Annotated in this window: 260 protein-coding genes and 4 tRNA genes (2 of these 264 cut by a window edge); 139 read left to right on the forward strand and 125 right to left on the reverse strand. The window is 30.1% G+C overall.

Annotated elements, in window-relative coordinates; genetic code table 11:
* The 5 genes from HA148_RS03770 to HA148_RS03790 form a co-directional block, all read right to left on the reverse strand.
* A protein-coding gene (locus HA148_RS03770) for a ligase-associated DNA damage response exonuclease (RefSeq protein ID WP_209130351.1) crosses the window boundary here: on the reverse strand, window positions 1-831 show its 5' portion. 156 nt of this gene lie to the left of the window's left edge; only the first 831 of its 987 coding nucleotides appear in the window; the start codon lies at window positions 829-831; the stop codon falls past the left edge of the window.
* Window positions 832-866: 35 nt separating this feature from the next.
* Complete coding sequence (locus HA148_RS03775) at window positions 867-1,280, reverse strand: competence protein ComC (RefSeq protein ID WP_209130353.1); 414 nt, start codon at window positions 1,278-1,280, stop codon at window positions 867-869.
* Between the two features lie 84 nt (window positions 1,281-1,364).
* Entirely contained in the window at window positions 1,365-1,646 is a 282-nt protein-coding gene (locus tag HA148_RS03780; RefSeq protein WP_209130355.1) for a translation initiation factor IF-2 N-terminal domain-containing protein, read from the reverse strand.
* Between the two features lie 97 nt (window positions 1,647-1,743).
* A complete protein-coding gene (locus tag HA148_RS03785) occupies window positions 1,744-3,063 on the reverse strand; it encodes a DUF2130 domain-containing protein (RefSeq protein WP_209130357.1) in 1,320 nt (439 codons plus the stop codon).
* 129 nt (window positions 3,064-3,192) lie between these two features.
* Window positions 3,193-3,561 carry a CopG family transcriptional regulator gene (locus HA148_RS03790; protein WP_209130359.1) on the reverse strand — a complete coding sequence of 123 codons (369 nt, stop codon included), beginning with the start codon at window positions 3,559-3,561 and terminating at the stop codon, window positions 3,193-3,195.
* Window positions 3,562-3,786: 225 nt separating this feature from the next.
* Here HA148_RS03790 and HA148_RS03795 point away from each other — a divergent pair, with 225 nt between their 5' ends.
* Both HA148_RS03795 and HA148_RS03800 read left to right on the forward strand, forming a co-directional pair.
* A complete protein-coding gene (locus HA148_RS03795; RefSeq protein ID WP_209130361.1) occupies window positions 3,787-3,987 on the forward strand; it encodes a hypothetical protein in 201 nt (66 codons plus the stop codon).
* A gap of 377 nt (window positions 3,988-4,364) precedes the next feature.
* Window positions 4,365-4,562, forward strand: a complete 198-nt coding sequence (locus tag HA148_RS03800; protein WP_209130363.1) for a hypothetical protein — start codon at window positions 4,365-4,367, stop codon at window positions 4,560-4,562.
* A 21-nt stretch (window positions 4,563-4,583) separates the two neighbouring features.
* On the opposite strand, the gene HA148_RS03805 is transcribed toward HA148_RS03800, so the two are convergent.
* On the reverse strand, window positions 4,584-4,778 hold the full coding sequence (locus HA148_RS03805; protein WP_209130365.1) for a hypothetical protein: 195 nt from the start codon (window positions 4,776-4,778) through the stop codon (window positions 4,584-4,586).
* 141 nt (window positions 4,779-4,919) lie between these two features.
* On the opposite strand from HA148_RS03805, the gene HA148_RS03810 reads away from it, so the two are divergent.
* Entirely contained in the window at window positions 4,920-5,102 is a 183-nt protein-coding gene (locus HA148_RS03810) for a hypothetical protein (RefSeq protein ID WP_209130367.1), read from the forward strand.
* Window positions 5,103-5,413: 311 nt separating this feature from the next.
* On the opposite strand, the gene HA148_RS03815 is transcribed toward HA148_RS03810, so the two are convergent.
* From HA148_RS03815 to HA148_RS03825, 3 genes are all read right to left on the reverse strand, one after another.
* The gene (locus HA148_RS03815; RefSeq protein ID WP_209130369.1) at window positions 5,414-5,764 is read right to left on the reverse strand and encodes an alpha-2-macroglobulin; all 351 of its coding nucleotides are present in this window, start codon (window positions 5,762-5,764) and stop codon (window positions 5,414-5,416) included.
* A 34-nt stretch (window positions 5,765-5,798) separates the two neighbouring features.
* Window positions 5,799-5,975 (reverse strand): hypothetical protein, encoded by a 177-nt coding sequence (locus tag HA148_RS03820; protein WP_209130371.1) that lies wholly within the window; start codon window positions 5,973-5,975, stop codon window positions 5,799-5,801.
* 75 nt (window positions 5,976-6,050) lie between these two features.
* On the reverse strand, window positions 6,051-6,440 hold the full coding sequence (locus HA148_RS03825) for a hypothetical protein (protein WP_245152009.1): 390 nt from the start codon (window positions 6,438-6,440) through the stop codon (window positions 6,051-6,053).
* Window positions 6,441-6,620: 180 nt separating this feature from the next.
* Here HA148_RS03825 and HA148_RS03830 point away from each other — a divergent pair, with 180 nt between their 5' ends.
* Complete coding sequence (locus HA148_RS03830; RefSeq protein WP_209130373.1) at window positions 6,621-6,890, forward strand: hypothetical protein; 270 nt, start codon at window positions 6,621-6,623, stop codon at window positions 6,888-6,890.
* 7 nt (window positions 6,891-6,897) lie between these two features.
* Here the strand turns inward: HA148_RS03830 and HA148_RS03835 are convergent, their stop codons facing one another.
* Window positions 6,898-7,104, reverse strand: a complete 207-nt coding sequence (locus tag HA148_RS03835; protein WP_209130375.1) for a hypothetical protein — start codon at window positions 7,102-7,104, stop codon at window positions 6,898-6,900.
* A gap of 42 nt (window positions 7,105-7,146) precedes the next feature.
* Entirely contained in the window at window positions 7,147-7,422 is a 276-nt protein-coding gene (locus HA148_RS03840) for a DUF2103 domain-containing protein (RefSeq protein ID WP_209130377.1), read from the reverse strand.
* A gap of 119 nt (window positions 7,423-7,541) precedes the next feature.
* Here HA148_RS03840 and petN point away from each other — a divergent pair, with 119 nt between their 5' ends.
* Window positions 7,542-7,643: a cytochrome b6-f complex subunit PetN gene (petN, locus tag HA148_RS03845; RefSeq protein WP_032513475.1), complete on the forward strand. Its 102-nt coding sequence runs from the start codon at window positions 7,542-7,544 to the stop codon at window positions 7,641-7,643.
* A gap of 145 nt (window positions 7,644-7,788) precedes the next feature.
* Here the strand turns inward: petN and psb29 are convergent, their stop codons facing one another.
* Window positions 7,789-8,439 carry a photosystem II biogenesis protein Psp29 gene (gene psb29, locus HA148_RS03850; protein ID WP_209130379.1) on the reverse strand — a complete coding sequence of 217 codons (651 nt, stop codon included), beginning with the start codon at window positions 8,437-8,439 and terminating at the stop codon, window positions 7,789-7,791.
* Window positions 8,440-8,471: 32 nt separating this feature from the next.
* Here psb29 and clpP point away from each other — a divergent pair, with 32 nt between their 5' ends.
* Entirely contained in the window at window positions 8,472-9,062 is a 591-nt protein-coding gene (gene clpP / locus HA148_RS03855) for an ATP-dependent Clp endopeptidase proteolytic subunit ClpP (RefSeq protein ID WP_263890449.1), read from the forward strand.
* Here clpP and ftsH (HA148_RS03860) read toward each other — a convergent pair.
* Window positions 9,059-10,972, reverse strand: a complete 1,914-nt coding sequence (gene ftsH, locus HA148_RS03860; protein WP_209130381.1) for an ATP-dependent zinc metalloprotease FtsH — start codon at window positions 10,970-10,972, stop codon at window positions 9,059-9,061. The genes clpP and ftsH (HA148_RS03860) overlap by 4 nt on opposite strands.
* A gap of 108 nt (window positions 10,973-11,080) precedes the next feature.
* Between ftsH (HA148_RS03860) and HA148_RS03865 the strand changes: the two genes are divergently transcribed.
* Window positions 11,081-11,290, forward strand: coding sequence for an NAD(P)H dehydrogenase assembly family protein (locus tag HA148_RS03865; RefSeq protein WP_209130383.1), 210 nt, complete (start codon window positions 11,081-11,083; stop codon window positions 11,288-11,290).
* Between the two features lies 1 nt (window position 11,291).
* Here HA148_RS03865 and HA148_RS03870 read toward each other — a convergent pair whose 3' ends face one another.
* Window positions 11,292-12,509 (reverse strand): M16 family metallopeptidase, encoded by a 1,218-nt coding sequence (locus HA148_RS03870; RefSeq protein WP_209130385.1) that lies wholly within the window; start codon window positions 12,507-12,509, stop codon window positions 11,292-11,294.
* A complete protein-coding gene (locus tag HA148_RS03875; protein WP_209130387.1) occupies window positions 12,503-13,771 on the reverse strand; it encodes a M16 family metallopeptidase in 1,269 nt (422 codons plus the stop codon). The genes HA148_RS03870 and HA148_RS03875 overlap by 7 nt, the downstream gene beginning before the upstream one ends.
* Before the next feature lie 41 nt (window positions 13,772-13,812).
* Here HA148_RS03875 and HA148_RS03880 point away from each other — a divergent pair, with 41 nt between their 5' ends.
* The 11 genes from HA148_RS03880 (at window position 13,813) to HA148_RS03930 (ending at window position 24,365) form a co-directional block, all read left to right on the forward strand.
* Window positions 13,813-14,538 carry a phycocyanobilin:ferredoxin oxidoreductase gene (locus HA148_RS03880; RefSeq protein WP_209130389.1) on the forward strand — a complete coding sequence of 242 codons (726 nt, stop codon included), beginning with the start codon at window positions 13,813-13,815 and terminating at the stop codon, window positions 14,536-14,538.
* Entirely contained in the window at window positions 14,538-15,452 is a 915-nt protein-coding gene (locus HA148_RS03885) for an HlyD family efflux transporter periplasmic adaptor subunit (protein ID WP_209130392.1), read from the forward strand. Before HA148_RS03880 ends, HA148_RS03885 begins: the two co-directional genes overlap by 1 nt.
* Window positions 15,452-16,624, forward strand: a complete 1,173-nt coding sequence (devC, locus tag HA148_RS03890) for an ABC transporter permease DevC (protein ID WP_209130394.1) — start codon at window positions 15,452-15,454, stop codon at window positions 16,622-16,624. Before HA148_RS03885 ends, devC begins: the two co-directional genes overlap by 1 nt.
* A 13-nt stretch (window positions 16,625-16,637) precedes the next feature.
* Window positions 16,638-17,366, forward strand: coding sequence for a DevA family ABC transporter ATP-binding protein (locus tag HA148_RS03895; protein ID WP_209130396.1), 729 nt, complete (start codon window positions 16,638-16,640; stop codon window positions 17,364-17,366).
* An 18-nt stretch (window positions 17,367-17,384) separates the two neighbouring features.
* The gene (locus HA148_RS03900) at window positions 17,385-17,534 is read left to right on the forward strand and encodes a hypothetical protein (protein ID WP_011376314.1); all 150 of its coding nucleotides are present in this window, start codon (window positions 17,385-17,387) and stop codon (window positions 17,532-17,534) included.
* A gap of 61 nt (window positions 17,535-17,595) precedes the next feature.
* A complete protein-coding gene (locus HA148_RS03905; RefSeq protein WP_209130398.1) occupies window positions 17,596-18,507 on the forward strand; it encodes a glycosyltransferase family 2 protein in 912 nt (303 codons plus the stop codon).
* Between the two features lie 128 nt (window positions 18,508-18,635).
* The gene (gene rpsB / locus HA148_RS03910; protein ID WP_011818259.1) at window positions 18,636-19,340 is read left to right on the forward strand and encodes a 30S ribosomal protein S2; all 705 of its coding nucleotides are present in this window, start codon (window positions 18,636-18,638) and stop codon (window positions 19,338-19,340) included.
* A gap of 43 nt (window positions 19,341-19,383) precedes the next feature.
* Window positions 19,384-20,040, forward strand: coding sequence for a translation elongation factor Ts (gene tsf, locus HA148_RS03915; protein ID WP_025935815.1), 657 nt, complete (start codon window positions 19,384-19,386; stop codon window positions 20,038-20,040).
* A gap of 31 nt (window positions 20,041-20,071) precedes the next feature.
* Window positions 20,072-21,148 carry an adenylate cyclase gene (locus HA148_RS03920; RefSeq protein WP_245152010.1) on the forward strand — a complete coding sequence of 359 codons (1,077 nt, stop codon included), beginning with the start codon at window positions 20,072-20,074 and terminating at the stop codon, window positions 21,146-21,148.
* 20 nt (window positions 21,149-21,168) lie between these two features.
* Complete coding sequence (gene recG / locus HA148_RS03925; protein WP_209130402.1) at window positions 21,169-23,625, forward strand: ATP-dependent DNA helicase RecG; 2,457 nt, start codon at window positions 21,169-21,171, stop codon at window positions 23,623-23,625.
* 56 nt (window positions 23,626-23,681) lie between these two features.
* Complete coding sequence (locus tag HA148_RS03930) at window positions 23,682-24,365, forward strand: M15 family metallopeptidase (protein ID WP_209130404.1); 684 nt, start codon at window positions 23,682-23,684, stop codon at window positions 24,363-24,365.
* Between the two features lie 3 nt (window positions 24,366-24,368).
* On the opposite strand, the gene HA148_RS03935 is transcribed toward HA148_RS03930, so the two are convergent.
* Window positions 24,369-26,156, reverse strand: coding sequence for an NADPH-dependent assimilatory sulfite reductase hemoprotein subunit (locus HA148_RS03935; RefSeq protein ID WP_209130406.1), 1,788 nt, complete (start codon window positions 26,154-26,156; stop codon window positions 24,369-24,371).
* An 89-nt stretch (window positions 26,157-26,245) separates the two neighbouring features.
* On the opposite strand from HA148_RS03935, the gene glyS reads away from it, so the two are divergent.
* Window positions 26,246-28,408, forward strand: coding sequence for a glycine--tRNA ligase subunit beta (glyS, locus tag HA148_RS03940; protein WP_209130408.1), 2,163 nt, complete (start codon window positions 26,246-26,248; stop codon window positions 28,406-28,408).
* On the opposite strand, the gene chlP is transcribed toward glyS, so the two are convergent.
* Window positions 28,389-29,729: a geranylgeranyl reductase gene (gene chlP, locus HA148_RS03945; protein WP_025972038.1), complete on the reverse strand. Its 1,341-nt coding sequence runs from the start codon at window positions 29,727-29,729 to the stop codon at window positions 28,389-28,391. The genes glyS and chlP overlap by 20 nt on opposite strands.
* A 112-nt stretch (window positions 29,730-29,841) precedes the next feature.
* On the opposite strand from chlP, the gene HA148_RS03950 reads away from it, so the two are divergent.
* From HA148_RS03950 to ccsB, 5 genes are all read left to right on the forward strand, one after another.
* Window positions 29,842-30,555 carry a M15 family metallopeptidase gene (locus HA148_RS03950; protein WP_209130410.1) on the forward strand — a complete coding sequence of 238 codons (714 nt, stop codon included), beginning with the start codon at window positions 29,842-29,844 and terminating at the stop codon, window positions 30,553-30,555.
* Window positions 30,556-30,685: 130 nt separating this feature from the next.
* Window positions 30,686-32,482, forward strand: a complete 1,797-nt coding sequence (gene typA / locus HA148_RS03955; RefSeq protein ID WP_209130412.1) for a translational GTPase TypA — start codon at window positions 30,686-30,688, stop codon at window positions 32,480-32,482.
* Between the two features lie 11 nt (window positions 32,483-32,493).
* On the forward strand, window positions 32,494-32,862 hold the full coding sequence (locus HA148_RS03960; protein WP_209130414.1) for a DUF309 domain-containing protein: 369 nt from the start codon (window positions 32,494-32,496) through the stop codon (window positions 32,860-32,862).
* Between the two features lie 94 nt (window positions 32,863-32,956).
* Complete coding sequence (gene lptB / locus HA148_RS03965; protein ID WP_209130416.1) at window positions 32,957-33,685, forward strand: LPS export ABC transporter ATP-binding protein; 729 nt, start codon at window positions 32,957-32,959, stop codon at window positions 33,683-33,685.
* 109 nt (window positions 33,686-33,794) lie between these two features.
* Window positions 33,795-34,724 carry a c-type cytochrome biogenesis protein CcsB gene (gene ccsB, locus HA148_RS03970; RefSeq protein ID WP_209130418.1) on the forward strand — a complete coding sequence of 310 codons (930 nt, stop codon included), beginning with the start codon at window positions 33,795-33,797 and terminating at the stop codon, window positions 34,722-34,724.
* Window positions 34,725-34,745: 21 nt separating this feature from the next.
* Here the strand turns inward: ccsB and rpe are convergent, their stop codons facing one another.
* Window positions 34,746-35,504 carry a ribulose-phosphate 3-epimerase gene (rpe, locus tag HA148_RS03975; protein WP_209130420.1) on the reverse strand — a complete coding sequence of 253 codons (759 nt, stop codon included), beginning with the start codon at window positions 35,502-35,504 and terminating at the stop codon, window positions 34,746-34,748.
* 188 nt (window positions 35,505-35,692) lie between these two features.
* On the opposite strand from rpe, the gene glpX reads away from it, so the two are divergent.
* The 7 genes from glpX to HA148_RS04010 all read left to right on the forward strand — a co-directional run bounded on the left by glpX (window position 35,693) and on the right by HA148_RS04010 (window position 42,642).
* Entirely contained in the window at window positions 35,693-36,694 is a 1,002-nt protein-coding gene (gene glpX, locus HA148_RS03980) for a class II fructose-bisphosphatase (RefSeq protein ID WP_025890675.1), read from the forward strand.
* A gap of 18 nt (window positions 36,695-36,712) precedes the next feature.
* The gene (locus HA148_RS03985; protein WP_209130422.1) at window positions 36,713-38,023 is read left to right on the forward strand and encodes a glutamyl-tRNA reductase; all 1,311 of its coding nucleotides are present in this window, start codon (window positions 36,713-36,715) and stop codon (window positions 38,021-38,023) included.
* A 129-nt stretch (window positions 38,024-38,152) separates the two neighbouring features.
* Complete coding sequence (locus tag HA148_RS03990) at window positions 38,153-39,448, forward strand: glucose-1-phosphate adenylyltransferase (protein WP_209089572.1); 1,296 nt, start codon at window positions 38,153-38,155, stop codon at window positions 39,446-39,448.
* Window positions 39,449-39,543: 95 nt separating this feature from the next.
* The gene (gndA, locus tag HA148_RS03995) at window positions 39,544-40,962 is read left to right on the forward strand and encodes an NADP-dependent phosphogluconate dehydrogenase (protein ID WP_025888166.1); all 1,419 of its coding nucleotides are present in this window, start codon (window positions 39,544-39,546) and stop codon (window positions 40,960-40,962) included.
* On the forward strand, window positions 40,950-41,687 hold the full coding sequence (pgl, locus tag HA148_RS04000; protein ID WP_209130424.1) for a 6-phosphogluconolactonase: 738 nt from the start codon (window positions 40,950-40,952) through the stop codon (window positions 41,685-41,687). Before gndA ends, pgl begins: the two co-directional genes overlap by 13 nt.
* 30 nt (window positions 41,688-41,717) lie before the next feature.
* Window positions 41,718-42,266, forward strand: coding sequence for a CIA30 family protein (locus tag HA148_RS04005; RefSeq protein ID WP_011818277.1), 549 nt, complete (start codon window positions 41,718-41,720; stop codon window positions 42,264-42,266).
* Window positions 42,256-42,642, forward strand: coding sequence for a hypothetical protein (locus tag HA148_RS04010; RefSeq protein WP_011818278.1), 387 nt, complete (start codon window positions 42,256-42,258; stop codon window positions 42,640-42,642). Before HA148_RS04005 ends, HA148_RS04010 begins: the two co-directional genes overlap by 11 nt.
* A gap of 21 nt (window positions 42,643-42,663) precedes the next feature.
* Here HA148_RS04010 and ilvD read toward each other — a convergent pair whose 3' ends face one another.
* From ilvD to HA148_RS04025, 3 genes are read right to left on the reverse strand one after another with little or no spacing between them, the layout of a single operon-like run.
* A complete protein-coding gene (ilvD, locus tag HA148_RS04015) occupies window positions 42,664-44,337 on the reverse strand; it encodes a dihydroxy-acid dehydratase (protein ID WP_209089576.1) in 1,674 nt (557 codons plus the stop codon).
* A gap of 23 nt (window positions 44,338-44,360) precedes the next feature.
* The gene (locus tag HA148_RS04020; protein ID WP_011376338.1) at window positions 44,361-44,651 is read right to left on the reverse strand and encodes a hypothetical protein; all 291 of its coding nucleotides are present in this window, start codon (window positions 44,649-44,651) and stop codon (window positions 44,361-44,363) included.
* 29 nt (window positions 44,652-44,680) lie between these two features.
* Complete coding sequence (locus HA148_RS04025) at window positions 44,681-45,298, reverse strand: uracil phosphoribosyltransferase (protein ID WP_209089578.1); 618 nt, start codon at window positions 45,296-45,298, stop codon at window positions 44,681-44,683.
* A 63-nt stretch (window positions 45,299-45,361) separates the two neighbouring features.
* On the opposite strand from HA148_RS04025, the gene HA148_RS04030 reads away from it, so the two are divergent.
* The 5 genes from HA148_RS04030 to purQ all read left to right on the forward strand — a co-directional run bounded on the left by HA148_RS04030 (window position 45,362) and on the right by purQ (window position 48,180).
* Complete coding sequence (locus tag HA148_RS04030; protein WP_209130426.1) at window positions 45,362-45,874, forward strand: pentapeptide repeat-containing protein; 513 nt, start codon at window positions 45,362-45,364, stop codon at window positions 45,872-45,874.
* A gap of 9 nt (window positions 45,875-45,883) precedes the next feature.
* Window positions 45,884-46,948: a GTP-binding protein gene (locus tag HA148_RS04035; protein ID WP_209130428.1), complete on the forward strand. Its 1,065-nt coding sequence runs from the start codon at window positions 45,884-45,886 to the stop codon at window positions 46,946-46,948.
* A 46-nt stretch (window positions 46,949-46,994) separates the two neighbouring features.
* Entirely contained in the window at window positions 46,995-47,159 is a 165-nt protein-coding gene (locus HA148_RS04040) for a hypothetical protein (RefSeq protein WP_187149023.1), read from the forward strand.
* 99 nt (window positions 47,160-47,258) lie between these two features.
* A complete protein-coding gene (gene purS / locus HA148_RS04045) occupies window positions 47,259-47,513 on the forward strand; it encodes a phosphoribosylformylglycinamidine synthase subunit PurS (RefSeq protein WP_209130430.1) in 255 nt (84 codons plus the stop codon).
* Window position 47,514: 1 nt separating this feature from the next.
* Window positions 47,515-48,180 carry a phosphoribosylformylglycinamidine synthase subunit PurQ gene (purQ, locus tag HA148_RS04050; RefSeq protein ID WP_209089593.1) on the forward strand — a complete coding sequence of 222 codons (666 nt, stop codon included), beginning with the start codon at window positions 47,515-47,517 and terminating at the stop codon, window positions 48,178-48,180.
* Window positions 48,181-48,230: 50 nt separating this feature from the next.
* Here the strand turns inward: purQ and fba are convergent, their stop codons facing one another.
* The 16 genes from fba to hisA all read right to left on the reverse strand — a co-directional run bounded on the left by fba (window position 48,231) and on the right by hisA (window position 62,915).
* Window positions 48,231-49,304: a class II fructose-bisphosphate aldolase gene (gene fba, locus HA148_RS04055; RefSeq protein WP_011376344.1), complete on the reverse strand. Its 1,074-nt coding sequence runs from the start codon at window positions 49,302-49,304 to the stop codon at window positions 48,231-48,233.
* A 92-nt stretch (window positions 49,305-49,396) separates the two neighbouring features.
* Window positions 49,397-50,494 carry a Gfo/Idh/MocA family protein gene (locus HA148_RS04060; RefSeq protein ID WP_209130432.1) on the reverse strand — a complete coding sequence of 366 codons (1,098 nt, stop codon included), beginning with the start codon at window positions 50,492-50,494 and terminating at the stop codon, window positions 49,397-49,399.
* A gap of 2 nt (window positions 50,495-50,496) precedes the next feature.
* The gene (locus tag HA148_RS04065) at window positions 50,497-50,889 is read right to left on the reverse strand and encodes a hypothetical protein (RefSeq protein WP_209130434.1); all 393 of its coding nucleotides are present in this window, start codon (window positions 50,887-50,889) and stop codon (window positions 50,497-50,499) included.
* Window position 50,890: 1 nt separating this feature from the next.
* Window positions 50,891-51,772: an acetyl-CoA carboxylase, carboxyltransferase subunit beta gene (gene accD, locus HA148_RS04070; RefSeq protein WP_209130437.1), complete on the reverse strand. Its 882-nt coding sequence runs from the start codon at window positions 51,770-51,772 to the stop codon at window positions 50,891-50,893.
* Between the two features lie 139 nt (window positions 51,773-51,911).
* Window positions 51,912-52,808 carry a phosphoribulokinase gene (locus tag HA148_RS04075; protein ID WP_011818291.1) on the reverse strand — a complete coding sequence of 299 codons (897 nt, stop codon included), beginning with the start codon at window positions 52,806-52,808 and terminating at the stop codon, window positions 51,912-51,914.
* A gap of 89 nt (window positions 52,809-52,897) precedes the next feature.
* Window positions 52,898-53,971: a 3-isopropylmalate dehydrogenase gene (gene leuB, locus HA148_RS04080; RefSeq protein WP_209130439.1), complete on the reverse strand. Its 1,074-nt coding sequence runs from the start codon at window positions 53,969-53,971 to the stop codon at window positions 52,898-52,900.
* A gap of 29 nt (window positions 53,972-54,000) precedes the next feature.
* A complete protein-coding gene (gene lpxD / locus HA148_RS04085; protein ID WP_209130441.1) occupies window positions 54,001-55,035 on the reverse strand; it encodes a UDP-3-O-(3-hydroxymyristoyl)glucosamine N-acyltransferase in 1,035 nt (344 codons plus the stop codon).
* Window positions 55,036-55,055: 20 nt separating this feature from the next.
* Window positions 55,056-56,138, reverse strand: coding sequence for a glutamate 5-kinase (proB, locus tag HA148_RS04090; protein WP_209130443.1), 1,083 nt, complete (start codon window positions 56,136-56,138; stop codon window positions 55,056-55,058).
* Entirely contained in the window at window positions 56,135-56,629 is a 495-nt protein-coding gene (locus tag HA148_RS04095) for a YqeG family HAD IIIA-type phosphatase (protein ID WP_209130445.1), read from the reverse strand. The genes proB and HA148_RS04095 overlap by 4 nt, the downstream gene beginning before the upstream one ends.
* A gap of 12 nt (window positions 56,630-56,641) precedes the next feature.
* The gene (locus HA148_RS04100; protein WP_209130447.1) at window positions 56,642-57,172 is read right to left on the reverse strand and encodes a DUF3727 domain-containing protein; all 531 of its coding nucleotides are present in this window, start codon (window positions 57,170-57,172) and stop codon (window positions 56,642-56,644) included.
* 26 nt (window positions 57,173-57,198) lie between these two features.
* On the reverse strand, window positions 57,199-57,660 hold the full coding sequence (gene ruvX, locus HA148_RS04105; RefSeq protein ID WP_209130449.1) for a Holliday junction resolvase RuvX: 462 nt from the start codon (window positions 57,658-57,660) through the stop codon (window positions 57,199-57,201).
* On the reverse strand, window positions 57,657-58,712 hold the full coding sequence (locus HA148_RS04110; protein WP_209130451.1) for a hypothetical protein: 1,056 nt from the start codon (window positions 58,710-58,712) through the stop codon (window positions 57,657-57,659). The genes ruvX and HA148_RS04110 overlap by 4 nt, the downstream gene beginning before the upstream one ends.
* Window positions 58,713-59,879 carry a hypothetical protein gene (locus HA148_RS04115; RefSeq protein WP_209130453.1) on the reverse strand — a complete coding sequence of 389 codons (1,167 nt, stop codon included), beginning with the start codon at window positions 59,877-59,879 and terminating at the stop codon, window positions 58,713-58,715.
* Between the two features lie 9 nt (window positions 59,880-59,888).
* On the reverse strand, window positions 59,889-60,437 hold the full coding sequence (locus tag HA148_RS04120) for a thylakoid membrane photosystem I accumulation factor (RefSeq protein ID WP_209130455.1): 549 nt from the start codon (window positions 60,435-60,437) through the stop codon (window positions 59,889-59,891).
* A 14-nt stretch (window positions 60,438-60,451) separates the two neighbouring features.
* Entirely contained in the window at window positions 60,452-62,068 is a 1,617-nt protein-coding gene (locus HA148_RS04125; protein WP_209130456.1) for a DUF3685 domain-containing protein, read from the reverse strand.
* Between the two features lie 79 nt (window positions 62,069-62,147).
* Window positions 62,148-62,915: a 1-(5-phosphoribosyl)-5-[(5-phosphoribosylamino)methylideneamino]imidazole-4-carboxamide isomerase gene (gene hisA / locus HA148_RS04130; RefSeq protein WP_209130457.1), complete on the reverse strand. Its 768-nt coding sequence runs from the start codon at window positions 62,913-62,915 to the stop codon at window positions 62,148-62,150.
* Window positions 62,916-63,007: 92 nt separating this feature from the next.
* Here hisA and HA148_RS04135 point away from each other — a divergent pair, with 92 nt between their 5' ends.
* Window positions 63,008-63,928, forward strand: coding sequence for an NAD-dependent epimerase/dehydratase family protein (locus HA148_RS04135; protein ID WP_209130458.1), 921 nt, complete (start codon window positions 63,008-63,010; stop codon window positions 63,926-63,928).
* Here the strand turns inward: HA148_RS04135 and pgsA are convergent.
* On the reverse strand, window positions 63,902-64,441 hold the full coding sequence (gene pgsA / locus HA148_RS04140; protein WP_209131059.1) for a CDP-diacylglycerol--glycerol-3-phosphate 3-phosphatidyltransferase: 540 nt from the start codon (window positions 64,439-64,441) through the stop codon (window positions 63,902-63,904). The two genes, HA148_RS04135 and pgsA, sit on opposite strands and share 27 nt — an antisense overlap.
* 184 nt (window positions 64,442-64,625) lie before the next feature.
* Here pgsA and HA148_RS04145 point away from each other — a divergent pair, with 184 nt between their 5' ends.
* Window positions 64,626-65,237 (forward strand): PCC domain-containing protein, encoded by a 612-nt coding sequence (locus tag HA148_RS04145; RefSeq protein WP_209130459.1) that lies wholly within the window; start codon window positions 64,626-64,628, stop codon window positions 65,235-65,237.
* A 9-nt stretch (window positions 65,238-65,246) separates the two neighbouring features.
* Here HA148_RS04145 and HA148_RS04150 read toward each other — a convergent pair whose 3' ends face one another.
* The 3 genes from HA148_RS04150 to nth are packed head-to-tail and all read right to left on the reverse strand — an operon-like array spanning window position 65,247 to window position 66,810.
* The gene (locus HA148_RS04150; RefSeq protein ID WP_002805798.1) at window positions 65,247-65,435 is read right to left on the reverse strand and encodes a hypothetical protein; all 189 of its coding nucleotides are present in this window, start codon (window positions 65,433-65,435) and stop codon (window positions 65,247-65,249) included.
* 26 nt (window positions 65,436-65,461) lie between these two features.
* Window positions 65,462-66,121 (reverse strand): SDR family oxidoreductase, encoded by a 660-nt coding sequence (locus HA148_RS04155; protein WP_209130460.1) that lies wholly within the window; start codon window positions 66,119-66,121, stop codon window positions 65,462-65,464.
* 35 nt (window positions 66,122-66,156) lie between these two features.
* A complete protein-coding gene (gene nth, locus HA148_RS04160; RefSeq protein WP_209130461.1) occupies window positions 66,157-66,810 on the reverse strand; it encodes an endonuclease III in 654 nt (217 codons plus the stop codon).
* Between the two features lie 95 nt (window positions 66,811-66,905).
* Between nth and HA148_RS04165 the strand changes: the two genes are divergently transcribed.
* Both HA148_RS04165 and HA148_RS04170 read left to right on the forward strand, forming a co-directional pair.
* Window positions 66,906-67,964, forward strand: coding sequence for an ABC transporter ATP-binding protein (locus tag HA148_RS04165; RefSeq protein ID WP_209130462.1), 1,059 nt, complete (start codon window positions 66,906-66,908; stop codon window positions 67,962-67,964).
* Window positions 67,965-68,207: 243 nt separating this feature from the next.
* A complete protein-coding gene (locus HA148_RS04170; protein WP_209130463.1) occupies window positions 68,208-68,762 on the forward strand; it encodes a ferritin in 555 nt (184 codons plus the stop codon).
* Here HA148_RS04170 and HA148_RS04175 read toward each other — a convergent pair.
* The 6 genes from HA148_RS04175 to HA148_RS04200 form a co-directional block, all read right to left on the reverse strand.
* A complete protein-coding gene (locus HA148_RS04175) occupies window positions 68,748-69,035 on the reverse strand; it encodes a hypothetical protein (RefSeq protein WP_209130464.1) in 288 nt (95 codons plus the stop codon). The two genes, HA148_RS04170 and HA148_RS04175, sit on opposite strands and share 15 nt — an antisense overlap.
* A 4-nt stretch (window positions 69,036-69,039) precedes the next feature.
* A complete protein-coding gene (locus HA148_RS04180; protein ID WP_209130465.1) occupies window positions 69,040-69,627 on the reverse strand; it encodes a Crp/Fnr family transcriptional regulator in 588 nt (195 codons plus the stop codon).
* Between the two features lie 122 nt (window positions 69,628-69,749).
* The gene (locus HA148_RS04185; protein ID WP_209130466.1) at window positions 69,750-69,944 is read right to left on the reverse strand and encodes a hypothetical protein; all 195 of its coding nucleotides are present in this window, start codon (window positions 69,942-69,944) and stop codon (window positions 69,750-69,752) included.
* A 17-nt stretch (window positions 69,945-69,961) separates the two neighbouring features.
* Entirely contained in the window at window positions 69,962-70,750 is a 789-nt protein-coding gene (locus HA148_RS04190; RefSeq protein ID WP_209130467.1) for an ABC transporter ATP-binding protein, read from the reverse strand.
* A gap of 104 nt (window positions 70,751-70,854) precedes the next feature.
* Window positions 70,855-72,177 (reverse strand): Rieske 2Fe-2S domain-containing protein, encoded by a 1,323-nt coding sequence (locus HA148_RS04195; RefSeq protein WP_209130468.1) that lies wholly within the window; start codon window positions 72,175-72,177, stop codon window positions 70,855-70,857.
* 157 nt (window positions 72,178-72,334) lie between these two features.
* Window positions 72,335-72,529, reverse strand: coding sequence for a hypothetical protein (locus HA148_RS04200; RefSeq protein WP_025931807.1), 195 nt, complete (start codon window positions 72,527-72,529; stop codon window positions 72,335-72,337).
* A gap of 364 nt (window positions 72,530-72,893) precedes the next feature.
* On the opposite strand from HA148_RS04200, the gene HA148_RS04205 reads away from it, so the two are divergent.
* The gene (locus tag HA148_RS04205; protein ID WP_209130469.1) at window positions 72,894-73,235 is read left to right on the forward strand and encodes an RNA-binding protein; all 342 of its coding nucleotides are present in this window, start codon (window positions 72,894-72,896) and stop codon (window positions 73,233-73,235) included.
* A 22-nt stretch (window positions 73,236-73,257) separates the two neighbouring features.
* Here the strand turns inward: HA148_RS04205 and HA148_RS04210 are convergent, their stop codons facing one another.
* The 3 genes from HA148_RS04210 to HA148_RS04220 all read right to left on the reverse strand — a co-directional run bounded on the left by HA148_RS04210 (window position 73,258) and on the right by HA148_RS04220 (window position 74,311).
* Complete coding sequence (locus HA148_RS04210; protein ID WP_245152012.1) at window positions 73,258-73,500, reverse strand: hypothetical protein; 243 nt, start codon at window positions 73,498-73,500, stop codon at window positions 73,258-73,260.
* Window positions 73,501-73,773: 273 nt separating this feature from the next.
* Entirely contained in the window at window positions 73,774-74,070 is a 297-nt protein-coding gene (locus HA148_RS04215) for a hypothetical protein (RefSeq protein ID WP_209130470.1), read from the reverse strand.
* Between the two features lie 91 nt (window positions 74,071-74,161).
* On the reverse strand, window positions 74,162-74,311 hold the full coding sequence (locus tag HA148_RS04220) for a hypothetical protein (protein WP_209131088.1): 150 nt from the start codon (window positions 74,309-74,311) through the stop codon (window positions 74,162-74,164).
* Window positions 74,312-74,381: 70 nt separating this feature from the next.
* Here HA148_RS04220 and HA148_RS04225 point away from each other — a divergent pair, with 70 nt between their 5' ends.
* The 4 genes from HA148_RS04225 (at window position 74,382) to HA148_RS04240 (ending at window position 76,237) form a co-directional block, all read left to right on the forward strand.
* Complete coding sequence (locus HA148_RS04225; protein WP_209130472.1) at window positions 74,382-74,780, forward strand: hypothetical protein; 399 nt, start codon at window positions 74,382-74,384, stop codon at window positions 74,778-74,780.
* A 128-nt stretch (window positions 74,781-74,908) separates the two neighbouring features.
* Window positions 74,909-75,223: a hypothetical protein gene (locus tag HA148_RS04230; RefSeq protein WP_025968001.1), complete on the forward strand. Its 315-nt coding sequence runs from the start codon at window positions 74,909-74,911 to the stop codon at window positions 75,221-75,223.
* Window positions 75,224-75,624: 401 nt separating this feature from the next.
* Window positions 75,625-75,798 (forward strand): hypothetical protein, encoded by a 174-nt coding sequence (locus HA148_RS04235; protein ID WP_209130474.1) that lies wholly within the window; start codon window positions 75,625-75,627, stop codon window positions 75,796-75,798.
* 259 nt (window positions 75,799-76,057) lie between these two features.
* Window positions 76,058-76,237: a hypothetical protein gene (locus tag HA148_RS04240; RefSeq protein ID WP_209130476.1), complete on the forward strand. Its 180-nt coding sequence runs from the start codon at window positions 76,058-76,060 to the stop codon at window positions 76,235-76,237.
* A gap of 32 nt (window positions 76,238-76,269) precedes the next feature.
* On the opposite strand, the gene urtE is transcribed toward HA148_RS04240, so the two are convergent.
* The 8 genes from urtE to ureE form a co-directional block, all read right to left on the reverse strand.
* On the reverse strand, window positions 76,270-76,980 hold the full coding sequence (gene urtE / locus HA148_RS04245; protein WP_209130479.1) for an urea ABC transporter ATP-binding subunit UrtE: 711 nt from the start codon (window positions 76,978-76,980) through the stop codon (window positions 76,270-76,272).
* A 2-nt stretch (window positions 76,981-76,982) separates the two neighbouring features.
* On the reverse strand, window positions 76,983-77,732 hold the full coding sequence (gene urtD, locus HA148_RS04250; RefSeq protein ID WP_209130481.1) for an urea ABC transporter ATP-binding protein UrtD: 750 nt from the start codon (window positions 77,730-77,732) through the stop codon (window positions 76,983-76,985).
* Entirely contained in the window at window positions 77,725-78,855 is a 1,131-nt protein-coding gene (gene urtC, locus HA148_RS04255) for an urea ABC transporter permease subunit UrtC (RefSeq protein WP_209130483.1), read from the reverse strand. Before urtC ends, urtD begins: the two co-directional genes overlap by 8 nt.
* Window positions 78,855-80,009, reverse strand: a complete 1,155-nt coding sequence (gene urtB / locus HA148_RS04260) for an urea ABC transporter permease subunit UrtB (protein WP_209130486.1) — start codon at window positions 80,007-80,009, stop codon at window positions 78,855-78,857. The genes urtC and urtB overlap by 1 nt, the downstream gene beginning before the upstream one ends.
* 82 nt (window positions 80,010-80,091) lie before the next feature.
* The gene (gene urtA / locus HA148_RS04265; RefSeq protein WP_209130488.1) at window positions 80,092-81,369 is read right to left on the reverse strand and encodes an urea ABC transporter substrate-binding protein; all 1,278 of its coding nucleotides are present in this window, start codon (window positions 81,367-81,369) and stop codon (window positions 80,092-80,094) included.
* Window positions 81,370-81,497: 128 nt separating this feature from the next.
* Window positions 81,498-82,109, reverse strand: a complete 612-nt coding sequence (gene ureG / locus HA148_RS04270) for an urease accessory protein UreG (protein ID WP_209130490.1) — start codon at window positions 82,107-82,109, stop codon at window positions 81,498-81,500.
* A 3-nt stretch (window positions 82,110-82,112) separates the two neighbouring features.
* Entirely contained in the window at window positions 82,113-82,799 is a 687-nt protein-coding gene (locus HA148_RS04275; RefSeq protein ID WP_209130492.1) for an urease accessory protein UreF, read from the reverse strand.
* Window positions 82,792-83,241 carry an urease accessory protein UreE gene (gene ureE, locus HA148_RS04280; RefSeq protein ID WP_209130494.1) on the reverse strand — a complete coding sequence of 150 codons (450 nt, stop codon included), beginning with the start codon at window positions 83,239-83,241 and terminating at the stop codon, window positions 82,792-82,794. Before ureE ends, HA148_RS04275 begins: the two co-directional genes overlap by 8 nt.
* Window positions 83,242-83,289: 48 nt before the next feature.
* On the opposite strand from ureE, the gene HA148_RS04285 reads away from it, so the two are divergent.
* The 4 genes from HA148_RS04285 to ureC are packed head-to-tail and all read left to right on the forward strand — an operon-like array spanning window position 83,290 to window position 86,582.
* Entirely contained in the window at window positions 83,290-84,192 is a 903-nt protein-coding gene (locus tag HA148_RS04285; protein WP_209130496.1) for an urease accessory protein UreD, read from the forward strand.
* Window positions 84,193-84,242: 50 nt separating this feature from the next.
* Window positions 84,243-84,545 (forward strand): urease subunit gamma, encoded by a 303-nt coding sequence (locus HA148_RS04290; RefSeq protein ID WP_025924424.1) that lies wholly within the window; start codon window positions 84,243-84,245, stop codon window positions 84,543-84,545.
* Between the two features lie 2 nt (window positions 84,546-84,547).
* A complete protein-coding gene (locus HA148_RS04295) occupies window positions 84,548-84,868 on the forward strand; it encodes an urease subunit beta (RefSeq protein WP_209130499.1) in 321 nt (106 codons plus the stop codon).
* A gap of 4 nt (window positions 84,869-84,872) precedes the next feature.
* Complete coding sequence (ureC, locus tag HA148_RS04300) at window positions 84,873-86,582, forward strand: urease subunit alpha (RefSeq protein ID WP_209130501.1); 1,710 nt, start codon at window positions 84,873-84,875, stop codon at window positions 86,580-86,582.
* On the opposite strand, the gene HA148_RS04305 is transcribed toward ureC, so the two are convergent.
* Window positions 86,579-87,805, reverse strand: a complete 1,227-nt coding sequence (locus tag HA148_RS04305; protein ID WP_209130503.1) for a glycosyl transferase — start codon at window positions 87,803-87,805, stop codon at window positions 86,579-86,581. The two genes, ureC and HA148_RS04305, sit on opposite strands and share 4 nt — an antisense overlap.
* A gap of 50 nt (window positions 87,806-87,855) precedes the next feature.
* Here HA148_RS04305 and HA148_RS04310 point away from each other — a divergent pair, with 50 nt between their 5' ends.
* From HA148_RS04310 to HA148_RS04335, 8 genes are all read left to right on the forward strand, one after another.
* A complete protein-coding gene (locus tag HA148_RS04310; RefSeq protein ID WP_209130505.1) occupies window positions 87,856-89,616 on the forward strand; it encodes a sugar phosphorylase in 1,761 nt (586 codons plus the stop codon).
* Window positions 89,617-89,618: 2 nt separating this feature from the next.
* Window positions 89,619-90,416 (forward strand): mannosyl-3-phosphoglycerate phosphatase-related protein YedP, encoded by a 798-nt coding sequence (yedP, locus tag HA148_RS04315; RefSeq protein ID WP_209130507.1) that lies wholly within the window; start codon window positions 89,619-89,621, stop codon window positions 90,414-90,416.
* Between the two features lie 4 nt (window positions 90,417-90,420).
* The gene (locus HA148_RS04320; RefSeq protein ID WP_209130509.1) at window positions 90,421-91,365 is read left to right on the forward strand and encodes a kinase; all 945 of its coding nucleotides are present in this window, start codon (window positions 90,421-90,423) and stop codon (window positions 91,363-91,365) included.
* A gap of 91 nt (window positions 91,366-91,456) precedes the next feature.
* Entirely contained in the window at window positions 91,457-91,684 is a 228-nt protein-coding gene (locus HA148_RS04325; RefSeq protein ID WP_011862870.1) for a DUF1830 domain-containing protein, read from the forward strand.
* Window positions 91,685-91,773: 89 nt separating this feature from the next.
* Window positions 91,774-91,899 carry a hypothetical protein gene (locus HA148_RS09615; RefSeq protein WP_257471534.1) on the forward strand — a complete coding sequence of 42 codons (126 nt, stop codon included), beginning with the start codon at window positions 91,774-91,776 and terminating at the stop codon, window positions 91,897-91,899.
* 62 nt (window positions 91,900-91,961) lie between these two features.
* Window positions 91,962-92,096: a hypothetical protein gene (locus HA148_RS09620; RefSeq protein ID WP_257471535.1), complete on the forward strand. Its 135-nt coding sequence runs from the start codon at window positions 91,962-91,964 to the stop codon at window positions 92,094-92,096.
* A 344-nt stretch (window positions 92,097-92,440) separates the two neighbouring features.
* A complete protein-coding gene (locus HA148_RS04330; protein ID WP_209130511.1) occupies window positions 92,441-93,241 on the forward strand; it encodes an undecaprenyl-diphosphate phosphatase in 801 nt (266 codons plus the stop codon).
* A 53-nt stretch (window positions 93,242-93,294) separates the two neighbouring features.
* On the forward strand, window positions 93,295-93,447 hold the full coding sequence (locus tag HA148_RS04335; protein ID WP_209130513.1) for a hypothetical protein: 153 nt from the start codon (window positions 93,295-93,297) through the stop codon (window positions 93,445-93,447).
* Here the strand turns inward: HA148_RS04335 and HA148_RS04340 are convergent.
* The 3 genes from HA148_RS04340 to HA148_RS04350 form a co-directional block, all read right to left on the reverse strand.
* Window positions 93,448-93,521: transfer RNA gene (locus HA148_RS04340), tRNA-Pro, on the reverse strand.
* Window positions 93,522-93,548: 27 nt separating this feature from the next.
* Window positions 93,549-94,277: a peptide-methionine (S)-S-oxide reductase MsrA gene (msrA, locus tag HA148_RS04345; protein WP_209130515.1), complete on the reverse strand. Its 729-nt coding sequence runs from the start codon at window positions 94,275-94,277 to the stop codon at window positions 93,549-93,551.
* Window positions 94,278-94,315: 38 nt separating this feature from the next.
* Window positions 94,316-96,061 (reverse strand): ABC transporter ATP-binding protein, encoded by a 1,746-nt coding sequence (locus HA148_RS04350; RefSeq protein ID WP_209130517.1) that lies wholly within the window; start codon window positions 96,059-96,061, stop codon window positions 94,316-94,318.
* A gap of 80 nt (window positions 96,062-96,141) precedes the next feature.
* On the opposite strand from HA148_RS04350, the gene HA148_RS04355 reads away from it, so the two are divergent.
* From HA148_RS04355 to HA148_RS04395, 9 genes are all read left to right on the forward strand, one after another.
* Window positions 96,142-96,438, forward strand: coding sequence for a DUF3288 family protein (locus HA148_RS04355; RefSeq protein WP_209131063.1), 297 nt, complete (start codon window positions 96,142-96,144; stop codon window positions 96,436-96,438).
* Between the two features lie 33 nt (window positions 96,439-96,471).
* The gene (trpD, locus tag HA148_RS04360) at window positions 96,472-97,506 is read left to right on the forward strand and encodes an anthranilate phosphoribosyltransferase (RefSeq protein WP_209130519.1); all 1,035 of its coding nucleotides are present in this window, start codon (window positions 96,472-96,474) and stop codon (window positions 97,504-97,506) included.
* A 14-nt stretch (window positions 97,507-97,520) separates the two neighbouring features.
* Window positions 97,521-98,660, forward strand: a complete 1,140-nt coding sequence (gene carA / locus HA148_RS04365) for a glutamine-hydrolyzing carbamoyl-phosphate synthase small subunit (protein ID WP_209130521.1) — start codon at window positions 97,521-97,523, stop codon at window positions 98,658-98,660.
* A 64-nt stretch (window positions 98,661-98,724) separates the two neighbouring features.
* Window positions 98,725-99,087 carry an STAS domain-containing protein gene (locus HA148_RS04370; protein WP_308789039.1) on the forward strand — a complete coding sequence of 121 codons (363 nt, stop codon included), beginning with the start codon at window positions 98,725-98,727 and terminating at the stop codon, window positions 99,085-99,087.
* Window positions 99,084-99,482 (forward strand): ribonuclease III domain-containing protein, encoded by a 399-nt coding sequence (locus HA148_RS04375; RefSeq protein WP_209130523.1) that lies wholly within the window; start codon window positions 99,084-99,086, stop codon window positions 99,480-99,482. Before HA148_RS04370 ends, HA148_RS04375 begins: the two co-directional genes overlap by 4 nt.
* Before the next feature lie 4 nt (window positions 99,483-99,486).
* The gene (rlmB, locus tag HA148_RS04380; RefSeq protein ID WP_209130525.1) at window positions 99,487-100,491 is read left to right on the forward strand and encodes a 23S rRNA (guanosine(2251)-2'-O)-methyltransferase RlmB; all 1,005 of its coding nucleotides are present in this window, start codon (window positions 99,487-99,489) and stop codon (window positions 100,489-100,491) included.
* Window positions 100,492-100,637: 146 nt separating this feature from the next.
* Window positions 100,638-100,853, forward strand: coding sequence for a DUF1816 domain-containing protein (locus HA148_RS04385; RefSeq protein ID WP_209130527.1), 216 nt, complete (start codon window positions 100,638-100,640; stop codon window positions 100,851-100,853).
* A gap of 37 nt (window positions 100,854-100,890) precedes the next feature.
* Window positions 100,891-102,339, forward strand: a complete 1,449-nt coding sequence (gatA, locus tag HA148_RS04390; protein WP_209130529.1) for an Asp-tRNA(Asn)/Glu-tRNA(Gln) amidotransferase subunit GatA — start codon at window positions 100,891-100,893, stop codon at window positions 102,337-102,339.
* Between the two features lie 84 nt (window positions 102,340-102,423).
* Entirely contained in the window at window positions 102,424-105,921 is a 3,498-nt protein-coding gene (locus tag HA148_RS04395) for a DNA polymerase III subunit alpha (protein ID WP_209130531.1), read from the forward strand.
* A gap of 1 nt (window position 105,922) precedes the next feature.
* On the opposite strand, the gene HA148_RS04400 is transcribed toward HA148_RS04395, so the two are convergent.
* Genes HA148_RS04400 through HA148_RS04420 form a run of 5 tightly spaced genes read right to left on the reverse strand, consistent with a single transcriptional unit; the run spans window position 105,923 to window position 108,635 of the window.
* Window positions 105,923-106,372, reverse strand: coding sequence for a PAM68 family protein (locus HA148_RS04400; protein WP_209130533.1), 450 nt, complete (start codon window positions 106,370-106,372; stop codon window positions 105,923-105,925).
* Window positions 106,373-106,381: 9 nt separating this feature from the next.
* Window positions 106,382-106,651 (reverse strand): 30S ribosomal protein S15, encoded by a 270-nt coding sequence (rpsO, locus tag HA148_RS04405; RefSeq protein ID WP_209130535.1) that lies wholly within the window; start codon window positions 106,649-106,651, stop codon window positions 106,382-106,384.
* A 33-nt stretch (window positions 106,652-106,684) separates the two neighbouring features.
* On the reverse strand, window positions 106,685-107,362 hold the full coding sequence (gene ruvA / locus HA148_RS04410; RefSeq protein ID WP_209130538.1) for a Holliday junction branch migration protein RuvA: 678 nt from the start codon (window positions 107,360-107,362) through the stop codon (window positions 106,685-106,687).
* On the reverse strand, window positions 107,363-107,719 hold the full coding sequence (locus tag HA148_RS04415) for a glycine zipper 2TM domain-containing protein (RefSeq protein WP_209130540.1): 357 nt from the start codon (window positions 107,717-107,719) through the stop codon (window positions 107,363-107,365). It abuts the gene before it with no gap.
* Window positions 107,720-107,744: 25 nt separating this feature from the next.
* Window positions 107,745-108,635 (reverse strand): DMT family transporter, encoded by an 891-nt coding sequence (locus tag HA148_RS04420; protein ID WP_209130542.1) that lies wholly within the window; start codon window positions 108,633-108,635, stop codon window positions 107,745-107,747.
* A gap of 92 nt (window positions 108,636-108,727) precedes the next feature.
* Between HA148_RS04420 and dnaG the strand changes: the two genes are divergently transcribed.
* Window positions 108,728-110,761, forward strand: a complete 2,034-nt coding sequence (gene dnaG / locus HA148_RS04425; protein ID WP_209130544.1) for a DNA primase — start codon at window positions 108,728-108,730, stop codon at window positions 110,759-110,761.
* A gap of 16 nt (window positions 110,762-110,777) precedes the next feature.
* Here the strand turns inward: dnaG and HA148_RS04430 are convergent, their stop codons facing one another.
* The 5 genes from HA148_RS04430 to HA148_RS04450 form a co-directional block, all read right to left on the reverse strand.
* Window positions 110,778-111,245 carry a serine hydroxymethyltransferase gene (locus HA148_RS04430; RefSeq protein WP_209130546.1) on the reverse strand — a complete coding sequence of 156 codons (468 nt, stop codon included), beginning with the start codon at window positions 111,243-111,245 and terminating at the stop codon, window positions 110,778-110,780.
* A gap of 10 nt (window positions 111,246-111,255) precedes the next feature.
* Window positions 111,256-112,542 carry a Y-family DNA polymerase gene (locus HA148_RS04435; protein WP_209130548.1) on the reverse strand — a complete coding sequence of 429 codons (1,287 nt, stop codon included), beginning with the start codon at window positions 112,540-112,542 and terminating at the stop codon, window positions 111,256-111,258.
* Window positions 112,539-112,955, reverse strand: a complete 417-nt coding sequence (locus tag HA148_RS04440; protein WP_209130550.1) for a LexA family protein — start codon at window positions 112,953-112,955, stop codon at window positions 112,539-112,541. Before HA148_RS04440 ends, HA148_RS04435 begins: the two co-directional genes overlap by 4 nt.
* 98 nt (window positions 112,956-113,053) lie before the next feature.
* A complete protein-coding gene (locus tag HA148_RS04445) occupies window positions 113,054-113,470 on the reverse strand; it encodes a 23S rRNA (pseudouridine(1915)-N(3))-methyltransferase RlmH (RefSeq protein WP_209130552.1) in 417 nt (138 codons plus the stop codon).
* 19 nt (window positions 113,471-113,489) lie between these two features.
* A complete protein-coding gene (locus HA148_RS04450; RefSeq protein WP_209130554.1) occupies window positions 113,490-113,822 on the reverse strand; it encodes a hypothetical protein in 333 nt (110 codons plus the stop codon).
* 56 nt (window positions 113,823-113,878) lie between these two features.
* Between HA148_RS04450 and rsmA the strand changes: the two genes are divergently transcribed.
* The 6 genes from rsmA (at window position 113,879) to secF (ending at window position 119,546) form a co-directional block, all read left to right on the forward strand.
* Window positions 113,879-114,703, forward strand: a complete 825-nt coding sequence (gene rsmA / locus HA148_RS04455; protein WP_209130556.1) for a 16S rRNA (adenine(1518)-N(6)/adenine(1519)-N(6))-dimethyltransferase RsmA — start codon at window positions 113,879-113,881, stop codon at window positions 114,701-114,703.
* A gap of 12 nt (window positions 114,704-114,715) precedes the next feature.
* On the forward strand, window positions 114,716-115,651 hold the full coding sequence (gene ispE, locus HA148_RS04460) for a 4-(cytidine 5'-diphospho)-2-C-methyl-D-erythritol kinase (RefSeq protein ID WP_209130558.1): 936 nt from the start codon (window positions 114,716-114,718) through the stop codon (window positions 115,649-115,651).
* Between the two features lie 23 nt (window positions 115,652-115,674).
* Complete coding sequence (locus HA148_RS04465) at window positions 115,675-115,977, forward strand: DUF3082 domain-containing protein (RefSeq protein ID WP_209130560.1); 303 nt, start codon at window positions 115,675-115,677, stop codon at window positions 115,975-115,977.
* A 179-nt stretch (window positions 115,978-116,156) separates the two neighbouring features.
* Window positions 116,157-117,140 carry a pyruvate dehydrogenase complex E1 component subunit beta gene (locus HA148_RS04470; protein ID WP_209130562.1) on the forward strand — a complete coding sequence of 328 codons (984 nt, stop codon included), beginning with the start codon at window positions 116,157-116,159 and terminating at the stop codon, window positions 117,138-117,140.
* A 3-nt stretch (window positions 117,141-117,143) separates the two neighbouring features.
* Complete coding sequence (gene secD / locus HA148_RS04475; protein ID WP_209130564.1) at window positions 117,144-118,610, forward strand: protein translocase subunit SecD; 1,467 nt, start codon at window positions 117,144-117,146, stop codon at window positions 118,608-118,610.
* A gap of 21 nt (window positions 118,611-118,631) precedes the next feature.
* Window positions 118,632-119,546 (forward strand): protein translocase subunit SecF, encoded by a 915-nt coding sequence (gene secF / locus HA148_RS04480; protein ID WP_209130566.1) that lies wholly within the window; start codon window positions 118,632-118,634, stop codon window positions 119,544-119,546.
* Window positions 119,547-119,747: 201 nt separating this feature from the next.
* On the opposite strand, the gene HA148_RS04485 is transcribed toward secF, so the two are convergent.
* The 3 genes from HA148_RS04485 to mnmH are packed head-to-tail and all read right to left on the reverse strand — an operon-like array spanning window position 119,748 to window position 122,258.
* On the reverse strand, window positions 119,748-120,791 hold the full coding sequence (locus HA148_RS04485) for an AI-2E family transporter (protein ID WP_209130568.1): 1,044 nt from the start codon (window positions 120,789-120,791) through the stop codon (window positions 119,748-119,750).
* A gap of 13 nt (window positions 120,792-120,804) precedes the next feature.
* The gene (gene psb28 / locus HA148_RS04490; protein WP_209130570.1) at window positions 120,805-121,158 is read right to left on the reverse strand and encodes a photosystem II reaction center protein Psb28; all 354 of its coding nucleotides are present in this window, start codon (window positions 121,156-121,158) and stop codon (window positions 120,805-120,807) included.
* Between the two features lie 59 nt (window positions 121,159-121,217).
* Window positions 121,218-122,258 (reverse strand): tRNA 2-selenouridine(34) synthase MnmH, encoded by a 1,041-nt coding sequence (gene mnmH, locus HA148_RS04495; RefSeq protein WP_209130573.1) that lies wholly within the window; start codon window positions 122,256-122,258, stop codon window positions 121,218-121,220.
* Between the two features lie 31 nt (window positions 122,259-122,289).
* Between mnmH and HA148_RS04500 the strand changes: the two genes are divergently transcribed.
* Together HA148_RS04500 and HA148_RS04505 are read left to right on the forward strand one after the other, a co-directional pair.
* On the forward strand, window positions 122,290-123,009 hold the full coding sequence (locus HA148_RS04500; protein ID WP_209130575.1) for a GUN4 domain-containing protein: 720 nt from the start codon (window positions 122,290-122,292) through the stop codon (window positions 123,007-123,009).
* A gap of 48 nt (window positions 123,010-123,057) precedes the next feature.
* On the forward strand, window positions 123,058-123,492 hold the full coding sequence (locus HA148_RS04505; protein WP_209130577.1) for an ATP-binding protein: 435 nt from the start codon (window positions 123,058-123,060) through the stop codon (window positions 123,490-123,492).
* Here the strand turns inward: HA148_RS04505 and HA148_RS04510 are convergent.
* The 3 genes from HA148_RS04510 to glnA form a co-directional block, all read right to left on the reverse strand.
* A complete protein-coding gene (locus HA148_RS04510) occupies window positions 123,471-123,734 on the reverse strand; it encodes a DUF6439 family protein (protein WP_209130579.1) in 264 nt (87 codons plus the stop codon). The two genes, HA148_RS04505 and HA148_RS04510, sit on opposite strands and share 22 nt — an antisense overlap.
* A 12-nt stretch (window positions 123,735-123,746) precedes the next feature.
* Window positions 123,747-124,802: a class I SAM-dependent methyltransferase gene (locus HA148_RS04515; protein WP_209130581.1), complete on the reverse strand. Its 1,056-nt coding sequence runs from the start codon at window positions 124,800-124,802 to the stop codon at window positions 123,747-123,749.
* Between the two features lie 102 nt (window positions 124,803-124,904).
* Window positions 124,905-126,326 carry a type I glutamate--ammonia ligase gene (glnA, locus tag HA148_RS04520; RefSeq protein ID WP_025881370.1) on the reverse strand — a complete coding sequence of 474 codons (1,422 nt, stop codon included), beginning with the start codon at window positions 126,324-126,326 and terminating at the stop codon, window positions 124,905-124,907.
* A 214-nt stretch (window positions 126,327-126,540) separates the two neighbouring features.
* On the opposite strand from glnA, the gene HA148_RS04525 reads away from it, so the two are divergent.
* Window positions 126,541-127,725, forward strand: a complete 1,185-nt coding sequence (locus HA148_RS04525) for a pyridoxal-phosphate-dependent aminotransferase family protein (RefSeq protein ID WP_209130583.1) — start codon at window positions 126,541-126,543, stop codon at window positions 127,723-127,725.
* Here the strand turns inward: HA148_RS04525 and HA148_RS04530 are convergent.
* A complete protein-coding gene (locus HA148_RS04530; RefSeq protein WP_209130585.1) occupies window positions 127,700-128,215 on the reverse strand; it encodes a nucleoside deaminase in 516 nt (171 codons plus the stop codon). The genes HA148_RS04525 and HA148_RS04530 overlap by 26 nt on opposite strands.
* A 43-nt stretch (window positions 128,216-128,258) precedes the next feature.
* Here HA148_RS04530 and HA148_RS04535 point away from each other — a divergent pair, with 43 nt between their 5' ends.
* Entirely contained in the window at window positions 128,259-129,644 is a 1,386-nt protein-coding gene (locus tag HA148_RS04535) for a pyridoxal phosphate-dependent decarboxylase family protein (protein WP_209130587.1), read from the forward strand.
* Between the two features lie 9 nt (window positions 129,645-129,653).
* Window positions 129,654-129,785: a hypothetical protein gene (locus HA148_RS09625; protein WP_280634283.1), complete on the forward strand. Its 132-nt coding sequence runs from the start codon at window positions 129,654-129,656 to the stop codon at window positions 129,783-129,785.
* Here HA148_RS09625 and HA148_RS04540 read toward each other — a convergent pair.
* The 5 genes from HA148_RS04540 to pyk are packed head-to-tail and all read right to left on the reverse strand — an operon-like array spanning window position 129,778 to window position 135,337.
* The gene (locus HA148_RS04540) at window positions 129,778-131,277 is read right to left on the reverse strand and encodes a GTP-binding protein (RefSeq protein WP_209130589.1); all 1,500 of its coding nucleotides are present in this window, start codon (window positions 131,275-131,277) and stop codon (window positions 129,778-129,780) included. The two genes, HA148_RS09625 and HA148_RS04540, sit on opposite strands and share 8 nt — an antisense overlap.
* A gap of 1 nt (window position 131,278) precedes the next feature.
* Entirely contained in the window at window positions 131,279-131,737 is a 459-nt protein-coding gene (gene lspA, locus HA148_RS04545) for a signal peptidase II (RefSeq protein ID WP_209130591.1), read from the reverse strand.
* A complete protein-coding gene (locus tag HA148_RS04550) occupies window positions 131,737-132,306 on the reverse strand; it encodes a biotin transporter BioY (RefSeq protein WP_209130593.1) in 570 nt (189 codons plus the stop codon). Before HA148_RS04550 ends, lspA begins: the two co-directional genes overlap by 1 nt.
* Window positions 132,307-132,321: 15 nt before the next feature.
* On the reverse strand, window positions 132,322-133,554 hold the full coding sequence (locus HA148_RS04555) for an ABC transporter permease (RefSeq protein ID WP_209130596.1): 1,233 nt from the start codon (window positions 133,552-133,554) through the stop codon (window positions 132,322-132,324).
* Window positions 133,547-135,337: a pyruvate kinase gene (gene pyk, locus HA148_RS04560; RefSeq protein ID WP_209130598.1), complete on the reverse strand. Its 1,791-nt coding sequence runs from the start codon at window positions 135,335-135,337 to the stop codon at window positions 133,547-133,549. The genes HA148_RS04555 and pyk overlap by 8 nt, the downstream gene beginning before the upstream one ends.
* A gap of 61 nt (window positions 135,338-135,398) precedes the next feature.
* Between pyk and HA148_RS04565 the strand changes: the two genes are divergently transcribed.
* The gene (locus tag HA148_RS04565) at window positions 135,399-135,728 is read left to right on the forward strand and encodes a nucleoside triphosphate pyrophosphohydrolase family protein (RefSeq protein ID WP_209130600.1); all 330 of its coding nucleotides are present in this window, start codon (window positions 135,399-135,401) and stop codon (window positions 135,726-135,728) included.
* A 2-nt stretch (window positions 135,729-135,730) separates the two neighbouring features.
* On the opposite strand, the gene HA148_RS04570 is transcribed toward HA148_RS04565, so the two are convergent.
* The 3 genes from HA148_RS04570 to ilvA form a co-directional block, all read right to left on the reverse strand.
* Complete coding sequence (locus tag HA148_RS04570) at window positions 135,731-136,009, reverse strand: YggT family protein (protein WP_002807500.1); 279 nt, start codon at window positions 136,007-136,009, stop codon at window positions 135,731-135,733.
* A 38-nt stretch (window positions 136,010-136,047) separates the two neighbouring features.
* Window positions 136,048-136,554 carry an SMC-Scp complex subunit ScpB gene (scpB, locus tag HA148_RS04575; protein WP_209131067.1) on the reverse strand — a complete coding sequence of 169 codons (507 nt, stop codon included), beginning with the start codon at window positions 136,552-136,554 and terminating at the stop codon, window positions 136,048-136,050.
* 66 nt (window positions 136,555-136,620) lie between these two features.
* Window positions 136,621-138,162 carry a threonine ammonia-lyase, biosynthetic gene (ilvA, locus tag HA148_RS04580; RefSeq protein ID WP_209130602.1) on the reverse strand — a complete coding sequence of 514 codons (1,542 nt, stop codon included), beginning with the start codon at window positions 138,160-138,162 and terminating at the stop codon, window positions 136,621-136,623.
* A 116-nt stretch (window positions 138,163-138,278) separates the two neighbouring features.
* On the opposite strand from ilvA, the gene dxs reads away from it, so the two are divergent.
* A complete protein-coding gene (gene dxs / locus HA148_RS04585) occupies window positions 138,279-140,168 on the forward strand; it encodes a 1-deoxy-D-xylulose-5-phosphate synthase (protein WP_209130604.1) in 1,890 nt (629 codons plus the stop codon).
* 18 nt (window positions 140,169-140,186) lie between these two features.
* Here the strand turns inward: dxs and psaK are convergent, their stop codons facing one another.
* From psaK to HA148_RS04630, 9 genes are all read right to left on the reverse strand, one after another.
* On the reverse strand, window positions 140,187-140,447 hold the full coding sequence (gene psaK, locus HA148_RS04590) for a photosystem I reaction center subunit PsaK (protein ID WP_011818394.1): 261 nt from the start codon (window positions 140,445-140,447) through the stop codon (window positions 140,187-140,189).
* A gap of 66 nt (window positions 140,448-140,513) precedes the next feature.
* The gene (locus HA148_RS04595; RefSeq protein ID WP_209130606.1) at window positions 140,514-140,849 is read right to left on the reverse strand and encodes a DUF3593 domain-containing protein; all 336 of its coding nucleotides are present in this window, start codon (window positions 140,847-140,849) and stop codon (window positions 140,514-140,516) included.
* Window positions 140,842-141,144, reverse strand: a complete 303-nt coding sequence (locus HA148_RS04600; protein ID WP_209130608.1) for a DUF2499 domain-containing protein — start codon at window positions 141,142-141,144, stop codon at window positions 140,842-140,844. Before HA148_RS04600 ends, HA148_RS04595 begins: the two co-directional genes overlap by 8 nt.
* 3 nt (window positions 141,145-141,147) lie before the next feature.
* The gene (locus HA148_RS04605) at window positions 141,148-141,681 is read right to left on the reverse strand and encodes a peroxiredoxin (RefSeq protein WP_209130610.1); all 534 of its coding nucleotides are present in this window, start codon (window positions 141,679-141,681) and stop codon (window positions 141,148-141,150) included.
* Window positions 141,682-141,686: 5 nt separating this feature from the next.
* Window positions 141,687-141,923, reverse strand: a complete 237-nt coding sequence (rpmB, locus tag HA148_RS04610) for a 50S ribosomal protein L28 (RefSeq protein WP_209130612.1) — start codon at window positions 141,921-141,923, stop codon at window positions 141,687-141,689.
* Window positions 141,924-141,961: 38 nt separating this feature from the next.
* On the reverse strand, window positions 141,962-143,866 hold the full coding sequence (gene htpG / locus HA148_RS04615; protein ID WP_209130615.1) for a molecular chaperone HtpG: 1,905 nt from the start codon (window positions 143,864-143,866) through the stop codon (window positions 141,962-141,964).
* 118 nt (window positions 143,867-143,984) lie between these two features.
* Window positions 143,985-145,136, reverse strand: a complete 1,152-nt coding sequence (locus HA148_RS04620) for an ATP phosphoribosyltransferase regulatory subunit (RefSeq protein ID WP_209130617.1) — start codon at window positions 145,134-145,136, stop codon at window positions 143,985-143,987.
* Window positions 145,137-145,153: 17 nt separating this feature from the next.
* Entirely contained in the window at window positions 145,154-146,002 is an 849-nt protein-coding gene (locus HA148_RS04625; RefSeq protein ID WP_209130620.1) for an inositol monophosphatase family protein, read from the reverse strand.
* Between the two features lie 5 nt (window positions 146,003-146,007).
* Entirely contained in the window at window positions 146,008-146,382 is a 375-nt protein-coding gene (locus tag HA148_RS04630; protein ID WP_209130622.1) for a 2Fe-2S iron-sulfur cluster-binding protein, read from the reverse strand.
* A 49-nt stretch (window positions 146,383-146,431) separates the two neighbouring features.
* Here HA148_RS04630 and HA148_RS04635 point away from each other — a divergent pair.
* From HA148_RS04635 to HA148_RS04655, 5 genes are all read left to right on the forward strand, one after another.
* A tRNA-Ser gene (locus HA148_RS04635) sits at window positions 146,432-146,518 on the forward strand.
* Between the two features lie 213 nt (window positions 146,519-146,731).
* A complete protein-coding gene (gene dnaK / locus HA148_RS04640) occupies window positions 146,732-148,729 on the forward strand; it encodes a molecular chaperone DnaK (RefSeq protein ID WP_209130623.1) in 1,998 nt (665 codons plus the stop codon).
* Window positions 148,680-149,639, forward strand: coding sequence for a DnaJ C-terminal domain-containing protein (locus tag HA148_RS04645; protein WP_209130626.1), 960 nt, complete (start codon window positions 148,680-148,682; stop codon window positions 149,637-149,639). The genes dnaK and HA148_RS04645 overlap by 50 nt, the downstream gene beginning before the upstream one ends.
* 33 nt (window positions 149,640-149,672) lie before the next feature.
* Window positions 149,673-150,056: a DUF3110 domain-containing protein gene (locus HA148_RS04650; protein ID WP_209130628.1), complete on the forward strand. Its 384-nt coding sequence runs from the start codon at window positions 149,673-149,675 to the stop codon at window positions 150,054-150,056.
* 38 nt (window positions 150,057-150,094) lie between these two features.
* Complete coding sequence (locus HA148_RS04655) at window positions 150,095-150,532, forward strand: peptidylprolyl isomerase (RefSeq protein WP_209130630.1); 438 nt, start codon at window positions 150,095-150,097, stop codon at window positions 150,530-150,532.
* Between the two features lie 4 nt (window positions 150,533-150,536).
* Here HA148_RS04655 and ribBA read toward each other — a convergent pair whose 3' ends face one another.
* Complete coding sequence (ribBA, locus tag HA148_RS04660) at window positions 150,537-152,258, reverse strand: bifunctional 3,4-dihydroxy-2-butanone-4-phosphate synthase/GTP cyclohydrolase II (protein WP_245152016.1); 1,722 nt, start codon at window positions 152,256-152,258, stop codon at window positions 150,537-150,539.
* An 88-nt stretch (window positions 152,259-152,346) separates the two neighbouring features.
* Between ribBA and argC the strand changes: the two genes are divergently transcribed.
* Entirely contained in the window at window positions 152,347-153,402 is a 1,056-nt protein-coding gene (gene argC, locus HA148_RS04665) for an N-acetyl-gamma-glutamyl-phosphate reductase (RefSeq protein WP_209130632.1), read from the forward strand.
* Here argC and purN read toward each other — a convergent pair.
* Window positions 153,386-154,042 (reverse strand): phosphoribosylglycinamide formyltransferase, encoded by a 657-nt coding sequence (purN, locus tag HA148_RS04670; protein WP_209130634.1) that lies wholly within the window; start codon window positions 154,040-154,042, stop codon window positions 153,386-153,388. The genes argC and purN overlap by 17 nt on opposite strands.
* 178 nt (window positions 154,043-154,220) lie before the next feature.
* Here purN and HA148_RS04675 point away from each other — a divergent pair, with 178 nt between their 5' ends.
* Window positions 154,221-155,804, forward strand: coding sequence for a glucose-6-phosphate isomerase (locus HA148_RS04675; protein WP_209130636.1), 1,584 nt, complete (start codon window positions 154,221-154,223; stop codon window positions 155,802-155,804).
* Here the strand turns inward: HA148_RS04675 and leuS are convergent.
* Window positions 155,801-158,371 carry a leucine--tRNA ligase gene (gene leuS / locus HA148_RS04680; RefSeq protein ID WP_209130638.1) on the reverse strand — a complete coding sequence of 857 codons (2,571 nt, stop codon included), beginning with the start codon at window positions 158,369-158,371 and terminating at the stop codon, window positions 155,801-155,803. The genes HA148_RS04675 and leuS overlap by 4 nt on opposite strands.
* Before the next feature lie 107 nt (window positions 158,372-158,478).
* Here leuS and dapF point away from each other — a divergent pair, with 107 nt between their 5' ends.
* The 4 genes from dapF to HA148_RS04700 are packed head-to-tail and all read left to right on the forward strand — an operon-like array spanning window position 158,479 to window position 162,362.
* Window positions 158,479-159,339, forward strand: a complete 861-nt coding sequence (gene dapF, locus HA148_RS04685) for a diaminopimelate epimerase (RefSeq protein ID WP_209130640.1) — start codon at window positions 158,479-158,481, stop codon at window positions 159,337-159,339.
* Window positions 159,339-160,511: a cysteine desulfurase family protein gene (locus HA148_RS04690; RefSeq protein ID WP_209130643.1), complete on the forward strand. Its 1,173-nt coding sequence runs from the start codon at window positions 159,339-159,341 to the stop codon at window positions 160,509-160,511. Before dapF ends, HA148_RS04690 begins: the two co-directional genes overlap by 1 nt.
* Window positions 160,511-161,137 (forward strand): DUF1995 family protein, encoded by a 627-nt coding sequence (locus HA148_RS04695; protein WP_209130645.1) that lies wholly within the window; start codon window positions 160,511-160,513, stop codon window positions 161,135-161,137. Before HA148_RS04690 ends, HA148_RS04695 begins: the two co-directional genes overlap by 1 nt.
* Window positions 161,138-161,144: 7 nt before the next feature.
* Window positions 161,145-162,362 (forward strand): D-alanyl-D-alanine carboxypeptidase, encoded by a 1,218-nt coding sequence (locus HA148_RS04700; RefSeq protein ID WP_209130647.1) that lies wholly within the window; start codon window positions 161,145-161,147, stop codon window positions 162,360-162,362.
* An 8-nt stretch (window positions 162,363-162,370) separates the two neighbouring features.
* Here the strand turns inward: HA148_RS04700 and coaD are convergent, their stop codons facing one another.
* Window positions 162,371-162,844, reverse strand: coding sequence for a pantetheine-phosphate adenylyltransferase (gene coaD / locus HA148_RS04705; protein ID WP_209130649.1), 474 nt, complete (start codon window positions 162,842-162,844; stop codon window positions 162,371-162,373).
* A gap of 59 nt (window positions 162,845-162,903) precedes the next feature.
* Between coaD and HA148_RS04710 the strand changes: the two genes are divergently transcribed.
* The 4 genes from HA148_RS04710 (at window position 162,904) to HA148_RS04725 (ending at window position 166,655) form a co-directional block, all read left to right on the forward strand.
* Window positions 162,904-163,392, forward strand: a complete 489-nt coding sequence (locus HA148_RS04710) for a flavin reductase family protein (RefSeq protein ID WP_025894516.1) — start codon at window positions 162,904-162,906, stop codon at window positions 163,390-163,392.
* Window positions 163,393-163,401: 9 nt separating this feature from the next.
* Complete coding sequence (uvrC, locus tag HA148_RS04715) at window positions 163,402-165,360, forward strand: excinuclease ABC subunit UvrC (RefSeq protein ID WP_209130651.1); 1,959 nt, start codon at window positions 163,402-163,404, stop codon at window positions 165,358-165,360.
* Between the two features lie 88 nt (window positions 165,361-165,448).
* On the forward strand, window positions 165,449-166,015 hold the full coding sequence (gene hemJ, locus HA148_RS04720; protein WP_209130653.1) for a protoporphyrinogen oxidase HemJ: 567 nt from the start codon (window positions 165,449-165,451) through the stop codon (window positions 166,013-166,015).
* Window positions 166,008-166,655 (forward strand): PHP domain-containing protein, encoded by a 648-nt coding sequence (locus HA148_RS04725; RefSeq protein WP_209130655.1) that lies wholly within the window; start codon window positions 166,008-166,010, stop codon window positions 166,653-166,655. The genes hemJ and HA148_RS04725 overlap by 8 nt, the downstream gene beginning before the upstream one ends.
* 1 nt (window position 166,656) lies before the next feature.
* Here the strand turns inward: HA148_RS04725 and cobN are convergent, their stop codons facing one another.
* Window positions 166,657-170,394 carry a cobaltochelatase subunit CobN gene (gene cobN / locus HA148_RS04730; protein ID WP_209130657.1) on the reverse strand — a complete coding sequence of 1,246 codons (3,738 nt, stop codon included), beginning with the start codon at window positions 170,392-170,394 and terminating at the stop codon, window positions 166,657-166,659.
* A gap of 72 nt (window positions 170,395-170,466) precedes the next feature.
* Here cobN and HA148_RS04735 point away from each other — a divergent pair, with 72 nt between their 5' ends.
* Window positions 170,467-171,381 (forward strand): branched-chain amino acid transaminase, encoded by a 915-nt coding sequence (locus tag HA148_RS04735; protein WP_209130659.1) that lies wholly within the window; start codon window positions 170,467-170,469, stop codon window positions 171,379-171,381.
* A gap of 18 nt (window positions 171,382-171,399) precedes the next feature.
* Window positions 171,400-174,966 carry a methionine synthase gene (metH, locus tag HA148_RS04740; protein ID WP_209130661.1) on the forward strand — a complete coding sequence of 1,189 codons (3,567 nt, stop codon included), beginning with the start codon at window positions 171,400-171,402 and terminating at the stop codon, window positions 174,964-174,966.
* A gap of 9 nt (window positions 174,967-174,975) precedes the next feature.
* Here the strand turns inward: metH and HA148_RS04745 are convergent, their stop codons facing one another.
* Window positions 174,976-175,194 (reverse strand): hypothetical protein, encoded by a 219-nt coding sequence (locus tag HA148_RS04745; RefSeq protein WP_209130663.1) that lies wholly within the window; start codon window positions 175,192-175,194, stop codon window positions 174,976-174,978.
* A 99-nt stretch (window positions 175,195-175,293) separates the two neighbouring features.
* Between HA148_RS04745 and HA148_RS04750 the strand changes: the two genes are divergently transcribed.
* Both HA148_RS04750 and HA148_RS04755 read left to right on the forward strand, forming a co-directional pair.
* Window positions 175,294-175,677, forward strand: a complete 384-nt coding sequence (locus HA148_RS04750; protein ID WP_209130665.1) for a DUF2237 family protein — start codon at window positions 175,294-175,296, stop codon at window positions 175,675-175,677.
* 48 nt (window positions 175,678-175,725) lie between these two features.
* Complete coding sequence (locus tag HA148_RS04755) at window positions 175,726-176,556, forward strand: DUF4922 domain-containing protein (protein WP_209130667.1); 831 nt, start codon at window positions 175,726-175,728, stop codon at window positions 176,554-176,556.
* A gap of 3 nt (window positions 176,557-176,559) precedes the next feature.
* Here HA148_RS04755 and HA148_RS04760 read toward each other — a convergent pair whose 3' ends face one another.
* Complete coding sequence (locus HA148_RS04760; RefSeq protein ID WP_209130669.1) at window positions 176,560-176,739, reverse strand: hypothetical protein; 180 nt, start codon at window positions 176,737-176,739, stop codon at window positions 176,560-176,562.
* Between the two features lie 146 nt (window positions 176,740-176,885).
* Between HA148_RS04760 and HA148_RS04765 the strand changes: the two genes are divergently transcribed.
* Window positions 176,886-177,896, forward strand: coding sequence for a molecular chaperone DnaJ (locus HA148_RS04765; RefSeq protein WP_209130671.1), 1,011 nt, complete (start codon window positions 176,886-176,888; stop codon window positions 177,894-177,896).
* A gap of 591 nt (window positions 177,897-178,487) precedes the next feature.
* Here HA148_RS04765 and HA148_RS04770 read toward each other — a convergent pair.
* The gene (locus HA148_RS04770) at window positions 178,488-178,736 is read right to left on the reverse strand and encodes a hypothetical protein (protein ID WP_209130673.1); all 249 of its coding nucleotides are present in this window, start codon (window positions 178,734-178,736) and stop codon (window positions 178,488-178,490) included.
* A gap of 105 nt (window positions 178,737-178,841) precedes the next feature.
* A complete protein-coding gene (gene pheT, locus HA148_RS04775; RefSeq protein WP_209130675.1) occupies window positions 178,842-181,286 on the reverse strand; it encodes a phenylalanine--tRNA ligase subunit beta in 2,445 nt (814 codons plus the stop codon).
* Between the two features lie 101 nt (window positions 181,287-181,387).
* Here pheT and rpmG point away from each other — a divergent pair, with 101 nt between their 5' ends.
* The 5 genes from rpmG to lptC all read left to right on the forward strand — a co-directional run bounded on the left by rpmG (window position 181,388) and on the right by lptC (window position 185,271).
* A complete protein-coding gene (rpmG, locus tag HA148_RS04780; RefSeq protein ID WP_002805540.1) occupies window positions 181,388-181,582 on the forward strand; it encodes a 50S ribosomal protein L33 in 195 nt (64 codons plus the stop codon).
* Between the two features lie 17 nt (window positions 181,583-181,599).
* Complete coding sequence (gene rpsR / locus HA148_RS04785) at window positions 181,600-181,821, forward strand: 30S ribosomal protein S18 (RefSeq protein WP_002806014.1); 222 nt, start codon at window positions 181,600-181,602, stop codon at window positions 181,819-181,821.
* 45 nt (window positions 181,822-181,866) lie between these two features.
* The gene (locus HA148_RS04790) at window positions 181,867-183,051 is read left to right on the forward strand and encodes a ribonuclease catalytic domain-containing protein (protein WP_209130677.1); all 1,185 of its coding nucleotides are present in this window, start codon (window positions 181,867-181,869) and stop codon (window positions 183,049-183,051) included.
* Between the two features lie 68 nt (window positions 183,052-183,119).
* Complete coding sequence (gene metG, locus HA148_RS04795; RefSeq protein WP_209130679.1) at window positions 183,120-184,664, forward strand: methionine--tRNA ligase; 1,545 nt, start codon at window positions 183,120-183,122, stop codon at window positions 184,662-184,664.
* Window positions 184,648-185,271 carry an LPS export ABC transporter periplasmic protein LptC gene (lptC, locus tag HA148_RS04800; protein WP_245152018.1) on the forward strand — a complete coding sequence of 208 codons (624 nt, stop codon included), beginning with the start codon at window positions 184,648-184,650 and terminating at the stop codon, window positions 185,269-185,271. Before metG ends, lptC begins: the two co-directional genes overlap by 17 nt.
* On the opposite strand, the gene HA148_RS04805 is transcribed toward lptC, so the two are convergent.
* Window positions 185,268-185,894, reverse strand: a complete 627-nt coding sequence (locus tag HA148_RS04805) for a cofactor assembly of complex C subunit B (protein WP_209130682.1) — start codon at window positions 185,892-185,894, stop codon at window positions 185,268-185,270. The genes lptC and HA148_RS04805 overlap by 4 nt on opposite strands.
* A 111-nt stretch (window positions 185,895-186,005) precedes the next feature.
* Between HA148_RS04805 and HA148_RS04810 the strand changes: the two genes are divergently transcribed.
* The 7 genes from HA148_RS04810 to HA148_RS04840 all read left to right on the forward strand — a co-directional run bounded on the left by HA148_RS04810 (window position 186,006) and on the right by HA148_RS04840 (window position 188,592).
* Window positions 186,006-186,317 carry a fusion glycoprotein F0 gene (locus HA148_RS04810; RefSeq protein WP_209130684.1) on the forward strand — a complete coding sequence of 104 codons (312 nt, stop codon included), beginning with the start codon at window positions 186,006-186,008 and terminating at the stop codon, window positions 186,315-186,317.
* A gap of 10 nt (window positions 186,318-186,327) precedes the next feature.
* Complete coding sequence (locus HA148_RS04815; RefSeq protein ID WP_209130686.1) at window positions 186,328-186,888, forward strand: bifunctional adenosylcobinamide kinase/adenosylcobinamide-phosphate guanylyltransferase; 561 nt, start codon at window positions 186,328-186,330, stop codon at window positions 186,886-186,888.
* A 2-nt stretch (window positions 186,889-186,890) separates the two neighbouring features.
* A complete protein-coding gene (locus tag HA148_RS04820; RefSeq protein WP_209130688.1) occupies window positions 186,891-187,373 on the forward strand; it encodes a tRNA (cytidine(34)-2'-O)-methyltransferase in 483 nt (160 codons plus the stop codon).
* A gap of 29 nt (window positions 187,374-187,402) precedes the next feature.
* A tRNA-Met gene (locus tag HA148_RS04825) sits at window positions 187,403-187,476 on the forward strand.
* A gap of 67 nt (window positions 187,477-187,543) precedes the next feature.
* Complete coding sequence (clpS, locus tag HA148_RS04830; protein ID WP_209130690.1) at window positions 187,544-187,831, forward strand: ATP-dependent Clp protease adapter ClpS; 288 nt, start codon at window positions 187,544-187,546, stop codon at window positions 187,829-187,831.
* Window positions 187,832-187,842: 11 nt separating this feature from the next.
* Window positions 187,843-188,094: a DUF1651 domain-containing protein gene (locus HA148_RS04835; RefSeq protein WP_209130692.1), complete on the forward strand. Its 252-nt coding sequence runs from the start codon at window positions 187,843-187,845 to the stop codon at window positions 188,092-188,094.
* Between the two features lie 324 nt (window positions 188,095-188,418).
* Entirely contained in the window at window positions 188,419-188,592 is a 174-nt protein-coding gene (locus HA148_RS04840; protein WP_209131090.1) for a hypothetical protein, read from the forward strand.
* Between the two features lie 23 nt (window positions 188,593-188,615).
* Here the strand turns inward: HA148_RS04840 and HA148_RS04845 are convergent, their stop codons facing one another.
* From HA148_RS04845 to HA148_RS04855, 3 genes are all read right to left on the reverse strand, one after another.
* Window positions 188,616-189,005 carry a hypothetical protein gene (locus HA148_RS04845; protein ID WP_209130694.1) on the reverse strand — a complete coding sequence of 130 codons (390 nt, stop codon included), beginning with the start codon at window positions 189,003-189,005 and terminating at the stop codon, window positions 188,616-188,618.
* Window positions 189,002-189,154, reverse strand: coding sequence for a hypothetical protein (locus tag HA148_RS04850; protein WP_209130696.1), 153 nt, complete (start codon window positions 189,152-189,154; stop codon window positions 189,002-189,004). The genes HA148_RS04845 and HA148_RS04850 overlap by 4 nt, the downstream gene beginning before the upstream one ends.
* 266 nt (window positions 189,155-189,420) lie before the next feature.
* Window positions 189,421-189,786, reverse strand: coding sequence for a hypothetical protein (locus HA148_RS04855; protein ID WP_209130698.1), 366 nt, complete (start codon window positions 189,784-189,786; stop codon window positions 189,421-189,423).
* A 73-nt stretch (window positions 189,787-189,859) separates the two neighbouring features.
* Between HA148_RS04855 and HA148_RS04860 the strand changes: the two genes are divergently transcribed.
* A complete protein-coding gene (locus HA148_RS04860) occupies window positions 189,860-190,012 on the forward strand; it encodes a hypothetical protein (RefSeq protein WP_209130700.1) in 153 nt (50 codons plus the stop codon).
* Between the two features lie 640 nt (window positions 190,013-190,652).
* On the opposite strand, the gene HA148_RS04865 is transcribed toward HA148_RS04860, so the two are convergent.
* Window positions 190,653-190,829 (reverse strand): hypothetical protein, encoded by a 177-nt coding sequence (locus tag HA148_RS04865; protein WP_209130701.1) that lies wholly within the window; start codon window positions 190,827-190,829, stop codon window positions 190,653-190,655.
* Between the two features lie 201 nt (window positions 190,830-191,030).
* Between HA148_RS04865 and HA148_RS04870 the strand changes: the two genes are divergently transcribed.
* Both HA148_RS04870 and HA148_RS04875 read left to right on the forward strand, forming a co-directional pair.
* Window positions 191,031-191,201, forward strand: coding sequence for a hypothetical protein (locus HA148_RS04870; protein ID WP_209130703.1), 171 nt, complete (start codon window positions 191,031-191,033; stop codon window positions 191,199-191,201).
* Between the two features lie 63 nt (window positions 191,202-191,264).
* Window positions 191,265-191,486: a hypothetical protein gene (locus tag HA148_RS04875; protein ID WP_209130705.1), complete on the forward strand. Its 222-nt coding sequence runs from the start codon at window positions 191,265-191,267 to the stop codon at window positions 191,484-191,486.
* Window positions 191,487-191,491: 5 nt separating this feature from the next.
* On the opposite strand, the gene HA148_RS04880 is transcribed toward HA148_RS04875, so the two are convergent.
* Window positions 191,492-191,650: a hypothetical protein gene (locus tag HA148_RS04880; RefSeq protein WP_179852468.1), complete on the reverse strand. Its 159-nt coding sequence runs from the start codon at window positions 191,648-191,650 to the stop codon at window positions 191,492-191,494.
* Between the two features lie 303 nt (window positions 191,651-191,953).
* Here HA148_RS04880 and HA148_RS04885 point away from each other — a divergent pair, with 303 nt between their 5' ends.
* Window positions 191,954-192,538 carry a peroxiredoxin gene (locus HA148_RS04885; protein ID WP_025881525.1) on the forward strand — a complete coding sequence of 195 codons (585 nt, stop codon included), beginning with the start codon at window positions 191,954-191,956 and terminating at the stop codon, window positions 192,536-192,538.
* 799 nt (window positions 192,539-193,337) lie between these two features.
* Here the strand turns inward: HA148_RS04885 and ftsH (HA148_RS04890) are convergent.
* Window positions 193,338-195,092 (reverse strand): ATP-dependent zinc metalloprotease FtsH, encoded by a 1,755-nt coding sequence (gene ftsH / locus HA148_RS04890; RefSeq protein WP_209130707.1) that lies wholly within the window; start codon window positions 195,090-195,092, stop codon window positions 193,338-193,340.
* A gap of 131 nt (window positions 195,093-195,223) precedes the next feature.
* Here ftsH (HA148_RS04890) and rpmF point away from each other — a divergent pair, with 131 nt between their 5' ends.
* Window positions 195,224-195,397, forward strand: a complete 174-nt coding sequence (gene rpmF / locus HA148_RS04895) for a 50S ribosomal protein L32 (RefSeq protein ID WP_025881531.1) — start codon at window positions 195,224-195,226, stop codon at window positions 195,395-195,397.
* A 3-nt stretch (window positions 195,398-195,400) separates the two neighbouring features.
* On the opposite strand, the gene HA148_RS04900 is transcribed toward rpmF, so the two are convergent.
* Window positions 195,401-195,727, reverse strand: a complete 327-nt coding sequence (locus tag HA148_RS04900) for a DUF565 domain-containing protein (protein ID WP_209130710.1) — start codon at window positions 195,725-195,727, stop codon at window positions 195,401-195,403.
* Window positions 195,714-196,475: an HAD-IA family hydrolase gene (locus HA148_RS04905; RefSeq protein ID WP_209130712.1), complete on the reverse strand. Its 762-nt coding sequence runs from the start codon at window positions 196,473-196,475 to the stop codon at window positions 195,714-195,716. Before HA148_RS04905 ends, HA148_RS04900 begins: the two co-directional genes overlap by 14 nt.
* A 175-nt stretch (window positions 196,476-196,650) precedes the next feature.
* Between HA148_RS04905 and HA148_RS04915 the strand changes: the two genes are divergently transcribed.
* From HA148_RS04915 to fmt, 10 genes are all read left to right on the forward strand, one after another.
* On the forward strand, window positions 196,651-196,998 hold the full coding sequence (locus HA148_RS04915; RefSeq protein WP_209128126.1) for a YkgJ family cysteine cluster protein: 348 nt from the start codon (window positions 196,651-196,653) through the stop codon (window positions 196,996-196,998).
* Window positions 196,995-197,321, forward strand: a complete 327-nt coding sequence (locus tag HA148_RS04920) for a TMEM165/GDT1 family protein (protein WP_025923209.1) — start codon at window positions 196,995-196,997, stop codon at window positions 197,319-197,321. Before HA148_RS04915 ends, HA148_RS04920 begins: the two co-directional genes overlap by 4 nt.
* A complete protein-coding gene (locus HA148_RS04925; RefSeq protein WP_209130714.1) occupies window positions 197,322-197,633 on the forward strand; it encodes a TMEM165/GDT1 family protein in 312 nt (103 codons plus the stop codon).
* A gap of 72 nt (window positions 197,634-197,705) precedes the next feature.
* Entirely contained in the window at window positions 197,706-199,928 is a 2,223-nt protein-coding gene (locus tag HA148_RS04930; RefSeq protein ID WP_209130716.1) for an RNB domain-containing ribonuclease, read from the forward strand.
* A 66-nt stretch (window positions 199,929-199,994) separates the two neighbouring features.
* Complete coding sequence (locus HA148_RS04935; protein ID WP_209130718.1) at window positions 199,995-200,438, forward strand: hypothetical protein; 444 nt, start codon at window positions 199,995-199,997, stop codon at window positions 200,436-200,438.
* A 60-nt stretch (window positions 200,439-200,498) separates the two neighbouring features.
* Window positions 200,499-201,065, forward strand: a complete 567-nt coding sequence (locus HA148_RS04940; RefSeq protein WP_209130721.1) for a DUF2996 domain-containing protein — start codon at window positions 200,499-200,501, stop codon at window positions 201,063-201,065.
* Window positions 201,066-201,145: 80 nt separating this feature from the next.
* Complete coding sequence (gene acsF / locus HA148_RS04945) at window positions 201,146-202,318, forward strand: magnesium-protoporphyrin IX monomethyl ester (oxidative) cyclase (protein ID WP_209130723.1); 1,173 nt, start codon at window positions 201,146-201,148, stop codon at window positions 202,316-202,318.
* A 31-nt stretch (window positions 202,319-202,349) separates the two neighbouring features.
* Complete coding sequence (locus HA148_RS04950) at window positions 202,350-203,771, forward strand: TldD/PmbA family protein (RefSeq protein ID WP_209130725.1); 1,422 nt, start codon at window positions 202,350-202,352, stop codon at window positions 203,769-203,771.
* Window positions 203,772-203,774: 3 nt separating this feature from the next.
* Complete coding sequence (locus HA148_RS04955; RefSeq protein WP_209130727.1) at window positions 203,775-205,127, forward strand: TldD/PmbA family protein; 1,353 nt, start codon at window positions 203,775-203,777, stop codon at window positions 205,125-205,127.
* Entirely contained in the window at window positions 205,124-206,110 is a 987-nt protein-coding gene (gene fmt / locus HA148_RS04960) for a methionyl-tRNA formyltransferase (protein WP_209130729.1), read from the forward strand. The genes HA148_RS04955 and fmt overlap by 4 nt, the downstream gene beginning before the upstream one ends.
* On the opposite strand, the gene HA148_RS04965 is transcribed toward fmt, so the two are convergent.
* Complete coding sequence (locus tag HA148_RS04965) at window positions 206,107-206,817, reverse strand: TerC family protein (protein WP_209130731.1); 711 nt, start codon at window positions 206,815-206,817, stop codon at window positions 206,107-206,109. The two genes, fmt and HA148_RS04965, sit on opposite strands and share 4 nt — an antisense overlap.
* Window positions 206,818-206,891: 74 nt before the next feature.
* Here HA148_RS04965 and mfd point away from each other — a divergent pair, with 74 nt between their 5' ends.
* Together mfd and HA148_RS04975 are read left to right on the forward strand one after the other, a co-directional pair.
* Window positions 206,892-210,401, forward strand: a complete 3,510-nt coding sequence (gene mfd, locus HA148_RS04970) for a transcription-repair coupling factor (RefSeq protein WP_209130734.1) — start codon at window positions 206,892-206,894, stop codon at window positions 210,399-210,401.
* Window positions 210,402-210,473: 72 nt separating this feature from the next.
* Window positions 210,474-210,635 (forward strand): hypothetical protein, encoded by a 162-nt coding sequence (locus HA148_RS04975; RefSeq protein ID WP_011818467.1) that lies wholly within the window; start codon window positions 210,474-210,476, stop codon window positions 210,633-210,635.
* A 459-nt stretch (window positions 210,636-211,094) separates the two neighbouring features.
* Here HA148_RS04975 and HA148_RS04980 read toward each other — a convergent pair whose 3' ends face one another.
* From HA148_RS04980 to dapB, 6 genes are read right to left on the reverse strand one after another with little or no spacing between them, the layout of a single operon-like run.
* Window positions 211,095-211,685 (reverse strand): DUF4335 domain-containing protein, encoded by a 591-nt coding sequence (locus tag HA148_RS04980; RefSeq protein WP_209130736.1) that lies wholly within the window; start codon window positions 211,683-211,685, stop codon window positions 211,095-211,097.
* A gap of 1 nt (window position 211,686) precedes the next feature.
* Entirely contained in the window at window positions 211,687-212,211 is a 525-nt protein-coding gene (locus HA148_RS04985; protein ID WP_308789040.1) for a DUF3038 domain-containing protein, read from the reverse strand.
* Window positions 212,212-212,250: 39 nt separating this feature from the next.
* Entirely contained in the window at window positions 212,251-212,448 is a 198-nt protein-coding gene (locus tag HA148_RS04990) for a DUF2949 domain-containing protein (RefSeq protein ID WP_209130739.1), read from the reverse strand.
* Between the two features lie 5 nt (window positions 212,449-212,453).
* Window positions 212,454-213,608 (reverse strand): FAD-dependent monooxygenase, encoded by a 1,155-nt coding sequence (locus HA148_RS04995; protein ID WP_209130742.1) that lies wholly within the window; start codon window positions 213,606-213,608, stop codon window positions 212,454-212,456.
* 19 nt (window positions 213,609-213,627) lie between these two features.
* Entirely contained in the window at window positions 213,628-214,269 is a 642-nt protein-coding gene (locus HA148_RS05000; protein ID WP_209130744.1) for a hypothetical protein, read from the reverse strand.
* A 1-nt stretch (window position 214,270) separates the two neighbouring features.
* On the reverse strand, window positions 214,271-215,119 hold the full coding sequence (gene dapB / locus HA148_RS05005; RefSeq protein WP_209130747.1) for a 4-hydroxy-tetrahydrodipicolinate reductase: 849 nt from the start codon (window positions 215,117-215,119) through the stop codon (window positions 214,271-214,273).
* Between the two features lie 102 nt (window positions 215,120-215,221).
* On the opposite strand from dapB, the gene HA148_RS05010 reads away from it, so the two are divergent.
* Window positions 215,222-219,232 (forward strand): magnesium chelatase subunit H, encoded by a 4,011-nt coding sequence (locus tag HA148_RS05010; protein WP_209130749.1) that lies wholly within the window; start codon window positions 215,222-215,224, stop codon window positions 219,230-219,232.
* Between the two features lie 8 nt (window positions 219,233-219,240).
* Here the strand turns inward: HA148_RS05010 and folP are convergent, their stop codons facing one another.
* The 3 genes from folP to HA148_RS05025 are packed head-to-tail and all read right to left on the reverse strand — an operon-like array spanning window position 219,241 to window position 221,024.
* Window positions 219,241-220,086 (reverse strand): dihydropteroate synthase, encoded by an 846-nt coding sequence (gene folP, locus HA148_RS05015; RefSeq protein ID WP_209130751.1) that lies wholly within the window; start codon window positions 220,084-220,086, stop codon window positions 219,241-219,243.
* The gene (gene tpiA / locus HA148_RS05020) at window positions 220,070-220,795 is read right to left on the reverse strand and encodes a triose-phosphate isomerase (RefSeq protein ID WP_209130753.1); all 726 of its coding nucleotides are present in this window, start codon (window positions 220,793-220,795) and stop codon (window positions 220,070-220,072) included. Before tpiA ends, folP begins: the two co-directional genes overlap by 17 nt.
* 52 nt (window positions 220,796-220,847) lie before the next feature.
* The gene (locus tag HA148_RS05025) at window positions 220,848-221,024 is read right to left on the reverse strand and encodes an RNA-binding S4 domain-containing protein (protein ID WP_209130755.1); all 177 of its coding nucleotides are present in this window, start codon (window positions 221,022-221,024) and stop codon (window positions 220,848-220,850) included.
* Window positions 221,025-221,141: 117 nt separating this feature from the next.
* Between HA148_RS05025 and HA148_RS05030 the strand changes: the two genes are divergently transcribed.
* Both HA148_RS05030 and HA148_RS05035 read left to right on the forward strand, forming a co-directional pair.
* Window positions 221,142-222,788: an ABC transporter ATP-binding protein gene (locus tag HA148_RS05030; protein WP_245152029.1), complete on the forward strand. Its 1,647-nt coding sequence runs from the start codon at window positions 221,142-221,144 to the stop codon at window positions 222,786-222,788.
* Between the two features lie 29 nt (window positions 222,789-222,817).
* Window positions 222,818-223,036 (forward strand): DUF6447 family protein, encoded by a 219-nt coding sequence (locus HA148_RS05035; protein WP_209130759.1) that lies wholly within the window; start codon window positions 222,818-222,820, stop codon window positions 223,034-223,036.
* Between the two features lie 4 nt (window positions 223,037-223,040).
* On the opposite strand, the gene carB is transcribed toward HA148_RS05035, so the two are convergent.
* Window positions 223,041-226,337, reverse strand: coding sequence for a carbamoyl-phosphate synthase large subunit (gene carB, locus HA148_RS05040; protein ID WP_209130761.1), 3,297 nt, complete (start codon window positions 226,335-226,337; stop codon window positions 223,041-223,043).
* 108 nt (window positions 226,338-226,445) lie between these two features.
* On the opposite strand from carB, the gene HA148_RS05045 reads away from it, so the two are divergent.
* The 7 genes from HA148_RS05045 to HA148_RS05075 all read left to right on the forward strand — a co-directional run.
* Window positions 226,446-227,084, forward strand: coding sequence for a DUF3318 domain-containing protein (locus tag HA148_RS05045; RefSeq protein WP_209130763.1), 639 nt, complete (start codon window positions 226,446-226,448; stop codon window positions 227,082-227,084).
* Window positions 227,074-227,418 (forward strand): ribosome silencing factor, encoded by a 345-nt coding sequence (gene rsfS / locus HA148_RS05050; RefSeq protein ID WP_209130765.1) that lies wholly within the window; start codon window positions 227,074-227,076, stop codon window positions 227,416-227,418. Before HA148_RS05045 ends, rsfS begins: the two co-directional genes overlap by 11 nt.
* Window positions 227,419-227,428: 10 nt before the next feature.
* Window positions 227,429-227,923: a CGLD27 family protein gene (locus HA148_RS05055; protein ID WP_209130768.1), complete on the forward strand. Its 495-nt coding sequence runs from the start codon at window positions 227,429-227,431 to the stop codon at window positions 227,921-227,923.
* Entirely contained in the window at window positions 227,924-228,889 is a 966-nt protein-coding gene (locus HA148_RS05060; RefSeq protein ID WP_209130770.1) for an asparaginase, read from the forward strand.
* A 45-nt stretch (window positions 228,890-228,934) separates the two neighbouring features.
* A tRNA-Met gene (locus HA148_RS05065) sits at window positions 228,935-229,008 on the forward strand.
* A gap of 590 nt (window positions 229,009-229,598) precedes the next feature.
* A complete protein-coding gene (gene petP / locus HA148_RS05070) occupies window positions 229,599-229,988 on the forward strand; it encodes a cytochrome b6-f complex subunit PetP (RefSeq protein WP_209130772.1) in 390 nt (129 codons plus the stop codon).
* Between the two features lie 79 nt (window positions 229,989-230,067).
* Window positions 230,068-230,686 carry the 5' portion of an ABC transporter ATP-binding protein gene (locus tag HA148_RS05075; protein WP_209130774.1) on the forward strand. The gene runs 377 nt beyond the window's last position, so the window shows 619 of its 996 coding nt (coding positions 1-619); its start codon is at window positions 230,068-230,070; its stop codon lies off the right edge, out of view.

Here is a 230,686-nt window from a genome sequence, read left to right on the forward strand (position 1 = left end):
TCCTTTATCATATCCTGATCTTTTTCTTAGAGCTCTTATTGACATCCATCCACTCGCGAAAGCTGTTTGAATGTTTTTGAAATTTTTTAGATAGGAGCCCTTACTTAAAGATGGCGGTAATAATATTAGACTTCCTTTAAGTTCATCTATCTTTTTTTTATTTTCAATTTTTATAGTATCTTTAATATCAATTCCAAGTTCCCTATAACTATTGTTCATTTTGTGAATACTGCCATGGGAATAAATATTACCTTTAAAATTTGTTTGACTAATTTCGTTTAACAATCTCTGAGCTTTTCCAAGTGAATAGCAGAAAAGTAAAGAAGTTTTTTCTGGTGAATTAGTTATCCATTTTGAAATATCATTTGCTATTTTACTACTCTCATCCCACTTAAATATTGGCAAACCAAAAGTACATTCGCTTATTAAATAATCAGTTTTTACTATTTCATATTGTTTGCAAGTCTGATCTTTTTGAAGCTTAAAGTCACCTGAAATTAGCCATTTTTCTTCAGCAAAAATAAACCTTATTTGACTAGATCCAAGGATGTGACCTGATGGATGAAAAGAAATATTAATGCCATTTATCTTAAATTCTTCTTCATATTCAAAAGTCTTAATTTTGATATTATCTCCAACTCTTTCTTTAAGGAGTATCGCAGTTTCCTTAGTAGAAATGTATTCTTCACAGCCAAATGTAAAGTGATCAAAATGAGCATGAGTTATTAATGCCTTTTTTACTGGCTTGCTTGGATCAATCCAAATATCAGCAAGTTCACAATAAAGATTTCCATCTTTATATCTAATTAAATATTCTTGTTTGGTTCTCAAAACTACATCTCTTACAATGAAGTTAATTTAGCTAATTATGCCCAAGCTTGTTTTGATAAAGCTATGGCTGAAATTGTTAGTAAAGCAATAACTACAAATTTGTTGCTCCAATTAATCATGAATGAACTAATTTTGTTGAAAGTAACTCTTTTAGATGGCACAATCTTTTTTTTATTCATAATGTGATGATTTTTATTATTTTCTAAGTAATTTAAATTTTTAATCTCATTTATTAATTTAGATTCGCAAGTTGAGAGTTGTTCTACTTGATTTAATAAATCAATATCTTCTGGTTTTAATAAAGAATTTAATTCTTTAATTTGCCTTTCGTTTTTCACAAGAAATTCATTAACTATCTCATCTGTCCCTAACCCCTTCTTTATATTTAAAAGAATATCATCTCTTTCCCAAGATTTTTCAAGGGAATTTAAAATTTTGCTTAAGCTCATTTTAAGTATTTTTACTTATGATAAATTATTATTTTTTTCTTCTGTGGCTTATTCCTTTAAGTAAACAAAAAAAATTATTTTTATTTAAGATTTACGAATAAGTCTGTTAGCAAAATATTTTATTTTTACCTTTTCTGCAATTTTTTTAGAACTACTTTTAGTTTTAACTTTATTTAAATTGATCACTTCATCTGACACATTTTTGCCCGTTTTGAAATAACTTTTAATTTTTTCTAATTCTTCTTTATTTAATCTTTTAGTTGCACCTTTTGCATTGATTCCAAGTTTCTTACAGGCTAATAATATTCTATTGCTTTCAACATTTAGATCTTTGGCAATACTGAAAATAGGAGTGTTTATAGACATTACTTCCCTAGCTATTGTATGTACTATCCATAATATATTTATAAATTAGAAATTAAAAATATTTTAACTATTATTAATTTCATGATTTTTTGTTTAATTAGGCTACTTCATCTTCGAAATTAGTTAAAGCATTAAACTTTGTTTGCATGGTTGGGTTATTTCTTGTTAATTTCTTTACTGTTAAATCTTGAGATTTGCTGTCAGCGGATAAAAGATGTTTTTTCGAGAGAATTAAAGCCTCTTTAGTTTTTTGTAAATGGGTTATTGATTTATCAATTTCTGAAATTGCATCATTAAATCTATCTTGGGCAAGTGAAACATTTTTGCCAACAGCATTTTTAAATTGCTCAAGAGTAGTTTCAAAATTAGTAATATCGTAATTCTCACGTTTCATTAAATCAATTTGTGCTTTGTATTTTAAGCTTTCCATGGATGCATTTCTTAGCAGAGAAATAATTGGCAAGAAAAATTGAGGTCTTATTACATACATCTTTTGAAATCTATGAGACACATCTACTATCCCTGAATTATATAGTTCACTATCTGGTTCTAGAAGCGATACGAGAACTGCATACTCACAAGATTTTTGCCTTCTATCTTTATCTAATTCTTTAAAAAATTCTTCGTTTTTTCTTTTATTAGTTGAATTATAACTTTCGTTCTTCATCTCAAACATTATGGATACGACTTCGGTTTTATTTTCATCAAATTCTCTAAATATATAGTCACCTTTACTTCCAGAAGTGGCATCATTATCCTTTTCGAAATATGAGTTTTTAAATGCAGAGGCACGATTAAGATTAAATTGGGTTTCGCAATGGATTTCTAAGGTTTCTCCAACCATCTTTGTTGATAATCTAGATTTCATTTCTCTAAGCTCCTGTATAGTTAGGTCCCTTTCACTAATTTTGCTTTTAAACTTTTCTTCAATTAATTTTTCATTGATTGAATGTTCAAGTCTCATCTTTTCAATGGAATTTGATAGTAATGAGTTCTCTTTCTCTAAATTAGTAATAGCTTCATTGACTTTGTTTTTTAAAGATAGTTCTGAAATTATAGATTGTTTTTTAATTTCATCCTTTAACTTGTTTAATTCATTATTCAGAGAATTGATTTTATTCGATGCTTGATTTTTTAAATCATTCAGAGCATTTGTTTTCTTTTCTTCAGCTATGTTTAATTGAGATTCAAGAGTTTGGATCTGAGAATCTTTAATTTGATTTTGCTCTATTAACTTTATTTTTAATTCGCTCTTTAAAATTTCCAAAGCTTTTTTATTATCTTCTTGAGCCAAAAGAAGTCTTTCTTTTATTTGTTTGTTAAATTCCTCATCTTTTATCTGATGAAGTATTTCTTCAAAGCTGCTGGGATCGATTCGGAAAGTTTTGCCGCATGAGGGACATTTAATATCTTTCATTTTTAATTAAAAAATTAATATTAGAAAGGATTTAATATTCTAATTATGTAAAAAGAATATTATTCTTGACTAAGAATAAACAATGATCCAATGTTATGCATAAAAAATAAAATAATTAATAAATGGAAGTTATATTAATCCAGATTCCTTAAGAATATTAATTTTATTTGCTAACTCAATATCTGCAGAAGATATTGAACGATCAAGTTTTTTTTGTGAAGAAACTGTGTAGCCACTATCATCGACAAATTCATCTTCAGCATCTTTTAAATGAATATTGTCATTTTGAACCTCTTTATATGTATCTGATTTATATGAATTTGATTTAATAATATTGCTATATCCAAAATTTGCAATTCCTCTGGCACCTAGGGCTTCTTCAACTAATATTCCAACAACTTTTGATCTACTTATAGACTCGCTTTTGGATATTTCATCAATAATTTCAAGTACTCTTTTTCTAGGAAGATATCCTATCCTTTTTACTTTATTTTCCATGAAATTTTTCCTATGTCGTTATTGTAACACTTTTGTCAAATCTGATCATTTTTAGCGAACGCTATATTTGTTAAGTTACACAATGAAAGAAAGTATAATTTTAGATAATCTTCTAAGAAAGTTGTTTCTTAATTAAGTCATTAGGAACGACTTATACACTTCCAGTAATTATTCTTCGAAATTTAGGTTAAAATTTAAATATTTTTAATTTAAATAACAAAACTTATGAAAGGTAAACTCTATGACAATGCTGATAGCTTTGCTATGTCATTTGACGAGGAATGGGAAAATATAGATTGTGAGGATTTACGATTGAAGATAGATAAAGTATTTGAACTTTTATCAGATCACCCTTTTTTAGTCTCTAATCCAGAAAATGCAAGAAAGATGGCGGAATTTAGGATATTTTCATTAAAGAAATTTTAATAATTTTTTTCTTTTAACTTTAATTTAATAATTTAAGTTTTTATAATTTACTCTCAAGATTTACATATTTGGGGAATTGAAAAATCCCTTAGTATAAAGAAAAATTACTATACCTAATATTGGACCTATCCCAAATATAAAAAGTACTAATTTTGCAGAATTTTTTGTTTGACCCAACTCCTGATTTTTTTTAACTGAATTGGTTTGAATTTTTTTTGATTTTTTTTTACTTTTCATGTCTGACATACTACTACATCGTAACTTTAAAAAAAAAGTTAATACGATGTTGAATCCTTATGAATTTTCTAATTTAGTCAAATTTATCCAGGAATGATGAAAAACATAATAATGTATAATATTACCAATAAAAAGCAAATATGAGCGCGACTAAGAGAGAGGAGGTAAGTTCTCACCTAAGATACATTAGGCTAGAGCTTAGAGAGATGCATCAAATGCTTATAAAAGATGATTTGTTGCCAGATTTAAATGAAGCAAAGGAAGTACATGCACAATTAGATGCTCTACTGGATTTATTATCAGACAAAAAAGTAAAAAAGATAAAAAATCAATTTTAAAAATTAATTATTAAGAATAAATTAAAGATAATTAGAGGCTGATTCTATTTTTTTGCGATTGTCATGCATCAGCTCTAATTCGTTATAAATTTCTTTAATCTGAATTTGTATTAGATCAGTTGATTTTATATTGCCTAAAGCATCCATTGCTGAAAGAAGACTTTCCTTAGCTTCTATCAAATGTCTACATTCTTTACTGCCTGCTTCGTATGACATGATGTTTTATAAAAAAATTATTATCACAAATATAGAAAAAATTCTTCCGTATTGCTTGATACTCTTATTAAATGAAAGCTGATTATTGTTGCTAAGGATACATAATAAATAATTATTTTGATTAATATCAAAGAAAAACTAATGCAAGAAAATTTAAAAGATTTTGAATACTGTATTAAGTTAGCTATAGATAACGCAAAAAAAAGAATAAATCTTTTAGATGATCCTAATAAGAATTCTGTTTTAGAAGAATATAAAGAATGGATAAATGACGGTTTAAATAAGGATACAGTTTTACTCCTTAGAGAAGATCCTATTATCTAAATTTGAAGTAACCCTTTTTTTAATTATTTGCATTTGAAGTAACTTTAAATAAGAAATAAAGGCTTAAAACAAAACTTACTATAAGAAAAATAGTTAAAGAAGAAAAATTATTCATACTTTTATCTATTTAGTTATTTGAACTATAACAGTTTTCTTTGTATTTTTCTTAGCATTCAGTTTTCTTCAAAAAGTAAAAAAATAAATTTTTTTAAAAATTTTTTTTCTAAAAAGATTTCTTTAGCTTTATATTTTTTTAATTTTTTAAAAATTAAATTAATCAAATATTCAGATTTTGAGTTCATAATGATTAGTTATTTTTCTAATAAATAAATTTTCTCTTCACCAATTTTATCGGGCTTTGTAATTTTACATCCTTTATCTTTTTCCATATCACAATCTTTTGTCGCTGGAACAGATTTCCAAGTACAAACCTTTTCTTGAGAATCTTCATTTAAGATTTTCCATCCTTCATCTAAATATTCTGAGATAAGATCCTCTCCGCAGGAGAACTTTATCTCTATTCTTTCCTTTTCTGAATTGGAAATCTCATTTATATTTTCGTCGGTATTAATTATTGGATATTCTTTATCTCTTGATGACCTACAGGAACTAATCAAAATTGCAATTAAAAGTATTTGTGAAAAATGTTTTATTATTTTCATTTTAATATTTTGATTAGTGCGAGTTATTCAAAGTTTAGTTGGATTCTATTAATTTTAATAGTTGATCCATTTTTTTCATTAATTTTTTTATATCATTTGGCTGAGGTAATATTAATTCTTCCGTAACTTCTAAATGCATTTTCTTTAAGTTTTGCCTTAAATCTTTTAAGTGCATTTTTACATTTTCTTTCTTCGTTTTTATTTCAGTCATAGGATTGAAATTAAATTTAAATTGAAATGACTCTAATAATATTTTAAAGCCTGATTATAATTTATATTAAAATTTTTAATTATTTAGATTTTTAATTTCATATATTTCTGTACCACCATTACAAAAATTGGTTGATAACATTTTTAATTCACTCCTATTGATTCCCGTTAAATTTTTATTTTTAATAATATAATTTTTTGCAATTTCTTCACAATCTAATTTATTTTTTGCATTTTTAAAAACTGGATAGAAATATCCGAATGCAATAATTGCAAACAAAAAAGTAATTAATGATTTTTTATTATTTTTAATTAATTCTTTAGTTTTCTTATTAGTTTTTAATATTTTTATTAGTAAATTATCTGGCAATCCTATCTGAACAAATAATAGCTCTACCCACCATGGAAGATCTTTCTTTTTATTTTTCTTTGAGATTTCGGAATTATTCATTTTTTTTGAGTTCATAATTATGGTTTCTAGCCTCTTTAGGTTTATTTGTCTTATTTTTATTCATATCATCGAATATCATTTTGAATATAGGAGTTTTATTTTGATTTGGAAACTATATTTTTATTTTATAAGTTTTAATTTAATTTATCTACGAATTTGATTATTGTAAATTTGTATTTGAAATAAAATTCTTAGATGGCAAAAAAAAGAAGAAAGTTAAATAAAGAGTTCGAGAGGAAAATATATACATCAAAAAGAAATGTTGAATTAGTCTTAGCCAAGATCTATGATATTGATGATGAGGACATACAAAAAGAATATATGAGTGCATTTAATAAAATTGTGTATTTGTATGATCTATTAAAAGAAGATTATGAACAAAAAGGATTTAATGAAGATTCAGAATCACTACTTTTAAACTATAAAAATGCTTTTAATCTTTTTGAATCAGAATTTGAAATTTAAATCCTAATTACCTTTTATAAGGAATTACAGGTATTTCAATTAAATTGCCTTTTTTGAGATTATATTTTTTATCTTCAAGATTTTTTATACATTTTTCCTTGCTTCTTTCTTTTTTGCAAATTTCTTTTATTTTGTAAGCACTAAGAGAGAATGATTTTTCATAAAATGAAAAAAATATGAATAAAAATAAAGCTAAATTTAATGCTAATTTCATTTATTTCCTTCAGAGTAAATTTTAATTGGTTTTTTTTAATTATTATTTATTATAAATATCTATGATCCGTTTTAATTCATCTTTATTTAAGTCTGTTGAAATAAAAACTTCTTGGGCCGTTTTCCCCTTTCTTGCTATTGCTTTATATCCATTTATAGTTTTCACTGACAATCTAATTATCAATTTTGAGGATTTACCTTTTACTCTGGATAGCACAGCTGGAGTTATTGTCTTGATATTTATGTCAAGGGCTAATTTTTGGAGTACTGGAATTAGACCTTCTATATGTGTACTATGATTTAAAACTAACCTACCCAATTTTTTTTATTTTTCTTTAATTATATTTGCAAAATTATTTTTATGAGAAATTAACTTTAGCTTATAAATGAAAATAATTTCTGAAATTCTGTTATATTTAAGAAAGAGATTTAAATTTAATGATTTTTCAGATAGGGTGGGCTTCATTGGCTGCAATTTTTACTTTTTCAATTGCAATGGTTGTTTGGGGAAGAAATGGTGATGGCTCCATTGATATATGATTTCATTTTTAACTTATGAAGTCTATTTAAGTAAATTTCTTATACTAACATCGCTCGTTTTACTCATATTAATAACATTCGCTGTAATATATATATCCTATGTCTCTTGGAAAGATAAAAAAAGATTAAAAAAATAGGTATTACCTTATTGTTGTTTATTCTTATTTTTAGTCCTGAGCTCTTCAATTAATTCTTTTGCTTGTTTCATTTTAGATATACTGCTTTTATAAATTCCAATATCTTTTTCTGCTTTATTAGTAGATAAATTTAATTTTTCAAAAATATCAGAAATAATCTTATTTTTCTCTGATTCATCTTTTTCTTTAAGATCTTGGGCGTTTGATATTAATATATATACAGCTAAGTTCAAAATCCTTGAGGGATAAAGTTTAGAATTGCTTTTTTCTATTAATAATTTCAAAATATCTTTAGATGATTTATTCTTGAATTCCTTTTGAGATTTTTGAGATATTTCATTAATTTCCTTCGCTTCAAAATTTGAAGAACTGCATAAAGATTCAAAAAGTAGATCTAACTGTTTTTCAGGTTGATATCCTTTTGTTAATTCTTTAAATGTTTCTGTTAGACCGATACAAAATAGATAATTTTGCGTGAATTCATTTTGATGGTTTAGAAGATTAAGTTCAACAAGCATTTCATCAACTATTCTTTTATATAAACCTGGAATGACGTAAGGGAATTTTTCATGAAATAACTTTTTGCTATCTGAAACAGTCAATTTTTCTTTCAATTTTTTATATGTAAACCTTAATAAGGTTAGCGTATGTTGACTCAATATCGTTAATATCTAATAAACAGATAAATATTATTATGATCCCTTTAGTATTAGAAGAATCCGGTGGTAGTGAAAGAGTCTTTGATATCTATTCGAGACTATTAAGAGAGAGAATAATTTTTTTGGGAGAACAAGTTACTAGTGAAACTGCAAATAGAATTGTTGCTCAATTATTATTCCTTGAGGCAGAGGATCCAGATAAGGACATTTATATGTACATAAATTCACCAGGCGGATCAGTATATGATGGATTGGGTATCTTTGACACAATGCAACATGTTAAGCCTGACATTCATACAGTTTGTGTAGGCTTGGCAGCTAGTATGGGCGCATTTTTACTTGCGGCTGGCACTAAAGGTAAAAGAAGCAGTCTTAGACATTCAAGAATAATGATTCATCAACCACTAGGAGGTGCTAGAGGACAAGCCAGTGATATAAGAATTCAAGCAGATGAAATTCTTTTCTTAAAAGAGCGACTCAATACTGAATTGTCAGAAAGAACTGGAAAGGATTATGACACTATAAAAGAAGATACTGATAGAGATTTTTATATGTCCCCTAACGAAGCAGTTGAGTACGGTTTAATTGATCTGGTATTAGATAAGAAACCAATTAAGGTCTAGCTTAATAATTGAGGTGTTCTCTGTTTTTCAGGAATTTTGGTGAATTTTGAAAGAATACTTACAAATTCATCACCATCTAATGTTTCTTTTTCTATTAATTGGTCAACTATCTTATCCATAGCTTCTCTATTTTTGCTTACTATATCGTAGGTTTCTTTATAACATTCCTTTACCATTACTCTTACACTTTCATCTATTTGTTTAGAGATTGAATCAGAAACTTCACTTCTAGTCATTAAATCTCTACCAACAAATACTTCTTGATTACCACTTTCTAAAGCTATTGGACCTAAATTACTCATTCCAAATCTGGTAACCATTTGGCGAGCCATCGAAGCAACTTGTTGGAAATCTCCTCCTGCTCCTGTTGTAATCTCACCTTTTCCAAAAACTACGTCTTCAGCAGCTCTGCCTCCTAAAGCACCCATTATTCTTGCTTTTAGTTGAGCCCTGCTAACAAGGGTTTGTTCATCGTCTGGGGTAAACCAAGTTAATCCTTTAGCCTGACCTCTTGGAATTACGGTCACTTTTTGAACAGGATCATGTGCCTTCACAAGTGAACCTATGAGAGCATGACCAACTTCGTGATAAGCAATTAATCTCTTACTTCTACCATCTGTTAATGGAGAACCTTCCATTCCTGCGACAATCCTGTCTACAGAGTCATCAATTTCTGAAATACTTATAGAGTCTTTTCTCCTCCTAGCCGTTAATATAGCCGCCTCATTTAATAAATTTGCTAAATCTGCTCCAGTAAATCCTGGTGTTCTTCTCGCAATGCTTTCAAGTGTTAGATCGTCTTGAAGTTTTTTATTCCTAGCATGAACTTCTAATATTGATAGTCTGCCTTTGATATCAGGTGCGTCTACAGTTACCTGTCTATCAAATCTGCCAGGCCTCATTAATGCTGAGTCTAGAACATCTGGCCTATTTGTGGCTGCAATTATAATAATGCCACTATTACCTTCGAAGCCATCCATTTCAGTAAGTAATTGGTTGAGAGTTTGTTCTCTCTCATCATTACCTCCACCAATACCTGCACCTCTTTGCCTTCCGACAGCATCAATTTCATCAATAAAAATTAAACAAGGGCTGTTCTCTTTAGCTCTTTTGAAAAGGTCTCTAACTCTACTAGCACCAACACCAACAAACATCTCAACAAATTCAGAACCTGATAGTGAGAAAAATGGTACACCTGCTTCACCTGCAATTGCTTTTGCTAAAAGTGTTTTACCAGTACCAGGAGGTCCTACTAAAAGAACGCCTTTTGGAATCCTTGCTCCTACAGAAGTAAATTTTTCTGGTTTTTTTAGAAAAGTGACAACTTCTTGCAAATCCTGTTTTGCTTCATTGACTCCTGCAACATCATTGAAAACAACTCCTGTTTCAGCTTCCATTGCAAATCTTGCCTTTGTTTTACCAAATTGCATTGCTTGTCCAGGACCTCCAGGCATACCATTTGACCTCCTTGCTAACAAAATTAAACCTCCAATTAAGATAGCTGGGAAGAGTAAGTTACCCAATATTCCTAGTGCTGGAGGGGCTGTCTTGACTGGATGAACGTCAAAACTAATTCCCTCATTTTTTAAAATACTTATAAGTTCTGGTGTTAAGCCGGGGAGATCTACACGCAACCTTTGAACTTTATTATCTAAATCCGAATCTATTGTCTCTATAACTGCATTTCTGCCACCCTCAAAAATATCAACAGATGTAACCCTTCCTGAATTAATGTAATCTAAAAATCTGCCGTAACTAACTCTAGCTACCGCTGAATTTCTTGGTGCAACAGTAGTTCCATTAGATTTAAGTGAATCAACATTGCTTGAAGATAAAAATTGGTAGGAAAGCGCTATTACTAAAAGTATAGGTAAAGCCCATAAAATTAATGTTTTAAATTTCTGATTCATTAATTTGTAGAAAGTTAATTCATAAGATTCTAGAATGAATCAGTGCATTTCGTTGATATTTTCTCTAACTTTATGCTTATACTACTTTTGAATGTATCCATTTTATAAATGAAATTTGAAATCAACGATAAGGTTAAGTTGATTGCACCAGTCTCTTACTTGAAGACTTCAGATAATATGCCGATGTTAAGACCACCTGATCTAGTTGCAATTGATGAAATTGGGGAAATCCTATCAATTAAATCCCCAGATACTGTTGAAGTACGGTTTAGAAGAGGTTCGTTTTTAATCGATATTGATAAGATTGAGAAAAACTAACTTAAAAGTTTTTCTTCCATATATTAGAAATTTCTAAACATATTTTTTCATTTCCAGAAATACTCAGAAAAGGTTTTGAAAAATACTTATTAGTCAATTTAAGAATATCTAACGTTGATATTTCCTCCATTTTTGAATTTAAATCTATCTCAGAAATTGGTGAAATACCATAACTGAATAATTGTACTTTTCTCTGTAGAATTTCATCTAATGATTGATTGCCTAATAGAAAAGACCCTTTTAGTTTTTCTTTAGCTAAAAATATTTCAGCATCAGTCAACGGATTTAAAAGTAAATTTTTCCATAGTGATGATAAAAGTTCAAAAGCGAAAAGGGCTTGCTTATTAGATACTGATAAATAAATTAAAAATGGGGCGTTTCCACTCCTGATAGGATAATAAACACCTAAATCGTAAGTGATACCATGTTTTTCCCTAAAAAGTTTAAATAAAGCAGCGCTCATTCCATAAGATAAATATGACTCCAAAAGCTTAAGTGGCAAATATTCACTACTTCTTCGCGAGCAAGTTTGGTCCCCCATCATTATTATTGTTTGATTTGAATCATTATTAATGCAATCAAATCTTTTCATTGAACTTAAATTATGATTTATACGTCCTGATTTTTCTTTTAGGATTTTTTTTTCTAATGTTCCAAAATTTTCTCCATTGATTTCAGAATTATTTGAAATTAAATACTTTTCTCTATTTTTAAAATTTTGAAACTCAAGCAAAACATCTTCATAGTTAATCTTTGAGACATCATTGGCATTCCCAATTGTGTTGGAAGCATAAGGATGATTTGAGTAAACAATTTTTTTCCATTTTTCAAAACATATATTGAATGGATTCTCTTTGTCTTTTTTAATGTAATCAATAGAAAATTTTTTTACTTTTTTAAATTCTGTTTCCGAGAGGATTGGCTTATTAGTTATTAGGTCCAATAGAGGTAATAATTTACTGAAATGTTCATTTAGGGATTTAATGCTTATTGAAATACCATCTTCAAATACTTCTTGATTCAATTCTGCTCCATAGGACTCAATATACTCAGAGAGCAAGAAATTATTAAAACCTTCACAACCTCTAGTAAGTAATGAACAAAGGATCTTGTTTATACCTTTTTTGCTCTTACTATCCATATCACTCCCCCCTTTAATCCAAATCGAAGCAATTGAAAAGTTTCTTTTTTTGTTATCTAAAAAATATCTTTTTAACATTTACCCGGGGATGCAATTAAGGTGAATTTATCTTCATTTATATATTCAATGATCTCTTGGAAGTTATCCAAGTTACTCCAGTATTTTAGATGCCTTTCTATATTATGGATTGAAGATTTTCTATCCCAAAGCAGTTCATTACCAAAGAATGAAGAAAGCTGTGTTGATGTCTCTAAATTAAAAATATAATTACTTTTCACAATATTTATAGCTTTATTTATTTCATCCAAAGTTAAACCCTTGAAATTTGAAATTTCATCTATTATTTTATTAATTTGCTTTTCTACTAAAAGTATATCTCTGGATTCACAACTTGCTTCCACTATAAATAATCCACCTAATTCACCTGCGTTTACATCAACATATACTGATTCAACAAGTTTACTATCTTCTTTTAAAATTTTTACTAACCTGCTATTTCTTCCTACAGAGAGTATTGATGCCAATATCTCTAGTCCAATAATATTTTTTTGATCATTGATGTTTGGGATAAACCAAGCCATAAAAATTCTTGAGAACTCTAAATTATCAAATTTAATTAACTCTCGCCCATTCCTAATTTTCAAAGAAGGTTTATTTTTTTTTAGATTTATTAAGTTTGAATCTTTGTAATTTAGATTTTTATTTATCTCAGATAAATTACTTTTTTCAAAAATTTTATAAATTTCTTCAGAGAGATTCCCAGCAATTGCAATACAAATTTTATCAGTAGTGTAATGTTTTCGATGAAATTTCTTAAGGTCATTTATCTCTAAGTTTTTAATACTATTTTCAGTTCCAAGAATTGAATTAGCATAAATCGGACTTAGCCAAACCCTTTTCAAAAAATAATTAAATAATCGTTCTTCTGGCTGATCATTTTGTTGTTTTATTTCATCAATAACCACCCCTTTTTCTTTTATAAATTCATCTGGATTAAAATTTGGAGAAACGATAATATTTGTCAAAAGAGCAAGTGATTCTCTAAAGTTAGTTGGTGGAACAAGGACGTGGTAATGTACATCATCGTAACCTGTTGAAGCGTTGCTTAAGCCGCCAAGTGATTCAATTTTATAGTCAAATTCACCTGGCATTATTTTGTTAGATCCTTTAAAAATCATATGCTCTAGAAAATGAGCAGTGCCATTTTTATCAACCTCCTCAAATGAAGAACCTGCTTTGCACCAAATATCAATGCTTATAAGTGGTAATTCTTTATTATCCACAAACACACATTTAATTTTGCTTGAATGGGTATAGTAGTTAACGTCTCCTACATTCATTTAAAGCCTCTCTTTAAACTCTATTTTGGTACTTTTTAACCTTGTTGTCTGAATCTTTTACTAAAACAAAATTAAAAGATCCTCTTATTTTGGATTTGCTGCAAAATATCAGAGATCGTAGATCCATGCTTGAGAATCTTGAGATTATAAAAGTCAATCCAAATTTTACTAATATATTTTCTAACGAAGTAGGTAGAGAACTTTATATAGAAAATGAATTTCACAGGGCAAAAGGATTTAGAAAGTTACATATTGAGGTGGCAGAATTTTCAATGAAGCTTAAAATTTTGCACTGCGTTTTTTTCCCTGACCCAATGTTTGATATTCCAATTTTTGGGATGGATTTAGTAAAAATAAATGATATCGTTTCTGCTGCCATTGTTGATTTATCACCAGCATCTCATAATCAGGATTTTAAATACGAAAAATCTCTTTCTGAAGTTGATAAAAGTTCTTTCTCTTCATTGAGAGAAATTCCTAAATGGGGGGAAATCTTTTCTAAAAATGTATTGTTTGCTTCTTTAAAAAGTAATTCTGAAAAAAATGATTTTTGCAGAGTTGTTGATCAATACCTCAATGTTTTGATCAAACTAAGTTACGAAGCTAAACCTGAATTTAAGGAGGAAATTATCCAAGAGAGAATTGATTATCAAAAAAATTATTGTGTGCAACAAATGAAAAATGAAAAGACTAGCATGGTTCTTTTAAAATATTTTGATGAAAAATGGGTCAATAAATACATAAAAACAGTGCTTTTCGATTTTTAATGAAAATAAAAACACTTAAAAATTTATTTATTTATTTTTTATTATTCACACCATTATCTTTAGGGATAATTTCCTGTTCTAGCAATAATAAATCTAATGCAAAATTTAAAGATGAAATAACAACAGATATTATTTCCCCTATTACAGCTGTTGCCGCACTAGGTCAACTTTCTCCTTCAGGAGAGATTAGGCAATTAGCAGCTCCAATAAGTCAGTTTGGCTCGTCTCCTAGAGTTGTCGAAATTTTAGTCAATGAAGGAGATTTTGTAAAAAAAGGTGATATCCTCGCAATTTTTGAAAATGAAGAAAAGTTAATTTCTGATCTTGAAAGAAATGAAAATCTAATTAATACTATTAATGATGAAATTGCCCTCAAGAAAGATCAAATTCAAAGGTATGAATTAGCTTTTAGCAAAGATGCATATTCTTTTGTAAAGTTTTCGCAGAGAAAAGATGAATTATTAAAATTGCAGAAACAAAAAATAAACCTTATCGGAGATCAAAAAAATATCAAGATTGATCTATTTAATTCAAAACTAAGGAGTCCAATCGATGGTTTTATCCTTGAAATAAATACAAATGTTGGAGAGAGGCCAAAGAATGAAGGGATATTGGATATTGGTTCTAGTCAAAAAATGGAAGCTTTGATAGAGGTTTATGAATCTGATATCGATAGAGTTTTTATCTCGCAGAATGTTGAATTGAGCAGTGAGAATGGCGGTTTCCAAAAAAATCTTAAAGGAAAGGTAATTAGGATTAGCCCTCAGGTTAAACAAAGAAAAGTTTTGTCTACTGATCCAACTGGGGATGCTGATTCGCGAATTATTGAAGTGCTAGTAAAACTTGATCAAGATTCTATAGATATCGTGCAAAACTATGCAGGAATGAAAGTGATTGCAAAATTTATTCCCTAATGAGTTTTTCTTTTTTTAAATTCAGAAAAATACCATTAGCTTGGTTATTATTAACCAGGCAACCATTGAGACTTGCAGTTGCGATAGCTGGAATAAGTTTTGCAGGGATTTTGATGTTCATGCAATTGGGTTTCAGAGATGGTTTATTTGACACTAGCGTAACTATTCATAAACTTTTAGATGCTGATCTCGTTTTGATAAGTCCTAGATCAAAAAGTTCTATAAGCATGAGTGGTTTTCCAAAAAGAAGGCTTATTCAGACTCTGGCAGTAGATGATGTTGAAAAAACGGCCCCCGTCAATCTAAATTATTTACTTTGGAGAAATCCAGAAAATCTTAAAACCAGATCGATACTTGCATTAGGTTTTAATCCCTCCGATTCACTTCTTTTAGATGATGGATTCTCAAAGAAGGCTTATAAATTGAGAAATCCATCAAGAGTTCTTTTTGACAAATTATCTAGACCTGAATTTGGACCAATTGAAGAATGGTTTTTATCAGAAAAAAAAGTTGAGACTGAGGTTGCGGGGAAAAGAGTAATTGTCGAAGGTCTTGTAGAGTTGGGACCATCTTTTGGTGCAGATGGTAATTTGATAACTAGCCGAGAAACCTTCTTAAGACTTTTTCCTGCTAATCCTCCTGGAAGCATAGAAATTGGATTGGTAAAGCTAAAAAAAGGATCTGATCCTGAATTGATTTCAAGAATATTAAATAACTCACTCCCAAATGATGTTCGAGTTCTTACAAAAAATCAATTTATAGAATTTGAGAAGGATTATTGGAAAAATAGTACTGCAATAGGTTTTATATTTAGTTTGGGAGCATTGATGGGTTTTGTTGTAGGGTGTGTGGTCGTTTATCAAATTCTTTATAGTGACGTTACAGATCATCTCCCAGAGTATGCGACCTTATTGGCAATGGGTTATAGACTTAAGTCCCTTTTCTTTGTCGTAGCAAGAGAAGGGTTTTTGTTGGCATTATTTGGTTATTTACCTGCTTATTTCTCTGGTCAAGTACTCTACTCAGTTATAAGGAAATCTACTAAACTACCAATAATAATGGATGCAGATAAAACGATTTTAATTTTCGTATTAGTTTTAGTAATGTGTATGGGATCCGCTGCTGTTGCGATGCGTAAATTAGTTGATGCTGATCCTGCCGAAATTTTTTGATAATTAAATTTAAATGGTTAAAGCTAATAAATCAAAAAAAAATGTTAAAAACTTTAAAACAGTCTCAATAAATAGTTTGAGTCACTTTTATGGAAAAAATGAGAATAAGAAACAAGTTCTTAATGACGTTAATTTAAATATTGATAAAGGAGAGTTGGTTCTTTTAAAAGGACCTTCTGGATGTGGTAAAACTACTCTTTTAACCTTAATTGGTGCTTTGAGAACCTGCCAAAATGGTGATTTAACTGTATTAAATAATCAATTAAATGGAGCATCAAGGAAAACTCGTCAAATTCTTAGAAGAAGTATTGGCATGATTTTTCAAGGTCACAATCTTCTAAGATGTTTAACAGCAGAACAAAATGTTCAGATGGGCGCCGATTTAATAAAAGGTTTAACATATTTGCAAAGACGTGAAATAGCAAGGAATTGGTTGTCAGCAGTGGGATTGGAAGAGCATCATAAAAAATTGCCAAATGACTTATCTGGTGGGCAGAAACAGAGAGTAGCAATTGCTCGAGCTTTATCTGCTAACCCAAAACTTTTATTAGCTGATGAGCCCACTTCTGCTTTAGATAGTGTAACAGGAAGAGAAATTGTAACCCTTTTAAGAAAACTTGCAAAAGAGCAAAATTGTTCTGTACTTATGGTGACTCATGATCCAAGAATTTCTGATATGGCTGATAGGATATTAAATATGGAAGATGGTAAAATATATAGTGCTCATAGTGAGCTAATATAATTAAAAGTTAAAAATTTCATGTCTAAGAGAAGGAATCTAAAAAAAGAAAAGCAGGAACGTAATCGAGCTTATGCTAGAAAATTCAAAAAAAGGAAATTAAGAACAGATGGAAGACCTGATGGTGGAAACGTTACTGGCACAGCAAATAATGGCGGTGCCGCTGATTAAGGCATATCTTTTATTTTATCTTTTTGGAGTCCAATAAATTATGCAAATTTAAGGCATGATCATGAATGTAAGTATTGTTATCCCGACTTACAATAGATTACCTATATTAGAGAAATGTCTCTATGCGCTCGAGAATCAAAAATTAAATACAAATATCAGTAATTATGAAGTGATAGTAGTTGATGATGGATCAACTGATGGAACAAGCTCATGGATAAATAAAAATAAAGCTAATCTTCCACACGTGATTCTGTTTGAACAAGAACATGGAGGTCCTGCATTGGGAAGAAATCTTGGGGTAATTAAATCAAAATATGAAATTATTATATTTATTGATAGTGACCTTATTGTTTTAAATAATTTTATAAATTGCCACGTAGAAAAATTACTTGCCTTCTGGAGAAACGATAATAAAAAATGTTTTACCTATGGCTCGGTGGTCAATACTTCTAATTTTCTAAATCCTCAGAGTGAAAAACATAAAATAATGGACACTTCTTTTGCTTACTTCGCTACTGGGAATGTTGCGATATCAAAAGAATTGATTTTAAGCGTCGGCTTATTTGATACTTCCTTTAGTCTTTACGGTTGGGAGGATTTAGAACTTGGAGAAAGATTAAAAAAAATTGGGACAAAATTAATTAAATGTCCAAATGCAGTAGGTTTTCATTGGCATCCACCTTTTAAATGCGAACAAATAGATTCATTAATAGCTCAAGAAAAAGAAAGGGCAAAAATGGCTTTAGTGTTTTATAAGAAACATCCAAATTTAAGGGTTAGATTTATGATTCAATTAACTCCTCTTCATCATTTACTTTGGCAAATTCTTTGCTTTGGAGGACTAATCAGTATTGAAAGAATCCTTCCTTTATTAAAATTTCTAGTAAATATACGAAGAAATAGACTTGCACTTGAGATACTTAGGATCCCTCTTAATATGATTTACATTAAACAGTTAAACAAATCAAGATAAAAAACTTTTAGAAATACGCATCACTTGTTAGAATAGTTGAAATTAAATTCACACATCTGACAGTTTCGGGTGATTTATTAATATAAATTCCCCGTCAGATGGAGGCTAACCCGAAACCTTTTTAAATTATGGCTGTTGTATCACTATCTGAAATGATGGAAGCTGGTGCTCATTTTGGGCATCAAACTAGACGTTGGAATCCCAAGATGTCTAAGTACATTTATTGTGCTAGAAATGGAGTTCATATTATTGATCTTGTGAAAACAGCATTGTGTATGAACAATGCTTATAAATGGACAAGAAACGCAGCAAAAAGTGGTAAACGTTTCCTTTTCGTCGGTACAAAAAAACAGGCATCAGATGTTGTTGCTCAGGAAGCTACTAGATGCGGAGCTGCATATGTAAATCAAAGATGGCTTGGAGGGATGTTGACTAATTGGACAACAATGAAAGCTAGGATTGAAAGATTAAAGGATCTAGAAAGAATGGAAAGTAGTGGTTCAATAGCAATGAGGCCTAAAAAAGAAGCTGCAGTTTTAAGGAGAGAACTTGAAAGATTGCAAAAATATTTAGGTGGACTTAAGGGTATGAGAAGATTGCCAGACGTAGTTGTTTTAGTAGATCAGAGAAGAGAATCTAATGCAGTATTAGAAGCCAGGAAATTAGATATCTCATTAGTATCAATGTTGGATACAAACTGCGATCCAGATTTGTGTGAGGTTCCCATTCCATGTAACGATGATGCCGTTAGATCAGTGCAACTTATTTTAGGAAGACTTGCAGATGCTATAAATGAGGGCAGAAAGGGTTCTAATGCCGAAAGAAAAAATTAAATTCAAATTAAAAACTTACTAATTATTATTTTTATTAAATCAAATGGGAAACATTACAGCAAAACTTGTAAAAGATCTTAGAGACAAGACTGGAGCAGGAATGATGGATTGCAAAAAAGCACTTAACGAAACTGATGGAAATGTTGATAAAGCATTGGAATGGTTACGAAAGAAAGGCATAGCTAGTGCTGAAAAGAAGTCGGGAAGAGTTGCAGCTGAAGGTTCAATTGGTAGTTACATACATACAGGTTCAAGAGTGGGAGTTCTACTAGAGTTGAATTGTGAAACTGATTTTGTTGCTAGAGGTGATATTTTTCAATCTCTGTTGAAGGATGTCTCAATGCAAGTAGCAGCTTGCCCAAATGTTGAATATGTCTCAATTGATGAAATACCCGAAGATGTTGTGGAAAAAGAAAAGCAGATTGAAATGGGGAGAGATGATTTATCTGGAAAGCCAGAACAAATTAAAGAAAAAATAGTTGAAGGGAGAATTGCGAAAAGACTTAATGAGTTGGTTTTGCTATCACAACCATATATTAAAGATAGTTCTCTTACTGTCGAGGATCTCGTTAAACAAGCAGCTGCAAAAATTGGGGAAAATATTAAAGTAAGACGTTTTACAAGATATACATTGGGTGAAGGTATTGAAAAAAATCAGATGGACTTCGCTGAAGAGGTCGCATCAATGCAATCAAACTAGTCACTTGAATGACTTGGATAATTTAAATAATTTGAATAATCTAAATAATTACCAAGATATAGATAAAATTGATTCTCAATTAGAGAGAGCAGAAAAGCAAAAAAAAGCATTAGTTAGAAATATCTATAAGGAATATGAACATTATCTTAACCTCGTAAGAAATCTACTTTATAGCTCTGTAGAAAAAGGGCTTAACCAAATATATAGTTATCCAACAATTAATGATAATTTCATACATGAAAATGAATTTTGTACTGTCTTTGAAAAAAAAATAGGTAGGCTCATTCATACTATTTTGCCCTTATTAACCGTAGAACAATTAGAGATAAATGAGATTGAAAAAAACATAAATAAGGAAATTACTTTTGATAGTTTATATAGTTCCATAAAAACAAAGGATGACCAAAAAGAAAAATTTCAATATAAAGATGGTTTTCAATTAGAAGAACCCGTTCAGTTCAAGATTAGTGAGGATATTTCAAATACTTCTGAATATTATCATTCTGATAATTATGAGAAATTCGTATCAATTGATTTAGATAATAACGACCATAATAATTATTTATCCGATGACAATATTATTGAAAATTTGGGAGTTGAAAAACAATTTATTTCCTCTCTACTCGAATTAATAGGGGAAGTAAAGGTTGAAAAAACAAGACATCAGGAAAAAGATAATATCAATCAAATAAATATTTCACCCAAAAATCAGATTCTCAAAAATTTTGATTTAATAGATAAGTCATTGCAGGATTTACTATTGAATCTGTCATATAAGATTAACCAAGAATTATTTAAGGCCAATCTAATAAAAAAAATGATATCTAAAGATTCCTTTGATTACTTAGTGGGTAAAAATTTGATGATAAAACATCCATATCCTTTTGTTATTAATTTCGAATTCAACTTAAATCGGTCATCATTAAAAGGCAATAATTTTCCCAGCATTGTTTTCTTTAATATATCTACTGTAGAGTTAGAGTTTAAGAATTTAGATCTTTCTATTCAAAGGAATAAATTAAATGAGCTCAAAAATCAATTTCAGCGTTTGATTAAAAAAGAGACATACTGGAGGCAAAAAGAAATAACTTTGAATAAGATACGTTGAAAAAATAACTCTTTTCAAATGTGACTACTAGCGATAATAATAATAAATTAATTAAAGATTGGATAAGACCCCTTCAAAAATCTCTTACTATTGAAACTGAAAACAAATTTATTAATACTTTAGGAAGAGAAAAATATTTTAATGATTATTTGCATGAATCATTAAAAAAACTGGATAATCTAAATCTCTCAGAGGAATATTTAAGGATATTTTATGGATTTTCTAAAAAATATAATGAATATAATAAATTAGATGAAAATCAAAGAAAAAGGTTAATTATAGATACAAGAAAAAATCTTTATAAACTAGGTAAAAATCTAGAAATAGAAAGTTCTAGAAATATTAATAATAATGTTTTTCTGAATAAAGCTGATTCAAGTTTGTCTTTTGATTCAGATATTTCATTAATAAAAAATGTAGGAAAAGTTTATAAAAATAAGCTTAATGAATTAGGGATATTTCATATAAAAGATCTAATTAATTATTTCCCACGAACGTATCTAGACTATACAAATAGAGTCAAGATAATAAATTTAAAACCAGATAATTTATACACGTGCATCGCAAACGTTAAGAGATTTTATATTCATAAGAGTAAAAAAAATAGTAACTTATCAATAATGAATATTGTAGTTTCTGATGAAACGTCTTCAATAAAGGTTACAAAATTTTTTTTAGGAAGAAGATTTAGATCTTACTCCTTCTTCACATCTCAAAAATCTTTGTATAATCCTGGAACCAAATTAGCAATTTCCGGTAAGGTTAAATTGACAGAGTATGGAAAAACTTTTGTAGATCCGCAGATTGAAATTCTTAACGATAACAATGATAATTTTAATTTTTCAGGCAAAATATTACCCTTGTATTCATTAGGTGAAGCTATATCAAATATGAGTTTTATAAAACTTATGAAAAAGGTACTAATTTATGCAAAGGAATATCCAGAAATTTTAAATAAAAAGCAACTTGATTCATTATCTTTATTATCAAAAGGAGAGTCGTTGATTAATATTCATTTCCCACCAACCCAACAGTCACTTATTGAGTCAAAAAAACGGTTGGTTTTTGATGAGTTATTCCTACTTCAAATAAAGTTCCTACTTAGAAAAAGAAAGATGAATAAAAATGTAACTTCCCAACAATTACCTCAAAAGAAATCTTTATTAAAAGAATTTTTAAATACTTTTCCTTTTGAATTAACAAAATCTCAAGAAAATGTTTTAAATGAAATTAAGAAAGATTTATCTAATCCCGTACCAATGTCTAGATTGCTTCAGGGAGATGTGGGAAGCGGTAAAACTATAATTGCAATAGCGTCTCTTTTACTTGTCATTGAAAAAAACCTGCAAGGTGCATTTATGGTCCCAACAGAGGTATTGGCAGAACAGCATTATAAAAATTTATTAAAATATTTGAATCCTCTTTTAGTTTCTGTTGAATTACTTACTGGGAATACTCCTCAAAAAAAGAGAAAAGAAATTTTTTCTAATTTGAAAAATGGATTAGTTGATATCCTCGTAGGTACTCATGCATTATTTGAGGATAAAGTTATCTTTAATGCATTAGGCATGGTTGTAATTGATGAACAACATAGATTTGGAGTTACTCAAAGAAATAGATTACTAAATAAAGGAGAAAATACTAACTTGTTATCAATGACAGCAACACCAATTCCAAGAACTCTTGCGCTTTCTATTTATGGTGATTTAGATGTGAGTCAAATTACAGAACTCCCTCCTGGTAGAGTTCCCATAACAACAAAAATAATTTCAGAAGATGATTTAACTAACTTGTTTAAGATTGTTGCAGATGAGATCAATAAGGGAAAGCAAGCTTATGTGATTTTGCCACTCATAGAAGATTCAGAAAAAATGAATTTAAGCTCCGCAAAGAAAACATTCAAACATTTATCAGAAGAGGTCTTTTTTAACAAAAAAGTTGGATTATTACATGGGAAGTTAAGTTCACAAGAAAAGAACGAAGTAATTAATTCTTTTTTAAAGAATGAAATTAATATATTGGTTTCAACCACAGTAATTGAGGTTGGCATTGATGTGCCTAATGCCACAATTATGATTATTTATAATTCGGACAGATTTGGATTGTCCCAGCTACATCAATTAAGGGGGAGAGTTGGTAGAGGATCAACAAAATCTTTTTGTTATCTGGTAACCCCCGATAAAAATGGATTAGAAAATAAACGACTTTGTGTTTTGCAAAAATCTAATGATGGCTTTTATATTGCTGAAAAAGACTTGGAGCTTAGAGGACCAGGCCAGATTTTAGGATATAGACAATCCGGATTGCCTGATTTTGTACTGGACAATTTACCTAACAATAAATTTCTTATTGATAAGGCTCGTGAAGAGGCTATTAAGATTGTTAGCAATGATCCTGATTTAAATGAAAATATTGTTTTAAGGAATATACTTATTGATAATTCTGATAATAAATTCATTCATGATTTCTTAAATTGAAACTATCATTGTAATTTTTGATATATATGCCACTATAAATCAATTGCAAATTTCAATTGAAAATTTGGAATAAAATACCAATTAAAGATAATGGAGATAAATTAATAGCTATACCTAGCTGCCTAAAGTTTTTAGATCCTCACCCTTACTTTCATTTAGGAGCACCTTACAAAGATAAAACTTCTATTTGGAAATTAAGAGAGGAAGTTGTAAATAGATTAATAAAAGTAAATGATTATTTGATATCAAAGAGTAGTTTTAACCTCTTAATTTATGACAGTTGGCGACCTTTAGAAGTCCAGGAATTTATGTTTAAAAGAGCATTTTTATTAGAATGTGAAAAATCTGATATTGATATTTCTTTTGAAAATATAAAATCTTATCCATCCATTTTAAAAAAAGTTGAAAAATTTTGGGCATATCCTTCCTATGACACTAGGTGTCCTCCCCCTCATTCAACTGGGGGTGCATTGGATGTTTGTTTATCAGATAAAGATGGAAATCTTGTTGAAATGGGAAGCATGGTTGATCAAATGGATGAGACCTCAAATCCTTATTTTTATGCAAACATAAAGAATGAAGGAGCAATTATTTGGAATAGTAGAAGAAATTTATTAAGGGAAATTATGACTAAATTCGGATTTGCTCAACATCCTAATGAATGGTGGCATTTTAGTTATGGTGATCAATTATGGGCTTGGAAAAATAAAAAAGCAAATGCCCTCTATGGAAAAATTTAAAATCTATTGATTTTCATTTAGTAAATTTAATATATAATTTTCATCTTGAGTATTTATAAAATCTCCGAAATCCAAATCCAAATTACTCTTCCAATTATCAAATAATGGTTGAAGAGTTTTTTCTAAATCGTTAAGTTCCATTCTTTGTAAAAATGGTTTAGCAAGCCTTTGTAGATTTTTACTTCCCCCCAACCATAATTGGTATTTGTTTTGCCCACTTCCAACAAGTGCTAATTCGGCCATATAAGGCCTGGTACATCCATTCGGACATCCTGTCATTCTGAATAATATTGTCTTTTGTATTTTTAGATCTAATAGTAAATTTTCAATCCTTTTTAGTACATCAGGTAAAATTCTTTCGGCTTCAGTCATTGCAAGACCACAAAGTGGTAGAGCAGGACATGCTAAAGCGTGTCTTTGTATTTCATTAATGTTTTCTAAATTTTCATATCCAATTTTTAATAAAGATTTTTGAATTTCACCTTTGTTTTTATTTGGGATATTACAAAGTAAAATATCTTGATTAGGGGTGAGTCTTAAATCTAAATTATATTTTTTAACAATACTTGTGATGGTATTCTTCTTCTCTCCAGATAATCTTCCTGATAATAATGGTAAACCTACGAAATGGGAGGTTTTATTTTGTTTATGCCAACCTAGGTAATCAATTAGAACTTTATCAGGTTCTTTTCTAATTTTTTTAATTTCTTTTTTGAAATACTTATCAGAAAGTATCTTTTTGAACCATTTAATACCTTTTCTATGAAGAAGATATTTCATTCTCGAATTTTTTCTTGATTTTCTATCACCATAATCTCTTTGAATAGCCACAATGCTTTGTATTAATTCATAAACATCAGGTTCTTCAACGTATCCAAGTGGATCTGCAATCCTGGCAAAGGTCTCCTCATTATTATGTGTGCGACCCATACCACCTCCAACATAGAAGTTGCATCCTTCTAAGTTTCCATCTTTAGAAGTAAAGGCAACTATTCCTATGTCATTGGTAAGAAGATCAACAGAATTGTCCCCAGGAACTGTCACGGCACATTTGAATTTTCTCGGTAAATAAGTTGAACCATAAAGAGGCTCATCTTTTATTCCACTAAAAACATTATCTTTGAATTGGAGCTTCCTAATTGCTTCAATATCTTCGTCAGGCTTTATGGTGTACTCTAAATCTCCATCAGCCCAAAGCTCTAAAAAAGTGCCTTGGCCAGCCATTGGGGTGAGAAGATCTGCAACTTTTTTTGCCAATGCTCTTGCAATATTATAGTCTGGCGAATCAAATGGAGCCGCAGGGGCCATAACATTTCTATTAATGTCTCCGCATGCAGCTAATGTGGAGCCCATTGAATTTACTATTGTTTGAATTACTTCCTTTAGGTTTTCCTTTCTGATTCCATGCATTTGAAAGGCTTGTCTTGTAGTGGCCCTAAGTGTTCCATTACCAAGTTTGTCAGATAATTCATCTAATGCTAAAAATAATTTCCCAGGAACTTCACCGCCCGGATTTCTTAACCTAAGCATCATTTGCCAATCTTTACTTTTTCCCGGCCTTCTATTTTCCCTGTTATCTTGTTGATAACTACCATGAAATTTTAATAACTGAACCGCATCATTGGTAAAATGATCGCTCTCATTGACTAATTCCGTAGCAAGTGGTTCTTTTAGAAATTGGCTACTTTTTTTAAAATTCTCGAATTTAGAAACTTCAAGTCCATTTGCCAAACAAACAGTTTCTTCCTTAGCAGAATCTTTTTTCTTTTTTACTTTCTCAACCTTGATCAAAGGACCAAAAAATATCTCTTTTTATACATTAGCGAAAAGCTTATTTAACTGGTAGTAAATTATAGTAAGTTAAGTCAAATTTTTTTTTCTTGTCTAAATATCTACTTGAGATAGGAACAGAAGAGTTGCCCGCGAAATTCTCTCATTCTGTTCTAAAGCAATTTAAATCTTTAATAGAATTTGAATTGGATAAAAAGTTAATCAAATTCGAAAATATATTTGTCACCTCTACACCAAGGAGGATAGTTCTACTCCTCGAAGGTTTAGTTGATTATGCAGAAGATAAGACAATAGTAAGAAAAGGGCCTAAAGCAAATTCAGCTTATTTAAATGGATGTCCAACTAATGCAGCTTTAGGATTCGCTAATAGCTTAGATATAGATGTAAGTGAGCTAGAAATAAAAAATACAGAAAAGGGTGATTTTGTATTTGGAAAGAAAATTGAAAAAGGACTCTCAACAAAAATTTCTTTGTCTTTAATTATCCCAAAATTAGTAAAGAGTCTTCAAGGCCCTCGATTTATGAAATGGGGTGCTGGGACCATAAAATTTTCAAGACCTATCAGGTGGATTACCTCTGTTTATAATGATGAAATTCTTGATTTTGAATTTGATGAATGTGATCCAAAGATCAAAATAAGTAATAAATCAAGAAGTCATAGGCTAATCAATGAAGTTTTAGAAGTTCAGAATCCTGAAGACTTTTTTGAATTATTGAAACGAAATAGAGTCTTAGCTATTCGAAAAGAAAGAAAAGAAAAAATTGAAAGTTTAATAAATCAGGCATCTAAATCTTTAAATCTGAAACCTGATCTTTCAGAAGGATTGCTAAATGAGTTAACTGATTTAGTTGAATGGCCAGACTTAATTATTGGCCAATTTAGTGATGAATTTCTTGATCTTCCGGTTGAAGTTCTCTCAACAGTCATGAAAAGTCATCAGAGATACGTTCCTCTTTTATTCAAAAACAAAAGTTTTTCTAAACTAGATTTGAGCTCTGAAAAAAATATTAGTACAACTTTCTGCGTTATTTCAAATGGTCTTGAAGAATCAAATAATAATATTGCCAAAGGTAATGAGAAAGTATTAAAGGCAAGGTTTTCAGATGCAAAGTTTTTCGTAGAAAGTGACAAAAAAGTTGCTTCAATCGAAAGAAATGAAAAGCTTAAATTTGTTTCGTATTTGAAAGGACTTGGAAATATTTTTCAAAGGGTAGAAAGAATAGAGGAAGTTGCTAAAAAAATTCTTAAATTCTTAAACGATAAGTCTTTAGAAGAAAAAAAAATAATGGAAGTTGCTAAATACTGTAAAAACGACTTATGTAGCGAAATTGTTTTCGAATTCCCTGAGCTGCAAGGAATAATGGGCGGCAAATATCTTAAATATGAGGGATTTAGTGAGGATGTTTGCTTGGCTGTCGCTGAACATTATTTACCTTCCTCTTATAAAGATGCTTTGCCCTCCACAAAATATGGTGCAATAGTTTCTGTAGCAGATAAGGTAGAAACTTTAATTAGTATATTTATTTCTGGTAAGCGTCCCAGTGGATCATCTGATCCTTATGCTTTAAGAAGAAATTTGAATGGAGTAATTAAAATAATTTGGGATTATGAACTTGATTTACCTTTAGATAAATTATTTAATGAACTTATTGATTTTTGGAAAATCGCATTTCCGAATTTAAACTTCTCAAGAGAAACAGTATTTAATGATTTAAATCAATTTTTAGTTCAAAGAATTGTTAGTCATCTCGAAGAAATATCACTAAGTAAAGAATTAATAAAGGCCGTTTGCTTTTCTGATGAATTATCTCAAAAAAGAGTAATGAATATTGTTGATCTTAAAGATAGGATTAAATCTCTTGTTAATTTTAAAGAAAAAGAAAATTTTGTTGAAATCCAGAAGGTAATTACTAGGGTAAGCAAATTAGCAAATAAAAGTGATATTTCAAGAGACGTTCTCTCAACAAGAGATTATGTAAACACAAAACTTTTTGAAAAAGATTGTGAATACAAAGTTTTTGAATTTATTGGAGAATTAGAAAAACTTTTTTCAGAAGGTTATTGCAATTACTTGGAACTTCTAAATTTGTTTGAGATTAATATAAACACTATCGAGGATTTATTTGATAATGAAAAGGGAGTCCTAATAATGTCAGAGGATTTAAAAATAAGAAATAATAGACTCAATTTGTTGAGCTTAATTAGAAATTATTCTCTAAAAATAGCCGATTTTACACTTTTGAACTCTTAACTTTAATTCCTCCTTTTATTGAATAATTTTCTAGCATTTTTTCTACTTCTTTATTTTCCCTAACAGCACTATCAACGGGTTTATATTTTAGAGGGGCTAGGGCTTTCCCTCTTAAAATCGAACCAAGTGTAAGCATCGTAATTTTAAGTTGCTGTAATGGTTTCATGGAGACAACTCTTTTGTATAAGTAACTATCAAAAGTAAGCCTTTGAACATCCATGTCATCACACATCTCAACAAAGGCTTCTCTAGCAGAATCATTTCTGTAGAAAATATTTTGAAGGATTTCTAGCACCTTATAAGTTGTGCCATATTTTTTATCCCATTTTTTAAGATAGTTTTTTAAATCTTTTTCTGATGGAATTACTTGACCATTTTTTGATGCTTCAACAATTTCTTCAGCACACATTCTTCCACTTTTTGCAGCAAAATAAATACCCTCTCCAGAACTTTTTGTAACATAACCAGCTGCATCACCAACCAATGCCATTCTCCCTACTACCCTTCTTGGCCTTGGATGCTCTGGAATAGGGTGAGCTTCTACCTTTATTACTTCACCATTGACAAGTCTTTTCTTTGCCCTATTTCTTACACCCTCTTGAAGTCCTTTAATTAATGACTGATTCTTTTGCATGGTTCCAGTGCCCACAGCAACATGATCATATTTAGGAAATACCCATCCATAAAAATCAGGAGAAACATCAGTTCCGACATACATTTCAGCAAGATCTTCGTAGTAACTCATTTCTTCTTTAGGCAATTTAATTCTTTCCTGAAATGCTATAGCAACTTTGTAATCACCTGCATCCATTGCTTTAGCGACTCTGCTATTGGCTCCATCAGCTCCGATCAAAAGGTCAACAGTAAGCTCTTTGAGTTCCCCTTTTTTATCTCCATTCGTAAAATCTGAATAGGAAAGCTTATATGGCCCTTGATTATTATCGCCAGTATCAATTGAAGTAACTAATCCATTTATTAAAGTAGCACCAAGATCTGATGCTCTGTTGCGCATAAAGGCATCCATAACTTCTCTTCTACACATCCCAATAAACTCATTATCACTTTTCCCATAAACTCTATCTAAACTTATGTCTACTTCTCTATTTGATGGAGATATCATTCTCATATGCCTTACTTTTCTATCGATAATTGACTCAGGTAAATCAAATTCTTCGACCATGCAAAGTGGAATTGCTCCTCCACATGGTTTCGCATTATCTAATTTCCTCTCGAAGAGCCAAGTTTTTATCCCAGCTTTAGCAAGTATTTCTGCTGCACATGAACCACTTGGACCTCCACCAATAACAGCTACCCTCAACATATGAAAAAAAATAATACTGTATATAAAAACTACATCTTTTTTGCTTATAAAAGTGCATTTCTTAAAATAATAGTTAATATCGAAATATCTTTTCCAAATTCACTTCTAAATATTGGAACTAAACAAAGATATCGATCAATTTGAAATACCACTTGCCAAGAGAACTAACCTAAATAATCCAAATTCAACATTATTAAAAAAATTATTAGTATTTTCTCCATTTCTTTTTCTTATTTTTTCTGTCGCTGCATTGAGATTAATTAGAAATATAGAAATAGGATCTCTTGGCAATATTAATGTTCAGGTTCAGACAAATCACGATCATAGAGTTTTGGGCCATTTACCTTATGCGGAAATTCCTAAGGAGAAACTAGTTTTAATTGAGCCCAATATTCAAGTTCACATTGATATGCGTGATTCTTTGTTGGATATGAGGGATGCAGCAAAAAAGAATGGGATATACTTAGTTTTCTTGAGTGGTTATAGATCAATAAATTTGCAAAACGAAATCTTCTATTCTCTTAAATCTTTAAGAAATCAGGAAGCTGCAGAAAGAGCTAGAGTTTCAGCCCCCCCTGGATATTCTGAACATAGTACTGGTTTTGCAATTGATATTGGTGATGCTACTCAAAGAGAAACAGACTTTGAGACCGAATTCGAAAATACTGACGCCTTTAAGTGGTTAATAAAGAATGCAGCTAAATTTCATTTCAAGTTATCGTTCACTAGAGATAATAAATTTATAGATTATGAACCTTGGCATTGGAGATATGAGGGTTCAATTGAAGCCTTAAAGGTTTTTGAAAATTCAAATAGAAAATCATAAACCTAATTCATTAAATTAAGTTATTCAATATGATTATGTTTTTCAAAGTCTTAAAGAGAAAATTCTCATAATAAGCATTCTTTGAGTTAGCCTTAATAAAGTTAATCTACTATTTATATAAAATTTATAAATGTCATCTTCGATAAAAGAAATTAGGAATGTTGCAATTATTGCGCACGTAGATCATGGTAAGACAACACTTGTGGACGCATTGTTATCTCAATCAGGAATATTTAGAGACAATGAAGTCATTCCTACATGCGTAATGGATTCGAATGATCTAGAAAGAGAAAGAGGAATAACAATACTCTCAAAAAATACTGCTGTGAATTATAAAGATACCAGAATTAACATTATAGATACACCAGGACATGCAGATTTTGGAGGAGAAGTAGAGAGAGTTTTGGGAATGGTTGATGGTTGTCTGCTTATTGTTGATGCTAATGAGGGGCCGATGCCTCAAACAAGATTTGTTTTGAAAAAAGCATTAGAAAAAGGACTTAGGCCTATAGTTTTTGTAAATAAAATTGATAGGCCAAGAGTAGTCCCAGAAATAGCAATTGATAAGGTATTGGATTTGTTTTTAGAATTAGGAGCAGATGATGATCAATGTGATTTCCCTTATCTTTTTGGAAGCGGCCTTTCTGGTTTTGCAAAAGAAGAGATGGAATCTAATAGTGACAATATGATGCCTCTTTTTGAAGCTATTATTAGACATGTTCCACCTCCAGTAGGCGATGCCAACAAGCCTCTTCAGCTACAAATAACTACTTTGGACTATTCTGATTTCTTAGGCAGAATAGTAATTGGAAAGATACACAATGGAACTATAAAAAATGGTCAACAGGCTAGTTTAATTAAAGAAAGCGGAAAAACTATTAAAGGTAAGGTTAGTAAGCTTTTAGGATTTGAAGGATTGCAAAGAATTGATATAAATGAAGCATTTGCAGGTGATATTGTTGCTGTTTCTGGTTTCGATGACGTCAATATAGGTGAGACCATAGCATGTCCCGATTCTCCCCATCCACTTCCATTAATCAAAGTTGATGAACCTACCTTAAATATGACATTTGTTGTTAATGATTCTCCATTCGCGGGTAAAGAGGGGAAATTTGTTACTAGTAGACAACTGAAAAATAGATTGGAAAGGGAACTTTTAACAAATGTTGCCCTAAGGGTCGAAGAAACTGATTCTCCCGATAGATTTTCAGTTTCAGGAAGAGGAGAATTACATTTAGGTATTTTGATTGAAACTATGAGAAGAGAAGGGTTTGAGTTTCAAATCTCACAACCTCAAGTAATTTTTAGAGAAATTGATAATGTTGAATGTGAGCCTATTGAGACTTTGGTTTTAGATGTACCTGAAGTATCCGTTGGCTCTTGTATTGAGAAACTTGGATCGAGAAAAGCAGAAATGAAAAATATGCAGACAAGTTCGGATGGGAGAACTCAATTAGAATTTCTTGTGCCATCAAGAGGACTTATTGGGTTTCGCGGTGAATTTGTTCGTATAACAAGAGGTGAGGGTATCATGAGTCACTCATTTTATGAATATAAACCTAAAGCAGGAGATTTTGAAACTAGAAGGAATGGAGTCCTTATAGCTTTTGAGGAAGGTGTGGCCACATTTTATGCATTAAAGAATGCTGAAGATAGGGGAGTATATTTTATTAAACCTGGAGTAAAAGTTTATAAGGGAATGATAATTGGGGAGAATAATCGACCACAAGATCTTGAGTTGAATATATGTAAAACCAAGCAGTTGACTAATATGAGGTCCGCAGGGGCAGAAGAACTTGATACTTTGCAGTCACCTGTTGATATTACGCTTGAAAGAGCGCTCGAATATATTGGTCCAGACGAAATGCTAGAGGTAACACCTGATTCAATAAGGATGAGAAAAATAAATAAAAAGAAAAGAAATTAATAATTAGTTTCATGAACGAAGAAAGTACAAAAAGTTTTAAAGATTCTCTTTTTACTGCTTTAAATCTTTTTAACAATCATGAATGGTATGAGGCTCATGATGCTTTTGAAGAAATATGGAATTCCGTTGATGGAGACGAAAGACAAGTTATTCAAGGAATTTTACAAGTATCTGTTTCTCAATTTCACTTAAGTAAGGGTAATTTGAATGGAGCTACTATTTTGCTTGGAGAGGGTTTAGGTAGAATAAAAACTAGAACTAAGATTAATTTAGGAATTGATCTTGAATCCTTCTGCCAATGTTTGGAAGATTTATTGAGGAAATTACAGTATGAAGAGCTATTAAATGAGGACGATAAGCCTTTTTTGAAACCTCTTTGATGAATATGAATATATCTTTATCTTTAATGAAATTACTATTTTCTATCCCAAATTTTTTTCAAGAAAACAAGAAAACTAATCGAGCTCAAGAAAAATGAACCTAAAGATTCATAACGTATCCCTTTCAATTAAAGGAAGATTAATCGTAAATGATGTTTCTATAATTGTAAATCCAGGGGAAGTTGTAGGTTTGATGGGACCTAATGGTGCAGGGAAAACTACCACTTTTAATATTGCAGTTGGGAATATAAAACCTGATAAAGGTGAAATTTTAATGAATGGAAAAAATATAACCAATCTTCCTCTCCCAATTAGATCAAGACTTGGTTTGGGTTATTTAACTCAAGAAGCAAGTATATTTAGAGACCTAACTGTTAAGGATAATATAGATTTGGCTTTGCAGAATTCATCTTATAGTAGAGCTGCAATAAGAAATAGAAGAGAACAATTAATTAATGAATTTAATTTGAATAACTTTGTAGATAATTATGGTTATCAACTTTCGGGAGGAGAGAGGAGGAGGTGTGAGATAGCTAGGGCTCTTACCGTAGGCAGAAAAGGACCTAAATATTTGTTGTTAGACGAACCCTTTGCTGGAATCGATCCTCTAGCTGTTAATGATTTAAAGAAACTAATTCTTAAATTAAGTAGTGACGGGGTTGGGATTCTTATTACAGACCACAATGTTAGGGAAACCCTTTTAATTACAAACAAATCATATGTTTTAAGTGAAGGAAAAATTTTAGCTTATGGATCATCACGTGAATTAGCAGATAATCCAATAGTAAAGAAGTATTATCTAGGAGATAATTTCAAACTTTGAAATCTTATTGAAAATAAATTAAAATTTAATTATTAAAGATTTACTCATATAGGAATAATTTAAATTATTATTTGAATGTCATGAAATATAAATCATATTAATTTCTTAGATGATACTAGATAATTTTTCTAAAAATTTAATATATGACCCAGTTTCAGTCTTGGGTCTTCTAGTCTTTTATTTTTTATTATTTAACTTACCGATATCTTTAAGTGCAGTTTTTAAAAAGAAATTTTCTTCAACAGTGAGATTCCTTACGATTTTAGTGAATTTATTAATATCATTGCAATTGCTTTTTAGGTGGTCAATTTCTGGACACTTTCCTATTAGCAATTTGTATGAATCTCTTTATTTTCTTACTTGGGGAATCACAATTGGCCAACTATTGATTGAAAGGGAATATGAATCTCCATTAATTCCCTCAATTGCCATACCTATTGAGTTACTTACCGTATCCTTTGCTTGTTTTGTACTGCCTGAAGATTTGAAATTATCATCAAACTTGGTTCCAGCTTTAAGATCTAGTTGGTTAGTAATGCATGTTAGCGTCGTAATGCTTAGTTATGCAGCATTAATAATAGGTTCTTTACTTTCAATATCTGTTTTGTTTATTAATAAAAATAAGCCGCTTCAAATCAGAAGTAGTTCTACAGGTATAGGAGGATTTAAGCTTTCTAATGGCTATCCTTTAAATGATTTAGTAAAACCTATTGAATTTTCGCATTCAGAAGAATTAGATACATTAAGTTATCGTTCTATATTAGTAGGCTTTGTTCTTTTGACTCTCGGTTTAATCTCAGGTGCAGTTTGGGCTAATGAGGCCTGGGGGACATGGTGGAGTTGGGATCCAAAAGAAACATGGGCATTTATCTCATGGTTGTTTTATGCCGCTTATCTGCATATGAGAATAAGCAAGGGTTGGCAAGGTCGTAAACCAGCATTATTAGCATCTACAGGCTTTTTAATTGTTTTAGTTTGTTATTTAGGAGTTAATTTTTTAGGAATAGGGTTGCATAGTTATGGATGGATATTTGGGTGATTTCTTAATCATTCAGAATATTTATTGAGGCTCTGGAAGAACATTCCCCTTTTGTGCTTCTAGTGCAACCTTTCTCAAGTCCTCACATCCCTCTTTTAATGTTGGGTAAGCAAACATTCCACTACCTGCAATAAAACAATTCGCACCAGCATCCGCACATTGTGAAATAGTCCAATTTGCTTTTATCCCCCCATCAACTTCAATATCGACATTTAAGTTTTTTTCGATAATAAAGTTTCTTATTTCTCTGATTTTATTAAGCATTGTAGGTATGTAAGCTTGTCCTCCAAAACCTGGATTAACTGTCATAACCAAAACATGATCAACCATATCCATAATGTTTTTAATCATTTCAAAAGGAGTATGAGGGTTTAATGCAACAGAAGGAGATCCTCCTAAATCTCTTATTTTACCGAGAACTCTATGCAAATGAATATTTGCTTCGGCATGAGCTATTACTACTCCTGGTTCACCATTTGCCCCTTTTGTAGCGTTTACATAAGATTCAAGCATGGTTTCACAGTTGTACTGACTAACCATTAATTGAGTTTCAAAAGGGACATTGCAATATTTCCTGCATGCAGCAATCATCTCAGGCCCAAAGGTAAGATTTGGTACGAAATTTCCATCCATTACATCAAATTGAATTCTATCTACCCCAGCTTCCTCGAGCTCTTTTACGCATGCCCCCATATTTGCCCAATCTGCTGGTAAAACTGAAGGAATTATTTGAATTGGTCTATTAGCACCAGTTAAATTTGCTTGATTTGACTCGGTCATTTAATTTTTAAAATATTTAATAAAGATACTATATTTAGTTGTTTATTCCTAATTTCAAGTCACGGCCTGATAAAGTATCAGCTGTAAAGAGTTAAAAAAAGCTTACTAGCATAATAATTCTCATAAAAAATAACATTTTTTATGAGATCATACTCAAAACCTTTTAGAAAAATCCTCAAAATTTAATTGTGAATCAAACTTTAATTCAAGAAATTCTCGAAGTTGTCGAGCAAGCAGCTATTGCCTCAGCAAAACTAACAGGACTTGGCCAAAAAGATGAAGCTGATGCTGCAGCTGTCGAAGCAATGAGATTGCGAATGGGCAAAATTGAAATGAAAGGGAAAATTGTTATTGGAGAAGGTGAAAGAGATGAAGCACCTATGCTTTATATAGGTGAAGAGGTTGGTAGTGGAAGTGGCCCAGGGGTTGACTTTGCAGTAGATCCTTGTGAAGGAACTAATCTTTGTGCGAATAATCAAAGAGGTTCTATGGCGGTTTTAGCTGCTTCTGATACAGGTGGTCTTTTTAATGCTCCTGATTTTTACATGAACAAATTAGCAGCGCCTCCAGCAGCAAAAGGTAAAGTAGATATTAGAAATTCAGCTACTGAAAACTTGAAGATACTAAGTGATTGCTTGGGTCTTTCTATTGATGAGCTTACTGTTGTTGTAATGGATAGAACTAGGCATAAAGATTTAATCAAAGAGATTCGTGGATGTGGTGCAAAAGTACAACCGATTTCTGATGGTGATGTTCAAGCTGCGATTGCATGTGGTTTTGCAGGAACTGGAACACATTGCTTGATGGGTATAGGTGCTGCTCCTGAGGGTGTTATTTCTGCTGCTGCGATGAGAGCTCTAGGCGGACACTTTCAAGGACAACTAGTTTATGATCCAGCAATCGCTCAAACTTCTGAATGGGCTGATTACACAAAAGAAGGAAATATAAAACGTCTTAATGAAATGGGTATAACAGATATAGATAAAATCTATGAAGCTAATGAATTGGCCTCGGGAGAAAATGTTGTTTTCGCTGGAAGTGGTATAACTGATGGATTACTATTTGACGGAGTTAAATTTGAAAGGGATTGTGTTAGAACTAGTAGTCTAGTTATTAGTACATTAGATAGTACTGCAAGGTTCACGAATACTGTTCACATAAAAGATGGTGCTAAGAGTATCAGCCTTTAAAAATTCACTTTTGATTTTATGCATATTGTTGTCGTCGGACTGAGTCATCGCACGGCACCTGTTGAAGTGCGTGAGAAGTTAAGTATTCCTGACCAATCCATAACAGAATCATTGAAAGCATTAAAAGATTTCTCTGATGTATTAGAGGTGTCAATATTAAGTACCTGTAATAGGCTGGAAATATATGCGTTAGTAAAAGATAAAAATACTGGAATTTCATCTATTAAAGAATTCATATCAGAATATTCTGGAATTATTTTTGAAGATTTAAATCCACATCTTTTTTGCTTTAGACAGGAAGAAGCAGTTTTGCATTTGATGAAAGTCGCGGCAGGACTAGATAGCCTTGTTTTAGGGGAAGGACAAATCCTTTCGCAGGTAAAAAAAATGATGAGATTAGGTCAAGAGAATCAATCTACTGGACCAATTCTTAATAGATTATTAACTCAATCTGTTAGTACAGGTAAAAAAGTAAGATCAGAAACAAATTTAGGAACTGGAGCAGTATCAATCAGTTCAGCAGCGGTAGAACTTGCCCAATTAAAAATTGGCCAAGAAAAGGGTTTTGATACTCTTGTAAGTTTGGAATCAGAGAACGTTCTTGTTGTTGGCGCCGGACGAATGAGTAGGCTTTTAATAACTCATTTAAAATCAAAAGGATGTCATAAACTTATCCTTTTAAATAGAAATATTGATAGAGCATTAAATCTTGCTCAAGACTTCCCTGATTTAGAGATTGTTTGCAGAGGGTTAAACGAATTAGAAGAAAACATATCACTATCTTCAATTGTTTTTACCAGTACTGCTTCTGAAGAGCCAATTATTGACCTCGCAAAAATTGAAAAATTAAACTTGAGTAATAGACTTAAATTTATTGATATTGGTGTACCGAGAAATATATCTAATGATGTCAAACAACATGAATTTGTAAAATCATTTGATGTTGATGACTTACAAGAGGTCGTTTCAAGAAATCAAGAATTTAGGCAGAAAATAGCTAAGGAAGCGGAATCTTTAGTAGAAGAAGAAAGGATCATTTTTCTAGAATGGTGGGCAAGTTTAGAGGCGGTTCCAGTAATTAATAAACTTAGATCAGATTTGGAGTTAATTAGAAAAGAGGAATTGCAAAAAGCACTTAGTAGGATGGGACCTGATTTTTCGGCTCGAGAAAGAAAAGTTGTAGAAGCGCTTACTAAAGGAATTATCAATAAAATACTTCACACGCCTGTAACCAAATTGAGAAGTCCTCAATCAAGAGAAGAGAGACAAGTTTCTTTGAAAATCATTGAAAAATTATTTTCTTTGGTAGAAGAGGACAAAAATAACTAATTTTTCTCATTTATATTAAGTTTTTCTAGTGATTTATCGAAATACCTTTGTAAACTGACCATTAGTATTTCTAAATTTGCCCATAATCAGTTACTTTAAATAGTTGTATATCTACCTCCATTTGATTGAATGAAGCGTGTGTTGGCCATAATCCTCGGAGGAGGAAAAGGTTCTAGACTTTACCCTTTAACAAAAATGAGGGCAAAACCTGCGGTGCCGTTGGCAGGTAAGTATCGTTTGATAGATATCCCAATTAGTAATTGTATAAATTCAGGCATTGAAAAAATGTACGTGTTGACCCAGTTCAATAGTGCATCTCTAAATAGACATATAGGAAGAACCTATAATTTAAATGGCCCTTTCGGCCAAGGATTTGTAGAGGTTTTAGCTGCACAACAGACTCCTGATAGTCCTACGTGGTTTGAAGGTACTGCTGATGCTGTAAGAAAATACCAGTGGTTATTTCAAGAATGGGATGTTGATGAATATTTAATATTGTCAGGAGATCAACTGTACAGAATGGACTACAGTTTATTTGTTCAACATCATAGAGATAATGGCGCTGATTTAACCGTTGCAGCTTTGCCAGTTGATGAAGCTCAAGCAGAAGGTTTTGGCCTCATGAGAACAGATGATGTAGGAAATATAAAAGAATTCAGTGAAAAGCCCACTGGTGAGAAGTTGAAGGCAATGGCAGTAGATACTTCAAAATTTGGATTAAGTGAGGAGTCGGCTGCCGAAAAACCTTATCTAGCCTCTATGGGTATTTACGTTTTTAGCAGAAATACTCTTTTCGATCTTTTAAATAAATTTCCTAGTTATACGGATTTTGGTAAGGACATAATTCCTGAAGCCCTCAATAGGGGAGATACTCTTAAAAGTTATGTATTCGATGATTATTGGGAAGATATCGGCACCATTGGGGCATTCTTTGAGTCAAACCTTGCCTTGACTGAGCAACCAAAACCTCCATTTAGTTTTTATGATGAAAAATTTCCAATTTATACAAGACCAAGATTTCTACCCCCTTCTAAACTAGTAGATGCTCAAATTACTGATTCAATAGTCTGTGAGGGTACAATCTTGAAGTCATGCAGTATTTTGCATTGTGTTTTAGGTGTAAGAAGCAGGATTGAAAGTGATTCAGTTCTTGAGGACACTCTCGTTATGGGTGCCGATTTCTTTGAATCGCCTGAAGAGAGGATTGAATTAAGAAAAGGAGGCGGCACACCTCTTGGAGTAGGTGAAGGAACTACTGTAAAAAGAGCAATTCTCGATAAGAATACAAGGATTGGTGATAATGTTGTGATAATTAATAAAGATCGAGTAGAAGAAGCAGATAAGCCAGAATTAGGCTTCTACATAAGAAATGGAATTGTTGTAGTTGTTAAAAATGCAACTATTGCAAACGGAACTATTATTTAAATTTTTTCGATCATTTTTCGCTGACATAAGTATTTTTTTTGAGCAATTTTGTTTAGTTGCATGCACACTATATTTATTGAGTTTTTTAATTTTTTATGTCCAAGGCACATTTTGGTTTAGTAGGTCTTGGTGTTATGGGCGAAAATTTAGTTCTTAACGCAGAGAGAAATGGATTTTCTAGTGTAGTTTTTAATAGAACTTACTCAAAAACCGAAGAATTCTTACAGGGTCGAGGCCTTGGGAAGAATATAGAAGGAGCTGAAACTCTTCAGGAATTTGTTAATAAGTTAGAGAGACCTAGAAGAATTCTTATGATGGTTAAAGCTGGGCCAGCAACAGATGCTGTCATTGATAATATTTCTGGATATCTCGAGGAAGGAGATTTATTAATAGATGGCGGTAACTCTCAATTTAAAGATACAGAAAGAAGGGTGAATACTCTTGAAAGTAAAAGTTTTGGATACATCGGAATGGGAGTCTCTGGGGGTGCCAAAGGAGCTCTAGAGGGTCCAAGCATGATGCCCGGTGGTACTAAGGCTTCATATGATGCAATAGAGAGCTTACTAACAAAAATGGCTGCCAAAGTTGAGGACGGACCATGTGTTGCATATGTTGGCCCAGGCGGCTCAGGTCATTTTGTAAAAACTGTTCATAACGGAATTGAATATGGAATTGAACAAATACTTGCAGAAGCTTATGACCTTATGAAGAGAGTCAAAGGTATGAATGGAGAGCAGATGTCAGAGGTATTTGGTATTTGGAATAATACTGATGAATTAGCTTCTTATCTTGTTGAGATAACAGAGATTTGTCTAAATACAAAAGATGATATAACTGGAGATGATGTCGTGGAAAAAATATTAGATAAAGCTGGCCAGAAAGGTACAGGTTTATGGACTGTTGTGAGTGCTCTAGAACTGGGGGTATCAGTCCCAACTATTTATGCATCTTTAAATGCAAGAGTAATGAGTTCTTTAAAAGAGCAACGTAGTGAGATTGAAAAAACTATTCCATCTAAAGAGATAGAGGATTTTGATTTAGGAAATGTATCGGATGGAATGAAACCTTTATTTGATGCTGTAGTCCTTGCCACAATTGCTAGCTATGCCCAAGGTATGGATATTTTAAGAGAAGCATCTGCAGTATATAACTATGGTTTGAATATGCCGTCAATTGCACAAATATGGAAAGGTGGTTGCATAATTAGATCAAAATTATTAAGTAAAATTCAAGATGCTTATAACAAAGATCCTGATCTAAAAAATTTAATTTTTGATGATTGGTTTAATAATGAAATTGCGACAAGATTAGATAACTTAGCTAAGGTAGTTTCTCTATCCACAAAGGCAGGTATACCAGTCCCATGTTTATCCAGTACTTTAGATTATTTGAATAGTTATAGAACCAATAGACTTCCTCAGAATCTTGTGCAGGCAATGAGAGACTGTTTTGGCTCTCATACATATGAAAGAATTGATAGGGAAGGTAGTTTTCATACTGAATGGATGAAATGATTGAAAAGGTCAAAAATGGATACACCTTAAATATTTACAAAGACAAGTTAGAACTATCAACAGCGGTTTTTAAGTTTATTCAAAGCCATATTATTCATACTTTAAAAAAGAAAGATAGATTCAAATTTTGTGTAAGTGGAGGTTCAACTCCTAAATCTGTGTATCATCTCTTATCAAATAATGATCTTCAATGGGATATGGTTGATGTCTTTTTAGGAGATGAAAGATGTGTTGATCCAAATTCAGAATTAAGTAACTCGTTAATGTTGAGAAATTCTTTGCTAACTAATTTTGGATCTAAAGCTTATTTTTATGAAATTTTCAATGATTTAAACGCTGATGATGAAACTACTAAAAATCAATTTATCTCTAAATTATTTGAAAAATGCGGATCAAACCCTCCAACTTTTGATTTAACATTATTAGGTCTTGGAGATGATGGTCATACAGCCTCACTATTCCCTTATCAAAAAAATAATGATTTAGATGATTTTGTTATTTTTAATGAAGGTAAAGGTTTAAAAAGAATTTCATTAACTCCAAAGGTTCTTTCAGCTTCTTCAAAGATAGTATTTTTAGTTAGTGGAGCTTCTAAAAGAATTGCTCTTGAGAGGTTATTAGATGAAAAAGAGCTACCAGATAGAACACCATCAAAATTAATAAAATCTATTAATCAAATTTCAATATTTTGTGATCAGGATTCAGCAAAAGAATTAGAAATTTAGTTAAAGTCTATTAATAATTTAAATTATTTAATGAGTAAGAAAAAATTTTTATTCCAGAAAAAGGAGTTCGATGGTTGGAAAACATTAAATGATACTGTTATGGGCGGATCAAGTTCAGCTTTTTGTGAAACTTCAAATTCGGGTTTGATATTAAAGGGTAATATTGTCGAGAAAGCTGGAGGATTTGTTAGTTGTAGATCTTCTATATATAAACCTTCTTTAAATGTATCTGAGTATTCATCCTTTGAATTAAATATTGATGGACAAGGAAGAACTTTTAAATTTGCTGTCGCTTGTGAAGATGATCTACTAGGACTAACCGAATTTATTCCTGGTGGACTTAGATGGATTAAATCATTTCCAACAAAAAAATTCGGGACAACAAATGTTCAAATTCCTTTTAGTGAGTTAAAACCTTCTGTAAGAGCTAATAAAGTACGTTTTCCATTTAAATTCAAGCCATCTAAAATTAAAAGATTGCAACTACTACACTCTAAGTTCGGTGATGATGGATTACTTAATAATGAGTTTAAACAGGGTTCAATAAAAGTTTTAATTAAATCAATAAGTGTTATTTGAAAATCCACCTAAAAATATAGAGAGCTTAATCGCTAAGTCAGCAGATTTAACAAATAAACCTTTTGTTCATTCTGTAGTAAAAATAAATGGTGAATACGAATTCGAAGATGAAGATATTGATTTAACAGTTAATATCTTATGTAGAGATAAAGAAGGTAAAAGATTAGAAATTTATGATCTTGAATTAGAACTTTTTAAATCAAATAAAGAGTTGGTTTTAGTAATCTCTAAGCTTAACTTCCCTGATGAACCAATATTATGGTGTGGAGTTAAAACATTATGGATGGATAGCAATAACGGGAAAAAATGCAATTCACCAAAATACAGCGCTAGATTGGAAAATTTAGCAAATAGGATTAAAAGTTTTATTGATTAAGAAAAAAAAATTTGAGCTGATTTATAAATCAGTAACAGCCCCTAAACTTGATGTGCTTACGATTCTCGAATATTTTGAAAGAATTCCTCTTTTGTATTTTTGAATAGGTTTTACCCAATCTTTTTTTCTTTTTTCTAATTCTTCGTCAGATAAATCAACTTCAATTAGTTGTTTTACAGCATCTACTGTAATTAAATCACCTTGTTTTATTAGAGCAATATTTCCTCCTACAGCAGCCTCTGGAGCTATGTGACCCACAACAAGACCATAGGTACCGCCGCTAAATCTGCCATCGGTAATTAAAGCCACCTTTTCTCCAAGCCCTTGACCAACAATTGCAGATGTTGGAGCTAACATCTCTCTCATACCTGGTCCGCCTACAGGACCTTCGTTTCTAATAACAACAACATCACCAGCTTTGATATCGTTATTTAATATCGATTTTAAACAATCCTCTTCACTTTCAAAAATCTTTGCGGGACCAGTTAATACAGGGTTTTTTACTCCGCTAATTTTGGCTACAGAACCTTCGCTCGCTAAGTTACCTTTTAATATCGCTAGATGTCCTTTTTTATAAAGAGGGTCATTTATGTCTCTTATGACATTTTGATTTGTTGGAGGCTTATCTGGAATATTTTGTAAGTATTCTGAGATGGTTTTTCCTTCAATGTTTTTGCAATCGCCATGAATTAACCCTGCATTCAAAAGTATTTTCATTACTTGTGGAATCCCACCTGCCTTATGAAGATCCACCGTCACATATTTACCACTCGGTTTAAGGTCACAAATAACGGGAACTTTTTGTCTGATTCTCTCAAAATCATTAATGTTGATATCTATTCCTGCAGTATTCGCGATAGCTAAGATGTGCAATACCGCATTTGTTGATCCTCCAATTGCCATAATTACTGATATTGCATTTTCAAATGCTTTCTTAGTCATTAGGTCTAGAGGTCTTATATCTTTTTCTATTGCAGAGACTAATATCTCAGCACTTTTATCTGCACTAAGTTCTTTTTCAAGATCTTCAGCAGCCATAGTGGAACTGTGAGGAAGACTTAACCCTAATACTTCAATAACCGCAGACATTGTATTAGCTGTAAACATTCCTCCACAGCTACCAGCACCAGGAATACAATTTTTCTCAACTTGGATTAGCCTTTCTTCATTAATTTTGCCTGATGTTAATTGTCCAACAGCTTCAAATGCACTAACAACAGTAAGATCTTCTCCATGCAATTTCCCAGGCTTTATTGTCCCTCCATAAATGAAAATTGAGGGAATATTCATTCTTGCAATCGCAATCATGGCACCCGGCATATTTTTATCACATCCACCTATGGCAAGTACTCCATCCATACTCTGAGCATTGCATGCTGTTTCAATTGAATCAGCAATAACTTCTCTTGAAACTAGGGAATATTTCATGCCCTCTGTTCCCATAGAAATCCCATCACTTACTGTTATAGTCCCAAACATCTGAGGCATCCCACCTGATCTTTTTATAGACTCTTCAGCTTTTAGAGCTAACTTATTTAAACCCATATTGCATGGTGTGATGGTGCTGTATCCATTTGCAACTCCAATAATAGGTTTATTAAAATCTTCATCATTAAATCCAACAGCTCTTAACATCGATCTGTTAGGCGATCTTTGCACACCTTGGGTTATTGCAGATGATCTGAGTTTATTCATATTATTTGAGAACCTTTTTTATTCTATTGCCCCAACTCTTCAAGTTGCTTCCTCACATCAGCAATTGCAGAATTAAGTTGCTCAACTTTCTTCTCCAGATTCTCTCCTTCAACTTCATTTATATTTTCATTTGAATCAATCGCTTCTGAGCCGTCTTGAATTCTGGAGGAATACATCATTGCTTTTTGTTTTTTTTCCTCCTTCCTTTTGTCTGCTTCGGATATTAACCACCAAGCTAGACCTGCTGCTCCAATAAAAGCACCGCTTATTAATGATAAAAGATTATTTGAAGACGAATCTCTGTATTCAGACATTGGTAAAAAACTTACTCCTATATTATATATTAGTTCTTATCTTGAAATATAGTACTTAAACGCGATAGAGGAGTCCCAATACCCGGTACTAATAATTGTGTTTTTTCGTCTTCCTCATCTATGCAAGAAGTGTAAATTACCTGATTAGGGAATAATTTCGCAATTTCATTTAATCCTTTATTTGAGCAAATAGCAGTTATTAAAAGAATCCTATTTGAATCAACACCTAATTCCTTTAATTTAATTAAAGTTTCTAATGTTGCTGATTTTGTTGTTATTTGTTCTGAATAAAATATAACTCCTTCATTTGATTCAATAGTTTTAGGAAGTTCTCCTAATGAGAGTGTTGAATTAGGAATTACTTCTTTAGATCCAAACCAAAGAGATAATCCTTCGGGCAACATTGCGAGCACTTTTATTGGATAATCATTATTAATAAAGAATCCATCTGCGTCTCCATTATCAGTATTTATTATTTCTTTTTTATATGGCAGCCAATTACGTAATGCTTCATATGTAAGCCATTTCCCTAATTGCTCATATCCTGTTGAGTACAAAATATTTGGAGTATTTTTTTCTCGTAATATTGAAAGCCAATGTTTTATTAATGGATGAGGAGGAACAATAACCTTTAGTGACATTGCCATGTATTTTCCTTTAAGATACTCTTACAGACTTTAAATACTTAAGTTCTAAAATACAGTCTTATTATGATTAAATCAATTGTTTTCCCCTCACTAAAGAATGCATTAATTACGTTGTTATTTATTGGGATTTTATTTTTTAATTCTGTAAATTCTGCATGGGCTAAAAGACCTCCTGAGATTAGAAACCAGCAAGACCTTAATTTAGAGCCAGATATGCATGGTCAAGACTTAAGCGGTAACGAATACGTTAAGTTTGATTTGAATGGGTTTAATTTCAGTGAAAGTAATTTAGAAGGGGCGGTGTTCAATAATAGTAAATTGCAAAACTCTAAGTTTACTGGAGCAAATTTAAGAGATGCACTAGCTTATGCAACAGACTTTACAGATGCTGATCTTTCAGATGTTAATTTTACTAATGCTTTATTAATGGAGAGTAATTTTGAAGGCGCAAAAATAGATGGTGCAGATTTTACTGATGCTGTTCTAAGTCGTACACAACAAAAACAATTATGTGCGATTGCTAATGGCACAAATAGTTCTACAGGAGAGAGTACAGAATATAGCTTAGGTTGTTAATCATCAAAGATGAAAAAAAAAATTCCAGTTATTGTTGTTTCGGGATTTCTTGGTTCAGGTAAAACAACTTTTCTAAGATATCTACTAAAAGAGAGTAAAAAAAAATTTGGTTTAATAATTAATGAATTTGGTGATGTTGGAATTGATGGTGATTTGATTAAAAGTTGTGATAAATGTGATGAATCTGAAGACGACTGCGTTATCGAATTAAGCAATGGATGCTTATGTTGTACTGTTCAAGATGACTTTGTTCCATCAATAAAAGCTCTCCTAGAATTTAATCCTCCTATCGAATCAATAATTATCGAAACAAGTGGGTTGGCACTACCAATACCCTTAATTCAAGCACTTAACTGGCCTGAGATTAGGTCTTCCATCTACCTTGATGTTGTTGTTGGTATCGTTAATGGAGAATCAATGCTAAATGGTTCACCAATTAATGATTTAAATAAAATAACAAAACAATATAACGAAACAGATAAAATTGATCATAACGCCACTATAGATGAACTTTTTGAGGAGCAACTAGAAGTTTCTGATATCGTTTTAGTTTCTAGATCAGATATCTTAAATGATGATCAGTTTGACGTTGTAAAAAATAAAATTCAAGGAAGTCTAAATTCATCTACACCAGTCCTTAAATCCAAGAATGGCAAAATTGATTTAAATTATCTATTTGATTTTAATTTTAAAAAAGAAACTTATAAAGAATTTTTAACGGAAGAACATGACCATAATCATGTTGAGCTCGTAACAGATTCATTTAAATTAAATTATTTCCTTGAAAAAAATGACTTTGAAAAGGAGATGTCAAAAATCTTGGATGAATTAAACATTCTTCGAATAAAAGGACGTATTTGGATTCCAAACAAATCATTGCCTTTACAAATACAAATTGTTGGAAAGAAAATTAATACTTGGTTTGAAGAAGCTCCAGACAATTGTTGGAGACCAAATGATAATGCTGGGCTTGAATTAGTAATAATTTCCTTTGATGAAAAATCTATACAAACTTTCAATATAAAAATTAAAGAGAAATTTAAGATTTTAAGTAACCCAAAAATAGCAATTTGACTTTATAGTTACTTGTCGTGATACTTACTACAGTAGACAGTCCAAGATGGAAAATTCAAAAATTGCTTTAAAACAAATAATCTCTAACGAAGTTTCTTCAATTGATAAAATAAAATGTTCAAAATGTGGAGGGTCGGGAAATTTTAAAACACCTGAAAATTCAAGAAAAACTTGTTTAGTTTGTTTTGGTAGAGGCTACATAGACATTTAATAACTCAGAAAACCTTAAGGTAAAAAAATATTTGTTTATTAATCAATAGTACTTTTTATTAAAATTTAAACTAATCTTCTAGTAGAAATTAATTTTTAATTGGACCAATTTGCTGTAAAAGTTTTTGTAAGACTAAGACCCTCAGTTTTAGATCCAGCAGGGGAAGCTACTAAATCTGCTTCTATAAAACTTGGAGCCGAGGGAATAAAATCATTACGTATAGGAAAAATGATTGAGGTGAAAATAGAAGGTAATGGTGAAAACGAAGTAAGAGAAAAAATTGATTTATTGTGTGATAGGTTATTCGCAAATATTGTTATTGAAGATTACGAGTATTCACTAGAAAAATTATAAGATGGATAATTTTACTGTAGGAGTTGTTGTCTTCCCTGGTTCTAATTGTGATCGTGATGTTTCATGGGCATTGGAAGGTTGTTTAGACATAAGAACAAAATTCTTGTGGCATGAGTCTTCAGATTTAAGTGATGTAGATGCAATAGTTTTACCTGGAGGATTTAGCTATGGTGATTATTTGAGATGCGGAGCAATTGCGAGATTCTCTCCATTAATAAATGCCTTGGATGAGTTTGTTAAAAGCGGGAAAAGAGTTTTAGGAATTTGTAATGGGTTTCAAATCTTGACAGAATCAGGCTTTTTGCCTGGTGCCCTTACTGCAAATAAAAATCTTAATTTCATCTGTGATGATGTTGAACTTGATATCATTTCTTCAAAAGGAGGTTGGTTTAATAATGGAGGTGAAAAACAAACTATTAAGTTGCCAATAGCGCATGGGGAAGGAAGATATCATTGTGATTCTGATACTTTAAAAAAACTTGTAGATAATGAATTGATCGCTTTGCGATATAAAAATAATCCTAATGGATCCTCATTCGATATTGCAGGTATAACTAATGAAAAGGGAAATGTTCTAGGTTTAATGCCTCATCCAGAGCGTGCATGTGACGAGACAATTGGTGGGACTGATGGTCTCTTTACATTGAAATCATTAATATTGAAATAAAAAAGACCCCCAATTTTGGAGGTCTTTTTTTTATTTAATTTGGGAAGAAATTAAACAGTAGCTTTTACTTTTGGATCTAAATCACCTTTAGCGTAGAGATCAGCAAAGTAATTGGTGCTGTTTTGCTTGATCTTACTTGCTTGACCTTCGCACCAGAACTGTTTGTATCTGTCAAGACAAACTTGCTTCATGTATTTTCTAGCAGGTTTGTTGAAATGTCTTGGGTCAAAGTTTGCCTTGTCAGCAAATGCGGCCTCTCTTACTGCGGCAGTGAAAGCAAGCCTGTTATCTGTATCAATGTTGACTTTCCTCACTCCATTTCTTATTCCCTCTTGAATCTCTTCAACAGGAACACCGTATGTTTGAGGGATTTCACCACCATATTTGTTAATGATATCCAACCATTCCTGAGGAACTGAACTAGATCCATGCATTACAAGGTGTGTATTTGGAAGTGCTTTATGGATTTCAGCAATTCTGCTTATTGCAAGAACTTCTCCTGTAGGTTTTCTTGTGAATTTATAAGCACCATGACTTGTACCTATAGCAATAGCTAATGCATCAACTTTTGTTTTAGCAACAAAATCTGCAGCTTCTTCAGGATCAGTCAAAAGCATATCTGTAGAAAGTTCACCTTCAAAACCATGACCATCTTCAGCTTCTCCTTTCCCTGTTTCTAATGAACCTAAGCAACCTAATTCTCCTTCAACACTAACCCCAACTGAATGAGCAAAATCTACAACTTTTTTAGTGACTGCAACATTATATTCGTAACTTGCGGGTGTTTTTGCATCTGCCTCTAGAGAACCATCCATCATTACTGATGTGAAACCATTTATTGCTGCTGAATAGCATGTTGATGGCTCATTACCATGGTCTTGGTGCATTACAACTGGAATATTTGGATATGTTTCTGTAGCAGCAAGGATTAGATGACGTAAGAAAATTTCCCCTGCATAATTTCTTGCCCCTCTTGAAGCTTGGAGGATAACTGGACTATCAGTTTCATATGCTGCTTCCATGATTGCTTGAACTTGCTCAAGATTATTAACATTGAAAGCTGGAATACCGTAACCATTCTCAGCAGCGTGATCTAAAAGTAGTCTTAGTGGAACGAGGGCCATAATTAAAATAAGTTAGATGCTATACAAAGCACTTGTTTCCGCGAGTTTAGTACAAAGAGGGATCAAATGTCACGTAATTAGATATACAAAATCTATATTTTTATATTTAACCCGCTCTTCGACGATTCTCTTATAGCTTCGCAAACTTTATGACTTGCAAGTCCCTCGCATAAGCCTGGAATGATAGGTGTTTTATTAAAAATACTCTCAGCCCATAAATTTTGAATTCTCAAAACTGGAGCTATCCTCCCATCAGTCCATGTTTTTTCAAAATTAAAACTTGATTCTGCAGTTAGATTTTGTATTTTATTTTTGCTGTTTGAATATTTCAAATTAAAACCATGGACATAATCTTTTTGGTTCTCGCTTTTAAGAATAAGTGAACCTTCGCTTCCATATATTTCTAAACTAAATCCTCTACCGTTTTTAGAAATCGATGATAAAGATACCTGACATGGAATAAGATTCGAGCTGAAGTTTGATATTTCTATATTGGCTAAACATACATCTTCACTCGTAACATCATTTAAATCAGATGAATTAGGTAAAGGTCTTTTTTTTATTGATGTTGCTAACTTTCCAGACACGTTTATTGCTTCTCCAAAAAACCAATTCAACATATCGAACGCATGAGTACCTAAAGCGCCAATAACTCCTCCACCTTTTTCTTCCAATGAATACCAATTCCAGGATCTTTTGGGGTCGGATCTACTGCCCATTAACCAATCTAATTTGACTAAATATATATCTCCTAAGATATTTTCATCAATAAGTTTTTTTGTCTGAAGGAAAAGAGGTACTGCTCTGTATTCAAAATCAACACATACGCTTAAATTATTAATCAAAGATATTCTCTGAAGCTCTTCAATTTCTGAGGAGGATATTGAAACGGGTTTTTCAAGGAGCAAATTTTTATTATTCTCAAGAGCTTGTTTTGCTAACTTAAATCTTGATTCAGGAGGGGTGGCAATAATAATCCCATCAATTTCTTGAGATTTAACTAAGTCTTCCCAATCATGAAAAAACTCTAATCCAGTTTCTTTTTCTAAAATTGATTTTTGCTTTTTGTCATAATGATAAATAGCAACTGGCGTTAAATAATCCGACTCTTTTAACGCTTCTAAATGTACTTTTTTGCCAAACCCTAGTCCAGCGATTGCTATTTTTAATTTTTTATTTTTAGTATTCATTCTTATTCATTAATAAACTCTGAACAACTATTTTCAATAACAACATCTATAAGTTCATCATTATTAGAAGTTTGCCATTTTGAATTGAATTGAGGAATTCCATTTATTGATGTATCTTTGAACTTTTTTTCATTGCAATTAATTCTCATTACATAAAGTGATAATTCTCCATCATCATCAGAATTAGTTGGATTTTTAAAGAATTTTGTTAATACACTTATTTCACCATTTGGTAGCGGCTTAATACTCCCTTTATCAAGCCATTCTTTCCCATCATCATTCTCTTTAAGGAGAACCCAATCAACATTTCCTATCGCATATGAATAGGAGGAAAAGTTTAAAATAAAGAGTAAAAGGCTTAAAGAAAAATAAAATAAATTAGAAATTATTCTCATTTTATATATTTGCTTTTACAAGTTCTTTTACACCATGAATTTTTAAAATTTTAGTCAGAGTATCCTTGAGATCTTTCCTTTTAACTATTACATCAACAAAACCATGCTCAAGAAGATATTCAGCTGTTTGAAAATTATCGGGTAATTTTTCTCTTAATGTTTGTTCTATAACCCTTCTTCCAGCAAAACCAATAAGAGCTTTAGGTTCCGCCAAAATTAAATCACCCAACATTGCAAAGCTGGCTGTTACCCCTCCAGTGGTTGGATGAGTTAACAAGGGCATATAAAGAAGATTTTTTTCTTTATGTTTTTTTAGTGCTCCAGATATTTTTGCCATTTGCATGAGACTTAACATACCTTCTTGCATCCTTGCTCCTCCTGATGCGCAAACAATAAGTATTGGAAAATTTTCTAAAGTTGCTCTCTCAATTATCCTTGTAATTTTTTCGCCAACTACTGAACCCATGGATCCTCCCATAAATCTAAAATCCATAACAGCTAATGCTAAAGGCATTGAATTTACAGAACAGATACCTGTTACGACTCCATCTCTTAAACCTGTACCAGCTTGACTTTCTTTAATTCGATCAGCGTATGACCTTCTATCTTTAAAACCTAAAGGATCTGTAGGACTTAGTGAAATATCAAATTCTTTGAATGAATTTTTATCAGCAATTATATTTATCCTTTCATCACTATTAATTCTATTATGGTGACCACAATTACTACAAACATTGAAATTTGAAATTAGGTCTTTTCTATAGGCTACTTGCGAACACTCTGAACATTTAACCCACAAACCATCTCCTTCGTCAGTATCTTGGGAAACTTTCCCAACAAATTGATCTTTACGCCTTGCGGCAAACCAGTCGATTAATGACACAACGTTACCTGTTTTTTCTATTTAAATCTAAGTAAGGTACTTTTATCAAGAAAGATATATAAATATTTGAGATTTTCTAAATTAGAAACTCCTCAAAGTTAAAAATTTAATTATTTGAGTTCATAATCGAAATTAATTATTATTTATTTTTCTCCTCAATCATTTTATGAATTATTGGAGTAAGAATTAGTTCCATTGCGAAACCCATTTTCCCACCATTTACAACGATACTTGTTGGACTTGACATGAATGAATCATTAATCATTCCAAGCAAGTATTGAAAATCAATACCCCATTTCTCTCTTGCCCCTTTTCTGAAATGTATGATCACAAAGCTCTCATCGGGAGTTGGGATATTTCTGCATATAAAAGGATTTGAAGTGTCAATTGTGGGAATTCTCTGGAAATTAATATCGGTTTTGCTGAATTGTGGGCAGATGTGATTTATATAATCAGGCATTCTTCTCAATATCGTATCCACAATGGTTTCCGCTGAGTAACCTCTTTCTGCGTTATCTCTATGGATTTTTTGAATCCACTCTAAATTTGTTATCGGAACAACGCCAACAAGTAAATCAGCATAGGATGCCACATTGTATCCATCACCTTCTACCCCGCCATGCAAACCTTCATAAAAAAGTACGTCTGTCCCCTCAGGAATATCTTCCCATGGAGTAAATTGCCCAGGTTCTAGGGATGTACCAAGTCTTGTATTATGTTCTTCTGCTTCTTCAAGACTATGTAGATAATATCTTTTTTTTCCTCCTCCAGTTTCACCATAGATTTTAAAAAGTTCTTCTAACTTGTCAAAAAGATTAGCCTCTGGACCAAAATGAGAGAAATTTTCACCTTTTGAAAGAGCCTCTGCCATCGCTTTTTTCATAGGCATTCTTTCAAATCTGTGGTAACTATCACCTTCTACAACTGCGGGAACTATATCTTCTCTGGCAAAAATATGCTCAAAGGCTCTTTTTACTGTACTTGTTCCTGCTCCTGATGATCCTGTTACAGCGACTACTGGATGACGTTTTGACATTTTTTAAAAACAATATCTAATGATTCTGACAGGTCATATGCCAACTTTATGTTTTACTTAAAAATATTTTTTTATTTATTAATTTTTTTTTAAATTTCATCCATTATTTTATCTCCGATTTCACTGCAAGATAATACTTCGGAAGACCCATCTGCTAAATCGGCTGTTCTAAATCCTTTTGATAAAACTTTATCAATGGCAGTTTCTAAATTTTCTGCAGCCTCTTCTTCATTTAACCCAATTTTTAACATCATGGAAGCAGATAAAAGCATTGCAATAGGATTCGCTATGTTTTTACCAGCTATATCAGGAGCCGAACCATGAACCGGTTCAAAAACTCCTGGACCATCATTGTTTAGAGAAGCAGAAGGAAGCATACCAATAGAACCAGTTAACATTGCGGCTAAGTCACTTAAAATATCTCCAAATAAATTACTTGTTAAAATTACATCAAATTGACCAGGATCTCTAACTAATTGCATTGCTGCATTATCAACGTACATATTGCTTAGAGATATATTTTTATCTTTTGAGGTGATATTTAAAACTGTATCTCTCCACAATTGGCTAACCTCAAGAACGTTTGATTTATCAACAGAACATATTTTTTTATTTCTTTGGTTAGCAATTTTTATTGCTATTTCTGTTATTCTCTCTATTTCAGCCGAATCATAAACCATCGTATTGAAAGCTTTTGGGATTTTTGTATTTGTTATGTGTCCTCTTGGTTTCCCAAAATATATTCCCCCTATTAATTCTCTTACAACAATTAGATCTACATGCTCAACGATTTCTTTTTTTAATGTACTTGCATCTAATAGAGATTTTCTTATTTTGACAGGCCTGATATTTGCGAAAAGGTTTAGTGCAGATCTTAACTTTAGTAATCCACTTTCTGGCCTTAATTCTCTTGCAAGAGAGTCATATTTAATATCTCCTACACATGCTAAAAGTACAGCATCACTTTTTTTGCATTGATCAAGTGTCTTATCTGGAGCAGGATTCCCATATTTTTCATAAGCTATCCCTCCAAATAATTCTTCAATAATCTCAATATCGAAATTATTATTTTTTGAAAGCCTTTTTAAAACTTTTTTTGAAACTTCTGAAATCTCTGGTCCAATTCCGTCCCCTGACAATAAAACTATCTTATATTTCTTCATTTGAATTTTTATTTATTAAAAACAATAAATTATTGCTTGTCTAATTGTCTAAGTTTTTTTGCTAATTCTGGTAATTTTTTAAAAATACTTGAACTCCTTAGCCATGATTTATTTTCCATCGCGGGGAAACCACTAATTATCCTGCCATCTTCTATATCACAATGGATTCCGCATTTTGAACTCGCAATGACATTATTCCCAACTTTTACTCTATTATTGACTCCTACTTGCCCTGCTAAAATTACACCATCTCCAATATTTGCTCCTCCAGCTATACCGACTTGAGCTGCAAATGCACAATTTTTTCCAATTTTAACTCCATGACCTATTTGTATTAAATTATCCAATTTTGTTCCCTCATCAATAAAAGTAAATCCAACTGAGGGCCTATCAATACAACAATTCGTTCCAATTTCTACAAAACTCATTATTTTTACACCACCTTTTTGAGGCATCTTTACCCATTTGCCATTTTTAGGAATAAAACCAAATCCCTCTGATCCAATAACAGAATTTGAATTAATTACACAATTATTTTTTAGAGTGGTATTTTCGTAAATAACACAATTTGGATGAATTATATTATTATTTCCTATTCGAACATTGCCTAAAATTGATGCTCCAGAAAGAATATGATTATTGTCACCAATTACAGTATTTTCTCCAATATATACATTAGGTCCAATATGGCAATCTGCTCCAATTATTGCTGTTTTATCTATAACCGCTGAAGCGTGAATTCCTGGTTTGAAATTGATAGTTTTATATAAACAATCCAATACTTCTGCAAATGCAATTCTTGGGTTTTTAACGATTATGTTTGATATATTGAGTTTATTTAGGACACTAACGATTTCATCGTTATTAGTAGTTATTATTGCTGATGCTTTAGTTTCATCTAATTTTTCTTTAAGGATATTATTTTCTTCTAAAAAAGATATTTGATTTTTAACTGCAGCATCTAATGAGGCAGCATCATCTATATATAAATCTTCAAAAATATTGGCACTAATAAAATTTGAATTTCCTTTTTTTATTAGATCAACTAAATCACTTAAAAGCATTTTTCAGTTTTAATTTTTTTCTAAGAGAGAGCAAGAACATCTCTGTGTACGACAATTATCGAGGAGTTGTTATTTTCTTTATTATTTAAGATACTTCTTAATTTGTCACTACTTATTGATACTAAACCTTTTGCAACCTCCTTATCATTTATATTTACGATTTTAACTGCCTGATTAATCGTAAAGTTTCCTTCTACATGCTTAACACCAACCGCTAAAAGTGAGGCACCTTTTTTTTTAATTGCAAAAGAAGCGCCATCATCTAAAGTAATTTTACCTACCGTTTGAATTGCATGTGAAAGCCAACTTTTTTTGTTTCCTATAGGTTTTTCTACTGGATAAAATAAAGTTCCAATTTTATTATCATTAAAAATTTCAATTAAGTTTTTTTTATTAGTTCCATCAACTAGTTGGACTTCGACTCCTCCTTTTGTTGCTATTTCTGCAGAAATTAATTTTGTAGAAATTCCTCCTGTTCCCCATTTATTATTTGAGTTTTGAATATTTTTATCTTTAATTTCCTTTAATTCACTATTATGAACTTCTTTAATAGGTTGCGCATCTTTATTATTACGTGGATCTTGTGAGTATAGATTTTCAATATCGGTTAATAAAATAAGCTTGTTAGCATTTATAGCCAAGGCAACTAAAGCAGAGAGGGTATCATTATCTCCATATTTAAGCTCTTCATTTGCTACGGTATCATTTTCATTTACTATTGGAATAACATTTAAATCGATTAATTTTTTTAAAGTTTTAGAAGCGTTATTAAATGATTCTCGTGAATTGAAATCAGCTTTAGTTATTAAAATTTGAGCAATATTATGACCTAATTTATTAAATACTTTATCGTATAAGGACATTAAATTAACTTGACCTACTGCAGCAGTAGCTTGAAGAGTACTTAAATCATTTGGTCTTGTTTTGATATTTAATTTTTGGCAACCTAATCCAACAGCTCCACTAGTTACTAAAATTAATTTGTTTCCTTTTGAAAGAAAACTTGTAAAGGATCTAGAAAGGTTTTCAATAACTTCTTCTGTAGATGTTTCCTCTGTTCCTCTTAAAATACTAGTACCAATTTTTATAACCCAAGTTTTCATTTTATAAAATTAGAAATTAATTTTTCTATTTTCAAAGTTAAATTAAATTTTATAGGCAAGCCATCTCTATTTAATCGCTTAACTAATATGGTTTTTATATCACATCTATTCCCAACAATAATATCTGTAAAAATTCTGTCGCCAATAATGGCTATATTTTTTGGCTCTCTGCCAATTTCTTTGATAGCAGACAAAGTTACTTTTTTTCTTGGTTTTGATGCATTGTATTTATACCTTAAATTTAATTCTTTCGCTATTTTTGCGATTCTTTTTTTTGATGGATTATTACTTATTAGATATAAGGAGAAAAGTTTTTTAGATTCTATGATCCAATTTTTTACAGCTTTTGGGATCATATTAGATTTTCTATTTACTAGAGTCCCATCCACATCTAGCAATAAAGAATTAATTCCTTTTTGTTGCAATTCAGATTGAGAAATATTATATATTGGTAAATTTGAATCCCAATTGACTTTTAGGATAGATCTCATTGATTTTAAGAACTAATTTTTTTCAAGCTCACTTTCAATCAAAGGTTGAATTCTATCGAACTCATCATCTTCAACTAATGAGGCACCTTTGTTTTTTAATTTACCCACAATAAAAAAAGGATCTAGGGGTATATATAAACCATATTCTTGATCAAAAAGATTAAAGTTAACAAGCAATTCATAACTCTCACTGTCATCATCGACGTAATCTTCTTCTAATTCATCGTAAATTGGTTCTTCAAGTTCACCTGATACGGTTAATGTTACTGCTGATCTGATAAGTCTTAAATCATGTTCTTGAAGAACTGCTTCAGCATTTTTTAGTATTTGTTCATTTTTATCTATTTTCTCAATTAATTCAGGTTCATCTTTTTCATTTATCTTAAAAAGAGTTACTGGAGTATCAACTGGCGTTAATAAAGCATATTCTTGGCCTTCAACACTTACTAATTGTTCAAGATAACAAAATAACTCGTTTCCATTTGAGTCATTTAATAAAAGAGTCTGTGCATCATAATTATCATTTGAATTGGCTTCTTTCATTTAAAAATTATCGATCCTTATTAATATTAATATTTTATCTGAAGTTTACCAGCTATTTCTTCTAATTCAGGACCCTCTTCGATCCATTGTTCAAGTATTATTTTTGCTGAAAAACTATCAATCAATCCGGATTTATCTTTTTTTATTCCAAATCTTTCTGAAGATTCCCAAGTTGAACTATGTTCGTTGACATAAGAAAATGGAAGCTTTAATTCATTTGAAAGTAATTGACCGTAATTTTTACAGTCAATAGCTTGAGTGGTCATTTGACCTTCCTCATCTAGCGGAATACCCACAATAAAACCAGTCAAATTAAATTCATTTATATACTTTCTAATGATTTTAATCTCTTGATTATTTTCAAATCGTTTTACTGCTGGAAGTATATTTGATGTTATACAGAGGGGATCACAATAAGCTAATCCTATTCTTTTGGTACCTATATCCAAACTCAAAATTGACTTGGGTTTGGGTTTGCAAAATTTCACTTTGTTTTTAATGGAAAAGGAGATGGATATGGATTACCTTGTGGACTTAATTTTTCAATGATTGATTCCAAAGATTGATTTATTATATTTACTTGTTTGGCTTCATTCTTAATTATTGTGTTCCTAATAAGAATTATATCTTGATTTTTTTCTTTTATATTACACTCTTCGAGAAAAACATTTAATTGAGAATTTTCTTTATAGGTTTTTAAATATGAAACAGGTGATTTTTCAAAAAATCTTTTAATAAATTCTTTTAAAATAGAATTGAATCTCTTATCCCAATATCTACTTATAGTTAAAGTATAAATTTCCTCATTTTGATAATTAATATCTTTTAAAATTGTACATAAAACTGAATTTTCATATATTAAGGCACCACTCTTAGAATTATTTCTTTTAAGAATGTCGTCTTGATCAAAATCTAAAATATTTCTTATTAAGGGAGATTGATTTGACCTTATGAAATTAACTATTTTTAATATATTTTGTTTATTAATGTTTTGGAATTCATTAATTAATTTATAGGCATTGGTATTTTGATTTGTAGGTTTATTTAAATCAGAACCATCCCAAAGGATTATCTCTCCTAAAGGTTGAAAGCCTAATTCTCTTGAGTTTGATATGAGGTCAACATTATTTATATCTGAATTAATTATCCAACTTGAAGTTTTGATTTCTTTTATTGAGATAGATTTTTTTATCAATCCTAAAGTTAGTTGTTTATCTGTTAAAGAGCACTTGTTATTAATCAACTTGGGCTTAGATATTTTTAAGCAAGTCTCTTTTTTGTTTAAAGGAAAAATATTCAAATAACCAATAATTTTGTTTCCATATATAGCAATTATGCATTTATTTTTATTTTTCTTAAGATTATTTAAAAAAATTTTAAAGTCATCAAAGGTATTTATAATAGCCATCTTTAAAAACCAATTATTCAATTCTTTATTTTTAATATCTATTAAAAGGTTAATGTGCCTTATATGGAGTTCTTCAAAAGTTACTTCCATTCCTTTTTTAGATTGAAAAGAATAAGAGGTATCTTTTTTCATTTACTTTTTTTCTCTTATTAATACTATAGGAGTTTTTTCATCTCCATTGCCAGCTGGATTAGATATTAAGTTTCTTTTGAGTATTTTATTTACTTTTTTATTTGAACTAGCTAAGACTTTCACCCCTCCAAGATCATTAACATCGACTACAGCAACATCTATATTTAGATAGTTCGAGACCTCCTTACAAAATAAATCCGCATTGAGAGGACCCATAACTATACTCTTATCGTAAGGTGTAACTGTACCACTTATATCATCGATGAGGGAGGATTCCGAACCAGTTAACCTGTAAAACATTCCGTTAATACCAACTAATTTGAAGAGAAATCCAACAAATAGTGCTAAGGTTATTCTTGTGACTCCAATTTTATTTATTAGTAATTGCATGCCGCAAGCTGTTGCGAGACTGCTTGTAGGGTGAAAAAAATAACATAAAGCTTTCGAAAATAGACTATATTCTAAATTTTGAGGGGAAATATATCTATTTTGCATAATCGCTAGAGGACTCTCTCCGATCGTTAAAATATCATTTTTTTCTATAATCCCTTTACAGTATTCAATCACAGTATTTACTGGGTTATCAAAGCAACCAAGTAAATCAGTTTTAATAGCAAAAGCTTTATATTTATTATTTAAAGGAATTTCAAAAACTTCTATCGGTGTTTGTTTTTGACCATCTAAATTAATTAAGAAACAATCCTTATTATTTGAAATACCAAAATGTCCATAGTTCTCCCAATATATTTTTAACCATAGATATTTTATTTTTTTTCTAAAATTATTATTGCTAAATTTATATATGATTCTTACAAATAATTCTGAATTTGACTTGATAATTGTTGTTGGCCAGTAATTATTTAAATTCTTAATTTTATTATTTTCATAGATATAAATATCTTCTTGATAATTAAAATTTTGGCAATATTCGTTACCTTTACTTTTAAAGAAATCTAATTCAAAATTTATATTAGATACCATCGTCTCTTTGGTTTTACTTCTATTAGTTATTTTTAAATCAATAATTAATTCGTTTAAACCATCCTTTCTTTTGATTTTGTAATTTATAGGTACCAGATTTAACTTAGTTTTGGGTGAGTTTTTAATATATAAATCTGAAAGAATTAAAAAAATTAAAAGAACTAAGAAGATATTTATTAATATCATTTTTTTAAATTAATTTTTGTTTTTATCTTTTTTTTCAGAAATGATACTGTTGTATTCATTAAAACTTTCTACAGAAAATGACGTGTCTTCTATATCAATTCCCTTTAGTTCTCCTATAACTTTGTTTAATTCATCTATATTAATCATTCCATTTTTATCATATTGCACTTCTCCATTACTATTTAAAATAATGGTTTGTGGAATTAATCCGTTCCAATAATAATTAGGTTCATTTCTAAGATTAGACTTTTCTTTATCCTGTAATTCATCAGTAGTTAAAGCAATGATATCTATATTATTTCTCCATATCAAATCTAAACCGGATATTATCGGAGCCATAGCTTTACTATCTGAGCTGTCGTCAAGATAAAAAAATAAAACTGCGACTCTTTTATTTTTTAATGATTCCTGAAGAGTCGTCTGGGGAGGAACTATAGCCCCATTACCTGCATATATAGGAAAGATGTTGCCATCGTAACTATCAGAATCTCTAGAGGCATTTGCTTTATATGGACTTAAGAAAATTAATGCTATTAGGATCCATTGAACTATTTTCATTAAAGTTTAAAAACTTACTTTGAACTTGATCTTCCTAATCCTTGAAGGATTCCTTTCCCAACTAAACCGATAGCTTTGCCAACGACTTTTGTAAGGAAAGTTACGAAAAGATTACCGATATATTTTACAGCAACTTCTAACTGAGGTGCTACGGCATCTCTTATCTCAACTAACAATGTAACTTGTTTTTGTAGCCATTCTAGATTCTCTAATTCTTTCTCCCTATTTTCATTTTTGAAGTATCGGGTAAATTTCTTATCGATAATATCAATATATTCTCGTTTACTCTCATACAAGTAGATAGGCATATAAATATAGTCATGCCAGCGATTGTAGTTATTAATATTATTTCTAAATCTTTCGAAATTTCTTGTCGATTGTAATTCGGGATTTATAAGTACAGTCCTTAATTCAGGCCAAGAAGAACAAATATTAAAGATTTCAGAAGCTAATAAATTACAGTTTCTTATTGTCCAATTTGAAATTATATTTTCAAGGATCAAAAATGATTCTGTTTCATATAGAGGGAGTAATTTCCCATCATAGTCAAGAGCTTCATTTTTAATAATTGGCTCAATAAACATTATTGATTGATGTGACTCTCTATCTATCTCTTCGCAACTTACTTCACTATAAATAAAATCATTTATTGATATAGATTCGCCTCCTTTTTTTAATCGAAAATAGCTGTCTGTGATGTTTGAAATTGTATTAACTTTAAGTTCTTTTATAAGAGAATTTAAATCATCTTTAAAATCTTTCTCCTTATAGTTTTCCTTAATATTTTTAACTAAATTATCTAACTCATCTAACATTTTGCAAATTAGTCGTGAAATGAATTCTTTCTTTATCCCAGATAGAATTATTGATGAATTATTAAATTCAACCTGTAAGTTAGTAGAGCTATACCTTTCTTTTAGTCTATCTAAAATTAAATTCCATATTTCTATAGTGTTTTTATCTTTAATGAATACAGTATTCTTATTTTCAAGATTAATTTTATTTTCAGTGTAAACTGCCTCTGTATAAAGTTCTAGTGAATTACCCCATAAGAAAATTAGAAAAGATTTTGCAGTAATAAGTTCTCTTAATCTTCCTTTTAAAATGAATTTATAAAATTCTGGTGTTGAATCAGAGTTGACATATTTGAATATATAATTAATTTCAGAATCTATTTGTTTAAGACCTGAAGTTAGAATTTTTTGACTAAAAGAGAGAGGTTTATTTTTGTTAAATTTAACTTGGGAATTATTTTCAATATCAAATACCCTTCCTCCATTTAAAATGGTACCAATAGATTCAAGAACTTTTTCTGCACTGGGATTTAAAAGAAAACCTTCAGAATTTAACGATGGAAGGGTATTTGCTTCATTAACAAATTCGCCAGATAGAATTATAAGAAACTTTGACTCATTATATCTTTCTCTTAATTTTAATAATTCTAAACTTATAAGATCTTCTGATTGGAAATTAAGAACATTCCATATAACTAAATCCGGATTTTTATCACCTGTTCCATTATTAAAATTAATGTCTAAATTTTGGTCTAGTGATGTTAATTTAAGCGATAAAGATTCTGCTATTAAGCTTGGAGCAATAATCAATATCGGTTTTTTTGAAATTAATTCCAAGACTAGATTTCTTATCTCTTATACAAAATTAACTAACAATTACTGCAAATACCAGCCTTAAATCGATTTTTATACTTTTTTAGGCGTAGTAATTTCTATTTAAATCAATGTCATTTAATCTCTCTGATGACAATACATTATTCGCTTCGTAGATTGTGAATTTATTTTCATAAAGAGCTTTACCTACAATTACTCCAAAGAGTCCAGAGTTTTCAAATTTTACTAACGATAATAAATCAGAAATTGAACCAACACCTCCTGAGGCTATTACTGGAATATCTGTAATTTCAAGTATGCTTTTTATGAATTCTTCATTTGTCCCTTCTAACGTCCCATCTGTATTTATATCTGTAACAATAAAACTAGCAATTTTAAATGAAGAAAACTCCTTTACTAGATCTGTGGCAAAAATATTAGATTGCTCAAGCCAACCCCTTGTACTAACTTTTCCATCTTTTGCATCTATACCAACAATTATCCTTCCAGGAAATTTATTTGATAAGTCTTTAACTAGCTCTTTATTTTCTATTGCAGAGGTTCCCATGATAACTTTCTCAATACCATAAGAAAATAATTGTTCTATCCTTTCTTGAGACCTTATCCCCCCACCTATTTGAATTGGTATGTTAACTGTTTTTGCAATCTTTTTTATTGATTCATCGTTTGTTGGGGATCCAGATTTTGCAGCATCCAAATCAACTATATGTATATATTTTGCCCCTTCGCTTTCCCAAAATTTAGCTTGTTCATGAGGCTCTTTGGTGAAGTCTTTTCTTTTATTAAAGTCGCCTTTAAAAAGCCTCACACACTTACCATTCATTAAATCAATTGCTGGAATTAGGTCCATAGAATCATCCTTTTCATTAATTACTTATTAGTAGTACTATTCAATATGTAATTCTATTTAAGATTACTACTTCAGTTAAATATTTTTTGAATATGAAAATTCTTGTAATGGGTGGCACTAGATTTGTTGGCAAGTCTTTGGTTGGAAAGTTATTAAGTAAAAATTATGATATTGATATTTTCACGAGAGGTAATAAAAGTAATCCTGAAAAAACAAATTTAATTAAAGGTGATAGAAATAATTCAGAAGATATCGTCAAGCTAAGAAATGAAAGGTATGATGTTGTTTATGATATTTCTGGACGAGAGTTAGAACAAACCAAACTTCTTATAGAAAATTTAGATAACTCTTTCCAGAGATATATATATGTCAGCTCTGCAGGTGTTTATAAAGATAATTGTGAACTACCCTTATCAGAAGTTGATCCAATTGATCCAGAAAGTAGGCACAAAGGAAAGTTTGAGACAGAAAATTGGTTAAAAAACCAAAAAATTCCTTTTACAAGTTTTAGACCTACATATATTTATGGACCAGGAAATTATAATAAAATTGAAAATTGGTTTTTTGAAAGGTTATTTACTAAAAAATCTATACCAATCCCTGGTGACGGTTCTTTAATTACTCAGCTAGGCCATGTTTCGGATCTAACTGATGTAATGATTAGGTGCATAAATTTTGAAAATTCCACAAATAATATTTACAACTGTTCAGGTGAAAAAGGAATAACAATCAAGGGTTTAATTTATTTCTGTGCGAAGGTTCTTGGATTAAACCAAAATGAGATTTCTTTAAGATCATTTGATTATCAAAAATTAGATCCTAAGTCTCGAAAGGGATTTCCAATTAGATTAAATCATTATCAGACAAATATCTCTAAGATAAAACGTGATTTAGAGTGGGCTCCAACTTTTGATTTACTTAATGGTCTAAAAGATAGTTTTGAGAATGATTTTAATAATAAAAAGAGTGAGGAGTTTGATGAAAATTCAGATGATATTCTTTTTAGTTCTTAAATAGCCTAATAAAGTCACAAAAGTCATAATGAATCCTAACCAATAAAAAATTAAAGCCAAATTATTCAATAAGCTAAATTTTAATGGTGTAAAGAAGGTAATTACTGAAATAAAAAAGAAAAATGTTTTATATTTTCCTAAAATTGATGCTGGTAAACCGTCTTTTGTAGAGTTCCTTAGGCTAGAGATAATTAATTCTCTAAATAAAATTAATGACAAAGACCAGAAGGGTATAAAATTATTTTTACAAAGGAAGGTCAAAGGAATTAAATAGAATACTTTATCGCTTAAGGGATCAAGGATAGCTCCTAATCTGGTTTTAAGATTGAATTTCCTTGCAATTAAACCGTCAAAATAATCAGTTAAACCTCCAATAATAATTAATATAAAGACATAAAAAGGCCTGTTAATTTCTAAAAAAAGTATTAATGGAAATACAAGCAAAAGGCGAGATAACGATAATAAATTGGGAATATTAAATGCCAAATTTTTAAGATTTTTTCTTAATAACAAATCAGTTTTTGTATATAAAAAATATATTACACTCTCAACAAGCATAAATTTTTAGTAAAAATTATAAATGTTTTTTGAAGATAGATTCTAAAATTTAATTTAAATCTGAATCCTAAAGATTATAAACTCAACTTCTCTTTATGAATGATGATGTTTTATATTACAAAATTATTCCTTACCTCTAATGCAGTCTCATAGCCTAAAGCTATCTCCAGGATCTGATTTGATAAATTCAATTAAAGAATATTCTTTATCGAATAATTTATACGGGTATGTTTCTGGAGTAGTTGGTAATCTTAGAACAGTTTGTATTCAATGCCCAGGTAATCAAGAGATAAATAAATTTGAAGGAAATCTAGAGATAGTTTCTTTAAACGGACATTTTAATAAAGGAGATGTGCATTTACATTTGAGTTTCGCAGATGAGGGATGCAATGTCTTTGGCGGGCATCTTGAGGAGGGATGTATTGTAAAAAAAGGTACTGATATATTATTACTTTCTTTTGAACAGAAAATTATTAATATCTCAAATCATGATTTAATCGCTAATGAATCACGTGTAAAAGCATATATTTTAAAGGATTGTCCTTGGTCAAAAAGAGCAATTAGGTTGCTTAATTCTTTATCTATCCCTCATGAAGTTACTTTGATAGACAATGATGAGAGCTTTCAAAAATTAATGGCTCAAAGTAGCCATAATACTTTCCCTCAAATATTTTTGGATAATAAATTTTTTGGAGGATATGATGAACTTTCAGAACAAGCAAAGTTGGATAACTTAATTTCATTTAAGTAATCTAAATTTTTAACTATCACGATTTGTAAGCTTTTCAGCAACTAATTCGTCCTCTAACTGCTTTATTAATCTTGATACAAGACTTTGAAATTCTGGCTGACAGCCTTTAAATGCAGCTTTATGTCTTATTGGCTCATTTCTAGTTCTTAAATCAGTAAGCATTAATTGTAATGCGTCAATTTTGGGATTTATTTTCATAGTTTTAATTTATATATTTACATCTTTTAAATCATTTGCATAGCTTTTTTAAAAGAAATCTTTTTATTATCATTCGAACTTGTAACTTCTATTAATTTATTTATGGATTCTTTGTTTTTTAAAGAATCCATACAACATTTCGCAACTAATCTTCTTGGGATTGATCCATTAATTTGAGTATCCTCCTTTGAATAATTTATATTTTCTGATTTAATATCTTCAATTTCTTTTAATCCTCCAGGTCTAATAATAGTCCATTCGAAATTTGAATTTCGTAGAAAGTTTTCACCTAATTTCTTCCAAATAAGAATTAAACCAAACAAGTTTAATGGGTGAAATAACTTTCCAGTACAAAGAGAACTTACCAAAATAACTCTCTTAATGCCAACTCTTTTGCAACTCTCCAATTGCCTATATACACCTAATGCATCAACCTTTGCAGGACCGGTTAAATCTATTGATGCTCGCGCACCAGTAGCAATTATCAAAGCATCAATATCTTTTAATGCTTTATCAAGTTCTTTTTTATTGTCTAATGAAACTCTAATTGTTTCCAAACTCTCTAATCCTTCTGAAACTTTTGAATTCTTTCTAATAATTTGCCTAACTTTATACCCTTTTTTAATTGCCTCTTCAGAAATCCTATAACCTGTTTTCCCAGATGCACCTGTAATTGCTATTTTCATGATTAAAAAACTAACTAAATTATTATATAAATTTCTTAAGGCTTTTTACATATAAATTTCTTTTTTCTTTTGGGATAAAGAGTCCGACACAAATAACATTTTGTTCCATCACAGCCTCTTGCTGTACAGTACTCTCTGCCATAAAAGATTATTTGCAAATGTAAGGTATTCCAATCATTAATAGGAAATATTTTTTTTAGGTCTTTTTCTGTTTGAACTACGCTATCTCCATTTGATAGACCCCATCTTTGTGACAACCTGTGTATGTGAGTATCGACTGGGAATGAGGGTATTTTAAATACTTGAGACATTACAACTGATGCTGTTTTATGACCTACCCCTGGCAGAGATTCAAGCTTCTCAAAAGAATCTGGGACCGTACCATTATGCTTCTCAATCAATAGTTTAGATAAGTTGTAGATGTTCTTTGATTTTTGATTAGATAGACCTAAAAATTTTATGTATTCGTAAATCCCATTAATACCTAGCTGCATCATCTTTTCTGGATTATCTGCAACCTTAAATAACCTTTTTGTTAATTCATTAACTTTTTTATCTGTTGATTGAGCACTTAAAACTACGGCGACTAGAAGTGTATATGCATTTGTATGATCAAGGGGTATTGGAGGCGATGGATATAGCTTTTTGAGTTCCTTGCTTATTATTTCTGCTCTTTCAGACTTTCTCATTAAATTTGAAAATTGATTGATGTATAAAATTATACAAGAGATATTTTTGTATAATATTTTCTGCTAATTTAATATATTTAAAGAATAAAAATTTTGTGAAAAATGATGCGTTAATAATTGATGATCTGCATCATAAATATGATAAGCGAGAATGTTCAAATTGGATATTAAACGAAATTAACCTGAAAATTGAAAATGGCGAATTATTAGGGTTGCTTGGTCCTTCTGGTTGCGGAAAAACTACTCTTTTACGATTAATTGCTGGGTTCGAATACCCATCTAAAGGGAGAATTTCTCTAAATGATAAGGAAATTTCAAGTAGGGAAAAAATTCTTAGTCCTGAGAAAAGAAATATTGGTATGGTTTTTCAAGACTATGCACTTTTCCCTCACTTAACTGTTTTGGAAAATGTAATTTTTGGTTTGAAAAACAAAAAAGACAGATCTAGAGTTGATTATTTATTAAATGTTGTTGGTCTTGATAGTTTTGTTGGAAGGTACCCACATGAACTTTCTGGTGGTCAAAAACAAAGACTTGCAATTGCAAGAGCTCTTGCTCCAGGTACAAATTTTATTTTATTAGATGAACCTTTTTGTAGTCTTGATATGCATGTCAAACTAAAATTGAGAAGTGAACTTCCTAATATTCTAAAAGGTTGTAATGCAAGCGGATTGATGGTTACTCATGATCCGGAAGAAGCAATGTCAATTTGCGATAAAGTCGCCGTTATGAATGATGGAAAAATACATCAAATTGATTCACCAATTAACCTTCTAAATAATCCCAAGACCATATTTGTTAGTAGTTTTATTTTGGGCAATAATATTATTAGTCTCAAAAAAAATGGTAATTCATATATTTCTTGTTTAGGTGAAATAAATTGTTCAGAGTATTTGAAAAATACAAGTATCAAAAGTATGTCAATTTCGCCTAAATTTATTTCAATTAAAAGGTCAGAATCTGGTGATGCGATTGTTATGTCTAAAGAATTTCTTGGAGAATTTCTTTTATATAAAGTATCTATTAATGGATACATATTAAGGGTTAGAACTGATATTAATAATCTTCTAAATAATGGTGATAAATGTTCTCTTTCTATTAATAAAAATATTTATTATTTTTTATATCCTGGAGCACATAAGGTACATATATAGAATTTATTTATAGGCAATTACACTTGCCTCCCTTCCAATTAGAGCATTTTTTCTTTTTACATTTCTTTTTTTTACTTTTATATATTTTTTCAGTTAATAGCAGTTCAGAAAAACTGTACTCTAAATTCATTTATAGTATTGCGAGTGATTTTCATTATCATATTATTTAATTTAATTTAAAGGATTTATTAATTACTAATTTATACAAAATGTTGTATTATTCATTTAGATACTTTGTTGAATATGAATGAAAATAATTTAAGAACAAAGAAATTAATTAATTTTGGTCCATCTGGAAGAGCTGTTGCTCAACCGATAGACAATAGTTTATTAGATAACATTTTTGAACATCTAACAATGGAAAGATATGCAAATGTTCAATATTTTTCTATGTATCTATGGTTTCAAGAACGTGATTTAAATGGATTTGCCTCTCATTTTCTAAGTGAATCACAAGGCGAACTGGAGCATGCTCAGAAATTTGCAGATTACTTAATCGCAAGAGGACAGAGCGTTAAATTAGATGAAATTCCTTCACCCGTTCAAACATGGGATTCTATAGAGGAGCTGATTTCTTATTCTTTTAATATGGAGGCTGATTTAACTTCATCTCTACAACAACTTTATTCCATTTCAGAAAGAATTTTAGATACAAGAACTAACGTATTTTTAGATCCTATTATAGAGGCTCAAACACAATCAGAAGATGAATTTGCGAACATACTGGGCAAGGTAAAGTTTGCTTCTAATCAACCTTCGGCAATATTACTAATAGATAGTGATTTAAAGAAAAAATAAATTACTTTCAAATTTATTTTCATTCAATGTCCTTTTGGTTATTTCAAAAAGTAAATTCGAAAAGTTAATTTTCTCATTATTTTTATTTAAGAGTTCAGCTATTTTATGAATCTCTTTAACTCTTTTAAAAATATTTTTGTTTTCAGCAAATAATCTTCCCTTCAATGCTTTATTTTCTGTAGTTTTATAGGATTGCTTGATATTTCTGAGTCTATTCGATAAAACATCAATTTCCATTAACAAGTTGTTTGTAAGTGATTGTGATTCCTTCATGTTTTTATAGCGGCGATGTTTCAATAAAAGAAGGGGCAACACTGACTGTTTGGGTCCCGATAGGAGCTATTAATAACTCAGATGATCTTAATTTAGAAATTAATCTTGTTGATGTTACTCGTGTAGAACCGATTAATTCGCCAATCCTTTCGTGAGTTAACCTAAAAGGTAACTCACACCATTGGCCACATCTTTTACCAAGACGATTTACTAGTATTGAAAACAAGGCTTGTAATCGCTGCTCTGCATTTCCTAAGTGTCTAATCCTAAGGAGTTGCAAAGTCCATTCATTTACTGCATCGAAACCCATATTCTCATCAATATTTACATTGCTATGAAACGACAAATCTGTTAGTGCTTCAACGCAGACACCTTCGCTACATAAAAGGTCTGTCCTTAATTGATCTCCTGATTGTAAAAATGCGAGCGTCATTCCTTCAGTTTCTTCACAAGGACAATAAACTCTTGCAATTCCACTCTCGACTTCTAGGCAAGTCCCTCTTGGTCTTGATGAAGGATCTATTAATACAGATTGTCCAGTAATTATCCTTACTAATTTTGACGGAGATTCTCCATAACTATGGAAATTCATTAATTTAAATATGATAATGAGAATTATTATCAATTATGCACTATAAATTTACTTATTGCAATAGATTCTCATTATCATCGAATATCTGAAGTTTTTCTTTACATAGTATTTAGCAATATAATTTAGATAGAATTGCTAAAAATTTTATTTTTGATGAGCGTAAATAGAGTTTGTTTTAATTGTGGAAGTTCTTCGTTTGTCTCAGATCGTTCTTTAGGAGGTAAGATTGTCTGCTCTAAATGTGGATCTTCTTCATTTAAAAAAAAATCCTCTTCATTTTTAAAAAGCAAAAAGTTTGTATTCCTTGCTATTGCCATAGCTATTTTTATAATTGTTATTTAGATAATCTGTTTATATTCCAAAGTCCATTATTTTTAACCACCTCTACATCAATGCCGTATAACTTATTAAGATTCTCACTATTTATAACTTTATTTTGATGGCCATCAGCGATTATCTTGCCATCTTTTAGCATTAGGACGCGATCATATATTCTTGTAATCATAGAGATATCATGAGTAACGCAAAATATTCTGGTATTTAATTTTGATAATTCATTAATCTTATCAACAACAAAAAACTTTGATTTATAATCTAAATTTGCAATTGGTTCATCTAGGATCAAGATATCTGGTTTTTTTATTAACGCCCTAGCAATGAGAGAAATTTTTTTTTCTCCATCTGATAAATATGAAAAATATTTTTTAGATAAATTAGAAATATTCATTTTCATCATTATTTTTTGAACTTTATAAGAGTCTCTTTCAGATTTATTTTGTACGTAACAATACCTTCCATATAGTCCACTTAAAATTAAATCAAAAACTTGCAGATTTGGATTTATTCTATTTTTTATATCATTATTTACGGTACTTATTCTTTTTCTTAGTTCCCATAAATTTATAAGTTCTTTGCCAAATATTTTTAATTTTGATTCATTAGCTATTACAGGATAAATGTTTCTATTAATTACTTCTATTAAAGATGATTTACCTGAGCCATTTGGTCCAATTAATATTACATTTTCTAAATACGATATCTTTAAATTTAAATCTTTAATTACTCTAAAGTCATTTTTAAAACAATTTATATTTTTTGCCTCAAACCAAAAGTTATTAACCACTAGAACTTATTGCTCCAAAATATAATTAATTGAATTGAGCTTAAAATAAATATCAAAAGATAAAGCCAATTCAACCATGAAGGTCTATTTACTTTCTGCATAAATTATATTAATAACATAAAAAATATAAGCGGAGCAGCAAATCGTATAAATGTTTTTCTTATGATATTCAAATTATTTATGATTTCTAATTTCTTTACCTCAGGTGGATATTTCATTATAACTTTTTCGTATACATTGAGATTTTGAGTTTTATTAATATTTCTCCAAGGTTCATCTTTATCTTCAGACTTCTTATACCATTTCCAAAAGTAATTTATTATTCTATCTTCTCCCAATAATTTTATTTCATCTTTACTTACATATCCCATATTGTGATTATATGTTTGCGTTTTTAAAATCATATAATCCTCATCAAATATCTTATAAAAAATCTTTCTTTGATTCTCTTTAAATAATAAGAGGTTGTTAAGTAGTTTATTTTGTAGAAATTTCCTATAGTGCCTAACTATTACTCTTGCTTTGTTATCTCCTAGTGGAATATGATCTAAAACTTGTAAATATCTAGCTGCAGAAGGATCTCCTTTATAAATTAATATCCGTCCAGGTGGGATGTATTTTATCCGGATAAATTCATTTTTAGGGTTGTTCTTGTAGTAATAAATACTTTCAATATATTTAGGTGTAACATTAATTTTCTGGTTGAAACTAACTAATACATTTTTATTAACATCTTTATCAGGAATTGTATCGCCGTGAACCCAAAATAGATGAAGGATATCTAAGTGATTTTCAATTATCCTTGACCAATCACATTTAAAGTCGACTAATGCTTCTTCAAATACATAATCCTTTTCTGAAAAACCATTATCAGTTAAATCGTAGTTAATTATTGGTGAATCTTCACTAATATTGTTTAAATCGGTGTCGGATTTTTTTGAGTAATGTACAAAAATATATCCATTCTTTTCTAGAGCTTTGTATTGAGATAAGTGAATTCTTTTGGCGTAGTTATCGTAGTTATTATCAACTATGTGACTACATGTTATTCTATCCAGATTTTGGCAACTTCCACCAGATGAGAATTTAGCTCCATGATATGGACAGGTTATAACTCCATCTGATAGTGTTCCTCCAAAAAAAGAGGCTCCCCTATGTGGACAAATATTTTTAATGCACCTAACGTTTTCATTCTCATCTCTATAAAGAACAAGAGGCTCATTATAGAGTGAAAAATAATTCAGCTGATTTTTTTTTAGTTCTTTTGAAGGACAAATTGCATACCAACCAAATAAACCTATTTTTAATTCATTTTGATTTTCTCTAATATCTAACGAGTCAATTTTTACTACCGTTCCTTTTTTAAATGGCTTAAGAACGGTATTAAAGTCTTTTGATTTAAAAAAATTAATTTGTCTGTTTTCCATAAATTAATTTCTTTTTTAATTGACTGTTTATCTTTCGGAACTATAACCCAAGTAAATAATCAATTTCTTATAAAAAGAAAATTCTCTATTATTTGTAGCAATAATTATATAGTTATTGAAGAATATTGATTCCCTACCGTATTTATGTATCTTAATGTCATGTTTTTTGTATCTTTTGTGATTCTTTCAAATTTTTTATGTAATCAATAGCATCATCAATATTTTTGTGGAAATTACACTGGCCTAAATAACAACCTATAAATCTTAAGAATTTTCTCTTGCCACCACTAATCTCATATCTATGTATTGTTCCCCCATCTATAGGAGCGTATATAAGTTCTGGTAGTGCCATATTTAATTTGTATTTAATTCTCAATTAAACAATAATTCATGTTCAAATACATTTCCATAGCTCAATCATATATTTAATAATTAATTTACTTATTTTTGGATAATTATTTATTGAATACCAAAGTATTATTTGTTATTTATTAATTATTGATAGGGACTTTACTATGCCAAAAGCATTTAGGCGTTTTTTAAAAAAACTACCAAAAAAAATTCAAACTTTAAAGTACTCATTTAGAGAATTTTTATCTTCAAAAATATGAAATAGCTGTTAAGTTCAACAATTTTTTAATTTCTATATTTTTAATAAAACTTGGTCCGCAAAGTTAAACTCTAAACTATATTAATCCTGCAATTTATGAAATTTTATGATCAAAAGATTTTTTACTATATTCATTTTAACTTTGCTTCTTCTATTTAATAGTCCAGTTTACTCATTAGATACTTCCTCTAAAACTCTTGAAAAGTATACTAAAAAGATTTCTAATAAATTCACTAGAACTTATTGCAACACTACCAAATTCGGGATTTCTTATGATGGAGCTTTGGCATTTGCTATTGGAGAGACTAATAAGGAATTTAAAAATAATAAATTAAATAAGTATATAGATTATTCTCTATTAAAAAATTCAATAGTTAATGATTTAGAAAATAATTGCCAAGTTTATGATTTTGCTATTAGTAAATTAGAAAATTTAAAATTCAACTAGAAAAATGTAAATTGTTAAAGTCTTATTTTTTACCTATCCAATCATTGGGTTTCTCCATCATCCATTCGAAAACCCCCTTAGCATCAAGGTTTTTAGATGCATAAACAAATAAAACTGGAAATATTAAAATTACTGAGCCAATAACTGCTAACTCTATCTTGCCGATCCCCATCTCAGTTACTGTTAAAGCAAAATAATTAATCATTATCTTTATTGAATTAAAAATTATATCTACATAATTTACAAAAAATTTTAATTCTTTCACTTTTATATGAGAAATCTTAATTTTTTATAGTGAAAGATATTTGTATAAAGTACCTATTTTATTGGTGCAGACTTTTTAATAATTTTAATAATATGCTTTTATTTGATGGTTATGAATCATGAAATTATTATTTTCACACCTATTTTTATAGTATTGATTGGTTTTATAGTTATTAGAATTTTAAAGAAAAGAAAGAGATCAGCTAAAAGTATTTATAAATTAATAGATGATTTAGAAAAAAAATACATTTATTAAATTTTTTTTTAGAAAAAATTAATCAAATTCTATACCAACTTCTTCTTTTAAATCTCTCTCCAAATCTGGAAGATGTGGTTCAACCCAATGTTCTTTGTTATCAATACCAGCTGCATTTACATAATTCATAATGTGTTGATCCACTTGCTTGTAAAGATCATGCAAATTTAAATCCATACGAATATCATGCGCAATTTCAGAAACTTGTTTTTCAGTTAGACAATGATCTGGATGAAGTAAATCACAACATGGAATTCTTTTCTCAATCAATTCATTCAGATTGATTTTAATTTCGTAATCTTGATGAACAGTCATTTATTTTATATCTTTAATTTTATTCTAATTATGTTTAAATTTTTGTATATATTTAGTCAAGAAACAAAGTTTTTTTATGAAGTGAATAATTTTAAATAAATAAATCTTCTAAATCTTTATACAAATCATCATTTTCTTTTTCTTTAGGTTCAAAGTGATCTATTGAAATTTCTTTTTTTGAGGTGTAGAAAAGATATCCAAGGGCTCCTAAAAGTAAAGTTGTTGGTAAAATCATGAGCATTTAATTGACTTATAATGAATATAGTGCAACACTTACTATAGTCAAGTGCTGAACTTTAATTAATTTATAAATGCCTACCAAGAAAAAAAGAGTTGGTTTTATCCCTAGAGAAGATGTTATGAGAATAATTGATAAGTTGAGTATCGAGAACAATTTAAGTAATTCAAAAATAATAAGTATTTTGGTAGAGGAAGCTCTTTCTATAAGGGGCATATTTAATAAAAATAATGGTAAAGCAACTCCATCATTTCAACTTCCTAAATCTCATCCACAAATCTTAACAGATAATTCTGCTAACTTTATAGATAAATCAGAACCTCAAATCGATACTAAATTAGTAAATCATCTTAATCCAGGTGATTATACCCAATTAAATGAAGTAAATAACGAGGCTTTTGACTTGAATACTTATAAAAAGTTTTTATCATTCCTTAAATTTCAGGAAATGACAGAAAAATATGATACATAAAAAGTGTTGCTTAGTGCTGTACTGTGCGTTAAATTAGAATTGCATTTATAGGTGATTTTTGTATTAGAAATTATTTACTACCATTTCAAAAAACCTTAATAAAATTTATCCATAAAATATTTATTCCTATGAATTCATCTCTCCCAGTTTTATCTGTAAATCTACTCCCTCCAGATAAATTATATTGTAATTTTAGTTATTGGAGTTCTTTGTTCTCTCAGGATATGCAAATTTTATGGGATAGAGCTCATGGAGTACCTTTAGAAAAACTGCCAAAAGGGGTTTCTGATATGATTTTTCCGTATTTATTGCTTGCACTTTCAGACTATAAGACTTCTCAAATAAATAAAATGAATGGAATAGGATTAGATAATCTATTAAGCCTTTGGTTTGATAAATACTTATTAAATAAAAATGGTTACTTCGAGCTAATTAAAAAATAATTTTACATCAGATTTATAATGTTAAGTTTGGTTGCCATCAAAAATGTATTGCCACTTAAACTTTTTTAAGTGATTCTTTTCGAATTGGCACATCAATAATCTTGCTATAAATAAATTAATTGGTTTGATGATGAATTATTTAAACTTCTGTTTAGCAAATATATGCTTGGTCGTTTTCATAATGCTAATCAGAAGAGATATAAAAATTATAAAAGCAAGATAAATGAAATTTAATTCAAAGACCCTAAGCTTGATATTAAATATATTATTTTGCTTATTTATATTTATTATTTAAATTTTTAGTCTTCATTCATTTTTTTTTTTAATATCAAAAATTAATATTCAAGTTTGGTTGACTTTTATTTTTAATGAGACGATAATGACAAAAATAAAATTTTATTGTGAATCCTCTTTCAGATACTTTTGATGATTTTGTTGATGATCTACTTTCATCCGATGTTAATTTGTTAAAAGGGGAACTTGATTTTCTTCTTATGCAACATTTATTTAATACTATAGATTTGAAGCTTATAAATAAAAATGAAACTAATGATGACCATTCATTGGCTGCTTAAATTTTTATGAAATATTTTTATGAAAAGTTTTGGGTTCCAGTTTTTGGTTTTATTTTATCTAAATTTGTTTTTTTAATAGAAGGTAAAAAGCATGACTCTAAAAATAAAAAAGAAATAGATTAACTACTTTTTTCTTCATAAAGTATTTTTAAATACATAAATTAAGTGAATATATTTTGATAACAACAAAAGTAGTGCTTTAAATTTATGAACATATGCAAGGTTGATATATGTAGTTATTGCTTTTTAGCAAATAAAAATGAACAAAAATTATATATTGAAGCCTTATACAGTTCATTATCGTGATTTTCAAAATATAAGATTAGAAAATTGTTTTTATGCTTTTGACGCTTATGAGGCTAGAACTCTAGCAATGGAATTTAATAAATATATCAATGAACATCCAAACAGTATAGACCTAATAAGATGCGAAAAATGAATAAAAGTTTTTAGTAACCTAAAGTAATTTATTTAAACGCTTAAGAATTTATCAATAACTGATTGACTCAACTCACTAGTATTTCCGCTAGCAACGATACCCCCTCGTTGCATAGCATAATATCTATTGGCTTGCCTTACAAAATGCAAGTGTTGTTCAACCAGTAAAACACCAATTCCTGTTTCTCTAATAATCTGATTGATTGCATTTTCAATATCTAAAACTATATTCGGCTGAATGCCTTCAGTTGGCTCGTCAAGTAGTAGAAGCTGAGGTTTGCCCAGCAAAGCTCTTGCAATAGCTAGTTGCTGTTGTTGTCCTCCACTAAGATCTCCCCCTTTCCTTGGTAAAAAATCTTTTAGGATTGGGAAGAGATCATAAATAAATGGATCTATTTTCTTGTTCTTAGATAAGCCACCTGGCAGAGACTCCATTCCTAACATAAGATTTTCTTCAACTGATAGATATGGAATAATTTCCCTCCCTTGAGGAACGTAAGCCATTCCTTTCCTAGCCCTCTGATGAGGCGCTTTTCTGTTGATATTTTCGCCAATCAAATAAATATCGCCTTTTTTTTGTTTTAGTAAACCAATAAGAGATTTCAATAAAGTTGTTTTGCCAACTCCATTTCTTCCAATCAAACAAACCATTTCTCCTGATTGAACATTTAAATCTACATCTCTGAGAATATGACTTTCGCCATAATATGTATTCAATGATTTGATTTCTAGTAAGTTTTTCATAACTAATCCTCAGGCCTACCTAGATAAACATCAATAACTTTTTGGTCCTTTTGTATAGTTTCCATTGTCCCCTCGCATAATACTGTGCCTTGATTTAATACTGAAACATTACTATCAAGTCTTCTTATAAATTCCATATCGTGATCTATTACAACTACAGTATTTTCTCCTGATAATGATTTTAATAAATCAGCTGTAAGATCAGTTTCTTCATCAGTTAAACCAGCAACAGGTTCATCAACTAACATTAAATCTGGCTTCTGTCCTACTAACATGGCTATCTCGAGCCATTGTTTTTGGCCATGTGATAAAGAACCAGCTTTAGAATCAACTTTTTGAGCCAAATTGATAATCTTCATAAGACGTTCAATCTCATTAAGCTGCTCATCCTTAATACTTTTATTTATAAGGTTTAAGGGACTTTTAGGAGTTGACACTGATATTTCAAGGTTTTCTTTAACTGTTAGATTTTCAAAGATTCTTGGACTTTGGAACTTTCTTCCCACTCCAAGTCGAGCAATCTTATGCTCCTTTCTACCTACTAAAGATTTTCCTTTGAAAATTACTTCACCTTTTGTTGGCTTAACCTTTCCAGTTATTACATCAAGAAATGTTGTTTTACCTGCCCCGTTGGGTCCTATTACAGCTCTTAATTCTCCTTTCTTTAAATTTAAATTAAGTTTGTTGAGAGCTAAAAAACCCTCGAAACTAACAGTAATATCTATTAAATTTAGAAGATCTTTATTATTCATTATTACCCTCCTTATTGTTAACTTCTAAGCTTGGATAGGTTTCAATCTTCCTTTTCATGCCAAATCTTTGAAGAAGATTCCTAGGGCCATCTCCTTGAATCCATCCTAAAACTCCCTCTGGCAGAGCTGTTACAACTAAGATAAATAACCCACCTTGGATAAACATCCAGCTAGCAGGTAAAGCTTCACTTACTAAACTTTTTGCATAGTTGATGAAAACTGCTCCTAGTATTGCTCCCAATAAAGTCCCCCTACCTCCAACAGCAACCCATATAACCATTTCTATAGAAAAGGGAACTGTCATAAATTGTGGTGATACTATTCCAGACTGAACAGTATATAAAGCTCCCGAAATTCCAGCGAGACCTCCAGCAATAGAAAATATTATAGTCTTGAATATAACTGGGTTATATCCTGTAAACCTAACTCTTGGTTCATCATCTCGTATTCCTATAAGAATATTTCCAAATCTTCCTCTAACTACCCACTTTGCAAAAAACCATGCGGCTATTACTAGTATGGCCGTTATCCAAAAGAATATTCTTTGCATGGACTCAGAACCTACCATCTGACCAAATAGTTGTGTTACATCTGTTTTTAATCCATTTGTTCCATTAATTAGTTTTTGTTGTCCATTAAAGAAGTTAAAGAATACAAGAAGAGAAGCTTGAGTAAGTATAGAAAAATAAACCCCTTTGATTCGATTCCTGAAAACAAGAAATCCAATTAAACCCGCAATCAATGCTGGAATTATCCAGATAGCGAAGAAGGTGAAAATTGGCGATTTAAACGGTTCCCAGAAAAAAGGCAATTTTTCAACACCATATAAAGCAAAAAATTCAGGAATATTATTTGGGAATTCAGAAGAGCTGGTTATTTGCAAATACATTGCTGCGCAATATCCACCTAATGCAAAAAATATTCCTTGTCCAAGACTTAGTAAACCTGTATATCCCCAGATAAGATCTACACCAAGAGCAACTATGGACAAAGATAAGTATCTACCAAGAAGATTTAGTCTAAATACAGGGAGTAAGGTTGGTGCTGCAATAATTAGAGCTATTAATATTATCCAGAATGATAATACTATTTTTCTATCAAATTTAAATTTACTTAGAGACATTAGTTTTCCACCATCCTGCCTTTTTGAGGAAATAAACCAGTGGGTTTAAATTGCAAGAATATAACTATTAATGCAAATATCATTACTCTTGCCATACTTGTTGTTGCGAAAAAGTTGATTGTGTTTGATAGTGGTAAAGGCATATCTGGCCATATTGATAAGAGCCTTCCAGCTCCAATTAAATCCGTCATTATTCCAATTCCAAAGGAAGCTAGTACTGTACCTAATAAATTTCCTACTCCTCCCAGCACTACAACCATAAAACAACCAACTATATAATTTCCGCCAACATTTGGTCCTACAGAACCTAATAGTGATACGGCTACTCCAGCAACTCCTGCTAAGCCAGATCCTATTCCGAAGGTAATTATATCCACTTTTTCAGTAGATATCCCAAGGCAGTCACTCATTTGTCGGTTCTGAGTAACTGCTCTAATACGCATCCCCCAAGCACTTTGATTAAGAAATAATGTAATTGCTATTACAGAGACAAGTGTAATTACAATTATCATTAATCTTGTTTTAGGAAATGCAGTTCCTAAAATTTCTACCTGACCTCTCATCCATGAGGGAGCTGTTACATCAACATTACGAGCACTCGCTCTACTTAGTTTGCTTACAGTGGATGAAATAACGCTACCGGTGAGAACCCCAGTTAAAGCAGCCAATATCCAAGAACTAAATTTAAAATATTTGAAATTTATTGATTCTTTTATTTTTGGTGGAAAAGTTGCTGGTAAAAATAAACCAATTATAAGGCTTATAACTAGACCGGTCCCATAAGCCAATGGTACACTTCTGACAAATTGTTGAAGAATTAAACTAACGCCCCAAGTGGCGAGAAGAGTTTCTAGTGGACTTCCATAAAGCTTCCTTATTATAGTTTTTTCCAGGAGAATGCCGACTATTCCACTAACAATAAATGCAAGGAAAATTGAAACTATTATGTATGAATTATAGAAGGGTTTTAATATAGGTAATTTGAAAATTAATTGTGTAACGTATGTTGTGTAAGCTCCAAGCATCATAAGTTCACCATGGGCAAGATTAATAACACCCATGAGACCAAAAACAATCGCAAGGCCTAATGCAGCAACAAGTAGTACAGATCCGATCGCAACACCATTAAAAAGACTGTCGAGAAGTAACTCCAATTTGAAAATGAAAATATTTGTTTATATAAAATAAAAGGAGGTGTTAACCTCCTTTTATTTTGAAGCATAGGTTTTAATTAAATTAAAGCTTATACTTTTCACCTTTTGAAGGATCTGTCCAATCGCATGCAAATCCTTTTGAGCTTGGATGCTTTTGGTTCCATGCTTGAGGAAGAACAACTCCTGTCTCTTCAAGAATTGTAAAGCCACCCTCTGCATTAATCTCTCCAATTCTTACTGTTTGAGATAAGTGATGATTAGGCATAACTTCAACTGGACCTTGTGGGGCATCAAACTTTTGTCCAACTAGGGCTTCTCTAACAGCGTTGTCGTCGAAAGTTCCAGCATCTTCAACTGCTTGTTTCCATAAGTAAACCATGTTATAAGCAGATTCTTGAGGGTCAGCTACAACACGATCTGCTCCCCATCTTTTCTTGAAACTTTTAGCAAATTTCTTAGATGCAGGAGTATCAATTGACATCATGTAGTTCCAAGCGCCATAGTGACCTTCAAGGAACTCAGGACCAATTGTACTAATCTCTTCTTCAGCAATTGAATAGTTCATTACGTAGTAGCCACTCGAAGGTGTGATACCCGCGTCTTGAATCTGTTTGAAGAATGCAACGTTTTGATCACCATTAAGTGTATTAATGATTATTCCTCCTTCAGGAAGCGCCTTCTTGATTTTTGAGATAATTGGAGCAACCTCAGTATTTCCTAATGGAAGGTAATCTTCTCCAACAACTTTACCTCCTAATTGTTTTACCTGAGCTTTTGTGATTGTGTTGGAAGTTCTTGGGAAAACATAATCAGAACCTACAAGGAAGAAATCTCCACCAGCTGCTGGAGAACGCTTATACATGAAATCTGTAGCGGGTTCTGACTGTTGGTTTGGTGTAGCTCCAGTGTAGAAAATGTTGTTAGAACATTCTTGGGCTTCATATTGAATTGGGTAGTAAAGGAAAGCATCCTTTGATTCGTAGACTGGTAACATTGCCTTTCTACTAGCAGATGTCCAACCACCAAATACGACAGGAACTCCGTCTTGATCTATAAGTTTCTTAGATTTTTCAGCAAAAGTTGGCCAATCAGATGCACCATCTTCAACTATGTATTCTATTTTGTAGCTTTTACCGCCAACCATTACACCACCAGCAGCATTTATCTCTTCAATAGCCATTTTTTCAGTATCAACAAGGGTTGATTCAGAAATTGCCATTGTTCCAGATAACGAATGCAAAATACCAACGGTAACCGTGTCGTCGAAACTTCCGGAGGTTCCACCTCCACCGCATGAAGTTGCTGTGACAGCAAGTGAGGCAGTAGCTAATCCTGCCAAAATACGCCTTGAAATTCTCATGAATTAGGATAAATTAGGTAATTGACCCTCATTAGGGGGATAAAGTAAAAGTTATTAACGAGTGAGGATTCGTTTTGTATCAGTCGTAACTTTTTGTTGAATCCAATATATAACAAATAATTATTTTGCTAGTTTCGATTTTTGGGTATATGGGATTCTAGAAATTTAGTTATTTCTTCAATACCTTTGCCTTTACTAAGGTTGGTGAAAAACCAAGGTTTCCCTTTTCTCATAAATTCCGTATCACTTTTCATAATATTTAAATCTGCACCAACCATATCTGCTAAGTCAATTTTGTTTATTAATAATAAATCTGACCTTGTGATCCCTGGTCCACCTTTTCTAGGAATTTTGTCTCCAGCAGATACATCTATCACATATATTGATAAATCTACAAGTTCTGGGCTAAAACTAGATGCTAAATTATCACCTCCACTTTCTACAAAAACAAAATCTAAAGGATTATATTTATTTTCTAAATCTAAAACTGCATTTTTATTTAAGGAACAATCCTCTCTTATCGCTGTATGAGGACAACCTCCTGTCTCTACACCAACAATCCTTCCTTCCTCTAAAACTTTTTTATTTATTAGAAAGTTAGCATCTTCTTTAGTGTATATATCATTGGTGACAACTGCTATCTCATAATTTATTTTTAGGCTTAAGCATAGATTCTCTACTAATGCAGTTTTCCCTGAGCCTACAGGCCCAGCAACTCCTACTCTCAATTTGCTGCTCATAAATTAATTTCTAAAAAGTTTTGTATAAAGGTCATTATGATTTTGTTGTGCCATAGCTAAACCTACATTGCCAAAATAGATGTCATTAAATTCTTTGTCCATAATTTCTTTAGAAACTTTTGAAATTATTGCTAATAAATCTCTCTGAATTAATTGTGCTTTTGTTGAACCAATAGGAATAATTCTCAATGCTGCACTAAGTTGGTTCGCACTCCACGAGTAGAAAAAATTCTCAACCATTTCTAACTTCGTAATTTCAAAACAATAACAAGCCCAACTCCACGCTAAAGGCCAGGAGTTTTTTTTATTTTTTTTATAAAGATATTCAAATCCAAATTCTTTGTTTAGATCAAAGAGAGATTTTGCCATTTGAGTTTGTTGTTCTCTCATTTCGACAGAGTCTTTTGATGAGAGGATCCATTTATCCAAACTCAATAGGTTTTGCAAATTACTTTTTAAATTTTTGCCGTCGTTTAACTCGTTAAAAATATCAAAAAATTCTAATAATAGTCTAGCATCTAGTCTAATCTGGCCAATTTCTAGTTCACTTATGATTAATTCTTTTAACGAATTTGAATCTTTTAAATCTTTAGTAATTATGTAACTCTCTAATCCCTCCGAATAACAAAATCCTCCAACTGGTAAGTTAGGGCTTATTAATAAATATTTTAATAAGTGACTTTTACTCATGACTATGGGCACCTCTTTCCGGAAAAAATTTTTTCTTGGTATTTTTTACATCAACTTTAAAATTATGAAGCATATTTTCAATTACGTAATCACTTTTTGTTAGAAGAATGTCTTCTTCTATTTGTAGTTCTACATGCCTATTTCCTAAATGATAAGCAGTTTTAATAAGTTCAATTTTAAAATTTGAACTTATTTCAAGTAAATTTTCTTTTTTGGCAATTATCTCTACATAAAAATTGGACTCATTAGTTGAAAGAATATCTCCATCATTTAATTTGCCTTCTCTAGGTAATAGTAAGATTATTTCTTGATCACAATCGGTTAGTCTTTTACCTCTTAAAATTCTTCTTTCATCTGAACTTAGTGTAAGTTTTAAAAATGAACCTAATCTCGGTTTTTCCTTAATCCAATCAGTTACAACTATTTGTTTATTCATTCTCATAATCAAAATTTTTGGTTACTTTAATTTAGTAATTAAAGAAAACAATTTATGATTAAAACTCCTTGGGAAGGTAATTGTTTCTTAAATTTTTTTAATAATAAAGCAAGTTTAGGAAATCTTGATAAAACAATCTTTAAATCTAAATCAACTTCTCCTTACAAGTTATTAAAGTCTACTCATGATCAGGAGGGCAGATGCATTTTACCTGTTCTTCATACGGCAGGGGGATTGGTTGGAGGAGATTTACTTGAGTTTGAAGTGAATCTTGAAAAAAACTCTAAGGTTTTGTTGACAACTTCTTCAGCTCAGAAAGTATATGGATCTGTTGGGAGATCTAAAATAAATCCAAATGGAAGTTTTTCAAAGCAAAAAAATCTCATAAACATTCTTGATAATTCTCATTTGGAATATTTGCCTCAAGAAACCATTATCTTTGCAAATGGTTTATATGATCAAAAGTTTAAAGTATCAATTTCAGAAACTTCAAGTTTTTTATTTACGGATTTAATAAGACTTGGAAGATCTTCTTCCGGAGAATCTATTGAGAGTGGAGTTTTTAGGTCTAAATTAGAAATTATGAGAAATAATGATTTATATGATGATTGGGAATATGTTGATCAAATTGAATTATCTAAAGCAAGTTATGAGGCAAAGTCAGGTATGGATTACATGCCTGTTTTTGGATCATTAATTTGGATTTGCGAAAAAGATTTTTCCAAGTCAAAAATAAATAATCTTGTGGGAAATATAAAAAAGATTTTCAATGAAACTGATAATCATTTATCAATTGGAATCCTTGAAAATGGAATCTCTGTACGATTCCTAGGGAGTTCTTCTCAAGATGCTAGGAAATGTTTTTTTTGTATTTGGAAACAAATTAGGTCTGTTTGTGGATTTTCTGCGCCAAAATATCAAGGTGTATGGCCTTTACAAGATTCTATGAATTATTAATTATGTTCATAGAGAACCTTTTTTAAGAATTTATAGATTAATTTTTTATTATGCATCTTTCACCTCAAGAAAAGGATAAATTATTGATTTTTTCTGCTGCGCTTTTAGCTGAAAGAAGGCTGAATCGAGGTCTAAAGCTTAATTATCCTGAAACAATTGCTTTTTTGAGTTTTCAAGTTCTTGAAGGAGCTCGAGATGGAAAAAGTGTAAGTCAATTAATGTCAGAGGGAACTACCTGGCTTTCAAAATCACAAGTTATGGAGGGCATTCCTGAAATGGTTGATGAAGTTCAAATAGAAGCTGTTTTCCCTGATGGGACTAAATTAGTTACTATTCACAATCCGATTAATTAGTTATGAGTAATTTAATTCCTGGCGAAATAATTCCTGAACAAGGTGAAATTGAATTAAACCTTGGTAAGAAAGTTAAAACATTAACAGTTTCTAATTCTGGAGATAGACCTGTGCAAGTTGGATCGCATTATCATTTTTTTGAAGCTAATAAGGCTTTAATTTTTGATCGAGAATTAACACTTGGTATGCGCCTTGATATTCCTGCTGGAACAGCAATTAGATTTGAACCTGGAGATACGACAGATGTCAAATTAGTTCCCTATACAGGTTTAAGAACTGTATATGGTTTTAATTCATTAGTTAATGGTTCTTTAGATAATTAAAATTATGTCCTATAAAATTGATAGAAATACTTATGCTCAAACTTACGGTCCCACAACCGGGGATAGAGTAAGGCTTGCTGATACCGAACTCTTTATTGAAGTAGAAAAGGATTTAACTACTTACGGTGACGAAGTTAAATTCGGAGGAGGTAAAGTTATTCGAGATGGGATGGGACAATCTCAAGTAACAAGAGGAGATGGAGCTGTAGATACCGTAATAACTAATGCTTTGATCATAGATTGGTGGGGAATAATTAAGGCTGATGTCGGAATAAAAGATGGAAAGATTTTTGAAATCGGTAAGGCTGGTAATCCTGATATACAGGATAAAGTTGATATTGTTATTGGTGCATCAACAGAAGTAATAGCTGGAGAAGGCCATATTCTTACTGCAGGTTCAATAGATACTCACATTCACTTTATCTGTCCCCAACAAATTGAGACAGCACTAGCTTCAGGAATTACAACTATGTTAGGTGGAGGAACTGGACCTGCAACTGGCACAAATGCCACAACCTGTACTCCTGGATCTTTTCATATTTCTCGAATGCTTCAATCTGCAGAAGCGTTTCCGATGAACTTAGGATTTTTTGGTAAAGGAAATTCAACAAACGAAAGAAATCTTATTGATCAAGTTGAAGCTGGTGCATGTGGATTGAAACTTCATGAGGATTGGGGAACGACTCCTTCTACCATAAATTCATGTCTTAATGTTGCAGATAAATTTGATGTTCAAGTTTGTATTCATACTGATACTTTAAATGAGGCAGGCTTCGTTGAAGATACCATCAAGGCTATTGCTGGAAGAACAATTCATACTTTTCATACCGAAGGAGCTGGTGGAGGTCATGCGCCGGATATTATTAAAATTTGTGGAGAAAAAAATGTTCTTCCAAGCAGTACTAATCCAACAAGGCCCTATACGAGGAATACCTTAGAAGAGCACCTTGACATGCTAATGGTTTGTCATCATTTAGATTCTAAAATTCCAGAAGATATTGCATTTGCTGAATCAAGGATAAGAAGAGAAACTATTGCTGCGGAGGATATCTTACATGATATGGGCGCTTTCTCAATTATTGCTAGTGACTCTCAAGCTATGGGAAGAGTTGGTGAAGTAATAATAAGAACTTTTCAAACTGCTCATAAAATGAAAGTACAAAGGGGACCTCTATCACAGGATTCCGATAGGAACGATAATTACAGAGTTAAGAGATACATTTCTAAAGTCACAATTAACCCTGCAATAGCTCATGGTATTAATAAATACGTTGGGTCTATAGAAAAGGGAAAAATTGCAGATTTAGTATTGTGGAAACCTTCATTTTTTGCAGTTAAGCCTGAATTAGTTGTCAAAGGAGGTTCCATAGTTTGGTCTCAAATGGGAGATGCAAATGCTTCAATTCCAACTCCAGGACCTGTTATTGGTAGACCTATGTTTGCAAATTTTGGTAAATCCTTAACTAAGAGTTCTTTTACCTTTTTAAGTAAGAATTCAATAGATCAAGATATTCCAAAAAAATTAGGATTACAAAAAAACTGTATTGCTGTAGAAAATACAAGAAATATTGATAAATCACACTTAAAACTTAATAGTAAACTGCCTAATATTTCAGTTGATCCTCAAACTTACGAAGTTTTTTCCGATGGGGAACTTCTTACTTGTGAACCACTTGATGATGTTCCAATGGCTCAGCGTTACTTTTTGCTTTAGAAGTTTTTAATTAATTCTTTTTCAGTAGTTTTTATGTCTTTTGAGCCAGCAATGGCTAAATCATCCTGCAGTTTGTTCTCACAAGAGAGAACTCTTGACCAACTAGGTAACTGTTGTGTTGTAGGGCAAGCCAGGTAATCTTCTGTAGCAGGTCTCAATAGTTTCGCAAATTTTTGAACTGATAGCTCTTCTTCGTGCCTATCGTATGGAAGTTGATTTACTGCTGAATCTAAACCAAATTGCTTTACCCTATCTTCTCCAACTCTTTTATAAAGAACTTCTAAAGTTGCTAATTGAGTGCTAGTCAATGTTTCCGCTTGATGCTCCATGAGACCTCTTAAAACACTTGAAAGTATTTCTGTACACATTTTTTGCAATCCTTCTTTAGAAGAATCACCTATGTTCTTATGTTTATGATCAAACAGACCAAGGTCAACCTGAGCTATTTTGGACGTTCTTACGTTTCTATAAACTTCTGATAATAAACCTATCTCTAAACCCCAGTCACAAGGAATTCGTAAATTCATAGCTAGGTCTTTAGTGAAAGCAAACTCACCTGCTAATGGATATCTAAATGATTGAAGATATTGTAAAAAGGGACCCTTCCCAACTAACTGCTCAAGACTTGCCAATAAGGGGCCTACAAATAATCTTGTTGCTCTGCCTTGCAATTGATTTGTCTCTAAGGATAACCTGCTGTAAAAAGCTTTTACATATGATATTCCATATGATTCATCTAGAAGTGGAAGTATCATTCTTGAAGGATATAAAGGGCTAAAAGTTCTTATATCAGCATCAAAAAGAGCGACTACTTCTGATTTTCTTGTTGCAACTCCTATGCCTTGCCAGACAGCCCATCCTTTACCTGGAGTTCCTAAAAGTTCTAACCCATTTTTTTCTTGGCTTTTTAACAGCTCTATTACAGAGGGTGAATTAGTCCATTGAACGTGAACTGGAAATGGCATTGAGTCAAAAAATGATTTTGCTGCTTTAACTTGCTCAACAGTTTTTGCAGAGAGAGCAATAACTAATTCATTTAAGCCTGAAAGATCTTTTAAAACTTCTCTTATATCTTTTAATGCTGGACGCTCAAACTCTTCATATAAGCAAGGTATTAAAATGCTAGTTGATCTTTTTTTAAGACTTTTGTTTAATTCTTTAAGTAAATTTCTTGTAACTCCATATTCATGTATTGTTGTGATTAACCCTTGTTGAAAGTCCATTTTCTAATTGATGTGCAGAATAGTGTTAATACTTCGATGATTTTTTCAAAGTGAAGCAAATTGACTCAGAGAAAAAATTAGATAGATTAAAAATTTATAAATTGTTGAAAACAATTTATTCAGATAATACTACAGAAGAAATTAATTGTATTTCAAATCAATTATTACAGATTTTAGATGATTTCTCAGAGAAATCTGCTTATGAAGAAATAAGTAATAAAGAAAGGTGGAATGAATCTCATTCGGTTTTGATAACTTATGCAGATAACATTTACAAAAATGGGGAGCCAACATTAATTACTCTTCGAGATTTATTAAGCAATTATTTTGGCAGTCTTTCAAAGGTTGTACATATTCTTCCTTTTCTTAGATCTACAAGTGATGGAGGTTTTGCTGTTTCTAGTTATGAATCGTTAGAAGAGAAATTTGGTAGTTGGGAGGATCTTAAAAGTATTTCAAAAAATCATGATTTAATGGCTGATTTGGTTCTAAACCATATTTCATCATCTCATCCATGGGTTAAAGAATTTATTAAATCCCAAGAACCAGGTATATCAAATATTTTCTCACCGAATGAAAATCTTGACTGGTCAAATGTTGTTAGACCAAGAAGTTCATCTTTGTTTTCTCAAATAAATACTGAAGATGGTCCTAAAAAAGTATGGACAACTTTTGGTCCAGATCAAATTGATTTGAATTGGCATAATCCAAAAATGAATCTTGAGTTCTTAAATTTAATTATCACTTATTTATCGAATGGAATTAAATGGTTCAGACTAGATGCTGTAGGTTTTATTTGGAAAGAATCAGGGACAACATGTTTACATTTGCCAAAAGCACATTCGATTGTAAAAATTTTAAGAATTCTTTTAAATAATCTTCTTGATGATGGAGTTTTAATAACAGAAACCAACGTTCCTCAAAAAGAGAATCTGTCTTATCTTATTCCAGAAGATGAAGCCCATATGGCATATAATTTCCCATTGCCTCCTCTTTTACTGGAAGCAATTATTACTTCAAGAGCCGATATTCTAAACTCATGGATTTTTGATTGGCCAAATTTACCAGATAATACTACGCTTTTTAATTTCACCGCATCACATGATGGTGTGGGGTTAAGAGCACTTGAGGGTTTAATGAATGATCATAGAATTAAAGATTTATTGATTAATTGTGAGAAAAGAGGTGGACTAGTAAGCCATAGACGTTTATCAAATGGGGAGGATAAACCATATGAATTAAATATTAGTTGGTGGAGCGCAATGGAAGATTCAGGTAGAGATTCTAATCGATACCAATTTGAGAGGTTTATCTTGACTCAATTATTAGTTATGGCTTTAAAGGGGGTTCCTGCTTTTTATCTGCCAGCATTACTTGCTTCAGAAAATGATATAAAAAGTTTTTCTATGACAGGTCAAAGAAGAGATCTGAATAGAGAAAAATTTAAATCAGAAAATCTTCTATCTATTTTAAATAATCCTGAATCTAATGCTAGTAAAAACTTAAAATATCTTTGTGATGCTATGGATGTCAGATCAGAATTAAAGCAATTTCACCCTTGTTCGGAAATGGAATGTTTGTCTAAAGGTAGAAGTGATATTGTTGTAATCAAAAGAGGTAAAGGCTCTGAGTCTGTTTTCGCGATTCATAATATGACTGAAAATAAAATCAATTATCAATTGAATGATAATGATCTGCCAAAAATAATTGATAATGATTTCAATGCCTTAGATTTTTTAAAATCAACTAAATATAATTGGAAAAATATTAGTCTTGATCCTTTTCAAGTTATTTGGCTTAGAGCTTTATAAAAATGATAGATAATTCTTCTATTTGGGTAGTAAGTGATGTAGATGGTACTCTAATGGATCATTCTTATGATTTATCACCTGCTAAAGAAACTATAAAAAAACTACAAAAATTATCTATACCTGTAATTCTTTGCACAAGCAAGACGGCATCTGAAGTAAGGGTTATTAGGAAGGAACTAAATTTAACTGATCCCTATATTGTTGAAAATGGTGCAGCAATATATGGTGAATCTCTTGAAAAAGTTAATGGAGAAATTATTCTTGGAATACAATACGAATTTCTTGAAGAAATCATAAATTCTATTTCTAATGAAATTGATTACAAACTTATTCCTCTAAATAATCTTAATGATCAAGAAGCAACTCAGCTAACAGGTTTAAAAGGTAACTCTTTGAAATTAATGCGTGATAGACACTGGAGCTTGCCTTTTTTAAATCCGCCAAGTACTTTAGAAGAAAAAATTAATATTTGCTGTAAAAAATTTAAGGTTGATGTTTTCAAGGGAAATAGAATGAGTCACTTATTATCTACAAAATCGAATAAAGGTAAAGCTATAAATGCTCTTAAAGAATATTCAAATATTCAAAATATTGAAATTATAGGTTTGGGTGATTCTCCAAATGATTTACCTCTTCTTTTAAACTCAGATATTAAAATTGTTATCCCAGGAATAGATGGACCTAATCTAAATTTACTAGATCAATTAAAAGATTTTGAATTTACTTTAGCTTCTGAACCAAATGGATATGGTTGGAAAAATGAAATTAATAGATTAATTAATAAACGAGAACTAAGTTAGAAGGATGAAGGATTTAGATATTAATTTTCCTCATGATAAATTTGAAAAATTAATTATTGATATTGGTTGGGAATCCTTGGATGATTGGTTCAATTTTTGGAATAATCAAATAAACATTCTTTCAATTGAGCAATATTGGAACAATAAAGTGAATGATGATTGGATTTGGGGTTTGGCTTTACCTCTTTTATCTCAGGCATATAAATTTCAAAAAAATCTTTCTGATAGAAAAATAATTGGGATCTCAGCTCTACCTGGTACAGGTAAAACAACATTAGGTAAATGGCTCGAAGCCATATCGTTAAAATTAAATTTCAAAATTGCGGTTATTTCAATTGACGACTTTTATCTACCATCAGATGAAATGGAATTAGCAATTAAAAATAACCCTTGGAATGTCTCAAGAGGGTTTCCTGGTAGTCATTCAGTAAATTTAATGCATGAGAAATTATTAAATTGGAAGATAAATGGAGAATTAAATGTACCAGTTTTCGATAAATCTTTAAGAAATGGTTTAGGAGATAGATCTCATTGGAGATCAGATTATCCTGATTTATTAATTCTTGAAGGATGGTTTTTGGGAATCAAACCTTACTCTTTTGACCTAAATCATCAATCTATAAATACATTAAATTTGAGTCTAAAAGAATCTTCTTATATATTTAAAATTCAAAATAACCTAAAAGAATATTTAGATATTTGGAATTTAATAGATAATATTTGGCACATAAAGCCCTTGAAGATTGAATATATGAATATATGGAAAAAACATCAGGAAAAAGAAATGTTTTTACAAAAAGGTAAAGCCCTTCAAGATGAAAAATTATCCAATTTCTTGAGAATGCTTAATGTCTCAATTCCTCATAAAAGTTTTGATTTTATAAAATCTTATGCGCTTTTATTAATTGATCAAGAAAGAAATTTAGTTGAGGCTGGATTGAATTCGTAGAATTTTCTAAATATCTTTTTTTTCAGTAATTTTTTATACATTTTTTTTGGATCAAAATGGTGTTTAATTGATAATATTTTGCTTTTGAAGGATGGTTGAGTTTTCTTACAAAAATGAAGGATGTAGAATGGTTGTTTTGAGATGCATTGGCCCATCAAATTTTTTCTTAGAGAGAGTTTTATTTCCAACTGACATTCTTACTTTTATGGCTCCAAATGATTCGAGAGTTGAAATCTGGGGAAATGAATTATATGGCCCTAAGTTGGAAGAGAGAATAAGAATTTCTGCAGATAATGAAGATTCGACTTTAGTAGCATAGAACTGATTCCCTTTAATTGTCTTCGAGTCAAAATTTTTTACAAATACCTTTTTTTTATTGATATTATCTAACTAGTTTTAGTTTTTTAGATGTATTATTTTTCTTCCTTTGCAATTGGAGGTTTTGTTCCTTCTGCAGCTGTAGCTGGGGTGTTACTCTTGGTTGGTTTAGGAGCCTTTTTTTATCTTGGTATTAAAGGACCTACAGATTATTAAAGCTAACATATCAACAAATAGTAATTTTAATTTTTCATAACCTTATTAAATAAGTTAAAACAATGGATTTAACAACTATTTTATTCATAATAAGCTTGCCTTTCGTTTTATTAACAGCTTATTTTGGGACAAAAAATGATTTTTACGAAAGTGAAAACTATAAAGGAGATGGTTGTGCCCACGATGTAAAAAGGTAACTTTATTATTAATTTTCTCTAATTATACAAACCATCTAATATCAAATCCCCAAACAGATTCATATTTTTCTTTAAAATTTTTGCTCCTGCATTTTTAAAAGTATCTAGATCTATAATTTGAAGAGATTTTATCGAGATTTTTGTCATTACAATAATTTCTGGTCTTATAGTTAACCTTACTCTAGAGGTTCCAAGGTTTTAGCAATAGTTAGCTTTTCGGAATCAGAAAACCTTGAATAAAAAGAAAAAAAGATATTAAAGTAGATATTTTTTAATTTTTTTATATGTATTTTTAATTCTAAAATGTAAATTGCTATTAATTAATTAGGTAATTTAATAATATTTTGGAATATTTAAAATTTATTTTATATGGCTTAATTCAAGGCTTGACTGAATTTATTCCTGTAAGTAGTACAGCTCATTTAAAAGTTATATCTCTTTTTTTAGGTATTGATGATCCTGGCGCATCTTTGTCAGCTACTATTCAAATTGGAAGTGTTTTAGCCATAGGTTGGTATTTTAAGAATGATATTTTTAATTTCAGAAGTCAATCTTCCAAAAAATTTCTTGAAAATCTCCATCATGAACGGTTATTAGGTTCTATTTTGGTTGGTACTATCCCAATTGTTTTACTTGGTGGCAGTATAAAAATATTTATCCCTTATTTTTTTGATAACATTCTCCGTTCAAATTTATCAATAGCATTAGTCTCATTTCTAATGGCTTTTTTTATGTACTTAGCAGATAGTGCGAAAAGAGGATCTATTAATATTAAAAACCATAATTATTCAGATAGTTTTTTGATAGGTTTATTTCAAGCATTTGCTATTTTTCCTGGTGTTTCAAGATCGGGTGTTACTATATCTACTGCTCTAATATCAGGATGGGAAAGAAGAGATGCTGCGAAATTTTCTTTTCTTTTGGGTATACCAGCTATCTCACTTGCAGCGATTGTTGAGTTTATTTCTTCTTTTAAAGAAATTTATTCATTAGGTTTTCTTCCTTTTTTTGTTGGCCTTGTTACGACATTTTTGTCGTCTTTATTAGCTATAGATTTCTTATTAAAGTATTTTTCTTCAAATGGGTTGAAAATATTCATTATATATAGAGTAATTTTTGGTGTTGTAATTCTTTTGTATTTATAGTTGACTGTAAAAAATTTTTGCAATTGTGGTAAGGTTTAGAAAAATTCTTTCTAATGAATATTTTTATATCTTTCCAACTAGGTGAAGTAGAAGTTTCAAATTTTACTATACTTATTTTAGCTTTTTTTTCTTCTTTTACATTTATTGCTGTAGGTATAAGTTCATATAAACTATACAAATCTCTTATAAATGATGAGGATAAGTAATCGGAACGGCGGGATTTGAACCCACGACCCCCACTACCCCAAAGTGGTGCGCTACCAAACTGCGCTACGCCCCGTCTCTTAACTATAAAGATAAGATTGATTTAAATGTTATTCTTTATAGGATTGTTATCAGATCTCAATACACACTTATCAACTTCCCAATTAAACTTTTCCCATATATGGTCTTTTAATTTATAGTTGCATCCATTAAAAAATCCTAACTTAACTTTTGTAGGAGAAGCAGAACAGTACTGCCTGCTTCCAGCAGATGCAAGATATTGTTGATGGTATTGTTCTGCATAAAAATATGAATCAATCATTTTTATTTCCGTTTCAATTAAGCCAAGATTTTTTGTGTTTAATTCCTTTTGATATTGTTCCTTACTGGCTAATATGATTTTAAAATTATCTTCTTTTGTATAGTATATTGCAGATCTATATTGAGTTCCCATATCATTACCTTGTCTGTTTTTTTGAGTAGGGTCATGACATTCCCAAAACATTTTTAATAAATCACTTATATCTATTTCCCTTTTATCCCATATAACTCTTACAACTTCTGAATGACCAGTTAAGCCGGAACATACTTCATAGTAAGTTGGATTACTTTTTTTGCCACCAGCATAACCTACGGAAGTTGTTATAACTCCAGGAAGTTTCCAAAAACATTTTTCAGCTCCCCAGAAACAACCACATCCAAAAATTATTTCATCTTCATGTATATTAGGATCTTTTTTTATATCTGTTTTTAATACCCTATGTAGTGGATGAGCATTGTTAGCTGAATTTACCCCTTCATTACTCATAATTTTTTTCAGGAATTGAAGCATATTTTAAATTTTTTTATTATAAGAAAAAATATTTACTTTTAGCTCTCAACAATTCTAGTAGCAAGTTCTCTTTCCCATAATTGTTTATATAGTCCTTCCTTATTAATTAAATCTTTATGTGACCCTTCTTGTACTATTTCCCCTTTATCCATTACTAAAACCCTATCACAAGTAGCTGCAACTGAAAGTTGGTGACTGATCATTATGATTGTTTTATTACTTCTATAATTCATTTCATCTATAATTCTTGCTGCAGTTTTATTATCTACACTTGCCAGCGCATCATCAAGAACGACTATAGGAGAATTAACAAGAAGTGCTCTTCCTAACGCAGTTCTTTGCCTTTGTCCACCACTTAATGTAATACCTCTTTCACCAACAATAGTTTTAAACTTTTGAGGAAAACTGTTGATATCATCAATTAAACCAGCTTTTGCGGCACTTTCTTTAACTAAAAGCTTAGAAGCTTTGGGTTCTCCAAAACTTAAGTTTTCTGATATTGTAGATGTAAATAGAAATGCTTCTTGAGGAACTATTGATATATTTTTTCTAAGATAACTTAATTTTAAATCTTTTACATCAATTTCATCTAAAAATAATTGATTGTCAGGAATTTCAATAGTTCTTCCTAGAGACTTTGCCAATGTTGTTTTACCACAACCTACAGGACCGACTATTGCAATAAGTTCTCCAGGATAAATTTTAAAATTGAGACCATTTAATGAGTTAAATTTTGATCCTGGATACTTTATTGTTAAATTTTTTGCTTCTAACAATCCTTTAACCTTTCTTTTTGAGAATTTAGTTTCTGGTCTATCTATAATATTTGGATTGCTCTGAAAGATTTCTTCCACGCGATCCAAACTTACTTGACCGAGTTGAAAAGTATTTAAGGTAAAACCTAATAGAGCTGTAGGGAAGACAAGTCTTTCTACGTAAAGAATTAAAGCTACTAAACCACCTATCGAAATAAATCCACTCTCTAATTGAAAAGTCCCTAGTGATAATAAAATCAATAATGAAATCGATGAAATACCCTGTAACAATGGGAAAAGAGTACTCGCTGTTCTTGCAAGTTTTATCGCTGAATTTCGATAATCATTGTTATACGTGTTAAATTCTTTTAACTCTGCATTCTCTTGCGCATAAATTTTGATGGCGCTTATACCAGAAAGATCTTCTTGTATTAAATCACTAAGTTTTGATAATGATTCTTGTTGTGCTTTTCTTTGATTAACCATCCTGCCACCGAATAGACTTACAATTCCAAGGATTAATGGAAATATCATTAAAGCTGAAATCGTTAATATTTTATTTATAGAAAACATTGAAGGAATAGTGAAGGAATAAGCTAAGACAATGTTGCACAAGCTTAAAACAGTAAAACCTAAGAGTCTTCTTATGTTTTCAACATCGCTTGTAGCTCTACTAATAATGTCGCCACTACCTTTTTTTTGGATCCATTCTGGATCTTGAATAAGTAAATGGTCAAAAAGTTTTTGACGAAGATTTACCTCTACTTTTCTACCTATACCGAAAACAATCTGTCTTGAAAATAATCTTATTAAACCCATACAAGTCGCTAAAAATATTAACCACAATGATTTTGAAATAACAAAATCCGAAGACAACCCATTTTGTAATTGGTCAATTATATTTTTTACTTCTAAGGGTATTAGAACACTTAATATATTAACTATTAAGAGAGCTATAGCCCCATATAAAAATTCTTTTTTGTAAGGTCTTAGGTATTTAGATATAACTTTTATCTTTAAATTTTTCATTTTATTTTGCCAATATGATTAAGATAATGTTTCATTTTTGAATATGTGAGCTAATTTTATAAATGATTCAGTATTTATTTATGGGTAACGAGCAAACTCATCCATTACATGAAACAGACAAGAACATTATAGATTCCCTTATCACAAAAAAAACTCCAGAAGATCTTGACTATATAAATTTAGCTAGATTAATAAATCGTTATACAAATTTCCCGGGAGAAATTGAAATAAAAAATGATATTGAAAAGATTTTAAAATTTTGGAAAATCACTAAAAATGAACTTTTTTCAAAAACAAAAAATATTTGGTCAAAGAGCTTCAGGCCTTCTAACACAAATAAAGATTTGGTAGGCTCAGGTTTTGATACCTCAAATTAAATTTTATCTTAATAATTTTTCTTCAATAAATAAATGTACTCGAATCTATCAAATGCTGAAATCCTAAATAATTTATTAGAGGGAAGGAACCTTGATGATTTAACTTCTAGATCTTTAATGCAGAGATGGCTTAATGGTGAAATTTCAGATGTCGAAACAGGAGCTTTTTTGAGTGCTTTGAGAGCTAAGTGCTCTACGGGTGTCGAACTAAGTTCTATGGCTGAAGAACTTTTAAATGTTTGTAAATTGCCAATAGCAAGACCAAATTTGTACTTGGTAGATACTTGTGGTACTGGAGGGGATGGAGCTAATACATTTAATATTTCAACTGCAGTAGCATTTGTAGCTGCATCATGTGGAGTAAAAATTGCAAAACACGGAAATAAAAGTGCTAGTGGGAAAGTTGGCTCTGCTGATGTTTTGTCGAATCTTGGTTTGAATTTAAATTGTTCTTTAGAAAAAGTAATCAATGCCGTAAGTGAAATTGGAATAACTTTTTTGTTCGCACCTGTTTGGCATAAATCATTAATAAAACTTGCTCCATTAAGAAAGACCCTTGGAATAAGGACTATATTTAATCAGCTTGGCCCATTGGTAAATCCTTTAAGACCCAATGCGCAAGTTTTAGGTGTTGCTTCTGAGGATCTTTTAAAACCTATGGGAAGCGCGCTTTTAAATATGGGTATGAATAGAGCAATAGTAGTACATGGTTCCGGCGGCCTTGATGAAGCTTCTCTTCAAGGAGTAAATAAATTAGTGTTTGTTGAGAATGGTGAATTAAAGTTTTCAGAAATAAATATTACAGATTTCAACCATGAAAATATCGCTAACGATAAGCTAGTTGTTTCTGATCTTCAGTCTAGCGAGGAAATATTAAAGTCTGTTTTGAATGGTTCTGGACAAAAATCTCATATCGACGTTGTTGCCTTGAATGTTGCTTTAGTTCTTTGGGCAGCAGGAATTGAGGATGACTTAAATGAAGGATTTAATAAAGCTTTATTTTCGATTAATAAAGGAGATCCTTGGAAAAAGTTCTTACTCTTAAAAAATTATTTATCCGCAAATTAATTTATTTCAAATTGATGATTAATCCATATAAGAAAAACGCAAAATTAGTTTTAAGTAATGGAACTGTATTTCCTGGATTTTATTTTGGTTTTTCTGGTACAGCTATTGGTGAAGTAGTCTTTAATACAGGTATGACGGGGTATCAAGAAGTTATTACTGATCCAAGTTATTACGGACAGATATTAACATTCACATATCCAGAGATTGGAAATACTGGTATTAATTTTGAAGATTCAGAATCTAATATCAATGTTAAAGGTATAATTGTTAGAAATTTTTCATCTAATGACAGCAATTGGAGATCTAAAAAAAATTTCAACCAATGGTTAGTTGAAAAAAACATAGTTGGTCTTTATGGAATTGATACAAGAGCTCTTGTTAAAATCTTAAGATCTAATGGATCTATGAATGGGGTTATCACCTCTGAAGACAAAACTGTAGAAAGTTGTTTAAAGATAATTAGTGATACGCCGAATATGAAGGGATTAAATTTATCTAAGGTAGTTTCAACTAAGGAACAATATTTATGGAAAAGCCATACAAAAACATTTTTTGATTTAAGAAAAAGATATGATGAATCTTCTAAAAAATTAAAAATAGTAGCAATTGATTTTGGAATTAAAAATTCAATTTTAAATAGACTTGTATCTCATGGTTGTGAAGTCTTGGTGATGCCTTCTCGATCTTCTATGAAAGATGTTCTATCTAAGAAGCCTGATGGTATTTTTTTCTCAAATGGTCCAGGAGACCCTTCTTCTGTTTCTGAAGGAATAGATTTAGCAAAATCACTTATTGAATATGGTGAAATACCTATGTTTGGTATTTGCCTTGGTCATCAAATATTTGGCTTAGCATTAGGAGGTTCAACTTATAAATTGCCTTTTGGACATCGTGGATTAAATCACCCTTGTGGCGAAAATAATAAAATTGAGATAACTAGTCAGAATCATGGCTTTGCTATCGATCCTAATTCTATCTCAAAGGATATAGTAAAAATAACCCACTACAACCTTAACGATAATACTGTGGCTGGACTGGAAGTTTATAATAAGCCAATATTTAGTGTGCAATATCATCCAGAAGCTGGACCTGGCCCACATGATTCAGATTATTTATTTAAAAAATTTGTTTCTCTAATGTTAGAAAGATGTTGACATATTGTTTTCTTTTGATTTGATAATTACATTTGATATATTAATTTATTGGAGGTACTAGATCATAGAAGATTTCCAGAAGCTAACGGTTTCTTTAAGAGGAAACCTTGAAGTTAAAAAAAACATTATTGTTTTTACTTTTAAAGGACAACTTGATGCTTTCTCTGAAAAACAATTTAAGACTTTTGTTGCTGATAACTTAAAAAATGAGCTTCCATTTGTTATTGATCTTACAAAAATAGATTTTTTAGACTCATCGGGACTTGGAGCTCTTGTTCAAACAAGTAAAGAATGCAAAAAGTCGAAACTTGGTTTTTCTGTCGTTGGCAATTCGAGAGTAGCTCAAACAATTAAACTTGTTCGTTTAGGTGATTTTCTTAACTTGAAGTCAAGCCTTGAAGATGCATTAAATTATTTGAAAAATTGAATTATTGGATTCAAAACTTGGTTCCATATGGATCACCAGAGGATATAGGTGTTATTCAACTTGCTTGGCTTGGAGATTCTGTATGGGAGCTTCACCAAAGACTAAAACATGTTCATTTCCCTTTAAAATCTAAAGATCTCCATTTATCTGTAGTAAACGAGGTAAAAGCAAAATCTCAATCAAAATCATTAAGTCAAATTGAACATTTATTAAATTCAAACGAAATAGATCTAATTAGGCGTGCTAGAAATAAAACAAAGAGATATCCAAAATCTTCAGACCCCACCATATACTCTAGAGCAACTGGTTTTGAAACTCTTATTGGCTGGCTATTTTTAAAAGATCCTCAAAGATTATCAACACTTTTTGAATATTTAGAATTAAAAATGAATTGAATCTATGAAAAACTCCTCAAATAAATTCCGTGGAAAAAATAATAAAGAGTACACAAGAAATTCAGATTTTGGTAATTACTCAAAGAATACAAATCGTTCAAAAAAAAATGATAGATTTTTGAACAATTCCCCTAATAATACGAAAGTTGAAAATTTAAAAAAAAATAATGAAAATAATACTTTTTCGTCTTTTAAAAGAAGAAATTTAAGATTTAAATCTAATTCAGAATTTCCTAATAAAAGTTCTGATATGCATCAAAAGTTTAATAATGATAAAAATTTTGATGATTGGATTTGGGGTAAACATTCGGTTTATGAGGCTCTTAGTGGTGATAGAGCAATTAATAGGATTTGGTGTACTTCGGAAATTTTTTCTTCAGACAAATTCTATATTTTGCTTAAGGATCTTAAATCAAAAGGAGTTCTTATTGAAGAAGTTTCTTGGAACAGGCTTTCGCAAATGACATATGGAGCTTCACATCAAGGTATTGCATTGCAGTTAGCGTGCTCTAAAACAATATCCTTAGAGCAATTAATAGATTTTTCTAAACACAATTGTCAAAAGCCTATATTAGTCGCATTAGACGGTATAACTGATCCTCATAATGTTGGTGCGATTATTAGATCAGCAGAAGCATTTGATTGCAAGGGTGTAATTATTCCTCAGAGAAGGTCTGCAGGATTGACTGGAACAGTCGCCAAGGTAGCTGCAGGAGCCTTAGAACACCTTCACATTAGTAGAGTTGTCAACTTAAATAGAGCTCTTGAGGAACTTAAGAAAAATGGTTTTATTGTTGTTGGCTTATCTGGAGATGGTCAATTATCTATCTCAAATTTTCAAGAAAAAGGACCTTTGGTAGTTGTAGTTGGCTCTGAAGACAAAGGTATTTCTTTACTTACTCAGAAAAAATGCGATTTTATATTAAGTATTTCTCTTAAAGGTAAGACTTCAAGTTTAAATGCCTCTGTGGCGGCCGCAATATCATTATTTCACTTGACAGGTAAATAATTTTTATTATTAGAAATCACTTTTTTAAAGATCACTAAAATGTTGTTGTTTCAATACATTAATATGATTAATAAAAATTTATTGAATTTTCACTACAAAATTGTATAGAATTTAACAAGAATTGATGGTCAAACAGGCCAAAAAAATTGATTAGAAATTTTGGAAACAAACTTGGTTTAGCCTGGTGGGCTAAAATTGAGACAGATGAACCTAGTAATACCTACTGGTTCGGCCCATTTATTACTAAACGTAGTTTAAAAGAAAATATGTCTTCTTTTATTAAAGATCTTTCTGATGAAGGGTCCAAAAATATTAAACACAGTCTAGTACGTTGCAAAAAAGAAGAACCTTTAACTGTTTGATAACATTGATTTTATGATTTTAAGAAATGAATAAGATATGAATTTTAATTCTTTAAGAAATGAAATTACCAGTAATAACGTTTCTGTTAAGGAATTTGTTAGTGATATCTTTGCAAAAATCGATCAAAAAGATCCTGAAATTAATTCATATATTTGTATTACAAAAGATAATGCTATTGAGCAAGCAGAGAATATTGATAAATTAATTCAAAATAAAGAAAAACTGCCTCCTCTCGCGGGGATCCCAATAGCAATAAAGGATAATATTTGCACCAAAGGAGTTGCAACAACTTGTGCAAGTAAAATGCTCAAAAGCTTTGTTGCGCCTTATGAATCCACCGCTTCGAGCAAATTATGGTCTTCAGGGGGAATTTGTTTAGGAAAAACAAATTTAGATGAATTTGCAATGGGGAGTTCAACCGAAACTTCTGTATTTGGTGTTACTTCAAATCCTTGGGATACTAATAGAGTTCCCGGAGGAAGTTCTGGAGGTAGTGCAGCCTCTGTAGCTGCTGGATTATGTGCAGCCGCTATAGGTTCTGATACTGGAGGATCAATAAGACAACCAGCTTCTTTTTGTGGCGTCGTAGGTCTTAAACCTACTTATGGCAGAGTTAGTAGATGGGGGCTTGTAGCATTTGCTAGCTCTCTTGATCAAATTGGCCCAATTACAAATACTGTCTCAGATGCTGCTGAAATTCTTTATTCAATATCTGGTAAAGATCCCTTAGATTCAACATGTCTTGATAAGCCAGTCCCAAATTATTTGACTGACTTAAATAAATCTATAAAGGGTTTAAAAATTGGAATCATTAAAGAATGTTTTAATCACCCAGGACTTAATCCAGAAGTTAAGGAATCTGTTATTTCTGGAGTTGATAGATTCCAAGCTTTAGGGGCTGAAATTAGTGAAGTTGAATGTCCTAGATTTAATGATGGAATTGCGACATATTATGTTATTGCACCATCTGAAGCCTCCGCAAATTTAGCTAGATATGATGGAGTTAAATATGGCTACAGATCGAATGAAGGTACAAATCTTATAGATATGACTTCAAAAAGTAGAGCTGAAGGTTTTGGAGATGAGGTACAAAGAAGAATTTTGATAGGTACTTATGCATTGTCAGCTGGATACAGTGATGCGTATTACAAGAAGGCACAAAAAGTTAGGACACTTATAAGAAAAGATTTTGATAATGCTTTTAAGAAAGTAGATGTTTTATTAACTCCAACTTGCCCAACCACAGCTTTTTTGAAGGGAGATTTTGTAAATGATCCACTCTCAATGTATTTGTCTGACTTATTAACTGTTCCTGCTAATTTAGCAGGCCTCCCAGCAATTAGTATTCCTTGTGGTTTTGATACTAGAGGATTACCTATTGGAATGCAATTAATAGGCAATGTATTAGAAGAAGATAGAATATTGAATGCCGCAAATATCTTTGAAATTGATGCTCAGGTAATTAAGAACAGACCTTTATTTTAAATTTGTATTAATAATTAATTTGTAATCACAAAGTATAGATCTTTTAGAAATTTTCTCTATCTTATATATATAAATTATTCGAATATGGCTTTCGTTCCTCTTCATAATCATAGTGACTACAGCTTGCTTGATGGTGCCAGTCAAATTTCAAAAATTGTAGATAGAGCTTGTGATCTTGGAATGGAATCGATAGCTCTTACTGATCATGGAGTTATGTATGGTGTTCTTGATTTGGTCAAGAAGTGTAAAGAGAAAGGTATAAAACCAATTATTGGTAATGAAATGTATGTGATTAATGGTTCTATTGATGATCCTCAACCAAAAAAAGAAAAAAGATATCATTTGGTGGTGTTAGCAAAAAATTATAATGGATATAAGAATTTAGTGAAGTTAACAACAATTAGTCACCTAAATGGGATGAGAGGTCGAGGCATTTTTTCTAGACCATGTATTGATAAATCTCTTTTAAGCAAATATAGTGATGGTTTGATAGTTTCTACAGCTTGTCTTGGTGGAGAGATACCTCAGGCTATCTTAAAAGGTAGATTAGACGTAGCAGAGGATATAGCACTTTGGTATAAAAAATTATTTGCAGATGACTTCTATTTAGAAATACAAGATCACGGTTCTATTGAGGATAGAATTGTTAACGTTGAATTAATAAAAATTGGGAAGAAGCATCAAATAAAGGTAATCGCAACCAACGATGCCCACTATTTATCAAGCATGGATGTTGAAGCACATGATGCTTTGCTTTGTGTATTAACAGGAAAACTAATAAGTGATGAAAAAAGATTGAGATATACCGGTACAGAATATATTAAAAGTGAAAGTGAAATGCTTGAACTTTTTAAAGATCATATTGATGATGAATCAATTATTGAGGCAGTTAACAATACAGTAGAAATTTCTCAGAAAGTTGAAGAATTTGATTTGTTTGGTAATTATAGAATGCCAAAATTCCCTCTTAACGAAGATACAGATTCATTTTCTTTCCTTACACAATTATCTAATAAAGGCCTTTTAAATAGACTTAAAAAAAATGATCTTACAGAAGTTGATGAGAACTATAAAAAAAGACTATCTTCCGAATTAAAAATTATTAAAGATATGGGCTTCCCAGATTATTTTTTGGTTGTTTGGGACTACATCAAATTTGCTAGAGATAATTCTATCCCTGTAGGACCAGGTAGAGGATCTGCAGCAGGCTCATTAGTAGCCTATGCTCTTCAAATTACAAATATAGATCCTGTTGAGCATGGATTGTTGTTTGAAAGATTTTTAAATCCAGCAAGAAAGTCAATGCCAGATATTGACACCGACTTTTGTATTGATAGGAGAAATGAAGTTATTGATTATGTTACTAATCGTTATGGAGAGGAGAAAGTTGCGCAAATAATTACTTTCAATAAGATGACCTCTAAGGCAGTTTTAAAAGATGTTGCAAGAGTTTTAGATATACCTTATGGAGAAGCGGACAAATTGGCTAAGTTAATACCGGTTGTAAGAGGAAAACCTTATAAATTAAATGAAATGATTGACAAGAATTCACCTAGCCAAGAGTTTAGAGAAAAATATATTAATGATAATAGGGTGAAAAAATGGGTTGATTTGGCTTTGAGAATTGAAGGAACTAATAAAACATATGGAGTTCATGCTGCTGGAGTTGTTATCGCATCAGATCCTCTTGACGAACTTGTACCTCTTCAAAGAAATAATGAAGGGCAAATAATAACCCAATATTCTATGGACGATATCGAATCACTTGGATTATTGAAAATGGATTTCTTGGGTCTTAAGAATCTGACAATGATTGAAAAGACAGTTTCTCTTATTAATCAATCTACTGGAAGGAAAATAAACATTGATGAGTTACCACAAAATGATGGTAAAACCTTTGAGCTTATCGGGAGAGGAGATCTTGAAGGTATTTTTCAACTTGAATCCTCCGGAATGAAACAGGTCGTTAAGGATTTCAAACCTAACTCTCTAGAGGATATTTCGTCCATACTTGCTCTTTATAGACCTGGTCCTCTTGATGCAGGCCTAATACCTAAATTTATAAATCGAAAAAATGGGAATGAAAAGATTGATTTCCCTCATCCTTTTATTAAGTCAATTCTCACTGAAACTTATGGAATTATGGTTTATCAAGAACAAATCATGAAAATTGCTCAAGACCTAGCCGGTTATTCTCTTGGTGATGCTGATTTACTTCGAAGAGCGATGGGGAAAAAGAAAGTTTCTGAAATGGTAAAGCATAGGAATATTTTTGTAGATGGCTCTATGAAGAAAGGTGTAAATGAAAAATTAGCAAATGATCTTTTTGATCAAATGGTTTTATTTGCAGAATATTGTTTTAACAAAAGCCATTCAACTGCTTATGGTGCTGTAACTTATCAAACTGCATTTTTGAAAGCTCATTTTCCTGTTGCATATATGGCAGCCCTTTTAAGCGTTAATTCTGGCTCTAGCGACAAGATGCAAAGATATATTTCTAATTGTTATTCCATGGGAATAGAAGTTATTTCGCCGAGCATTAATTTTTCTGGGGTTGATTTCACTATTAAGAATAATCAGATTTTATTCGGGTTGTCGGCAATTAAGAATTTAGGGGATTCTGCAATAAGAAATATAATTGAAAACCGAAATAGTTTTGGAACCTTTAAGTCATTATCGGATCTGTGCGACCGTTTGCCTTCTAATATTCTTAATAAAAGAAGTCTTGAATCTCTTATTCATTGTGGAGCACTAGACGAGTTTTCAAATGATAATAATAGAGCTCAGTTATTGTCAGATCTTGATCATGTTATTGAGTGGGCCTCTTCAAGAAATCGTGATAGATTGTCTGGCCAAGGAAATCTATTTGACTCTAAAGAAGAATTTTCTAATGTTGCTTTTTCAGATTCACAATTAGCTAAGGTTGATGATTATTCACTTATTGAGAAATTAAAGTTAGAAAAACAGCTATTAGGCTTTTATTTATCTGATCATCCTCTAAAGCATTTAACTAAGCCAGCAAAACTCGTATCACCTATAAGCATTTCTCAGTTAGAAGAAACAAAAGATAGAACCAAAGTCTCTTTAGTTGGAATGATTCCTGATTTAAAGCAAATTACAACGAGAAAGGGAGATAGGATGGCTATAGTTCAGCTAGAAGATCTTTCTGGGAGTTGCGAAGCAATTGTTTTTCCAAAAACCTATGTCAGATTATCAGAATATCTTTTGACTGATACTAGATTATTAGTATGGGGAACAATTGATAAAAAAAGTGATAAGACTCAGTTAATTATTGATGATTGCAGAGAAATAGATAATCTTAAATTGCTTATTATTAATCTTGAAAGTTCTCAAGCATCAGATGTAAGAGTACAAAATACTTTGAGAGACTGTTTAATTAAATTTAAACCAGATAAAGGTAGATGTGGAATTAAGATTCCTGTTTTGGCTGCAGTAAGAAATAAAAATAGTGTTACATACGTTAAATTTGGAGATCAGTTCTGTATAGGAGATATACAAGGAGCATGCAAATTTTTAGAAGATAAATCATTCCAAGTTAAATTAAAATCTTTAGTTTCTTAGATTAACTTTTATCCTCAAAATTTTGAGTTGCAGGTTTGAAGGCTGCTTTAGCTCGTTGTATGTTCATTGGAATATTTTCAATACCAAAAAATGATCCAGGCTCTTTATCCCAACTAGCCGATAATATTCCAAAACTCAATCCTGCTAGACCTAGCAAGAAAAAAAGTGCTGAAATTGCAATTGTTGACGAAGGAGGTATTTCAGCAATATTCCTTGTAACTATAATGTAGCTAACAACAAAAACCGACATTCCAAGTATTGTCGGTATTCCTGCTGTAAAAAAAATTCTCCTTGCCATTCTATCCGCAACATATTTGGGTATCCCACTTGATGATCGTTTTTGCGTTGTTAAAGTATTAGAGGTTTTTTCTAAATTAGCAAACGCTGTTTGCTCAGAATAAACTTTTTTCTTTTTATTACTTGTCTTTTTTTTAGATTGCTTTTTTTTCATTAATTGAAATCATCCTCTGATTCCAATTTTCTTAACTAGCTCTTGATATTTCTGAACGTTTTTGTCTTTTATGTAAGATAGTAATCTTTTCCTTTTGCCAATCATTTTTAATAATCCTTGCCTTGAAGCAAAATCATGAATGTTTCCTTGGAGGTGGTCACTTAATTTCGATATTCTTTTGGAAAGCATTGCTACTTGAACTTCAACTGAACCTGTATCTGTTGGATGTACTTGATGAGTTTCAATCAGCTTTTGTTTTTCAGCTGTATCTAATGACATAAAATTTTATTTTCTTTATAATATAATACTACTTCATCTAACAAAATTACTACTATCCTTATCTAGATAATTCATAGCTAATTTCAATAAATTTTCAAATGATAAATTATTTTCTTTTTTAGCAAGTAAATTTATTTCTTTAATAATAATTGGCAAAATAGTCTTTATTTCTTTATTTTTATAATTTAATGATTGAAGGGTTAACTGAAGGTCCTCTATCATTTTATTAATTTCTGGATCCTTAATCTCAAATTCATCTTTGCCTTTTTCTTCTTCAAATTGTATTTCACTTTTAAATTTATTTTTTAATTCTAAAATTAACCGATCACTCATTTTTTGTCCTATACCAGGTACGGAACATATTAACTTTTTGTTTTGTGTTTTTATTGCATTGATAACTTCACTAATAGAAAATTTATTTAATATTCCTATACCAATTTGAGATCCAACACCTCGAATACTTAAAATTTCAATAAAGAAATTCTTTTGATCTTTTGATGTAAACCCAAATAATAAATCTGAATCCTCTTTCTTAATATGTTTTATCCAGAGAGTAATATTTTTATTAGATATCTGATTTGTTTTTAATATGAGAAAAAATGATTCTAGTATTTGTATTTCGTAACCTAATCCTTGGCAGTTTATTAGGACAAAAAATTTTTGATTAGTTTGCCATAATTCAATTAATTCTCCATTTATCCAACTAATCAATTAACCACCATCCACTTGACATCCAATTAGTGCTCCAGCAGTACCGCCAGCCGGAACGGCCCAAAATCTATCTTTCCCTCTAGTGGATGATAGTGCTATTCCAGCACCAAGAATACCACCAATAACAGAACCTTCACGACAGTCATTTTCTTCTATTTTTTCAGCTTTGCTTTCACCTCCACAAGGTATTACAACGTCTACTTCATAACTTTTTACATAGCCTGGGTTTGATTTAGTCCCAGGAATGTACTCCTCTCTATATTCAGTTCTTGTACAAGTTACTGACTTTGGGGTTGTTGCTTTGACTTGAACTATAGGAGAAAAACAAAATAATAAAGCTAAATAGAAAAATTTCACCGTTTTTTTTTATTCTTTCAATATTCTATGTCCTTTTGAGTATTTTGGAAGTAGATATAATAGTTCCTAATAAAACTAGAGAGGCACCTAATAAAAAATTTATATTTATTATTTCACTAAAAAACATAATCCCCCAAATCGACCCGAATAAAACTTGCAAATAGTTAATTGTTGAAGCTTCTGAAGCAGGTAATTTTTTTAAACCTATAGTTAGGAACGTCTGACCTAATTGAGTAAAAAAGCCAATTCCAATTATCCAAAATAATTCATTCCAATTTGGTGTAACCCAGTTGAGTAATACTATTGGTAATAAGGTTATAAAAGAAACAAGTGGGAAATATTCAATAATTACATAAACATCTTCAGTTAATGAAAGTTTCTTAACTGTAACGTAAGCTAATGCTGTGAAGATTGCTCCAAGAAATGCTATCGAAATCGAAATATTCTCAATTTCAACGTTTATATTTGATAATTGACTTGGATTTAATATTACAAATATTCCTAGCCAACCAATAATTAAAGCTAGAATTATATTACGAGTTATTTTTTCGTTTATAAATATGCCTGCAAAAATAGATATAAAAATAGGATATGTGTACTGAATGACAGTTGATATGCTCAGTGGCATCTTTCTTATCGCATAAAAAATACAAACCAAAGCAAAAGTTCCTAAAACACCTCTTAAGATAAGTAAAGGTTTATTTTTGCCCCAAGGATTTATATTTTTTAGATTAATTATGAATAATGTAATAATTAAGCTTAATAATGATCTGAATAAAACTAATTCATAAATAGGTATCCTTTTATCAATATTTTTTACGCATAAAGTCATTAAACTAAAGAAGAATGAGGCTAATACCAAATTAAACTTATTCAATGAACTAAATTTTTTTTCTAATTCTGCGATATTTATCATTTAAAAAATAGTTTTTTTATGAAATTAAGTAGATTCTTATTTGATTTTGACCTATAACAAATAAATCTTCATTTATTTTTGAAAAAGTCTCAATGGTTCATTCTATACACCCAAGAACTATTCAAGAGGTGAAGGAAAAGGCAGATATTGTTGACGTTATATCTGAACATATTGTCCTTAAGAAAAAAGGTAAGGAATTTGTTGGGATTTGTCCTTTTCATGATGATACTAAGCCATCTATGACAGTATCACCAAATAAACAATTCTATTACTGTTTTTCTTGTGGTGCAGGAGGAAATTCTATTAAATTTTTAATGGAATTTACTCGTGCAAATTTTTCAGATGTTGTACTTTCTCTCGCTAAAAAAAATAATATAAATGTTGAAAATCTTGAGGGTCCCCAAGTAGAAGCCTATAAAAAACAACTATCTAGAAAGGAAGAACTTTATAAAATATTAAGAGTCACTAAAAATTGGTTTAAGTCTCAATTAAATAATTCTCTTGGTTTTGAAGCCATGAAATATTTAACATCTAAGAGAAACTTGAGTAACAAGATTATTGATAACTTTGAATTAGGTTTTGCCCCAAATTCATGGAATGATTTATTTAATTATCTTTCCAAGGTAGAAAAATTCCCCATTAATTTAATATTAGCCTCAGGTCTTGCAATTTCTAAAGATAATTCTGACAAGATTTACGATCGTTTTAGAAATAGATTAATTGTTCCAATACATGATATGCAGGGAAGAGTAGTTGCCTTTGGAGGAAGATCTCTTGATGGTCAGGAACCCAAATATCTTAATTCTCCTGAATCAGAGATATTTGAAAAGGGAAAAATGTTGTTTGCCTTCGAAAAAGCTTCTAGTGATATTAGAAAAAGAGATAAAGCTATTATTGTTGAAGGCTACTTTGATGTTATTTCTCTTCATTCAAAGGGTATAACTAATTCTGTGGCTTCTCTCGGTACCGCATTAAATAAGTATCAAATTTCTCAACTATGTAGATGTACAGATAATAAAAATATAATTTTAAATTTTGATTCTGATAATGCAGGAATTTTAGCTACAAAAAGAGTAATTAAAGAAGTTGAGACTCTATCCCTTCATGATCAAATTAATCTTAAGATACTTCAACTAAGTCATTATAAAGATCCTGACGAATATTTGAATAGCCATACACCTGAAGATTATTTTAATTTAATTGATAATTCATCCTTTTGGATTGATTGGGAGATTGATCAGATCTTTAAAGATCAAGATTTAACTAAGTCTGAAATTTTCCAAAGTGTTATTTCTTCATTGGTAAAATTGTTGAGTAAATTGCCTCAATCATCAACCAGAACTCATTATTTACAAAAAGTTTCCGAACAATTAAGTAAGGGACAAGCTAGGTTAGCAATACAGTTTGAACAAGATTTAAGAAATCAAGTAAAGGGATTTCGTTGGCATGGTAGATCAAAAAAATTTGAACAACCAAATGAAATTTCCCGACGGGAGAAAAATGAATCGGAAATAATTTTTTATTATTTACATTGTCCAGACCTTAGGCTATTTATTCGTGATGAATTTCTCAAAAGAGAAATTAATGGTTTTAATACTAGTTATATTCAAAGTTTATGGGAAGCTATTTCAAAAATTGAGCAAAATAATTTAGGTTTAAATTACTTAAATGATTTAAAACAATCAAATAGTCAAAATCTTCAAAATGATTTTTCTTCTATTAACTTAATTTCACTTCTTCCTGACTACTTATCTCTCCATAATCCTGAATCATCAAATAAAATTAATATTTTTATTAATCCAAATGAGTTGTTTTTAACCTTGCTGAGTAATCCTAAGGACAATTTACTAGGAACATTATCACTTCTTGAGAAATATAATTCTCTAAAAAGATGTAGACACTTAATAGAATCTTGGGGATCTCAAAGATTAAAAACTTTAGAAAATTGTATATCTATTTTAATTGATAATCCCTCTTCAGGTTTATCAGGCAATAATAAAGAGATAGATGATCTTTTTAAAGATTTAAATTCAGATGCCATTAAATTTCAGGAATTATATTACCTAGAAAGACAACATATAAATTTTTTAGACAAACAACGTTGTGGCAATTTCCTCGCTAGTTAATATAAAAATTTTTAATTTATAGGCAGTATTTTTTAATCAAGTTTTTAACTTTTTTGGGTTTATCTTCAAGAACATAAGCTTCTACTTCTTTCGCATAAGTACCAGAAAAATTTGAACTAGAGAACTCTAATGCTTTTCTTTTACTTTGATGCAATTTGCTTTCTAATTTTTTTATATCCCCTATTGTTTTATTGTCATTACATTTTTGTATTGCATGAGTTGCTTCGTGTCTTAATGCTTTTCTTATCGCCCTTTCTGTTTTGAAGTTATCTTTATTTGGTTGTTGATTCTTATTTCTATAATTTGTTTTCCTTTTTGCATTTTCAGTACATATTATTATTTTATTTTCTTTAAAATTATGTAGTCCTTTTATTTCTTTGTTTAATAGACATTCAATTTTATTTTCTTCAACTATGTAGTTTGCTTTCATTAATAAGTTAAGAATCTCTTTATCTAATTTGCTCAAAAATAATATAAATTCCATTCTATCTTTTTTAATTCACTATAGTTGGGATTTGTTCTATATCAGTTGTAGATGAGCGACTTAAGAAATTCTTATTCATCTTCCAACTTTGTGGATTTTTTGTAATGGCCCATGTAATTGCATTGTTATTAAATCTTTTATTTAATAAATCAATCGTTTTCATAAGACTTGTTGATTTTTTTAAGACTTTCTGAGATTTGTAATTGATAACTGATTGCTGTAAATATTCGCTATTTGTTAAATCCTGCATTAAAACACCAGCTTTTGAGAATTTATATTCGGGATTATAAATTTCTTTAGATAATTCAACTACTATTTTTAAAATATTGTTTGTGTCATCTGTTGCATTTGTAAGTTTTCTATGAGCACTTCTTTGATAATTTTGACTTGAATATTTACTGGTTCTAGCAAATACTCTAATATTAGATGATTGTAAATTCTGACTTCTCATTTTTTCAGAGGCTTTTATTGCGTGAGTTGCCAGTGCTTGAGTTAAGTCTTCTAATTTTGTGATAGGCGTGCCGAAACTCCTGCTCACCTGAATTTCTTTTTTTGATTTCTTGTTTTTTTCTATGGGCAGGCATCTATGGCCTTTCAGTTCTAATTGCAGTCTTTTCCCTACGATGCCTAATTTCTTAATGATTTCATTTTCTTCCATATCTCTTAGTTCTCTCGCATTTTTAATACCTTTACTTTTTAACCAATTAGAGGTTTGTTTCCCGACTCCCCATATCTTATCTATACTAATTCTTTTCAAATAATTATTCTCATTTTCGGTTCTAGTTAAATCAAATATTCCAGCTGAATAATCAATATTTTTAGCTAGTTTATTAGCAATTTTTGCTCTTACTTTATTTTCTCCTATTCCTACTGTTATGGTAATCCCTAGATTCTGATATATTAATGATCTTATGCTTCTTGCCCAAGGATATAGATTTTCATCATTAGGTCTAGAAATCGAGACGAATGCTTCGTCAATGGAATAAATTTCTATTTGTTCACAGTAGTTTTTCAGTAAATTCATTAGTCTTCTGCTCATATCCCCATAAAGCGAGTAGTTTGAACTTAAGACTGCTACATCTAATTTATTTAGTCTTTCTTTGACCTTAAAATACGGAGTTCCCATTTTAATTTTTAAAGCTCGCGCTTCAGGGCTTCTTGCAATGATACATCCGTCATTATTAGATAAAATTACTACTGGTTTATTTCTCAAATGAGGATTAATATTTTGTTCACATGACGCGTAAAAATTATTAGCATCTATAAGAGCTATTGCATCAATATTTGAAATTGTCATAAATAGCTATGTATTGAATAAATAACAACTCCCCATATCTGTACATCAATATGGTTTTTAAATCTAAAATCAGGATAATTATGATTTTCTGCTTTTAAATATAATTCATTATTTTTTATAGATAATCTTTTTATTGTAAATTCTCCGTCTATCATTGCAATGATGATATTCCCTGGCCTGGCTGTTAAGCTCTTGTCTACTATTATTAAATCTTTATCTTTAATTCCTGCATTTATCATTGAGTCACCTTTAACTCTAAGAAAAAAAGTGCTAAACGGATTAGATATTAAATGTTCGTTTAAATCAATATTTTCTTCTGTATAGTCATCTGCGGGAGAAGGAAACCCTGCTGATACCGAATCAGTTAATAAGGGGATTTTAAATGTTTTAGTAGTTGAATCAAAAGAATCCAAGATTAAATTAATAGTATATATGTACTATATAGCAAAAAATCAAAAAATAGTAAGTTATTAAACTTTTATAGATTAATTTTAGATTGAATCTATTCTTTTTAAGATCGATGGTAAGGGGAGTTGTTTGATATAGAAATAGCTCTATAGATTTGCTCAATTAGAATTAATCTAGCTAATTCATGAGGAAAAGTTAAAGGAGACAGGCTTAGTAGAAGATCTGATTTTTCTTTTATATCTGAACTAACTCCATCAGTATCACCGATTAAGAAATTAATTTTTTTATTTTTAAAATTCAAAAGTAAGGAACATAGTTCAACTGAATTAAACTGTTTTCCTTCTTCACTTAGGCAGATAATAATATTGTTATTGGATTTAAGATTATTTAAATTAAAAGTCTTTAACTCATTAATAATAAGTTCAGGCATTCTTTTTTTGTATTGATTAATTCCATCTCTAATCCAAATTTTCTTTATTTTGCCGATAGCATAAATTGCTAATCTATTACTCTGAAGCATAAGAAAATATTAAAACTAATTATTCATCAAGAAGATAGTTAAATTCATCATATAGTTCCTCTTCGGTTGTTAATTTCTTGGAAAAATTATCTTTTTTAGAATTCATATTAATTTGATTAATCTCACTTTTTCTTAGTGAATTATTAACGTTAGAAGTCTCTTCTAAAGATTCTGAATTATCAATTAAAGAATAAAAAATTTTATTGGGATCTTCTGAATTAAGTGGATTGGTGATTAAATTATCATTATTAGTTATATTTGTGTAATTATTTATATTTTTACTTTCATTATTTAAAGTTTTCTTTTTTTTAAATTTATTGAGTTTATCTAAATTTTTTTTTGATAAGCTCATGATATAAAGTATTAAATAAATTCATATTTAATTTAAACATATTATTTATCTTTTAGATGAATTCTAAAAACTATCATCAAAAAAAAAGATTTGGACAACACTGGTTGGTAAATAAAAAAATATTAGAAAAAATTAAAGAAATTGCTGTTCTTAATGAAAATGACTTTATTTTAGAAATTGGTCCTGGCAAAGGAGCTTTAACATCTAAGTTGTTAGATTCAGAAATTAAAAAATTACATGCAATTGAATTAGATAAAGATTTAATAAATTTATTAAATGATAAATTCAATAATAATGATAAGTTTTCACTGCAACAGGGAGATATTCTTTCTATAAATTTAGATTCGATTAATAAGAAGATTACAAAAGTGATTGCAAATATTCCTTACAATATAACAGGACCAATATTGGATATTTTCATAGGTCGATTGGGCATTATAAGAAACTATAATTACGAAAAAATAATATTTTTAATGCAGAAAGACGTTGTAGATAGGATTTTGTCAAAAGAAGGTAGTCCCAATGCTGGTGCGCTTAGTATAAGAATGCAACTTTTATCAAAAATAAAAAGAATATGTGATGTGCCTCCTTCATCATTTAGTCCGCCTCCAAAAGTTTTTTCTTCTTTAGTAGTTTTCGAACCAATTAAAAATGATTTAAGATTAGATATTAGTCTAGAAAAATATATAGATAAGCTTCTTCGAATTTCATTTAATTCAAGAAGAAAAATGCTTAGAAATACTCTTAATTCAATACTTTCAAATGAAGAGATAAATGAATTATCTGAATCTTCAAAAGTTTGTTTTAATTTAAGACCTCAAGATATTTCAATTGACCAATGGATTAAGCTTGCAGAAAATTGTATTAAAATTAAAAAATAATTATTTAATTATATGCAAGATTTAGCTAAAAAGAAAATCAATATAAAATCTCCTGCCAAAATAAATTTGCACCTTGAAGTTATTGGTAAAAGAGAGGATGGATTTCATGAGTTAGCAATGATTATGCAAAATATCGATCTTTCTGATTATTTAGAATTTGAAATTAATAATGAAGGTTTAATTAAACTTGAGTCTGATTGTAATGATTTAAGCTTATCTGATGATAACTTAATTGTTAAATCGGCAAATCTATTAAGGAAAAAATCAAATATAGATTACGGAGCGAATATATTTTTAAGAAAAAATATCCCAATTGGCGCAGGATTAGCTGGTGGATCCAGTAATGCAGCAGCAACATTAATTGGTCTTAATTATTTATGGGATTTGAAATTAGATCAAGAAACTTTATGTTCATTAGCATCAACTTTAGGATCTGATATTCCCTTTTTTATAAATGGTGGTATTCAACTATGTTTTGGAAGAGGCGAAATTTTGGAGAAATTAGATTCAACTTTTGAATATGGAGTAATTCTTTTAAAAAATCCGAATGTATCAGTATCAACTGCTGAAACTTATAAAAAATATAGTAAAAAATTTTGTGATCAATATCTTTCTGATAGAGAAATGATTGAGAATATAAGAAAAAGTTTAAGACATAATGGTTTAAATAACTTAAATTTTGATAGTCAACATTTATCTATAAAAAATGATTTGCAGTTAGTTGTTGAAAATGACAATGATTCTGTAAAGCAGGCATTATTTTTACTTTCTAAATTAGAAAATTGTCTCACATTTTCAATGAGTGGATCAGGCCCTACATGTTTTGCACTCTTTAAAGATATAGAGACTGCCAAAAAAGAATTAACTGTAAATTATCAATTATTTAAAGATAATGGTTACGATTCATGGGTTTGCACTTTCCTTGAAAAAGGAATAACATTCATTTAAATTTTTTCTATTCAAATTTTATTGTGGCTGATAATAGTAATGAGAATATTGAAAAAAACATTCCCGAAAAAGGTCCATTAAATTTTATTGTAGGATCATTAACAAGTTTTCTGTTATTTATATTTTTTTATTTTTTAAGTAATAAAATTGCAATCTATTTTACAGTACATAAACCATCAAATTCTTCTGAAATAGTTCAAAATATTTCTACTAGTATTAATACCTTAATAATTGGATTATCTTTTTTGCTAACTTTCTCTTTCGCTTTTATAGGTATAGGACTTTTTATTGTATTTATTCGCAGTTTTTTTCTGAAGAAAAATTGAATTGCCAATATTATTAATAAAACACTTTCTTTGAATGTCTTTACATGACTTAGGCCTTTTAATCCTTTTACTTTCGCCTGGAATGATTTTATCAATATTACTACTTATAACCTTCGCTGAAGGAGGTTGAATTATTCAAAGTGGTAGGATTATGTATGTGATTAATTAGGTAATTAATTGTGGCTGGAACATTATTATTTAATGCTTTAAAAGAGGCAATTGATGAAGAAATGGCAAATGATGTAAATGTTTGCGTTATGGGGGAAGATGTTGGTCAATATGGAGGATCTTATAAGGTAACTAAGGACTTATATGAAAAATATGGAGAGTTAAGAGTCTTAGACACTCCAATTGCAGAGAATAGTTTTACCGGTATGGCTGTGGGTGCAGCAATGACTGGGTTAAGACCAATAGTAGAAGGAATGAATATGGGTTTTTTGCTTTTAGCTTTTAATCAGATATCAAATAATATGGGTATGCTTAGATATACAAGTGGCGGAAATTATAAAATACCAGCAGTAGTACGAGGACCTGGAGGAGTTGGTCGTCAACTTGGTGCTGAGCACAGTCAAAGACTTGAAGCATATTTTCATGCAGTTCCTGGCATAAAGATTGTTGCATGTAGTACACCCACAAATGCTAAAGGTTTAATGAAAGCAGCTATAAGAGATGATAATCCGGTTCTATTTTTCGAACATGTTCTTCTATACAATTTGTCTGAAGAATTACCTGAGGGTGATTATACTTGCGCTTTAGATCAGGCTGACGTTGTAAAAGAAGGTAAAGATATTACTTTATTGACTTATTCAAGAATGAGACATCACTGCCTTAAAGCTGTTGAAGAATTAGAAAAAAAAGGAATAGATGTTGAGTTAATAGATTTAATAAGTTTAAAACCATTTGATATGGAAACCATCTCAAAATCAATAAGAAAAACAAATAAAGTAGTTATTGTTGAAGAATGTATGAAGACTGGAGGTATTGGTGCAGAATTAATTGCCTTGATAACAGAAGAGTGTTTTGACTATCTTGATGCCCGACCCATTAGATTATCTAGTCAGGATATTCCAACTCCTTATAATGGAAATCTTGAGAATTTGACAATAATCCAACCACATCAAATAGTTGAAAAAGTTGAAGATTTAATTAGTGGGAGTATATAGAGAATGAAAAGAAGGCAAGGTTGGCTTTTTTTTATTATATTTCTACTTACTTTATCTGTTTATCTATTAATAAATTATCCCTTACAGTTGGGATTGGATTTACAAGGTGGTTCTCAACTTACACTACAAATTATTAAAGAGGAAGGTAAGGTAACAAGGGATGAGCTTGAAGCAGTTAATTCGGTTATAGATAAGCGCGTTAACAATTTAGGGGTTTCTGAGTCTAATTTGCAAACCCTCGGTGGAGATCAATTGATTTTAGAATTACCAGGTGAACAAAATCCATTAGTTGCTTCAAGGGTATTAGGTAAGACTGCTTTATTAGAATTTAGAACTCAAAAAAAAGGAACATCTACAGATTTAAAAACCCTGCAACTACAGAGATTGACTATTAAAGAATTAATTGAACAATATTCCTTTGCAGAAAAAAGTCAAAATGATAATAATTTAAAAGTTATTCAAGATGATCTTAAAGATATAGAGCAAGAATTGAATTACTCATCTACTAGTAATGATTTATATGGGAAGTTAATTGAAATCAAAAAATATGTTGATAAAGAAATTACAAATTTATTTATTAAAACAGATTTATCTGGTAAGGATCTTATTAACGCAGGAAGGAGACAAGAACAAACAAATAGTAATTGGGAAGTTTTATTAACTTTTAGTAATTCAGGAGGTGAAAAGTTTGCAGAAATTACAAAGTCAATTGCTGGCACTAATCAACTATTGGCTATCATTTTAGATGGTGAATCAATAAGTGAAGCCAGTGTTGGTAATCAGTTTGCTAGTACTGGGATTACAGGTGGGTCAGCAACAATAAGTGGTAATTTTAGTGCTGAAAATGCTAGAGAATTAGAAGTTCAACTTAAAGGCGGCTCATTGCCATTGCCAATTGAAATAGTAGAAACTAACACAATAGGGCCTTTATTGGGATCCAATAATATTTTAAAAAGTCTTTATGCAGCTATTAGTGGGTTAATTTTTGTTGGTATTTTTATGATTTTTAATTATAGAATTCTAGGTTTTGTTTCAGTTCTTTCTCTAGTACTTTATGGTTTCTTTAACTTAGCGATATATTCTCTAATTCCTGTAACTTTGACTTTACCTGGAATATCTGGGCTTATACTTAGTATTGGTATGGCTGTTGATGCAAATATTCTAATATTTGAGAGAATTAGAGAAGAATTATATGATGGTAATACTCTTACAAGATCTATTGATAGCGGTTTTCAAAGAGCTAATTCATCCATAGTTGATGGCCATATTACAACTCTTCTTAGTTGTTTTGTATTGTTTTTATTAGGAACAAATTTTGTTAAGGGTTTTGCGGCAACATTAGGTATTGGAGTCTTAATAAGCTTGTTTACATCATTAAATTGTTCCAAAACTATTTTGCGATTTTTTACAACATATCAATCTTTGAGACAGAAAAATCTCTATCTGCCAAGGAATAATTTTTCAAATTAATTTTTTTATTTCTAATTTCCCATGAAATACAATCTTGAACTAATAAAAAATAAAAAAAGGATAATTGGGTTTTCAACTTTTCTTATTTTGTTGAGTCTTTTAGGAATTTTATATTCTACTTTTAATACTTCTTATAAGAAGCCTATAAATTTAGGGATGGATTTTGTTGGGGGAAATGAACTAAGAATAGAGAGAATTTGTAAGGAGGAATGTACTAATTTTTCTCCTGATTCAGTTTTAGAAAATCTAAGAGAGAACTCTAAAAATAAAAACTTATTAAATAACATTAAATTACAATCTCAAAATAATAATAAATTGATTTCAATAAGAACACCTTATTTGAGTATCGAAGAATCAAATAATCTTATTAGTAATCTTGATAATATTATTGGACCTTTAAATTATGAGAGTAAGGATTCAAGATTAATAGGTCCAAAGCTTGGGAAAAGATTACTTACTAATTGTGTTACTTCATTGTTAGTTTCTTTATTTGCAATTTCTTTATATATAACTATTAGATTTGATAAAAAATATGCATTATTTGCATTATTAGCTTTATTCCATGATTTATTAATTGTTTTCGGTATATTCTCTTGGCTGGGAATTATATTATCTGTCGAGGTAAATAGTTTATTTGCTGTTTCCTTGCTTACTATTGCTGGTTATTCTGTAAATGATACTGTTGTTATTTTTGATAGAATTCGTGAAAATTTAAAATCAAAGAAAGAAGGCTATAACGAAACTATTCAATTATCAGTAAACGAATCATTTAGGAGAACAACGTTTACCAGTATTACAACTCTAATCCCTTTATTAAGCATAATTTTGTTTGGATCTTACTCGCTATTCTGGTTTTCCTTAGCCTTGTCATTAGGAATTATAGTTGGAAGTTATTCAAGTATTTTATTGGCTCCATCTTTGTTGCTTAAAGACTGAGATTAGGCTTCTAAATATATGAAATTGAATTACTATTTGATAATTTTATTTTCCTTAGTTTTAATAGATCTTTCTACTGAGCTAAGAATATTATTTGATCATTTTACTTTTAATTCACTATATTTTGCTATTGGTAAACATCCCTTAGCTTTCTTTATACTTTTTTCTTATCCGTATTTGTATAAAAAAATAAAGTAGTTTTTAAATATCTTTAAGTGATTCTTTGATTAAAACCTGAATTACTACTGCTAATGGAAGAGATAGTATTAAGCCTAATGGACCAAAAATGAAGGTAAATCCAAATTGTGATATTAATGTTAAACCAGGAAGTAAGTTTGCTTTTTTCTTCATAATAGATGGCATTATTACATAACTTTCAATATTTTGAATGATTACATATGCTCCTAAAACGGCCATTGGTTTCCAAAAATTATCTAGTAGTGCAATTGAGACTGGAAATATCCCACTAATAACTGGACCTATATTTGGAATAATGTTAAGAACCATTGCTATTAAAGCATTTGAGACAACATATTTAACGTCTAATATAGACAGGACTATTAATGATAATATACCTACTGATAATGAGCTTATAACCATAGAAAAGGTCCAATTTGCTAATGCGGTATTGCATTTTTCCAGAATATTTCTAAATTTGTTGCGATAATTTTTTGGAATTAATAGAAGTATATTTTCTTTATATTGTTTTGGTTCAATAGAAATCATTAAACTCACTGCTAATACGAATATTAATTTCAAAAGACCTGAACCAAGATTCCCCGCAATATTTATTAAATTTTTAAAACTTTCTTGAATAGCTTTTGCAATAGTTGAGGCATCTGGAATAGTTACTACATTATTTATAAGATTGAAAATGTCTATAACATTTTCTGATTGTTCACCATATAATAAAACTTTAAATTTATTCAGATTTGTATTAATCAAAATATTTATTTTTGATAAACCATTTGGAATATCAACTAATATTTCATTGAATTCTTTTATAAACGGAGGCAATACAAGTATAAAAATAGTAAATACTATTACTGATATAACAGTTAAGACAAGAAACAATGACAGCGGTCGGGGAATTTTCAAACCCTTTTGTATTTGATTACATAAATTACATACAATATTGGAAATTACCAAGGAACAAATTATTAAGAGAAGAAAATCTCTTAGAGTCCATACTATTAACAAAGTGATTAAAATTACTACTAACTTGAAATATGAAGAACTACTCAATTTTCACAATATTCTAATTCTTTTCAGAATATCCTAATCCATTTGATTTGGCATAACTATTTGCAAATCTCATAAATCTATCAAAGTCAGATGTGTTCTTCCAGATATATACTGCTTCTAAAAATATTGGTTCTCCATCAACAAACTTTACTTTAACTTCCCGAGTTAATAATTCACCTTCTGAGTCAATCATACGCATACCTGTGATTTCACCATCAGTAATTGAAGATAATGCCTGAGGTTTTTCGAACAAAAATAAAGCTTGGCCGGTGGTACCATCCTTACTCCTAGTGAGTCTTATTTCAGGAACTACAGGTTCATCAGTTCCTTCATAAAATTGTATTTTTGCAGTTTTATTAACTGTCATAATGTTAGTTTTATAATTTATTATCTTAGGAAATATTTTTCATATTCGTTTGTAGTTATTTATAAAACATTATTTACTAACTCTAGGATACTTTCATCATATTTTTTGTCGGTTAAATTTAATATCTTTATATTTGTTTTACCAACCTTTTCATATTCATAACATTTATCGTAATAATCTAGAACTGATTTGCAAACTAAATCCCATCTCTCATTTTTAATTGATTCGAGAGCTATTATTGTTCTTTGTGGTCCTAATCTTTTTTTAATCCTTAATACAGATTCTTGGAGTTCTTCTTTCTTAAAAACACTATAAGTATCTATCAACTCATCTAACCTGTTAGATTCGCTCCTTATAATTTCTATTCTCCTTGAATTTTTCATCTGATTGAAAAATTCATGGGGTATTTTGCATTTACCTATATTTGCACTTTCAGCTTCTACAAAAATATAATTAGAAATATTAAAGGTATATAATTTTTCTGCAATTTTATTTTCAAATTGTTCATTTGAAGGTTGTTCTTTCATTCCTAAACCTCCAAATGTACTTCCTCTATGACAAGCAAATCCTTCAAGATCAATAGTTTGATATTTATATTTCTCTAGTAATGATAATAATCTTGTTTTCCCTGTTCCTGTTTTTCCGCCAATAACTACTATATTTAACTTTTTTGAGAAACTATTTAATACCCATCTTCTATATATTTTATATCCTCCCTTAAGTGTTATTGTTTTTAATTTATATTTATCTAGTAGCCAAGCAATGCTTTGTGAACGCATTCCGCCTCTAGAGCAATATATTCTGATAAAAAATTCGTTATTTTTATTGGGAATAGTTTTATAAGAGTCAATACTCATGAATAAATTATCAAGAAGTAATTCCATTTTTTTTTCAAAAAATTTTAATCCCTCTATGACAGCTTTTTTTCTTCCTTCTTTTTTATAAATCGTGCCAATTATTGATCTCTCGTCATTATCAAATAATGGAATGTTAATAGAATTAGGCATGTGTCCTTTATAATATTCACCTGGGCTCCTAACATCAATAAGTGGTCCTTTAAAACTACTAAATTTCTCTAGTTCTTTTCTTTTGAAATACATGGATAGTTTTTATTTTTTTTGATTTTTTAAAATGAATAACAAAGAACAAGATAATTATAATAATGCTACATTAGATCTGATAAAAAAATTTGTAGATTCTAATCAAAGAAAAAGAATAAATTTATTAGCTCAACTAGAATCTGAAGTCGAAAATATTTTTAATCTTGGCCCTTCACTTTTTGATATCTTTGATAATGATGGAGATGACTGGGCTGCAGGTTGGATATTGCAAGTTTTAAAAAAATTTAAGCCTGAATTCTTTGAAAACTCTAAATTCAATAATTGGTTTAATACATATTCAGATATTGATATTAATTATGAAGATTTGCAATTGATGTTGGTTGAGCAAAAATTTGAAGAGGCAGATAGATTAACAAGTTCCTACTTGAGGAAATTAGCTGGAAAATTAGCTGAGAAACGTGGTTATGTTTTCTATAGTGAAGTTAAAAATATGTCAGGTAAAGACCTACAAACAATAGATAGATTATGGACTATTTATTCTACTGGTAGATTTGGATTCTCAATTCAAGCAAAGATATTAAAATCAGTTGGTAAAAAATATGAATTAATGTGGCCGAAAATAGGTTGGAAAAAAGAAGGCTTATGGACTAGATATCCGGGATCTTTTCGCTGGTCTTTGGATGCTCCTGATGGACATATGCCTTTAATAAATCAACTAAGAGGAGTAAGACTTATGGACTCCATCCTGCGGCATCCTGCTATTGCTGAGAGACATAATAATATTCTTTAAATAGAGGTATTTAATAAGTTAAAATTAAGACAGTATCAAAATATTATTATGTCCTTACTTCGGGGCAAAAATATTTTAAAAAAATTTTTTAAAAGACCAAATATTAACTGGTCAAACTTCGAATTCGAATCATCATTACAGTTAAATGATTTTGTAGATCAATTATTAGAACCTATTGAAAATTCTGAATCAACCTATCTTATAAAACTTGGTTTACATGAAGCTTTAGTTAACGCAGTAAAACATGGAAATAAATTAGATCCTAAAAAAAATATTAGAGTGAGAAGAATAATTACTCCTAATTGGTGTGTTTGGCAAATTCAAGATCAAGGTAATGGTCTAGAAACAAAAAAAAGAGACTATAAATTACCAAAAAAAATTAGTAGTGTAAATGGGCGTGGTCTTTACATTATTAATGAATGTTTTGATGACATTAGATGGAGTAGTAAAGGTAATAGGCTTCAGTTGGCTTTAAAAAGATGATTTTTACTAGGGCATGGTTGATCTACATTAATTTCTTTTAACCATTTAACACTTTCTTCTATATATTCAATAGTTTCTTTTTCATTACAAGAAATCATTAAATGGCATAATCCCGCCGAAATTAGTTCTGCAGATCTTTTATATTTATTTCCTTTATCTTTATGCCAATTAGAATGATCAATTTTTAATTTTTCATTAAGACTTTGAACAATCTGAATAGTATCTTTATCCCAATAGGTCATAGAATTTTTTATTTACTTTACAGCAGACCATACTTTGGTCATAAAAAAGGAATTTGATTTTACATCTTTAAACCCTATTTCCTCTATTTTAGAATCTATATCCTCTTTTATGTAATCACAATAAAAAGGCTCATGAAAAGATTTATAGAAGTTTTCCATTACGGATGTAAAATCAGGTGAATCACTTATTTGAATTGAATCGGCTAATACTAATATCCCCCCAGGCTCAAGAACTCTAAAAAATTCATTTAATACTTTTGCTCTAATTGTTCTAGGTAATTCATGAAATAAGTAAACACAAGAAACGCATTGAAAACTATCATTTTCAAAAGGTAATTCTTCAGCATTACCTTTAATTAATTGAATTAAATCTCCATCTAAATCTGAAATATATCTACTTGCCTCTTTTAAATATGAATCAGATAAATCAATTCCTGTAATTTTTTCTTTAGGAAATGCGGCTCTTAATTGTTTTAATGTTCTTCCTGATCCCGTAGCTACATCAAGTATTTTTATAGAGCTTATTTTTCTATCACTAAAATTTTTAAGCCCTTCTTTTATTGGCTTAATTATTCTTCTCCTCATTGAGTCAGCACTTCCATTGAAAAGTATCTCTACTTGTAGGTCATAAATGCTAGCTGAAAAATCTGATAAATAACCATCTGTTTGATGATGAAAATTTCTCAAGTAATATTGAGGATAATTATCTTTATCAATTGATTTTGGAAGATCATCAAAGTTTTGTTTTCTGCGTCTATCCCAAGTATTAGGCATATCGAGCCAAATTTTAGGATATTGAGTTAGATATCTAAGCCATGGCTCATCAAATAATAATTTTTTTGGATATATATTTTTTTCTGCATCATTCCAATCTTCTTCTCTTAAAATATCCATTGAATTTTGGATTTGCATTAGTAGATCCTTATCTATATCAAAATTTTCAAGCCTCGAATCGGGAAGAATAAAATTCATTAATCTTGAACTAATTTGCTTGTGAGCGAAACCTGCAATGCTTTTACTTTGTTGTAGCGTTTTATATGCAATTTTTGAAATAGATTCCCTAGCCATTTTTCAATTTATATATATATATTCCAACAAAAAAAAAATCAATTTGAGAATATTTTGTGATATTTCTCAAATTGATTATTTTAAAATAATAATTTCTTTTAATTATGCATCGTAATACATGAAGAATTCATGTGGATGAGGCCTTTGTCTTAGTTGTTGTACCTCTTCGTATTTTATATCGATAAAGTTATCAATAAAATCTTCAGTAAATACTCCGCCAGCTAATAAATAATCTTTATCTGCTTTTAGTGCATTGAGTGAGTCATTTAGAGAGGAAGGTACTGTATCAATTTTTGCAAGTTCATCAGCTGGAAGTTCAAATAAATCTACATCTACTCCATCACCAGGATCAATTTGATTTTTTATTCCATCAATACCAGCAAGCATCATTACAGAAAATGCTAAGTAAGGATTTGCAAGTGCGTCACCTGATCTGAATTCTAATCTTTTAGCTTTAGGGCTTGGACCTGTTAAAGGTATTCTTACTGCAGCTGATCTATTACCCTCAGAATAAACTAGATTTACAGGTGCTTCGAATCCTGGAACCAATCGTTTATAACTATTTGTGGTTGGGTTAGTAAATGCTAAGAATGATGGAGCATGCTTAAGTATGCCTCCGATATACCATCTTGCAGTTTGAGATAAATTTGCATATGCTCCTTCACCAAAAAATAGTGGCTGACCACTCTTCCATAAACTTTGGTGAACATGCATTCCAGTTCCATTATCGTTAAAAACAGGCTTAGGCATAAACGTTGCAGTTTTCCCATATTTTTTAGCAACATTCCTGACAACGTATTTATAAGTCATTACGTTATCAGCAGAATTTATTAATGAATCGAATTTCATTCCAAGCTCGTGTTGACCGGCACCAGCAACTTCATGGTGATGCTTTTCGGTGGGTATGCCTAATTCACCCATTAAAAGTAACATTTCAGATCTGATGTCTTGAGCAGTATCATTTGGAGAAACTGGGAAATAACCTTCTTTGTATTGGATCTTGTATCCTAAATTTCCACCTTCTTCAATTCTTCCTGTGTTCCAAGGAGCTTCAATTGTATCTACACTGTAAAAGCAAGAACCTTCTTTTGAATCGTATCTAACGTCATCAAATAAAAAGAATTCCGGTTCCGGTCCAAAAAATGCTGTATCAGCAATCCCAGTGGATTCTAAGTACTTTAAAGCCTTTTGAGCTAAAGATCTTGGGCATCTATCATAAGGTTCTCCACTTCTAGGCTCTTGGATAGAGCAAATCATACTTAGAGTTTTATGTTTGTAAAAAGGATCAATCCATGCTGTACTTGCATCGGGAACCATTGACATATCGGAGGCATTAATTGCTTTCCAACCTCTTATTGATGAACCATCAAATGCTAGACCTTCTGTAAATGAATCCTCTTCTATCATGTCTGATGTAAGAGTTAAATGTTGCCATTTACCATGGATGTCTGTGAATTTTAAATCGATGAGTTCAATTCCTTCATCTTTAATTTGACTTAAAACATCTTGTGGAGACTTAGACATAACTTTTGAGATACCTTCTATGAAATTAATAACTTGATGATTCTTATTATGTATCAACCGTAACTTTTTTCAACACTAGATGTCTTCTTTGAGTGTTTCAAGTCATAACTTTAATAATTATTTACTTAATTATTTAAATTGAATTAATTTCTATAAAAAAATATCGCTTTAGCGACGATATTAGTCTAATTTAAAAGTAATTGAATGTAATTCTTTGACAGAAGCAAATCTTATTCAGGCTTTAAATAAAGAGAATTTATCTCATTTATCAAAGACTTATGTTCCCTCTAGACTTTTATTAGGACCTGGACCTTCAAACGCACATCCAGAAGTTTTAAGCGCTCTTTCTTTAAATCCTATTGGTCACTTAGATGAGGCATATATCTCATTGATGTCTGACGTTCAGCAACTTTTAAGGTATACCTGGCAGTGCAATAATCGTCTTACACTCCCAATGAGCGGCACTGGTAGTGCAGCGATGGAAGCTTCAATAGCTAATTTTATTGAAGAAGGCGAAAAAATTCTTATTGCTAAAAAAGGATATTTTGGAGATAGATTAGTTGATATGGCAAATAGATATAAAGCTCAAGTTTCCTTTATTGAAAAACCATGGGGTGAAGCTTTTACTTATGAGGAAATTAAGTATGAAATAGAGACTAAAAAACCCGCTATTTTTGCTATTGTCCATGCTGAAACATCAAGTGGTGTTTTACAACCTCTTGATGGTATTGGGGATATTTGTAGAAATAATAATTGCTTGTTTTTAGTTGATGCTGTTACTTCACTTGGTGCTTTGGAATTATTGATAGACGAATGGAAAATTGATCTAGCATACAGTTGTAGTCAAAAGGGATTAAGTTGTCCCCCTGGATTAAGCCCTTTTACAATGAATAAAAGAGCTGAAGAAAAACTAGGCTCTAGAAAAACAAAAGTACCTAACTGGTATTTAGATTTATCTCTATTAAATAAGTATTGGGGTTCTGATCGTGTTTACCATCATACTGCTCCTGTAAACATGAATTTTGCTATTCGTGAAGGTTTACGATTAATAGCGAATGAGGGTTTAGAAAATGTTTGGAATAGACATAACACCAATGCAAAGAAATTGTGGAATGGTTTAGAAAGTCTTGGAATGGAATTGCATGTATCAGAGGATTATAGATTGCCAACATTAACCACAGTTAAAATACCTCCAGCAGTTGATGGGGATGGTTTTAGAAATCATCTCTTAAGAAACTTTGGAATTGAGATAGGAAATGGACTTGGAGAATTATCCGGAAAGGTCTGGCGTGTAGGGCTAATGGGTTTTAATTCATGTGAGGAGAATGTTGATAGATTATTAAACCTATTTGATACCGAGCTAAAGAAATTTTCTATTTTTGAATCCTCAACTTTTTGAACCAAGTCTGTAAAATTTGACTGCATTCGTCCTCTAGGATACCTCCAATTATTTCCATTTTGTGATGAGCACTTTCGTGTTTTGATAGGTCAATTGAACCACCCAATCCACCTCTTTTCTTATCGTAAGCCCCGAAAATAACTTTACCCATCCGTGCTTGAATAAGTGCAGAGGAACACATAGTACAAGGTTCTAAATTTGTGATAATAGTACATTCATTAAATCTCCAATCATTTTTTATTAGAGATGCCTGCCTAAGTGCCATTATCTCAGCATGACCTAATGGGTCTTTATTTATATTCCTTCTGTTAACCCCTCTCCCTATAATTCTTCCCCTCTTATCTAAAATTATTGAACAGATTGGTAGCTCAACTTTCCCAATTTCTTTGGATCTTCTTAATATCGAATTCATCCATAAAGTGTATTTTGCATTATTTGTTTTTATTTGTTGTTCTTCATTACTATTTCCATTTTCAAAAATATATCTCATTTAGCAAGATTGAGAATAGAATTATTAATAGATATCTTATCTGATGGCTGAAGATTTAATTAATAATAAAGATATATATTTCCCCTCAAATTTAGGGACTAATGACAAATTGATTACTCTTCTGAATAGAGCAAGTCAAACTCTTTGTGACTGGTTCTCTAAATCTGATAAAAATGGTCCTTTACCTTTTGATGAGAGTTTCAGTTGTATTATGCCTTCGGAAGATGGTAACTCTGAGGAAGAATTGTTTTCTGAGATTGAATCTCTTTTGAATAATTCATTTAATCCCGTTCATCCTGGCTCACTAGCTCACCTTGATCCCCCACCTTTAATTTTCTCTATTTTGGGAGATTTAATTGCTGCTGGTTTAAATAATAATCTTCTCGCTTACGAGTTATCACCAAGCCTAACATTACTTGAGGAATCATTATGCAAATGGTTTGCCAAGAAAATAGGGTTTAATGATTTCTCTGGAGGTATAGCTGCTAGCGGAGGTACATTAAGTAATCTGAATGGACTTATTGCAGCTAGAAATAATGCTGGATTAGGTACGAATCCTAATTCTGTATTACTTGTTAGTGAAGATGCCCATTCTTCTTTCGTTAAATGTATAAGAGTAATGGGCCTTGATAATAGTAATCTTGTGAGGATTAAAACTGATAATCAAGGTCGAATGGATATAAACGATCTGAGAAACTCTTTAGATAAATGTTCAATAGAAAATAAAAAAATATTTGCTATTGTTGCCACCCTTGGGACTACTGTAAGAGGAGCCATTGATCCTATTAAAGAAATAAGTGAAATCTGTAAACAAAGAAAGATATGGTTACATATTGATGGTTCAATTGGAGGAATTTTTGCTATAACTTCTATTCCAATAGAAGGTCTAAATAATATTAATCAGGCTAATTCGATAACGATAAATCCACAAAAAATTATTGGCATTACAAAGACTTCATCTTTGTTATTGGTTTCAAATATGAGTACTTTAGAAAATACTTTTAATACTGGACTACCATATATATCATCTAAAGAAAATATTATAAATAGAGGAGAAATAGGCATACAAGGTTCTAGACCTGCAGAGGTTATCAAACTATGGCTTGGGTTACGTTTTTTAGGTCTCAAAGGAATAGAAAATATATTAAAATCATCAATTAAAAGAAAAGATTTTTTTGTAAAAAATATTGATAAAAATAAATTTGATATATATTCAGGTCCTCTTCATATTGTTTCATTCTTGCCAAATAAACTTGAGCCAGATGACTCTGATGAATGGACTAAAACTAAAGTAAATGAACTAATTAACAATAATTTTATGCTTTCTAGACCAAAATTTAAAGGGAAATATTTTTTACGGGTTGTCATGGGAAATTACAATACAAAGGATTCTCATATTGAAGAACTTCTGAGACTTCTAGATGCTTAACTAATAAATATGGGAAGACCAAAAATTATTGCAATAGTAACAGGTTTTATCTCTATAGCTATTTGCATTGCTTATTTACTATTAATAACTATCTTTGATTTCAGAACTTATCTAAATGATCAATTATCCAATATTAATTAGTAAATGGAGGCAAATTTTTATTTGATTTAAAATATTTTTTCATTTCAATTTTTGAAATAGCTTCTTTAACGAAATTATTTAAAATTTCCTCTCTTTTACTTACTCTATAGATTTTATCTACTACTTCTTGAATTCCTCCATCGCCCCAATCTTGGCCATTTTTAAAATATTCAATCAAACTTAGTCCTACTATTCTTATTAACCAGCCTGCTGTAACTGATTGTATAGATTTAGATAATATTATTTTAGTCAAGCTTGTAGCTAAAGCAGGAGAAAGAATGGCGAGACCCCCTTTTAGTATTCCTTGTTTAGCCAATGCACTTAGCAATGAAGTCGCCAAATCTTTTGCATCTTTTTTTGTAAGCTTTATTTCATATATTTTTGATAACTCCATTATCATTTGAAGGTTTACGGAGGTAGTAGTAAGAAAATCAACAGCTGGTAGTGGATTAACTAGTATTACTCCTCCTGTTATCCACATATATTTATTAATCACTTTATTTGACATTAAATATCTTTGTTCTTGTACGAAATTTTTACTTTTAATACCTAACTTATTTGAGCGAAAAAGAATATTATCCGCCAACAACTCTTCACCATTATTATCGAGGGTTTCAATTATTTCTCTAAATAAACTTCCTACCTCTGGAACTAAATTTAAAGCATCTGATTTTGTATAGGGAGATTTTTGAGGAACTGCAATTGTTTGAACGACTGATATTTTATTTTTTCTAGCGGATGTTATAGAAATTATATTTTCTTTGATAAGGTTATTTTCATCTCTAGACCTCAAATCACATTTATTTAGAACTATTATTATTTTTTTCCTTAACTTTAATAATTCTTTAATTAAATAGTTTTCGTATTTATTTATATCTTGATCTAACACAAAAAGAACTAAGTCAGAATTTGATGCTTGTAAAATTGTTGCTTTTTCTCTTTCTTCTCCTAATTTAGATGGTTCGAATAAACCCGGAGTATCAACTATATTAATTTTTCTTTTTAAAATTGGTATACGAATTTTATAGCTATTAATTTGCTTTGTTGTACCTATTTTTGCTGAGGTTTGTCCGACAATATTTTTCAATAATGATCTTGCTATAGATGTTTTTCCTGAGGAACCTGCTCCAAAAAGAGTAACTTTATAATCTCCTGTTTTTAATTGTGACTCTAGTTTATTTTTTTGGTAATTTAACAATTCAGCTTTTACATTATCACTAATTTTTTTGTTAATTTTCTCGACTCCTTCCAAACTTATCTTGGCAGCACCATATGTATTTTTGAATGAAAGTGTATTTTTTTTATTTTTATATATAACTTTATAAACTATTTTTTTAAATAATTTTTTATCAATATTATAAAAAGTATAAATAATTATAATTAAAAATAAAAGAGTATAAATATTTACTATTCTTACAAATATGGAAAATAAAATATAAAAAAATAATATCAATACTACATACTTTATATATTTTAATTTCAAGTAATTCATTTTATCGATTATTTTTAAAAATGTTATACAGTAAAATAATGAAACCAATATTAATTGATATATCAGCAATATTAAATACTGGAAAATTTATAAAATTTAAATTTATAAAATCAACTACAAAACCTCTATATATCCTATCTATACCATTACCAATAGTTCCACCAAGAATAAAGCTATAAGAATATAGATCGAATGAGTTTAAAGTATTCTTCCTAAATATCAAATAAATAAGTAATATAGAAAAAATAATACTTATTAAAGATAAAAATATTCTACTACCACTAAATATATTAAATGCTGCTCCGTAATTTTTTATAAAGTCTAATTTGAATAAAAGAAAATCTTTATTAATAAATAATTTTTTATTATAAAACATCAAATATTTCGTAAATTGATCTATTAGAACAATAAAAATACTTAATGATACAAAATATAATTTTGTTTTTATATTAATAATCATTATTTGCTACGTTTTAAACGTTCTATAGGTTTAATAAGTAATAAAAGTGGAAAAAGCATTAAAAAATGATATCCAATTTTACCTAATGAGTATTTCCCTAAATTATATAAAAATAAATTGTATTGACTGTGGAATAAAATTTGTATGAAGCTATAAAATATTCCAGTTAAATGCATAACAACTATTGCTATAAATCCGTTTTTTAAGAAGTTTCCAAAGTTTATTTTATTTCTATTATTTAAATTATCAATTATTTTGATTAATGGATATAAACCTAATAAGTAACCAAAATTTGGAGTGAGCAAATAACCTAATGAACCTCCTTGGTGAAAGACAGGGAGTATAAATAACCCCAAAATTATATATAAAGAAAATGCTTTGAAAACAACTTTTTTATGAAATATAAGTGTTAATAAAATTATGGTCGGAATTTGCCATGTTATAGGTAACTCAAAGTTATTACTAGATTTATAGATAAAAGGTAGCTGAACATAAACAGGTAACATTGATGTTATTACTATTGTTTGAAGACTCACAAGTATCTCAATTAATTTATATAAATTGAGCATTATTATAGATTCTATTTATAAACTTCTCAATGCAACAATGGGATCTAATTTAGAAGCTCTTTTTGCAGGTAAAACGCCAAAGATTAAACCTATTGATCCTGAAATGATCATGGTGGAAAAAGTAGTTGTAATTCCTACTGATGCAGGAAGTGGTGTTATAAGAGATAAAAGAAGAACACCTGATAGTCCTGTTGTTGTTCCAATTAATCCGCCAATTGTAGATAAAATCAATGCTTCAATCAAAAATTGAATTAATATATCTGACTGTTTAGCTCCTATTGCTTTTCTAAGTCCAATTTCTTCAGTCCTTTCACTTACAGAAACAAGCATAATATTCATGATTCCTATGCCTCCAACCACCAAAGATACTGCCCCAATACCAGCCAATAAAAACGTTAGCCCACTTGTTATATTGGTTACTATATTTAATGCATCTTCTTGTGATCTAACCGCAAAGTCATCATCTCTGATTATTTTATGTCTTTGCCTTAATAAGTTAGTAATCTGAAATTTAGCTGCACTAGTTGCATTTTTATTTATAGCTTCAACACTAATGAAGCTTAAACTTACTCCATATGTTGGGTCCTTCCCTGTAATCCTATTGACCATGGTGGTTAATGGAATATAAGCATTTTTGTCTTGATTACTTCCAAATACAGCACCTTTTGGTTTTAATATTCCAATAATTTCATAAGTATGATCTTTAATTCTGATTTTTTCCCCAAGTGATGAAGAATTATCTTTGAAAAATTCGTCTTTAAGATCAGGACCTATTACTACATAACTTCTTGCACTATTAATATCACTCTTAGATATAAATCTTCCCTTATCAATTTCAAAGCTTCTTACTTCAAGAAATTCAGGAGTAACTCCTGCAATTGATATATTTAGACTTTTAGAATTTGACTGAACTATTTCGTTAGCAGAAATTTGAGGTGCAACTTTTTTAACTGTTGGGACTTGATTACTTATTGCTAGTGCATCTTCTAAAACAAGATTTTTAGGAAATGATATACCTCTTCTTCTGGTGTCATTATTTCCAGGGACAATGAATAAAACATTTGCACCTAAATTACTTAATTGGTTTTTAGCTAATGTTTGAGCACCTCTTCCAAGCCCAACAAGTGTAATAACTGATGCATTTCCTATAATTATCCCCAGCATTGTTAACGAACTTCTTAATTTGTTCGAAACTAAAGTTTTTGTGGCCATGCCTAAGGCTTCTTTTATTGAGATATTCCTAGACATATTTATATTTATCTATTGCATCATCATCTTCAATTTGCCCCATGTATATAACACCTTCATTTAGCTGCAGTGTAATAAGGTCGCCGTTGCTAATTTGATGATCATCCAGATTTTCTAAATTACAAATTGTAGAAATCTTTTTATTATTTTTGTTAAACAAAGCATAAACATCATTTACATTTTGGTTCGTAACAATGCCGGCAATATTTTTACTCAGTGGAATATCTTTCATTAATTCCTTCGGAACAAATAATATTTCTCCTGGGCAAATTAAGGATATGTCAAGATTGTTTTTAATTATTCTTGCTTTACCTGTAACACCGATTTCCCCTATAGAAATTCCTCTTGATACAATCTTTCTTACTAAACCGACTTTTATTAAATCTGTAGAGCCGCTAATTCCAGTTAATGTACCTGCGGTTTGAACTACTAAATCTCCTTGATTTAAGATTCCCATCTCCTGAGCAATTTGCATAGCTAAACTAAAGGTTTTTGCTGTTCTTTCATCATTTTTAACTACTATTGGAGTAACTCCCCAAACAAGTTGCAATCTTCTCGCTACACTTCTCTCAGTTGTAGTTGCCAAGATAGGTGTTGGTGGTCTGAATTTACTTACATTTCGAGCTGTAGAACCTGATTTAGTTAAAGGGATTATAGCTCCTGCATCAAGTTGTCTAGCTATATTACTTACTGCTGCACTAATAGCATTTGGGATCGTACTGGGTAAGTGGCTTTCAATAGCCTTAAGTGGATAATCCCTTTCAATTCTTCTTGCTATGGTTGCCATCGTTTCAACTGCCTCTACAGGATAATCGCCAACTGCAGTTTCGTTTGAAAGCATTACAGCATCTGTACCATCAAGAATTGCATTTGCAACATCACTAACTTCGGCTCTTGTTGGTCTTGGGTTAGAAGCCATAGAATCAAGCATTTGAGTCGCTGTAATTATTGGGATACCTAATGAATTAGCTTTTCTTATTAACTCCTTTTGTAAAAGAGGAACTTCTTCAGCAGGCATTTCAACGCCCAAATCACCTCTTGCAACCATAACCCCATCACATAAGGGTAATACTGTATCGATCTGATCAATTGCTTCAAATTTTTCTATTTTTGCGACTACAGGAGTTGAATGCCCATTTTTATTTATTAAATCTTTTATCTCATTTATATCAGATGGATTTCTTACGAAACTTAGTGCTATCCAATCAACACCTTCAGATAAACCGAATTTTAAATCCTCTTTATCTTTTTCTGTTAATGCTTTTACTGATAATTGAACATCTGGAAAATTAACACCTTTATTGTTTGAAAGAACCCCTCCTACAGTTACCATGCACTCCAAATTATTAGCTTTTGTATCAACTTTTTCTACAATCATTTCTATTTTCCCATCATCTAAAAGTATTCTTTTCCCTTCGCTAACTTCTTGAGAAAGTTTGTCGTAGGTTACATTTGCAATAGTATTTGTACATTCCACTTCATTTGATGTCAGTGTAAATTTATCGCCTTTTTTAACTTTTACTGGCCCATCTTTAAAGCGCCCTAATCGTATTTTAGGTCCTTGAAGATCTTGCAATATTCCAATATCTATATCTAACTTTTTTGATACCTCCCTTATGGTTTTTATTCTCTCAGCATGATCTTTATGATCTCCATGTGAGAAATTTAATCTGAATGTTGTAACTCCAGCTTTAATTAAATCTGTAATTATCTCTTCAGATTGAGTTGCAGGCCCTATAGTTGCTACTATTTTTGTTCTTCTTTTTAAATCGATATTCGACATATATAGATAATATTGCTAGATATAAATAAATTTACCATACCCAAAGTTAGTTATTTAAGTCATGGATTTTAAAACTTATCAGAAAAAAGCTAGAGAAACAGCACAATATCCAAATTTAGGATCAAATAATATTTATCCAACTCTTGGTTTAGTAGGAGAGGCTGGTGAGGTGGCAGAAAAAGTGAAGAAGGTTATAAGAGATAAAAATGGAATATTTGATAACGAATCAAAATTAGGTATTAAAAAAGAGTTAGGAGATGTTTTGTGGTATGTATCAAATCTTTGCACAGAATTAAATTTTAATTTAGAGGATGTTGCATTACAAAATCTTGAAAAATTAAAATTAAGAGCTGCTAAAGGCAAGATAAGAGGTTCTGGAGATGATAGATAAATTCAGCTGTAGCCTAAGCTTGCATATTGGAGATTTGTAATTAAATTTTGAATAACATTTAAAAGTAAAAAAGCTAACAATGATGAAATATCAAATCCACCTATTGGAGGGATAATACCTCTAAAAATATTTAAGTAAGGATCTGTGATAGAAGTTAATGCAGATAAAACACCGTTACTCCAATCAATACCTGGAAACCATGTAAGTAAAATTCTTATTATCAATATGAAAGAATAAATTGATAAAGTTTGACCCAGAACTGCGAAAATCTCAGATAACATTATCTTGTCGTAATTTAACACATACTAACATTTACTTATTATTGCTGCTTATTGTTACCACTTCCTATATTTGAGAGATATTCATTACTTACAGCAAAAGTTTGGAAAAACTTTTCTGATAATGATATCCAATATGATCTACCATCTTTTTGCTTCCGTTTGACGATGAATTTCTTTTCTAATAATTCTTTAATATGATCATAAGCACCTGAACCTCGAAGAAGTATAAGATCCGATTGCAGGATCTTTTTTTTAATCGCAATAGTTGCCAATGTCCTTAATTCGGATGTTTTCAAATCAGAAGGAAGTAAATCATCTACGAATTCATTAAGACTAGATTTTAGTTCGAGAGAAAAACTATTATTAACTGCATTTAATTCAATAGCTGAGTTGGGATTAGAGTATTTATTTTTTAGATCTTTAATTACATCATTTATTGAGTTTATATCAGAATTAGTAATTTCTGAAAGATCCTTCTTTGTTATTGGTCTGCCTTTCAAATATAGAACAGCTTCAACTTTAGTAACTAGATCTATATCAGATATTGGCGTGGTATTTAGATCAGATTGATTGATTTTAATTACCGAAATCTTTCCTAATTTACCTTAAATTTAATCTGATGCACCAAGGAATAATCTATATGTATCGTTTTGAGTTTCATCCCAGTATTTATAGCCTAGAATTCTTACAAATTTATTCCACTCTAAAATCTCATTTTTATCGATCAAAACGCCAATAACAATTTTCCCAACATCAGCTCCATAATTTCTGTAATGAAATACGCTTATAGACCAATTAGATTTCATATTATTTAAGAAGTTTATTAATGCACCAGGCCTTTCAGGAAACTCAAATCTGTATAAAAGCTCTACAAAGTTTCTATTATCCATTTCCTTAAAATTCTTTGGTAATCTTCCACCTACCATATGTCTTAAATGATTTTTAGATAATTCATCATCACTTATGTCAATAAATGAGTACTCCGAGTTTCTAAATACATTTAAAAGATTTTTTTTATCATTTAATCCATAGACTTGCACTCCTACAAATATTTGAGCATTCTTAGAATTCGACATCCTGTAGCTAAATTCAGTTAAATTTCTATTATCAAGTAACTTACAAAAATCAATTAAACTTCCAGCACGTTCAGGAATTTCAACAGCCATCATTACTTCTTTACACTCACCAAGTTCTGCTCTTTCTGCAACAAATCTAAGCCGCTCAAAATTCATATTTGCACCACATGCAATAGCAACCATTTTTTTATTTAAATGATTCGAATTTAAAATATCTTTTTTCATCCCTGCAATTGATAATGCTCCTGCAGGCTCAAGTATTGATCTAGTATCCTCAAAAACATCTTTTATAGCTGCACATATTTCATCAGTATTAACGGTAATCATCTTATCTATATATTTTCTACCAATTTCAAAAGTATTTTTACCAATTTTTTTAACAGCTACTCCATCTGCAAATTGACCAACAGAAGATAATTCCACAATTTTTGATTCATCCAAAGATTTTGTCATGGCGTCTGCATCTTCAGGCTCTACACCAATTATTTTTACTTCAGGCCATATTTTTTTAATATATATGGATATTCCTGATATCAATCCACCTCCACCAACAGCAATATAAATTGCATAAGGTTTTTCCTTTAGTTGCTGTTCAAGTTCAATAGCTATAGTTCCTTGTCCTGCTATTACATCTGGATCATCAAAAGGATGAATAAAACATAAATTTTTTTCTTTGCTAATCCTTATTGCTTCTTTGTAAGTCTCATCATAATTATCACCAAATAATATTACTTTTGCATTTAACTTTTTTACAGCATTAACTTTTACAAGAGGAGTTGTAATAGGCATTAATATTGTGGCTTGGCAATTTAGTTTGAGAGCACTAAGAGCAACACCTTGAGCATGATTACCAGCACTTGAAGTAATTACTCCCTGAGAAAGCTGAGAATTTGTAAGCTTACTCATTTTGTTATATGCACCTCTTACTTTGAATGAAAATACATCTTGAAGATCTTCTCTCTTTAGAAAAACTTCATTGTTAAGTGTATTACTTAAATTATGAGCTTTTTCTAGGGGTGTTTTTTTTGCTACTTCATAGACTTCAGCTCGAAGTATTTTTTCAAAATAATCATTCATATATATATTTTTAGCATTAATTATTAATCTAATAAAACATTACATGATCTATTTAAAAAAAAATACTCATTTTGCACCTTGGCGTTTTAGATTATATAGATACCAATTTTTGTTCAATGCTTTTAAGTGAGTTAAGTCATCCAAATCAACTACATGGCTTAACAGTTTCACAATTAGAGGAAATTGCTTGTCAAATTAGGGAAAGACATCTTCAAGTAGTATCTACTAGTGGAGGACATCTTGGTCCTGGATTAGGTGTTGTTGAGTTGACATTGGCTTTATATCAAACTCTTGATCTTGATTTTGACAAAGTTGTTTGGGATGTAGGACATCAGGGTTACCCTCATAAACTAATTACAGGACGTTTCAGTCAATTTGATTCCCTAAGACAACAAAATGGAGTCGCTGGATATCTAAAAAGAAGTGAAAGTAAATTTGATCATTTTGGTGCTGGACATGCAAGTACTTCTATTTCTGCTGCTTTAGGAATGGCAATAGCAAGGGATAGAAAAGGTGAAAATTATAAATGTGTCGCAGTTATTGGAGATGGAGCACTAACTGGAGGAATGGCATTAGAAGCTATAAATCATGCAGGTCACTTACCAAATACTCCTTTAGTTGTAGTATTAAACGATAATGATATGTCTATTTCACCTCCGGTCGGGGCCCTTTCATCTTACTTAAATAAGGTAAGAGTAAGTCCTCCATTGCAATTTTTATCCGATAGTGTTCAAGAAAGTGTTAAAAATATTCCCTTAATTGGTAAGGATATTCCAGAAGAACTCAAGAATATTAAAGGAAGCGTTAGAAGATTATCAGTGCCGAAAGTTGGAGCTGTTTTTGAAGAACTTGGATTTACGTATATGGGTCCAATAGATGGTCATGATATTGGTAACTTAGTTAAGACTTTTAACGCTGCCCATAAACTTAAAAGACCTGTCCTCGTACATGTTGTCACAACAAAAGGGAAGGGTTACCCATATGCAGAAGCTGATCAGGTTGGATATCATGCACAGTCCGCATTTGATCTGACAACTGGGAAATCTATTCCATCAAAGAAGCCTAAGCCAGTTAGTTATAGTAAAATATTTGGTCAAACCTTATTGAAGATATGTGAACAAGATAGCAAAGTTGTTGGTATTACAGCAGCTATGGCTACTGGAACTGGTTTAGATTTATTGCAAAAAAATATTCCAGATCAATATATCGATGTAGGAATAGCAGAACAACATGCAGTTACTCTTGCAGCAGGAATGTCGTGCGATGGTCTTAAACCAGTTGTAGCTATTTATAGTACTTTTCTCCAACGTGCTTTCGATCAATTAATTCATGATGTAGGAATACAAAATTTACCTGTATCTTTCGTACTTGATAGAGCTGGCATAGTTGGGGCAGACGGTCCTACTCACCAAGGTCAGTACGATATCAGTTATATGAGATCTATACCTAATTTTGTATTGATGGCACCAAAAGATGAGTCTGAATTACAGAGAATGTTAATAACATCTATCAACCATAAAGGACCTACAGCTTTAAGAATACCTAGAGGTTCTGGATTAGGTGTTGCTGTAATGGATGAGGGTTGGGAACCTTTGAATATTGGCGAAGCTGAAATACTTGAAGAAGGAGAAGATATTTTAATTATTGCTTATGGTTCAATGGTTGCATCAGCTATTGATACATCTGAGATACTGAAAAATATGAATATTAATGCATGCATCATTAATGCAAGATTTGTAAAACCTCTTGATAAAGATCTTATTATCCCTCTAGCAAGTAAGATTAAAAAAGTTGTGACAATGGAAGAAGGGACTTTAATAGGCGGATTTGGTTCCGCAATAGTTGAGTTATTTAACGATAGTGAAGTAAACATTCCTGTATACAGAATAGGTATACCTGATGTTTTAGTGGATCATGCTTCACCTGATCAGAGTAAAGAAAAATTAGGTCTTTTACCTGATCAGATGGCAGATAAAATTATTAAGAGATTTAAGTTAAATAATTAAAAATTTAATAAATTAAGTTTATAAAACACCACGTGATGCTAATCCTAGGATTGCTCCAATTCCAAAAATGTGACCTAAACAATTAGCTCCTACAACAGACGCGTGACTTAAACCACCATAGAATTTTGAATTAGGTATTTCAAAACCTTCATTAGGTTTTCTTATAGTTGCTCTTGCAATTGCATAAGCAAAAACATTACATGCAATCATTACGACGGCACACTTTGGAGACCAAGAAAAAGTTGCTGGATCTGCAGCTGCAAATAATGTAGTAAACATAAAAAATCGTTATTTTTATATATTCTCTAATACTTTTCCCTAAAAAACACAAAATTGTAAAAGGTCTTAAGAGTTGTTTACTTCTAAGCTATTTAAAAACTTTATAAATCCAAACAAAATAACAAAGTCACTTAGAGTTAGGAATGATTCTGCAAAACCATGCAGGAAGTCAACCTCAACAAGGGTTTTATCATAGTAATTTAGTGTGAAGATAGATACCAATATAGTTATGAATACAAATAAAACAGTTAAGGAAAATCCTGTTTTTATAAAAATATTAACAAATTTGATTTTATATAAGTAAAACAAAAATATTGCATATGGAATTATTGATACAGCGAACAATAATGTGTTATCAATTGAACCTAATTTTTCTATAAATTTAAAAAATAAATCATTCATATGTATCTTTTCCTCTAAAAATCTTAATTGCAGCTAAGGCTAATGTTGAATTTCCTATAAATGTAAATATCCCTTGAAGAGTTACTAATCCATATAATGCATCTTGATTATCAAAGATATGCCAGGTAATCGCGCACATGGCTCCTATTAAGTTTGGGACCATAGCTAAGCTTAACCAAAAAAATAAATTATATTTTTTATATGTAGAAATTTTGTATATGACAAAGATGGTAAATATCCATTCAATTACTGAAGAGATATGAATTAACCAAGTTCCAAATGATAGCTCGTGCAAAATTTATATTTTTTTCTTCAGTACATTAAGTACTTCCTTGGCATGATTTATAGGTAAAACACTTATCCATCTGTAAGAAATTTCCCCTTCTGGAGAAATCAAAAAAGTATTTCTATCTGAAAATGGAGGAATCCAGGAACCATATTTATCACTAATAATTCCTTCAGGATCAGATAATAAGGTGTAGTTTATGGATTTTTCGCTGCAGAAACTTTCATGAGAATCTTGATTATCAGCACTAATCCCAACAATTTCGGCATTATATTTTGAAAAATCCTTTTTTAATTCAGAAAAACCTTTAGCTTCAAGAGTGCAACCTGCTGTAAAGTCCTTTGGATAAAAATACATAACAAGCCACTTACCTTGAAAATCAATTAATTCCCATATTTTTTTTGATTTTATGTTTTTATTAAAACCTTCTAATTGAAAGTTTGGAGCCATATCTCCTACTTCGGGAGCAAAATCGAAAGCTATTGCTGAATTACAATTAATTAATAAAATAAATGATATTAAGATACTTACAACTAAATTTCTCATCAAATTTAGAATTTTTTTAAATCAACTCCATTTGATTTAGCAAATTTATCTAATCCCACTTTTTGTATAGATTTTAGTGCTTTGGTACTAATTTTTATATTTACCCATTTTTTTCCTTCTTCCCACCAAAGTCTCCTTTTTTGGAGATTGACTTGTTGCAATTTTTTTGTACGGATATGTGAGTGACTTACAGCCATCCCATTATTAGCTTTTGCTCCAGTCAGTTCGCAAATTCTTGACATATTTTTTAGTTATACCTCTCAAAATTTTAACACACGACTCAATTTGTTGAATTAAGCAAATCTGAAATTAAATCGGCATTATTATTTTGTAAATTAATAATCTGTTCTTGATCTAATCCTCCGACAGATAGTTTAGCCATATCGTAAACATGATTTGCAATTTTAGATGCCAATGGATTTTCTAAAGGGTCTTTTTTATCAAGAATTATTTTATTGCCTGTAATTTTATTAAGGCCAACAATAAGAGGATGTTCCTTGTTAATTAAAAGAACATGATATTCAGGTAAGCCAGGCATCTTTTGCTCCATGTAAGCACCCATATCATTAATTCTTCTCATTTGCTCTGGAAGCAAGATCATCGCTGGTGGTGCACCTTTACTTGAAAGTGACTGAACTTTAACTGTTACTTTTTCGTTGTTAAGTGCTTTTACAATAGTATCTCTAAGATTTTCTGTATTTGATTTGCCATCCTTATCTACAATTTCTTTAGATTCTTTATCATCAAGTTCATTTATTTCTGAATCAACTCTTTGAAACTGATAATCTTCGTTTTTACTTTCTAACCAAGGAAGAAATTGTGCATCAATTAATGGATCTGATTTAATAACTTCTTTGTTATCAGATAAGCAGATATTTAATGCACTTGACTGAGCAATCGAATCTGAACAGTAAATTATTTTTTTAGAATCAGTTATTTTATTTCGTTCTTTGTAATTTGCCAGAGTTGTGAAATATTTATCATTGGATTTGATGAGAGTTTTATTTTCAATATCTTTAGTGACGTCTTTCTCAGAATTTATTATTGTTTCGAAAATTATACTGTTATTGACTAAATCAGCAAATTTTTCATCTTCGATAGCACCAATTTTAATAAAAGCAGAGATTGAATCCCAAATTTCTGCATAAAATTCTGGAGAATTTTTTATCAAGTCCTTCAATTTATTAGCGATTTTTTTTGAGATAAATGATGATATGGACCTTACTTTTCGATCTGTTTGTAATGCACTTCTACTAACATTTAGTGGTATATCTGTAGAGTCAATAACTCCTCTTAGAGGTAAAAGGTATTTTGGTACTATCTCTTTAATTGAATCGCTTACGAATACTTGATTGCAAAATAGTTTTATTTCTCCTTTTTCCCAATCAGCTCTACCTGACAACTTTGGAAAATACAATATCCCTTGTATGTCATATGGGTAATCTGTATTTAGATGAATCCATAAAAGTGGATCTCCTTGGAAAGGATAAAGATATTTATATAACTCAATATAATCTTCATCTTTTAATTCACTAGGTTGTTTTCTCCAAGGAGGATTTTTCTTATTTATTGTCTCTCCTTCTAATAAGACATCTATTGGCATAAAATCACAATATTTTTTTATTAGTGATTTAATCCTTTCAGGCTCAATAAACTCTTTTTCTTCTTCAAGTAGGTGAAGAATAACATCTGTACCAACTGTATCTCTTTCTGATTCCTCTAAGGTGAAATTTGGCGATCCATCACAAGACCATTTGAAAGCTTTTGATTCTCCAATTGCCGACTTAGTTAATATATCAACTCTATCTGCCACCATAAAACTTGAATAAAAACCTAGTCCAAAATGACCTATGAATTCATCATTATCTTTTTTGTATTTTGTTAGAAATTCTTCTGCGCTTGAGAATGCTACTTGATTTATGTACTTCTTAATTTCTTCATCATTCATTCCAATTCCATTATCGGAAATTGTTAATGTATTTTTTTCACGATTAATTGTTATTTTTACTTGAGCCTCCTCAGTATTTTCGCAATCACCTGCCATAGAGGCCATTCTTCTTTTACTTATTGCGTCAACACCATTACTAACAAGTTCTCTTAAAAAGATTTCATGGTCAGAATATACTGCCTTCTTGATAATTGGGAAAATATTTTCGGTATTAATACGAATTTCGCCTTTTTCCATTTAAAAAAAATCAAACATATTAAATCTTATTTCGTAAAAACTAGTTAATCAAGTTTAATTAGGAGTATTGTCCGAACAATATATGAATTTAAAAACCTAAATATAACTTTAAAAGGTTTTATTTAACCCATAAAATATCACTACAATTATTTTCTTTCATAATTTGATTGGCTTTAGCCAAGTCATCACATGGATTTAAATGTAAGACAGCAATATTTCCTTTTTTCTGTTGTACTTTTTGTTCATTCATACCTTTTTCTAACAAATAAGAATCTTTAAACATCAATAAAATCCTTTTTTTATCTGTCTTTTCTTCCTTAATTAAATTTCTTAAAATATCTACTGAAATTGTAAATCCAATCCCATTAAATATTTTCTCATTAGGACTAAAGGATCTTACTAACTCATCATATCTCCCGCCTTTTGCGATGACGCTTTTATTTTTACCATTATCACCTATTAGTTGAAAAACTATTCCTTCATATAAATTCAAGTGAGGTTGAAAAGTGGGATCAAGTTGTAATTTAACACCATATTTTTTTGATATTTTTGATAATGTTTCAAATAAAAAATTTAAGTCATCCAATGTTTTACTCATACCATATATAGTTTTTAATTTTCTTAATATTGTAATTGGCTCTCCTCGTGTGAATAAAAGATCTTTAAGAACATATTTATCATCTTCATCTATTCCTAATTTAGATAAATTATCTTGATCAAAATTAACCAGACTTTTCTTAATTTCTTCAAAATTATTATTCTTATATTTATTTAAGATTAAATCCATTATTTTTGTGGTGCTTACTAGGAGGAATAAATTACAACCATCCTTCAAATTAATATTGTCGATTGAATCAAATAAAATATTAATAACTTCAATTTCTGGGTATTTTGTATCATATCCAATTAATTCAATTCCACTCTGTAATTTTTCTTGTAACTTAAATGAATTTTTATTATTTTGTTTTTTATCAAAAACCATTCCATTGGTGAATAATCTTATAGGTCTTTTTTTATTTATTAATCTAGTAGATGACAATTTAACAATTGATGTTGTCATCTCTGGCCTAAGACATAATGAATTATTACTTACTATTCCTACTACCTGATTTTCGTCAATAACACCACGGCCCTTTATGGTCTCTAAAGTATTTATAAAAGAAGGTGAAACCTCTTCATATCCCCATAGTTTATAAATACTATTTAAATTATTTATGATGTTTGAGTTATTTTTTACATCGACTAATTTAATTTCCTTTATATCTGTCATTGTAATATTTTACTAATTTAGGTATAGAGAATTTTTTTAAATGGAGAGACTTTATCTAGTTCATTTTTTAATTCATTCTCAAGGCTGGGAGAACAAGCTAAAATTCTTCCTGAACTTAAATTAAATTCGCCTGATGGATAATCAGAAATAATACCACCAGCCTCTTTTACAATAATAGCACCGGCCGCCAGGTCCCATACCTCCAATCCTCTTTCCCAGTATCCATCTACCTTACCGGCCGCAACAAATGCCAGATCAACTGCTGCTGCTCCTCCTCTTCTAACACCTCTAGTTTTATGTGTTAAATAACAAAATTCAGCATAATTATTATCCTCTGTCTCAAATCTGTCATAAGAGAAACCGGTAACAAGTAGACTATCAGAAAGACTAGACGGATTAGAAACTTTAAGTTCACTATCATTGCAGAATGAGCCTAAACCTATACATGCTGAATATAGTTCATCTAAATAAGGTACTGATATAGCACCTATAATTGGATTATTTTTATATACAAGACCAATAGAAGTCCCAAAAAAAGGATATCCATGGGAATAATTTGTTGTTCCGTCTAATGGGTCTATACACCACGTTAAATCTGTAGATTTGGTTAATTTACCCGATTCCTCTGCATTTATAGATATGTATGGTGTCTCTTCTAATAAATATTCTTTTATTTTATTTTCAACTTCCAAATCAACATTGGTAACTAGATCACCCTTCCTACCCTTTGATGATATTTTCTGAATTTTATTGTAATTAACTTTTAAAATTTCATTACCAATTTGAGCGGAATTCTTTGCTACTTCATACAAAATGGATAAGTTTAATTGATTTGAAAGTTCCTCTATTTCACTTAATTCAAACATGATAGTTAATCTTCCTCAAATTCCCAAGGTGGCGCAACTCTTGTATTTCCCCTCCCAAAATATTGTCCAAATTGTAAATCGTAAACTTCATCTTCATATGTGGTTTCTACTTCAAGATCTGAAGTTGCTTTCGCGACACAAAGAAGTGCATACCCTTTGTCTTTTAAAGCCTGAGATACACCCATGGCTTCAGGTTGTTGCAGGGTACCAGTTTTAATTTTAACTGCACAACTTGTACAGCAACCATTTCTACATGAAAATGCTAGTTTAAAACCTTTCTTTTCAAATTCCTTAAGTATGTAATCATCACTATTAACATGCTCTTGGTATACCTTTCCGGTTTCCTTATTTTTAATCGTGACTTTGAAAGTCTTTTTCAAATAACTTTCCTCTAAAATGGGATGATCAAGGGTTAAAATAGTTATCTTGGGAGAGGTGGCCGAGTGGTTGAAGGCGCAGCACTGGAAATGCTGTATAGGGGCAACTTTATCGAGGGTTCGAATCCCTCTCTCTCCGTTTTATATTAGTTTATTTTGGTTAAATACATCAACACCTTTATCTTTAAAAAATCTTTTTATATAAATAGTAATCTTTTTGACAAGTTATAAATAATCTTATTTATTTAAATTAAGTTGAAAATATTTGATTTTTACTATTATATGTAAATATCTAAGTTAAAAATTAATTAAATTATTAGTAAATTTTGCTTTAATTTAGGGATCTAAAATCATGGGGCAAATAGTTGGAATTGATTTAGGTACTACTAACTCTGTTGTCGGAGTGATAGAAGCTGGACGTCCAATTGTTATTGCAAATTCTGAGGGTTCTAGAACTACACCTTCAATAGTTGGATTTACAAAAGACAAGGAAATAGTAATAGGAGACCAAGCGAGAAGACAACTTGTTCTAAATCCTAAGAATACCTTTTTTAACCTTAAACGATTTATTGGTAGTGATTGGGATGAATTAGATGAGAATAGTATTTCTGTTCCTTATAACGTTAAGGCTAATACCAATGGAAGCGTTAGGGTTCTTAGTCCAAATACAGAAAGAGAGTATGCACCAGAAGAATTAGTGAGCTCATTGATCAGAAAATTAATTAATGATGCTGAAACTTATCTTGGCGATACTGTTGATTCTGCAGTTATTACTGTCCCTGCTTACTTTAATGAATCTCAACGGCAAGCTACAAAGGACTCTGCAATATTAGCTGGTATTAAAGTAGATAGAATTCTAAATGAACCTACTGCTGCTGCTCTTGCTTATGGTTTTGAAAAAAGTTCTTCTAATAATGTCTTGGTTTTTGATTTAGGAGGAGGAACATTTGATGTTTCATTATTGAAAATTTCTAATGGTGTATTTGATGTTAAAGCCACTTGTGGTGATACCCAGCTAGGAGGAAACAATTTTGATTCAAAAATAGTCGATTGGCTTGCAGAAAAATTTCTAGTTAAACATGATATTGATCTAAGAAGGGATAGACAAGCTTTACAGAGATTAACTGAAGCTGCCGAAAAAGCTAAATGTGAATTATCTGGATTGCAAAAAACAAAAATATCCTTACCTTTTATCACAACTAGTAAAGAGGGTCCATTACATATTGAGGAGACCTTAGATAGAAAAATATTTGAATCATTATCTCAAGATCTTTTAGATCGATTATTAGAGCCCGTGCAAATAGCCTTAGATGATTCTGGATGGAATGCAGATGATATTGATGAGGTAGTTCTTGTAGGTGGCAGTACAAGAATCCCAATGGTTCAACAATTAGTAAAGACTCTTGTTCCAAATGACCCTTGTCAATCGGTTAATCCTGATGAAGTTGTAGCAGTTGGAGCTGCGATTCAATCTGGAATTATTAGTGGTGATTTACAAGATTTACTCCTAAATGACGTTACTCCCTTGTCTTTAGGTTTAGAAACTATTGGTGGTCTAATGAAGGTACTCATTCCTCGTAATACTCCAATACCAGTTAGACAATCTGATGTTTTTAGCACGTCCGAAGCTAATCAATCATCTGTGGTTGTTCAAGTACGGCAGGGGGAAAGGCCTTTAGCCTCTGAAAATAAATCACTTGGTAAATTTAGACTATCAGGAATACCTCCAGCTCCAAGAGGAATACCTCAAGTCCAGGTAGCATTTGATATTGATGCCAATGGTCTTTTAGAAGTAAGTGCAACTGATAGAACCACTGGAAGAAAGCAAACAGTTACAATTTCTGGAGGGTCTAATTTAAACGAACAAGAAATAAATTCGATAATTGAAGAAGCTAAAGAAAAAGCTAATGAAGATAGAAAAAGAAGATCTGTAATTGATAGAAAAAATAGTGCATTAACTCTTATTGCGCAAGCTGAGAGAAGGCTTAGAGATGCTTCATTGGAATTTGGGCCTTACGGTGCTGAAAGACAACAAAGAGCCGTTGAATTAGCTATTCAAGATGTTGAAGAATATATAGATGATGATGACCCTCAAGAATTAGAAATCTCTGTAAGTGCTCTTCAAGAAGCATTATTCGGCTTAAATAGAAAATTTGCAGCAGAAAAGAAAACTGATAGTAATCCCTTACAAAGCATTAAAAATACATTTGGATCATTAAAGGATGAACTCTTTTCAGATGATTATTGGGATGATGATCCTTGGGATAATCAAATGAATAGAAATTATAGAAATTCGAGGTATGGTAATTCTAGAGACGATGATCCATGGGACAATGACTACTTCCTCTAAAAAAGACTATTTGTCAATTTTGGGTTTATCGCCTGATTTCGATGATAAAGAACTTAAAAAGGCTTTTCGAAGAGAAGCAAGAAAATGGCACCCAGATTTAAATAAAAACGACCTTAATGCAGAAGAGAGATTTAAATTAATTAACCAAGCATACGAATATCTACGCAATCCCAATATAAGAAAAAATATTTCGGATGAAAATATTCAAGATGATTACGAAAATAATAATTTCAAGACAGGGTTTCCTGATTTTCAAGATTATCTTGATTCATTATTTGGATATGAATACTCACCAAAGAATTACGAGGATTATGATAATGAACCATTTGAGGATGAATCAATAAATACAAATAATGATGAATTTAATAATTATGAATACCCTACAACCTCTCCAGAAGAGCCCCCTCCAGTTAAACTCCATCAAGATATTGAAACAATTATTGAACTAACTCCTGATGAGGCCTTAAATGGAGCTTCAATTTTAATAGAGCTTGAAGATGAAACCGTAGTAGAAGTCGATACGCCTCCTTTCGCTGGAGATGGGTGGCGATTAAGACTTGAAAATATCGCAAGAGGAGGTAAAGATCATTATCTACAGTTAAAAGTTCAAACCGAAAGTGGTCTAAGAATAGACGGTTTAAGAGTTCTTTATAAACTAGAGTTATTTCCTCATGATGCTCTACTTGGTTGTGCAGTAGAGGTCCCCACCCTTGATGGAAATGTCACACTTCAAGTGCCACCAAAATCATCTACGGGAAGAATGTTACGTTTGAAAGGGAGGGGTTTAACTTTCGAAGATAATGTAGGTGATCAATATGTTGAAATCTTGGTAGTTATACCTGCTGATATTAATGATGAAGAAATTGCTTTATATACAAGATTACAAGAATTATCACTTTCTGATTCCTAATCAAATATTATATAGTAAGAAAAATCAATACTTATGAACATATTTGTTCTTTTATATAATTCAGGAACAGATAAGGAAGGAATTCATTCAATTGAACTAAAAGGAAGAACCATTGTTCTTGTCTTTGAAGATAAGGATGATGCAACAAGATATTGTGGTCTATTAGAAGCTCAAGATTTTCCTTTGCCAACAGTTGAAATGATCAACATTGAGGAAATAAAAGATTTCTGCATTAAATTAGACTATGAATGCAAATTAGTAGAAAAAAATTTTGTACCTAAAACAGCAGAAGATAGGTTACTAATTTCACCACCACAGAAAAACCTAGAAGTTGAAAATTGGGAGGAGGACAAAAATAGTAAAAAAGATAACTTTGATATAAATACCATTAAGGAAAACCTTGAAAAGTTGCTTTAGCTATTAAAATATCAGAATAATTATTAAACAAATAAAACATGACAACTGCATTATTTGAAACAGAAGTAGGGAACATTAATATTGAATTTTTCTCTGACGACGCACCTAATACAGTTAAAAACTTTACGAATTTGATAAGTGATGGTTTTTATGATGGTCTAGCATTTCACAGAGTTATTCCTGGATTTATGGCTCAGGGTGGATGTCCTAATACTCGTGAAGGAGCATCTGGTATGCCTGGAACTGGAGGTCCTGGATATAATATTAAATGTGAAATTAATTCCAATAAACATTTAAAAGGCTCACTTTCTATGGCACATGCAGGAAAAGATACAGGTGGTAGTCAGTTTTTCATAGTCTATGAACCCCAGCCTCATCTAGATGGAGTTCATACTGTTTTTGGCAAGACAGATGATATGGATGTTGTACTAAAGCTTACTAACGGTTCAAAAATTATTAAGGCAACTCTAAACTAGTAATTTAGCCTTCAAAAACAATACTGAATGTCTCTTTATCTAGATTAAATTTTCTTGTAGAAGAATATAAGATTTCGTTATTAATAGTGAATTTAGTATTGATTAGTTTGATGCTACTTTTTGGGTGTAATGCTTGTTCAATATTTCTAGAAACAATAATTCCAATCTTTGTACTATTTTCATATTTGGATAAAAACTGAATAAATAATTCTATATTCTTTATTTCCTCATCATTAATGTTCGAATTTGTTCTATTCTGATCATGTAAAATTCTCCATACTAATTTAGGTCGGTTCCAAAATGCCAATAATCTTGGACTACTTTCAAGTTTAATATTAATGTTTTGTTCACTACAGAATTTAATAACATTATTTTTTATTGGAACTAAATCAATAGATTTATAGTTTCCGTCAAGAAAAATTGATATAAATGGATCAATATTACTGTTATTAGAATTATCATCAATCATGTGGCCTAACTTTGTTTTTTTAACACTCAAATATCCTGCATTATTATCGTTTGGACAAATAACTAAAGGAACTCTCTCAATAACTTCTATTCCATAACCACCTAATCCAGCAATCTTTCTAGGATTGTTGGTTAGTAATTTTAATTTTTTTATACCTAAATCAGTTAAAATTTGTGCTCCAACTCCATAATTTCTGAGATCAGCTGGAAAACCTAATTTTTCATTAGCTTCTACAGTGTCTAATCCACCATCTTGTAAACTGTAAGCTTTTAATTTATTTATTAGACCAATACCTCTGCCTTCTTGTCTCAAATAAACAACAACTCCTTCTTCCTCCTTTTCTATTCTTGATAAAGCAGCCTCTAACTGGGGTCTACAATCACAACGTAATGATCCAAAAGCATCACCAGTTAAGCACTCTGAATGCATTCTTACTAGTACAGGTTCACTTAATTTCGATGATTTTTGTTTAACTAATGCAACGTGCTCTGAACCATCTAGATCATTAACATATCCATAAGCTTTGAAATTACCAAAAATACTTGGAAGAACAGCATCAGATTTTCTAAATACAAATCTCTCAGTTTGAAACCGATAACTTATTAAATCAGCTATTGATATTAATTTCATTCCCCATTGTTTTGCATACTCTTTAAGTTGAGGAAGTCTTGACATAGATCCGTCAGGATTTTGTATTTCACAAATCACTCCAGCAGGATAAAGACCTGACATTGCAGCAATATCTACTGCCGCTTCGGTATGACCTGCCCTTTTTAATACTCCACCTTTTTTTGCTCTTAATGGAAAAATATGTCCTGGCCTCCTTAAATCATCAGGTTTTGTATTTGGATTTATAGCAACTTGTATTGTCTTTGCCCTGTCTTCAGCGGAAATTCCGGTAGTAACATTATGTTCAGGTCCAGCATCAATTGATACTGTAAAAGCTGTTTGATTTTCATCTGTATTTCTATCTACCATTAAAGGTAAATCTAATGAATCAAGTTTTTCACCTTGCATTGCTAGACATATAAGACCACGTCCCTCAGTAGCCATAAAATTAATTTGCTGTGGAGTTGCAAACTGAGCCGCACATATTAAATCTCCCTCATTTTCTCTTCTTTCATCATCTACCACAATTATGCATTCACCATTTCTTATAGCTGCCAACGCATCGCTGATAGGATCAAATTCAATTTTAAAAGATTCATTTATATCCAAAATTGTTCCATTATTTGATTTGGGACTTGTTTCTTTCATTATTCCTATCAATATAGAAAAATAGTGTTTTAGTTATCTTAAATTCAACACTTTATAATCCTATCTCAAAGTCTGCCAATTCAAAGAAATGAATGTTGCAATAGTAGGTGCTACTGGTTACGGCGGTATTCAAGCGGTAAATCTCTTAAAGAAAATTAAAAAATACAAAATTTCATTTTTAGGAGGTAATAAAACATCTGGTTCAAAGTGGAATGATAATTTTCCTTTTATTTATCTAGATAATGATCCTTATATAGAAGAAATATCCGTAGATAATATTTCAAAAAATGCAGATGTTGCTTTGCTTTGCTTACCAAATGGTCTATCTTCAACATTGACAAGGAAATTATTGAATCGAGGACTTAAAGTTATTGATTTATCTGCTGATTACCGTTATAAGTCTTTAGATGAATGGAAAAAGGTATATTCCAAAGAAGCTGCTCTTTATAAAAGGAGTGATGATGACTTATGTAAAGAGGCAGTCTACGGTCTTCCTGAAATTAATAAGGAAGTCATTTCAAAAGGAAGATTAATAGCCTGTCCAGGATGCTATCCAACATCTGCTCTTATTCCATTAGTACCTTATCTATCTCAAGGAATTATTGAAAATGAAGGAATAGTGATTGATTCTAAAAGCGGAACATCTGGGGGAGGTCGAGAACCAAACCAAAAGCTACTCTTATCAGAATGTGGTGAAGGCTTATCAGCATATGGATTAATAAACCATAGACATACCTCTGAGATCGAGCAAGTAGCATCTATGATTTCTGGAAATAAAATTGAATTGCTTTTTACGCCTCATTTAGTTCCAATTTCAAGGGGTATGCATTCGACTATATATGGGAGATTAAGAGATCCAGGATTAACCTCTGATGATTGCAGAATTCTTTTGGATAATTACTACAGAAATTTCAAAAATATTAAAGTATTACCTGTAGATACATACCCTTCAACAAAATGGGTTAAAAATACAAACCAAATTTTCCTTTCTGTTAAAGTTGATATTCGAAATGGAAGGATTATTATTTTATCTGCAATTGATAACTTGTTAAAAGGTCAGACTGGGCAAGCAATTCAAAATTTAAATATTATGAGTGGATATTCAATGGATGAAGGTCTTGATTTAACTAATAATTTTCCATAAAATTACTTCTTATCAAAAAACCAGCTTGAGAGATTGAGTGAGGTAAAATTTTATGCTCAAGCATTTGTATCCTTTTGGAAAGTGATTCAATATCATCATCATCTCTAATTGACAATGCAGCTTGCATTATCAATGATCCACTATCTACCTCCTCTTCTACAAAATGTACTGAACAACCAGTTATTTTTGAACCATTTAATATAGATTCCTTTATCGCAGAACCACCTTTATATGCGGGAAGTAATGAAGGGTGAATATTTATTATCCTATTCTTAAATTTATTAATAAAAAATGGAGTAACAATTTTCATCCAGCCTGCCATAACCACTAGTTCAACCTCGTAATGAATTAAATTATTTACAATTTCTAATTCAAAAGCTTCTTTTTGCAGAAAATCTTTGCCTCTTATAATTTTGTGAGGTATTTTTTTACTTTCAGCTCTTTTTATACAACCGGCTTCATCTTTGTTAGTAATTAAAACTTTTATATCTATATCTAATTCTCCTTTTTCTGAGAGATTAATTAATTCCTGAAAGTTTGTTCCTTTCCCAGAAGCTAGTACACCTATTTTTAATTTTGGTGAAAATCTTCTAAATTCTGATATCTCAGGCGAAATTATGTAATTAAATGATTTATCCAATGTTTTTTAATCCAATAATAAATTCATATGAAATAAAAAAAACCCTCCATTCTAAATATTTATATTCAAAAACATATTTATTTAAAGATAATAATTTAAACAAATTTAAATGATTCAAATCTATGTACTATACGTATAGATATAATTGAATAATAAATAAAAGAAACAAATATATAAAATGAATGGTGATTTAAAATCTTGGGATAAATTTTGTAATTATCTTTGGTTTGATAAAAAATTAAATATTTGGTTAGACATAAGCAAAATTAATTTCACAAGTAGTGAGATAAAAAATTTAGAAGATAAATTTATAGATGTTTTTTTATCGATAAAAGAATTAGAAAATGGTGCAATCTCAAATATTGATGAAAATAGACAGGTTGGACATTATTGGCTTAGAAATCCATCAATTTCACCCTCTTCAATAATTGGAGAGGAAATTAGTGCTGATATTAATGCAATCTCTGAATTTGGAAAACAAATTTTAAATGGAGATATTAAGAATAAGAATAATAAGCAGTATACTGATGTTCTATGGATAGGAATTGGTGGAAGTGGGTTAGGACCATTACTTATTACAGAGTCACTGCAGAAATGTTCTAGAGGCTTAAATTTTTCTTATATCGATAATGTTGATCCATTTTTAATTAGCGAAAAGTTAGAAGAATTATCTGATAAATTATCAACAACATTATTTGTAGTAGTAAGCAAATCAGGTGGTACGCCTGAACCTAGAATTGCTATGGAAATTATTAAAAGTCACTGCGAAAAAAATTCTCTTGATTGGAATTCAAATGCTATAGCTATAACTATGAAAGATAGTAAATTATTTAAAAAAGCCACTTCTGAAAATTGGTTAAAAATATTTAATTTGCAAGATTGGGTTGGAGGAAGAACTAGTATTACAAGCTCTGTGGGATTACTTCCATTAGCTCTTATTAATGAAAATATATCTGAATTTATTAGAGGTGCATCATTAATGGATGAAGCCACACGTATAAGTGATTTTAAAAATAATCCAGCAGCACTATTATCATCCGCATGGTATTTAACTGGAGATGGTATTGGAAAGAGAGATATGGTCGTATTACCTTATAGAGATAGGTTACAGGTATTTAGTAAATATCTCCAGCAATTAGTAATGGAATCATTAGGAAAGAAATTTAATAGGAATGGTGAAGTAGTTAATCAAGGTATTTCAGTTTTTGGTAATAAAGGATCTACAGATCAACATGCTTATGTTCAGCAACTGAGAGATGGAATTGATAATTTCTTTTGTATTTTTATTGAATTATTAGATTCTCCATCTACTAATATTTTTGATGATAAAGAGAATCCTAAAGAATATCTTTCTGGTTTTTTGCAAGGAACCAGATCAGCACTCTCTAGTGAAAACAGACAAAGTATCACTATCACTTTAGAAAAGTTAAATTGTTTTTCACTAGGAGCCTTAATCGCTTTATTTGAGAGGGCTGTATCCTTTTACGCTGAATTGGTAAATATAAATGCATATGATCAACCTGGAGTTGAAGCTGGAAAGAAAGCAGCCGCAAATATAATTGATTATCAACAAAAAGTAAGTAATTTATTAGACGAAGGTGGAGAATATTCTATAAATGAAATAGCATCAATATTTGATGATTCAGTGAGTGAACCTATATTTTTCATTCTCCGTGAAATGTGTTTCGGAAATGATAATTATTTAGTTAAGGGCGATTGGTCAAATCCAAATTCATTAGTTATTCAAAAATTAAATTCTTAAACAACAATATTCATAATTTTTCCTTTAACAATAATTATTTTTCTTATTTCCTTATCTTGAGTCCATTTTAATATGTTAGGCCTTTTAAGAGTCAATTCCTTAATTTGATCTTCACTCATATAATTATTAATATTTACTTTGTCTCTAACTTTTCCATTAACTTGTATTACTAGTTCATATGAATCTTCTTTAAGTGCCTCGGCATTAAATGAAGGCCAGTGTTCTAAATGCACAGATTTTTTGAATCCTATAAGATGCCATATTTCTTCTGCAATATGAGGTGCAAATGGAGCCAACAAAATACAAAATGTTTTTAAAGCCTCAATTTTTAAATTATTGTTTACGTCATTAATGGAATTTGATAATGAATTATAAAACTTCATTAGTTCTGAAATCGCTGTATTAAATTGGTTATTTAATATGTCAGTCGAAATTTCTTTTATGGCTATATTCATTGACTTTATTAAACTTTTTTCTTTATCTGGAAAGGAATTAGATTTACTATTTATATCTTTTGCACAATTTATATAAAGCTTCCAAATCCTGCTTAAAAATCTAAATTGTCCTTCAACATCTGTATCTCCCCATTCCAAATCTTTTTCTGGTGGTGCTTTAAATAATATAAACATTCTTGCTGTATCTGCTCCATATTTTTTAATTACTGATTCGGGGTCTATTCCATTATATTTTGACTTGGACATCTTCTCGAAAAGAACTTCGAGTTTTGTATTGTCAATTGGATCTGTAGGATTTGATAGGTCAGTAATATCGGAAGGAGAAACATATTTACCCGTTTTATTGTTTTTATAGGCTGCTGCCTGAACCATTCCTTGCGTTAATAGTTTATTAAATGGTTCATCAATTTCAAATAGTTCATTATCCCTCAATGCTTTAGTGAAAAATCTTGCATATAACAAATGCAATATTGCATGCTCTACCCCTCCAACATATTGATCTACAGGCAACCACTTATTGATTTCAATCTTTTCAAATGGCTTATTAGAACATTTTGAAGAGGGATATCTTAAAAAATACCATGATGAACACATGAATGTGTCCATAGTATCAGTTTCTTTTCTTGCCGCTATTCCACATTTTGGGCATGTAGTATTTATCCAATTATTATTATCACCTAAAGCATTAATCTTGTTAGCCGAGATTTCTATATCTTTTGGTAAGGAAACAGGTAATACCGATTGCTTTAATGGAACAGATCCACATTTTTTGCAATTAACTATGGGTATCGGACATCCCCAATATCTTTGTCTAGAGATTAACCAATCTCTTAGACGATATTGAATCTTATTTTCTGCCCATCCATTATTTACTCCCTCCTCTGAAATTTTTATTTTAGCAATAGTATTTTCTATACCATTGTATTGATTTGAATTAATAAGATATCCTTTTTCTACATAAGCTTCTTCAAGCTCTTTATTTTGTTCATTTTTATCCTTTATTATTACCTGTTTAATATCAATATTATTTTTCTTGGCAAATTCAAAATCTCTTAGATCATGAGCAGGCACTCCCATAACAGCGCCTGTACCGTATTCATCGAGAACATAACTTGCCACCCAAATAGGAATAGGTTCAGAATTAACGGGATTTATTGCTGTTAAGCTAGTTTTTATTCCAATTTTTTCAAGTTCATTATTTTTATTATTTTTCAAATATTGTTTAAGATTTTCTATATCTTGTATTGTTTCTTGATCAGAAATATTTTTTACTAATGAATGATTAACAGAAATTGCTAAATAAGTAACTCCAAATAAAGTATCTGGCCTTGTTGTAAATACAGTAATATTCTCTTCTGGATTGGTATTGATATTGAAATTAATATTTGTACCAATTGACTTTCCAATCCAATTATCTTGCATTATTTTTACTCTTTCTGGCCAGTTATCTAATTTTTCTAAATCCTTCAATAACTCATCCGCATAATTAGTAATTCTTAAAAACCATTGCTTTAATAATTTTTTTTCAACTATTGCCCCAGATCTCCATGATTTACCCTCTGAGTCAACTTGTTCATTCGCTAGGACTGTATTATCTATAGGATCCCAATTAACTTCTGATTCCTTTTGATATACAAGACCTGCCTTGTATAACTCTAAAAATAGATATTGAGTCCAAATATAATAATTTTCATCACATGTTGCAAATTCCCTATCCCAATCAACTGATAGTCCCAAAAGCTTTAATTGTGACTTCATATGAGAAATATTTTTTTTAGTCCAGACACTTGGACTAATTCCTCTTTCAATCGCTGCATTCTCAGCAGGCAAACCAAAAGCGTCCCAACCCATTGGATGTAAAACAGATTTGCCTTTAAACCTTTGGAATCGAGCTATTAAGTCTGTAATAACATAATTCCTAACATGACCCATATGAAGATTACCTGAAGGGTAGGGAAACATTGATAGGGCATAAAATTTATCGCTATTCTCAGTTAATTCATCGGTTTTGTATAAATTCTTTTCTGTCCATATTGACTGCCATTTTTTTTCTATTTCAGATGGATTATATAAATTGGTATCAGCCTCATATTGTTTATCGGGAGAAATCACTTAATTTTTATTTGTTAAATTATTATTTTAATATCCATTGTATAAAATAGAAATAGATTGTTAAAAGGAATAATTTATAATTAAAATTTAAAATATATTATCTACAAATGAAAAATATAACTTTTGAAAAATATCAAGGTAACGGAAATGATTTCGTGATAATAGATTCTAGGGGAAATGAATTATATAAAAATTTCAAGACAAATAAAATATTTGATATAAAAAAAATTTGCAACAGGCAATTTGGTATTGGAGCTGATGGTGTGATTTTTATAGAAGAACCTAATGAAGATAATTATGCAAAAATGATAATTTTTAATTCTGATGGTTCTGAAGCACAAATGTGTGGAAACGGAATTAGGTGTTTAGTTGAGTATCTCCACGTAAATGATTCAATGAATAATAAAAATATAGAATATAAAATTGAGACTAAAGCAGGTTTAAAAATTGCAAAATATATAAATGATGAAATTACAGTAAAAATGGGAGTTCCAATTTTAGAATGTCAAAATATTCCAACAACAATTGAAAAAAAAATAAATTCAATTCCTTCACACGAATTTATTGAGAAAGATTTTAATAATATGGGTTATGCCGTAGGAATGGGAAATCCTCATTTAATATTCTTTGTAAAAAACATAGAGTCAATTGTTCTTTCCAGACTTGGTCCTATATTTGAAAAAAATGAATTATTTCCTGAAAAAACTAATGTGCATTTTTGTCAAATTTTGAATAGAGATAATATCAATGTAAAAGTATGGGAAAGGGGGGCAGGACCAACCTTAGCTTGTGGAACAGGTGCCTGTGCTATCCATGTAGCAGCTTATAAATTAGGCCTTTGTAATTCACAAACCATAGTAACATTACCAGGAGGTAATCTTAAAATTGATTGGTCAAAAGACGATTCTGAAGTCATGATGACCGGTAATGCTAAAAAGGTTTTCTCAGGATCAATGTTATTAAATTAATGGAAGATAATTTTATCTATTTAGATAATGCATCCACAACTCCATTATCTGAGAATGTTTTAAATATAATTAATTCAACTTACAGGAATTATTGGTATAACCCTTCATCTACATATGAGCTAGGGATAAAATGCTCTACATATCTTGAAAAAATTAGATCTAAAATTGCTTATATATTTGAAGCAGATTCAGAGGATATAATTTTTACATCTGGTTCTTCGGAATCGACAAATATTGTATTTAATAATATTAATGAGAAATATAAAAATGCTAGGGTTGTTATTTCAAATGTTGAACATCAAGCAACAACTATTTGTGCTAATAAACTAAGAAAACAAAATTGGGATATTTACGAATGGACGGTAAATAATGATGGAATTTTAAATATTTCTAATATCGAAAACATTTTAAACATTAATACAAAGCTTGTATCAATTATTTGGGGACAAAGTGAAATTGGGACAATACAGCCTGTCCAATTTATTGGTTCCAAATGTAAAGAATTAAATATAATGTTTCATTTAGATGGAACTCAAATATTAAGTAATGGAATATTCAGTTGGAAAGATCTTAAATGTGATTTTTTAAGTTTATCTGCTCATAAATTTGGAGGTCCAAAAGGGATCGGTATTCTTTTAACAAGAGAAAAGTCTAGACAAATTTTAAAAAATAATGACATATCACTTACTCAGGAATTTTCAATTAGACAAGGTACACAAGCTTTGCCATTAATCGCTGGAATGTATGAATCATTAAAGAATATTAAAGGAAAAATAAAATTATATGATTACATAACTGAATTTCCTTCTAATAATATTAGTAAACTCAAAAATTATTTTTTTCAAAAAATTAAGGATAATAATCATATAAAGATTACGGGTAGTATTAACCATAGACTTCCCAATCATATTTCGTTTCTACTATTAAATAAACTATTTGAGCCTATAAGGGCCTATAAGATTGTTAATTTCATGTCAGAAAATAAAATAGCCATAAGTAGTGGAAGTGCATGCTCAAGCTCATCTGAGAAACCTAGCTCAACACTTAAAAATATTGGTTTAAAAGATGATGAACTATATTCAAATATTCGTGTTACTTTAGGTTCAATAAACAATAAGTCAGAAATAGATAAATTTTTAGAACTTATTCAAATATGTATTGACAAATTTTAATGGAAACCAATTACAGACTACCTAAAGATTTAAATGAATCTCTTAAAAATATGGAGGATGCAATTATTCCAAGTTTATTAGATTCAAATAAAAGATTTACTATAGAATTTAATTTTGAAGGATTGAAGTTTAACAGAATTGGAATAACTATTTACAAGATATTGTCTAAAAATAATAATGTATTTATAACATTTGCTGATCAAGGTGCTGTGGCATTGGCACAAAGAGACTATCCAGATATCAAAGATAAAATTTTTACTTTTAAATCATTTAATGAATCAAATAATATAAATAATATTGATAGTGCAATGATATCGATAATACCTCAGCCATATGATTTCGATTCATTTGAACCAATGTCTGATAATTATCAAGGTATGCATTATTCATTAAATCCAAAATTTGAAGATGCCAATATTGGTATAGGAAGTGTTATTAGAGAGCGACGTAAGAACTTTGTCAAAACATGGAAAAATATTTATTTTTTGCAGCCTTTAAATAAAGCTGCTCTTATGCATATTTATCCAAATAACTGGTTGCTTTTCAAAGAAGAAAATAAAAGATATTTTTTTAAAAAAGAATTTGAAATTAAACCCGACAATGAATCTATTTTTGTAAATTTATAGATTGAATGTGATAAAAAAAATTTATTCATTTTTCTTAATTGTTCTTGTATTAGTAACATGTCCTTTCTTAATAAGATATTTACTAGCAAATCAGAAGATAACTATTTTAAATAGTATTTATTTTAATTTCCCGGGAATAATTACTAAAAACAAAATATGTCCTACTTATGATGCTTTATTGAATCAAACGCTTGATGAGTCTTTTAGTGTATCAATTATTAATAATAAAGGTGAAATAATTAGTTCCTACAATGAAGATGTTCCAAGGTTGCCGGCATCTAATCAAAAATTATTCTCATCAGCTTATGTTTTAACTAAATATAAATTAAATAATAATTTAAAAACTTTCTTATTTAAAAATAAAAACGATTATTATTTACAAGGTCAAGGTGATCCAGATCTTAATTATGAACATATAATCGAACTAATTTCAAATGTTAAAGAAAATAAAATTATTAACTTTAATATTGTAGAAATTGATTCAAAATTATATTGGCCTAGTGGTTGGACAAATACTGATAAACTTTACGAATATGGATCTCCAATTACATCTCTTGCAATAGAAAGTAATCACAATAAATATGATGATATTTATGCATTAAAAAATTTTATTAAAAATTATTTAAAAAACAAATTTCCAAATTCAAAAATATATATAAATTTTATTGATTCAGAAAAAATTTTTTATTTAAAAAATATTAAAGAGATAAATAAAATATACTCAACTCCAATTCTTTCATTATTAACTCTAACAAATTCTGAAAGCCATAATTTTACAGCTGAATCTCTCTTTAAAAATGCCTCAAATACATGGAACGATAATGACTATATAAAATTGAAAAGATGGCTTGAAAATAAAGGCCTCCCAACAACTAATGCATACTTTGCAGATGCTAGTGGATTGTCTCGAAAAAATAAAATTACAACAAGGTTAGTTGTATTGTTTTTAGATAAAATGAGATATTTTAATGATTTTAAAGCTTATCAATCTACACTTTCAATTACTGGAGTAAGAGGAACATTAGCTAAAAGATTTGTAAATAGTGAATTGTCTGGAAAGTTTTTTGGCAAAACTGGGACTCTTTCAAATGTCTTTGCATTATCTGGCTTTTTATATAAAAATGAAAAGCCAATAATTATAAGCATTATCCAAAATTCAAATAAAATTGATAAAGAAAAAGCTTTTAAATTATTAAGTGATCTTTATTACTTGAAATCTTGTTAATAAAAATATTATTTAAAATATTCTTTTAAATCCCTCTCAACAGAGGGGGGTACCATGTGATTAATTTCACCACCAAATTTTGCAACTTCTTTTACTAAAGAACTACTGAGAAAACTATAATTTGTATTTGTCGATAGAAATATAGTTTCAATATCATTATTAAGAGATTTATTTGTATGGGCAATCTGAAGTTCATACTCAAAATCACTCATTGCTCTTAAGCCTCTAAGAATAAGAGTAGCTTTTAGATCATTTGCACAATCAACAGTTAGACCGGAATAAGAAATAACTTCAATATTAGGTAAATGAGAAAGAGAATTTTTTATTTGTATTATTCTTCTTTCAAGATTAAATGTTGGTGTTTTAGAAGTATTTTCTAAAACAGCAACTACTAGATTGCCAAATATTTTTTCAGCTCTTTCTATTAAATCAATATGCCCGTTTGTTAAAGGATCAAATGTACCAGGATAAAGAATTTTCATGAATTTATTATGATCGAATAAGAAATTTAGTTAAAATAAGTTTATTAGATATATTAATTATGACATTAAATCTAGAAGCAAAAAAAATCTTATTAAGAAAAATACCTCACGGATTATTCATTTGTGGAGTTAGAGACGAAGATAAAAATGAAGTGAATGGATTTACTGCTAGTTGGGTGACTCAAGGTTCCTTCACTCCTCCATTAGTCGTAATGGCTGTTAGAGCAGAAGGTTCTAGTCATGAAATAATAAAGTCCACCAATAAGTTCTCATTAAATGTCCTCAAAAGTGATCAAAAGGATCTAGCAGCTGTTTTCTTTAAACCCCAAAAAGCATTAGGAGGCAGATTTGAATCAGTTGAATTTAATTTAGGTGAACTTGGATTGCCTATTTTAGTTGATAGTGTTGGTGGAGTTGAATGTAATGTTGTTGGAAGTGTTATTCATGGAGACCATACAGTTTTTGTAGGAGAAGTTCAATCTGCTTATTTGAATAATGATGTTGATTCTCTAAATTTATCTTCAACTGGCTGGAATTATGGAGGTTAATCTTTATAAATGAGTAATTCCTCTATAGACACAATAGATAACAAATATAATTTTAAAATTGAATATAAATTAATTAATAATAAAGAGTTACTAAAATCAAGATTATCCGAAATTCCAAATTCATCTGGTTGCTATCTTTTTAAAGATATAGATAATAATTTACTTTATATTGGTAAATCAAAAAAACTACGTAGTAGAGTAAGTAGTTATTTTAATAATTTTTCAGATTTAACACCAAGAATAAGTTTGATGGTTCGTCAAATAACCGAAATAGAAATTATAGTCACAGATAGCGAATATGAAGCACTAAATTTAGAGTCGAATTTAATAAAAACAAACAAACCATACTTTAATATTCTTTTAAAGGATGATAAGAAATATCCATATCTTTGCATAACCTGGAGTGAAAAATATCCTCGAATATTTATTACAAGAAGAAGAAGAAATAGAAATAATTTAGATAGATATTATGGACCTTACGTAGATGTCGGATTATTAAGGAGAACATTATTTACGATAAAAAAAATATTTCCACTTAGACAAAGGCCAAGGCCAGTCTATAAAGATAGAACTTGTTTGAATTATTCAATAGGAAGATGTCCGGGTGTTTGCCAAGAAGTAATATCATCTGACGATTATAAAAAAATAATGAAACAAGTATCTATGATATTTCAGGGAAGGAATGATGACTTAGAAATATTTTTACAAAAAAGAATGCTGCAATTTTCAAATGATTTAGATTATGAGAATGCAGCAAAAATAAGGGACCAAATTTCAGGTTTAAAATTATTAACTGAATCACAAAAAATATCAATTCCAGATTCATCAATTAATAGAGATATCTTTGGAATAGTTTCAGAAAAAAATGTAGCTAGTATACAAATTTTCCAAATGAGATCTGGTAAGCTCATTGGAAGAATTGGCTATAGTCAAAAATTAAATAATGAAGATGAAAATCTTATTTTACAAAAGATATTAGAAGAGCATTATATGAATGTTGAAGCCGTAGAAATACCATCAGAAATTCTTATTCAATATAACCTTCCAAAACAAGTAACCATAGAGGATTGGTTAACGGAGCTAAGAAATAAGAAAGTAAAAATCTTAATCCCAAAAAGAAATAAAAAACATGAAACTGTAGAAATGGTTTTAAAAAATGCGAAATTGGAATTAGATAGAATATTAAATGGGATACAAGATAATGAATCATCAATTGAGGATCTTGCCCAAATACTTGAATTAAGCGAACAACCCAAAAGAATTGAAGGTTATGATATTAGCCATATACAAGGTAGTGACCCTGTAGCATCACAAGTCGTTTTTATTGATGGGATTCCTTCTAAACAGCATTATAGGAAATATAAAATTAAAGATCCAAACGTTTTTGTAGGACATAGTGATGATTTTGCTTCGATATATGAAGTAATACATAGAAGGTTTAAAAAATGGTCAAGATTTAAAAAAAACGGAGGGGATTTTTCAATATTAAATGATAAAACGAATAGTAAATTAGACAATGAACTTCTATCAGATTGGCCTGATTTAATAATGATTGATGGAGGTAAAGGACAGTTAAATGCAGCTATTAAAGCATTAAAAGAATTAAATCTTGAGGAAGAAGTAACTATATGTTCATTAGCAAAAAAAAATGAAGAAATATTTATTCCAGGCTTTACTAAGTCTCTTGATACTGATGAAAATCAAAAAGGAGTTCTTCTATTAAGAAGGGTAAGAGATGAAGCACATAGATTTGCATTATCTTTTCATAGAGACAAAAGATCAAAGAGAATGAATAGATCTCAATTGTCCCAAATAAGTGGATTAGGACCATCAAGAATAAGAGAATTGCTTGAGCATTTTAAATCAATAGACGCGATAAGAATAGCTAGTAAAGAGGATTTATCAAAAGTTAAAGGACTTGGAAAAAATTCAGTAAATGATATATATGAATATTTTAACGAGTTATAAATATTAATTAATTTTTGAAAAATAGATTTCTTGATATTGTTAAATATAACTATATTAAAAATATATATTTTTAAATTAATCTAGTAATTTGGCAGCTGAAGCATATCTCTGGTTTAAATCACTTCACATTATGGGTGTAATCGTTTGGTTCGCGGGACTTTTTTATTTAGTAAGACTTTTTATATATCATGAAGAATCTAAAAATATGGATAATGAATTAAAAATTGCCTTTAATAAACAATACACCTTGATGGAAAAAAGGCTGGCGAATATAATCACAACACCTGGGATGATATTAGCTTTAAGTATGGCTATATGCATGGTTATAATGCAACCAAGTTGGTTAAGTGAGAAGTGGTTGCAAATTAAAATTTCTTTTGTTTTAGCATTAGTAATTTATCATTCTTATTGTTATAAAATAATGAATTCATTACAAAATGGTACTTCAACCGTTTCAGCAAAAAACCTTAGATTATTAAATGAATTGCCTACTTTATTATTATTTATAATTGTACTTTTAGTTATTTTTAAAAATAATTTTCCAACTAGTGTTGCTACATGGAGCGTAGTTGGACTAATTATTTTCATGTTGGCTTCTATACAATTATATGCAAAGATTAGAAAGCAAAATGAGAATTCATTAAGTAATGAATAGGGAAGACTTAATAAAATTAACTTCCAATATTAATAAAAATAGTTGTCCTAAAAATATTAATTTTCACTGTCATACAAAATTTAGTGATGGAAGTCTAGAACCATATGAACTTTTAGAACAAGCTTATAAAAATAACTTGAAATTTTTATCAATAACCGATCATCATACAATTAAAGCTCATGAATATATAAAAAAAAATAATATACTCAAAAATTATCCTAAAGATTCTTTTACATTAATTTCGGGAATAGAAATTAATTGTTTGATTCTAGGATGTTTAGTACATGTAATTGGCTTGGGAATAGATATAAAAAGTAAATACCTAAATCCCTACATCCTTGGGGAGTCTCCAATAGGTAATGATTTAAATATTAAATCTGTTATTAAAGCAATAAATTTAGCTGGTGGTTTATCATTTCTTGCACATCCAGCCAGATACAGGATTCCCTTTTATAAATTAATTCCAGAGGCCAAAATACAAGGTATTGATGGAATAGAGGTTTGGTACGATTATGAACTTAATGAACTATGGAATCCTAGTTTATTTGTATGTTCAGAAATAGATAAATTAGCAAATAAATATTCAATGCTAAAAACATGCGGAACAGATAGTCATGGACTTTCGCTATTAGGTAGATAATTCAGAATTCGTTTTTTTCAATTATTGAATCAGTATTAATAATTATGTTCTTTAAATTTTCAATGACATCTGATGAACAATTATTCCACATTTTTCTATTGGCAATTTCAAGAAATCTTTGTGCAATATCTCTTAAAGCCCATGGATTATTCTCTAGAAAGAAATTCCTAAGATCCAGATCGCATAACCATGATTTATAAACTTCCTCATAACACCAATCTGAGACTACTTCAGTTGAAGCATCAAAAGCATATAAGTAATCTAGTGTAGCTGAAAATTCAAACGCTCCTTTATAACCATTATCCATCATTCCATTTATCCATTTAGGGTTAAGTATTCTTGATATAACAACTTTATTAATTTCATCTTGTAATTTTGAAATTTTAGATAATCCAAATTTTGATAAATCACCATGATACATTTCAGGTAATTTACCGCTCAATTTTTTTACTGCTGAAGATAATCCTCCCTGAAACTGATAATAATCATCAGAATCTAAAATATCATGTTCCTTATTATCTTGGTTATGAACAACTAACTGCACATTTTTAAGAGCATTTTCTAATGATTTTTTATCCTCTATAGGTTCAAGATTATCACTGTAAATCCACTTACTCCAATTAAGAAAAGATTCTCCAAAATCATCAATATTTTCCCAATTAGAATTTGAAATTAGTTCTTGCAGACCAGCTCCATATGAACCTGGCGCTGACCCAAATATACGATTAATTGAATCACCATCCCTTAATGCATCAGCAAGAGGGTTAAATTTATCATCCTCATTAAGATTAGAAACAAGATTTATTGCTTTAGAAGTTAATTTAACTAACTGTGGAAATGCATCTCTAAACATTCCCGAAATCCTTAAAGTAACATCAACCCTTGGTCTTTCGAGAACAGATAAAGGAATGATTTCTAGATCAACTACTCTTCTTGAAGGCCCATCCCAAATAGGCTGTACTCCTAATAAATATAGTATTTGACAAATGTCTTCACCACCATTTCTCATTGTGGATGTTGCCCATACAGATATTGCTATTTTTTTTAAATCTTCTCCATTATCTTGTTTGTATAAATCAATTATTTGAGAAGCGGACTGACAACCAACACTCCATGCTGATTCAGTTGGCAGTCCTCTCGAATCAACTGAAAAGAAATTTTTACCAGTGGGTAAAGTTTCAGTTTTACCTCTCGTAGGGGCTCCAGATGGACCACTTTTTACATATTGTCCATTTAATGAATTAATAAATGATAATTTCTCATTATATGAAGAATTAATGATTGGATATAGAATCTCTTTTTTTAATAATAAAAAATACTTATTATGTTCTTTTTCATTAAAGAAATAGTCTATTATTTTTTGATTTTTAAATTTTTCTAGATTTTTGATATTGGTATTCTTTTTGTAAAAAAACAAATATATTAAATACTTTGCTTGTTGTTCCAAAAAATCAATAGCCATTCTAAAGTTTAAAATGTTTTTGTTGGAAAAAGTCAATAATATTTTTTTATCCTTTTCACTTAACATTTGATCATATTGATTTGTCCAAGGATTCAAATCTAGTTTTAAATGTTTTGCTATATATTGAATAACACCAATTCGATTGGCATTTGGTACTCTAGCAATACACAAGAATAAATTTATTTCATTAATGTCATTCTGCCTATTGCCAAAAATATGCAAACCTGTCCTAATTTGAGATTCTTTAATTTTGCAAAGAAAGGAATCAATTTCTTCTATTTGATTATTTTTATTCTTTAAAGTAATTTCGCTAAAATCTTTTTTGATTAATTCAAAAATGGATTTTTCTATTATTTCAATCCGATTAGAATTTAATAATTTTGCTTCAAAATATTCGTCTAAATAATTTTCTAATATTGAATATTTTCCAAATAATTCTGACCTATCCAAAGGAGGGGTTAAATGATCAATAATTGTTGCAGCAGTTCTTCTTTTAGCTTGGGATCCTTCTCCAGGATCATTTACGATAAAGGGATAAATGTTTGGTATTGCTGGACAAATAATATTTGGAAAACATTTATTGCTGAGACCAATAGATTTACCAGGTAACCATTCAACAGTCCCATGCTTACCAATATGGCACATAGCATTTGCATTAAAAACTTTTTCAATCCAAAAATATTGTGCTAAATATCTATGGGGAGGTGGAAGATCAGGAGAATGAATATCTCTATCAGTGAAAGCGTCATAACCTCGTTGAGGTTGAATCAATAATGTTATTTTTCCAAATCTAATACCATTTATTGAGAAGCCTTTATTATCTAGATCAATCGCATCAGATGGTTTACCCCAACGACTAACAATAATATTTTTGGGATCAAGTTCTAAATAATTCCAATATTTTAAATATTCACTAAGTGGTAAGTAATCTAATGGTTTATTATTTTGAGATTCAATATCATTAGTTCTAGTTTTTATAAGCATTGACATTAATTCCGAAGAATCTTGAGGATAATTACAAGATCCAAGGTCATAACCTTCTTCTTTTAACCAATTAAGAATATTTATTATTGAAGATGGTGTATTTAGACCAACTCCATTACCGATTCTTCCGTTCTTTACTGGATAATTACTTATTACTAAACAAATTCTTTTATCAAAATTATTAAGTTTCTGAAGTTTCACATAATTTGTTGCAAATTTTGAAATCCATTGAATACCTAATTGATCGGCTTTGTAACTGGTTATTTCACTATATAGTGTATTTTTCTTAGAAATTATTTCTTTAAATGCTGAAGGACAGGTAGTAATTCTTCCATCAAATTCGGGAATAATTATTTGCATTAATAAATCAGATGAATTCATTCCAATAGAAGAATTTAACCACTTTTTTCTTGATCTATTAGAAGAAAGAAGTTGTAAAATTGGAATTTTAAGAGAAGTAAAAATATTTGTTGAATTTTCAATTAAATCGTTATTTTTGATTTGAGATGAAGAAAATGAAGTTGTGGTAATTATTAGTTTAATATCTTCTTTTTTAAAAATGTCTATTAATTTCTTCTGAATAATATGATCTTTTAGTGTTGAAATAAAAAATGTTTTAGGAGATAATCCGCATTTTCTTAATTGTAAATTAAGTTTATCGTTTACTTCAATTTCATTAGCCAAAAAAAGTGATTTATAGGATATTATTCCTATCTTTTCGCCTTTTTCATTTTTCCAATCATATAAATAGGGATCTGCATAAAAAGTAATATTGAGAAAATCATCAGGAATTAATTTTTCATCTAAAACTAAATAATTTAAACAATTAAGAAACTTTCTATAATTATCCAGTCCTCCAGATCTTAGTAATCTAGAAATATTTAATGCAATATTTTTATCTATACTACCTATTTCACATAAGGAAATTTCCTGTTCAATGGTACCTGATAGGATTACTAACTTCCTTTTTTTATTAACTGCTTGCCAATTTAAAAGTTGTTCAATTCCATAGTTCCATGTACCTTTATCTCCAAATATTCTAAGTACGACAACTTTTGCATAATTTATTGTTTTTAATAAATAATTATCTATTTGGGCTGAGGAATTTAAATTAGAAATTTCTAAAGCTCTTATATTATTTTTTAATGAAGCAAATTCTTTTTCTAGCAATAAGTTTGATATAAGATTTAAATCAGCCTTGACACTTGTTATAAAAATAAAATCTGCAGCTGGTTGCTCAATTAAATCATCCTTATTCTTTTCATTTCCTGCTATATTTAATATCCTGTGCATTTTTATATATAAATAAGGTTTAGAATACTTAAGTAGGATAAAACAAGTTTACCTTAATTAAATAAATTAAATATGCATGAATTTCTTCCATACGCCTGGTTCGAAGGTAAATGTATTCCATTTAAAGAAGCAAAAATATCAATAGCTACTCATGCACTACATTATGGTACTGCTGCATTTGGAGGAATGCGAGCGATACCTAACCCAATAAACAAAGAAGAATTACTTTTGTTTAGAACTGATAAACATATAAAAAGATTATCTCAAAGTGCAAAATTACTCTTAACTGAAATTTCTGAAGAATATATTTTTAAAGCCTTAGAAGAAGTTATAAAAAGAAACAAGCCAGAAAAACCTATTTATATAAGACCATTTGTATATACAAGCGATTTAGGTATAGCGCCAAGGTTACACAATATTGAAACAGATTTCTTTATTTATTGTATTGAACTAGGAGATTATCTATCCCCAGATGGTGTTTCTTGTAGAATGAGTAGTTGGACAAGACAAGAAGATAGATCTCTCCCCTTAAGAGGAAAAATAAGTGGAGCATATATTACTAGTTCATTAGCCAAAACAGAAGCTAGTTTATCGGGTTTTGATGAAGCCCTGCTATTAAATTCAAGTGGTAAGGTAAGCGAAGCTAGTGGTATGAATTTATTTATTGTAAGGAATGGAGACTTAATCACTCCTGGTGTTGATCAAGATATCCTTGAGGGGATTACTAGAGCTAGTGTAATTGAATTAGCAAAATCATTTGGAATAAATGTAATTGAGAGGCCTGTTGATAAAACAGAATTATTAATAGCAGATGAAGTTTTTCTAACTGGCACAGCAGCAAAAATTACACCAGTTAAAAAAATTGAATCAACTGAATTAAATGTTGAAAGACCAATAATGAATAAATTAAAAAGTAAGCTTATAGAAATAACAGAAGGTCGTTCTCAAGACTATGATAATTGGGTAACAAGAATTTCACTGAAATAAATTAATTTTTACCTAAAAATGGAATCTTTCAGAACTTATCTAAATAGAGATGAAAAACCATTAATTATTTTTGACGGAGGTACTGGAACATCTTTTCAGAACTTAAATCTTAATGCAGATGACTTTGGAGGAAAAGAATTAGAGGGATGTAATGAAAACCTTGTTTTATCATCGCCAGAGGTAGTTGAGAAGGTTCATAATTCATTTTTAGAAGCAGGTTGTCATGTTATAGAAACTAATACATTTGGAGCCTCATCAATAGTTCTTGATGAATATGATATTGCGCATAAAGCTTATGAGATAAATAAAAATGCGGCATTTATAGCAAAAAAAGCTGCTGCCAAATACTCATCAGTTGATAAACCAAGGTTTGTAGCAGGCTCAATTGGGCCAACAACTAAATTACCTACCTTAGGACATATAGAATTTGATGAATTAAAGAAAACATATAAAGAACAAATTTATGGTCTTATAGATGGAGGGGTTGATCTTCTTTTGATTGAAACTTGTCAGGATGTTTTACAAATTAAATCTGCCTTATTAGCATCAAAAGAAATTCTTGAAAGTAAAAATATAGATATACCTTTAATGGTATCTATAACAATGGAAACAACAGGTACTATGCTTGTTGGTTCTGATATTGCTTCTGCATTAACAATATTAGAGCCATTTAATATAGATATCCTTGGACTTAATTGTGCAACTGGTCCTGAGCAAATGAAGGAACATATTAAATATTTGTCTGAAAATTCTCCCTTCGCTATAAGCTGTATTCCCAATGCAGGTCTTCCTGAAAATGTTGGTGGTGTAGCTCACTATAGATTAAAGCCAATAGAATTAAAGATGCAGTTAATGAATTTTATATATGACTTTAATGTTCAACTAATAGGTGGATGTTGTGGGACAACACCTGAACATATAAAATACCTGTCTTCAATAATCGATGAAATTATTGATAATGAAAGGACTAACAACAATGGTAAGAAAAATTCAAGCGGTTTTATTCCATCTGCCTCATCAATATATAACTCTGTGCCATATAAACAAGACAATTCAATTTTGATAGTAGGAGAAAGATTAAATGCAAGTGGATCGAAAAAGGTAAGGGAGTTATTAAATAACGACGATTGGGATGGCTTAGTTGCAATTGCCAAGCAACAACAAAAAGAAAATGCTCACGTTCTTGATGTAAATGTCGATTATGTAGGTAGAGACGGAGTGAAAGATATGAAAGAAATAACTTCAAGACTAGTTACCAATATAAATTTACCATTAATGATTGACTCTACAGATGCTGACAAAATGGAAAGTGGATTAAAGTCAGCTGGTGGTAAATGTATAATAAATTCAACCAATTACGAAGATGGCAATGAAAGGTTTGATCAAGTTCTAAATTTAGCCTTAGGGTATGGTTCAGGTCTTGTTGTCGGAACAATTGATGAAGATGGAATGGCCAGGAATTCAGAAAAAAAATATAAGATTGTCCAACGAGCGATTAATAGAACAAGAGAATGTGGTTTGTCAGATTATGAGCTATTTTTTGATCCATTAGCTCTGCCAATATCTACAGGGATAGAAGAAGATAGATTAAACGCTAAAGAAACTATTAGTTCTATATTAAAAATTCGTGAAAATTTCCCAGATATTCATATCATACTTGGGATATCAAACATTAGTTTTGGTCTTTCACCATTATCAAGAATTAATCTAAACTCAATATTTTTAGATGAATGCATTAAAGCAGGATTAGATTCTGCTATCATCGCACCAAATAAAATTTTGCCATTATCAAAAATTTCTGAAGAAACTAAAAAGCTTTGCTTAGATTTGATTTATGATAAAAGAAAGTTTGAAGATGATATTTGTATTTATGATCCATTAGTAGAATTAACAAAGGCTTTTCAAGATTTATCTATTCAAGATTTCAAAAAAGCATCTTCAGAAAATAAAAACCTAACTCTTGAAGAAAGTCTGAAAAATCATATTATTGATGGAGAAAAAATAGGATTAGAGGATCAATTAAATAAAGCGTTAAAAAAATATAAACCTCTTGAAATAATTAATACCTTTTTACTAGATGGGATGAAAGTTGTAGGAGATTTATTTGGCTCAGGTCAAATGCAATTGCCATTTGTACTCCAATCCGCTGAAACAATGAAATTTGCTGTTTCAATTTTAGAACCATATATGGAAACTGTAGATGAAAACATATCAAATGGAAAACTCTTAATTGCTACTGTCAAAGGCGATGTACATGATATAGGAAAAAATTTGGTAGATATAATTCTTACAAATAATGGTTATGACGTAATAAATCTAGGAATAAAGCAAGATGTTTCAGCAATTATAGATGCACAAAAAAAGCACAATGCAGATTGCATCGCTATGAGCGGATTACTTGTTAAATCAACTGCTTTTATGAAAGATAATTTAGAGGCTTTTAACAATGAAAATATTAGTGTACCAGTAATATTAGGAGGCGCAGCCTTAACCCCAAAATTTGTAAATGAGGACTGCAGCAAAATATATAAAGGGAAAATATTGTACGGAAAAGATGCGTTCACTGATCTCAAATTTATGAATGAATATATGGATAATAAGAAAAAAGGTAATTGGTCAAATACAGAGGGGTTCATTAACAATGAGGGTATAAATATTAATTTAGCCTCATCAAAATCCAACTCTCTAGCTGCTAATAAATCAATATCCACATATACCGAGAGTTCCAAATTAAATTTAAAAGAAAATTTTATAAGATCAAAATTTATAAATGAAGAAGATCCAATTAAAGCCCCATTCTTGGGAACGAAAGTCTTGAAAGATGTTGATATAGATTTAAATAAGCTAATATTTTATTTAGATACAAAAGCTCTATTTAGCGGGCAATGGCAAATAAAAAAAGGAAAAAACCAAAGCGTAGATGAATACAATAACTATTTGGATTCATATGCTAAACCATTGCTAGATAAATGGTTAGAGATAATTATAGAGAAAAAACTCATATCACCCAAAGCAGTTTATGGATATTTCAGTTGCGGGAGAAAAGATAATAGTATTTTCTTATTTGATGAGAAATCATTAAATAAAATTTCCCAATTTAATTTTCCACGACAAAAATCTGGGAATAATTTATGCATAGCTGATTTTTATTGTGATTTAAAAAATGATAAACCGATAGATATATTTCCTATGCAGGCAGTAACCATGGGCGATATTGCTAGTGAATATTCTCAAAAATTATTTAAAGAAGATAAATATAGCGATTATTTGTTATTCCATGGACTTACAGTGCAATTAGCAGAAGCTCTAGCTGAGTATGTCCATGCATTAATTCGTATTGAATGTGGTTTTAGGTCTGAAGAACCAGACAAAAATAGAGAAATACTAGCTCAAAAATATAGAGGAGCTAGATATTCTTTTGGTTATCCTGCATGTCCAAAAGTATCTGATTCAAACATACAATTATCATTGTTGGATGCAAAAAGAATAAACTTGACCATGGATGAATCTGAACAACTTCATCCAGAACAAAGTACTACAGCTATCATTTCACTACACTCAAAAGCTAAATATTTCAGCGCCTAAGCTAAATTTTTAGTTGTTTTCTAAATATTCAATAATTTCTTCCTGTAGTTCTTCCATCGTTTCATTATCACCCAGATCAATTCCCTCACCAGCGGCATCCTGTGTTAACTCAAGATAATATGAAGCACCATCACTAGATAAAAATTCTAATGCGGAAGTTTCATCACTATCTTTAAAAGCTTCATAAAGAGCTTTAAATGCAATGTTTTCAGTAAAGTCCCAATCCATAATGAAAAAAACCTTATTAGAATTATTACCTCCTTACCCCCCATACTCGTCAACCTTTTTTAAAGAATTGTTGGTGTTTTATTATTATTAAAAAAATCTATGACCATAAATAATCAAAATCAGTTAAATGTCCTTGGAGAAGAAATTGAGATTTGTAGTTGCGCACCTATGACAGGATGGTTCAGGAATGGATTTTGTCACTATGACAAAAATGATGGAGGGAATCATTCCATATGTTGTGTAATGGATGATAATTTCCTGAAATATAGTAAATCACAAGGTAATGATTTAATAACTCCCATGCCTATTTATTCCTTTCCAGGACTAAAGGATGGTGATCATTGGTGTATTTGTCTAGATAGGTGGAAGCAAGCATTATTAGACGGTCTTGCACCAAAAGTCATATTAGAATCAACTAATATTGTAGTTTTAGAATCAGTACCTCTGGAAAAATTGAAAGAATATCAATTTAATAAAAAGTAATTACAAGTTTAATATTTTTTTTAAAATGATAATGATAAATTTTTTTAAATGAGTTTAGAAATATATTGGAAAAAAGCACTAGAACAAACTCGATTATCAATTGATGATGAATCATTGTATCCTCTCACAACTGATATTATTACAAGAGATTTATATGAAAAAGACGACTTCATAATTAGGAAACTCGATACTTCAAAATTTAATAAAAAAAAAATTTATGGTCCTAAGCAAAATCCATTTTGTCCTTGGGAAAAGATACTAGAAATTGATAAAATTGGAGATAATCATCAACTAATATTAAATAAGTACCCTGTACAAAAAGGTCATATTTTACTTATTACAAATAAATGGAAACCTCAAAATGGATGGTTAGATATTAAAGATTGGAGAGCGATTCAACAAGTTAATAAAGATACTAGTGGATTATGGTTTTTCAATAGTTCTCCAATTGCGGGAGCAAGTCAACCTCACAGGCATTTTCAACTTCTGCGTAGATCTAAAGGTGAGATATCATGTCCTAGAGAAAAGTGGTTTTTAGAGATGAACTCATGTCAAGATCTAGATAGTAAACTTAAAAAAAATATTATCGTATCCAAATTTAATTTTTCAGAAAATCCATCATGTCTTTTTGAATTTTACTTAGAATTATGCAAGAAATTAGGACTTGGGGAACCTATAAGTGATAAGAAACCTATATATCCTTACAATATTTTAATAACTAATAAATGGATCGCTATTATAAAAAGAAAAAATGATCATATTCATGGTTTCAGTATTAACGGTTTAGGATTTGCAGGATATCTATTAGTAACTGAAAATTCAAATATTAATTATTTAAAGAAATTTGGCCCTGAAAAACTTCTAGAAAGTTTTGTTTGAATACTAGTTAGTTAATTCAACTTCCTCATCCCTACTTATTTGGCTTTCTAGAACTTCTATAGATGCTGTTACAGAGGCAATTTTACGTTCAAGTGAATCCTTAATATAATTGAGCATTTCTAATTTCTTATGTTGATAAAAACTCTTTTTTTCTTTAGATGACTTGAAATAACAATTAAACATTTTTTTTTTATTTATTATAAAAAGATACTTAATTGACTTGTGACATAAAAATAAATTGGTTTTAATTTAAAAACAATGTTCCGTATGGACTTTCAATTTTTTTTGAATAAAATTAAATAAATTCCATATTATTCAAGAAAATATTATTGAATATTCCTGAAAATTCAAATACAAAAAGAATTTCAATTGATTTACCTGAGGATCTAATTTCCAGGTTTGATCAATTACGAAAAGAGTGGGGATTTAGAGCAAGAGGACCTGTAATAGAAAAGATACTTAAAGAACTTCTTCAAGAAGATGATTTACTACCTAAGAACCAACAGCAAGAAATAGACTTTAACGAGAATAATAATAATGAAAATTTAAATATTGATGATGATACTGCATTGGTATTAATTAAATCAGACGTAAAAAAAGAAGTTAATGAGATATCTTTGAATGAAAAATTTACAAATAACAATCAATATAAAGAAAAAGCCAACTCAAACATAAATCTTCCCAATTTTGTTGAAAAAAAAGTAAAGAATCTAAGAAGAAGTATTAATATTGAAAAATTAAAGGAGAATATTAATGATATTCAAATTAATACAATTAAGGAAACAGAATTATTAAAATGTCGAATTGAGTTAATTAGTCATTGGAAAACCTTATATGGATCAGTTCCTAATGACAATGTAGTAGAAGCTTCGATGGATTGGTTTGAAAGGGATATATGGCCAAATCTTGAAGGAACTGAAAATCTACCCTTTACGTGGAATGCAGCCAATAAATTAATGACAGAATTATGCCCATTTTGGATAAAGAAAAATCCATCTCTTGAAATTGTTTTATTAATGATTGGCGTTTTAGAAGACCCTTTTGCTACATCAGATCTGATAAATAGAATACCAACACTTATGAGAAGGTTTGTAAGTAGATTTAAGCGAAAAAATAGATCAAATTCATTTGAAACTTTGGACTCAACAATGACAGTACATGGCGCACTTAAATTATTAAATTTATCAACATCCGCAGGATCCGCTCATACGTTCTGTAAAATTAGGGAGGCCTATAAATCAATAGCCTTAGAGACGCATCCAGATGCTGGAGGATCAACTGATCAAATGAGAAAATTAAATGAAGCGTATCAATTGCTAAAAAATCTATATAGAAATTAGTATACTAATTCTCAGATAAGACTACTACTAAGTCTAATAAATAGTCTCATATAAGATAGATGAAAAATAAAAATTTATTATTTTCATCATTTATTTTTTTATTCATATTTATGGAAAAACAATTATGTATAAATGAAATTTAAAAAATATACTTTTAAAAAATATGAATTTCTTTGTATAGTACTTCTTATATGAGACTTATTATAGGTCTACTATATAGTCTCATCTAAGATAAATGTTAATTTTAAATTTCTATTTTTAACAATTATTTTTATTCAAATTTATGAACACAATAATTATGTATAAATAAAATCAAAAAAAACACTTTTAAAAAATAAGAATTTCTTTGTATAGTACTTCTTATATGAGACTTATCATAAGTCTACTATAAAGTCTCAAAATAGATAAATAAGACAAATCAGTTTATCAACTTGGATGAATCATACCCAAACTGTTTATTACCTAGGAAAAATAAAAATTGAATAATAAATCAATAAACTGTGTCCTTTCAATGTCCAAGAAATTAATAAGGGCTAGAAAGTCAATCTATGAGGGGCTTTTATGTTTTACAGTACTGCCTTATAGACAGTACTACTTACTTTGAAGCTTTTCAATAGCTGTTTGTTTATCGATACTAGGAACATCGCTTAAGCCGTTTGCGTCAAACCAAGGGGCGCTTGCCCAGTCAAACCCTTCACCAAAAGTGTTATCAGGTGAAGTTATGTACCAATGACAAGAAGTGTCTGGAACGTCGACCGCACATTTTGACCAATCATCTGACCACTGAGGGACTTGTACCCAAAGCACCGAAGAAAGTAATAGAGAAAGCAAATTGATCATGCAATCTATAATACAACATTAATTAGATTTATAGGATTATTACTTATCTTATATAAGAATAATATTTAGACTCATTTAAAGTCTAACATAAGATTAGTAATACAGCTAATTCCTCATTTTAGTTTTAAAACATTTTTCAACACTAGATATGATATTTGAATGTATTGATGTAATGTCAGAGTCCAGTAATGTTTTATCTTTATCTCTATAAGATAACCTAAATGTATAACTTATTTGATCATCTCCAAATTTAGTATCTTCAAAAACATCAATTAAACTTACATCTTCTAAGAGATTTTTTCCTATCTTTCTTATCTGTGATGTTATTTCGCTAATTAAAAATTTCTTACTGAAAACAAAATTTATATCCCTTTCCATTTTAGGAACAATTGGGTATTGCTTATATATTGGAACCCATTTATTTTTTCTTGTACTAGCTCCCAAAAGGTTAGAGACATTTATTTTAAATAAATATACTTTTTTTAACGACTTCTTTTCTAAAATTAGTTTGGGATGTATTTCACCAAAATAACCTACATCTTTCCCTTCAATAAATAATTTTGCTGTTCTTCCTGGATGAAGAAAATCAATTGAATAAGTAGGTTTATCCTCTATTTTTATATTCAAAGTTGATAAAGCCTCCTTTAACTTTCCCCTGGCCTGGTAATAATTAAGATCGTTATCCTTATTCGAATTTATCCATTTTCCAAATTTTCTATTTCCATAAATCGCACCGTTAAGGACTTCTTCTTGAATGAAATCAGTTTTCTTTTGAAAAACATTTCCAATTTCAAATATATAACAACTCGTTTGTCCTGCTTTTATATTACGATTTAAAATCTCCAAATGTTCTTCCCATATATTATCTCTTAAGCAACTAGTATCTAATAACAAAGGATTAGAAATCTTTATAAGTTTTTCATTATCTTCTGGAACAAGAGAGTAGCTTAGTACCTCGTTAAAACCATTTTCTGTGAAACCATTTTTTACTTTTCTCAATGCCAACTGTTCTGATGACAATTTTCCAGGCTTAATTGGATTAGGAAGGTTTAAGTCAAATCTGTCATACCCTATTAATCTCGCAATTTCTTCAATTAAATCTATTTCTCTTATTAAATCATTTGATCTATTGGGAATTACTGCTACATCCCAGCCATATTCTTTATTCTTTAATGTACAACCTATGAGTGTTAATTTATCAACTATTTCATTATCAGATAAATTTCTTTTTTCAAATTGATCGTTAATTATTATTGGACCAAGAATTTTATGTATTCGATTTCTCCTTAGTTTAATTAATACATCCTCATTTTCTTCTAAATTTGAAGTATTGATGATTGGTGAGTTAATAGAAAAATATTCTTCTAAAAGATTAATTGCCCTTGTTACTGCACTTATTGTATTTTTTGATGAAATCCCTTTTTCATACCTGCTGCTAGATTCTGTTCTTATGCCAACCGCCTTGGAAGATTTTCTTATAGTAACTGGATTAAAAACAGCGCCTTCAAGGTAAATAGATGCGGTAGTATTACTTACAGAAGTCTCTAAACCTCCTATTACGCCTGCAATAGCTACCGGTTTATCACAACAAGTAATAACTGTGATATTGTCATTTAAGACATATTCTTTACCATCTAAGCAAATAAGGCTTTCGTTATCCTTGCCTTTTCTTACAGAGAAATCTTCTGGAGAAACTTCCTTACCAATTAAGTTTGAAAGTTTATCTTTATCAAACGCATGCAAAGGTTGACCTTGTTCTAAAAGAATATAATTTGTCAAATCAACTAGAAGATTAATAGATTTTATACCTGATTTTTCTATACGGTCTTTAAGCCAATTTGGCGATAATTTCTCTCCATTTACTCCATCAACGCAGCTTATTGTATAAATGCAATTAGATTCTATAGCCTCTGGACAAAGTTTAATTGCCTTAAGTAAATGAATATTGTATTTATGATTTATTTCTGGAAAATTTAAGGTGGATTCTAAAAGGGCAGAAATTTCACGGGCTATACCTACAACAGACATTCCATCAGGTCTATTAGCCGTAATAGCTAAATCATATATAAAATCATTTAACTGAAGCAAGTCGGACGCTGGAGTGCCCAATTCATGTTTTAGAGCCAAATCATCATCAATGATCTCTATCCCTTCGCTAGAGGCCTCTAAACCCAGTTCCTGCAGTGAACATATCATTCCTTCACTCATGACACCTCTAATTTCACTTCTTTTAATAGTTAAATCAACTGCATTTAATGTTGCGCCGACAGTAGCAACATAAACATAAATATTCGGTTTAATATTGCGTGCACCACAGATAATTTGTAAATTCTTCGAATTACCAATATCGACCTGGCAAATTGAAAGTTTGTCAGATCCTTCTTGTTTTAAAACAGATAATACCTTACCTAAAACAACACCATTTACATTTTTTGAACAATCTTCTAATGATTCAACCTCAAATCCACCAATAGACAATTTCTCAGAAAGATCTTCAGGAGTAGAAGTAATTTCTACTAAATTTTTCAACCAATTTTGAGAAACTTTCATATATATTTTTTAATCAATGATGATAAAAGAAATGAGTATATCTTCAAAAAAGTTTGTTGAAGATGTACAATAGAAAATTATACAATAAAGTATTAATTAAAATGGCCAAAAAAGGTACAAGAGTTGTAGTTACCCTGGAATGTACTGAAGCTAGGACAAGCACAGATCCTAAGAGATCAAATGGTGTCTCAAGATATACTACTGAGAAGAATCGTAGAAATACAACCGAAAGATTAGAACTAAAAAAGTTTAATCCTCATTTAAACAGAATGACAATTCACAAAGAAATTAAGTAATCAAATCAAATTAAATCATGCCTAATTCAATTTTTAAAAAACAATTATCACCTATCAAACCAGGTGATCCTATTGACTATAAGGATGTAGAACTACTAAAAAAATTCATAACTGAGAGGGGCAAAATCCTACCAAGAAGAATGACAGGTTTAACCTCTAAGCAACAAAGAGATCTCACATTAGCTGTAAAGAGAGCCAGAATTGTAGCTCTTTTACCCTTCGTAAATCCTGAAGGATAATTTCATATTGAATATAGTTGGAACTATAATTAATATTTCAAATATTTGAAAGATTTAACTAATTTAAAAACATATATTATTGACTCTGATGATCCACATGAGGTTGATGACGCTATTTCATTAGAAATAAAAGAAGGAAATAAAAAAAATTTATGGATACATATTAGTAATCCATGCAAACTCTTTTTGCATGACTCTAATGTTGATTTAAATGCAAGAAAGAGAAATAGCAGTTTATATTTAATTGATCAATATGTACCAATGCTCCCTAAGGATATTCTAGAAAAGGCAAATCTAGCTCAAAATAAAGTTTCAGAAACTATTAGTGCAGCAATAGAATTCAATGACGATGGATCAATAAATAAATATGAAATATCAGAAGCAATAATAAAACCAAAATATCAATTAACATATGAAGATGCAAATGAAATATTAGAAATAGAACCCAAAGAAGAAATAGAATTAATTGAGATTAAAAATTTATTAGAAAAAAGTATTACATTCAGAAAGAAACAAGGAGCAATTATTTTTGAAAGTCCTAATAGTAAAATTAATTTATATGAGGATAAGATTATACTAACTAAATTAGAGAAAACAATATCACAAATTATAGTTGCAGAATCAATGATATTAATGGGTTATGTAACAAGTTTATTTATAGATAAATATGATTTAACGGCTCCATTTAGGATTCAAAAAATAAACTGCAATCCATCTGAAATACTTAATAGATATAATGATAGTGATATTAAATATATAATATTAAAACAATATATGGGAAGAAGTTACATAACTACTAAGCCAGGAATGCATGAATCATTAGGTCTTAAAATGTATTTACAATGTACATCACCATTGAGAAGATATCTTGATTTAATTATACAAAGGCAAGTCTATAACAAAATTAATAATTACGAAGTTCTAAGTAAAGATTCAGTCTCTAAGATTATTGATTATTCAAAAAATAGACAATCAGAGAATAATAATATATATAAAAATGATAAATTTAAGTATTTAACATTATTTTTTAAGAATGAAAAAAAAGCTTTTTATAAAATAATATTCGTTAAGTGGATTAATCATAAAAAAAATATTGCATTGGTTTATTTTCCAGATTATTCACTAGAAATACTTATTACTCTTTTTGTATCAATAGAAATATATAGTAATAAAATATATAAAGTTAAATATATTATAAATGATAGTAATCTTTTAGAATTTATTTATTAATAAGATAATAAATATAATGAGTTGTAATTAGTTTAAAAAATATCTGTTAGTATTAATAAAAAAGCTTTATGACTTTTGTCATTACTACACCTTTATACTATGTTAATGACAAACCTCATTTAGGAAGTGTATATACAACAATAATTTGTGACTCAATAGCTAGGTATAAAAGACTTGCAGGTGAAGATGTTATTTTCATCACTGGTGTTGATGAACATGGTTTAAAAATACAACGAACAGCTAATGAAAAGGGTATTGAACCAAAATCACATTGTGATGAAATCTCAAAAGTCTTTAATAATAATTGGAAAGATTGGAATATATCCTTTGACAAATTTATAAGAACAAGCTCAAAAAATCATGAATTTGTTGTTAATGAATTTTATGAAAGAGTAAAAGCATCAGATGATATCTATATGGGAGTTCAAAAAGGTTGGTATTGTGTAGGTTGTGAAGAATTTAAAGATAATCCAGAAAACTCATCAACATACAAGTGTCCAATACATCAAAAAAATCTAGAATGGAAAAATGAAGAGAACCTCTTTTTTAGGCTTTCAAAATATCAAAAAGAAATCGAGAAAATAGTCAACGAACCTTCTTTTATAGAGCCAATAGAAAGAAAGAATGAAATTATTAATTTTGTTTCTAGAGGTTTAAAGGATTTTTCAATTTCAAGAACAAATGTTACATGGGGAATTCCAGTCCCTGGTTACGATAACCATACCTTTTATGTGTGGTTTGATGCTTTACTAGGATATGTAAGTGCCATTAGTTCTGATGCGACAGAACATTCATTAGAAAAATCAATTAATGGAGGATGGCCAGCTGATGTTCATTTAATTGGTAAAGATATTCTGAGATTCCATGCTGTATATTGGCCTGCAATGCTCATTTCAGCCAAAATGAAAGTTCCTAAAAAGGTTTTTGGGCACGGATTTCTTACAAGAGAAGGGCAAAAAATGGGTAAAAGCTTAGGAAATGTACTCGACCCTAATTTATTGCTTACAAAATATGGAAATGATCCTGTAAGGTGGTACCTCATTAAAGACATATCACTAGGAAATGATGGAGATTTTCAAGATAAAAGATTTGTTGACATCATCAATAATGACTTAGCTAATACAATTGGTAATTTATTAAATAGAACATCATCTATGTCTAGAAAATGGTTTGATAATAAAGTGCCAAATAATGAAAAAATTTTAAGTGAAAATAAATTAGAGAATTTTGCCAAAATTGCAGTTGAAAACTATATTTATAACTTTGATAACTACAAATTAGATTTAGCAGCTAATGAAGTACTTAGCCTAGCAATTAATACAAATTTGTATTTGAATGATAATCAGCCATGGCTGCTAATAAAAGAGAAAGATAATCTACTTCTTGTTAAAGAAATTATTTATAACGTTTTAGAAAGTACCCGAATAATAGGATTATTATTACTACCTTTATTGCCCGAATTATCTACAAAAATTAATGAACAACTTGGCTCTATATACAGAGAGGAAATTCCTTGGAAAAAACAATTAATTTGGGGATTATTAGTTAGCAACTCGAGTCTTCCTAAACCCACTCCAATCATAAATAAACTTGAGTATGAGCAAAAATTATAGATTAATAATTTTTCTTCCATTATTTATGCTTGGTTGCGCCCCAAATATAATTGATGAAAATAAAGTTATACAAAAAATAGACAGTTTAGATATGACTATTTTCTCTAAAAGTGGAGATAAAATATATTCTATTATCAGTCCAAATTCAAGTTATGACAATATTGAATTAAAATTCGAATTAAAAAAACCTATTATTAATATACTTAATGGGAAAGAAACTAAATATATTATTAGTTCAGAAGAATCAACATTATCAGACAACAATAAACTCTTGAAATTGAAAGGGAATGTTAAATTAAAAACTTTAAAAAAGAATGAGGATATTTTAAATGCTGATAATTTTATTTGGAATATAGAAAATACTGACTATCTATTAGAGGGAAATATAAGATTTGAAAATCAAAATATCATCTTAAATTCAGGAAAAGCCATATTGAGTTCAGATAACATAATTGAATTTTTCAATCCAGTAAAATACATAATTAAAGATGAAAATAAAGAAAATAAATATGAAATAAACTCAGAAAATGCTTTCTATAATTTAAATACTGAATCAGTAAGCTTTGAAGCAAAAGATAAAAGAGTTAAATCAATAATATATTTTTAAATTTTATTTTTTGAAAAAATATTATTAATTTTTTTGGACCAGTTATTAATCCATTTTTCATCAGACTTCGTAAAACACTTAGCACTCCAGCCTCCAATCAATATGAAAGCCTTATTATTTATAGGTACAACTAAAATAGATGGAATTTCAGCACAAAAATTATAAAATTCATCTCTTCCAGGATAAAATTTAGTGTTTGCCAATGATATTAACTTCATATCTTTAATAGATCTCAGACAAGTTTCCCCAGGTTTAAAATCATTACTTGAAGTGATACCCCTCCTCAATATATTAACGCCATCATTGTGGATTAATATTGCTGCTGCTGCTGTAGAAGTTAATATCGCTTCAGAACCCCATGCAAGTTCATCAATAACTTCATCCGGCATGTTTCTATCGAAGAGAAAGTTATTTTCTCCTTTTAAGACAGCTTTCTCACCAGCCATTGGTTGGAATTGTTTAAATAAAAAACCTATCAAAATAACAATTAACGAAGCTATTGCAGCTAACACTTGTGCTCTTTCAAGCTCAGGAGTGATTGTTTCTATTGAAATGAAATTTGCTATCTGAAAAATAAAGAGTATTAGACCGACTGATATTAATGATTTCCCATTGAATCCCATATTTTAAATATGTTATTTCTATTTAAATTATGCAAATATTATATTATTTAGTACATTTAAAATTACTCAATCATATTGTTTTTAATATATAATTAACCAAAACCTTTCAAAATGAACCTAAACATCAATAAATATATTCTTTCCCTTATCTTTACTGGATTTATTCTTATTCTTATACCTTCGACTACATACGCAAATGAAATTAATAGTATAAATAAATATTTTGGTATTACTCAACAGAAGACTGTTATAAATTACGAAAAAAGTCAGCCCTCATCTATCGACAACCCTGTAGTGGATCCAAACTTTAACACTATGAGATCAAAAGATACCGAGAGTTCAACTGCTACTTATATAGTTATAGGTTTGTTAATTGCTGCCACAATTATTCCTTTAGCAACATGGTGGTATTTCTCTAAATAATAGAGAATTTATGGATGCCAAGGATTTAAATATTAGTGAAGATTCATCTTATATAGTTTTTATTACAGGGGGTACAAAGAGTGGCAAAAGTGAATTCGCGGAGCATCTTGCAAAGAAGGTGAAAAAATTATCATATGTTGCTTTATCTGAAAACAATTTGGATGATAAAGAATGGCAAGATAAAATTAATTTACATCGAAAAAGAAGGCCAAAAGATTGGAAATTAATAGAAACGACAGATTTATTAAATACACTAAGGAAAGAAGAAGGTCCATTATTAATAGATTCTATTGGCGGATTCGTTATGAAAAGTATTGGCAAGAAACAAAATGAATGGTCAACAAAAATGAATTCACTTATAAGTCTCTTAATGAAAAGAAAAAGCGTAACAATTATTGTTGGAGAACAAGTAGGTTGGAGTTTGGTCTCTGAATATAAAATTGGTAATACATATATTGAAAGAATCGGCGAACTTCAAAAGAGAATAACCAAAATTTCAAAAGATAATTGGCTCGCTATAAATGGCAGAGCAATCAAAATAGATGAATTAAGTATTGAAATACCTACTTAAAATTGGAAGTCGCTCTTTTTGAACCTAGAATCCCACAAAATACTGGTAATATTGCCAGATCATGCGCTGCATTTAATATACCTTTAAATCTTATAGAGCCCTTGGGTTTTAAGCTAGAAGATAAATATTTAAAAAGAGCAGGATTAGACTATTGGCCTATAGTTACTGTTAATCAGTATGAGAATTTTGAAAAATTTTTAGCGTCAAAATCAACAAAAAGAATAATTTCTTTTAGTAAAAAAAATGGATTATATTTGAAGGATTTTAAATTTAAGCAAGATGATATTTTGCTATTTGGGAGAGAGGATTCAGGATTACCCGATTCCATTATTGATAAAAGCGACTTTTTAATATCAATATTTATGCCGAATATACAGACTGGAAACAATGAACAAAAAGGTGTTAGAAGTCTAAATCTTTCTGTAGCTTGCGGAATTGCTATATATGAGGCCCACAAACAAATAAATATTCAAAATGGTAATTAAGTACAATCAATGCCTTACAATATTCCCATGTCTCGGTAGCTCAGCTGGTTAGAGCGGCGGATTCATAGCCCGCAGGTCGCGTGTTCAAGTCACGCTCGAGACATTTTCAATACTTTTCAATTGAAGAACATAGGTGAGATTTCAATTTAATTGAACTATTAAAGACAATAATGTTTAATTCACTCGGCACAGTCTTAGATCCAAAAAAATCTAAAGCAAAATATCCAGAAGCAAGAGTTATAGTTCTTGATGACAATTTTAATAGTTTTCAGCATGTCGCAAATTGTCTTCTAACAATAATCCCAAGCATGAATGAACAAAGGGCGTGGGATCTAACCATCAAAGTTGACAAGACAGGATCCGCAGAGGTGTGGAGAGGTAATCTTGAACAGGCAGAGCTATATCATGAGCAACTATTCAGCAAAGGATTAACCATGGCTCCAATTGAGAAAACATAAAATAAGTAAGATTGACAGAAAATTTTTGGCTTATAAATTCGAATCGTTCAAGGGTTAAAAGGTTTTCAAAGAACAATCAAAATAAAGATAAATTTTTTGAATATATGTTTATTGATTCTGGAAAAATTCTTGGTGTTTTAGGAAAAGAACCACCTCTTATGACAACCAGAGAAGAACTTAAAGTTGATAAAGCTAGAAATGTATGGAGAAAGTTAATCGCTCAAGGTTGGAGGAGAACCAAACCAGTTTGGGAAAAATATTAGTATCCAATATCGTTACTAGGATTAATTATATAAATTATTAGATTTAGGGCGTAGTTAGCGGGTAAATTTAATGGCTTCAAAACTAACAAAGCCATTCCTTGAGTCACATTAAATTCTTTATTTTTCTTAAAAAAAGAAGAGTCTCATTTTTATTATAAAAAGACTGTCGAATACAAACTAAAAATACTGAAAAAAGATGTATAAGCATTTATTGATTATGGATTTTCAAGATATCCAATATCTAAAATTTTTAAAAAATTAAAGATCTAGGGTTACTTTTTATTTTTTTTACAAAAAATCCACGTTATAATTTAATAATCCCTAATGTCTAATAATTATAAATACCAAATGAAGTATCTCATCTCAAGCAAAAGATATAGAGCTTTATTTGGTATTGGAATAGTTGCTATAAGTTTTGGATTGATATCAAAAAAAGTAATTAACTATCCAGCTGCAGGATGTATGAAAGGTACTCAAGAAATAACCTTTAATATCTAGCCATTAATATTCTTAAATATTTCTTATTTCTTAAATCCAGTCAACTTTGATAACTCTTTTAGTGAAAGTACACCTAAAATTAGTTTTCCATTTATTTCCCATGTAGGAAACCCTTTGATTTTTTTATCAATGCATAATTGAGTTTGACTGTTTATGCCATCTCTTGAACATTCAACTACATTAAGTTCTCTATAAGCTTGCTTACCAAATAATTCACTTTGATTAAGGCAATTAGGACACCAATATGCTGAATATTTAACTACACCATTATCTTTAAGATATTTTGCCAACTCGATTGATTCCCTAGTGCTTTCTGAGGTGATTATAAGTTTTCTCTGATTATTTAAGTGTGAGCTATGAACAACACTTGGTAAAGTAAGCAAAACTAATAGTGGGATTAATAGGCGTTTCATTTATTTTCTACTTTTCCTCCATATTTTCTAACTACTTTATCAAGCAAAATTCGTATATCTTTATTTTTAAGTTTCTCTATCTGCTGAAGATTTTCAAGAAGATCACATATTTGATCCTGTGTATCTTCATTTAATTCACTTACTGCCATTTTATTTAGAGTTTTAATATTCCAATTTTAAATCAAAAGTAAATTTACATACTTATTGTATTTATATTTTTTTATTGCTATTTTTTTAAAGCGGGCTAAGGTTCATATCTCCACGAGGATTTAGTCCGCTGAATTTTTAAAGATTCAACTTATTTTCGATCCCTCTTTAAGAAGTTGATTACAAATATTCAAAAATATTTATCTTTTCTTAATTTCTAAATTCTATTGAAATAATTCTCAAGTAAACATTAATAGTGTGACACTATTCATTCAATAATGTTGTTATTTCGCTTCATAACTTTCTTAAAATACTTAAACTCAATAAACTGATGCATCATTTGGATATCATCAGATAATATTTTTTTATTAACTGCATATTTGTCAACATCAAGTGGAGATTTATTATTTTCAGAAAATGATTCGTAATCAAAAGAAAAGTTTATAAATTCCCTTTTATCATTTAGATTTTGATCATAAGATTCATTTAACACACCTCGAGACCTCAACGCTTCTTCGACCAATAAACCTGTGACTTTTGACTGACTGAACTCATTAGCTGTGCACAATTTTTCAATAATTTCATGCACTTCTTCACTTGGCAAAAAACCAATTCTTTTCCTCGGAGAGGGCATAATTAAAAATTAGTGTCACACTTGCACATTATAAGTGTTGCACTATATTTGAATTAAGTCAACTAATTTTGCTATGCATATTTTAATATTCCCTGCCGGATTTATTCTTTGGTATCTAGCTTATGAAGCAAAGCCTATCATTAATGATGAAGTAAAACTTAATTGGGAAGAGAAAAATACAAGTAAAAGAAATAAACTTTTAAGTATAATCAACGAAAGGTTTTAAAAATTACTTTCAATAGATTTTGACCATTCCTTGTGCTTATAATCTAGATCTGAAATTAACCGTTTTTGATAAGTAAGTTTGAGTTGATTTTGGTTAAGTGATTTTTTTGTGATAATCATCTCTTTAGAAAAAAAATCAGGAGTGTTACAACTACTAATTTTTCTTTTGACTTCCATATAAATAATTAATCTACTTTTTTTATATGACTCAAAAGGTTGTAGTATTAAAATTTTTATATTCTTTTTATATTTCCTTAATATATATTCTTAGCAGATTTGTTAAAAATATTAGTTTATCAAATAAAAAAAGCTATATTTAAAAAAATATATGTTTTATTATGAATCTTAAGGAGAGAGGGGTTACTATTGGAGATTTACTAATCATACTCATAATAATAATAACTTCTACAATACTAATTAAATCATTTAGCAAGGATAAAAAAAGAACATTTAATTATATAAATCAAGAGCAAGTTTCCTATAAGAAAAATTATCAACAAAAATTTATTTGAATAGCTTATATAAATTATTAAAACTCTTAATTAATTCACTTAAATATTATTTATCTTTTTTTTTAATATTATTTATCTTTTATTTAAATTTTAAGAATTCATAATAATCAAGAAAGGAGTTTATGTATTTTAAAATTTTTGATGAAATGATTTAGAACTTTCCCATTTCAAATTATCCTTTAAATCATTGAAATCATTTGATACTGAAACTAAATTAACCATTTGAAGAATTTGAATTTTATTTAGCCTATTAATAGCAATAAGTTTATTAAGCATTTCTAAAACAGATTTATCATTAATATTCATTGTTTGAATAAAATACTATGATTCTTCAATGCCTATACCTTAACTTATAATATTAAAATTTACTTTTAAAATTTCATAAAATATTTAATGATAAATATGATGAATATTTAAATAATCATCGAAAATAATACTTTTACTGATAAGTAAAAATCTTTAGCTCACTTTCTTATAAATTCGTTTATTGTAAAAAAAAAAAAAAAAATGAAAGAAAACTCCAAGAAGGAATACCTTAATAGAGATGAAGTTAATGAAATGATTGAATCAGCTTTAAGGAGACACAATAGAAGATCTACAATAATATCAAGTGTACTTGGTTGGATTTTAATAGGAGGTTATTCGTTTGGACTTTTTCAAGCAGTTCAAAATGTCTAATTAATTTTTGCTTTATAGCAAAACCTGCTAGATGATAAATTAATATAAGACCAAGTATTTATTATGAGGGAATATATTGAGGCAAATCTTACAGTGATAAGAAAATATTTAAAAAAAAGAAAAAAGAATACATCAAAATTAAATAATGCTTCGATAATGGAAGAATTCAAAGAATGGAGTAAAGATCCATTACCTTCGATTGAATCAATTTGGACTTTACCTGACTTAACGAGAAATGAAAGACTAAAAAATTTTTGTCGCTCAATTAAAAAGGAAATAAGATAAGTTTTTTAACTACCTAGTTGTATATGATTCACCTTTAAGTAAAAATAACCCGCAAATCCAACTATATTCAAAATTACAACAAAAATCCAAGCTCCAATTGGCTGATTAGAATCAAATTTTTTTATTTTAACTTTTTCCTTAAGTCTTTCAATATATTTAGCCATAATTAAAAATATTTAAAAGAATATTTCTAATTATAGAGAGTTGAATTTAAAGTAATCTTAAATAAAATAAAATATCTTTTAATTAGAATTTTTATCGTCAAGCCTTTTTATGGGATATTTAATTAATTCCTTTTTGAGATTTTTTAAAAGTTTATTGTAATTCAAAATTGTAAATTTTCTAGTGAAGGAATAATGCCATTTCATTGAATTAAAAAAAAACTTGCTAATTCATTATTAATAAAATTATAATACTTATTACGGTCATTCAGACCATACATAATTTAAATAAGGACAAATTTTTTCATGAGCTTAAGAGTTGGCCAAGAAGCACCAGACTTTAGTGCTACAGCAGTATATGATCAAGAGTTTAAGGAGATTACACTTTCAGGTCTAAGAGGTAAATGGGTTGTTTTATTCTTTTACCCACTAGATTTTACATTTGTATGTCCAACTGAAATCACTGCATTTAGTGATAGATACCAAGATTTCTCGGCACTTAATACGGAAATACTTGGGGTATCAGTTGATAGCAAACACTGTCATTTGGCTTGGATACAAACTCCAAGAAATGAAGGTGGTATAGGTGATATTAACTATCCATTAGTTTCTGACTTAAAAAGAGAAATTTGCCAGGCGTACAATGTTCTAAATGATGATGGGGAGGCTGATAGAGGTTTATTTCTTATCAATCCCGAAGGAGTAGTTATGCATACTACTGTTAACAAGGCTCCTGTAGGAAGAAATGTTGATGAAACACTAAGGATTCTTCAAGGCTATCAATACGTTGCGGCAAACCCAGATGAAGTATGTCCAGCAAACTGGACCCCAGGCGAGAAAACAATGTTAGAGGACCCCAAAGGTAGTAAGGAATATTTTTCTGCGCTATAGAAGGAATAGAATCATTTAGGTAAGTATTGAGTAATAAATAATTATAAAAAAATAAAAAATAAATATATTCAAAAAGGGAATAAAATCCCCTTTTTGGGGTTTGGGCACAATCCAATCGCTTAAATTATTTTTATATGATATGAAGGACCACGTATAGAAAGAAATTTCTATGGCAACTAGGATAAAAAGATTAATTAAATTTAAGTCATTTAAACCAAAATATCTATAAATATGAAACTGATCATCAACACTAATGTTATTAATTTGAAGATGCCAAAGATAGAGAGAAATCAAAATAAAATTTACCAATATTATTTTTTTTAACAAAAACCTAGATTTCTTAAAAATTAATAAGATAGAAATTAAAAATATAAAAAAACTTAACTGTTGAATATTCGGTTTTAGTACATTAATTTCTTCAAGAAATAAATTAAATATAAGATCAAAATTTATATAAATATAATCAGCTATTAAGTATGAGAGAACTATTAAATTTATTGCTACAAAGAATAATAATCTTTTTCCTTTAATTATTTTTATACTATGAATTTTTTTCTTATTAAAATCATAGCTTGTGTAGTTTTTTAAAGAGTATAAACATACTAAAGATGGACATATTGCACCGCTCAAATAGTAAAGGATTGAATAAAAGGAAATATCATTAATATTGAATGAATACAAATTAAACCATTGTTTTTGTACAAATGGAAGAATAAGTAAAAATGAGAGTGTAACTAATAACTTCGTTGTAGTGTTTTTAATTATCAAGAAAATATTTTTTTAATTTAAAACAATTAAATCAAACTTTCAACAATTTAGAAGTTGTTAATTTAAAAACTTTTTTATCTATAGTTTCTTGATTTAAAAGTATATCAACTAATTTATCTAGTAGGACTCTATTTTTTTTCAATATTTTTATTGAATTATTTAATGAAATTTTAGAAATATTTATGATTTCATTATCTATTCTAGAACTGGTATTTTCTGCTATAAGAGGCTTTCTTCTAAATAATCCATCTCCTAAATACATTTCATTATTATCAGAATCCATTGAAATTGGACCAATAATTGAAAATCCATATTTTGTAACCATTTCCCTTACTATATTAGTCGCATAAGAGATATCATTTAGGGAGCATTGTGTAATTTCACTTTCACCAAAAACTATCGTTTCTGCTGCTCTTCCAGCTAGAGCAATTTCAATTTTTGAAAATAATAATTTTTTTGAAATCAAGCCACTAGAAATTACATCCTCGTCGGGACATATTTTTGTGTATCCTCCTATAGATCCAGATCTAGGCAAAATTGTAATTTTATCAACTGATTCAATTCCATTTCTCACGGCAGATACAATAGCTCTGCCTACTTCGTTATAAGCAATTATTTTTTTCATATTTGGAGAAGTTATTAACGAACTTCTTAGGCCAATGGTAATTTTATCGAGAGCATTTTCTATATGAAGATCACTGATTAATTTTGATTCATCTCTTGCGCAGTGAATAGCACTCTCGTTCATTAAATTTGCAAGATCTGCTCCCGAAAATCCAACTGTTCTAGAAGCCCAATATCCTAAATCAACTTCAGTTGAAAGTGGTTTGGAAAGTGAGTGAACTGAAAGAATTTTTTTTCTTCCATCTAAATCTGGAAGCATTACTTCAATTTTTCTATCAAATCTACCTGGTCTTAATAATGCTGCATCCAAAATATCTGGTCTATTTGTTGCTGCTAAAACAATAATCCCGGAATTATCAGCAAAACCATCTAATTCAGTTAGAAGCTGATTAAGGGTTTGTTCTCTTTCATCATTTCCACCTCCAATCCCAGATCCTCTTTGCCTACCAATAGAATCAATTTCATCAATGAAGATTATACAAGGAGATTTTTCCTTAGCCTTAGAGAATAGATCCCGAACTCGGCTAGCGCCTACACCAACAAAGAGTTCTACAAACTCTGATGCTGATATTGAGAGAAAGGGCACTCCTGATTCACCAGCTATTGCTTTAGCTAATAATGTTTTACCTGTTCCTGGTGGGCCAATAAGAAGAACTCCCTTAGGAACTTTTGCACCAAGATTTTCAAATTTCTTTGGTTCTTTCAAAAATGTTATTACCTCTTTTAATTCCTCAGCAGCTTCAGGGACTCCAGCTACATCATCGAATCTCGTTTCCACATCATCAATAGTTACAAATTTAGCTTTATTTTTGGTAAAACCAAAAGCTCTGGAAGCCAATTTTGATGTACTCCTTAAGATTAAGACTATAGCTAATATGAAAATCAGGAAAAGACTTATTGAAGCAAATGAATTAGCAGCTGAGGCTTCTTTTCTACTATTGTTAATAGTTAAATCCACCTTATTTTCAGTGGCCTTTTCAAGTATTAATTGATCGTTGTAAAGGATAGGTATTTTAAATTTATCGCCATTTTTATACAGAACATCAATCTCTCTTTGCCTAGGATAGAAAAATATTGATTCTATTTTCCCTGTCTCTATATCTTCTAGAAGATCCGAATAACTTGATTTAGAATCTGAATATGAGAGTTTTGATCTAAACACTAATCTTTATAAGTGATTAATAAAGCATATATGCTTATTTAAAAAATTGAAGTATATAAACAAAATATACTCAAAAGTTTTGGAGATAACCAGTTAAAGGTTATATTATTATATGGAAATAAAGAAACAGAATGGCTGTACCAAAGAAGAAAAAATCGAAGAGCAAAAGGAATCAAAGACATGCTGTCTGGAAAGGTAAAGCGGCAATAGCTGCTCAAAAAGCTATATCTCTAGGTAAATCAGTTTTAACTGGGAAAGCTCAAGGTTTTGTTTATCCTATTGAAGAAGAAGAAGAAGAAGAATAGCTATTAAGAGCCTAATTTAAATGCCTCAAGTATAACGGCATAAATTGCACCAATTCTTAATTTATCAACTACGGTCCATAGATAATAAAATTTTGAACTCGCGGTAGGTTTAATTCTTATAATAATTTCAATAAAAACAATAATTATTGGGACCATAATTAACTCATTTTTACCTTCAGAGATAAATTTTGTAAGAAAATTTGCGAACAAAAAATAACCTGTCAAAACAGAAATTAGTCCAATAGATTTTGTCCTCCAAGTATCACTTAGAAAACCAAAAAATAAATTATTTAACTGGTAGGTGATTCTTGAAAAATTAGTTTTTTGCATTACTAAAAGAGACTAAGTAATCACTTAGAAAACTATAGTTAACATATGATTTTTTTAGTTTAGGGCCTTTAATTACGTTTGCCACATTATTCTCATCACCAAGACTGTCTAAAATACAATCCAATTTAATATTTTCCTCAAGAACAATTGGGATATTTGAAGGGACAAAAATTGTAGGCAAGTTAGCCGCCATGGAAGATTTCAATCCTGGAATGGAGTCTTCAAAAACAATTGAGTTGTTTTTGTTTATACCACTTAATTGGATTGCCTTTAAATATGGCAATGGATTTGGTTTCTTTAATTCAACGTCTTCGCTTGAAATAATGAACTCAAAAGGGTTGAAGCCATTAAAAAGATAATCAACAAGTAGATTGACTTGAATTCTTGAACTTGAAGTAACAATAAATTGTCTTACTTTTTTTCTATGTAATTCTTTTATTAATCTAAAAACACCAGTTTTTAAACTAACGCAATTTTTTTTTATAATTTCTAAATAATGAAACTGCTTTGTTTCATGAATTTTGAGAATTAAATCTTCTGAGAAATTATCACTATTAGATTTAGCGTAATAAGCAATCCTATTTTTGCCCCCATTTATCTTCAGAAGTTTTATATATGTATTAGTATCCCAATTCCAATCAATACCAAGGTCATTAAAAGCATTATTAAAAGCAGGCAAATGGGCCTCTAATTCAGTATTTGCGATAGTACCATCTAAATCCCAATAAACACCCTCAAGATAGTTCACTAAAAAGAATTTCTTTTATCTACGGTAAAATACAAGAGCAATTATTGCTGGTCCTGCTAACGCAACTACAGCCAAAGGAATAAGTGTTGCCATGATTAATGAATATGTTTTGTGATACTATTTTTACAAATAAATGACGAAACTGTACTGATACGTTACAAGATTGAATTAAATTATGAAATCATGGACATGTATAGAAAATTGTGGAGCTTGTTGTAAATTCGACTTGAATGAAAGAAGCGATTTGGCTAACAAACTTAACAAAGAAGATATAGCCTTGATTAATTCGATGACGGCTAAAGACGGTTGGTGTAAAAATCTGGACAGAGAAAATAAAAAATGCTTAATTTATGAAACCAGACCACATTTTTGCAGGGTAAGTGAATTTTCAACTTCATTTAAAGGATATTTGAAATCTGGCGATAAATTTTTAATAGATTGCTGCAAACAACATATTTCATCAAATTATGGATACCAAAGTAAAGAGATGAAAACTTTTAGAATTGCTGTTTCAGGAAAATGAATAGTAAATTAGAAAAAAAAGAAAACAATCTAGAAAAAAGTTTTTTTTCAATATTTATAACGACATTTACAACAATTTTTATTGCTGAACTTGGCGATAAAACTCAAATAGCCACATTAATGCTTTCTGCTGAATCGGGCAGGCCAATAGTCGTTTTTCTTGGAAGTTCTCTAGCATTAATAAGCTCTAGCATAGTAGGGGTTCTTATTGGTAAGTGGGTATCAAAAAAAATATCTCCTAGCAAATTTGCTTTATCTACTGGTACTTTAATGATATTGATAAGTATATTTTTAGCTTATGAAACATTTAAAAATTATTTATAAATGGTTTTAAGTTTATTACTATCAACATTTATAACCGTTTTCATAGCTGAATTAGGTGACAAAACTCAATTAGCTACTTTAACTATAAGTGGCACTTCAAATAAACCATTAGCAGTTTTTCTAGGATCTTCTTCAGCACTTGTTTTTGCAAGTTTACTAGGAGCTTTAACAGGTGGTTCTATTTCAAGTTTTTTACCCGAAGTAGTTCTTAAGTCAATAGCGTCCATTACATTTTTTATCATTGGTATAAGGCTTTTTATCAACTCTTTCACCATCGAAAAAGAAGAAAAAGAAGAGAAAGAAAATAATTAGTTTTAAGCTTGGATAATAAGGTGTAATAATGAAGTGTATACCCCTAAATTAATTTATAATTTCATTTAGATCATGTTCACATCATCTTCAATAATTGATAATCTTAATCAGTCAGAAGGGTTAGAATATAAAAAATTATGCAGATTATTAAAAATAACAAAAAAATCTGATAAGGATAAATTAGATATTGCTTTAACAGCTCTAGAAAAACTTGAAATAATTAATAAAAATGAAAATGATGAATATACTTACATAAAGGATAATGATCATCTTGTCGCCAAAATAAGATGCAGTAGCAAAGGCTATTGCTTTGCTGTAAGAGGAAAAGACAAAGAAGATATCTACATTAAAGAAAATCTACTTAACTATGCATGGAATGGAGATAAAGTTTTAGTAAGGATAATTAAAGAGGGATATAGAAGAAGATCACCTGAAGGAATAGTTGATTGTATTCTTGAAAGATCAAATCAAATACTTCTTTCTAAAGTAGAAATAATAAACAATGATGTATATGCAATCCCAATAGACGATAGGATCCTTTCTAAAATTAAACTTCCAAAAGAAAATAAAAAATACACATTCAAACCAGACAATAAGAATATAGTAAAAGTTGAGATTGATAGATTTCCAATAGGTCAAGAAGAAGGACTAGGTCATGTGATACAAGAACTAAAACTTAACAATAATGAGGAATATGATACAGACTTTGTTTTATCTAAAAGCAATATCGTTAATTCATATAATTTAAATCATATTGAATCAAAAAAAATAGAACAAAGGGAGAGGATAGACCTTACAGATAAAAACTCTTATTTATTCAAAAGTTGGAATTCTAATAATTCTCCAATGCTCCCAATGATTCAAATAGATCAGGGGGAAAATAAAAGTACTAAATTATGGATACATACAAATAACCTTGCTGAAAGAGTAGACCTAAATAGTAAAAAATCTCTAGAAATATTATTTAAAGGGTTTGAATCATTACCGTTATTAAATGATTGGCAAAACTACCTTAGTGAAGCCATAAGAAATGATTCTGAATTTAAAGTTGGTAAAAAGAATGAAGCGATAAGCCTCTGTCTGCATTTAAATAGTGATAATGAAATAATTGATTGGTCATTCCATCTTACTTTAGTAAAATGCACTCTTAACGTTGGTAGTGATCATACTGAAGCGCTTCTATCTAGAAAGAGTAAATCAAGGATAATATCTCGGGTATTAAAACCAATAAAGGAATATATAGACGATTTAGATAAAATACTTGAAATTTCATGTTCATTCAGACAAAAACATCTTTTGGAGGGCAAGGTTGAAATTCCTGCACCACTTAATAAAATTGAGTCACTTGAAGAATTTTTTATTCACAATCCAGCTGAATATTCAAAAGGATATTTTGAATCATTAAATAAGGAAGATTGCCAAACTTATCTTTCACCAATACTATATGAAGCTAATTTAATATGGTTCAAACATTCAAATCAATATGGCTTAAAAAGCGCCGGACATCTCTCAAATGGAATAGATTATGTTAATGCAAATGAAATCATCAAATATTCAGAATTTATTGATAATGATATAGAGCTTAATGAAGATGGCAATTTGACATTTAGTCAAGTAATTAAATTATGTGGCGATGATAATAAAAAAAGAATCTTACATAAACTTCTAATTAATGAATTTAAGGACAATGAAATAAGGTTGATATCTAAAAATCCTGATAATGATGAATCAGAAAAATTATTTATTTCTCCATGGACAATTCCTGGATTTGACTTTACTAATCTTATTAACCAGTACTGTATTTTTAATATGATAATAAATGGTAAGAAATCAAAGAAAAATAATATTGATGCAATCAATATATCGGAAAGTAATTCATTAGACCTAGTAAATTGGGATATATTTAATTCATCAATTTCAAAAAATCTAGAAATATTATTTAACAAGTTTGTGATAGATAAACTTAATGAATTCAAGTACAAAGTTAACCAATATAAATCTAATATGATAAATATAAAAAAAGTAAGAAAAGCAGAAAAATTACTAGGTAATATTTATAGTGGGTTTATTTTATCAGTGCAAACATATGGTTTCTTTGTTGAGATATCAGAACTAAATGTAGAAGGTTTAGTACACGTAAGCACTCTTAATAATGATTGGTATGAATACAGGTCAAGGCAAAATCTATTGATTGGAAGAAAATCTAAAAAATCATATAAAGTTGGAGATGCAATAGAAATAAAAATAATAAAAGTCGATATTCTTAAATATCAAATTGATTTAGAATTAAGTTAAATAAATTTTCACAAAATATATTATGGAAATATTAACCAAAAAAATTTAAGATAACTTTTTACAATTATGTTTAAGAAAAAATATCTACTATTAACTCTTTTTTTAATAATAATTTTTCAAATTTTATTATATACAAATAATAATCAGAAGACTTCATTTAGATACTTTAAATGGACCCTCCAGGAAGTAAGTATAGGTAAGTTAATCAGTATTTCGTTTTTTTCTGGTTTATTTGTAAGCACTTTATTAAATACAACAATTACTAGTACTAGTTTTAGAAAAAAAACTTTCGAAAATGTGGAAGATGTTTTTGTACCTAATAATAATGAGGAAGAAATGGAACCAAACGTTGAGATGCCGCCACAAAGGGATATTAGAGAAACTCAACCAACAATTTCTGTTAATTACAGAGTAGTCAAAAATGTTAATGATAATAATTTAAATAAAAATCAAAGTTATTCAAATCAAGATATTAAGGATGACTGGGATAATGCTGATAATGATTGGTAGAAAAATAAATTAATTAAAAAATGTTTTTTTTAATTTATAATAAGATAAATTGTATTTTTTATGGAAGAAAATTTAGACAAAAATAATGAAGTAAATGATGAAATATCTGACAACACTACTAAATCAAACTCAGAGGAAATAAAAGGACCTAAATCAGAAAAAGTTAACAATATAGATTTAAATAATGGTGATTCTGCTACTAAAGTTGTTAAAAATAATGAAATTAATACCTCCGAAAAACCTATAACAAAACCAAAAAAAGAACTCCCAATAGAGAAAAAGCCTTTCCAAGAATTTATTAACATGCACCTAATTCCTTCACTTACTGAGGAAATTAATCAAAGAGGATTAGAAATAAACAATATTAACCTCACTAACACAAATAGACCTATTGCTGGAGATAAATGTTGGGTGATAAATTGTGAAATTAAAGATACATGCAACTTTTGGTTATCCTTTGAGAAGGATGACATTAGTTCATTAAAAAGTATTTCTTTATCAAAACCTAATCAACAACCCAGTATTATTGAATCCTTTCTTATTGACGAAAAAAGAATTACCCTAAAATTAATAATTTCAAGAGTACTCCAAAGATTGAATGGTCAAAAGTTAATAGGAGTTAATTAGAAAAACAATAACACCAAGTTAACTTTTCCCTCGAAAATACAAATCATAGTAAATAATAGTATTAATAAACCGATTAAAAAATGGCTCAATCAACTGTTGAATCAAAAAATAAAAAAGATATTAATAATGGAAAGATACCAGCAAAAGAAACAATTTTGTCCCCAAGATTCTATACAACAGACTTTGAGGCTATGGAAAATATGGATTTATCAATAAACGAGGAGGAATTGGAAGCTATATGTGAGGAATTTAGGAAAGATTACAATAGACATCATTTTGTAAGAAATAGTGAATTTGAGGGTGCTGCAGAAAAATTAGATCCTGAGACAAGAGAGCTTTTTGTTGATTTTCTCGAGGGAAGTTGTACATCAGAATTTTCAGGTTTTTTACTTTATAAGGAACTTAGTAAGAGAATTAAAGTCAAAAACCCTCTACTTGCTGAATGTTTTGCACATATGGCCAGAGATGAAGCAAGACATGCAGGTTTTTTAAATAAATCTATGAGTGACTTTGGACTTCAGTTAGATTTAGGTTTTTTAACAGCCAATAAAGATTACACTTATTTCCCACCAAGAAGTATCTTTTACGCTACTTATTTATCCGAAAAAATAGGTTATTGGAGATATATAGCAATTTATAGGCATCTCGAAAAGAACCCTGATAGCAAAATTTTTCCACTATTTAATTACTTTGAAAATTGGTGTCAAGATGAAAATAGACATGGGGATTTCTTTGACGCATTAATGAAAGCACAGCCACGTACTGTTAAATCTTTAAGCCAAAAAATTACCATTGGCGGCTCTACTTTTACACACCCATTATTTGACTATTTCCATAGGTTTAGATATTTTTTGAATAATCTTCCATTAACATCCAAGTTATGGTCTAGGTTCTTTCTATTAGCTGTATTTGCAACTATGTATGCAAGGGATTTGGGAATTAAAAAAGATTTCTACAGTTCTTTAGGTTTAGATGCCAGAGATTACGACCAGTTTGTTATTAATAAAACAAATGAAACTGCAGCAAGAGTTTTCCCTGTAGTAATGGACGTTTATGATAAATCTTTTTATGGAAGATTAGATAAAATAGTAGAGAATAATAAGGTTCTTTCCTATATTGCAAAAAGTGATGGAAATAAAGTATCTAAAACTTTTAAAAAATTACCTAAATATTTATCAAACGGTTACCAGTTATTAAGACTATACTTATTAAAACCTCTAGATAGCAAAGATTTCCAACCTTCGATTAGATAATCTTTAATACAGAGAAGATTTATTGACTCATATGCTTTCGTCACAAATCAAATCAAATGAAATCGCTTTTGGTAGTTGCAATAAAGAATTATTAGAAGAAATTATTTTCTACGGCATTGGACTTGGTGCTGATTTTGTAGAAATATTTATTGAGAATACTGACAACTCAAGCGTATTAGCGGAAGAAGATTTTATTACAAGTGTAAGTCCATCGTTTGGAAGAGGTGCTGGCATTAGAATCTTCAAGGGGAAAAAGGATGGATTTGTAAGTACAAATGATTTAACAAAGCATGGCTTGATGAGATCGGTATCTCAGGCTATTGAGATGTTAGACATAACACACAACAAAACAGAAGTATTTAACGGTTTAAATAAACATAGAGACTATAGTTTATCCAAGAAAAAATGGATTAATGACGTCCCATCTATTCATGAGATAAGTGAAAAACTTCTAGTCAGCACAAAGTCTTTAAAAAAAAATAATAAAATTATAACTAGAAAAGGAAGTTATTCAAGAAATCTTCAAGAAGTAATTATAGCCTCCAGTGACGGAACTTATGTCTCAGATATTAGATTGCATCAAACAGTTGGTCTCAACGTAATTGCAAGTGATGCCCAATATAGATCTAGTGCAAGTAGAAGATTTGGATCGTCAGGAATGCCTAATGAATTCAGATTATGGGATCACGAAAAAGCAGTTAATGATGTGTTTGAAAGTTCAATGAACATGTTGTATGCAGATTATGTTGATGCAGGACAAATGCCTGTTGTTTTAGCTAATAAATTTGGTGGCGTTATATTCCATGAAGCGTGTGGTCATTTACTTGAAACTACTCAAATAGAGAGAGGAACAACACCATTTGAGAATAAATTGAATGAAAAAATTGCACATGAATCTGTAACAGCAATAGATGAAGGGATATCAGAAGGATCCTTCGGTTCATTATCAGTTGATGATGAAGGTATGGAACCCGAAAAATCAGTTCTTATAAAAGATGGAATTTTAAAAAAATTCATATCCGACAGGGCAGGTGAATTAAGAACTGGCCATAAAAGAACAGGAAGTGGAAGAAGACAAAATTATTCTTTTGCTGCAGCTTCAAGAATGAGAAATACTTATATAGCTAAAGGTGAGCACTCGAAAGAGGATTTAATCAATAGTATTAGTGAAGGTCTTTACTGCAAATCAATGGGTGGTGGCAGTGTTGGTGCTACAGGACAATTTAATTTTGCGGTAGAAGAAGGATATCTTATTAAAAATGGGAAATTAACTAGTCCAGTAAAGGGAGCAACATTGATCGGTGATGCTAAAGAAGTTATGCCAAAAATATCAATGTGCGGAAATGATCTCGAATTAGCTCCTGGATTCTGTGGATCCATTAGTGGAAGTGTCAACGTAACTGTTGGCCAACCTCATATTAAGGTTGATTCAATCACTGTTGGCGGAAGATAGGAAATGAATTCAAAAGAAATCACAACTCAAATCTCCAAAGCTGCAGATTTCCTAAATCTTAAAAAATGGGATTATGGAGCAAGCTTTTCTAATGATTATTCTGTGCAAGTAGATAAAGGAGAAGCTAAACAACTTAAGGCATCACAAAAGCAAATTCTAACTATAAGAGTTTGGAATCAATCTAATCTAGTTGGTATTACTACAACAAGTGATATTAGTGAATCTGGTATTAAAAAGGCTCTTAAGCAAGCAAATATAGCTTCTGATTTCGGCAATAAGAATGAATCTACAGAATTTTCACCACTAGCGAAGGATACTATTAAAGTTAAGGAAGTTAAAAAAAGAAATCCTGTTGGAATCAAAAAATTACTTACACTTTTAAGAGAAGCGGAAGTAAGACTAATAGAAAGTCATGAATCCATAAAATCTGTTCCATATAATGGTTTATCTGAGAGTTTCTTTGAGAGAGTTTATGCAAATAGTGAGGGTGCCTTTCGAAGTTATTCCAAAAGTCAAGCAGCACTATATTTATATGCAAGAGCAGAAGAGAAAAATAAGAAGCCACGAAGTTCAGGTTCCGTAAAACTTGGATATGGAGCTGATGATATAGATATAGATTCCTGTATTAAAGAAGCTTCAAATAAAACAATTTCTCATTTAAATTATTCATCTATTAAAACAGGTAAATTTTTAATATGTTTTTCCCCAGAGTCTTTTTTAACTATTATTAACGCCTTTAGCTCAATGTTTAATGCTAGAAGCATCATAGATGGAGTGAGCTTATCTAATAAAAATTCAATCGGAGAGAAACTATCTACAGAAGCACTTAATATTTATGATGATGGCCTTCACGAAAAAAATATTTCTTCAACACCATTTGATGGAGAGGGAACCCCAACCAAAAGACTATGTCTAATTAACAGAGGGAGAATTGAAAATTTTATACATTCTGAATCAACTGCAAGAATATTTAAAACTACTCCCACTGGGCACGCTGGACTAGGATCAAAAGTATCAGTATCTCCTGATTGGATCGTAGTTGAAAAATCAGAAGAAAACTTTGATCTAAAAACATCACTAGATCACTCTACTTATGAGGGAGAATTTGTTTATATAGAAGAGTTAAATGCAATCCATGCAGGTGTCAGAGCAAGTCAAGGTTCATTTTCTCTTCCATTTGATGGATGGCTCTACAAAAACGGTAAAAAAATATCAATAGAATCTGCCACTGTAGCAGGGGATATCAAACATCTTTTGAAAAATATAGTAAATATTGAATCAAGCCAGGAGGTAACAACTAGTGGAATTTCTCCACATATATGGGTAGATGAATTATCAATAACTGGTGACGCGTGAGAATTATATTCTGGGGGACACCTGAATATTCAATTCCTAGTCTTGATATTTTTATTAAATCTAAGCACGAGGTAATTGCAGTAGTTAGCCAACCAGATAAGAAGAGATCTAGAGGAAATAAATTAATAGCCTCACCTGTAAAAAGCATTGCTGAAAAAGAATCTATAAAAATTTATACTCCAGAAAAAATCAGGGGCAATATAGATTTTATAAATGAACTTAAATCACATTCTTGTGATTTATTTATTGTTATAGCTTACGGGAAAATTTTACCAAAAGAGATATTAGAAATTCCAAAATATGGTTGTTGGAACGCACATGCTTCATTACTTCCAAGATGGCGTGGTGCCGCCCCAATTCAATGGTCTCTAATAAAAGGCGATGAATTTACTGGTGTAGGAATTATGAAAATGAATGAAGGACTAGATACTGGCGACTTATTATTGGAAGAAAAAATTAAAATTGGTAATGACGATAATTTAAATATACTATCTGAAAAACTTAGTATTTTATCTGCAAAATTATATTTAAATGCTACATCTTTAATCGAGGAAAATATTTATAAAAATACTAATTCAAAATTAACAAAACAAAATTCCCTTGGCAGAAAAATTACCTACGCAAGAATGATTGAAAAATCAGACTTTAGAGTTGATTGGGGTAATGAAGCAATAGAAATTTCTCAAAAAATAAAAGGATTATATCCAAGAGCAAATACAACTTTTAGAGGTAAGAACCTAAAAATACTTAAAATCAAAGTTTTGAGTAGTGATGAAATTAAAAATGAAAAATACTTTTTCATGAGCAATTATTCAAGACCAGGTATTATTCTTGCTGTAATAGAAAATGAAGGAATAGTAATTTCAACTAAAACTGATCCGATTATTTTGTTAGAAGCAAAACTTGAAGGCAAAAACATTTCTAGCAAAAAGCAATTGATTCAACAGTTAAATCCATCAGCAGGAGAATATCTCTCAGATTAAGTTTTAGATTCTTTTTTAGAGAATCCCCAAATGAAAGCAAAAAGAATCAAAAAATAAAAATAATAATCTGGAAGAATAGATTCTTTAATTAACGTATTTAGTAAAAGTTTAATCCCAACTATTAAAATTGCTACGTAACCAGCTGTTTCTAATCTAGAAAATATATCCAGAAGTTTTAGAAAAATCCCCGATGTAAATCTTAAGGCTAATACTCCAATCACTGCTCCAAATATAATTAATATGTATTGATCACTTATAGCTACTGCAGTAGTGATACTGTCTATAGAAAAAGCAAAATCAGTAATTGAAAGAAGCGCTACAACCCTTAAAAACCTAAAATTATTTTTATTATTATCTGTCCCATTTTCAGCGTTTTCTATATCTGAATTTATAAAAACATTAGAGAAGAATAAATAAATTAAATAAAAACCAGCAAAAACTCTAATGAAAATAAACTTTAGAAGAACATTAGATAATATGATTAGGATAATTCTAAATAATAAAGATATTGTTATACCAATATTTAAGGCTCTTGACCTTAATTCTGAACTATCAAGGGATTTAGTAAGAGAAGCTAGTGCTACAGCATTATCTGCCGATAATAATAATTCTAGAGCAATTAATATTGGTAAAAGTGTAAAGATTTCGTACCAACTGTCTACCTGATCAAGTGTCGGTATAAAAGAATTTATTGCGGCTGAATCCATCAAATATTATTCACAATCGGTATAAAATCTAATATAATGTATCGGATATTTGTAATCAAGATTGATAGTTATAAATGAGTTTAAATACTTTAGTTGATTATATTTCGAACTCACAAATTACTTCTGAATTAATAAAAAGAATTTCAAAAAATAATGAATTAAATATTGTTGGTTCAAGTAGATATGCAAAATCAATAATACTAGATAGCATCGCAAAAAAAGATGAAAAAAATATATTATTAATTTGTCCTAATGTAGAAATTGCCTACAAATGGATTGGTTATTTTGAAAGTATAAATGATAAAACAGTTTTATATTATCCTCCAACAGAACATCTACCATACTCATCAATTAATAAATCCAAAGAGATTGAATTTAGTCAGCTTACTGTTTTATCCAAATTAATAAAAAAAGAGAAAAATGAACTTAATATTGTTATATCAACTGAGAGATCACTACAACCTCATCTAATAAATAAAAACCTATTAATTGAAAACAAGTTAGATTTGCAAAAAGGGGTTCAAATCGAGATTCAAGAATTAGCAAATAAACTTACTTTGCTTGGCTATACGAAGGATAATGTAACTTCAACTGAAGGATTCTGGAGTAGGAGAGGGGAAATAATAGATATTTATCCTGTCAATAATGAGTTTCCTATAAGATTAGAATTTTTTGATAATGTAATTGAGAAAATAAGAGAATATGATCCCCATACACAGAAAACATTAGAAAGTATTACTAATATTGAAATAATACAAGCTGGATTTGATTTACTAATAAGAGATAAGTTAAATAATTTATCTAAGAACAATCTTTTTAATTCAGAAGATATAAATAAAAATAATCTTGATCGTTATTTAGGAATAATTGAAGAACAACCCTCAAACATAATAGATTTTATAAAAAAGGAAACAATTCTTGTAATTGATGAATTAGAAGATTGTAAAAAATTTGCAAATAATTGGTATCTTGATTCAGAAAGTAATTTTGATAATTGTACGTATGAATTAAATGAGAACCTTAAAAATAATGACATTAATTTAGAGCCCAAACCTAATTTGCATTTAAAGTTTGATGAAATATTAAATTCACTAGGAAATTTTAATTTAATAAAATTTTATGAATTTGAATCTAAAATCAATATTGATAATAGATTTTTGTTAAACGATAAAAGATTAAATTCATACTCTAAAAATGTAGGGAAATTATCCAATGATATAAATAAAAATATAAAAAATAATGAAAAAGTATGGATATTATCAGCACAACCATTGAGGACAAAAACATTACTTTTTGAGCACGAATGTAATTCAAACTTCTTAAACAATCCTAATGATATTGATGAAGCATATAAATCAATTAATAATTCAACTCCTCTAATTTTAAAAAATAAGAACAATTACGAAATAGAGGGGTTTTATCTTCCGATATGGAAAGTTGTCCTGATAACTGACAAAGAATTATTTTCACAACAATCTCTTTTTAATAATGTATTCATAAGAAGAAAAAAAAGAAGTGTCAATTCAAATATAAACGTAAATAAAATTAGTCCCGGTGATTTTATAGTTCATAAAAATCATGGAATAGGAAAATTTTTAAAAATAGAAAAAATAAATATAACTGGAGATTCAAGAGATTATTTAGTCATTCAGTATCAAGATGGAAAGATAAGTGTTGCCGCTGATCAACTTGGTAGTGTTAACAGATATAGATCAAGCGGAAAAATAATGCCGAAAATAAATAAATTAGGAGGGACAGAATGGGAAAAAATAAAAGAAAAAAATAAGAAACAAATCAAAAAAGTTGCTGTCGATATTTTAAAACTTTATGCAAAGAGAGAAAAATTAAAGGGTTACATTTACCCAGAAGATGGTCCTTGGCAAGATGAATTAGAGGAATCATTCCCTTATCAACCAACACCTGACCAAATTACTGCTGTAGAAGAAATAAAATCTGATATGGAAAGCGATAAGCCAATGGACAGGCTAGTTTGTGGAGATGTAGGATTTGGCAAAACAGAAGTAGCTGTTCGGGCTATTTTTAAGGCTATTACATCAGGCAAACAGGTAGTATTACTAGCACCTACAACAATTCTAGCTCAGCAACATTGGAGAACAATAAGTAATAGATTTTCACCTTACCCAATAAAAGTATCATTACTCAATAGGTTCAAAACCGTTAATGAAAGAAAGGAAATCTATGCAGGTTTGAAAAATAACAAAATTGATTTAGTTGTAGCAACGCACCAAATTTTAGGAAAAGAAATAGAAATTAAAAACTTAGGATTACTAGTTATTGATGAAGAACAAAGATTTGGAGTAAGGCAAAAGGAGAAAATAAAAAAAATCAAAACCAACATAGACGTTTTAACTCTCTCGGCAACTCCAATTCCAAGAACTCTTTATATGAGCTTATCTGGACTAAGACAAATGAGCTTACTAAACACTCCTCCACCATCAAGAAGATCAATAAAAACATATTTATCTGAAATAGATATGGATGTTATCAGAACTGCAATTAATCAAGAACTTGATAGGGGAGGTCAAATTTTTTATGTTCTTCCAAGAATTTCTGATATAGATCAAGCAGTAAACAAATTAAAAAATATGTTTCCCAGCTTAAAATTTATTGTTGCTCATGGGCAAATGAACGAAACAGAGCTTGAAAATGCAATGATTGCTTTTAATAATGGAGAAATAGATCTAATGATATGCACAACGATAATTGAAAGTGGATTAGACATCCCTAAAGTAAATACAATCATTATTGAAGATTCTCACAAATTTGGCCTCTCACAACTATATCAACTTAGAGGAAGAGTTGGTAGAAGCGGTGTACAAGCACATGCTTGGTTATTTTATCCAAATATAAATAAAATTAATGATGCTGCAAAACAAAGATTGAAAGCGATAAAAGATTTTTCAGAACTAGGTAGTGGATACCAACTTGCAATGAAAGATATGGAAATAAGAGGTGTTGGTAGTTTACTAGGAGAAGAACAAAGTGGAAAGGTTAATGCTATTGGATATGATTTATATATAGAAATGCTCCATGAGGCTATTTCAGAAATCAGCGGGCAAGAAATACCTGAAGTTAATGACACTCAAATTGATCTACCAATAAATGCATTTATACCTGCAACATGGATATTAAACAGAGAAGAGAAGCTTGAAGCTTACAAATCTGTTACTGAATGTTCAAATAATGATGAATTAACTGAATTAGCTACAGATTGGGTTAATAGATATGGAAACATACCCAAACCTGTTGAATCCTTAATTATGATAATGAGACTAAAATTACTAGCTAAAAAATGTGGTTTTAATAAGATCAAGCTTAAAAAGCCAAACATCTTGATAGAGACAAAATTAAAAAATTCTACTTTTAAAATTCTTAAAAATTCATTGGCAAGTAGTGTTCAAAATAAATTTAATTTTAATGAAGGCGAACAATTTTCAATCATCACTATAAGGGGCTTAGGTGCAACTGAAATTCAAAATCAAATTGATCAACTAATGTTGTGGTTCGGGTCTTTTGAAATAGAAATAAAGAATTTCGATAAAGAACTTATTAAAAGAGATTAAATTATTAAATAATTATTTAAAATCCGCGAATCAGTTTGATTTCGGTTAGGTTTATAAAAATTTATTTATTTTATGGGTGAATATATAGACGTCGGAATCCAAACTTCGATTTTACCCTTATCAATTATTCTTTCATCAATTGTATTAGGCATATTTGCATTATTTGGAGAAGAAACTGAAAATGATGATGATGATTCTGATTCAGGAAGTGGTGGCCTAATGCAACCTATTTGAAATTATTTATAAACAATTTTTCTTGACTTTCTCTTAGAGACTTTAAATAACCTATTAAATGAACCTATCATTAAAATAAGAGCAGTAAAAGAAGATACAAATATAAAAATCACCAGAAATATCTCATAGAGATATGAAAAGAGATCAATCAATAATAAAAAAGATTTATTAAATGTCGAAGGTAGATTTTGTAACAGCAAATTTTTATTAGGAATTAAATAATTTACATAAACTAATAAAACACTCAAAATAAATAAAAAGAAAGCTTCAGTAAATAGTCTTCTTTTAGATTTTCTTCTTAAATTTAATTTTTTTTTAAAAATATATTTATCAGGTTTAATATTCAAATTTGGGATTTTTAAATCTGCCATAAAGCAAAGCTCAAAGAAAAAATTTGAATAACTCTGAAAAGAAATTAACCTATAGTATCGTGTTTGTATTTAAGATGCTAATTGCTCTTTATTCAGGATTTGTTAGTTCTTTTTTTTCTATATTTTCAAAAGGACTATAAAAATAAATAAAAGATGAAGAGAATAGAATTAAAGAGCAAATTGCAAGAAACGGTGGAATAAAGAAATTGAAAAAATTAACATTTTTATTTAACGAAAATTGTAATTTTTTTGGAATATTAGTAGGTTTATCTGTTTTTTTTATTCTTACTTTTGGCGATTCATTTAACTGATCAAAACAATTTATGGTATCTGAAAGCAATGAATTACCAATCTTTAGAGCTAAAGGCTTTACATTTGCTTTAGAGCTCTTGAGAACAATATTATGTATGTGGAGATTATCAGCTTTTATATCGATTAATTTAGACTCATATATTGGAATTTCGTTTTTGATTAAAAGATTTGAATAAATATAAAAAGCATCCATAATAGGTCCTAAATGTTCAATTTTACCTTCAATAAGTGGTTTATCAACTATAGTTAATTTCCATTGAGAAATTATAGATATTTGATCTTTATTTTCATTATTAGAATAATCTGGCAAGCCGATTATTTCGAGACTTACTGATGATTGATGAAATGACAATTTATTTTGCATCATATTAAAAATCGTATAAATAATTCTTCAACTTTTGATAACCCTGATTAGAAATACAAAAAGATAAAATAAGCAAAGATTTTATTATAATCTCACCATTTTCAGCTTGATTTAAAAGCTTTTTCACTCTCATACTTTCTACATTAAATCTCTCTTTAATCAACTCAATAAATCTCTTATTAAAATCATTCCAAATAATTGAATACTCTTTAATATCTTCATTAGATTTTAGTATCTCTCTGATATAAGGATATAAATATTTGGACATTTCAACGGTGATTTTGATTAAGGCATCGAATTCGTTTATTTTAATATTGTTGTTAACATAAGATTTTCTCAATGGATTATTATTCCTTAATTTCCAGATAGTAATTTTATTTGGTAGAACATCATTTAAATCAAGTCTATTTGATAAAGCGTAAAGGGATTGAATACCATTTAAATCAATAGTTTCTAGGATTAATAATAATAAATCAAGCTTCTCTATAGATTGTCTTGATACCTGATTTCCTTTAATTAAATCTGTAATTGTTCTTGATTAAGATATAAGAGAATTATAACAGAATTATTAATCAATTTTTTGAAATAAAAATGAATATAACTTATCTAGTTCTTCAATAGTTAGCATTCCATAACTCCATAATAATATTGGTAATGGAGTGTTATTTTTTATAGATAATTTTATACCAAGTTCAATAGTAGATTCATCTAAACCTAATACATTAAATAAATAAATTATCATTTCTCTATATAAATAATTTTTCATGAATTCTATTTAATACTTGAGTAAATGATAGATTTAGTCATTTGATTAAGGACTAATTTTCTTATAAAAAGAAATTTATTTAAAAGTAAAAATGAAAATTTCCTTATTGGAAATAAAAAAAAGTTTCGATTAGCAAAAATTGATATCAACGAGTCAGTTATAAAAATAGTGACAATAATATCTAAAATTCTGCTTGAAAAATACTTAAATTTAAATAATATCAATTGCAATTTAGTAATAGCAGTATTTTTATTAAAAAGATCATAAATAGTATTAACATCTCTCCAGCAAGTATTTAGACCCTGACCACCTACAGGATGAAATGTATGAAATGCATCTCCTAAAAAAACTAATTTTTTAAAATTTAAAACTGGTAAATTTAAGGATAATGAAACAGGAAAAATATTAAATTCGCCAATTATTTGGTCCAACTTAAATTCATTAGGCAAGATTGTTGATAAATTATCCATTAAAAAATTCTTATCAGAATTCAACCTTTCAATTGTCTTTGATGTACTAGAAGTCCAAATTACTTGATATAAGTTTTTTTCTAAAGGTAATAATGCAAGTGGGCCTTCTTTTCTAAAAATTTCATAAGCTCGTTTTTCACAATGACCTCTTAGAGAAACTTTAAAAGTTAAACAAGACTGACCATAGGATTTTTTTATATCAACAAAATCTATGAATTTTTTATCAAGTGAGTTTGCTCCTGATGAAAAGAATTGATAGTCAAATAATATTTTTTTACGTAACAATCTCTGAGGTGTTATAAAAAAAATATTTTCATAATTGTCAATCTCTTGAAAAAAAACATTCATGAGATCCGAATGTTTAATTACCCAGCCTATATTTTCGGCAGAACTTATATCATCATCTAAGTCAGAAGTTGATAAATTGGTGAAAGCAGAAGTTACGCTATCTGAAATTGAAAGGGTATCAAAGCCAAACAAAAATGGTTCTAATTTTTCCCAAAGTCTGAATTTAGATAAGATTTTTCTTGTTGAGTGAGTAATTGCATAAGTTTTATCTTTATCAATTAATCTATCTTTTGTTAATAAATCAGATAAAAAAATATTGCAATCAAATTTTGAAAGTGCAATTGAAAGCAATAAACCTGTAGGACCTGATCCAACAATTTTAAAATTCAATTTACTTTTCATCGTATTATATAAGCATCAACTATCCATTCAGATAAATATAGCAAATTTCCTCAAATGCTGGTCTTAATAAATAGGGGTACTCACCAACCCATAAGTTAATTTCAGGAAGCCAAGCATCGGTCAAATAAAAATCTCTGTCAAAATTACGGTTATCAGATGTTATTAAACATCTAATACTCGAACCAACCCTAATTTGACTATGCTTATTTTCCATAGGAAAACTTAATTTTTCCAAATAACCATCTTCATCTTCTAATTCAAGTACTAACCAAGTCCTTTTGTTTTCGATAACTTCTAATCGACCTTGCCTATTAGATTGTTCTCTTGAACTTTCAATCTTTTCTGTTTTATAAATATCTGATACATATCCATCAAATATAGAAAAAAATTTATATTTTCTTAATTTCAAGTTTTTTCTACTTGATTCAAGAATAGGGCCCCAGATGATATACAAAAAGAAACCTACACATAGGAATAACCAGAAATTATTAGTTTGATCTCCAGTCGAACTAATAATTAATGAGATAAATCCACCAATTGAAGAAACTATTACTCTTTGAAGAATTTTTCTAGGATTCCCCAAAGAGTATTTAAATTGACTTCCTGTACCAACTGCAGGAATAAGTTTTGAAATTTGACTTGAATTAATGGGAATTATCATTTTAAAAAATCAATTTTTCAAGTCCGTAAACTAAAGTTTCATAATTACCAACTTTTTTAATAGCCTGTAAAACTCCTGGCATATATGCCTTTCTATCAATAGTGTCATGTTTAATTGTGTAAGTTTCGCCTGGAGATCCCATAATTACTAACTGATGGGCGAGTAATCCTGGTAATCGTACAGAATGTATATTAATTCCTGAATCTCTGAGCCCACCGCGTACACCTTTCAATGACTCAGACTCTTTTACTAAATTCTGATTAAATTTCTTTGGATATTCTTCAATCATTTCTGCAGTTTTTATACACGTCCCACTAGGAGAATCAGCTTTTTGATTATGATGCATCTCTATTAATTCAATATTATCGTAAAACCTTGCAGCTACAGATGCCGCCTGCTGAAGAAGAACCATACCTACTGAAAAATTGGGAATTATTGCACAACCAACAGATGCTTTCTGAGCAAAAACAGACAAATCTTCTATTTCCGAAGGGCTTAGACCTGTAGTTCCTACTACTGGTGATACACCATATGCAATAGCTGATCTGGTATTTTCATATACAGAATCAGGATGAGTAAAATCAACCAGCACAGGTTTGATTTTTTCATTTCTATAATTTTGACTAACAGAACATAAAGTTCCTTCAAAATCATTTGAAACAAAAACATCACAATTTTTTACCTTCAATAATTCAGAAATATTTGAGCCATTGTTTTTTTCGTTAATGTCGATTGCTGCAACAAGTTCACAATCTGTGGAATTTAATACAGTATTAACAACTTCGCTACCCATTCTGCCTAAAGCTCCGGATACTAGTACTGGTATGGTTTTTTTAGAATTTTCAATCATTTTTTTAAAAATTTTTTTTTTAAAGGTTGTTACACGCTATTTATATTGCACACAATAACGTCTTTTCATTCGTAGGCTGGTAGAAATACTTAAAGAAAATCAATGTTTACGCAGGTCCGCTCAGCAAACCGCAGAGTATCTCCTGTTGAGGATAACAAACACAAAGTTGTAATAAAAGCAGTTTATGTTGTCCTTGAGCCACAATACCAAAATTCCTTAACGGAAGCTGCAAAGTCAATAAATAAGATGAATGGACCAATAGGTATAGACCTTAGCGGCTATCTTATCGAAGAACTTAGGAATGATAGTAATTTTGAAGATTTTAAAGAAGACATAGCTAATGCAGATATATTCGTTGCCTCTCTAATTTTCATTGAAGACCTTGCTCAAAAAGTGGTTGATGCAGTATCTCCATTTAAAGACAAACTTAAAGCGTCAATTGTTTTCCCCTCCATGCCAGAGGTAATGAGATTAAATAAACTAGGTTCATTTAGTATGGCTCAACTTGGCCAATCTAAAAGTATTATTGGAGATTTAATAAAAAAGAAAAAAGAATCTGATGGAGCAAGTTTCCAAGATTCAATGTTGAAGTTATTAAATACACTACCGTCAATACTTAAATATCTACCAGTAGAAAAAGCTCAAGATGCTAGAACATTTATTCTGAGTTTTCAGTACTGGTTAGGTGGTACAACTGAGAACTTAAAAAACTTCTTATTAATGATTTCTGAAAAGTACGCTGTTTCAGAGATCATAAAAGATCAAATAGAAGAATTCAAAATTCAAGAACCTGAAACATTCCCAGATTTAGGAATTTGGCATCCTCTTGCTCCTTGCATGTTTGAAAGTCTTAAAGAATATCAAAATTGGGAAAATAATAGGAAAGATATAAATCCTAAAGATGACAAAACTCCAACAATAGGCTTAGTGCTTCAAAGGAGTCATATCGTTACGGGAGATGATGCTCATTACGTGGCTGTTATTCAAGAATTGGAATACAGAGGTGCGAGAGTACTACCTATCTTCTGTGGAGGTCTAGATTTTTCTAAACCAGTTAATGAATTTTATTTTGATTCCATAAACAAGGATCAACCTATAGTAGATGGAGTTGTATCTCTAACGGGATTCGCACTAGTTGGTGGGCCAGCAAGACAAGATCATCCTAAAGCTATTGAAGCCCTAAAAAGGTTAAACAGACCATATATGGTTGCACTTCCATTAGTATTCCAAACCACACAAGAATGGGAAGATAGTGATCTAGGTTTACACCCTGTTCAGGTAGCACTTCAGATTGCAATTCCAGAACTTGATGGAGCTATTGAACCTATTATTCTCTCAGGTCGTGATGATGCCACAGGTAAGGCGCATACGCTCCAAGATCGAGTTGATGTAATAGCTGAAAGAGCAATAAAATGGTCAACTTTAAGAGTTAAACAAAGAAAGGATAAAAAATTAGCTATCACAGTATTTAGTTTTCCACCAGACAAAGGAAATGTTGGCACCGCTGCATACTTGAATGTTTTTGGTTCAATTTATAGAGTACTTCTTGAAATGAAATCGAAAGGATATCAAATTGATGAACTTCCAAGTAATTCAAAAGAATTAATGGAAAAAGTAATTAACAACCCTGAAGCTATGGATGGCTCTCCAGAGTTAAATATTGCTCATAAGATGTCAGTAAAAGAATACGAAGAGTACACACCATATTCACAAAGACTTGAAGAAAATTGGGGTAAACCTCCTGGGAACCTTAATAGTGACGGACAAAACCTACTTATCTATGGAAAACATTTTGGAAATGTTTTTATAGGAGTTCAACCTACATTCGGTTATGAAGGTGATCCCATGAGATTGCTCTATTCAAGAAGTGCTAGTCCTCATCATGGTTTTGCTGCTTATTATACGTATGTAGAAAAAATCTGGGGGGCAGATGCTGTTCTTCATTTTGGAACTCACGGCTCACTTGAATTTATGCCTGGGAAGCAGATGGGCATGAGTGAAACTTGCTATCCGGATTCTCTCATTGGATCATTGCCTAATTTGTATTACTATGCTGCAAATAATCCATCTGAAGCAACAATTGCGAAGAGAAGAGGATATGCTTCAACTATTAGTTATCTGACTCCTCCAGCGGAAAATGCAGGACTCTACAAAGGACTTAAAGAACTAAGTGAACTCGTTGGTTCTTATCAACAATTAAGAGAAAATAGCAGGGGTATTCAAATAGTTAATGCAATAGTTGAGACTTCTAAACAATGTAACCTTGACAAAGATGTAGCGCTGCCTTCAAAAGACGTAGAAGAACTTTCAATAGATGAAAGAGATTTATTTGTTGGTAATGTCTATAAACAGTTGATGGAAATTGAAAGTAGATTGTTACCTTGCGGTCTACATACTATTGGAGAAGCTCCAACAGCAGAAGAAGCTGTTGCAACACTAGTAAATATTGCATCTTTAGAGAGAGAACAAGAAGGATTAAGATCTCTTCCTGGATTACTCGCAGAATCTATCGGTCTAACTATTGAACAAATTTATGATGGCAATAATAAAGGTGAACTTAAATTTGTAGAGTTAAATGAAAAAATCATAAAGACAGCAAGAGAGTCGATTTTTGCGATGGTCAACTCTTTAAAAATTGTTGATGGCAGAGTTTACTTAGAAAAATCACTTCTTTCCAAACTTTTCGATTTACTAAAAGTTTTTGGTCTAAATCTACCTACCCCTTGGCTAAGAGTCTGTAGATTAAACGGATTTAATGAAATTAATCAGAAGGAATTAAATAAATTATTTGATTACTTACTTTTCTGTCTGGAACAGGTCTGCGCAGACAAAGAAATGGATAGCCTCATTAAAGCACTAGATGGAAATTATGTTTTACCTGGACCAGGTGGAGATCCTATAAGAAATCCAGGTGTTTTGCCCAGTGGTAAAAATATCCATGCACTAGATCCTCAATCAATTCCAACTACAGCAGCAGTAGCTGCAGCGAAGTCTGTTGTTGACAAATTAATCGAAAGACAAAAGGAAGAGCAAGGAACTTGGCCTGAAACAATAGCTTGTGTTTTATGGGGAACTGATAACATCAAAACTTACGGAGAATCACTGGCACAAATCTTATGGTTTGTTGGTGTAAAACCAAAACCAGATTCTGTTGGGAGAATTAACAAACTAGAATTAATTCCTTTAGAAGAATTAGGTAGGCCAAGAATAGATGTAGTAGTTAACTGTTCAGGAGTATTTAGAGATCTATTTATCAATCAAATGGCATTAATAGATCAGGCAGTCAAATTAGCTGCTGAGGCTGATGAACCTTTGGAATCTAATTTTGTAAGAAAACATTCACTAGAACAAGCAGAAAAAGAAGGCACCTCTATCCGAGAAGCTTCAGCGAGAGTATTTTCTAATGCAAGTGGAAGCTACAGTTCAAATGTTAATTTAGCCGTAGAAAATTCAACTTGGGAGGAAGAAAATGAATTACAAGAAATGTATTTATCACGCAAAACATTTGCCTTTAATGCTGATAATCCAGGTGAGATGAATCAAAAAAGAGAGGTTTTTGAGTCAGTAATGAAAACAGCAGATGTTACATTTCAAAACCTTGATTCCTCAGAGATTTCATTAACAGATGTAAGTCATTATTTTGATTCAGATCCAACAAAATTGATCAAGACACTGAGAGATGACGGGAAAGAACCAAGTAGCTATATAGCAGATACTACTACTTCTAATGCTCAAGTTAGAACACTTGGGGAAACCATAAGATTAGACTCAAGAACAAAACTTTTAAATCCTAAGTGGTATGAAGGTATGCTCAAATCTGGTTATGAAGGAGTTAGAGAACTTTCTAACAGACTTAATTACACTCTTGGTTGGAGTGCGACAAGTGGTCAAGTCGATAATTTTGTATATGAAGAAACTAATGAAACATTTATAAATGACGAAGAGATGAGGAAAAGATTAATGGATCTTAATCCTAATAGTTTCAGAAGAATAGTTGGAACATTACTAGAAGTTAATGGTAGAGGATATTGGGAAACTTCAGATGAAAATATAGAACAGTTGAAAGAACTATATCAAGAAGTAGAGGATAAAATCGAAGGAGTTAAAGAATAATAAATTTATTATTTTCTGTAAATTCTATCAGCTACTTTCAGAATTTGATAATTAAGTTTTACGTTGTGAACTCTCACAATATCAACTTTAAATTGTGAACAAAGACAACTTATTGCAAGTGTTCCAATATCTCTCTCTTTTGGATTTTTCTCATTCAAAATTTCTCCAATAAATCTTTTCCTTGATGCACCAATCAGAATTGGCAAATTCCATTTTTTAAATATATCTAAGTTTCTCAAGATTTCCAAGTTATGAATAATGTTCTTTGAAAATCCTATTCCTGGATCCACTATTAAATTTCTTTCAGATATTTTTTTTTCTAAAGCATTTTTTATTAAATTATCAAGCGAGTATTGAACATCGCTCAATACATTCTCGTAATTAGAGAGATCATTCATATTTTGACTATTTCCACGACTATGAGTGATTACGAATGGACAATTGAATTTTGATACAACATCCAAAATCTTCATATCTCTTCTTCCTCCAGTAACATCATTTATCCAATCGGCTCCATTTAAAAGAGCTTCATAAGCTACCTCAGAATTAAAAGTATCAATAGAGATTAAAACATCTGGATATTCAGATTTTATTAATTTCAGATATGGTATCAATCTTTTTATTTCTATGCTAGAGCCAACTTCTTCTGCACCAGGTCTTGTGCTCTGAGCACCAAGATCAATAACATCCACACCATTATGCAAAAAATGATCAACTTGATCCAAAACTTTTTTTGAAGAGTTTAATTCTCCACCATCACTAAATGAATCAGGAGTTAAATTAAGAACTCCCATAATTGAAGTTTTTTGTCCCCAGCTTTTTGGCCACGGATTTTTCTTATTGGTAATTTGCAATTCTAGCGAAACTATTCGGATCTAATGAAGCCCCTCCAACTAACACTCCATCTATATCACTCATTGACATTATTTCATCAATATTATTAGGTTTAACAGATCCTCCATATTGAATAATTACATCATCAAAACCTATTAATTTCCGAATCAAAGAACATATCTTATTAGCGTCTTTAGCCTCACATGTTTTACCAGTGCCAATAGCCCATATTGGTTCATAGGCAACAATTAAATTAGATGGATCTGTATTTTCTAATCCTTGTTCAACCTGTCTAGTAATAACTCTATCAGCTTCTCCTCTCTCTCTTTGTTCTAATGTTTCTCCAACACAAACTATTGGAGTAAGTCCACTAGATTGAGCAAAAACTGCTCTTTTATTAATTTGTTCATCACTTTCACTAAAATATTTCCTTGGTTCACTGTGTCCAACGATTGCATATGAAACACCATGTTCAAGAAGCATTTTTGGAGATATTTCTGCAGTAAATGCACCTTGATCTTCCCAATGAATATTTTGACTAGAAATATCTAAATAATCAAAATTAGAATGATCAGAAAAGGTTGAAATAGCAGTAAAAGGTGGAGCAATAACAACTTTACGATCGTCTTTTATGTTTTTTATTAAAGGTATAAACTCTTCTAAAAAGGACTTAGCTTCAGCACAAGTCATGTGCATTTTCCAATTTCCGGCAATAACAGATTTTCTCAAAATACTATCTCCAAGAAAATCATATTAATATAATTTGAGTTTAATAGGCTAATTATTCGAAAAATAATTCATTTTTTAGAAATATTACTTTATCTCCCTTGTTTAACTTCCTTCCTCTCCTAGTCTCTATTACTCCATTAACTTTGACAGAACCGGACTTAATAAAAATTTTCGCTTCGCCACCAGATGATACCAAATTTTTCCATTTTAAGAATTGATCCAATTTCATTGTTTTTATAGCCAAAGATATTGATAAAGTAGGATAAACAATTAAATATATAATATCTTGAGACTAATACCACCAGTCAGACCATATTCAAATAGGTTTATTAAGGGTTTTATATGCATGCTTATTTACGTAGCTTGTTGGCCTTTATTAGCTTATTTAGCTGGAAACTTAATCCCTGCAATTGGGTCAGGTGATCTATCAAAAGTTTCTAACATAATATTAAAGTCTTTATTTGTATTTTTAGTTCAGAAAACTGCACAATTTGGACAAGATGTATTTATAGCAAAACCATCTTTAGAAATTAGTGAAGTAATGAGAGGAAATTTATTTAGCAGAATTCAAAAAATAGAGATGAATTCTTTTGAAAAGATTTCGGCCGGGGATATCACATATAGACTTACAGAAGATGCGGACAGGGTAAGCGAAGTTATTTATAAAACAGTTCAGGATACTATTCCATGCACTTTGCAGTTGTTAGCGGTAATAATTTATATGTTTTATTTAGACTGGTCACTAACATTATCAACTTTCGTTTTAGCACCATTAATTATTCTTTCAGTTAATAGTTTTGGAAAAAGAGTTTTAATAGCATCTGAAAAAAGTCAAGAATCAACAAGTAATTTAGCAGGCTTAATAGGTGAATCTATAAATGGAATTTCTACAATAAGAGCTTTTGCTGCAGAAAATTGGATTGAGAATAGATTTGCTAAAAGATTAAGTGCAAATAAAAAAGCAAAATATAAAACATTAAAATTACTTGCATTTCAGCATCCAGTTGTAGGATTTGTTGAAGCATTTGGAATATTGGCAATACTAGGTTTAGGAGCAGCAAGAATTAATCTAGGCCTTCTAACAAGCGAAGAATTTAGTAGTTTCTTTGCTGCAATTTTGATGCTTATTGATCCAATAAGCCATGTAAGTACAAATTTTAATGACTATAAACAGGCAGAAGCATCTATAAAAAGGTTAAAAAACATAAATCTAGAACCATTCGAAAATGATAAAGAAAACTTAAAGAGTATATCTAATATTGAAGGCAAAATTCGTTTCGAGAAAGTTAATTTTGCTTACAAAAAAGATAATCAAGTTCTTAAAAATATCAATTTAGAAATTAAAAAAGGGAAAGTAACAGCTTTCGTTGGAGCTTCTGGGGCGGGTAAAAGTACAATGTTAGCTTTGATATTAAAATTTATAACTCCAAGTGATGGAAACATTTTTATTGATGATAAAAATCTAAAATTATTAAATACAAAAGATATTAGAAAAAACATTGCATTAGTACAACAACAACCTTTTTTGTTTTCAGGAAAAATTATTGATGTTATAAGAATGGGAAGAAGTTTTACCAAAGAAGAAGTTATAGAATCAGCAAGAATAGCAAACGCTCACAACTTTATTCAAAAGCTTCCTGAGAAATATGAAACAAAGATAACTGAAAGAGGATCAAACTTCTCAGGTGGTCAGATTCAAAGGATAGCAATTGCGAGAGCAATACTTGGAAACCCATCAATTCTTCTTTTAGATGAGGCCACAAGTGCGTTAGATGCAGAATCAGAATCCGATGTCCAAAAAGGTCTTAATAGAGCTATGAAAGATAGAACAGTTATTGTAATTGCTCATAGATTAGCCACTACTCAAGAAGCAAATAAAATAGTTGTTTTCGATAAAGGCGAAATTATTGAAATTGGGAAACATATTGACTTAATCAAAAAACCAGGAATTTATAAAGAATTATGTGAAAAACAATTGATTAAAAATTTATAACTCTATTTTATTTATTAAAAGGTAAGTAAATGATCGAAAACACAAATGATTCTTCAAATCCAGTTTTAACCTTTGAAGGCAAAAAATATTTAATAAATGAACTTTCTAATGAAATAAAAGAATCTATAAAAGTTTTACAAATAGCGGAGACGCAATTAAAGATGCATGAAGATACTCTCAAATTAATTTCAATTAGCCGAAAATCAATAGCTAATCAATTAAAAGAAAAACTAAAAAACTTAGAATAAATTTTTAATAATTATGGATTTCTTGTAGAGAGTAAGTGTTAATAATATTACTTTGTAAAGCTTTGATAGCCTTAATGGCTGCCTTTGCTCCAGGAATAGTTGTAAAAGTTGGAATATTATATTCTAAAGCAGCACGTCTTAAGTAAGCATCATCATGTAGAGCCTGTGAGCCAATTGGAGTATTGATGATTAATTGAACAAGTCCTGAACGAATTAGGTCCTCAATATTTGGTCTTCCTTCATGAACTTTCTGCACTTCTTCAACCTGAATTCCTAAACCCAACAAATAAGCAGCTGTACCTTTTGTTGCGATTAATTTAAATCCTAAAATCAAAAGTTCTCTAGCAACTTCCTCGAGATTTTTTTTATCTAAATCATTCGTAGACAAAAAAGCAACGCCTTTTGAAGGAACACCATTTCCAGCAGCTAATTCCGACTTGGCATAAGCAATTCCAAAATCTTTAGCTAAACCCATTACTTCTCCAGTAGATCTCATTTCAGGGCCAAGCAATGTATCAGATCCAGGAAATCTTTTAAAAGGTAAAACGGCCTCTTTTACTGCCTGATATTTAGGAGAAAACTCTTCTGAGAAATTAACATCTTCTAATGTAAAACCTTGCATTAACTGAGTAGCTATTTTTGCAACTGGTTTACCTATAGCTTTTGAGACAAATGGTACTGTCCTAGATGCTCTTGGATTTGCTTCAAGAATAAATAATTTATTTTCTTTATTATTTGTATTTATCACTGCAAATTGCAAATTGATTAAACCAACAACATTTAATCTTTGTGCAATTTGTTTAGTCCAGTTCCTTACATTTTCTATTGTGGATTTTGAAAGAGAAATTGGTGGTAAACAACAAGCTGAATCTCCTGAATGAATTCCTGCAGGTTCAACATGTTCCATTAGACCAGCAATTACAACCGACCCTTCTGAATCGCATAAGGCATCAACATCTATCTCAATTGCATTGTTCAAATATTGATCAAGAAGGATTGGATGATCAGGCGATACCTTAACTGCTTCAGAGATATATCTAGATAATTCATTCTCATCTTTAACAATTTCCATTGCTCTTCCTCCTAAAACATAAGAAGGTCTTACAACTAATGGGAAACCTATATTTTTGGCTACTATTTCTGCTTCATTTTGATTACGGGCAATACCGTTTAAAGGTTGTCTTATACTTAATTCTTCAAGTATTTTTGTAAATTCCTCTCTATCTTCTGCTAAATCGATCGATATTGGAGAAGTCCCAAGAATTTTTGATCCAGTTCTGACTCCATCATTAGATTTAAGCCATTCAAGTAACGGTAATGATAATTTCAGTGGAGTTTGACCTCCAAATTGAACAATCAAACCATAAGGATTTTCAGCTTCTATTATATTGAGCACATCCTCTAATGTTACAGGCTCAAAATATAAAATATCGCTAGTATCATAATCTGTTGAAACAGTTTCAGGGTTACTATTAACCATTATTGTTTTATAACCATTTGTAGAAGCTTGATATGATGCATGACAACAACAGTAATCAAATTCAATTCCCTGACCAATTCTGTTTGGACCTCCTCCTAGAATCATAATTTTTTTTGATTTACTATTTTCTGAAATCTCGCTATCAAAAATTTGAGAACTAGCATTAATGAAGGATTCTTCGTAAGTTGAATAATGATATGGAGTTGAGGATGCAAATTCTGCTGAACAAGTATCAACAGTTTTATAAATTGCAGTTACATTAAGTTTTTTTCTATACTTTCTTACTTCAAAAAACTCGGAATTAGTTAACTTTGCTATCTGTTGATCTGAAAAGCCTAATTGTTTAGCATGTAACATCAAATCTCTATCTAGAGCATAAAGTTCCTTATCTTTCAAAAAATCATTTTCAAAATTAAAGATATTTCGTAATTTTTCGATAAACCATAAATCTATATTTGTAACTTCATGAATATAATTGTTAGTTTTCTCAAGCTGCATAGCTTTTTTTATCAGGAGAATTCTTTCAGGTGTAGGGTTTCTTAAACTATTTTTAATATGAGTTTCGTTTTTAAATTCATCTTGTGAATCACATTCCCATCCAAAAACACCTACTTCTAATGACCTTAATGCTTTCTGAAATGATTCTTCAAAAGAACGACCTATTGCCATTGATTCACCAACAGATTTCATGGAAGTACTTAGAGTATTAGAAGAGCCTTTAAACTTTTCAAAGGCAAATCTTGGAATCTTAGTAACTACGTAATCAATTGATGGTTCAAAACATGCAGGTGTTTTTTTTGTTATGTCATTAATAATCTCATCAAGTGTATAGCCAACAGATAATAAAGCTGCAATTTTAGCTATAGGGAATCCAGTTGCTTTACTTGCTAAAGCAGAGGATCTACTCACACGGGGATTCATTTCTATGACAATTACCTCTCCATTAGATGGATTTATTGCAAATTGAATATTACTTCCTCCTGTTTCTACTCCCACCTCTCTAATGATTTTCAATGACAAATCCCTCAATCTCTGATACTCCTTATCTGTTAAAGTCTGCGCAGGAGCAACAGTAATAGAATCTCCAGTGTGTACACCCATTGGGTCTAAATTTTCAATACTGCAAACTATTACTACATTGTCTGCAGTATCTCTCATTACCTCTAGTTCAAACTCTTTCCATCCAATAAGTGATTTTTCAATCAATATTTGATTACTAGGACTTTCCTCTAAACCTGATTTACACAACTCGATAAATTCTTCAAGGTTAAAAGCAATTCCACCGCCTACACCACCCAATGTAAATGCAGGCCTTATTATAAGAGGATAAGAATTAATTTTTTTGGATACCTCTATAGCTTCATCCAGGTTAGATGCGATACCAGATGGACAAACATTTACATTTATTTTCTCCATCGATTCTTTAAACAATTTTCTATCTTCAGCTTTATTAATAGCTCTTAAATCAGCACCAATTAATTCAATATTATTTTGCTTTAAAAAATCTGACTCTGATAATTTAACCGCAAGATTTAAAGCGGTTTGACCTCCCATAGTGGGCAGGATCGCATCAGGTTTTTCTCTTAAAATGATCTGAGAAACAATTTCAGGAGTCAATGGTTCAATGTATGTTTTGCTTGCGATCTCAGGATCAGTCATTATTGATGCTGGATTTGAATTTATCAAGACAATTTCATATCCAGCATTTCTTAAAGCTTTGCAGGCTTGAGTGCCAGAGTAGTCAAATTCGCATGCTTGTCCTATAACAATCGGTCCCGATCCTAGAATAAGAATTTTTTTAAGATCACCTCTTTGAGGCATAATTTAAAACCTTCATTTAACACATGCTACTTATAAATCATCAGATGTTAATCAAGTTACTTGAAAAGCAACATTTGTTTCTATAGTATTGGAAGAAATTAATTTTTTATGAGCGAACTTCAGCGACTTAAAAATTTGTTGCCTCCAGAGAATGAAAGTTGGGTATTTGTTGAATCTGCTGCGGCTATAGATCCACCTTTAATAACACTTGAGGAAATCGGTCGTGACGAAGTAGAAATTCAAATAGATTTAGATGAATGGGATAACTTTGCTATTGATCACAGAAATCTACTATTTTGGCACGAGGTTGGGAAAATTCAAAATGACTCAATTCCTAGAGATGGATGGGAAATGGCTGCTCTCGCCATTGGTCTTGGAGGTGCTATAGGAGAGTTGTGGGTACAAGATGGTTTACTTTTATTACTTGCTCTTGGTTTATCAAGTTTTGCAGGCTATAGATTATATTTAAAAAATAATTCCGAAAAAAAACTTCAAGATGCTATTTATGCGGATGAAAGAGCTATAGATCTTGCCTGTAGATTTGGATACAGCATTCCAAATGCTTATAAAAGTCTTGGAGGAGCATTAAAGGAGTTAATAGATAAGACACGAAAAAAGAAAAAAAGAAGTTTCTTTGAAGATAGATTAGATGCCTTAAGAAAAAGTGCAGAAAAAGCAAGATCAGAATTATCTCAGCAAGAAGGTTCAGAAAAATCAGTTTCAAGCGAAAATGTTTATGGACAATAAAAGTTTAGTATTAATGGCAGCTAAAGCATGTGATGAAAAAAAAGCGAAAGATATAAAACTTATAAAAATTGATAAAGTATCTTTTATAAGTGAATGGATTTTAATTGCAGAAGGATTATCTGATGTTCAGGTTAGGTCTATAAGTAACTCTGTAGAGGGAGAGTTGAGAGAAAAGGCTAGAATTGAACCTATAAGAAAAGAAGGTGTCAGCGAAGCGAAATGGGCCTTGCTAGATTACGGTGACTTGATCGTTAATATTTTTCAACCAGAAATAAGAAAATATTATGATCTTGAATCATTCTGGAGTAATGGAGATAATCTTACATTTCCATAATTATTCATTCATGAGCGAATCAAAATGTCCTGTTCCTATTGAGCAACAACCAACAAATGAATTTATTGAATTGTCAAGATCAACCATTTTTTCTTGGCCAAAAACAAAAAAATCATTGATTATTGTATTGATAAAATTTTGGGTGGGTGCTTTTGTTCTATTTCTTGTTATCTCTTCTGGAAGTGTATATTTTAAAACATCTCTTTTAAAATATATTCTATTAAGTTTTTTTAGTAGCTTATCAATACCTCTTTTAATTTCTATAAAGTTGTATCTTGGTTGGAAATACGTTTTTAATAGATTGAACTCAGAGAGAGTTGAATACGAAGAATCAGGATGGTATGACGGCCAAGTATGGGTAAAACCATTACTTTTAAAAGAAAAAGAATCGCTAATTGCCTCAATTGAGGTTAAGCCTATTTTAAAAAATTTAATACAAATCTTTTCTATTATCTCAGTCTTAGTCTTATTCGGTATTTTGCTTTTTCAATATAACACTTTCTAAATGAGTTCAAACTTCAAAAACCTTTACACATCAAACAATCCTCCTTTACAAGCAACCTTAATTAGAGGTTCAAACATTGAGTCAATCCATAAAATTCATGCTGTTATCACTGACAAGAAAGGGAGGGTTTTAATGTGTGCAGGAAATCCAGAATATAAAAGTTTCATAAGGTCAGCATTAAAACCATTTCAAGCAATACCATTTGTCAGTAGTGGGGCTTCATCAAAAATCAATAATGGTTCAAAATCAATTGCATTAGCATGCGGTTCACATAGTGGATCAAAACTTCATTCAAGAGAAGCCTTCAAAATTTTATGGGAATACGACATAGATATTAATGATTTAAAATGCCCAACATTAAAGACAAGTCCATTAGAACATAATTGTTCAGGAAAACATGCTGCCTTTCTAGCTACATGCAAAAAGTTGAATTGGCCAATAGATACATACTTAAAAGGTGATCACCCACTTCAAATTGAAATATTTAGAATTGTTTCCGAATTACTTGAAATACCAATATCAGAAATAAACGCAGAACGTGATGATTGCGGCGCTCCAACTCTTTATTTAAAGTTAATAGAAATGTCTAAGTTATATTCACTTTTAAGCAGTTCCGAAAATGCAGAATTAGAGCAAATAAGTAGAGCTATGACGACTAACCCAATTATGGTAAGCGATAATAATAAGTTTGATACCGAAATTATTAAGGCTTCTCATGGGCAAGTTATTGGTAAAGGTGGTGCTGAAGGAATACAGTGTCTATGCAAGATAAATGAAGGGATAGGACTTGCTTTAAAAGTAGAAGATGGTTCAAAAAGGGCTAAGCATGCTGTTAGTCTTCACTTACTAAAGCAATTAGATTGGATATCTGACCTAAGAATTCAAGACATTGAAGAAAAAGTTTTTAATTTTTCTGAAGGAGTGAGGATTGAAGTAGAAGGTCAATTAAAATTCCAAGAATCCTAAAGAAATAGAAAAAATCCCCCTTTCAGATGTATGCTATGTATATGACGCGGGGTAGAGCAGTCTGGTAGCTCGTCGGGCTCATAACCCGAAGGTCGGAAGTTCAAATCTCCCCCCCGCCACTTTTAGAAGCAGCTCCATAGCTGCTTTTTTTATTGTTTGCAGTAGGTTACTACAATTATAAAAATATTACATATCTTAAGGTTTTTATATAGTATTAAAAAGAGATAATTAGAAATTATTTGAGATCCTTTTGAATATTGAATTTCAAGTCAACTCTAACTATTAAACCAATAATGATAAAAAATATTCCAATGTATGAGTTCAAAGATAGATCCAAAATATTAAATTAATTTCTAACTAAATTTTAGCTTACAAATCATATCTATTGAATACGCCAATAAAAAAAGAATTTAATAAATCCGAATTTTAAAAATTTTTATTTTTAAAAAGTAATTTAATAAAGTAGAGTTACAAATATCTAGAAAGATTATATGCAGAATTTGCTACAGCGTGATTTAGGTTCAAGCTTGTTATCAATAGCTATTATATTAGGTTGGTTAGGTCTGTTTTTTGTATTTTTGAGAGTATTAACAATTTCAATAAAGAGAATCCTTGAAGCTGTTTTCAAAAAATCGTAATTATTGAAATAAATCAATAATCCTGAATTAAGCGCATAATTCCTTTATCACTAAGTATAATAACCTAAAAAATGTCAATTTTAGATAAGGTTAAGATAGGAAATTCTGTTAAAGTTAACCTAGAACTATCTAAGGATAGACTTACCAAAGAAACTATTGATGCGATAAGCGTTTCTTCATTGGGTAAGATAAGTGATTTCAGAATAACTGATGGCAAGGGTATTGGAGTTGTCTTGCAATTATCTAATGGTAAAGAGCAATGGTTTTTTGAGGATGAAATTGATCTGCTCGACGAAAATGGTAATGTAATTAAAAAAAATAATGATAAAAAAGAGAATATTAATTTTATATTTTATTTTTTAAGAGGATTAAATTATGAAAATAAAAATAAGGCAAGCGAGTTACTAAATCCAATTAACTTTTTTATCTGGCTGATTGTATCATTAAAAGATATTTTTTAATTGGATAAAAAATTTTCTAAAATAAAAAATATTCAAAAATTTATTTAAATATAAAATTTCAATAATTTAAAATTTTTAAATGGTACAAAATATTATCGATGTAAAAAATTTATCTAAGTCATTTGATATCTCCTCCAAAGAACCAGGTTTAAAAGGAACAATTAAACATTTTTTTAGAAGACAAACAAAAAGTTTAAAAGTTATAAAAGATATAAGTTTTGAAATTAAAGAGGGAGAAATAGTAGGTTTTCTAGGAGCTAATGGAGCTGGGAAAACAACAATATTAAAAATGCTTTGTGGCTTAATTTATCCAAGTGAAGGTTCGATATTAGTTTCAGGCTCCTTACCTTTCAGGAGAAAAGAAAATTTCCTAAAAAATATAACCTTAATAATGGGACAAAAGCAACAACTTATTTGGGATCTTCCGCCAATTGAATCATTCTATTTAAATGCATCAATATATGACTTAGATAAGTTCGAAGCTAAAAAGAGAATAAAAAAACTATCGGAAATGCTTGAAATTGATGAAGAGCTATTCATACCTGTTAGAAAACTTTCACTAGGTCAGCGTATGAAATCAGAATTACTAGCAGCTTTGATACATGAACCAAATATTCTATTTTTAGACGAACCTACACTTGGATTAGACATTAATGCACAGAGAAATTTAAGAAAATTCCTTCAAAAATATAATAAGG

The organism is Prochlorococcus marinus XMU1405 (assembly GCF_017696275.1).
Taxonomy (GTDB): Bacteria; Cyanobacteriota; Cyanobacteriia; order PCC-6307; family Cyanobiaceae; genus Prochlorococcus_A; species Prochlorococcus_A marinus_AB.

What these genes read in the sequence shown, in the direction of transcription:
- HA148_RS04335 (WP_209130513.1), top strand. Translation starts at nt 93,295, where the DNA reads ATGAATATTTTTATATCTTTCCAACTAGGTGAAGTAGAAGTTTCAAAT.
- HA148_RS04770 (WP_209130673.1), bottom strand. Translation starts at nt 178,736, where the DNA reads ATGATCAATTTGCTTTCTCTATTACTTTCTTCGGTGCTTTGGGTACAA.
- HA148_RS03795 (WP_209130361.1), top strand. Translation starts at nt 3,787, where the DNA reads ATGAAAGGTAAACTCTATGACAATGCTGATAGCTTTGCTATGTCATTT.
- rpmB (WP_209130612.1), bottom strand. Translation starts at nt 141,923, where the DNA reads ATGTCAAGAATTTGCGAACTGACTGGAGCAAAAGCTAATAATGGGATG.
- HA148_RS03865 (WP_209130383.1), top strand. Translation starts at nt 11,081, where the DNA reads ATGAAATTTGAAATCAACGATAAGGTTAAGTTGATTGCACCAGTCTCT.
- dnaG (WP_209130544.1), top strand. Translation starts at nt 108,728, where the DNA reads ATGGTTCATTCTATACACCCAAGAACTATTCAAGAGGTGAAGGAAAAG.
- HA148_RS04935 (WP_209130718.1), top strand. Translation starts at nt 199,995, where the DNA reads ATGTTTAAGAAAAAATATCTACTATTAACTCTTTTTTTAATAATAATT.
- purQ (WP_209089593.1), top strand. Translation starts at nt 47,515, where the DNA reads ATGGATAATTTTACTGTAGGAGTTGTTGTCTTCCCTGGTTCTAATTGT.
- HA148_RS04995 (WP_209130742.1), bottom strand. Translation starts at nt 213,608, where the DNA reads ATGAAAAGTAAATTGAATTTTAAAATTGTTGGATCAGGTCCTACAGGT.
- HA148_RS04990 (WP_209130739.1), bottom strand. Translation starts at nt 212,448, where the DNA reads ATGAAAAATTATTTATATAGAGAAATGATAATTTATTTATTTAATGTA.
- petN (WP_032513475.1), top strand. Translation starts at nt 7,542, where the DNA reads ATGATTTTTCAGATAGGGTGGGCTTCATTGGCTGCAATTTTTACTTTT.
- carA (WP_209130521.1), top strand. Translation starts at nt 97,521, where the DNA reads ATGATTAATCCATATAAGAAAAACGCAAAATTAGTTTTAAGTAATGGA.
- metH (WP_209130661.1), top strand. Translation starts at nt 171,400, where the DNA reads ATGGAATCTTTCAGAACTTATCTAAATAGAGATGAAAAACCATTAATT.
- HA148_RS04185 (WP_209130466.1), bottom strand. Translation starts at nt 69,944, where the DNA reads ATGGCAATAGCAAGGAATACAAACTTTTTGCTTTTTAAAAATGAAGAG.
- HA148_RS04145 (WP_209130459.1), top strand. Translation starts at nt 64,626, where the DNA reads ATGCAGTCTCATAGCCTAAAGCTATCTCCAGGATCTGATTTGATAAAT.
- HA148_RS04400 (WP_209130533.1), bottom strand. Translation starts at nt 106,372, where the DNA reads ATGAAAAAAAAGCAATCTAAAAAAAAGACAAGTAATAAAAAGAAAAAA.
- rsfS (WP_209130765.1), top strand. Translation starts at nt 227,074, where the DNA reads ATGGACAATAAAAGTTTAGTATTAATGGCAGCTAAAGCATGTGATGAA.
- HA148_RS03820 (WP_209130371.1), bottom strand. Translation starts at nt 5,975, where the DNA reads ATGACTGAAATAAAAACGAAGAAAGAAAATGTAAAAATGCACTTAAAA.
- HA148_RS09620 (WP_257471535.1), top strand. Translation starts at nt 91,962, where the DNA reads ATGGATTTAACAACTATTTTATTCATAATAAGCTTGCCTTTCGTTTTA.
- HA148_RS03985 (WP_209130422.1), top strand. Translation starts at nt 36,713, where the DNA reads ATGCATATTGTTGTCGTCGGACTGAGTCATCGCACGGCACCTGTTGAA.
- HA148_RS04860 (WP_209130700.1), top strand. Translation starts at nt 189,860, where the DNA reads ATGCATATTTTAATATTCCCTGCCGGATTTATTCTTTGGTATCTAGCT.
- acsF (WP_209130723.1), top strand. Translation starts at nt 201,146, where the DNA reads ATGGCTCAATCAACTGTTGAATCAAAAAATAAAAAAGATATTAATAAT.
- HA148_RS04150 (WP_002805798.1), bottom strand. Translation starts at nt 65,435, where the DNA reads ATGAAAATAAATCCCAAAATTGACGCATTACAATTAATGCTTACTGAT.
- HA148_RS04420 (WP_209130542.1), bottom strand. Translation starts at nt 108,635, where the DNA reads ATGATAAATATCGCAGAATTAGAAAAAAAATTTAGTTCATTGAATAAG.
- gatA (WP_209130529.1), top strand. Translation starts at nt 100,891, where the DNA reads ATGAATTTTAATTCTTTAAGAAATGAAATTACCAGTAATAACGTTTCT.
- hisA (WP_209130457.1), bottom strand. Translation starts at nt 62,915, where the DNA reads ATGGACCTAATTCCAGCAATTGATTTAATGAATGGTAAGTGTGTGAGG.
- rsmA (WP_209130556.1), top strand. Translation starts at nt 113,879, where the DNA reads ATGAATTCTAAAAACTATCATCAAAAAAAAAGATTTGGACAACACTGG.
- HA148_RS04815 (WP_209130686.1), top strand. Translation starts at nt 186,328, where the DNA reads ATGGATGCCAAGGATTTAAATATTAGTGAAGATTCATCTTATATAGTT.
- HA148_RS04095 (WP_209130445.1), bottom strand. Translation starts at nt 56,629, where the DNA reads ATGAGATCTATCCTAAAAGTCAATTGGGATTCAAATTTACCAATATAT.
- HA148_RS04955 (WP_209130727.1), top strand. Translation starts at nt 203,775, where the DNA reads ATGAATTCAAAAGAAATCACAACTCAAATCTCCAAAGCTGCAGATTTC.
- HA148_RS04690 (WP_209130643.1), top strand. Translation starts at nt 159,339, where the DNA reads ATGGAAGATAATTTTATCTATTTAGATAATGCATCCACAACTCCATTA.
- HA148_RS04430 (WP_209130546.1), bottom strand. Translation starts at nt 111,245, where the DNA reads ATGGAATTTATATTATTTTTGAGCAAATTAGATAAAGAGATTCTTAAC.
- rpsR (WP_002806014.1), top strand. Translation starts at nt 181,600, where the DNA reads ATGCCTAATTCAATTTTTAAAAAACAATTATCACCTATCAAACCAGGT.
- ureE (WP_209130494.1), bottom strand. Translation starts at nt 83,241, where the DNA reads ATGAGAATGAATAAACAAATAGTTGTAACTGATTGGATTAAGGAAAAA.
- HA148_RS04755 (WP_209130667.1), top strand. Translation starts at nt 175,726, where the DNA reads ATGAGTTTAGAAATATATTGGAAAAAAGCACTAGAACAAACTCGATTA.
- HA148_RS04285 (WP_209130496.1), top strand. Translation starts at nt 83,290, where the DNA reads ATGATTAAAACTCCTTGGGAAGGTAATTGTTTCTTAAATTTTTTTAAT.
- HA148_RS04075 (WP_011818291.1), bottom strand. Translation starts at nt 52,808, where the DNA reads ATGTCAAAACGTCATCCAGTAGTCGCTGTAACAGGATCATCAGGAGCA.
- HA148_RS04225 (WP_209130472.1), top strand. Translation starts at nt 74,382, where the DNA reads ATGCCTACCAAGAAAAAAAGAGTTGGTTTTATCCCTAGAGAAGATGTT.
- urtE (WP_209130479.1), bottom strand. Translation starts at nt 76,980, where the DNA reads ATGAAAAACTTACTAGAAATCAAATCATTGAATACATATTATGGCGAA.
- HA148_RS03790 (WP_209130359.1), bottom strand. Translation starts at nt 3,561, where the DNA reads ATGGAAAATAAAGTAAAAAGGATAGGATATCTTCCTAGAAAAAGAGTA.
- HA148_RS04290 (WP_025924424.1), top strand. Translation starts at nt 84,243, where the DNA reads ATGCATCTTTCACCTCAAGAAAAGGATAAATTATTGATTTTTTCTGCT.
- ftsH (WP_209130381.1), bottom strand. Translation starts at nt 10,972, where the DNA reads ATGAATCAGAAATTTAAAACATTAATTTTATGGGCTTTACCTATACTT.
- HA148_RS04965 (WP_209130731.1), bottom strand. Translation starts at nt 206,817, where the DNA reads ATGGATTCAGCCGCAATAAATTCTTTTATACCGACACTTGATCAGGTA.
- HA148_RS03800 (WP_209130363.1), top strand. Translation starts at nt 4,365, where the DNA reads ATGAGCGCGACTAAGAGAGAGGAGGTAAGTTCTCACCTAAGATACATT.
- HA148_RS04650 (WP_209130628.1), top strand. Translation starts at nt 149,673, where the DNA reads ATGAACATATTTGTTCTTTTATATAATTCAGGAACAGATAAGGAAGGA.
- HA148_RS04510 (WP_209130579.1), bottom strand. Translation starts at nt 123,734, where the DNA reads ATGACCTATTGGGATAAAGATACTATTCAGATTGTTCAAAGTCTTAAT.
- rpe (WP_209130420.1), bottom strand. Translation starts at nt 35,504, where the DNA reads ATGACCGAGTCAAATCAAGCAAATTTAACTGGTGCTAATAGACCAATT.
- rpsB (WP_011818259.1), top strand. Translation starts at nt 18,636, where the DNA reads ATGGCTGTTGTATCACTATCTGAAATGATGGAAGCTGGTGCTCATTTT.
- HA148_RS04355 (WP_209131063.1), top strand. Translation starts at nt 96,142, where the DNA reads ATGGGTAACGAGCAAACTCATCCATTACATGAAACAGACAAGAACATT.
- HA148_RS04030 (WP_209130426.1), top strand. Translation starts at nt 45,362, where the DNA reads ATGATTAAATCAATTGTTTTCCCCTCACTAAAGAATGCATTAATTACG.
- cobN (WP_209130657.1), bottom strand. Translation starts at nt 170,394, where the DNA reads ATGCACAGGATATTAAATATAGCAGGAAATGAAAAGAATAAGGATGAT.
- HA148_RS04750 (WP_209130665.1), top strand. Translation starts at nt 175,294, where the DNA reads ATGACCATAAATAATCAAAATCAGTTAAATGTCCTTGGAGAAGAAATT.
- HA148_RS04170 (WP_209130463.1), top strand. Translation starts at nt 68,208, where the DNA reads ATGAATGAAAATAATTTAAGAACAAAGAAATTAATTAATTTTGGTCCA.
- HA148_RS04605 (WP_209130610.1), bottom strand. Translation starts at nt 141,681, where the DNA reads ATGAGAAATTTAGTTGTAAGTATCTTAATATCATTTATTTTATTAATT.
- HA148_RS03875 (WP_209130387.1), bottom strand. Translation starts at nt 13,771, where the DNA reads ATGAATGTAGGAGACGTTAACTACTATACCCATTCAAGCAAAATTAAA.
- HA148_RS04180 (WP_209130465.1), bottom strand. Translation starts at nt 69,627, where the DNA reads ATGAATTTCCATAGTTATGGAGAATCTCCGTCAAAATTAGTAAGGATA.
- htpG (WP_209130615.1), bottom strand. Translation starts at nt 143,866, where the DNA reads ATGGAAAAAGGCGAAATTCGTATTAATACCGAAAATATTTTCCCAATT.
- HA148_RS04240 (WP_209130476.1), top strand. Translation starts at nt 76,058, where the DNA reads ATGAACAAAAATTATATATTGAAGCCTTATACAGTTCATTATCGTGAT.
- HA148_RS04005 (WP_011818277.1), top strand. Translation starts at nt 41,718, where the DNA reads ATGAGTAAGAAAAAATTTTTATTCCAGAAAAAGGAGTTCGATGGTTGG.
- HA148_RS04885 (WP_025881525.1), top strand. Translation starts at nt 191,954, where the DNA reads ATGAGCTTAAGAGTTGGCCAAGAAGCACCAGACTTTAGTGCTACAGCA.
- HA148_RS04570 (WP_002807500.1), bottom strand. Translation starts at nt 136,009, where the DNA reads ATGTTATCTGAGATTTTCGCAGTTCTGGGTCAAACTTTATCAATTTAT.
- HA148_RS04100 (WP_209130447.1), bottom strand. Translation starts at nt 57,172, where the DNA reads ATGAAAGAAGCCAATTCAAATGATAATTATGATGCACAGACTCTTTTA.
- HA148_RS03780 (WP_209130355.1), bottom strand. Translation starts at nt 1,646, where the DNA reads ATGTCTATAAACACTCCTATTTTCAGTATTGCCAAAGATCTAAATGTT.
- leuB (WP_209130439.1), bottom strand. Translation starts at nt 53,971, where the DNA reads ATGAAGAAATATAAGATAGTTTTATTGTCAGGGGACGGAATTGGACCA.
- HA148_RS04550 (WP_209130593.1), bottom strand. Translation starts at nt 132,306, where the DNA reads ATGCTCAATTTATATAAATTAATTGAGATACTTGTGAGTCTTCAAACA.
- HA148_RS04110 (WP_209130451.1), bottom strand. Translation starts at nt 58,712, where the DNA reads ATGAAAAAAGATACCTCTTATTCTTTTCAATCTAAAAAAGGAATGGAA.
- HA148_RS04760 (WP_209130669.1), bottom strand. Translation starts at nt 176,739, where the DNA reads ATGTTTAATTGTTATTTCAAGTCATCTAAAGAAAAAAAGAGTTTTTAT.
- HA148_RS04880 (WP_179852468.1), bottom strand. Translation starts at nt 191,650, where the DNA reads ATGGCTAAATATATTGAAAGACTTAAGGAAAAAGTTAAAATAAAAAAA.
- lptB (WP_209130416.1), top strand. Translation starts at nt 32,957, where the DNA reads ATGAACCTAAAGATTCATAACGTATCCCTTTCAATTAAAGGAAGATTA.
- rpmF (WP_025881531.1), top strand. Translation starts at nt 195,224, where the DNA reads ATGGCTGTACCAAAGAAGAAAAAATCGAAGAGCAAAAGGAATCAAAGA.
- HA148_RS04435 (WP_209130548.1), bottom strand. Translation starts at nt 112,542, where the DNA reads ATGACAATTTCAAATATTGATGCAATAGCTCTTATAGATGCTAATAAT.
- HA148_RS04135 (WP_209130458.1), top strand. Translation starts at nt 63,008, where the DNA reads ATGAAAATTCTTGTAATGGGTGGCACTAGATTTGTTGGCAAGTCTTTG.
- lpxD (WP_209130441.1), bottom strand. Translation starts at nt 55,035, where the DNA reads ATGCTTTTAAGTGATTTAGTTGATCTAATAAAAAAAGGAAATTCAAAT.
- HA148_RS04395 (WP_209130531.1), top strand. Translation starts at nt 102,424, where the DNA reads ATGGCTTTCGTTCCTCTTCATAATCATAGTGACTACAGCTTGCTTGAT.
- secD (WP_209130564.1), top strand. Translation starts at nt 117,144, where the DNA reads ATGAAAAGAAGGCAAGGTTGGCTTTTTTTTATTATATTTCTACTTACT.
- HA148_RS03810 (WP_209130367.1), top strand. Translation starts at nt 4,920, where the DNA reads ATGCAAGAAAATTTAAAAGATTTTGAATACTGTATTAAGTTAGCTATA.
- lptC (WP_245152018.1), top strand. Translation starts at nt 184,648, where the DNA reads ATGAGCAAAAATTATAGATTAATAATTTTTCTTCCATTATTTATGCTT.
- HA148_RS05010 (WP_209130749.1), top strand. Translation starts at nt 215,222, where the DNA reads ATGTTTACGCAGGTCCGCTCAGCAAACCGCAGAGTATCTCCTGTTGAG.
- HA148_RS04275 (WP_209130492.1), bottom strand. Translation starts at nt 82,799, where the DNA reads ATGAGTAAAAGTCACTTATTAAAATATTTATTAATAAGCCCTAACTTA.
- HA148_RS03825 (WP_245152009.1), bottom strand. Translation starts at nt 6,440, where the DNA reads ATGAACTCAAAAAAAATGAATAATTCCGAAATCTCAAAGAAAAATAAA.
- ureG (WP_209130490.1), bottom strand. Translation starts at nt 82,109, where the DNA reads ATGAGCAGCAAATTGAGAGTAGGAGTTGCTGGGCCTGTAGGCTCAGGG.
- HA148_RS03805 (WP_209130365.1), bottom strand. Translation starts at nt 4,778, where the DNA reads ATGTCATACGAAGCAGGCAGTAAAGAATGTAGACATTTGATAGAAGCT.
- HA148_RS04855 (WP_209130698.1), bottom strand. Translation starts at nt 189,786, where the DNA reads ATGCCCTCTCCGAGGAAAAGAATTGGTTTTTTGCCAAGTGAAGAAGTG.
- HA148_RS04950 (WP_209130725.1), top strand. Translation starts at nt 202,350, where the DNA reads ATGCTTTCGTCACAAATCAAATCAAATGAAATCGCTTTTGGTAGTTGC.
- HA148_RS04295 (WP_209130499.1), top strand. Translation starts at nt 84,548, where the DNA reads ATGAGTAATTTAATTCCTGGCGAAATAATTCCTGAACAAGGTGAAATT.
- HA148_RS03960 (WP_209130414.1), top strand. Translation starts at nt 32,494, where the DNA reads ATGAACGAAGAAAGTACAAAAAGTTTTAAAGATTCTCTTTTTACTGCT.
- HA148_RS04205 (WP_209130469.1), top strand. Translation starts at nt 72,894, where the DNA reads ATGATCAAAAGATTTTTTACTATATTCATTTTAACTTTGCTTCTTCTA.
- HA148_RS03990 (WP_209089572.1), top strand. Translation starts at nt 38,153, where the DNA reads ATGAAGCGTGTGTTGGCCATAATCCTCGGAGGAGGAAAAGGTTCTAGA.
- HA148_RS04515 (WP_209130581.1), bottom strand. Translation starts at nt 124,802, where the DNA reads ATGGCTAGGGAATCTATTTCAAAAATTGCATATAAAACGCTACAACAA.
- HA148_RS04540 (WP_209130589.1), bottom strand. Translation starts at nt 131,277, where the DNA reads ATGAATTACTTGAAATTAAAATATATAAAGTATGTAGTATTGATATTA.
- dapB (WP_209130747.1), bottom strand. Translation starts at nt 215,119, where the DNA reads ATGATTGAAAATTCTAAAAAAACCATACCAGTACTAGTATCCGGAGCT.
- trpD (WP_209130519.1), top strand. Translation starts at nt 96,472, where the DNA reads ATGTACTCGAATCTATCAAATGCTGAAATCCTAAATAATTTATTAGAG.
- proB (WP_209130443.1), bottom strand. Translation starts at nt 56,138, where the DNA reads ATGAAAACTTGGGTTATAAAAATTGGTACTAGTATTTTAAGAGGAACA.
- rpsO (WP_209130535.1), bottom strand. Translation starts at nt 106,651, where the DNA reads ATGTCATTAGATACAGCTGAAAAACAAAAGCTGATTGAAACTCATCAA.
- HA148_RS04220 (WP_209131088.1), bottom strand. Translation starts at nt 74,311, where the DNA reads ATGCTCATGATTTTACCAACAACTTTACTTTTAGGAGCCCTTGGATAT.
- uvrC (WP_209130651.1), top strand. Translation starts at nt 163,402, where the DNA reads ATGAGTAATTCCTCTATAGACACAATAGATAACAAATATAATTTTAAA.
- HA148_RS05030 (WP_245152029.1), top strand. Translation starts at nt 221,142, where the DNA reads ATGCTTATTTACGTAGCTTGTTGGCCTTTATTAGCTTATTTAGCTGGA.
- HA148_RS03905 (WP_209130398.1), top strand. Translation starts at nt 17,596, where the DNA reads ATGAATGTAAGTATTGTTATCCCGACTTACAATAGATTACCTATATTA.
- HA148_RS04175 (WP_209130464.1), bottom strand. Translation starts at nt 69,035, where the DNA reads ATGAAGGAATCACAATCACTTACAAACAACTTGTTAATGGAAATTGAT.
- HA148_RS04195 (WP_209130468.1), bottom strand. Translation starts at nt 72,177, where the DNA reads ATGGAAAACAGACAAATTAATTTTTTTAAATCAAAAGACTTTAATACC.
- HA148_RS05025 (WP_209130755.1), bottom strand. Translation starts at nt 221,024, where the DNA reads ATGAAATTGGATCAATTCTTAAAATGGAAAAATTTGGTATCATCTGGT.
- HA148_RS03830 (WP_209130373.1), top strand. Translation starts at nt 6,621, where the DNA reads ATGGCAAAAAAAAGAAGAAAGTTAAATAAAGAGTTCGAGAGGAAAATA.
- HA148_RS04805 (WP_209130682.1), bottom strand. Translation starts at nt 185,894, where the DNA reads ATGGGATTCAATGGGAAATCATTAATATCAGTCGGTCTAATACTCTTT.
- dnaK (WP_209130623.1), top strand. Translation starts at nt 146,732, where the DNA reads ATGGGGCAAATAGTTGGAATTGATTTAGGTACTACTAACTCTGTTGTC.
- HA148_RS04155 (WP_209130460.1), bottom strand. Translation starts at nt 66,121, where the DNA reads ATGAAAATAGCAATTACAGGTGCATCTGGGAAAACAGGTTATAGGATT.
- rpmG (WP_002805540.1), top strand. Translation starts at nt 181,388, where the DNA reads ATGGCCAAAAAAGGTACAAGAGTTGTAGTTACCCTGGAATGTACTGAA.
- HA148_RS04845 (WP_209130694.1), bottom strand. Translation starts at nt 189,005, where the DNA reads ATGAAACGCCTATTAATCCCACTATTAGTTTTGCTTACTTTACCAAGT.
- HA148_RS04655 (WP_209130630.1), top strand. Translation starts at nt 150,095, where the DNA reads ATGACAACTGCATTATTTGAAACAGAAGTAGGGAACATTAATATTGAA.
- HA148_RS04200 (WP_025931807.1), bottom strand. Translation starts at nt 72,529, where the DNA reads ATGGCACTACCAGAACTTATATACGCTCCTATAGATGGGGGAACAATA.
- petP (WP_209130772.1), top strand. Translation starts at nt 229,599, where the DNA reads ATGTCAATTTTAGATAAGGTTAAGATAGGAAATTCTGTTAAAGTTAAC.
- HA148_RS04840 (WP_209131090.1), top strand. Translation starts at nt 188,419, where the DNA reads ATGTCTAATAATTATAAATACCAAATGAAGTATCTCATCTCAAGCAAA.
- HA148_RS04020 (WP_011376338.1), bottom strand. Translation starts at nt 44,651, where the DNA reads ATGTCTGAATACAGAGATTCGTCTTCAAATAATCTTTTATCATTAATA.
- HA148_RS04505 (WP_209130577.1), top strand. Translation starts at nt 123,058, where the DNA reads ATGTCCTTACTTCGGGGCAAAAATATTTTAAAAAAATTTTTTAAAAGA.
- HA148_RS04320 (WP_209130509.1), top strand. Translation starts at nt 90,421, where the DNA reads ATGAAGGATTTAGATATTAATTTTCCTCATGATAAATTTGAAAAATTA.
- HA148_RS03895 (WP_209130396.1), top strand. Translation starts at nt 16,638, where the DNA reads ATGGTTAAAGCTAATAAATCAAAAAAAAATGTTAAAAACTTTAAAACA.
- HA148_RS03815 (WP_209130369.1), bottom strand. Translation starts at nt 5,764, where the DNA reads ATGAAAATAATAAAACATTTTTCACAAATACTTTTAATTGCAATTTTG.
- HA148_RS04710 (WP_025894516.1), top strand. Translation starts at nt 162,904, where the DNA reads ATGACATTAAATCTAGAAGCAAAAAAAATCTTATTAAGAAAAATACCT.
- HA148_RS05060 (WP_209130770.1), top strand. Translation starts at nt 227,924, where the DNA reads ATGAGTTCAAACTTCAAAAACCTTTACACATCAAACAATCCTCCTTTA.
- HA148_RS04725 (WP_209130655.1), top strand. Translation starts at nt 166,008, where the DNA reads ATGAATAGGGAAGACTTAATAAAATTAACTTCCAATATTAATAAAAAT.
- rlmB (WP_209130525.1), top strand. Translation starts at nt 99,487, where the DNA reads ATGAAAAACTCCTCAAATAAATTCCGTGGAAAAAATAATAAAGAGTAC.
- HA148_RS04565 (WP_209130600.1), top strand. Translation starts at nt 135,399, where the DNA reads ATGGATTTTAAAACTTATCAGAAAAAAGCTAGAGAAACAGCACAATAT.
- lspA (WP_209130591.1), bottom strand. Translation starts at nt 131,737, where the DNA reads ATGATTATTAATATAAAAACAAAATTATATTTTGTATCATTAAGTATT.
- HA148_RS04305 (WP_209130503.1), bottom strand. Translation starts at nt 87,805, where the DNA reads ATGGACTTTCAACAAGGGTTAATCACAACAATACATGAATATGGAGTT.
- mfd (WP_209130734.1), top strand. Translation starts at nt 206,892, where the DNA reads ATGAGTTTAAATACTTTAGTTGATTATATTTCGAACTCACAAATTACT.
- HA148_RS04530 (WP_209130585.1), bottom strand. Translation starts at nt 128,215, where the DNA reads ATGAGATATATTTTTGAAAATGGAAATAGTAATGAAGAACAACAAATA.
- dxs (WP_209130604.1), top strand. Translation starts at nt 138,279, where the DNA reads ATGCTTTTAAGTGAGTTAAGTCATCCAAATCAACTACATGGCTTAACA.
- ccsB (WP_209130418.1), top strand. Translation starts at nt 33,795, where the DNA reads ATGATACTAGATAATTTTTCTAAAAATTTAATATATGACCCAGTTTCA.
- mnmH (WP_209130573.1), bottom strand. Translation starts at nt 122,258, where the DNA reads ATGTATTTCAAAAGAAAAGAACTAGAGAAATTTAGTAGTTTTAAAGGA.
- pheT (WP_209130675.1), bottom strand. Translation starts at nt 181,286, where the DNA reads ATGAAAGTTTCTCAAAATTGGTTGAAAAATTTAGTAGAAATTACTTCT.
- HA148_RS05035 (WP_209130759.1), top strand. Translation starts at nt 222,818, where the DNA reads ATGATCGAAAACACAAATGATTCTTCAAATCCAGTTTTAACCTTTGAA.
- coaD (WP_209130649.1), bottom strand. Translation starts at nt 162,844, where the DNA reads ATGAAAATTCTTTATCCTGGTACATTTGATCCTTTAACAAACGGGCAT.
- HA148_RS04870 (WP_209130703.1), top strand. Translation starts at nt 191,031, where the DNA reads ATGAAAGAAAACTCCAAGAAGGAATACCTTAATAGAGATGAAGTTAAT.
- HA148_RS04535 (WP_209130587.1), top strand. Translation starts at nt 128,259, where the DNA reads ATGGCTGAAGATTTAATTAATAATAAAGATATATATTTCCCCTCAAAT.
- HA148_RS03870 (WP_209130385.1), bottom strand. Translation starts at nt 12,509, where the DNA reads ATGTTAAAAAGATATTTTTTAGATAACAAAAAAAGAAACTTTTCAATT.
- HA148_RS04915 (WP_209128126.1), top strand. Translation starts at nt 196,651, where the DNA reads ATGAAATCATGGACATGTATAGAAAATTGTGGAGCTTGTTGTAAATTC.
- HA148_RS04620 (WP_209130617.1), bottom strand. Translation starts at nt 145,136, where the DNA reads ATGACAGATATAAAGGAAATTAAATTAGTCGATGTAAAAAATAACTCA.
- secF (WP_209130566.1), top strand. Translation starts at nt 118,632, where the DNA reads ATGAAATACAATCTTGAACTAATAAAAAATAAAAAAAGGATAATTGGG.
- clpS (WP_209130690.1), top strand. Translation starts at nt 187,544, where the DNA reads ATGTTTAATTCACTCGGCACAGTCTTAGATCCAAAAAAATCTAAAGCA.
- HA148_RS04975 (WP_011818467.1), top strand. Translation starts at nt 210,474, where the DNA reads ATGGGTGAATATATAGACGTCGGAATCCAAACTTCGATTTTACCCTTA.
- HA148_RS04625 (WP_209130620.1), bottom strand. Translation starts at nt 146,002, where the DNA reads ATGTTTGAATTAAGTGAAATAGAGGAACTTTCAAATCAATTAAACTTA.
- HA148_RS04555 (WP_209130596.1), bottom strand. Translation starts at nt 133,554, where the DNA reads ATGTCTAGGAATATCTCAATAAAAGAAGCCTTAGGCATGGCCACAAAA.
- HA148_RS04025 (WP_209089578.1), bottom strand. Translation starts at nt 45,298, where the DNA reads ATGGCAATGTCACTAAAGGTTATTGTTCCTCCTCATCCATTAATAAAA.
- HA148_RS04900 (WP_209130710.1), bottom strand. Translation starts at nt 195,727, where the DNA reads ATGCAAAAAACTAATTTTTCAAGAATCACCTACCAGTTAAATAATTTA.
- HA148_RS04940 (WP_209130721.1), top strand. Translation starts at nt 200,499, where the DNA reads ATGGAAGAAAATTTAGACAAAAATAATGAAGTAAATGATGAAATATCT.
- urtD (WP_209130481.1), bottom strand. Translation starts at nt 77,732, where the DNA reads ATGAATAATAAAGATCTTCTAAATTTAATAGATATTACTGTTAGTTTC.
- HA148_RS05045 (WP_209130763.1), top strand. Translation starts at nt 226,446, where the DNA reads ATGAGCGAACTTCAGCGACTTAAAAATTTGTTGCCTCCAGAGAATGAA.
- HA148_RS03775 (WP_209130353.1), bottom strand. Translation starts at nt 1,280, where the DNA reads ATGAGCTTAAGCAAAATTTTAAATTCCCTTGAAAAATCTTGGGAAAGA.
- pyk (WP_209130598.1), bottom strand. Translation starts at nt 135,337, where the DNA reads ATGTCGAATATCGATTTAAAAAGAAGAACAAAAATAGTAGCAACTATA.
- HA148_RS04120 (WP_209130455.1), bottom strand. Translation starts at nt 60,437, where the DNA reads ATGAAAATAGTTCAATGGATCCTAATAGCATTAATTTTCTTAAGTCCA.
- carB (WP_209130761.1), bottom strand. Translation starts at nt 226,337, where the DNA reads ATGCCTCAAAGAGGTGATCTTAAAAAAATTCTTATTCTAGGATCGGGA.
- HA148_RS09625 (WP_280634283.1), top strand. Translation starts at nt 129,654, where the DNA reads ATGGGAAGACCAAAAATTATTGCAATAGTAACAGGTTTTATCTCTATA.
- metG (WP_209130679.1), top strand. Translation starts at nt 183,120, where the DNA reads ATGACTTTTGTCATTACTACACCTTTATACTATGTTAATGACAAACCT.
- HA148_RS04500 (WP_209130575.1), top strand. Translation starts at nt 122,290, where the DNA reads ATGAATAACAAAGAACAAGATAATTATAATAATGCTACATTAGATCTG.
- HA148_RS04810 (WP_209130684.1), top strand. Translation starts at nt 186,006, where the DNA reads ATGAACCTAAACATCAATAAATATATTCTTTCCCTTATCTTTACTGGA.
- pgl (WP_209130424.1), top strand. Translation starts at nt 40,950, where the DNA reads ATGGATGAAATGATTGAAAAGGTCAAAAATGGATACACCTTAAATATT.
- HA148_RS04450 (WP_209130554.1), bottom strand. Translation starts at nt 113,822, where the DNA reads ATGAGCTTATCAAAAAAAAATTTAGATAAACTCAATAAATTTAAAAAA.
- nth (WP_209130461.1), bottom strand. Translation starts at nt 66,810, where the DNA reads ATGAGAAAGTCTGAAAGAGCAGAAATAATAAGCAAGGAACTCAAAAAG.
- HA148_RS04350 (WP_209130517.1), bottom strand. Translation starts at nt 96,061, where the DNA reads ATGAAAAATTTAAAGATAAAAGTTATATCTAAATACCTAAGACCTTAC.
- HA148_RS04875 (WP_209130705.1), top strand. Translation starts at nt 191,265, where the DNA reads ATGAGGGAATATATTGAGGCAAATCTTACAGTGATAAGAAAATATTTA.
- HA148_RS04645 (WP_209130626.1), top strand. Translation starts at nt 148,680, where the DNA reads ATGGTAATTCTAGAGACGATGATCCATGGGACAATGACTACTTCCTCT.
- HA148_RS04930 (WP_209130716.1), top strand. Translation starts at nt 197,706, where the DNA reads ATGTTCACATCATCTTCAATAATTGATAATCTTAATCAGTCAGAAGGG.
- HA148_RS04865 (WP_209130701.1), bottom strand. Translation starts at nt 190,829, where the DNA reads ATGAATATTAATGATAAATCTGTTTTAGAAATGCTTAATAAACTTATT.
- HA148_RS04735 (WP_209130659.1), top strand. Translation starts at nt 170,467, where the DNA reads ATGCATGAATTTCTTCCATACGCCTGGTTCGAAGGTAAATGTATTCCA.
- urtA (WP_209130488.1), bottom strand. Translation starts at nt 81,369, where the DNA reads ATGAGAATTTCAAGGCGTATTTTGGCAGGATTAGCTACTGCCTCACTT.
- HA148_RS04925 (WP_209130714.1), top strand. Translation starts at nt 197,322, where the DNA reads ATGGTTTTAAGTTTATTACTATCAACATTTATAACCGTTTTCATAGCT.
- HA148_RS04035 (WP_209130428.1), top strand. Translation starts at nt 45,884, where the DNA reads ATGAAAAAAAAAATTCCAGTTATTGTTGTTTCGGGATTTCTTGGTTCA.
- argC (WP_209130632.1), top strand. Translation starts at nt 152,347, where the DNA reads ATGAATGTTGCAATAGTAGGTGCTACTGGTTACGGCGGTATTCAAGCG.
- HA148_RS04850 (WP_209130696.1), bottom strand. Translation starts at nt 189,154, where the DNA reads ATGGCAGTAAGTGAATTAAATGAAGATACACAGGATCAAATATGTGAT.
- HA148_RS03785 (WP_209130357.1), bottom strand. Translation starts at nt 3,063, where the DNA reads ATGAAAGATATTAAATGTCCCTCATGCGGCAAAACTTTCCGAATCGAT.
- HA148_RS04745 (WP_209130663.1), bottom strand. Translation starts at nt 175,194, where the DNA reads ATGGATTGGGACTTTACTGAAAACATTGCATTTAAAGCTCTTTATGAA.
- HA148_RS04325 (WP_011862870.1), top strand. Translation starts at nt 91,457, where the DNA reads ATGGTTGAGTTTTCTTACAAAAATGAAGGATGTAGAATGGTTGTTTTG.
- HA148_RS04215 (WP_209130470.1), bottom strand. Translation starts at nt 74,070, where the DNA reads ATGACTGTTCATCAAGATTACGAAATTAAAATCAATCTGAATGAATTG.
- psaK (WP_011818394.1), bottom strand. Translation starts at nt 140,447, where the DNA reads ATGTTTACTACATTATTTGCAGCTGCAGATCCAGCAACTTTTTCTTGG.
- HA148_RS05000 (WP_209130744.1), bottom strand. Translation starts at nt 214,269, where the DNA reads ATGATAATTCCCATTAATTCAAGTCAAATTTCAAAACTTATTCCTGCA.
- fba (WP_011376344.1), bottom strand. Translation starts at nt 49,304, where the DNA reads ATGGCCCTCGTTCCACTAAGACTACTTTTAGATCACGCTGCTGAGAAT.
- HA148_RS03835 (WP_209130375.1), bottom strand. Translation starts at nt 7,104, where the DNA reads ATGAAATTAGCATTAAATTTAGCTTTATTTTTATTCATATTTTTTTCA.
- HA148_RS04675 (WP_209130636.1), top strand. Translation starts at nt 154,221, where the DNA reads ATGAATGGTGATTTAAAATCTTGGGATAAATTTTGTAATTATCTTTGG.
- devC (WP_209130394.1), top strand. Translation starts at nt 15,452, where the DNA reads ATGAGTTTTTCTTTTTTTAAATTCAGAAAAATACCATTAGCTTGGTTA.
- psb28 (WP_209130570.1), bottom strand. Translation starts at nt 121,158, where the DNA reads ATGACAGTTAATAAAACTGCAAAAATACAATTTTATGAAGGAACTGAT.
- yedP (WP_209130507.1), top strand. Translation starts at nt 89,619, where the DNA reads ATGATAGATAATTCTTCTATTTGGGTAGTAAGTGATGTAGATGGTACT.
- urtC (WP_209130483.1), bottom strand. Translation starts at nt 78,855, where the DNA reads ATGTCTCTAAGTAAATTTAAATTTGATAGAAAAATAGTATTATCATTC.
- HA148_RS04065 (WP_209130434.1), bottom strand. Translation starts at nt 50,889, where the DNA reads ATGAGAATAATTTCTAATTTATTTTATTTTTCTTTAAGCCTTTTACTC.
- dapF (WP_209130640.1), top strand. Translation starts at nt 158,479, where the DNA reads ATGAAAAATATAACTTTTGAAAAATATCAAGGTAACGGAAATGATTTC.
- HA148_RS04980 (WP_209130736.1), bottom strand. Translation starts at nt 211,685, where the DNA reads ATGATGCAAAATAAATTGTCATTTCATCAATCATCAGTAAGTCTCGAA.
- HA148_RS04115 (WP_209130453.1), bottom strand. Translation starts at nt 59,879, where the DNA reads ATGATATTAATAAATATCTTCTTAGTTCTTTTAATTTTTTTAATTCTT.
- ureC (WP_209130501.1), top strand. Translation starts at nt 84,873, where the DNA reads ATGTCCTATAAAATTGATAGAAATACTTATGCTCAAACTTACGGTCCC.
- ribBA (WP_245152016.1), bottom strand. Translation starts at nt 152,258, where the DNA reads ATGAAAGAAACAAGTCCCAAATCAAATAATGGAACAATTTTGGATATA.
- msrA (WP_209130515.1), bottom strand. Translation starts at nt 94,277, where the DNA reads ATGCTTCAATTCCTGAAAAAAATTATGAGTAATGAAGGGGTAAATTCA.
- HA148_RS04920 (WP_025923209.1), top strand. Translation starts at nt 196,995, where the DNA reads ATGAATAGTAAATTAGAAAAAAAAGAAAACAATCTAGAAAAAAGTTTT.
- HA148_RS03900 (WP_011376314.1), top strand. Translation starts at nt 17,385, where the DNA reads ATGTCTAAGAGAAGGAATCTAAAAAAAGAAAAGCAGGAACGTAATCGA.
- HA148_RS04695 (WP_209130645.1), top strand. Translation starts at nt 160,511, where the DNA reads ATGGAAACCAATTACAGACTACCTAAAGATTTAAATGAATCTCTTAAA.
- tsf (WP_025935815.1), top strand. Translation starts at nt 19,384, where the DNA reads ATGGGAAACATTACAGCAAAACTTGTAAAAGATCTTAGAGACAAGACT.
- typA (WP_209130412.1), top strand. Translation starts at nt 30,686, where the DNA reads ATGTCATCTTCGATAAAAGAAATTAGGAATGTTGCAATTATTGCGCAC.
- gndA (WP_025888166.1), top strand. Translation starts at nt 39,544, where the DNA reads ATGTCCAAGGCACATTTTGGTTTAGTAGGTCTTGGTGTTATGGGCGAA.
- glnA (WP_025881370.1), bottom strand. Translation starts at nt 126,326, where the DNA reads ATGTCTAAGTCTCCACAAGATGTTTTAAGTCAAATTAAAGATGAAGGA.
- chlP (WP_025972038.1), bottom strand. Translation starts at nt 29,729, where the DNA reads ATGTTGAGGGTAGCTGTTATTGGTGGAGGTCCAAGTGGTTCATGTGCA.
- HA148_RS05055 (WP_209130768.1), top strand. Translation starts at nt 227,429, where the DNA reads ATGAGCGAATCAAAATGTCCTGTTCCTATTGAGCAACAACCAACAAAT.
- ilvA (WP_209130602.1), bottom strand. Translation starts at nt 138,162, where the DNA reads ATGAATGATTATTTTGAAAAAATACTTCGAGCTGAAGTCTATGAAGTA.
- HA148_RS04060 (WP_209130432.1), bottom strand. Translation starts at nt 50,494, where the DNA reads ATGAATACTAAAAATAAAAAATTAAAAATAGCAATCGCTGGACTAGGG.
- ispE (WP_209130558.1), top strand. Translation starts at nt 114,716, where the DNA reads ATGCAAGATTTAGCTAAAAAGAAAATCAATATAAAATCTCCTGCCAAA.
- HA148_RS09615 (WP_257471534.1), top strand. Translation starts at nt 91,774, where the DNA reads ATGTATTATTTTTCTTCCTTTGCAATTGGAGGTTTTGTTCCTTCTGCA.
- HA148_RS03885 (WP_209130392.1), top strand. Translation starts at nt 14,538, where the DNA reads ATGAAAATAAAAACACTTAAAAATTTATTTATTTATTTTTTATTATTC.
- ilvD (WP_209089576.1), bottom strand. Translation starts at nt 44,337, where the DNA reads ATGAATAAACTCAGATCATCTGCAATAACCCAAGGTGTGCAAAGATCG.
- HA148_RS04230 (WP_025968001.1), top strand. Translation starts at nt 74,909, where the DNA reads ATGAATTCATCTCTCCCAGTTTTATCTGTAAATCTACTCCCTCCAGAT.
- HA148_RS04595 (WP_209130606.1), bottom strand. Translation starts at nt 140,849, where the DNA reads ATGAATGATTTATTTTTTAAATTTATAGAAAAATTAGGTTCAATTGAT.
- HA148_RS04040 (WP_187149023.1), top strand. Translation starts at nt 46,995, where the DNA reads ATGGAAAATTCAAAAATTGCTTTAAAACAAATAATCTCTAACGAAGTT.
- HA148_RS04445 (WP_209130552.1), bottom strand. Translation starts at nt 113,470, where the DNA reads ATGCTTCAGAGTAATAGATTAGCAATTTATGCTATCGGCAAAATAAAG.